The 230686-nt window shown below is 65.8% G+C and carries 196 protein-coding genes, 1 tRNA gene and 2 pseudogenes (1 of these 199 only partly in view); 102 read left to right on the forward strand and 97 right to left on the reverse strand.

All coding sequences use genetic code 11. From position 1 onward, the window contains the following. A protein-coding gene (locus tag LZC94_44790; GenBank protein WXB14926.1) for an NAD-dependent epimerase/dehydratase family protein crosses the window boundary here: on the reverse strand, window positions 1-912 show its 5' portion. Its footprint begins 84 nt before the window's first position; 912 of the gene's 996 nt are visible here — the first part of the coding sequence; the start codon lies at window positions 910-912; its stop codon lies beyond the left edge, outside the window. An 84-nt stretch (window positions 913-996) separates the two neighbouring features. Between LZC94_44790 and LZC94_44795 the strand changes: the two genes are divergently transcribed. From LZC94_44795 to LZC94_44825, 7 genes are all read left to right on the forward strand, one after another. Beyond that, complete coding sequence (locus tag LZC94_44795; protein WXB14927.1) at window positions 997-2166, forward strand: acyl-CoA dehydrogenase family protein; 1170 nt, start codon at window positions 997-999, stop codon at window positions 2164-2166. 235 nt (window positions 2167-2401) lie between these two features. After that, entirely contained in the window at window positions 2402-2803 is a 402-nt protein-coding gene (locus LZC94_44800; GenBank protein ID WXB14928.1) for a hypothetical protein, read from the forward strand. 214 nt (window positions 2804-3017) lie between these two features. After that, window positions 3018-5102: a hypothetical protein gene (locus LZC94_44805; protein ID WXB14929.1), complete on the forward strand. Its 2085-nt coding sequence runs from the start codon at window positions 3018-3020 to the stop codon at window positions 5100-5102. A gap of 60 nt (window positions 5103-5162) precedes the next feature. Continuing rightward, the gene (locus tag LZC94_44810) at window positions 5163-6065 is read left to right on the forward strand and encodes an SPFH domain-containing protein (GenBank protein ID WXB14930.1); all 903 of its coding nucleotides are present in this window, start codon (window positions 5163-5165) and stop codon (window positions 6063-6065) included. Continuing rightward, window positions 6062-7051 carry an SPFH/Band 7/PHB domain protein gene (locus LZC94_44815; protein ID WXB14931.1) on the forward strand — a complete coding sequence of 330 codons (990 nt, stop codon included), beginning with the start codon at window positions 6062-6064 and terminating at the stop codon, window positions 7049-7051. The genes LZC94_44810 and LZC94_44815 overlap by 4 nt, the downstream gene beginning before the upstream one ends. After that, window positions 7044-9350, forward strand: coding sequence for a glutamine--tRNA ligase/YqeY domain fusion protein (locus LZC94_44820; GenBank protein WXB14932.1), 2307 nt, complete (start codon window positions 7044-7046; stop codon window positions 9348-9350). The genes LZC94_44815 and LZC94_44820 overlap by 8 nt, the downstream gene beginning before the upstream one ends. Window positions 9351-9471: 121 nt before the next feature. Continuing rightward, complete coding sequence (locus LZC94_44825; protein WXB14933.1) at window positions 9472-9879, forward strand: DoxX family protein; 408 nt, start codon at window positions 9472-9474, stop codon at window positions 9877-9879. Here the strand turns inward: LZC94_44825 and LZC94_44830 are convergent. The 4 genes from LZC94_44830 to LZC94_44845 form a co-directional block, all read right to left on the reverse strand. Beyond that, a complete protein-coding gene (locus tag LZC94_44830; protein WXB14934.1) occupies window positions 9876-10448 on the reverse strand; it encodes a TetR/AcrR family transcriptional regulator in 573 nt (190 codons plus the stop codon). The genes LZC94_44825 and LZC94_44830 overlap by 4 nt on opposite strands. A gap of 59 nt (window positions 10449-10507) precedes the next feature. Further along, on the reverse strand, window positions 10508-11506 hold the full coding sequence (locus LZC94_44835) for a hypothetical protein (GenBank protein ID WXB14935.1): 999 nt from the start codon (window positions 11504-11506) through the stop codon (window positions 10508-10510). A 66-nt stretch (window positions 11507-11572) separates the two neighbouring features. Further along, the gene (locus LZC94_44840; protein ID WXB14936.1) at window positions 11573-14296 is read right to left on the reverse strand and encodes a serine/threonine protein kinase; all 2724 of its coding nucleotides are present in this window, start codon (window positions 14294-14296) and stop codon (window positions 11573-11575) included. Next, window positions 14293-15036, reverse strand: coding sequence for a hypothetical protein (locus LZC94_44845; protein ID WXB14937.1), 744 nt, complete (start codon window positions 15034-15036; stop codon window positions 14293-14295). The genes LZC94_44840 and LZC94_44845 overlap by 4 nt, the downstream gene beginning before the upstream one ends. A 180-nt stretch (window positions 15037-15216) precedes the next feature. On the opposite strand from LZC94_44845, the gene LZC94_44850 reads away from it, so the two are divergent. Then, on the forward strand, window positions 15217-16587 hold the full coding sequence (locus tag LZC94_44850; GenBank protein WXB14938.1) for a hypothetical protein: 1371 nt from the start codon (window positions 15217-15219) through the stop codon (window positions 16585-16587). 52 nt (window positions 16588-16639) lie between these two features. On the opposite strand, the gene LZC94_44855 is transcribed toward LZC94_44850, so the two are convergent. Further along, a complete protein-coding gene (locus LZC94_44855) occupies window positions 16640-17929 on the reverse strand; it encodes a hypothetical protein (protein ID WXB14939.1) in 1290 nt (429 codons plus the stop codon). Window positions 17930-18026: 97 nt separating this feature from the next. Here LZC94_44855 and LZC94_44860 point away from each other — a divergent pair, with 97 nt between their 5' ends. Further along, complete coding sequence (locus LZC94_44860; GenBank protein WXB14940.1) at window positions 18027-19205, forward strand: metallophosphoesterase; 1179 nt, start codon at window positions 18027-18029, stop codon at window positions 19203-19205. 36 nt (window positions 19206-19241) lie between these two features. Here the strand turns inward: LZC94_44860 and pbpC are convergent, their stop codons facing one another. Both pbpC and LZC94_44870 read right to left on the reverse strand, forming a co-directional pair. Continuing rightward, window positions 19242-21821: a penicillin-binding protein 1C gene (gene pbpC / locus LZC94_44865; GenBank protein ID WXB14941.1), complete on the reverse strand. Its 2580-nt coding sequence runs from the start codon at window positions 21819-21821 to the stop codon at window positions 19242-19244. 64 nt (window positions 21822-21885) lie between these two features. Further along, the gene (locus LZC94_44870; GenBank protein WXB14942.1) at window positions 21886-27954 is read right to left on the reverse strand and encodes an MG2 domain-containing protein; all 6069 of its coding nucleotides are present in this window, start codon (window positions 27952-27954) and stop codon (window positions 21886-21888) included. Window positions 27955-28481: 527 nt separating this feature from the next. On the opposite strand from LZC94_44870, the gene LZC94_44875 reads away from it, so the two are divergent. From LZC94_44875 to LZC94_44885, 3 genes are all read left to right on the forward strand, one after another. After that, complete coding sequence (locus LZC94_44875) at window positions 28482-28985, forward strand: peroxiredoxin (protein WXB14943.1); 504 nt, start codon at window positions 28482-28484, stop codon at window positions 28983-28985. Window positions 28986-29219: 234 nt separating this feature from the next. Continuing rightward, the gene (locus LZC94_44880; GenBank protein ID WXB14944.1) at window positions 29220-31271 is read left to right on the forward strand and encodes a hypothetical protein; all 2052 of its coding nucleotides are present in this window, start codon (window positions 29220-29222) and stop codon (window positions 31269-31271) included. A gap of 117 nt (window positions 31272-31388) precedes the next feature. Beyond that, window positions 31389-33062, forward strand: a complete 1674-nt coding sequence (locus LZC94_44885; protein ID WXB14945.1) for a hypothetical protein — start codon at window positions 31389-31391, stop codon at window positions 33060-33062. 24 nt (window positions 33063-33086) lie between these two features. Here the strand turns inward: LZC94_44885 and LZC94_44890 are convergent, their stop codons facing one another. Continuing rightward, window positions 33087-33950 (reverse strand): SDR family oxidoreductase, encoded by an 864-nt coding sequence (locus LZC94_44890; protein WXB14946.1) that lies wholly within the window; start codon window positions 33948-33950, stop codon window positions 33087-33089. Between the two features lie 138 nt (window positions 33951-34088). Between LZC94_44890 and LZC94_44895 the strand changes: the two genes are divergently transcribed. Beyond that, a complete protein-coding gene (locus LZC94_44895; protein WXB14947.1) occupies window positions 34089-35069 on the forward strand; it encodes a hypothetical protein in 981 nt (326 codons plus the stop codon). 203 nt (window positions 35070-35272) lie between these two features. Here the strand turns inward: LZC94_44895 and LZC94_44900 are convergent, their stop codons facing one another. Both LZC94_44900 and LZC94_44905 read right to left on the reverse strand, forming a co-directional pair. Continuing rightward, a complete protein-coding gene (locus LZC94_44900) occupies window positions 35273-36706 on the reverse strand; it encodes a right-handed parallel beta-helix repeat-containing protein (GenBank protein ID WXB14948.1) in 1434 nt (477 codons plus the stop codon). A 1060-nt stretch (window positions 36707-37766) separates the two neighbouring features. Further along, window positions 37767-37840: transfer RNA gene (locus LZC94_44905), tRNA-Arg, on the reverse strand. Between the two features lie 65 nt (window positions 37841-37905). Between LZC94_44905 and LZC94_44910 the strand changes: the two genes are divergently transcribed. After that, complete coding sequence (locus tag LZC94_44910; protein WXB14949.1) at window positions 37906-38790, forward strand: hypothetical protein; 885 nt, start codon at window positions 37906-37908, stop codon at window positions 38788-38790. 157 nt (window positions 38791-38947) lie between these two features. Here the strand turns inward: LZC94_44910 and LZC94_44915 are convergent, their stop codons facing one another. The 4 genes from LZC94_44915 to secA form a co-directional block, all read right to left on the reverse strand. Further along, window positions 38948-40444 (reverse strand): hypothetical protein, encoded by a 1497-nt coding sequence (locus tag LZC94_44915; GenBank protein ID WXB14950.1) that lies wholly within the window; start codon window positions 40442-40444, stop codon window positions 38948-38950. A 12-nt stretch (window positions 40445-40456) separates the two neighbouring features. Next, complete coding sequence (locus LZC94_44920) at window positions 40457-41173, reverse strand: SDR family NAD(P)-dependent oxidoreductase (protein WXB14951.1); 717 nt, start codon at window positions 41171-41173, stop codon at window positions 40457-40459. Window positions 41174-41175: 2 nt separating this feature from the next. Beyond that, complete coding sequence (locus tag LZC94_44925) at window positions 41176-41709, reverse strand: hypothetical protein (GenBank protein WXB14952.1); 534 nt, start codon at window positions 41707-41709, stop codon at window positions 41176-41178. Window positions 41710-41898: 189 nt separating this feature from the next. Then, entirely contained in the window at window positions 41899-44985 is a 3087-nt protein-coding gene (gene secA, locus LZC94_44930; GenBank protein ID WXB14953.1) for a preprotein translocase subunit SecA, read from the reverse strand. 118 nt (window positions 44986-45103) lie between these two features. Between secA and LZC94_44935 the strand changes: the two genes are divergently transcribed. The 9 genes from LZC94_44935 (at window position 45104) to LZC94_44975 (ending at window position 58933) form a co-directional block, all read left to right on the forward strand. Next, window positions 45104-45928, forward strand: a complete 825-nt coding sequence (locus LZC94_44935; GenBank protein WXB14954.1) for an AraC family transcriptional regulator — start codon at window positions 45104-45106, stop codon at window positions 45926-45928. A 130-nt stretch (window positions 45929-46058) separates the two neighbouring features. Next, on the forward strand, window positions 46059-46736 hold the full coding sequence (locus LZC94_44940) for a metal-dependent hydrolase (GenBank protein WXB14955.1): 678 nt from the start codon (window positions 46059-46061) through the stop codon (window positions 46734-46736). A 23-nt stretch (window positions 46737-46759) separates the two neighbouring features. Then, the gene (locus tag LZC94_44945) at window positions 46760-47794 is read left to right on the forward strand and encodes an LLM class flavin-dependent oxidoreductase (GenBank protein ID WXB14956.1); all 1035 of its coding nucleotides are present in this window, start codon (window positions 46760-46762) and stop codon (window positions 47792-47794) included. Then, a complete protein-coding gene (locus tag LZC94_44950; protein ID WXB14957.1) occupies window positions 47791-48819 on the forward strand; it encodes a GNAT family N-acetyltransferase in 1029 nt (342 codons plus the stop codon). Before LZC94_44945 ends, LZC94_44950 begins: the two co-directional genes overlap by 4 nt. A gap of 295 nt (window positions 48820-49114) precedes the next feature. Beyond that, entirely contained in the window at window positions 49115-50854 is a 1740-nt protein-coding gene (locus tag LZC94_44955; GenBank protein ID WXB14958.1) for a protein kinase, read from the forward strand. Further along, complete coding sequence (locus LZC94_44960; GenBank protein ID WXB14959.1) at window positions 50854-53400, forward strand: porin family protein; 2547 nt, start codon at window positions 50854-50856, stop codon at window positions 53398-53400. Before LZC94_44955 ends, LZC94_44960 begins: the two co-directional genes overlap by 1 nt. 8 nt (window positions 53401-53408) lie before the next feature. Beyond that, window positions 53409-54950 carry a hypothetical protein gene (locus LZC94_44965; protein WXB14960.1) on the forward strand — a complete coding sequence of 514 codons (1542 nt, stop codon included), beginning with the start codon at window positions 53409-53411 and terminating at the stop codon, window positions 54948-54950. Between the two features lie 555 nt (window positions 54951-55505). Continuing rightward, window positions 55506-56156 carry a DUF4360 domain-containing protein gene (locus tag LZC94_44970; protein WXB14961.1) on the forward strand — a complete coding sequence of 217 codons (651 nt, stop codon included), beginning with the start codon at window positions 55506-55508 and terminating at the stop codon, window positions 56154-56156. 137 nt (window positions 56157-56293) lie between these two features. Further along, entirely contained in the window at window positions 56294-58933 is a 2640-nt protein-coding gene (locus LZC94_44975) for a DUF5110 domain-containing protein (protein WXB20324.1), read from the forward strand. Window positions 58934-59067: 134 nt separating this feature from the next. Here LZC94_44975 and LZC94_44980 read toward each other — a convergent pair whose 3' ends face one another. Both LZC94_44980 and LZC94_44985 read right to left on the reverse strand, forming a co-directional pair. Beyond that, window positions 59068-60045, reverse strand: coding sequence for a hypothetical protein (locus LZC94_44980; GenBank protein WXB14962.1), 978 nt, complete (start codon window positions 60043-60045; stop codon window positions 59068-59070). A 385-nt stretch (window positions 60046-60430) separates the two neighbouring features. Next, the gene (locus LZC94_44985; protein ID WXB14963.1) at window positions 60431-61384 is read right to left on the reverse strand and encodes an SMP-30/gluconolactonase/LRE family protein; all 954 of its coding nucleotides are present in this window, start codon (window positions 61382-61384) and stop codon (window positions 60431-60433) included. Between the two features lie 334 nt (window positions 61385-61718). Between LZC94_44985 and LZC94_44990 the strand changes: the two genes are divergently transcribed. Together LZC94_44990 and LZC94_44995 are read left to right on the forward strand one after the other, a co-directional pair. Then, on the forward strand, window positions 61719-62870 hold the full coding sequence (locus tag LZC94_44990) for a glutamate--cysteine ligase (GenBank protein ID WXB14964.1): 1152 nt from the start codon (window positions 61719-61721) through the stop codon (window positions 62868-62870). Window positions 62871-62873: 3 nt separating this feature from the next. Further along, on the forward strand, window positions 62874-64190 hold the full coding sequence (locus tag LZC94_44995; protein WXB14965.1) for a tryptophan 7-halogenase: 1317 nt from the start codon (window positions 62874-62876) through the stop codon (window positions 64188-64190). Here the strand turns inward: LZC94_44995 and LZC94_45000 are convergent. Next, window positions 64181-65110 (reverse strand): family 16 glycosylhydrolase, encoded by a 930-nt coding sequence (locus LZC94_45000; GenBank protein WXB14966.1) that lies wholly within the window; start codon window positions 65108-65110, stop codon window positions 64181-64183. The genes LZC94_44995 and LZC94_45000 overlap by 10 nt on opposite strands. Before the next feature lie 329 nt (window positions 65111-65439). Here LZC94_45000 and LZC94_45005 point away from each other — a divergent pair, with 329 nt between their 5' ends. Further along, the gene (locus LZC94_45005; protein ID WXB20325.1) at window positions 65440-66726 is read left to right on the forward strand and encodes a porin; all 1287 of its coding nucleotides are present in this window, start codon (window positions 65440-65442) and stop codon (window positions 66724-66726) included. A gap of 7 nt (window positions 66727-66733) precedes the next feature. Here LZC94_45005 and LZC94_45010 read toward each other — a convergent pair whose 3' ends face one another. The 4 genes from LZC94_45010 to LZC94_45025 all read right to left on the reverse strand — a co-directional run bounded on the left by LZC94_45010 (window position 66734) and on the right by LZC94_45025 (window position 70427). Further along, window positions 66734-68353, reverse strand: a complete 1620-nt coding sequence (locus LZC94_45010; GenBank protein WXB14967.1) for a protein kinase — start codon at window positions 68351-68353, stop codon at window positions 66734-66736. 138 nt (window positions 68354-68491) lie between these two features. Continuing rightward, the gene (locus LZC94_45015; protein WXB14968.1) at window positions 68492-69583 is read right to left on the reverse strand and encodes a zinc-binding dehydrogenase; all 1092 of its coding nucleotides are present in this window, start codon (window positions 69581-69583) and stop codon (window positions 68492-68494) included. Between the two features lie 173 nt (window positions 69584-69756). Beyond that, window positions 69757-70155: a YciI family protein gene (locus LZC94_45020; GenBank protein ID WXB14969.1), complete on the reverse strand. Its 399-nt coding sequence runs from the start codon at window positions 70153-70155 to the stop codon at window positions 69757-69759. Between the two features lie 119 nt (window positions 70156-70274). After that, the gene (locus LZC94_45025; protein ID WXB14970.1) at window positions 70275-70427 is read right to left on the reverse strand and encodes a hypothetical protein; all 153 of its coding nucleotides are present in this window, start codon (window positions 70425-70427) and stop codon (window positions 70275-70277) included. A 299-nt stretch (window positions 70428-70726) separates the two neighbouring features. Between LZC94_45025 and LZC94_45030 the strand changes: the two genes are divergently transcribed. After that, window positions 70727-71065 carry a hypothetical protein gene (locus LZC94_45030; protein WXB14971.1) on the forward strand — a complete coding sequence of 113 codons (339 nt, stop codon included), beginning with the start codon at window positions 70727-70729 and terminating at the stop codon, window positions 71063-71065. Between the two features lie 696 nt (window positions 71066-71761). On the opposite strand, the gene LZC94_45035 is transcribed toward LZC94_45030, so the two are convergent. Both LZC94_45035 and LZC94_45040 read right to left on the reverse strand, forming a co-directional pair. Beyond that, window positions 71762-72721 (reverse strand): glycosyl hydrolase family 18 protein, encoded by a 960-nt coding sequence (locus tag LZC94_45035; protein ID WXB14972.1) that lies wholly within the window; start codon window positions 72719-72721, stop codon window positions 71762-71764. Between the two features lie 272 nt (window positions 72722-72993). Next, window positions 72994-74802: a hypothetical protein gene (locus tag LZC94_45040; protein ID WXB14973.1), complete on the reverse strand. Its 1809-nt coding sequence runs from the start codon at window positions 74800-74802 to the stop codon at window positions 72994-72996. 180 nt (window positions 74803-74982) lie between these two features. Here LZC94_45040 and LZC94_45045 point away from each other — a divergent pair, with 180 nt between their 5' ends. Then, entirely contained in the window at window positions 74983-75909 is a 927-nt protein-coding gene (locus LZC94_45045) for a LysR family transcriptional regulator (GenBank protein WXB14974.1), read from the forward strand. 24 nt (window positions 75910-75933) lie between these two features. Here the strand turns inward: LZC94_45045 and LZC94_45050 are convergent, their stop codons facing one another. The 3 genes from LZC94_45050 to dkgB all read right to left on the reverse strand — a co-directional run bounded on the left by LZC94_45050 (window position 75934) and on the right by dkgB (window position 79864). Beyond that, window positions 75934-77769: a hypothetical protein gene (locus tag LZC94_45050; GenBank protein ID WXB14975.1), complete on the reverse strand. Its 1836-nt coding sequence runs from the start codon at window positions 77767-77769 to the stop codon at window positions 75934-75936. Window positions 77770-78087: 318 nt separating this feature from the next. Continuing rightward, window positions 78088-78984 carry an NAD-dependent epimerase/dehydratase family protein gene (locus tag LZC94_45055; GenBank protein ID WXB14976.1) on the reverse strand — a complete coding sequence of 299 codons (897 nt, stop codon included), beginning with the start codon at window positions 78982-78984 and terminating at the stop codon, window positions 78088-78090. 19 nt (window positions 78985-79003) lie between these two features. Continuing rightward, window positions 79004-79864: a 2,5-didehydrogluconate reductase DkgB gene (gene dkgB / locus LZC94_45060; GenBank protein ID WXB14977.1), complete on the reverse strand. Its 861-nt coding sequence runs from the start codon at window positions 79862-79864 to the stop codon at window positions 79004-79006. Between the two features lie 43 nt (window positions 79865-79907). Here dkgB and LZC94_45065 point away from each other — a divergent pair, with 43 nt between their 5' ends. After that, window positions 79908-80795 (forward strand): LysR family transcriptional regulator, encoded by an 888-nt coding sequence (locus LZC94_45065; protein ID WXB14978.1) that lies wholly within the window; start codon window positions 79908-79910, stop codon window positions 80793-80795. A gap of 299 nt (window positions 80796-81094) precedes the next feature. Here LZC94_45065 and LZC94_45070 read toward each other — a convergent pair whose 3' ends face one another. Then, window positions 81095-81625, reverse strand: coding sequence for a hypothetical protein (locus tag LZC94_45070; GenBank protein WXB14979.1), 531 nt, complete (start codon window positions 81623-81625; stop codon window positions 81095-81097). A gap of 718 nt (window positions 81626-82343) precedes the next feature. Here LZC94_45070 and LZC94_45075 point away from each other — a divergent pair. After that, window positions 82344-82943, forward strand: coding sequence for a TetR/AcrR family transcriptional regulator (locus LZC94_45075; GenBank protein ID WXB14980.1), 600 nt, complete (start codon window positions 82344-82346; stop codon window positions 82941-82943). A 6-nt stretch (window positions 82944-82949) separates the two neighbouring features. Here LZC94_45075 and LZC94_45080 read toward each other — a convergent pair whose 3' ends face one another. After that, window positions 82950-84386, reverse strand: coding sequence for a PLP-dependent aminotransferase family protein (locus LZC94_45080; protein WXB14981.1), 1437 nt, complete (start codon window positions 84384-84386; stop codon window positions 82950-82952). Window positions 84387-84490: 104 nt separating this feature from the next. Here LZC94_45080 and LZC94_45085 point away from each other — a divergent pair, with 104 nt between their 5' ends. Beyond that, window positions 84491-84967 (forward strand): 2,4'-dihydroxyacetophenone dioxygenase family protein, encoded by a 477-nt coding sequence (locus tag LZC94_45085; GenBank protein ID WXB14982.1) that lies wholly within the window; start codon window positions 84491-84493, stop codon window positions 84965-84967. A 38-nt stretch (window positions 84968-85005) separates the two neighbouring features. Here the strand turns inward: LZC94_45085 and LZC94_45090 are convergent, their stop codons facing one another. The 5 genes from LZC94_45090 to LZC94_45110 form a co-directional block, all read right to left on the reverse strand. Continuing rightward, window positions 85006-87183: a c-type cytochrome gene (locus LZC94_45090; protein ID WXB14983.1), complete on the reverse strand. Its 2178-nt coding sequence runs from the start codon at window positions 87181-87183 to the stop codon at window positions 85006-85008. A gap of 15 nt (window positions 87184-87198) precedes the next feature. Continuing rightward, window positions 87199-88005, reverse strand: a complete 807-nt coding sequence (locus LZC94_45095; protein ID WXB14984.1) for a hypothetical protein — start codon at window positions 88003-88005, stop codon at window positions 87199-87201. A gap of 228 nt (window positions 88006-88233) precedes the next feature. Next, window positions 88234-89298 (reverse strand): sigma-54 dependent transcriptional regulator, encoded by a 1065-nt coding sequence (locus tag LZC94_45100; GenBank protein WXB14985.1) that lies wholly within the window; start codon window positions 89296-89298, stop codon window positions 88234-88236. A gap of 221 nt (window positions 89299-89519) precedes the next feature. Further along, complete coding sequence (locus tag LZC94_45105) at window positions 89520-89975, reverse strand: PaaI family thioesterase (GenBank protein WXB14986.1); 456 nt, start codon at window positions 89973-89975, stop codon at window positions 89520-89522. Continuing rightward, on the reverse strand, window positions 89972-90760 hold the full coding sequence (locus LZC94_45110) for a class I SAM-dependent methyltransferase (protein ID WXB14987.1): 789 nt from the start codon (window positions 90758-90760) through the stop codon (window positions 89972-89974). Before LZC94_45110 ends, LZC94_45105 begins: the two co-directional genes overlap by 4 nt. Before the next feature lie 423 nt (window positions 90761-91183). Between LZC94_45110 and LZC94_45115 the strand changes: the two genes are divergently transcribed. Continuing rightward, window positions 91184-91426, forward strand: a complete 243-nt coding sequence (locus LZC94_45115) for a hypothetical protein (GenBank protein ID WXB14988.1) — start codon at window positions 91184-91186, stop codon at window positions 91424-91426. 159 nt (window positions 91427-91585) lie between these two features. Further along, complete coding sequence (locus tag LZC94_45120) at window positions 91586-92125, forward strand: TetR/AcrR family transcriptional regulator (GenBank protein ID WXB14989.1); 540 nt, start codon at window positions 91586-91588, stop codon at window positions 92123-92125. 96 nt (window positions 92126-92221) lie between these two features. Here LZC94_45120 and LZC94_45125 read toward each other — a convergent pair whose 3' ends face one another. From LZC94_45125 to LZC94_45145, 5 genes are read right to left on the reverse strand one after another with little or no spacing between them, the layout of a single operon-like run. Then, the gene (locus tag LZC94_45125; GenBank protein ID WXB14990.1) at window positions 92222-93703 is read right to left on the reverse strand and encodes a mannitol dehydrogenase family protein; all 1482 of its coding nucleotides are present in this window, start codon (window positions 93701-93703) and stop codon (window positions 92222-92224) included. Window positions 93704-93705: 2 nt separating this feature from the next. Continuing rightward, complete coding sequence (locus tag LZC94_45130) at window positions 93706-94803, reverse strand: ABC transporter ATP-binding protein (GenBank protein ID WXB14991.1); 1098 nt, start codon at window positions 94801-94803, stop codon at window positions 93706-93708. Window positions 94804-94823: 20 nt separating this feature from the next. After that, complete coding sequence (locus LZC94_45135; GenBank protein WXB14992.1) at window positions 94824-95693, reverse strand: carbohydrate ABC transporter permease; 870 nt, start codon at window positions 95691-95693, stop codon at window positions 94824-94826. After that, window positions 95690-96589, reverse strand: a complete 900-nt coding sequence (locus LZC94_45140; GenBank protein WXB14993.1) for a sugar ABC transporter permease — start codon at window positions 96587-96589, stop codon at window positions 95690-95692. The genes LZC94_45135 and LZC94_45140 overlap by 4 nt, the downstream gene beginning before the upstream one ends. Further along, window positions 96586-97824 carry a sugar ABC transporter substrate-binding protein gene (locus LZC94_45145; protein ID WXB14994.1) on the reverse strand — a complete coding sequence of 413 codons (1239 nt, stop codon included), beginning with the start codon at window positions 97822-97824 and terminating at the stop codon, window positions 96586-96588. The genes LZC94_45140 and LZC94_45145 overlap by 4 nt, the downstream gene beginning before the upstream one ends. Before the next feature lie 403 nt (window positions 97825-98227). Here LZC94_45145 and LZC94_45150 point away from each other — a divergent pair, with 403 nt between their 5' ends. Next, window positions 98228-98908, forward strand: a complete 681-nt coding sequence (locus LZC94_45150; protein ID WXB14995.1) for an aldolase — start codon at window positions 98228-98230, stop codon at window positions 98906-98908. Between the two features lie 26 nt (window positions 98909-98934). Here LZC94_45150 and LZC94_45155 read toward each other — a convergent pair whose 3' ends face one another. The 8 genes from LZC94_45155 to LZC94_45190 all read right to left on the reverse strand — a co-directional run bounded on the left by LZC94_45155 (window position 98935) and on the right by LZC94_45190 (window position 107903). Continuing rightward, on the reverse strand, window positions 98935-99948 hold the full coding sequence (locus LZC94_45155; protein ID WXB14996.1) for a heme-binding domain-containing protein: 1014 nt from the start codon (window positions 99946-99948) through the stop codon (window positions 98935-98937). 312 nt (window positions 99949-100260) lie between these two features. Then, window positions 100261-101949: a glycoside hydrolase family 13 protein gene (locus tag LZC94_45160; protein WXB14997.1), complete on the reverse strand. Its 1689-nt coding sequence runs from the start codon at window positions 101947-101949 to the stop codon at window positions 100261-100263. Between the two features lies 1 nt (window position 101950). Further along, window positions 101951-102838: a carbohydrate ABC transporter permease gene (locus LZC94_45165; GenBank protein WXB14998.1), complete on the reverse strand. Its 888-nt coding sequence runs from the start codon at window positions 102836-102838 to the stop codon at window positions 101951-101953. A gap of 7 nt (window positions 102839-102845) precedes the next feature. After that, a complete protein-coding gene (locus LZC94_45170; GenBank protein ID WXB14999.1) occupies window positions 102846-103760 on the reverse strand; it encodes a sugar ABC transporter permease in 915 nt (304 codons plus the stop codon). Further along, window positions 103757-105133, reverse strand: coding sequence for an extracellular solute-binding protein (locus tag LZC94_45175; protein ID WXB15000.1), 1377 nt, complete (start codon window positions 105131-105133; stop codon window positions 103757-103759). The genes LZC94_45170 and LZC94_45175 overlap by 4 nt, the downstream gene beginning before the upstream one ends. Before the next feature lie 118 nt (window positions 105134-105251). Then, the gene (locus LZC94_45180; protein ID WXB15001.1) at window positions 105252-106247 is read right to left on the reverse strand and encodes a LacI family transcriptional regulator; all 996 of its coding nucleotides are present in this window, start codon (window positions 106245-106247) and stop codon (window positions 105252-105254) included. A 30-nt stretch (window positions 106248-106277) separates the two neighbouring features. After that, window positions 106278-106571, reverse strand: coding sequence for a SemiSWEET transporter (locus LZC94_45185; protein WXB15002.1), 294 nt, complete (start codon window positions 106569-106571; stop codon window positions 106278-106280). A gap of 117 nt (window positions 106572-106688) precedes the next feature. Further along, window positions 106689-107903 carry a family 16 glycosylhydrolase gene (locus LZC94_45190; GenBank protein ID WXB15003.1) on the reverse strand — a complete coding sequence of 405 codons (1215 nt, stop codon included), beginning with the start codon at window positions 107901-107903 and terminating at the stop codon, window positions 106689-106691. Window positions 107904-108157: 254 nt separating this feature from the next. On the opposite strand from LZC94_45190, the gene LZC94_45195 reads away from it, so the two are divergent. The 3 genes and pseudogenes from LZC94_45195 (at window position 108158) to LZC94_45205 (ending at window position 110341) form a co-directional block, all read left to right on the forward strand. Further along, entirely contained in the window at window positions 108158-108958 is an 801-nt protein-coding gene (locus LZC94_45195) for a hypothetical protein (GenBank protein WXB15004.1), read from the forward strand. Window positions 108959-109088: 130 nt separating this feature from the next. Further along, window positions 109089-109313, forward strand: a pseudogene (locus LZC94_45200) (hypothetical protein). Window positions 109314-109426: 113 nt separating this feature from the next. Next, window positions 109427-110341, forward strand: coding sequence for a DUF692 domain-containing protein (locus tag LZC94_45205; protein ID WXB15005.1), 915 nt, complete (start codon window positions 109427-109429; stop codon window positions 110339-110341). Here LZC94_45205 and LZC94_45210 read toward each other — a convergent pair. After that, window positions 110338-111102, reverse strand: a complete 765-nt coding sequence (locus LZC94_45210; protein ID WXB15006.1) for a hypothetical protein — start codon at window positions 111100-111102, stop codon at window positions 110338-110340. The two genes, LZC94_45205 and LZC94_45210, sit on opposite strands and share 4 nt — an antisense overlap. Before the next feature lie 186 nt (window positions 111103-111288). Between LZC94_45210 and LZC94_45215 the strand changes: the two genes are divergently transcribed. The 3 genes from LZC94_45215 (at window position 111289) to LZC94_45225 (ending at window position 116025) form a co-directional block, all read left to right on the forward strand. Then, window positions 111289-112329, forward strand: coding sequence for a polysaccharide lyase (locus tag LZC94_45215; protein ID WXB15007.1), 1041 nt, complete (start codon window positions 111289-111291; stop codon window positions 112327-112329). Between the two features lie 178 nt (window positions 112330-112507). Further along, complete coding sequence (locus LZC94_45220; protein ID WXB15008.1) at window positions 112508-113917, forward strand: carbohydrate porin; 1410 nt, start codon at window positions 112508-112510, stop codon at window positions 113915-113917. A gap of 104 nt (window positions 113918-114021) precedes the next feature. Beyond that, a complete protein-coding gene (locus LZC94_45225) occupies window positions 114022-116025 on the forward strand; it encodes a pyrroloquinoline quinone-dependent dehydrogenase (GenBank protein WXB15009.1) in 2004 nt (667 codons plus the stop codon). 47 nt (window positions 116026-116072) lie between these two features. Here LZC94_45225 and LZC94_45230 read toward each other — a convergent pair whose 3' ends face one another. After that, a complete protein-coding gene (locus tag LZC94_45230) occupies window positions 116073-116369 on the reverse strand; it encodes a hypothetical protein (protein WXB15010.1) in 297 nt (98 codons plus the stop codon). A gap of 820 nt (window positions 116370-117189) precedes the next feature. On the opposite strand from LZC94_45230, the gene LZC94_45235 reads away from it, so the two are divergent. Next, a complete protein-coding gene (locus LZC94_45235; GenBank protein WXB15011.1) occupies window positions 117190-118203 on the forward strand; it encodes an RNA polymerase sigma factor in 1014 nt (337 codons plus the stop codon). A gap of 59 nt (window positions 118204-118262) precedes the next feature. Continuing rightward, window positions 118263-118934, forward strand: coding sequence for a glutathione S-transferase family protein (locus LZC94_45240; GenBank protein WXB15012.1), 672 nt, complete (start codon window positions 118263-118265; stop codon window positions 118932-118934). 18 nt (window positions 118935-118952) lie between these two features. Here LZC94_45240 and LZC94_45245 read toward each other — a convergent pair whose 3' ends face one another. The 3 genes from LZC94_45245 to LZC94_45255 form a co-directional block, all read right to left on the reverse strand. Next, complete coding sequence (locus LZC94_45245; protein ID WXB15013.1) at window positions 118953-119435, reverse strand: hypothetical protein; 483 nt, start codon at window positions 119433-119435, stop codon at window positions 118953-118955. 405 nt (window positions 119436-119840) lie between these two features. Further along, on the reverse strand, window positions 119841-120548 hold the full coding sequence (locus LZC94_45250) for an HAD family hydrolase (GenBank protein WXB15014.1): 708 nt from the start codon (window positions 120546-120548) through the stop codon (window positions 119841-119843). Window positions 120549-120563: 15 nt separating this feature from the next. Beyond that, window positions 120564-120983, reverse strand: a complete 420-nt coding sequence (locus tag LZC94_45255; protein WXB15015.1) for a VOC family protein — start codon at window positions 120981-120983, stop codon at window positions 120564-120566. A 73-nt stretch (window positions 120984-121056) separates the two neighbouring features. Here LZC94_45255 and LZC94_45260 point away from each other — a divergent pair, with 73 nt between their 5' ends. Then, on the forward strand, window positions 121057-122127 hold the full coding sequence (locus LZC94_45260) for an ATP-dependent DNA ligase (protein ID WXB15016.1): 1071 nt from the start codon (window positions 121057-121059) through the stop codon (window positions 122125-122127). Between the two features lies 1 nt (window position 122128). On the opposite strand, the gene LZC94_45265 is transcribed toward LZC94_45260, so the two are convergent. Next, window positions 122129-123397, reverse strand: a complete 1269-nt coding sequence (locus tag LZC94_45265) for a DNA polymerase domain-containing protein (protein WXB15017.1) — start codon at window positions 123395-123397, stop codon at window positions 122129-122131. 480 nt (window positions 123398-123877) lie between these two features. Here LZC94_45265 and LZC94_45270 point away from each other — a divergent pair, with 480 nt between their 5' ends. Further along, window positions 123878-125539: a carboxylesterase family protein gene (locus LZC94_45270; GenBank protein ID WXB15018.1), complete on the forward strand. Its 1662-nt coding sequence runs from the start codon at window positions 123878-123880 to the stop codon at window positions 125537-125539. Between the two features lie 265 nt (window positions 125540-125804). Continuing rightward, the gene (locus LZC94_45275) at window positions 125805-126410 is read left to right on the forward strand and encodes a hypothetical protein (GenBank protein ID WXB15019.1); all 606 of its coding nucleotides are present in this window, start codon (window positions 125805-125807) and stop codon (window positions 126408-126410) included. 11 nt (window positions 126411-126421) lie between these two features. On the opposite strand, the gene LZC94_45280 is transcribed toward LZC94_45275, so the two are convergent. Continuing rightward, the gene (locus tag LZC94_45280; GenBank protein ID WXB15020.1) at window positions 126422-127567 is read right to left on the reverse strand and encodes a winged helix DNA-binding domain-containing protein; all 1146 of its coding nucleotides are present in this window, start codon (window positions 127565-127567) and stop codon (window positions 126422-126424) included. Window positions 127568-127630: 63 nt separating this feature from the next. Between LZC94_45280 and LZC94_45285 the strand changes: the two genes are divergently transcribed. Next, window positions 127631-128968, forward strand: coding sequence for a hypothetical protein (locus tag LZC94_45285; protein WXB15021.1), 1338 nt, complete (start codon window positions 127631-127633; stop codon window positions 128966-128968). Between the two features lie 3 nt (window positions 128969-128971). Here LZC94_45285 and hflX read toward each other — a convergent pair whose 3' ends face one another. Both hflX and LZC94_45295 read right to left on the reverse strand, forming a co-directional pair. Next, window positions 128972-130369, reverse strand: coding sequence for a GTPase HflX (gene hflX / locus LZC94_45290; GenBank protein WXB15022.1), 1398 nt, complete (start codon window positions 130367-130369; stop codon window positions 128972-128974). Window positions 130370-130416: 47 nt separating this feature from the next. Next, a complete protein-coding gene (locus LZC94_45295) occupies window positions 130417-131364 on the reverse strand; it encodes a PKD domain-containing protein (GenBank protein WXB15023.1) in 948 nt (315 codons plus the stop codon). A 330-nt stretch (window positions 131365-131694) separates the two neighbouring features. Between LZC94_45295 and LZC94_45300 the strand changes: the two genes are divergently transcribed. Next, on the forward strand, window positions 131695-133029 hold the full coding sequence (locus LZC94_45300; protein ID WXB15024.1) for a glycoside hydrolase family 88 protein: 1335 nt from the start codon (window positions 131695-131697) through the stop codon (window positions 133027-133029). Continuing rightward, window positions 133026-134465 carry a glycoside hydrolase family 28 protein gene (locus LZC94_45305; protein ID WXB15025.1) on the forward strand — a complete coding sequence of 480 codons (1440 nt, stop codon included), beginning with the start codon at window positions 133026-133028 and terminating at the stop codon, window positions 134463-134465. The genes LZC94_45300 and LZC94_45305 overlap by 4 nt, the downstream gene beginning before the upstream one ends. Before the next feature lie 41 nt (window positions 134466-134506). On the opposite strand, the gene LZC94_45310 is transcribed toward LZC94_45305, so the two are convergent. Then, window positions 134507-135448, reverse strand: a complete 942-nt coding sequence (locus tag LZC94_45310; protein ID WXB15026.1) for an NAD-dependent epimerase/dehydratase family protein — start codon at window positions 135446-135448, stop codon at window positions 134507-134509. Between the two features lie 54 nt (window positions 135449-135502). Between LZC94_45310 and LZC94_45315 the strand changes: the two genes are divergently transcribed. The 4 genes from LZC94_45315 (at window position 135503) to LZC94_45330 (ending at window position 139549) form a co-directional block, all read left to right on the forward strand. Beyond that, complete coding sequence (locus tag LZC94_45315) at window positions 135503-136486, forward strand: LysR family transcriptional regulator (protein ID WXB15027.1); 984 nt, start codon at window positions 135503-135505, stop codon at window positions 136484-136486. Next, window positions 136473-136757, forward strand: coding sequence for a hypothetical protein (locus tag LZC94_45320; GenBank protein ID WXB15028.1), 285 nt, complete (start codon window positions 136473-136475; stop codon window positions 136755-136757). The genes LZC94_45315 and LZC94_45320 overlap by 14 nt, the downstream gene beginning before the upstream one ends. A gap of 1164 nt (window positions 136758-137921) precedes the next feature. Beyond that, window positions 137922-138200: a DUF2277 domain-containing protein gene (locus LZC94_45325; GenBank protein ID WXB15029.1), complete on the forward strand. Its 279-nt coding sequence runs from the start codon at window positions 137922-137924 to the stop codon at window positions 138198-138200. A 638-nt stretch (window positions 138201-138838) separates the two neighbouring features. Further along, entirely contained in the window at window positions 138839-139549 is a 711-nt protein-coding gene (locus tag LZC94_45330; GenBank protein WXB15030.1) for a class I SAM-dependent methyltransferase, read from the forward strand. Here the strand turns inward: LZC94_45330 and LZC94_45335 are convergent, their stop codons facing one another. The 3 genes from LZC94_45335 to LZC94_45345 all read right to left on the reverse strand — a co-directional run bounded on the left by LZC94_45335 (window position 139550) and on the right by LZC94_45345 (window position 141011). Next, window positions 139550-140092 (reverse strand): endonuclease V, encoded by a 543-nt coding sequence (locus LZC94_45335; protein WXB15031.1) that lies wholly within the window; start codon window positions 140090-140092, stop codon window positions 139550-139552. Between the two features lie 248 nt (window positions 140093-140340). After that, window positions 140341-140646: a DUF3817 domain-containing protein gene (locus tag LZC94_45340; GenBank protein WXB15032.1), complete on the reverse strand. Its 306-nt coding sequence runs from the start codon at window positions 140644-140646 to the stop codon at window positions 140341-140343. Beyond that, window positions 140643-141011: a hypothetical protein gene (locus LZC94_45345; GenBank protein ID WXB15033.1), complete on the reverse strand. Its 369-nt coding sequence runs from the start codon at window positions 141009-141011 to the stop codon at window positions 140643-140645. The genes LZC94_45340 and LZC94_45345 overlap by 4 nt, the downstream gene beginning before the upstream one ends. A 182-nt stretch (window positions 141012-141193) precedes the next feature. Here LZC94_45345 and LZC94_45350 point away from each other — a divergent pair, with 182 nt between their 5' ends. Beyond that, window positions 141194-142165: a helix-turn-helix domain-containing protein gene (locus tag LZC94_45350; GenBank protein ID WXB15034.1), complete on the forward strand. Its 972-nt coding sequence runs from the start codon at window positions 141194-141196 to the stop codon at window positions 142163-142165. Beyond that, window positions 142162-143022 (forward strand): TauD/TfdA family dioxygenase, encoded by an 861-nt coding sequence (locus LZC94_45355; protein ID WXB15035.1) that lies wholly within the window; start codon window positions 142162-142164, stop codon window positions 143020-143022. Before LZC94_45350 ends, LZC94_45355 begins: the two co-directional genes overlap by 4 nt. Here LZC94_45355 and LZC94_45360 read toward each other — a convergent pair. The 4 genes from LZC94_45360 to LZC94_45375 form a co-directional block, all read right to left on the reverse strand. Beyond that, complete coding sequence (locus tag LZC94_45360) at window positions 143019-143393, reverse strand: hypothetical protein (protein WXB15036.1); 375 nt, start codon at window positions 143391-143393, stop codon at window positions 143019-143021. The genes LZC94_45355 and LZC94_45360 overlap by 4 nt on opposite strands. Before the next feature lie 21 nt (window positions 143394-143414). Further along, complete coding sequence (locus LZC94_45365) at window positions 143415-144725, reverse strand: iron-containing alcohol dehydrogenase (protein ID WXB15037.1); 1311 nt, start codon at window positions 144723-144725, stop codon at window positions 143415-143417. A 94-nt stretch (window positions 144726-144819) separates the two neighbouring features. Next, window positions 144820-145755, reverse strand: a complete 936-nt coding sequence (locus LZC94_45370; GenBank protein ID WXB15038.1) for a DMT family transporter — start codon at window positions 145753-145755, stop codon at window positions 144820-144822. 56 nt (window positions 145756-145811) lie between these two features. After that, on the reverse strand, window positions 145812-146132 hold the full coding sequence (locus LZC94_45375) for a hypothetical protein (GenBank protein ID WXB15039.1): 321 nt from the start codon (window positions 146130-146132) through the stop codon (window positions 145812-145814). Window positions 146133-146153: 21 nt separating this feature from the next. Here LZC94_45375 and LZC94_45380 point away from each other — a divergent pair, with 21 nt between their 5' ends. From LZC94_45380 to LZC94_45420, 9 genes are all read left to right on the forward strand, one after another. After that, window positions 146154-146747, forward strand: coding sequence for a hypothetical protein (locus LZC94_45380; GenBank protein ID WXB15040.1), 594 nt, complete (start codon window positions 146154-146156; stop codon window positions 146745-146747). Between the two features lie 26 nt (window positions 146748-146773). After that, window positions 146774-147604, forward strand: coding sequence for an alpha/beta hydrolase (locus LZC94_45385; protein ID WXB15041.1), 831 nt, complete (start codon window positions 146774-146776; stop codon window positions 147602-147604). 1 nt (window position 147605) lies between these two features. Next, window positions 147606-149111 (forward strand): amino acid adenylation domain-containing protein, encoded by a 1506-nt coding sequence (locus LZC94_45390; GenBank protein ID WXB15042.1) that lies wholly within the window; start codon window positions 147606-147608, stop codon window positions 149109-149111. A gap of 18 nt (window positions 149112-149129) precedes the next feature. Continuing rightward, window positions 149130-149372, forward strand: coding sequence for an acyl carrier protein (locus LZC94_45395; GenBank protein ID WXB15043.1), 243 nt, complete (start codon window positions 149130-149132; stop codon window positions 149370-149372). A 32-nt stretch (window positions 149373-149404) separates the two neighbouring features. Further along, window positions 149405-150574, forward strand: coding sequence for a chlorinating enzyme (locus tag LZC94_45400; protein ID WXB15044.1), 1170 nt, complete (start codon window positions 149405-149407; stop codon window positions 150572-150574). Further along, the gene (locus LZC94_45405) at window positions 150571-151167 is read left to right on the forward strand and encodes a GNAT family N-acetyltransferase (protein WXB15045.1); all 597 of its coding nucleotides are present in this window, start codon (window positions 150571-150573) and stop codon (window positions 151165-151167) included. The genes LZC94_45400 and LZC94_45405 overlap by 4 nt, the downstream gene beginning before the upstream one ends. Continuing rightward, window positions 151157-151903 (forward strand): alpha/beta fold hydrolase, encoded by a 747-nt coding sequence (locus LZC94_45410; protein ID WXB15046.1) that lies wholly within the window; start codon window positions 151157-151159, stop codon window positions 151901-151903. Before LZC94_45405 ends, LZC94_45410 begins: the two co-directional genes overlap by 11 nt. A gap of 441 nt (window positions 151904-152344) precedes the next feature. Further along, window positions 152345-153910, forward strand: a complete 1566-nt coding sequence (locus tag LZC94_45415) for a gamma-glutamyltransferase (protein WXB15047.1) — start codon at window positions 152345-152347, stop codon at window positions 153908-153910. Window positions 153911-153916: 6 nt separating this feature from the next. Further along, on the forward strand, window positions 153917-154696 hold the full coding sequence (locus tag LZC94_45420) for a fumarylacetoacetate hydrolase family protein (GenBank protein ID WXB15048.1): 780 nt from the start codon (window positions 153917-153919) through the stop codon (window positions 154694-154696). A 29-nt stretch (window positions 154697-154725) separates the two neighbouring features. Here the strand turns inward: LZC94_45420 and LZC94_45425 are convergent, their stop codons facing one another. Further along, window positions 154726-155241 carry a RidA family protein gene (locus LZC94_45425; GenBank protein ID WXB15049.1) on the reverse strand — a complete coding sequence of 172 codons (516 nt, stop codon included), beginning with the start codon at window positions 155239-155241 and terminating at the stop codon, window positions 154726-154728. A gap of 38 nt (window positions 155242-155279) precedes the next feature. On the opposite strand from LZC94_45425, the gene LZC94_45430 reads away from it, so the two are divergent. Further along, window positions 155280-155906, forward strand: coding sequence for a DUF99 family protein (locus LZC94_45430; GenBank protein WXB15050.1), 627 nt, complete (start codon window positions 155280-155282; stop codon window positions 155904-155906). Window positions 155907-156272: 366 nt separating this feature from the next. Here the strand turns inward: LZC94_45430 and LZC94_45435 are convergent, their stop codons facing one another. Further along, on the reverse strand, window positions 156273-156851 hold the full coding sequence (locus tag LZC94_45435) for an ester cyclase (GenBank protein ID WXB15051.1): 579 nt from the start codon (window positions 156849-156851) through the stop codon (window positions 156273-156275). 80 nt (window positions 156852-156931) lie between these two features. Between LZC94_45435 and LZC94_45440 the strand changes: the two genes are divergently transcribed. Next, window positions 156932-157771: a helix-turn-helix transcriptional regulator gene (locus LZC94_45440; protein ID WXB15052.1), complete on the forward strand. Its 840-nt coding sequence runs from the start codon at window positions 156932-156934 to the stop codon at window positions 157769-157771. Window positions 157772-157824: 53 nt separating this feature from the next. Here LZC94_45440 and LZC94_45445 read toward each other — a convergent pair whose 3' ends face one another. Further along, entirely contained in the window at window positions 157825-158595 is a 771-nt protein-coding gene (locus tag LZC94_45445) for a trypsin-like serine protease (protein WXB15053.1), read from the reverse strand. A gap of 730 nt (window positions 158596-159325) precedes the next feature. On the opposite strand from LZC94_45445, the gene LZC94_45450 reads away from it, so the two are divergent. Further along, complete coding sequence (locus LZC94_45450; GenBank protein WXB15054.1) at window positions 159326-161416, forward strand: hypothetical protein; 2091 nt, start codon at window positions 159326-159328, stop codon at window positions 161414-161416. Between the two features lie 299 nt (window positions 161417-161715). Beyond that, complete coding sequence (locus tag LZC94_45455; protein WXB15055.1) at window positions 161716-162006, forward strand: hypothetical protein; 291 nt, start codon at window positions 161716-161718, stop codon at window positions 162004-162006. A gap of 728 nt (window positions 162007-162734) precedes the next feature. On the opposite strand, the gene LZC94_45460 is transcribed toward LZC94_45455, so the two are convergent. After that, window positions 162735-163286: a helix-turn-helix transcriptional regulator gene (locus tag LZC94_45460; GenBank protein ID WXB15056.1), complete on the reverse strand. Its 552-nt coding sequence runs from the start codon at window positions 163284-163286 to the stop codon at window positions 162735-162737. A 125-nt stretch (window positions 163287-163411) separates the two neighbouring features. Here LZC94_45460 and LZC94_45465 point away from each other — a divergent pair, with 125 nt between their 5' ends. The 3 genes from LZC94_45465 to LZC94_45475 all read left to right on the forward strand — a co-directional run bounded on the left by LZC94_45465 (window position 163412) and on the right by LZC94_45475 (window position 166147). Then, window positions 163412-164050, forward strand: a complete 639-nt coding sequence (locus tag LZC94_45465) for a glutathione S-transferase family protein (GenBank protein WXB15057.1) — start codon at window positions 163412-163414, stop codon at window positions 164048-164050. A gap of 173 nt (window positions 164051-164223) precedes the next feature. After that, window positions 164224-164628 (forward strand): YciI family protein, encoded by a 405-nt coding sequence (locus LZC94_45470; GenBank protein ID WXB15058.1) that lies wholly within the window; start codon window positions 164224-164226, stop codon window positions 164626-164628. A gap of 313 nt (window positions 164629-164941) precedes the next feature. Further along, complete coding sequence (locus LZC94_45475) at window positions 164942-166147, forward strand: iron-containing redox enzyme family protein (protein WXB15059.1); 1206 nt, start codon at window positions 164942-164944, stop codon at window positions 166145-166147. Window positions 166148-166568: 421 nt separating this feature from the next. Here the strand turns inward: LZC94_45475 and LZC94_45480 are convergent, their stop codons facing one another. The 8 genes and pseudogenes from LZC94_45480 to LZC94_45515 all read right to left on the reverse strand — a co-directional run bounded on the left by LZC94_45480 (window position 166569) and on the right by LZC94_45515 (window position 173933). Further along, window positions 166569-167111, reverse strand: coding sequence for a heme NO-binding domain-containing protein (locus LZC94_45480; GenBank protein ID WXB15060.1), 543 nt, complete (start codon window positions 167109-167111; stop codon window positions 166569-166571). An 11-nt stretch (window positions 167112-167122) separates the two neighbouring features. Then, window positions 167123-167644, reverse strand: a complete 522-nt coding sequence (locus LZC94_45485; GenBank protein ID WXB15061.1) for a hypothetical protein — start codon at window positions 167642-167644, stop codon at window positions 167123-167125. Further along, window positions 167641-168804, reverse strand: a complete 1164-nt coding sequence (locus tag LZC94_45490) for a hypothetical protein (protein ID WXB15062.1) — start codon at window positions 168802-168804, stop codon at window positions 167641-167643. Before LZC94_45490 ends, LZC94_45485 begins: the two co-directional genes overlap by 4 nt. Continuing rightward, a complete protein-coding gene (locus LZC94_45495; GenBank protein ID WXB20326.1) occupies window positions 168801-169181 on the reverse strand; it encodes an OmpA family protein in 381 nt (126 codons plus the stop codon). Before LZC94_45495 ends, LZC94_45490 begins: the two co-directional genes overlap by 4 nt. Beyond that, window positions 169141-169377 (reverse strand): annotated as a pseudogene (locus tag LZC94_45500) (hypothetical protein). Before LZC94_45500 ends, LZC94_45495 begins: the two are co-directional and overlap by 41 nt. A gap of 160 nt (window positions 169378-169537) precedes the next feature. Then, window positions 169538-169948 (reverse strand): roadblock/LC7 domain-containing protein, encoded by a 411-nt coding sequence (locus LZC94_45505; GenBank protein WXB15063.1) that lies wholly within the window; start codon window positions 169946-169948, stop codon window positions 169538-169540. Continuing rightward, window positions 169935-171425 (reverse strand): serine/threonine protein kinase, encoded by a 1491-nt coding sequence (locus LZC94_45510; GenBank protein ID WXB15064.1) that lies wholly within the window; start codon window positions 171423-171425, stop codon window positions 169935-169937. Before LZC94_45510 ends, LZC94_45505 begins: the two co-directional genes overlap by 14 nt. 579 nt (window positions 171426-172004) lie before the next feature. Beyond that, window positions 172005-173933, reverse strand: coding sequence for a S9 family peptidase (locus LZC94_45515; GenBank protein ID WXB15065.1), 1929 nt, complete (start codon window positions 173931-173933; stop codon window positions 172005-172007). A gap of 244 nt (window positions 173934-174177) precedes the next feature. Between LZC94_45515 and LZC94_45520 the strand changes: the two genes are divergently transcribed. Beyond that, window positions 174178-175446 (forward strand): hypothetical protein, encoded by a 1269-nt coding sequence (locus LZC94_45520; protein WXB15066.1) that lies wholly within the window; start codon window positions 174178-174180, stop codon window positions 175444-175446. A gap of 24 nt (window positions 175447-175470) precedes the next feature. Here the strand turns inward: LZC94_45520 and LZC94_45525 are convergent, their stop codons facing one another. Then, window positions 175471-176019, reverse strand: coding sequence for an SRPBCC family protein (locus LZC94_45525; GenBank protein WXB15067.1), 549 nt, complete (start codon window positions 176017-176019; stop codon window positions 175471-175473). A gap of 102 nt (window positions 176020-176121) precedes the next feature. Continuing rightward, on the reverse strand, window positions 176122-177054 hold the full coding sequence (locus tag LZC94_45530) for a LysR family transcriptional regulator (protein WXB15068.1): 933 nt from the start codon (window positions 177052-177054) through the stop codon (window positions 176122-176124). Window positions 177055-177270: 216 nt separating this feature from the next. Here LZC94_45530 and LZC94_45535 point away from each other — a divergent pair, with 216 nt between their 5' ends. After that, window positions 177271-178131 carry an NAD(P)H-binding protein gene (locus tag LZC94_45535; GenBank protein WXB15069.1) on the forward strand — a complete coding sequence of 287 codons (861 nt, stop codon included), beginning with the start codon at window positions 177271-177273 and terminating at the stop codon, window positions 178129-178131. A gap of 124 nt (window positions 178132-178255) precedes the next feature. Beyond that, window positions 178256-179356, forward strand: a complete 1101-nt coding sequence (locus LZC94_45540) for a Gfo/Idh/MocA family oxidoreductase (GenBank protein WXB15070.1) — start codon at window positions 178256-178258, stop codon at window positions 179354-179356. A 13-nt stretch (window positions 179357-179369) separates the two neighbouring features. Here the strand turns inward: LZC94_45540 and LZC94_45545 are convergent, their stop codons facing one another. Next, a complete protein-coding gene (locus tag LZC94_45545; protein ID WXB15071.1) occupies window positions 179370-179783 on the reverse strand; it encodes a cupin domain-containing protein in 414 nt (137 codons plus the stop codon). A gap of 592 nt (window positions 179784-180375) precedes the next feature. Between LZC94_45545 and LZC94_45550 the strand changes: the two genes are divergently transcribed. The 6 genes from LZC94_45550 (at window position 180376) to LZC94_45575 (ending at window position 186308) form a co-directional block, all read left to right on the forward strand. Next, window positions 180376-181299: an alpha/beta hydrolase gene (locus LZC94_45550; protein ID WXB15072.1), complete on the forward strand. Its 924-nt coding sequence runs from the start codon at window positions 180376-180378 to the stop codon at window positions 181297-181299. A 178-nt stretch (window positions 181300-181477) separates the two neighbouring features. Further along, window positions 181478-182506, forward strand: coding sequence for a hypothetical protein (locus LZC94_45555; protein WXB15073.1), 1029 nt, complete (start codon window positions 181478-181480; stop codon window positions 182504-182506). A gap of 35 nt (window positions 182507-182541) precedes the next feature. Continuing rightward, a complete protein-coding gene (locus tag LZC94_45560; GenBank protein WXB15074.1) occupies window positions 182542-183171 on the forward strand; it encodes an RNA polymerase sigma factor in 630 nt (209 codons plus the stop codon). Continuing rightward, window positions 183168-184013, forward strand: coding sequence for a hypothetical protein (locus LZC94_45565; GenBank protein WXB15075.1), 846 nt, complete (start codon window positions 183168-183170; stop codon window positions 184011-184013). Before LZC94_45560 ends, LZC94_45565 begins: the two co-directional genes overlap by 4 nt. 84 nt (window positions 184014-184097) lie before the next feature. Beyond that, window positions 184098-184532: a hypothetical protein gene (locus LZC94_45570; protein WXB15076.1), complete on the forward strand. Its 435-nt coding sequence runs from the start codon at window positions 184098-184100 to the stop codon at window positions 184530-184532. 579 nt (window positions 184533-185111) lie between these two features. Beyond that, window positions 185112-186308 (forward strand): hypothetical protein, encoded by a 1197-nt coding sequence (locus LZC94_45575; protein WXB15077.1) that lies wholly within the window; start codon window positions 185112-185114, stop codon window positions 186306-186308. Between the two features lie 334 nt (window positions 186309-186642). On the opposite strand, the gene LZC94_45580 is transcribed toward LZC94_45575, so the two are convergent. Beyond that, window positions 186643-187854, reverse strand: a complete 1212-nt coding sequence (locus tag LZC94_45580) for a CHRD domain-containing protein (GenBank protein WXB15078.1) — start codon at window positions 187852-187854, stop codon at window positions 186643-186645. A gap of 166 nt (window positions 187855-188020) precedes the next feature. Continuing rightward, window positions 188021-188455, reverse strand: coding sequence for a cupin domain-containing protein (locus LZC94_45585; GenBank protein WXB15079.1), 435 nt, complete (start codon window positions 188453-188455; stop codon window positions 188021-188023). Window positions 188456-188541: 86 nt separating this feature from the next. Between LZC94_45585 and LZC94_45590 the strand changes: the two genes are divergently transcribed. From LZC94_45590 to LZC94_45605, 4 genes are all read left to right on the forward strand, one after another. Then, a complete protein-coding gene (locus LZC94_45590) occupies window positions 188542-189258 on the forward strand; it encodes a TetR/AcrR family transcriptional regulator (GenBank protein WXB15080.1) in 717 nt (238 codons plus the stop codon). A 36-nt stretch (window positions 189259-189294) separates the two neighbouring features. After that, the gene (locus LZC94_45595) at window positions 189295-189765 is read left to right on the forward strand and encodes a MarR family transcriptional regulator (GenBank protein WXB15081.1); all 471 of its coding nucleotides are present in this window, start codon (window positions 189295-189297) and stop codon (window positions 189763-189765) included. Window positions 189766-189867: 102 nt separating this feature from the next. Further along, a complete protein-coding gene (locus LZC94_45600; GenBank protein WXB15082.1) occupies window positions 189868-190668 on the forward strand; it encodes an alpha/beta hydrolase in 801 nt (266 codons plus the stop codon). Between the two features lie 396 nt (window positions 190669-191064). Further along, on the forward strand, window positions 191065-191346 hold the full coding sequence (locus LZC94_45605; protein WXB15083.1) for a hypothetical protein: 282 nt from the start codon (window positions 191065-191067) through the stop codon (window positions 191344-191346). Window positions 191347-191483: 137 nt separating this feature from the next. On the opposite strand, the gene LZC94_45610 is transcribed toward LZC94_45605, so the two are convergent. Then, a complete protein-coding gene (locus tag LZC94_45610; GenBank protein WXB15084.1) occupies window positions 191484-192521 on the reverse strand; it encodes a hypothetical protein in 1038 nt (345 codons plus the stop codon). Between the two features lie 156 nt (window positions 192522-192677). Here LZC94_45610 and LZC94_45615 point away from each other — a divergent pair, with 156 nt between their 5' ends. From LZC94_45615 to LZC94_45625, 3 genes are all read left to right on the forward strand, one after another. Then, window positions 192678-193067, forward strand: a complete 390-nt coding sequence (locus LZC94_45615; GenBank protein WXB15085.1) for a hypothetical protein — start codon at window positions 192678-192680, stop codon at window positions 193065-193067. Continuing rightward, window positions 193064-193606, forward strand: coding sequence for a MerR family transcriptional regulator (locus LZC94_45620; protein WXB15086.1), 543 nt, complete (start codon window positions 193064-193066; stop codon window positions 193604-193606). The genes LZC94_45615 and LZC94_45620 overlap by 4 nt, the downstream gene beginning before the upstream one ends. 107 nt (window positions 193607-193713) lie before the next feature. After that, window positions 193714-194967: an acyltransferase gene (locus LZC94_45625; protein ID WXB15087.1), complete on the forward strand. Its 1254-nt coding sequence runs from the start codon at window positions 193714-193716 to the stop codon at window positions 194965-194967. On the opposite strand, the gene LZC94_45630 is transcribed toward LZC94_45625, so the two are convergent. Next, on the reverse strand, window positions 194943-195599 hold the full coding sequence (locus LZC94_45630) for an NADPH-dependent F420 reductase (GenBank protein ID WXB15088.1): 657 nt from the start codon (window positions 195597-195599) through the stop codon (window positions 194943-194945). The genes LZC94_45625 and LZC94_45630 overlap by 25 nt on opposite strands. Before the next feature lie 65 nt (window positions 195600-195664). Further along, window positions 195665-196648 (reverse strand): matrixin family metalloprotease, encoded by a 984-nt coding sequence (locus LZC94_45635; GenBank protein ID WXB15089.1) that lies wholly within the window; start codon window positions 196646-196648, stop codon window positions 195665-195667. Window positions 196649-197330: 682 nt separating this feature from the next. On the opposite strand from LZC94_45635, the gene LZC94_45640 reads away from it, so the two are divergent. The 4 genes from LZC94_45640 to LZC94_45655 all read left to right on the forward strand — a co-directional run bounded on the left by LZC94_45640 (window position 197331) and on the right by LZC94_45655 (window position 202375). After that, the gene (locus LZC94_45640; protein WXB15090.1) at window positions 197331-198686 is read left to right on the forward strand and encodes a sigma 54-interacting transcriptional regulator; all 1356 of its coding nucleotides are present in this window, start codon (window positions 197331-197333) and stop codon (window positions 198684-198686) included. Window positions 198687-199256: 570 nt separating this feature from the next. Next, window positions 199257-200153, forward strand: coding sequence for a dihydrodipicolinate synthase family protein (locus LZC94_45645; GenBank protein WXB15091.1), 897 nt, complete (start codon window positions 199257-199259; stop codon window positions 200151-200153). 445 nt (window positions 200154-200598) lie between these two features. Then, window positions 200599-201888, forward strand: coding sequence for a protein kinase (locus LZC94_45650; GenBank protein ID WXB15092.1), 1290 nt, complete (start codon window positions 200599-200601; stop codon window positions 201886-201888). 73 nt (window positions 201889-201961) lie between these two features. Beyond that, a complete protein-coding gene (locus LZC94_45655) occupies window positions 201962-202375 on the forward strand; it encodes a nuclear transport factor 2 family protein (GenBank protein ID WXB15093.1) in 414 nt (137 codons plus the stop codon). A gap of 37 nt (window positions 202376-202412) precedes the next feature. Here the strand turns inward: LZC94_45655 and LZC94_45660 are convergent, their stop codons facing one another. Next, window positions 202413-204185 carry a glycoside hydrolase family 18 protein gene (locus LZC94_45660; GenBank protein ID WXB15094.1) on the reverse strand — a complete coding sequence of 591 codons (1773 nt, stop codon included), beginning with the start codon at window positions 204183-204185 and terminating at the stop codon, window positions 202413-202415. On the opposite strand from LZC94_45660, the gene LZC94_45665 reads away from it, so the two are divergent. The 3 genes from LZC94_45665 (at window position 204184) to LZC94_45675 (ending at window position 206588) form a co-directional block, all read left to right on the forward strand. Next, the gene (locus LZC94_45665) at window positions 204184-204324 is read left to right on the forward strand and encodes a hypothetical protein (protein WXB15095.1); all 141 of its coding nucleotides are present in this window, start codon (window positions 204184-204186) and stop codon (window positions 204322-204324) included. The two genes, LZC94_45660 and LZC94_45665, sit on opposite strands and share 2 nt — an antisense overlap. Before the next feature lie 274 nt (window positions 204325-204598). Beyond that, on the forward strand, window positions 204599-206113 hold the full coding sequence (locus tag LZC94_45670; GenBank protein WXB15096.1) for an MFS transporter: 1515 nt from the start codon (window positions 204599-204601) through the stop codon (window positions 206111-206113). An 85-nt stretch (window positions 206114-206198) separates the two neighbouring features. After that, on the forward strand, window positions 206199-206588 hold the full coding sequence (locus tag LZC94_45675) for a gamma-glutamylcyclotransferase (GenBank protein WXB15097.1): 390 nt from the start codon (window positions 206199-206201) through the stop codon (window positions 206586-206588). A gap of 24 nt (window positions 206589-206612) precedes the next feature. Here LZC94_45675 and LZC94_45680 read toward each other — a convergent pair whose 3' ends face one another. Both LZC94_45680 and LZC94_45685 read right to left on the reverse strand, forming a co-directional pair. Continuing rightward, the gene (locus tag LZC94_45680) at window positions 206613-209111 is read right to left on the reverse strand and encodes a KAP family NTPase (GenBank protein WXB15098.1); all 2499 of its coding nucleotides are present in this window, start codon (window positions 209109-209111) and stop codon (window positions 206613-206615) included. Between the two features lie 91 nt (window positions 209112-209202). Further along, window positions 209203-209883 carry a hypothetical protein gene (locus tag LZC94_45685; GenBank protein ID WXB15099.1) on the reverse strand — a complete coding sequence of 227 codons (681 nt, stop codon included), beginning with the start codon at window positions 209881-209883 and terminating at the stop codon, window positions 209203-209205. 105 nt (window positions 209884-209988) lie between these two features. Here LZC94_45685 and LZC94_45690 point away from each other — a divergent pair, with 105 nt between their 5' ends. Then, on the forward strand, window positions 209989-211368 hold the full coding sequence (locus tag LZC94_45690) for an amidase (protein WXB15100.1): 1380 nt from the start codon (window positions 209989-209991) through the stop codon (window positions 211366-211368). Here LZC94_45690 and LZC94_45695 read toward each other — a convergent pair. Further along, a complete protein-coding gene (locus LZC94_45695; protein ID WXB15101.1) occupies window positions 211338-212564 on the reverse strand; it encodes a DUF6528 family protein in 1227 nt (408 codons plus the stop codon). The two genes, LZC94_45690 and LZC94_45695, sit on opposite strands and share 31 nt — an antisense overlap. A 555-nt stretch (window positions 212565-213119) precedes the next feature. On the opposite strand from LZC94_45695, the gene LZC94_45700 reads away from it, so the two are divergent. After that, complete coding sequence (locus LZC94_45700) at window positions 213120-213344, forward strand: hypothetical protein (protein ID WXB15102.1); 225 nt, start codon at window positions 213120-213122, stop codon at window positions 213342-213344. A gap of 164 nt (window positions 213345-213508) precedes the next feature. Beyond that, window positions 213509-213793: a YciI family protein gene (locus LZC94_45705; GenBank protein WXB15103.1), complete on the forward strand. Its 285-nt coding sequence runs from the start codon at window positions 213509-213511 to the stop codon at window positions 213791-213793. Window positions 213794-213799: 6 nt separating this feature from the next. On the opposite strand, the gene LZC94_45710 is transcribed toward LZC94_45705, so the two are convergent. The 3 genes from LZC94_45710 to LZC94_45720 all read right to left on the reverse strand — a co-directional run bounded on the left by LZC94_45710 (window position 213800) and on the right by LZC94_45720 (window position 216590). Further along, window positions 213800-215425 carry a glycoside hydrolase family 88 protein gene (locus LZC94_45710; protein ID WXB15104.1) on the reverse strand — a complete coding sequence of 542 codons (1626 nt, stop codon included), beginning with the start codon at window positions 215423-215425 and terminating at the stop codon, window positions 213800-213802. A 31-nt stretch (window positions 215426-215456) separates the two neighbouring features. Then, entirely contained in the window at window positions 215457-216116 is a 660-nt protein-coding gene (locus LZC94_45715) for a LysE family translocator (GenBank protein ID WXB15105.1), read from the reverse strand. Window positions 216117-216254: 138 nt separating this feature from the next. Beyond that, window positions 216255-216590 carry a hypothetical protein gene (locus LZC94_45720; GenBank protein ID WXB15106.1) on the reverse strand — a complete coding sequence of 112 codons (336 nt, stop codon included), beginning with the start codon at window positions 216588-216590 and terminating at the stop codon, window positions 216255-216257. Between the two features lie 201 nt (window positions 216591-216791). Here LZC94_45720 and LZC94_45725 point away from each other — a divergent pair, with 201 nt between their 5' ends. Then, window positions 216792-217937 carry an aminotransferase class V-fold PLP-dependent enzyme gene (locus tag LZC94_45725; protein ID WXB15107.1) on the forward strand — a complete coding sequence of 382 codons (1146 nt, stop codon included), beginning with the start codon at window positions 216792-216794 and terminating at the stop codon, window positions 217935-217937. Further along, window positions 217934-218962: an acetylserotonin O-methyltransferase gene (locus tag LZC94_45730; GenBank protein WXB15108.1), complete on the forward strand. Its 1029-nt coding sequence runs from the start codon at window positions 217934-217936 to the stop codon at window positions 218960-218962. Before LZC94_45725 ends, LZC94_45730 begins: the two co-directional genes overlap by 4 nt. A 12-nt stretch (window positions 218963-218974) precedes the next feature. On the opposite strand, the gene LZC94_45735 is transcribed toward LZC94_45730, so the two are convergent. Both LZC94_45735 and LZC94_45740 read right to left on the reverse strand, forming a co-directional pair. Then, complete coding sequence (locus LZC94_45735) at window positions 218975-220729, reverse strand: iron-containing redox enzyme family protein (GenBank protein WXB15109.1); 1755 nt, start codon at window positions 220727-220729, stop codon at window positions 218975-218977. A gap of 267 nt (window positions 220730-220996) precedes the next feature. Continuing rightward, window positions 220997-222640 (reverse strand): hypothetical protein, encoded by a 1644-nt coding sequence (locus LZC94_45740; GenBank protein ID WXB15110.1) that lies wholly within the window; start codon window positions 222638-222640, stop codon window positions 220997-220999. Window positions 222641-222919: 279 nt separating this feature from the next. On the opposite strand from LZC94_45740, the gene LZC94_45745 reads away from it, so the two are divergent. Both LZC94_45745 and LZC94_45750 read left to right on the forward strand, forming a co-directional pair. Next, window positions 222920-223387, forward strand: a complete 468-nt coding sequence (locus LZC94_45745; GenBank protein ID WXB15111.1) for a hypothetical protein — start codon at window positions 222920-222922, stop codon at window positions 223385-223387. Window positions 223388-223835: 448 nt separating this feature from the next. Continuing rightward, window positions 223836-224495, forward strand: coding sequence for a LysE family transporter (locus tag LZC94_45750; GenBank protein ID WXB15112.1), 660 nt, complete (start codon window positions 223836-223838; stop codon window positions 224493-224495). Window positions 224496-224581: 86 nt separating this feature from the next. Here LZC94_45750 and LZC94_45755 read toward each other — a convergent pair whose 3' ends face one another. Next, complete coding sequence (locus LZC94_45755; GenBank protein ID WXB15113.1) at window positions 224582-225580, reverse strand: chitinase; 999 nt, start codon at window positions 225578-225580, stop codon at window positions 224582-224584. 567 nt (window positions 225581-226147) lie between these two features. Here LZC94_45755 and LZC94_45760 point away from each other — a divergent pair. Next, a complete protein-coding gene (locus tag LZC94_45760) occupies window positions 226148-226561 on the forward strand; it encodes a hypothetical protein (protein WXB15114.1) in 414 nt (137 codons plus the stop codon). Window positions 226562-226904: 343 nt separating this feature from the next. Here the strand turns inward: LZC94_45760 and LZC94_45765 are convergent, their stop codons facing one another. Both LZC94_45765 and LZC94_45770 read right to left on the reverse strand, forming a co-directional pair. Beyond that, on the reverse strand, window positions 226905-227120 hold the full coding sequence (locus LZC94_45765; protein ID WXB15115.1) for a hypothetical protein: 216 nt from the start codon (window positions 227118-227120) through the stop codon (window positions 226905-226907). 209 nt (window positions 227121-227329) lie between these two features. Next, window positions 227330-228025 carry an HD domain-containing protein gene (locus tag LZC94_45770; protein WXB15116.1) on the reverse strand — a complete coding sequence of 232 codons (696 nt, stop codon included), beginning with the start codon at window positions 228023-228025 and terminating at the stop codon, window positions 227330-227332. Between the two features lie 64 nt (window positions 228026-228089). On the opposite strand from LZC94_45770, the gene LZC94_45775 reads away from it, so the two are divergent. Next, window positions 228090-229118: a GlxA family transcriptional regulator gene (locus tag LZC94_45775; GenBank protein WXB15117.1), complete on the forward strand. Its 1029-nt coding sequence runs from the start codon at window positions 228090-228092 to the stop codon at window positions 229116-229118. Here the strand turns inward: LZC94_45775 and LZC94_45780 are convergent. Beyond that, window positions 229106-230422: an MFS transporter gene (locus LZC94_45780; protein WXB15118.1), complete on the reverse strand. Its 1317-nt coding sequence runs from the start codon at window positions 230420-230422 to the stop codon at window positions 229106-229108. The genes LZC94_45775 and LZC94_45780 overlap by 13 nt on opposite strands. Window positions 230423-230686 lie beyond the last annotated feature (264 nt).

The raw sequence follows: 230686 nt of genomic DNA on the forward strand, positions 1-230686 counted from the left end.
GCCCAGCTCGTTCTTCGCCTTGTCGCAGCGGAAGAACACGTTCTTCATCGCGTAGCGCGCCGCGCGGTAGGTGGCGCTCGGCTCTTTGTGGGTCACACGATCGGCCCAGAGCTCCATGCCGAGCGCCACGCTCACGGCCACGGAGGCCGGCACCTGCAGCCACGGCGTCTTCACCCCCGCGATCCGCGCGACGATGGCGTACAGCTCTTTCAAGGTCACGTTCTCGTTGCCGAGGATGTAGCGCTCGCCCGCGCGCCCTTTTTCCTCCGCCAGCACGTGACCCATCGCGCAGTCGTCGACATCGATGGTGCAAATGCCGCCGGGCGGAATCGCTGGGAACTCGCCCCGCAAGATCGACAGAATGATCTTGCCGGTGGGCGTGGGCGCGATGTCGCGCGGCCCGAACGGAAACGCAGGATTCACCACCACCAAGGACATGCCCGCGTCGGCAAAGCTGAGGGCGACGCGCTCGCTCAGCCACTTCGTCATGATGTAGTCGTTGCCGTCGAACAGATTGAAGCGGCACGTCTCGTCGGCCTCGCCCCCTTCGACCAGGCCGATGGCGGCGATGGAGCTCGTGTACACCACCCGCCGAACCCCGGCGTTCTTTGCCGCCAGCAAGGTGGCCGATGTGCCTTCCACATTGACCCGCCAGATCGGCGTCGGATCCTCCAGCCAAATGCGGTAGATGGCCGCCAGGTGATAGAGCGACTCACACCCCGATAGCGCTTTTTGCATGCGCTTGGCGTCGGTGACGTCGCACGTGATGCGCTCGACATTCAAATCGTCGAGGTTCTTCGTGTTGGCCCCCGGCTCGATGATGGCGCGAACGTCGCGCTTGGCCGCGAGCAGATGACGCACCACGGCACTGCCAATGAAACCCGTTGCCCCCGTGACTGCTACGGTTCCCATGGCGTAGGGCATATCATCAACGGACTGGCTTGCGTTCGTAATTATTTCGTGTACGAATCTTTCGTATACCGAGGAGATAGCGCGATGCCCAGTCCTTTCCGCGAAGAACACGAGCACTTCCGTCGAACCGTTCGCCAATTCGCCGAGAAGGAGCTCGCTCCTTACGCGGAAGAGTGGGAGCGCGCGGAGGATTTCCCGAACGACGTGTTCAAGCGCGCGGGCGAGCTCGGAATTTTTGGTGCGCACTACCCCGAAGAAGCGGGTGGTTTGGGCGGCGATTATTGGTTCGCCGTGGCCAAGAGCGAAGAGCTGGTGCGCTCGCGCATGAGCGGGGTCACCATGGCTCTGCTCGTTCAGGCGGACATGGCCACACCGGTCATCGCCGATCTGGGCACGAAGGAGCAAATCGACGAGTTCCTGCACCCCGCGATCCAGGGGCAGAAAATCGCTGCGCTGGGCGTCTCGGAGCCGAACGCCGGGAGCGATGTGGCGGGCATTCAAACCTGGGCCAAAAAAGACGGCGACGATTACATCATCAACGGCGCCAAGACCTTCATCACCAACGGCACCCGCGCGGACTTCATCACCCTGCTGGTGAAGACGGCGCCCGATCAAGGCGCGCACGGGTGCAGCTTCTTTTTGGTGCCCACCAAGACCAAAGGGTTCTCGGTCGCCAAGAAGCTGAAGAAGATCGGCAATCACTCCAGCGACACCGCGGAGCTGGCCTTCGAAGACATGCGCGTCCCCAAGCGCTACCTCCTGGGCGAGGAGAACTCGGGGTTCATGTACCTGATGCAGAATTTCCAATCCGAGCGCATCATCGCATGCACCAGCGGGCTGGCCGGCGCGCAGCTGACCATCGACCAATCGATCGAATATGGGCGCGAGCGCAAGGCGTTCGGCAAACCGATCATCAAACGGGAGTACTGGCAGCACAAGTTCGTCGATCTGACCGCCAAGCTCGAGGCGGCGCGCGCGCTCTCGTACAAGGGAGCGGGGGAGTACAACGAGGACAAGTACGTCAAAAAAGATCAAGTGAGCTTCGAGACCGTGAAGACGATCTCGATGGCCAAGATCTTCGCGGGCGACGTCCTCAGCGAGATCGCCGACGAGTGCCTGCAGTTCCACGGCGGCGCGGGCTACATCGAAGAATACGATATTGCGCGCGTATGGCGCGACCAGCGTCTGTTTCGTATTGGTGGCGGCACCACGGAGACGTTGCGGTATTACGTCGCAAAATTGATGGGGCTCTGAGCGGCCTACGCGACGCGAGGCCTGGGGCCATCCGCCTACGGTAATCGGTTATGCCGCCATCGCGTGCGCGAGCGGATGACCGAGGGCGGGTGGCCGTTGCTTCGAACCGGACATCGTTCGTCGGATGCGACGACGAAATGCGATGTCGAGAAGTAACGATTTTATTTATGCAACCCGGACCGTGATAAAAACTGGAATCGGGTAACGCGGCAGGTCATGGTAGGCGAAGACCGCCGTGAATCGCACCGCCCACAAAAGGCCGCACGCGCTGCTCCGCGCCCTCTCTGCGTTCCTTGCGTTCGTGCTGGCGCTGTCGGCGTCGGGCGCTTCGATGGCCGCGTGGTGGGCGACGTCGAGCCCCGAAGGGACGCGCTCGACCCGCGATTCCATGTTCGTGCAGAGTGCACGCGATGTCGGCTCCGATTTCGACACCGTGGGGCCTGCGGGCGATGGAACGGCCGGGTGGATGGACGAAGAGGAGCAGGACGACGATCCGGTCGCCGATGCGCCGCGCACGGTCTTCGAGATCTCCGAGGAGAGCCTCGCCGTGGTGTGGGAACGACCCGATTGCGAGCGGCCCGTGAGTGATCCGGACGCCGACGAAACGTCTCCGCCTCCACGAGCACGGCGAGCGTAGTCGCGTCTACACGTTCGTGGTGGTTCGGAGGAACGTCCGAGCATCGAACGTAGGCATACCCCTGTGCGCGATACGGCCCATTCGCCGCCGTCTCCGCGTCCATCGACTCACATAACAAACCATCTGCCTCGTGAGCTGCTCGATACCGGCGCTCACCCGAGAGCGGTCCATCCGTCGGACGAACGGGAACGGAATAGGAAAACGGGATACGGCCATGCATTCGGCAAATGGAACGAGCGATCGAAGCGCGCGCGCACCTTACTCGAACCGACGCGCGGAGAGCCCGCTGACATCGATCCTGGCGGGCCAGAAACAGATGATGATCGAGTGGGCCTCGACGTGGAAAGAGGTGATTCGCTCGAAGAGCCGCGGCGGCGACATGCTGGCGGGGGTCACGGTGGCCGCCGTCGCGCTGCCGCTCAACTTGGCGCTCGCCGTCGTGAGCGGATTGCCGCCGATCGCCGGTCTCATCGCGGGCTCGCTCGGCGGGGTCGTCGCCGCCACCTTTGGCGGATCGCCCATGCAGGTGACGGGGCCGGCCGCCGCGTTGAGCATGATGGTGCTCGCCCTGGCCACGGAGTTCGGTCCGATGGGCGTGGCGGCGGCCACCTTGATCATCGGCGTGGTGCTGCTGGTGCTCTCGGCGCTGCGCGCAGGGAAGCTCGCGGAGTACGTGCCCGAGGCGGTGCTGGCCGGCTTCACCACCGGCGTCGGGGTCAAGCTCCTCGACGCGCAGATCCCGGTGCTCCTCGGGTCCGACTACACGGTCGCGCAGATCGCGCAGATGATGCACCGGCCCGAGTGGCTGCACGACGTTCAGTGGATCGCCGTGGTGTGCGGACTCTTCGTGGCGTTCTTGGTGACGACGGCGAAACGGTTCAAGCGATTTCCGGCCGCGCTGGTGGGCATTGCCCTGGTCACCTTCGTATCCGTTTACGTCAAGTGGGATATCACGCGCGTGGGGGTAATTCCCTCGACGTTTCCGAGCCCGTCCATTCCCGGCATCGAGGAGGACAAATGGCTCGACCTGCTCGTCAAGACATTGCCGCTGGCGCTCCTCGCGGGGGTCGAGTCGCTCCTCTCGGCGCGCGCCGTCGATCGCATGGCCGGGGCCACCAAGCTGCACAATCCAAACTTGGAGTTGTTCGGGCAAGGCCTGGCCAACCTGTCGGTGGGCCTCATGTCCGGCATGCCCGTCACGGGGGTGATCGTGCGCTCGGGCGTGAATGTGCAGAGCGGCGCCAAGACGCGCATTTCGGCCATCACGCACGGCCTGGTCCTCGCGGGCTGCGTTCTGTATCTGAGCCCCTACATCGCGCAGATTCCGCTGGCCGCGCTGGCGGGGCTGCTCTGCGTGGTGGGGGTTCGCCTCATCGAGGTGGGGGTGCTCGTGCACCTCGCCCGCACGGACAAGATGCTGGCCGCCGCCTTCGTGGTGACGTGCGTCGGTACGGTGAGCGGGCACCTGATGATGGGCCTGGTCTCGGGCCTCGCAATCGCGTGGCTCGATCATGCGCTGCGCAGGGGTGAGCGCGCCGCAAAGGCGCATGCGGTGCGGGTGGGAAACCCGAACCTGCGCGCGGTGGTGGGCGCCCATCCGATCGCCGCGCGAACGGGCGCGCACCCGATTCCGAGCGGGCCCGAGTTTCAGAAGTGGCTCTCGAACATCCGCAGCAGTGTGCGCAGGGCCAAGAGCAGCTATGTGCACAAGCAAGCCAACGTGGTCGGGCGCATCGTGATGGAGGAGCACGTTCACGTGGCGGCCGGCAGCTCGGTGCGCGCGGACGAAGGTGCGCCGTTCTTCATCGGGGCCAATACGAACATCCAAGATGGCGTGGTCATTCACGCGCTCAAGGACAAGTTCGTTCGGGTCGATGGCGCGGACTGGGCGGTCTATGTCGGCAAGAACGTATCCATCGCGCACGACGCCTTGGTGCACGGTCCGTGCTTCGTGGGCGATCATACGTTCGTCGGGTTCAAGGCGGTGGTGCACGACTCGGTGGTGGGGCCGGATTGCTTCATCGGCATCGGCGCCGTGGTGGTGGGGGTCGAGGTGCCCGCTGGGCGCTTCGTTCCACATGGAACCATCGTCGACTCGGCGGAGAAGGTCGCGGCGCTTCCCCCGGTCAGCGAAGCGCAGCACGAGTTCAACGCCGACGTGGTCGAGGTCAATCGCGGCCTGGTCGAGGCGTACCAGCGCCAAGGTGGACAGGTTCGCAGGCTTGGCCGGCGCAAGGGCAAGGGCATCGAGGCCGGATGGTTTCCACCCGTCGGCCGAACGGGCACCGATCGGTTTTAGCGGCTCACGGAGCGGCCGCGCCATTTTTGGCAGATTGAATTCAAGGATGGGATGGGGGAAATGAGCACGTCATTCGTCGTGGGTTTCTTGGGAGGGCTCGCCGTGTACCTCGGCGTGCTGGGGTACCGCGCGTGGTTTCGGGTGGAGCAGGGCTACCTCGCCGTTCTAACGAGCTTTGGCGCGGCGGTCATGAAGGGCAAGGATGGTAAAGCGCTCCGCCTCTTCGAGCCGGGTCTGCACTTCAAGTGGCCGTGGCAGAAGGTGCACACGGTGGCCATCATGGAGCAGAACCTCGATCTCTCCGGCGAGGACGGCGGGCGCATGGCCATGGCGGAAGACGGCACCGTTCTCCGCTTCGACTCCATCCTGCGCTACGCCCCCGACAAAGAGCAAATCTACGCCTTCCTCTTCGGCATGAAGGCGCCGCTGGAGCACATCACCCGGCTCTTCACGTGCCTGCTCCGAAACGAGATCGCCAACTTCGGAAGGACCGCGCGCGATTCGAGGGACTCGCGCGACCCGCGTGAATCGCAACCCGAGGCGCCCCACGAAGGTTCGTACGCGCTCATCCGCCGCGAGCGCCACGAGCTCAATCGCCGCATCGAAGCGTTCTGCCGCGATCAAGTGGGCGAGCGCTATGGCGTGAAGTTCAACGCGGTGGACCTCACGGACATTCTCCCGCCCGACGAGCTGGTCGACGCGCTCAACGCGGTCATGAACGCCAAGGCGGAGGCCGACGAGGAGTACGCCCGGGCGGAGGCCGATTGCCAGCGCCATATCCTCGCGGCCGAGCGCGGGGTCGACATCGCCCGCGCGCGCGCCCTGGCCGCCGAGCGCGAGATCCGAACCCTGGCCACCTACCTCGAGGAGCTGCGCAAGAGCAGCACCTTGGCGCTCTACGTGCAGCGCCGAAAGGCCGAAGTCCTCGCTCAATCGCGCGCCTATTACTTCCGGAGCACATGATGAACGACAAGTGGATGCTTTTCGCAGGTCTCGCGGCAGGCTTTGCGCTGGTGCCGATTCTCCGCACCCTCGTGCGGCGCCTTCGGGTCGAGGTGGAGGACGAGGAGGTGGCGCTGGTCACCCGCTTCGGGAAGCTCACCGACGTGATCACCAAGCCGGGCTGGCACTGGCTCGTCGCCCGCGCGCTCCCGTTCGTGAACGTGATCCCCGTCTCCTTGCGGCGCGACTTTCGGGACATCACCAACATCCGCGTGAACGACGCGCGGGGGACCACGGTGGTGGTGGACGTCTTCCTCGAGTTCCGCATCACGGATCCGGTGAAGGTCACCTTCGACGTGGCGGACTGGGACCGCTCGATGCGAAACGTCGTCTCGCACGCGGTGATTTCGATCTTGGGCAACCGCGACTTCAAGCAGATCCTATGCGACCGCACCGAGCTCAATGAGCGGCTGCAGCGCGAGCTCGAGGCGGAGACGCAGCGCTGGGGCATCGGCATCGAGCTGGCGCTGATGCGCAACGTGAGCCTCTTGCCGGAGGTCTCGCAGCAGGTCTTCCACACCATCGCCGCGCGCCTGGAGCGGGCCAAGGCGTACATCGAGGAAGAGGGCCATCAGCGGGTGGCGCTCTTCGAGGCCCAGACGAGCGCGCGCATCGCCGAGCTGGTCGCGGACGCCAAGGCGCAATACCCGGCGGCCGTGGGCCGGGCGTACGCCGATCTGAAGACGAACCCGGAGGTCTTCGCGGCCTACGAAACGCTCTACGAGCTCTCGTTGGTCAACCCGCACAGGATGACGGCGTTCAAGGGCTTCACCGAGGGCGAGATCCGCTCCGTCGACGCCGCGATGCTCGAGCCGCAGTTCCCGCCGTCGTATGCGGATGGTGCCCCGGCGAGCGGCATGAGGTTATCGGATCCGGGGGCGCCGAGGAACGTGGCGGTGCTACCTCCACGCCTGAGGGAGGCTGTGGTAGATAGCCAGGATGGGTGAAACCAAGCCGAGCGACTTCATCCGCGACAAAGTGTCCGCGGACCTCGCCGCGAACAAATACGGCGGTCGGGTCGCTACCCGCTTTCCGCCGGAGCCGAACGGGTACCTTCATATCGGTCATGCGAAATCGATCTGTCTGAACTTCGGCGTGGCCCAGGAGTTCGGCGGGGTCTGCCACCTCCGCATGGACGATACGAATCCGACCACCGAGGATCCGGAGTATGTCGAGGCGATTCAGCGGGACGTGCGGTGGCTGGGCTTCGAGTGGGGCGAGAACATGTTCTACGCCTCCGACTACTACGAGCGCCTCTACGAGCTCGGCGAGAAACTCATCCGTCTGGGCCGCGCCTATGTCTGCGATCTCTCCGAGGAGCAGATGGCCGAGTACCGGGGCATCGTGGGGCAGCCGGGCAAGGAGAGCCCCTACCGCGATCGCTCGGTGGAGGAGAACCTCGATCGCTTCCGCCGGATGCGAAAGGGCGAGTTCCCGGAGGGGGCGTGCGTCCTGCGGGCGAAGATCGACATGACGTCGCCCAACATGAAGATGCGCGATCCGCCCATTTATCGCATCAAGCACGCGCACCATTACCGCACGGGCGACAGCTGGTGCATCTACCCGCTCTACGATTTCGCGCACTGCCTGTCCGACTCCATGGAGCGCATCACGCACTCCATCTGCACCCTGGAGTTCGAGAGCGCGCGCGAGCTCTACGACTGGGTGGTCCAGGCGACCGAGATGCCGTGGGTGCCGAAGCAAACGGAGTTTGCGCGGCTCAATTTGACCTACACGGTGATGAGCAAGCGCAAGCTGCTCCAGCTGGTGGGCGAGGGGCACGTTCGCGGCTGGGACGATCCGCGCATGCCCACCCTCGCCGGCATGCGCCGCCGCGGCTACACCCCCGAGGCCATCCGCGACTTCTGCGGCCGGGTCGGGGTGGCGCGCAACATCAGCACCGTCGACGTGGCCCTGCTTGAGCACACGGTGCGCGAAGATTTGAATCCGCGCTCGCCGCGCGTGCTCGCCGTGCTCCACCCATTGAAGGTGACCATCGCCAATTGGCCCGACGGCGAGGTGGAGGAGCTCGATGGGCCGTATTGGCCGCACGACATTCCAAAAGAGGGGTCGCGCAAGATCCCCTTTTCGGGCGAGCTCTACATCGATCGCGATGACTTCATGGAGGAGCCGCCCAAGGACTTTTACCGGCTCGCGCCCGGTCGCTCGGTGCGCCTGCGGCACGGGTACATCGTGACGTGCACGGAGGTGATCAAGGACGCGGCGGGGCAGGTGAAGGAGCTGATCTGTTCCTACGATCCCGCGACCCGCGGTGGGGTGGCGCCAAAGGGAACGAAGATCGATGGGACGATTCACTGGGTGAGCGCCGCGCACGCGCTCGACGCGGAGGTGCGGCTCTACGATCGGCTGTTCTCGACGGAGTTCCCCGGCGGGGCGGGGGTGGACTTCAAGGAGGAGCTCAACCCGGCTTCGTTGACCGTGGTGACGGCCAAGGTCGAACCAAGCTTGAAGTCGGCGGCGGCGGGGGATCGGTTCCAGTTCGAGCGGCTGGGGTTCTTCCTGGTCGACTCCGACTCCAAGCCGGGCGCGCCGGTGTTCAATCGCACGGTGTCGCTCAAGGACTCGTGGGCCAAGGCGGTGGAGGCCAAGGCGGCGGGCGCGGGGGCGCCCAAGAAGGAAGCGCGCGCGGCATCGCCCTCGGCGGCCAAAGCGGGTGGCGCGGCCCCGGCGCGCGCGGAGGCGAAGGTCACCTTGTCCGAGGGCGCCAAGGCGCTGGTGGAGGCGCACGCGCTGACGGAGGACGAGGCGTCGACATTGGACGCATCGCCGGTGCTGCGGGGGATCTTCGATGCGGCGATCGGCAAGGGCGCGAAGGCGAAGGCGGTGGCGTCGCTCTTGACGAACGACGTGCTCGGCGAGCTGCGCGGGCGCGATCTGGAGCGTCCTCCGTTCGAGGGCGACGCGGTGGCCGAGCTGCTCGCGTTGGTGCAAGACGGCACCTTGTCGACCAAGCTCGCCAAAGACGTTCTCGTCGCCATGTTCGACGGCGAGGGCTCACCGCGGGTCATCGTCGAGCGCCGGGGGATGCGGCAAATCGGCGATCGCGGTCAGGTCGAATCGGCGGTCGAAGCGGTGCTCGCGCAGAACGCCGATGCGGTGGGGCGCTACCGCGCGGGCAACGCCAATGTGCTCGGGGCGCTGGTGGGTTTGACGATGAAGGCCACCGGCGGGCGCGCGAACCCCAAGTTGGTCACGGAAATTCTGAAGCAGAAGCTCTCGGCCTGAATCGGCGCGGCTCGTCCGCGCCTTCCTCTTCAACGCGGAGGCGCGCGGCTGGGCCGCGCCCGACTTTCAACCGGAGGCGCGCGGCTCGTCCGCGCTCGACCTTCAACCCAGAGGTGGCGTCATGATCCAGCGGGTGCTTGCACCGTATTCGGAGCGGGTGTTCTTCGTGCTGCGCGTGATCTATGGGCTCATGTTCGCGATGCACGGGATGCAGAAGGTCCTGGGGATTTTGGCCGACCATGCGGTGCCGGTCGGATCGCAGCTGTGGATCGGAGGGATCATCGAGCTTACGACCGGTCTCGCCATCGCCGTGGGGCTCTTCACATCGTGGGCGGCCTTTTTGGCGAGCGGGATGATGGCGGTGGCCTACATGCAATTCCATTGGAAGTTCCAAATGGGCGGAGCCTTCTTTCCCGTGGTGAACAAAGGGGAGCTGGCCGTGATGTACTGCTTCGCGTACCTCTACCTGGCCTGCCGCGGCGCGGGACCGTTCAGCCTCGACGCGAAGCTGCGCGCGGGTCGCGGCTAACGATCGGCCAAGGAGACGCCGACGGTGCGGGCGGCCATCAGGATCTCGTCGGACAATTTGCTGCCGCGAAGGACCCGCGCGAGCGCGACGGCTCCGACCATGAGGGCGATGATGGCGAGCGCCCGCTGCCGCGCGTTGCTCGCGCCTTTGGCGAGCCTCTTTTCGAGCAGCTCGGCGTAGCTGCTCACCTGCTCGACGACGATGGGCTGCACCACGTCGTGCACGTGGGGCAGCTCCGTGAGCAAGGTGGTCATGGGACAGCCCTCGTCGGGGTGGTCGCGGTGCGAGCGGCTCATATAGCGCCGGAGCACCGTCTCCAGCCACGCGCGGTCGTCTTCTTCGTTGCACGTCAATCGACCTTCGCCCTCGGCGAAGGCCTTTCGGACGACCTCGCCGATGAGATCCTGCTTCGATTTGAAGTGCGCGTAGAAGCCGCCCGCCGTGAGGCCGACGGAGGCCATCACCGCGTCGATGCCCGTGTTGGAGATGCCACGGGAGCGAAAGAGGCTGGCCGCGGCCTCGATGATGCGGTCGCGCGAACGTTGCCGATGTCCCGTCGGGTAGCGCATGGGTTATTGTATGACGGGCGTTCGCTATGTCAAATGGCGGGCGCGGAAGGGGGTCGCGGTTACGGGGGCGCGAGGTGGTAGCGCACGCGGTAGATGTCGCTCCGGCCCAAGGTGTTCGGCGGCCGCTGGCTGTTGTAGTAGAAAACGCCCGGTTCGCGCGGGTCGATCGCGGCGCCAAAGTCCCATGTCGTGTCCGAGTTGACGGTGGCGCCCAGCCACGTGGGGGCCTGGTAGCGGCCGCCGGAGGGTACGCTGGTGTAGAGGTCGACGCGATCGTCGCCGCGGCGCTCGGAGGCGAAGACGAGGGTGCGGCCGTCGTGGAGAAAGGCGGCGTCGAAGTCGTCGCGCTCGGAGTTGATGTCGGGGCCGAGGTTTTCGGCGGGCGCCCAACCGCGGTCGCGGCGCGCGGACCAAAAAAGGTCGTGCTTGCCGCTTCCACCGCGGCCGTCGCTGGCGAAGAGGAGGTGCTGCCCGTCGGGCGCGACCACCGGGCCCCACTCATCGCCGGCCGAGTTGACATGGGGGCCGAGGTTCGCGGGCTCGCCGTACGTTCCGTCGCGGAAGGATACGAAGTACACGTCGTCGCCGCCCAGACCTTGGGGGCGATTGGAGAAAAAGTAAACGCCGGAGCCGTCGGGGGCAAACGAGGGATCGAAGTCATTCCCCGCCGAGTTGAACGGCACGGGGTGGGGTGGGGACCAGCCTTGGCCTTCGCGAACGACCTCCCAGATGTCCCAGGCGCCGGCACCGCCGGTCCGATCGGTGCTGCCCCAGAGCATGCGGCGGCCGTCGGGGCTGAATGTCAGCTTGACCTCCGAGTGCTCGGTGGTGACCACCTTGGGAAAGGCGAGCTCCGGCTCCCCGTCGATGACGACGCGCCATGCGCTCGACCCGTCGATGGCGCCGCGCCGCGCGCTCGATTCGTTCGTGTGCCCAGGGGCGATGGTCGAACGGGCTTCGTGATCCGCACGCGCGTCGTGGCTCGTACGGGTGCCTGCATGTTCGCCTGCGCAGGCGCCGAGCAGGCACGCCACCAGGACGGTCGAAACTTTCCGCATGAAAAACGTCTCCTCGATGACCCTTACGAAGAGCGCTTCGGAATCGTGGTTGCCTGGCGCGCTTTTTTATTCGGCAGGCCTGCCCTCGGACGGGCAACCCAAGGCGCGGCTTCGCGCGGCGGCCTCGCGCCAGGTGACGGAGGTGGCGTCGGGCGCGCTCCCGCGGGGGGTGCCCCAGCGTTCGAGCACCACGCGGTAGGCGTCGCAGGCGCCTCGAGGGTTGCCGGTTCGTTCTTTGGCGAGGCCGAGCCAGAGGTGGGTGCGGGCGTGCAAGAAGGGCTGCTCGAGCCCTTGGCAGCTTTGTGCGGCCGACTGCAATGGCGCGAGCGCGCGCGCCGGATCGCGGGCCTCCAAGTAGAGGCGACCCTCGTAGGCTTCGATGAGCCCAATGTGGGCGGCTGCGTAGCCAAAGGGCTCCATCTTGGCCGAGTCCGCGGCCGGCGCGAGCCGCACGGCGTGGTGCACGTCGATGCCGCCCCCGGCCGCGCTCCCCCAGCGCAGCGCCCATCGCTCGAAGGGCGTCATCTGTGCGGCCCGCTCCCAGGTGTCGCTCGCCTCGTTCCAGGTGGCCGTGGTGATGCGGCCGCGACCGAGGGCGGAGGCGAGCATCACCGGCTCGTAGTAGTCGGCGCCCGACTCATGGCGGTCGAAGCTCACGTGGCTGTTCGTCCAGACGTCGCGCTGCTGCAGCACGCGTTCGGCGATGCGCGCGGCCTCGGCGCCGCGCCCGAGCTCCGTCAAGGTCTCGACCCGCATCAACGCGGCCCGCACGTGCGGCTCGGAGTTCGTTGCGCCGGCAACGGATTGCTCGAGCTGATCGATCAGGCGAAGCGCCTCGGCGAAGTCGCCGGTCCATACGGCGAGCTTGACCCGGTCGTGCAGGCTGGCGACCGCGCGCTCCTCGGGCGCGTGCTGGTTCCACCGCAGCGAGAGCGCCTCCAGGATGGTGTCGCGCGGCGCGCCCTCGGCCGCCAGCGACGCCGCCAAATGCCGGTAGGCCAGCGCCGTCGTGGGATCGCGCGCGATCCAGCGGCGCGCCTCCGCCACCGCCTCCCGGCACTGGCCGCGCTGCCGCAGCACGACGATGCGGTCGCGCAGGCAGTCCCCTGCGCCGGGGGCGACTTGGATGCACCGATCGAGCGCCGACAAAAGGTCGCCCGTTCGTCCGAGCAGGGCCAAAATGCGCCCCTGCATTTGCCACGCGTCCGCGTAGAGCGGGTCCAGCTCGGTCGCGCGCTGCGCCAAGGTCAAGCTTCGCACCGCCTCGGCGGAGTCCGAGGCGTTCGCGAGGTTCGCGGCCGCCGCCACGTAGTTCATCTCGGCGTCGTTGGGGAACCGCGGGAGCCCTTCGTTCACGACGCGCGCGGCCGCGGCCCGATCGGGAACGTCGGACGCCACCAGGGCGGTCATCATGTCGAGCAGGATGCGCTCGCGCTCCCGCATCGCCCCGCGCAAGCCGAGCGCGCGGCGCAGGTGCTCGCGTTGCCGGATGATGGGCCAGTACCACTCCGCGGTCATCGTCAGACGCACCGCGACCTCCGGGCACCCGGGATCGCGCTCCACCGCCCTTTCGAACGCGCGGTGCGCCCGCTCCCACGTCGCCTCGCGCATCGCTTGGAGCCCTTCGCGGTAGCTCGCGGCCGCGTCCGCCCGGCACGCTGGCGACAGCGGAACATCGGTCACCACCACCGGCGGTGCGCTCGGACCCACCTTCGCCGCCGTCGCGTTCGAAGCGTCCGTCCGCGCTGCCTCGCCCGCCGCCCGTGGCGCCTCCGTGCCGCTCACCAACGCCGCAAACGACAACGCCGCGCCCGCGAGCGCCAGGCGTGGCCACCGAATCGAGCCATGCCGCGCGCGCCCGCGGACCCCGCCCGGACGCCATTCGAAATCGCGCGCCGCGAGCGCGAGCTCCGCCTCGACCACGGTGGCCGATTCCGGCCGCCCATCGCGATCCTTGTTCAGCAACCGCGCCACCAGCGCGTCGAGCGCCGGCGGAACGTCGACGCCAAGCTCGCTCACCCGCGGCGGATCGTGCAGCACCAGCTTGGCGATCACGGTGAACGCGTCGGGCCCCTCGAAGGCCTCCCGGTTCGTGAGGCACCGAAACAAAACGCACCCGAGCGCAAACAGATCCGCCCGCCCATCGATGTCCTCGCGTGCGCGCGCCTGCTCCGGCGCCATGTAACCGGGGGTGCCCAGCGCCCGCTCGCGGCCCGCGAGCCGCGTGGCGCTCAAGAAGCGCGCGATGCCGAAATCCACCAACAGCGCCTTGGCCGCGCGCTTATCGGGCAGGAGCACATTGCGCGGTTGGACGTCGCGGTGCACCAGGCCCATCGCGTGCGCGGCGCCGAGCGCCTGCGCGAGGCGGCGGCCCAGGGCGATGGTCTCCGCCACGTCGAGCGGTCCGCGCTCCAGCCGGTCCCGGAGGCTCTCCCCTTCGACCCAATGCATGGCCAGGTACGGCTCGCCGTCGCGCGAAATGCCGTGCGCCACATAGCCCACGATGGCCGGGTGCGAGAGCTCCTCGAGGGCGCGCGCCTCCACCCGAAAGCGCTCCTCGTCCGCGCCGCGCAGGATCTTGAGCGCCACGGCGGCGCCGGTTCGCTCGTCGAGGGCGCGGTAGACGACGCCCGTCGCACCGATGCCCGCCTCGCGCTCGATGCGAAAGCGGTCCGCGAAGAGCTCGCGCTCCGCCGCGGTCGGCAGCGCGCCGAGCTCGTCCCACCGCCATCGCGCGCGCGCCTTCCTCGACCCCGACGGCGCCGCGTCTTCGACCTTGGGGATCGTCACAGCTCGACCCCGAGGACATGTCGGGCCTCGCTGCGAAACTCCTCGTCGCTGGTCGTGACCTCTCGCAATGTCAGGAGAACGATGGCGCGAAATTCACGGCGCATGGCTTGGAGGCGGTAGGTCACCTCGGGCACCGACAACCCGAGCTCCGCAGCAACCGACGCATACGAGGATTTGTGTCCCTGGCCCCCGTCCGTCAAGTGAAGGCGCTCGAACACCGCGAAGTGATCTTGCTTCTCATTCTCCGCGCACTGCGCGCGAAGCCGGATGGCCGACGCCTCGAACAAGCTTCGAACCCACTCTTGTTCGAAGAACGCTTCGGGATCGTGCACGATGGCACCATCGAGCTCCGCCTCGGCCGCCGCCGTGTCGAGGGCGATGTCGAGCGCGATGGGGCGCACGCCGGAGCCGCGCTTGATGGCGCGATCGTGACGATGGCGATCGGTCACGAAGTGATCGAGGCACCTTCGGACGAAGGTGCGAAAGCGCCCCTTCGTCGGGTCGTACGCGTGGAATGTCTCTTTGCCGACGGCGTGCAGGAAAAAGTCCTGGCTGATCTCCTCGGCCTCGGACGTGGTCTTCCGCCAGCGCAGGCGTACATATTTGTATACGGGCTTCCAATACGCCGACGCCAATCGCTCCAGCGAGCGTGCGCGCTCCGCATCGTCGGCGCTGTGGAGCCCAAAGAGAATCGACTGCGTCGTCGTTGGAAATCCGCCCCGTGCACTCGGTTCCGCCATGGTGAAAGAGGCGATGGTATCACACCGGCCACCCGACCGCCCGTGCTGCTTGCAGCGTGCACCGCGTGCGTCCTTTCACCTTGCGATCGCATGCATCGCTTCTCTATGGTGCTCACGCCCACAATCGACGAAGTGAAGAAGTCATTCGTTGTTCGCAGTCCATAACGCATGGAGGCGGTCATGAAACGATGGGGCATTGGTGTCGTTGCGGTTGCTGTGTTGGTGGGCTCGGCGGCATGCAGCTCGAGCGCCCAAGAAGACGGAGCGGCGTCCAACACGCCGGACCGCATATGGGAATACCGCGTGCATGACGCGGTGTCCCGCGCGGACGATCTGGCGGACGCAGGGCTCGATTTGTTGGAGAAGCGCGAAGGAAACGATCTTTTCGTGCTCGGCGACGACGCGACGGGCGACCAGCTTCGCGCGCTCGGCTTCAGCATTGCGGTGAACGAAGAAATCGTGGTGCCGCAGTGGGCTCCCCCGCCGCTGCGCGCGAACAATGCCGAATTGAGCCCGGCGGATGTCGAAGAGACGTATTACGGTGGATACCGCACCGTCAATGCGCACTATGCGCACCTCGACAAAGTCGCCACGGATTATCCCGGGCTGGCCAAGGTCGTCACGTACGGGCAATCGTGGAAGAAGCAGACGGGGCGCGGCGGCTACGATTTGAAGGCCATTTGTATTACCAAACAGGCGGCCGGCGATTGTGCGCTATCGCCCAACTCGGCCAAGCCGCGCTTCTTGTTGTACACGCAAATTCACGCGCGCGAGATCACCACCGGTGAGGTGGCGTGGCGCTGGATTGACTACTTGACCGCGAACTACAACACCGACGCGACGGTGAAGCAGCTCGTGGACACCGAAGAGCTATGGGTGGTCCCCATCGCCAACCCGGATGGAGTGGAGATCGTCCAACAAGGCGGGAGCCGTCCGCAATTGCAGCGCAAGAACGCGAACACCTCCAACGAGACGACCACCACCTGCAGCACACCGAACCACGGTGTGGATCTCAATCGCAACTTCGGGAGCCACTGGGGCGGCGCCAGCACCACGCGCAGCGTCTGCGGCGAGACGTACCTCGGGCCGCGGGCGGACTCGGAGCCCGAGACGCAGGCCTCCGAGAGCCTATGGCGCAAGCTGTTCCCCGCCGTGCGCGGCCCGAACCCGAGCGATCCTTCGCCGGCCACCGCGAAGGGCCTGCTCCTGACGTTGCACTCGGCGGCCAACACCGTGATGTTCCCCTGGTACTACGAGACCGTGCGCACCGGAAACGATGCCACCCAGCGCGCCATCGCCCGGCAGCTCGGCTCGATCACGGGCTACCCGTACGGGCAATCGGGCGAGGTCCTGTACGCGGCCTCGGGCAGCACCGATGACTGGGCCTACGAGAAGCTCGGCGTGGCGGTGTTCACGATCGAGGTCGGCGCCGGCGGCAACTGCTCCGGGTTCTTGCCGGCCTTCTCGTGCCAGGCGAGCACCTTCTGGCCCAAGATGCGACCGGCGCTGATCTACGCGGCCCAAAAAGCCGTGGCGCCGTTCAAGCCCTGAGCCATTTCGTCCGGGCGGAGCGCATGCGCCATGCTGCGCTCCGCCGGTCGTTCTACGGAACGATCCACGTCTCCACGTAGAGGAGCGCGAGCGCCGCCAGCAACGCGGGCACGGTGACGACGAGGCCGATGCGGACGAAGTCGCTCGTTCGGATCTCGACCCCGAGGCGGTGGAGCATCTCGATCCAGAGGAGCCCCGCGAGCGATCCCATGGGCAAAAAGCGGGGACCGAGATCGCCTCCGACCAGGGCCGCGAGGGTGCGCCACTCGCGATCGCCGGGCAGCTCGGCGATGGCCAGCGCGTTGAGCGCCGCCGCGGGGTGGTTGTTGAGCATGGCCGAGCCGATGGCGGAGAGCCCTCCGGTCACGGCGATGCGGGCGGCCCGGTGCTCGCCTGCCGCATCGTAGACCTGCGCGAGCGCGTGCGTGACGCCGACGTTCTCGAGGCCCAGCGCGGTGACGAAGATGACGAACAGGAACGCCAGGACGTCCCACGCCACCGCGCCAAGCGCTTGCACGACCGACACTTGTCCCGCGCGCACGCCCACGACGCAAATGACGAGCGCACCGCACGCGGCCGCGATCCACACGGGACCGTCGAAGTACGAGAGGATCGGATAGGCCAGGAGCATCGCGCCCAGAATGGCGAGGACGGCGTTGGCCGCGGACTCCATGGGCGCCAAGGAGCCTTGCTCGGGGCCGCGCGCGGGGATGTCGTCCTCGAGCATCGACCGAAACGCGATGCGCAGCATGGCATAGGTGCACACCGAAGAGGCCACGGCCACCGGGATCATGCGCAGCGCATAGGCGTTGAATCCAAGGCCGACCCTCTCGGCGACCACCAGGTTCATGGGGTTCGACGTGCAGAGCGGCGCGATGCCGGCCGAGGCAAAGACGGCGAACGAAAAGGGGACCACCAAGTACGGGCGCTTCGGGTAGAGGCGGCGGATGAGCGGGACGATGATGGGCGTCAGGAGCAGGATGGCCGCGTCGTTGTTGAAGATCGCCGCGGTGAGCGCCCCGATGACGTACACGGTGACGAAGGCGTGGGGCACCGGGCCGCGGGTGCGCAGCTCGATGCTTCGGGCCACGCGGTCGAGGATGCCGAGCCGGTGGGCCACTTGGGTCATGGCCATCACCGACGCGACGGTGAGGAGCGGCCTCCAGAGCAGCTCCCCGCCGCGTAGCAGGTCGCGCCAGGAGAGCACACCCGTCGCGAGCATGATCAGCACGCCGGGGATGGCACCGAGAGCAGGATCGAGGCGCCCGAATCGTCCGATGCGGGGGCGGGCGACCACCAGTGTGATCGTCAGTGCCAGCGCACCGAACGCGATAGGGAGCACCTGTTCACTCTACCTTCATCGGCTCGCTTGTGAAGTTTCGTGAAGTTTCGGACGCGCGTTCTGGATGCATGCTCGGGGCCGGCCTACGATCGGCACCGTGCGCCCCTGGTACCAGTACGCGTTCTTCTTCACCATGGTGACGGCGGTGGTGGGCGGCATCCACTACTACCTGTACGCACGGCTGGCCCGCGCGCCCGAGCTCGAGGGCTTGCAGCGCATCGGCCGATGGGTATTCCTGGTGGGCGCCGTGCTCATCCCGGCGGGCATGCTGACGGCGCGCTTTCTACCGCGGCCCGTGGGGCCCGTGATCGCGGGCGCGGTGTTCACCTGGATGGGGCTGGTCATCCTTTTGTTCTTCCTGACGTTGGCCTCGGAGCCGATTCGCGCGGTCGTGGCCTTGCTCGAGGCGACGCGGGCCCTGCCCGAAGATCCGGAGCGGCGTCATTTTCTGGCGCGCGCGCTGTCGGGCGCCATCGCGCTGGGCGGGATCGTCGTGGGCGGTTATGGCGTGGCCAGCGTGCTGGCGCCGGTGGTCGTCAAGCCGGTGCGCATCGGGCTCAAGAAATTTCCGTCCCGTCTGGGCGTCTACCGCATCGTGCAGCTCACCGACGTGCACATCGGGCCGACCATCGACGGCACATGGCTTCGCGGTGTGGTGGAGCGGGTCAACGCGCTGCAGCCGGACTTGGTGGCCATCACCGGCGATCTGGTCGACGGCAAGGTCGAGGCGCTGCGCGAGCACGTGGCGCCGCTCGGTGATTTGCGCGCCAAGCACGGGGTCTTCTTCGTGACGGGCAACCACGAGTACTACTCGGGGGTCGACCAATGGCTGGCGGAGCTGGGGCGTCTTGGGGTGCGCGTGCTTCGCAACGAGCACGTGCGCATCGGCCAAGGCGAGGCGAGCTTCGACTTGGCCGGCGTCGACGATTGGCGCTCGCACGAATACGGCAATGGTCACGGGGCCGATCTGGCGCGCGCCGTCGAAGGGCGCGATCCGGAGCGCGAGCTCATTCTGCTGGCGCACCAGCCGAAACAGGCGCTGGAAGCCGCCAAATCGGGGGTGGGGCTCCAGCTGTCGGGGCACACGCACGGCGGACAGATCTTTCCGTGGGGGTTCTTCGTGAAGCTCGATCAAGGCTTCGTGGCGGGCCTCGATCGCGTCGGTGACATGTTGCTCTACACGAGCTGCGGCACGGGCTACTGGGGCCCGCCGATGCGGGTGGGGGCCCCGGCGGAGATCACGTTGCTGGAGGTGCAGCGGGAGGAGCGCGCGTAACGGTGTCGCACGCCGCAGCGGCGTCTCGCGCGGTGGCTAGAAGGCCGCGCTGTCGCGGACGGTGATTTTGACGGGCGCTCCGGGGTGGCCGTCGGCTTCGGCGGTGAGAAGGTGATCGCCGGGCTCCAGCTTCCAGGAGAGGGGCGGCGTGGTGGTGCGGGCGACGAGGGTGCCGTCGACGCGCAAGGTGACCTCGCGGGTGTGCGGTGGGGAGACGACTTGGACGTCGAGGAGCTGGGCGTCGCGCGGTCGGTCGGGGTCGATGACGAAGCGCGCGCCGGGGGTTGGGTAGAGGATGCGCACCGCGGTGGTGGCTACGGCGTCGGGATCGGGATCGCCGGTGCCCGGGCAGAGCGGGGACCATTCGCGTGGAACGGTGGGGCGACCGGCGGTGGTGGCCCAGGCCGCGTACTCCGGCGCGAAGTGTTCGTAGATGCGCTCCTCCACGTCCTCGGGGGCGCACGCGGGGCCGGCGCGCAGTCCGTTGCGGCGGTCGATGGCCACCTTGACGTGCATATGGCAGCTGGGCTCGCGCGCCGCGCTGCGCGGGCGCCACTCGAGGACCCGGTGGGGGCAGCTCGGGCCGGCGGGCTCGCCGGAGAGGGCGCAGACGGAGGTGCGCTCGAGATCCGGCTCGGCGCGCTCGGTGCTCTCCGCGCGGCGCGCTCGGTTTTTCTCGAGGGGGAGGGGAGACGCGGGGCGACCGCGCATGGCGGCTTCCATCACCGCGTGGAAGAGGGGACCGGCGCCGGTGATGCCGGTGATGTCGGTCATCGGTGTGCCGTCGAAGTTGCCGACCCAGGCGGCCACCGTGACGTCGTGCGCGTAGCCGACGGCCCAATTGTCGCGGTAGCCCTTGGAGGTCCCCGTCTTGGCCGCCACCTCGAAGGGAAACTCCAGGACGGTGCGCTCGCCGAACGAGGCGCTGCGGGCGGCGTGGTCCTTGAGGATGTCGGTGATGCGATCGGCCACGTCGCGCGGCATCACGCGCTTGGGAGCGCCCGCCTCGAGGGTTTCGCGGGGGCTGCCTGCTCGCTCGACCGCGCGCACGAAGCGAAGCGGGCGATCGACCCCGCCGCGCGCGAGGGTCGCGTAGGCCCGCGCCAAGTCGAGCAAGGTGACCTCGCCGTCGCCCAAGGCGAGCGCGGGGCCGTAGAAGTCGGGGGTCTCCGTGAGCGAGGTGAAGCCGAGCTCGCGCAGCCGGGTCAAGAAGGGCTCGACGCCGAGCTGCTCCAGGCTCCACACGGCCGGGATGTTGAGCGAGCTGCCGAGCGCGTCGCGCAGTCGCACCGGGCCGCGGAAGTGGCCATCGTAGTTGCGGGGCGCGTAGTCGCCGCTGGCCGTCGGCAGGTGAAGCTCGATGTCCGGTAGCACGGTGGCGCCGTCCCAGCCGAGCTTCTCCATGGCCAGGCCGTAGAGAAACGGCTTGAGCGTCGATCCCGGCTGGCGCGCGGCGCGCACGCCGTCGTTCTGTCCCAGGCGCGACTCGTCGAAGAAGTCCGGCGAGCCCACATACGCGAGCACATCGCCGCTGGCGTGATCGATGGCGACGACCGCCGCCGCGCTCACCCCGCGTCCGCGCAGCTCGCGGGTCACGTCGGCCGCGGCGATTTCGGCCGCCCGCTGCAGCGAGGGATCCAAGGTCGTTACGATGCGCGAGGGGGCGGTGCGAGAGAGCGCTTCCTCGAGACCCGGCTGCACGCGCGCGAGCGGCGCCGCGACGCGCGCCGTTCCGGTGCCCACCAGGGCGGACACCAGGTGCGGGGCGCCGAAGACCGAACGCTGCGCCGCCGTCACCAAGGGCTCGCCTTGCGCGCGCGCCGTCTCCTCGGTGGTGAGCCATCCCGCGTCGTGCATGCGCCCGAGCACGCGATCGCGGCGCCTCTTGGCGCGCTCGGGGTGGCGGGTGGCCTCGTAGAGCGCGGGGCCGCGGGGCAGACCGGCGAGGAGCGCGGCCTCGGCGGTGGAGAGCGCGCTCGGGGGCTTGTCGAAGTACGCGTAGCTCGCGGCGCCCATGCCGCGCAGGGCGGGGCCGAAGCTGACCCGGTTCATGTACTGCTCGAGGATCTGCTCCTTGGAGAGCGACCACTCGATGCGAAGGGCCAGCGCCATTTCGAAGAACTTGCCGGCCAAGGTTCGCGGGTGCGGTCGCACCGTGCGCGCCAGCTGCATGGTGAGCGTAGACGCCCCCGACACCGTTCGAAATGACGTGACGTCCTGCACGACCGCGCGCCCGACGGCCACCGGGTCGACCCCGGGATGGCGAAAGAATCGCCGGTCCTCCGCCGCCAGCATCGCAAAGCGCGCGCGCGGGCCGAGCTCCTGGAGCGTGATCCACCGCGCGCGGCTTCCGTCGTTCGCGCGCACCTCGCGGAGCAGGTGCCCGCCCGCGTCGACCACCGCCACCGACGTGGCGCCGGCCGGCTCACGGAGCTCCGGGGGGAGCGCCGTGAACACGGCGGCGAGCAGCAGCGCCACGAACGGCAGCGCAAGGGCGCCGAGCCAGATGCGCTTCTTGCGCAGCGTTTGGGGCCAAGGCCGGGTTCGGAGCGTTTGAAGCCAAGGCCGGGTTCGGAGCGTTTGCAGCCATGACCGCATGCGCATCGCTTCGAGCATGGGCAACGTTCGCGACCATCGCAGCGTTCGCAACCATCGCCGTGTTCGCAACCAGGTCATGGCCTTACTTCCTCTTGGCGACCCGAGGCCCCTTGGGCGCGCCCGGCGTGACCACGAAGCTCGTCGCGGCCGTGCGCCCCGATATCTCGGGCGAATACATGGCTTCTGCGCGCGTCGGCGGCACCACGTACGTTCCCGGCGTGGTGGCCCGCGCGAGGTAGCGGAAGTGGTAGATGCCCGGCTCCACGTGGGGCAAGAACGTCAGCACCTTGTCGTCGTGCTGCTCGCGGTGAAGCCCCGGCACGCTTCGGAAGGCTCCATAGCCGAGCAGCGCCGGTTTCTTCTTCGCGTCGGGCCCGTCGACTTCATCGTCCACGCGCGTGGCGGCGGACGCTGTCTCCAGCGAAAAGTCGATGGGCTCGAGCCCCGCCGGGAGCGGATCGTCGATCACGACTTGTTCCTGCGGCTCGGCCGACTCGAAGAGGACGTCGATGAGCACCAGATCGCCGGCCGGCGCGCCGTTCTCGGACTTCTTCGGGAGGAGCTCCTGCGCCTCGCGAAGCCCGTTCGGCTTCACCGCGCGCACCAGCTTTTGGACGAAGAACCCGTTGTCGGCCGGCTTCTGCGGCAGCTGGGCCGACGCATAGCGCAGCTCCGCGCTGTAAAAGAGCTTGCCGCTTCCGCTCACCTCGAATGTCACCGGCGCGCCGCTCCCTTCTTTGACCACGCGCGGCGCACCCACGAAGAACATCTGATCGCTCGCCGACCGGCCGTGAAAGCCCACCTCGCCGATGCGGTCGCCGCCGAGGAAGACCTTGGCGTCGAAGTCGGGCACCGCGGTCTCCTGCGCGCGCCGGTAGTCGTCGAGCGCCATGAGCGCCCACACGTTTTCTTGCGTCGAGCGCCACGCGCCGCCTTCGCGCTGCGCGAGCAGCCCGCGCGCCAAGAGCGAGGCCACCGGGTGCTTGGGGTTCGCCGCCACCAAACCGCGCAGGACCAGCGCCGTGGTGCGCGACGACGAGTCGAGCATCGTCTCGTAGCCGCTCACCACCTCGTCGGCGAAGGCGCGGCTCGCGTCCTTGCGCAGCCGCCCCTCGATTTCCTTCGAGAGCGCGTCGAGCTCCGCGCGGGGCATATGCGCCACGGCCATGGCGTGCAAGATCAGCGCTTGCGTAAAGAGCGGTTGGTGCGCGCGGGCGTCGAAGAGCCGGTTCAAATAGCCCGGATCGGGCTGCCCCACCGTGGCCAGCACGTCGGCCACGAACGCGGCGGTCGCATAGTCGAGCGCGCGCTTCTCCTTGGGCGAGCGGCGCTCCTCGGGGAGCACCGGTGCATCGTCGTCGCGTTCGTCGCGCGCGTCGCGATCGCCGCGCTCCGAACGTGCGCCCGCGCCGCGCGGCTCCTCGTCGTCCTCCGCGTCGCTCGGATCGAGCTTCGTGCTCGAGAGCACGTCGCGCAGGTAGGAGATGCCGCGATCCCGCGCGGACTTGGGGACGAAGTAGCCCTTCTTCGCCGCGCTCTCGAGCGCCAGCATCGCGTAGGCCGAGAGCCAATCGCTGGCCTCGTCGTCCTCCCAGTAGCCGAAGGCGCCCGAGCCCTGCTGGTGGTGCAGCAGATCGCCGACGGCCTCGTCGACCTTGGCGTCGACTTTGGCGGGCATGCGGAAGTCGAACGCCTTGGCCATGTCGGAGAGGACCAAGAGCGGCAAGGTGCGGCTGGTGAGCTGCTCGGTGCACCCGTACGGGTAGTCGATGGTCTTTTCGAACGTGCTCGAGAGGCCCACGAGCGCCGTCGACGCCACGTGCACCTCGAGCCCGCCCTGATCGGTGCGCACGTTCTTCAAGTCGCCCAGCTTCACGGCCGCCGCCTTGTCCGTCTCGCCGTAGCTGGAGACGCTCTGCACCGTGAGCGGCAGCTCGATCGCGCGCTTGACGAGCACGCGATCCTTCTCGCCCCCGCCGGCGACCGCGAACTCGAAGCTCGCCTCCCCCGGCGCGGTGGCCTTCACGGGGAAGCGCACCTCCACGCTGCCGCCCTTGGGAACCTCGACGCGGCGCGAGGCTTGGCCCACCACTTGGACGCCGGTGGCCTTGATGGTCACGTCGGTCACCGCGTTCGGGAGGTCCTTCGACGAAATGATGACCCCCGCGTCGAACTGATCGCCCGCCCGCACGACGCGGGGCATGGCCGGGCGCGCCATCAGCCGGCGGTAGGTGGTGATCTTCGCGTCGCCCGTGCCGAAGCGGTCGTCGGCGCCGGCGACCACCGCCATCAGGCGGAAGGTGGTCAAGTTGTCGGGCAGCTTGAAGCGGTAGTGTGCGCGGCCCTCGGCCGAGGTGACCTTGCCCGCCTCGAAGAAGGCCGTGGTCTTGAAGTCCGCCCGGATGGCGCCCTCGCCGCCGCCGCCGCCGTAGCCGCCCTTGTCGTCGCCCGTCGAGGGATACTCGTAGCCCAGGATCTTCACGCGCTCGCCGTTCTTGAGCGGGACGATGCGCGCCAGGTCCTCGCGGCTGTCGAGCGAGAACACGGCCAGCTTTCGCTCGCGCGCAAAGGCCGGCAAGGGATCGGGGGTGTCGTAGCCGGTGAGCATCAGCACGCCCTCGTCCACGGCGTAGAAGGTGACGGCCGCCTTGGCGCCGCGCTTGTCGGGGCCCACCACGAGCACGTCGGCGTCGACCTCTTCGCCGGGCCGGTACTCCTTCTTGGAGGTGGTGATGGTCGCCTTGAGCCGGTGCGTATCCGGATCCACCTCGATGGGCGCGGTGCCGATGCGGAAATCGGGTGCGCCCACGTCGGCGCCGCGCTCGGGCGGCGCAGACGCCCTCCCGCGCACCAGGTGAACGGAGATGAACGCGTTGGGGAAGTACTCGGCCTTGATGGGGACCTCCACCACCGGCATCGGTCCCTTCAGCGGCACCACGCTCTTCCAGAGCACCCCGGCGCGCTCCACCGAGACCAGCGCCTGCGCCTCCTTGAAGGGGTTGCGCACCAGCACGCGCGCGGTGTCGCCCGCCTTGTACTGCGGCTTGTCGACTTCGAGCTTCAACTTGCGGCTCTGCGGATCGGCCCACGCGACGCGCGCCGCAGGCTCGTCGGCGCGATCGTCGATGGCGTAGAAGCTGGTGCTGGAGCCGACCTCGTTTCCGCGGGCGTCCTTGCTGCGCGCGCGGAGGATGTAGAAGCCGGGTTTGCCCACCGCGATCGAGCAGCCCTCCACCTGCGCGCTGGTGGTCACGGTGCAGGTCCCGACCACCTCGTCCTTGACCCGCGAGCGCTGCACGGGCACCTGCGCCTCTTCGTCTTGCGTCACGCCGACCCAGGTGCGCTGCACCAGCTCGACCTTGGCTTGCGCCCCCGGCACGTGCGCGCCCGTGATGTCGAAGGCCACCAAGTCCGCCCGCACGGGCGCGCCGACGGCCACGAAGCGCTTGGAGGGGCGTTTGACGCCCAGGTAAAAGCTCGCAGGATGCACGAGGACCGTCGTGCTCTTGGCGACGGTCTGGTTCGTCAGATCTTGCACCTCCGCCTCGAAGGTGACGTTCTCGGGGCTGCGCATCCGTGGCAGATCGAGCTTCAAGCTCGTGGTCGTGCGGCCGTCTCCGTCGAGATCGGCGGCTTTGACGCTCAGGTCTTCGGCGCGCGGGTTGGTGTCGGTGTAGTCGAGCACATTGGACTCGTCGTTCACGACGAAGCCATCGCTGCGCGGCGGCGTGAAGGTGGTCATCCGGCGCGTAACCTGCTGGTGCGACGGCGCCTCCCCCATGGGCGCGCCGAAGAGGTACTCGGCCGCCACGTCGAAGCGGGCGTTGTCGCCGCGCACGTACTCTTTCTTGTCGGCGTCGACGGAGACCTTGAACTCGCTGGCCTTGTAGGCGGCGAGGAGCACCTCGGCGTCGAACGACTCGCCCTCGTCGTGGTTGCCCCGCCCCAGCTGCGCGACCACGCGCGCGTTGCCCAGGTGGCTCGTCTTCGGCAGCGGAACGTCGAGCGCAAAGGCGCCGTAGGCGTCGAGCTTCACGCGCCCGTCGAAGACCCGCTCGCCCTCGCCGTCGTCCACGTAGAGGCGCACGGTCTCGTCCGGCTTGATGCGGATGCCGGCCGCGTCGACCTGACGAAAGATGCCCGCGAGCTTGGCGGCTTCACCGGGCCGATAGACGCCGCGATCCGTGTAGACGATGCCGGCCCACTCGCCGCGCTGGGCCAGATCGACGTCGCCCCCGTCGCGGTAGCTGGCTTGTCCGCGCTGCACGCGCTGGTACGTCCAGTCGTCGCCGGCGCGAACGACCACGAAGGACTCTTGATCGATGGCGCCGTCCCGCACCGGGTTCCAGGACTCGCTCGGGATGAAGGCGAGCCCTTGTGCATCGGTCTTGGTGGAGAAGAGCTCCGGCTTGCCGCGCTTCTGGATGGCCACCGTGGCATTCGCCACCGGCTGCCCAGTGGACAGCTTGGTGACCCACACGGTGCTCCCGTAGCGGCTCATTTCGGCGCTCACGGCGAGATCGGTCACCGTCACCAGCTCCGAGCGCATGCCCTCGGGCGATCCCGGCACCGTCACCGCCACCAGCGCTGCGCCGCGGGCGCTGGGGCCGCCCAGCAGCGCGTCGAGGTCGATGTTCCGCACGCTGCGCACGTTCTCGGCCGCGTCGGTGCGCACCCAGTCCCAGCGAAACTCGTGCTCGCCCGGACCGCCGCGGCCGCGGGTGAGCCACGCGATGGCGTCTTGCTCGCGCATCTTCGAGGCGGACATGCCGTACGTGGGCACGTTGAGCGCGCCGATGGGGATTTTATGGCCTTTGATGCCCTGCTTGGCGAGCGCCTCGACCACGTGTCCGCGAAGCCCGAGATCCACGGCGTACGACAGCATGGGGCGCTTGGGGCGTGGATCGGCCGCCTCGGCGCGAAGCCGTGCCTCGTCGGCGGCCCTGACCGATTCGCCGGTCTCCCCGGTGTCTCCGGGGTCGGCTTCGGCCACGTTGGTGGCGAGGGCCGATCCGGTGACGACGCTCTTGGGGTCGAAGCGTTTGCCGGCGACGGTGAACGGCGCCTCGGTGTCCACGTCGAAGGCGATGTCCTTGGCGAGCTTCTGCCCGAAGACGTCGCGCAGGCCCGCCGTCACCACCACGTGGTAACGCTTGCCGTAGTCGGGGTCGGCGCGCACCAAGTGCTCGCGTCCGGGGCCGGGGGGGCGCTTGCTCGCCGCGTCGCGCTCGGCGTTGGTGATCGGGCGAATGGGCAAGCCGGGGACCTTGAGGTGCGCCCGCCATTCTTCGGGCGAGACGGCGTTCGAGAGGATGACGGTCCAATCGCGGTGCGCTTGGCAGCGCACGAGGTTCACCTTGGGGCAGCGTACGTCGGCCAAGCGAATGGGGCCGTAGGTGCGCATGCGCAAGGAGCGCGCCTCGCGGGTGCCGAGCGGTCCTTCGCCGCGCAGGCCCTTGTCGATCTTGAGCTCGATGTCGCTGTCGAGGGGGAGCTTCTCTTGCGGCGTGAGCACCACCACGTCGCTCGGGTTCTTGTTCTTCGCGCCGCTGGGGTGGGTTGCCTTGACGGCCACCGTGCGGCCTTTATCGCTGGCCGAGGCGCGTACGATGAGGCGCACCGACTTTTCGACCTCGGCCGGCGCCATCGGCTGGTTGAACTCGAGACGGAAGGTCGACTGCGGTCGGAGATCGGTGGCCAGGTCGGCCGGATCGCTCTTTTTCACCCGAGGTCGCTCGGTGATGAAGTCGAAGCGGTAATCGGTCGCGAGCGCGGAGCCGTCCACGGCGCGCGTGCCTGCAGGGACCACCACGACGAAGCGCGTGGCACCCGGCAGCGCCGCGTCGGGCGCAAAGAGCAACCCGTGGGTGCCGATCCATCGCCACGATCCGGGGACGGCGGCGCCTTCTTCGGTGGCGATGCGTACGGCAGGCACGTTCGAGGTCTCGGGGGCGTCCGGCTCGCGCATGGTCCGGTTGAAGAGAACCGTGACAGCGGGCTGCTTCCGGTCGGACACCGTGCCCCGCGGGCCGGCAAAAACGACCGCAAACGCAGCCTTGGCGCGCGCTCCGGCGCCACCTTCGTTCGGGCCGAGGGTGGCGTTCGGGGTGACGCTGGTGGGGCCGCCGTGAAGGCACGCCGCGAGAGCCATGCCGAGGACGGGAAAAACGAGGGGGAAAACACTGGAAATCCGAGATGCTGCGGTTCGCATGAAACGAGGGCTCCGGCGCGGCGAGGCCGCCGCGTGCGTGGAACGTGCGGGTGCGTGGAACGTGCGGGTTGCGGGGGTGCGTGGAACGTGCGGGTGCGTGGAACGTACGGGTGCGGGGGTGCGTGGAACCTACGGGTGCGTGGAACCTACGGGTGCGTGGAACGTACGGGTGCGGGGGTGCGTGGAACTTACGGGGTGGAACGTACGAGTGCGTGGAATGCGCGGGGTGCGTGGAACGTACGGGTGCCTGGACGCGCGTTGTGCACGAGGCGTGCGCGGCGTGTGCGGTGTGCGTGAGACGTGCGTGGCGCGTGGAAGGTGTACCGTTGCCGGGAGACTAGGTGAAAAGGGCTTCGTCGGGCAGAGCTCGATACACCCAACATGTAAAACGCTGCCGCTGGCGGCGACTATTCCACTCGTCTAGGGTGGACAAAAAAGCTTCTCCCCTACGACAACGAGGTCCCATCATGATTCAGCCCGGCGAGCGAATTCCCAATGCCACCCTCAAGGAGTCCAAGGGATACGACGAGACGTCCCACTGCCCGACCGCGCCGGAAGCGGTCGAGGTGGAGGCGCTCACCAAAGGAAAGAAGGTCGTCTTTTTCGGCCTTCCGGGCGCGTTCACCCCGACGTGCTCGGGCAAGCACGTCCCCGGCTACCTGGAAGCGTACGACGCGCTCAAGGCCAAAGGCGTCGACGAAATCGTCTGTGTGAGCGTCAACGACGGCTTCGTCATGGGCGCGTGGGGTCGCGATCAGAAGGTCGGCTCGCGCATCCGCATGCTCGGCGATGGCAGCGCCGAGTTCACGAAGAAGCTCGGGCTCGAGCTCGATCTGACGGCCAACGGCATGGGCGTGCGCTGCCGCCGGTTCTCGATGCTCGTCGACGACGGCGTCGTGAAGACGGTCAACGTCGAAGCCGGCGGCAAATTCGAGGTCAGCGACGCGCAATCGATGTTGAAGCAGGTCTAAAGGCACCGCGGGTCAACCCGTTCGGCGCCTTGGTTTTCGGGGGCGCTGGGCGTCGAGGCATTGCGGTCTCACGCCCAGCGCCAGGCGCTTGGTCTCGAATTTGTAATGCCGCGTGCCATGAATACGGCACGCCCCTGTCGCCTCGCGGCCCTCTCTCTGACGTTCCTCGTTGCCGGTGCTGGCGGATGCACATCCGGCAGCGTAGAGCGCGATAGCGCCGGCAACATGGCGCCGATGATGGCGGTCGATTCGGTCTTCACCGTGACGCCCGAGCTCATGCAACGAGACTACGGCATCGAAGGTGACGGCAAGAGCAACGACTTTCCGAGGCTAAAGCAGCTCTTCGACGCACTCAATCGGGGCACCTACAAGGGGGCGCCGCTCGATGGCAAGCGCGTCGTCGTCGACTTTGGTTCCTCGAGAACGTACTGCGCTCTTTACGATCCCGACACCTTCGAGGGAAGCATCACGTCGGATCGTTGCGCATATCGAGGGCGCACATCGGCTGGGGCCGCGTTGGATGCGCCCAGCGTGCCGGAGGCGGTCCTCGCGCTCAATCGCGGCGGCGTTCAGCTCACCGTCGGCTCGGATACCATCCTCGACGCATCGATTTCCATCGCCGGGGCTTTGACGGGAAAGTACCTGGGAACCTACACGCCTCCGGAGTCCGAGTCTCTATGGCAGGACGCAGGGGAGACCTTCGCGTTTCTGTCCGGCGAGAGGTACATCACCCCCGGGCAGGGCGTGCTCGGAGAAGAGGTCGCCGGAAAGGTGGTGGCGGTGCAGCTCGCGCGCCCGAGCGAAGGAAACGCCGCGATCAACCAATCTGGAATTCACCTTTCGGAGGTCAGCTCGTACCGCTTCGACGGCGATCGGATTTACCTGACCTTGGCGGAGGGGCTTCGGTTTCCCACCCCGCGCCCAAAGTTCTCACGTGTCGACGCGACGAAGATCAAGAGGTCGGGTTTCGCCGTTTCGACCGATCGCAAACAGCTCGCGCTCGCTCTGCCGGCGGCGCGGACGCCCGAGCACCTGGAGCATATAAAGCCAAAAACCATCGTTCGATTCGAGAACCTCACCGGACGAGACTCGGTGTTCTCGAACTCGGCATACTTCGAATACAACCGTGTCACCAAGGTCGCGCGGAACGGTGACCAGCTCATTCTCGGTTTGGAGTCGCCCCTCGCCTACGAGTATGGCGACATGTGGCTCATGCAACCTCCGTTCTTGGATGGGATCCGAATCGTCGGGGGCTCGGTGGATAGCTCCGTGATCACGAGGCTGCGGGTAAGTTACGCGCAGAACGTGGAGGTCACGAACCTGCATGTTCGTCAGATGGGCCTGTCCGCGGTATACGATCTCACGCTCGATCGGCTGACGGGGCGGATTCCGGCGAGCTTCGGGTCGCGCGATGCCGACACCGTTTTCGGATTCAGCCATTGCCGAAAGGGCCAAATTTCCAATCTGGACGCCTCGGGAGCTCGAAGTGTTCACGACAACGCCAATGTCAAACTGATGTCACCCTTGGATATTTCCTTGCGTGCCGTCACCAGCTACGAATCGGCCACGCTCGGCGACGAGGGGACCTACGCGTTCTTTACGGACTTCTACTACACACCTTACAACGGCTGGGCGCAGAACCTGAACATCGACGGTATCGTCGCCGAGCGACCTTCGAACCACTCGCGTGCCGTGTGGCTGACCGGGGTGCGAGGGTCCGCCATTCGAGCCGTGAAGACCGACGGCCTTCTGTACGTCAGCAAGTCGGGCGGACCGGGGCCGCGCGAACGAAATACATGGAACGATCTCGTTGCGACGCAAGGAATCCACGTCGAAGAATCCGTCGGCCAGTCGTTCCAGGACTTCACGGCATCCCATCTGCGGGTCACCAAGTCGCAGAGCATCGTTCTGAGGGGCGGGTTTCTCGACGACTCTCGATACAACTACGATCGATGCCTATGGATCCACGCGTCGAAGGACGTCCAGGTGAACGGGCTCCTCTTTTACAACGGAGGGAAGTTCTGCGACGGCCGTTCGGTCTTCCTGCAGGGCTCGAGCGACATTACTTTGTCGAGGGTCTCGGATTTGGAGCGGTACCGCAAGGCGCCAAACGGCACGGATCCCAACGGCACCCCGCCACGGGGCCCGTTCGCGAGCATCTATTTTCACAAATATCCAAAGGAGGCCAACTGCGATGAGCTCTACGCTGCACACCGCATTCACGTGGCGGAAAGCAGCCTGAACTTCGCCCGATGCCCGCAAGCTCCGGATCCATCCGTTCCGTGACGGGAACGATTCGATCCGCACCTTGCGCGTTCCTGCGGCGCGAACCGATGTCGTTTCGGCGCGCGCGGGGCAGCCGAGGCATTGCGGTCTCGCGCGCCGCGGGTTAGTCCCTCGGGCATGGAAACCTCGCCGAAGCTCGAAGCCATCGACGCTCTCCTGTCGGAAGGAAACCTCGCCGATGCGCTGACCGCCATTGGTGCCCTCGTGGCCGAGCTGTCGAACTGGCCCAAAACGAAGCGCGACGCCATGGCGTACGCCTTCGCCGAGCGCACCGATCACGCGCACCCCGTCATCGGCTCGCGTTTTGCGCTGGCGGCTGGCGCCCTGATCGAAGCGGGGTCCGATCCCGAGGGCTTGGGCCGGCGGCTCCGCGCTCCCATTGCACGCGCCATGCGCGCCGGTGCGCGTCTTCTTCCGCTGCTCGAGGCGTACTCCGAGGAGGACGATTCGGATCGTGCCGAAGACGAGGAGGACGACGATTCGGACCGTGCCGGGGGCAAAGGGTCGGACGCTCGCGTCGACGATTCGGGCCGTGCCGGGGGCAAAGGGTCGGACGCTCGCGCCGACGATTCGGACCGTGCCGGAGGCAAAGGGACGGACGCTCGCGTCGACGATTCGGGCCGTGCCGGGGGCAAAGGGACGGACGCTCGCGTCGACGATTCGGACCGTGCTGGGGGCAAAGGGTCGGACGCTCGCGTCGACGATTCGGGCCGTGCCGGGGGCAAAGGGACGGACGTTCGCGTCGACGATTCGGACCGTGCGGGAGGCAGAAGGTCGGACGCTCGCGTCGACGATTCGGACCGCGCCGGAGGCAGAAAGTCGAACGCTCGCGTCGACGATTCGGACCGCGCCGGAGACGAGGACGACGACGATCGCGCCGAAGACGAGGACGACGACGATCGCGCCGGAGACGACGATCGCGCCGGAGACGACGATGACGATTTGGACCGTGCCGAAGACGAGGATGATGACGACGACGCTTTGGACATGGGTGTACCGGTCGGCGACCGGGTCGTGAGCTTGCCTGTGCTCGATCGCCTCAACGATGAGGATCCGGAGGCGCTCGTGGCCTTCGATTCCCTCGATGCGTGGTACCGCCCCGCCGTGGCCGTGTGGACGCGAGCCCCCGAGGTGCTGGCGAGCGTGCAGCGGGATCCGGAGTTTCGTGCGGCGCTCGATACGCTCGGCGCCTCTTGTACGTGCGCATACTGGCTCTCCATTTTGATGAAGGTCGTTTTCGACGGCCCGTTCGTGGCCCTCTTTCCCGAGCTCGACGAAGCTTGGAGCTTTACGTCGAGCGGCTGCGCCGATATGGGGCAGCTCGCCGTGCTGCTCTCCGCCGAGCTCGAAGATCCGCTGAAACGAATCGGCGTGACCCGCGCCAGCGACGCCATGCTCGCCGTGATGCGGGGCGAAGGGGAGCAGAGTCAGGATTCGCTGACATACAGTTGCGCCTTGCGCATCTATCCCTGGCAGGCCATCGACGCCACGGATTTCCTGCCCCGCGATGGAGCGTTCACCTGGCTCGCGCCCGGCGGCTCCGGCACCCATAGCCTGCCGTCGGATTTTCTCCCGGGCGATATCGCCGCGCTCCCGAGCGACATCGCGCCTCGCCCCGGCGGCGTTCGCGTTCTCTCGTTGGTCGGCCCGCGCGCGCCGGGCTTGGCGCTGACGCGGGTTCTCAGCGGCGTGCGCTCGTTCGAAGCGTTGAAGGCGCGGGTGACCAATGTCCGCCGTCTGTCCGCGGCGGAGAACGCAGCCTACAAGATGGCCATCGCAGCGAAGCGGTGAGCCGGCCCGCGCTCGCGCCGGCGATCATCGACCGCCCGCCACGTCCAAGATGGCGCCCGTGGTGTACGACGCGGCGGGTGACGCCAGCCAAACGATGGCCTCCGCCACTTCTTCGGCGGTGCCCGCGCGCTGCATCGGCAGGGCCGGTCCGAGGCGCTCGGCGCGACCTGGATCTCCGCCGCTCGCATGAATCTCGGTGCGGATGATGCCGGGGCGCACGGCGTTTACCCGGATGCCCTCGCCGGCGACCTCGCGCGCGAGGCCGAGGGTGAACGTATCGATGGCGGCTTTGGCTGCCGCGTAGTCCACGTACTCGCCCGGGGACCCGAGCCGCGCGGCCGCCGAGGAGACGTTGACGATGCTGCCGCCTGCACCGCCGTAACGTGTGGACATGCGGCGGATGGCTTCGCGCGCGCAGAGGAAGCTCCCCACCACGTTGATGGAGAACATGCGCACCAGGCGCTCGCGATCCATCGCATCCACCCGGCTTTGTCGATCGACCACGCCGGCGTTGTTGATCAGCACTTGGACGGGCCCTAGCTCGTCATCGACCGTGTCGAAGAGCTTTCGCACGTCGTCTTCGCGGGTGATGTCGGCGCGTACGGCGATGGCGGGCGCACCCAGCGCTACGAGCTCGCCCGCGATCCGCGCGGCCGCGTCGTGATCGCGCGCGAAGTTCACGGCAACGGCGTAGCCGAGGCTTGCCGCACGCCGCGCGGTGGCTGCGCCGATCCCCCGGCTCGCGCCCGTCACGATCATCACCTGCGCCGGCTTCATGCTCCACCTTCTAGCATTCGGCAGCATCACCGACATGGAGAACGGCGCGTCTTGCCACATCGATCCCCGCAGCCACGCACGGGGATCGCTCGGATCGAGGTTCGTCGTCATCCCCCGGCGAATTGCACGGGCAATACCACGTCTTCTCGGCAAGAAATCCGCATTATTTCGCCATATGCGAGGTGTCCCGGACAGTTAATGGGGTGTCCCGGACACCCCCCGGCTCGAGAGGAGCTACGATAAGGTGCGATGGACGGAATGGACGCGACGGGCCCGAGGGACGCGAACGACTCCGACGTGGCCGCGCGTGCGCGGAGGATCGGCGAGCTGCAGCGCGGTCCCACTTGGTACGCGGACGAGCGGGCCATTCGCGATATCTTTCTGGCCACCACGGGCGACGCGCTCGCGGCGCTGAAGGATGCCATCGACTCGGGCACGAGCTACCGGGATTTGCATCAACTCGTGTTTCACGACATCGACGATGGCGCCATCCGGGCCGAGATCTTGGCACACTTTCGTGCCGAGGCGGCTGCGCGATCGACGTACGGCTTCAAAACGCTGAGCGACATCGACGACACGTTTTACGCGAACTGGAAAGACCGCCGCTATCCCAAGAAGACGGTGTACCCGGGGGTGATTGCCTTTTATCGCGCGCTGGGCGGCGGCTTGGTTTTCGTCTCGGCGCGTCCGGGCGATCGCGGTGGTCTCGTGGAGAGCGCGGCGCTCGCCTCGCTGCGCAAGCGCGGCATCGACAAGTGCACGGTTCTATGCGGCGCGTTCTCGCATTTGGTCGGCAACGACCGCATCGCGGCGCAGAAGTATGAAAATTTCGTTCAGTTTCACGCGCTATATCCCGATCATCGCTTCGTGTTCATCGGCGACAGCGGTCAGGGCGACATAGCATTCGGCGAGAAGCTCTTGGCACACCCTTCGGAGTCCGTGCGCGCCGTGTTCATTCACGACGTGGTGGCGACGCCCGAGCCACGGCGCCGCGAGCTCGGCGACCGTCGCATCCACCTCTTCGACACATACACGGGCGCCGCGGTTGCTGCCCATGCGTGCGGCGTCCTCGCAGCCGAAGAGATGCTTCCCGTCGCGCGCGCGGCCACCGACGAGATGGCACGTATTCCTTTTTCCTCGAACGCGCAACGCGCCGCGCGCCTGGCAGATCTGGCGAACGATATCGCACGAATGAACGCACTCTTGCCCGCCTCGCATCACTTCATTTGACCCGGGTCAGCGCTCGCCCACCGCGCATCGGTTGAATAGACGCTCGCCCGCGCGCACGTGCCCGCCTCGCAGAGGTCCATTTGAACCTCGCCAGGCGGGCATACACGCGTCCGGTGTGGGTGGCCGAAGCCAGCCAGCCGAAACCGGCCAGCCGAAACCAATTCGACGGAGCCGGCTAACCCAAAACGGCTAAACGCCGCGTGCTAGCGGCGGGTGCTGCCCTTGTCCTGATTGTACGGAGCTTTCTGCCAGGTGGCGAAGTCGATCGTTCCGCTTTGGTCGTAGGGCATGAATTTCCACGGACCGACGTATTCGTTGCGGGCGAATACGTTGTTTTGTTTGAAGGTGATGTCGTTCATGATCATGTCCGCCTTGTAAGGCGACCAATCGGGGTAGGTTCCCCAATTGGAGAACAGGCCTTGCACTGCGCAAAGCTCGCTGGCCGCGCACCCGGGGACGTTGGCCGGCGTGAGACGGAAGGAGTTGTCGTGAACGGCGACGTTCTGTGTCTTCCAGCGGCAGTCCGATTTGTACGGCTCCTTCTCGATGGTGCCCTTCGAACAGGTGCGAAGGGTCGCGCCGCCGACGAGGGTGCAGTCTCCGCTGCTGGTGTTGGCAGGCGAGTTGCAAAAGCGGTCGGCGTTCTCGAAGAGGACGACGCCGCCCCAGTTGTCGATGAAGACGTTGTTGGCAATTTCCAAGGTGGAGGGCCCGCCGACGCGTGCGTCTCCGCCCGCCTCCGACAAGTAGATGGCGCCTAGTGGGAAGTCCGTCTGCTTGGGGCCTTCTTCGAGACCGTTGCGCGTGAACGTGTTGTTTCGGATCGTGGCATTGTAGCTGATCTCGTACATGATGCCGGCGTCGCGGTTTCCGGAGATGTAGTTGCCCTCGAAGAGGAAGTCGACGTCGTTCGTGTCCGCCCACAGCCCGATGCTCCGGTTGTCGTGGACCCAGTTGTTCGTCACCTTGGCGCCCTTGACGGCCCAGAATTTTCCGCCTCCCGTGCATCCGCACCAGGTTGGCTCCTCCGGCTTGCCAGGGGTCCTCTCCCACTCGTCGACGTTGTTGCCGCTGATCTCGTTGTGATCGAGTGTCAAGTTCACCACGCCATCGTCACGATAGGCGCTAAAGCCATATTGGCCGTTGTCCTTGAGGCACGAGTACCGTATGACGTCGTTGTTCCCCATGAACACACCGGCGCCGGCGTTCTGCTTGACGGTGGCGTACTCGATGATCCAGCCGTCCGCCGCGTCGTGGTTGACGACGCCCTCGTTGTTGTTGCCTCTCGCGACACCGAAATTTTGAATGGTCAAGTAACGAATGACTACATTCTTCGCGTGACCTCCGAATGCGTATTGGTTGTCGTGCCGACCATCGAGGATCGCGCCCGGGGCCCCGACGAAGACGTCGCCGTCCTTGGGGGTGACCTGCGCGTAATTTCCAGCGCGTAAGGTGTGGACACCGGGGGCGAGCCAGTACGTGGTCCCGCGCGGATGGCTATCGACGACCGCGTCGAGGCGCTGGTTGGTGGAGACGACGACAGCGCCGGTGGGTGGCGTGGAAGGCCCGCTGAGGAGGGAGGTGTTTCCACAGATGGCTGCGGGCGGCGACGTGGGGGCAGCAAGCTCGCTGCTCACGTTCGACGGCGCGCCGGGGGTTTGGTTCGAATTTGAATCGATGCTGCAAGCGACCAAAGCCAACAACGGAAGGGAGGCAATGGATACAACGGCTCTCGAGTGCATGCATAGACCTTTCGAATGGGATGTAGTCGCACAGCGCAGCTCCCCGTCGTCGTTCGATGACGGAAAGTTGCATAGCGAGACGCTACGCGCTGGCGACCGCGATCATTAGGGCAATATGACGTTTCGGCTATGGTTGCAAGCAACGAAAGTCGGAAATTTCGATTGTTCGGGCCATCCGTGCCCTGCGCACCCCATTCCAGCTAATCGTCACTCGAGGGCAATCGCGAATGATGAAAATGATCCGTCCGCGGTGCTCCTCCCCCCGAGCTGCGCGACTTCCCTCGAGACGACTCACGCGCTCACCTCGGAGCGCAAAGCCCCCCGCGCCATCGTGGCGCAAGACGCTGCGGGCCTCGATTTTGTTGCGTCGACAACTTCTTGACAGCGATCCGCGCGGCCAGTCCGGCGGTGAACGCGTCGGTGGCCACGTCGACCGCCGCGTCGTCCACGTCATCGACCGCGCTCCGTAGAGTCCATGAAATTTTCCGTCGGCGCCCGCGAACGATGAAATCGAAAATGCAATCTCCTCGTCGCAATCACACACTCGCAAGAGCTCCGTGGAGCTGCCGGTCGAAATGGCACGTACGAAGCACGGGGTGGCCCTCGATGTGTCGCCGCGATCCCGTGTATGCGAACTTCGCGATCACGCACGGTGTGTCGATATCGACCACCTATATGCCAATTAGCACCCTTCGCAGTTCCCACTGCGAATCCAGCCCTCCCACCCAGGGATCACCGGGACACCTCCGAACCTCGCGCCCATCGCCCGGAGCACCGCGCGCGAGGTCCCCGAATCCCGCGCGCTCCGGCGAACGACATCCGCGCCGTCACCGACGCGCCCGCCAAGGGCAACCCCTGTCCGGCAGGATTTGCACGCCCGTTCCCTCGCAGGTTCGTTGGGGACGACCGATCGTGATCGGCAATCCTTCCGCGCAGCGCCGGAGCAAAGCTTCAGCGCGCCCGGCAGGACTCGAACCTGCGACCAACGGCTTAGAAGGCCGCCGCTCTATCCAACTGAGCTACGGGCGCACGGTGTCATCACTTATCGCGGTACGGTGCACAGCGCCAGAAGCTTTAGTAAGGTCTCGCTCCCCGTGACCCAAAGCCCCAAAGGAAGCACGCCTGAAGACGCCCTGGCGGTGGCGCTCGACCAGGCACAAAAAGGTGAGCCCCGCCCGCTTTACGACCGGTTGACGCGCGGTTCGCGTCTCCCCGGCCCCGAAGCCAACCTCGAATTTGCCGGCATTTTTGCCAGCCTTTGTGCCTCCCGCGGCAAGGCAGCGGACGATGTCATTTTGACGATGGCCACCCTCGATGCCGACAGCGCACCGGGCGGCACGGAGCTGGAGTTCCTCCCCATGTGCGGTGTGGCCGCGCTCGGTGCGCGGGCCGCCAAAGACCCCAAGGCGCGGCCCCGGCTCTTGGGCGTCCTTCACGATTGCGCCGAGGATTTGCGCTGGCGCGTCCGAAAAATGGTCTCGCTCGCCTTGGTCGATGTAGGTGCAAGCCAGGGCGGCGCCGTGCTCGACGAGCTATCTCCCTGGCTCGACGGCTACTTTCACGCCGCCGCCGTGCTCGAAGCCATGGCCGACATGCGCTGGCTCTCGCAGCTGCACGAGCCCGAAGCGGTCATCGCCGTGCTCGATCGCGCCTTCGACCTCGCGCGCGAAGCCAGTCGCTCCGCCAGCCGCTACCCGGGCTTCAAGGCGCTGGTCGAAGCTCTGTCGACGGTGCCCAGCGTGCTCGCCATCCGATTCGGCGTTCCCATCTTCGACACCCTCGCGCGCTGGATTGCGCTCACCACCGATCCCGCGCTGCGCGAGATCATCGAGAAGAACGTCGGCGCCCCACGCTTGAAGGGGCGCTACCGCGAAGAGGTCGCGCGCGTCGCCGATCTCCTCGCGTCGTCCGCGCCGCCGCGCCGCGATCCCAAGACGTTCGTCGGCAAGACGCGCGGCCGCGGCAAGAAGAGCCGCTGATTCGTCGCAGACGCATGCCCGTCGTGGTTTGGCTCCCGCGAGAGCGCGCCGCTTCGCTCGGAGGAACACGCTCGAGCGCGAGGAGCACGCTCAAGCGCGTCGCGTGCCGGTCGCCGCCGGCACACGGCCCGCTCGTTCGCGCGCCTCTCGCGCGATGTCACGACCCGTCGTGCCTGCCGCTGGCCGACGGCGCCGACGGATGCACACTCACCCGCTCGTTCAAGCGGGCCGCATCGTCCACGATCTTCGTCGCGGCGGCGGCGCGTGCGTTCTTCTGCTGCAAGGTCGCGTGGTCCACCACGGTGTGCCCTTCGAGCAGATCGAGGTAGTCCAGATCCAGAACGCCGCCGCTCGGCAGAATGAACACGCCCGACAGGTGCGCCTGCTTGCGGATCTCCGCCACCAGCGCCCGCGGCACGTGCAGCGCCGCGTGCGTAATGAGGTGAATCACCGGATCGCGCTGATCGCGCGCGCGCAAGAGCGCGATCTCCGTCGCCAGCTGCGCGAACACGCGCGCCGGGTTGCGCCCCCGCTCCCCCTTGAAGCCGAGTAAGTAGGCCACCGGCAGCTGCCCCGGCCGCGGACGCTGCACATCGTAGAGGCGCGAGTCGAAGAAGCGCATCCACACGTCTTCGCCCGCCAGCTGCAGCTTTTTCCCCAGCGCGATCGCCAGCCCCCGCGCGAACACCTGCCGATCGCCGCGCATCGACGCGGAGGCATCGATCAGCAAATAGTGCAGCCGCCGCGCGTCCTCGGACGTCTGTTCGCGTGTAAAATACAATATTTCGTTCTCGAGCATGCGCCGCGAGAACTCCTCCGGCTCCCACGCCAGCTCCGTCAGCACCAGCGAGTCGATCGACCCTTTGTTCCCGATGCCGGCGTAGCCGTGGACGGCTTGCGTCCCCGTCGATTGCGTGCGCCGCGTCTCCAGCACGCTCGGGAGGAGCTCGAGCGAAAAGTTCACGATGTCGTTGGCCGAAGGGCTCGACATCGCCGCCAGCAAATCCACGTGGGCCAGCGCGCCCGCGGTGGTCGATTCGGGGCCCAGCATGCCGAGCAGGCGCAACGTATCGAGATCGAGCGCGTCGGCCATGGTGAGCACATGGAGCCGGGCGCGGGCGAGCGCCTCCAGGATGGCCGTCTCGAAGGTGCGCGGCGCGGCCGCGAACAGGCCCGGCAGCTGCGGATCGAGATCGCGCACCATCTCCGGATCGAGCGGAACGGTGGCCGGGTAGGGCGCCTTGCGGCCCACGCGCAGGGTGACCGCCCCCAGCACGCGCGCCAGCAGCACCACCACCAGCTCATCGCCGAGCCGCATCGAACGCGCCTTTTGGCTCGCCTCGCTCTGCCAGATCTCCGCCACGATGCTGGCGTACGTGGGCCAGAGCGCGGCCAAGGCCGGCGTCTTGGCGATGAGCGCCTCCGTTCCGGAGCGGGGGCCGAGCACCAACTGCTCCTTGGGCGCCGCGTAGAGCAAGCCGATGTCGTGCACCAGAAAGAGCGGCAGGTGCACCCCCAGCCGCTCCAGATCGCGGCACCAGCGCAAGGTGCGCACGATCATCATCGGCGAGGCCGCGCGCACGGTGCTGAGCAGAAGCCCCCCCAAGGAGCCTACGATGGCCGGGTCGCGCGCCTGCGCAGAGGATACCGGCATCGCGCGCCTGCGTTACGACTGACCGTACACGGGGAGCAGCGCGCCCGAGATGTCGCGCGCCAGGTCCGAGAGCAGAAATGCGATGACGCCGGCGAGCGACTCGGTCGAGACCCACTTGGACGGATCGGCGTCCGGCATGCCCGCGCGGTTGCCCGGTGTGTCGATGATGCTCGGCAGCACCGCGTTCACGCGCACGCCCGAGGTCCGCACCTCCTCGGCCACCGTCTGCGCCAAGGACACCACGGCCGCCTTCGACGCCGCATACGCCGCCGCCCCTGCGCTGGCCTCGGGCCGCACGGCCCCGCGCGCGCCGATCACCACGATGCTGCCGCGCCCCTGGGCCACCATGCCCGGCAAGAGCGCGCGCAAGCCGCGGTACACGGTCTCCAAGTTGCTCTGCAGCATCGAATCCCATACGGCGTCGCCCTGCGAAGCATGGATCGGCGAGCCGCCGCTCCATCCGCCGGCCGTGAGCACCGCGCCCGTGGGCGCGCTGAATTTGGCCGCCGCGTGGGCGAGGGTCGCGTTCCAGTCGCTCTCCAGCGCCACGTCGGTGACCAGGCTGAGCACGGAGGACGCGAGCTCCTTCTCCAGCACGCGCAGAGGCCCCTCCATCTCCTTGCGATCGAGCGCCACCACGCGGTGACCGCTCTTGGCCAAGTGCCGCGTGAGCGCGGAGCCCAGGGCGCCCGCCGCGCCCGTGACCACGGTGACGTTGCCGGTGCTCATGGTCACTCCAGCCCCCCCGGACGAACCGCTTCCTCGGGCGCGGTCCCTCCGATGGACTTCAAGTCGGGCTGCATGCGGGCCTGCTTAACGTTGCTCCACTCGCCGCCCGTCTCGTTGTCGTCGTTGCCGTATTGGCCGTCGAGGGTCGGGGTCTTGTCGGAGTTGAGCTTGTAGACGAAGACGCCGCGCCCTTTGCGCTCGGACGAGGGGCCGACCATCCCGTAGGTGTGCTCCTTCCACGTGAAGTGGAGCACGTTCCCCGATTTCGTTCCGGACAGCTCACCCCACCGACTCTGGTCCGTGCGCTTCCAGCGCCCGACCACCGACGCGTCGGTCTCCACCATGTGCAGGTAGCCGAAGACCGGGTGGTAATACACACCGGTCCACGATTCCCCCGCCGGCATCTCCCCGGGGGTGATGTTTGCGGCTTTGGCCCCACCGCCACTGTCGCAGCCGGCGAGACCGCCGCCGAGCACCGCGAAAGCCGAGAAACAAGAAACAGCGAGCACGATGGCGCGATGCTTTACGCTTGTCATGCCCCCACTGTACCGCTGATCGCGAGGCCCTTCAAAAAACCTCGCGCGAGCTTACCGTTCCCGTCTCCGCGGCGGTCTTCGCGACCCCCGTTCCCGATCTCCTCCCCGAAGTCGGAACGGAAACAGGAGCCTCGAAGAGACCCGCGACGGCCGCCAGGCCGGAGTGTCACGGGCCCGTGTGCGCGGAAACTATGCGTTGGCGTCGTCCTGATCCGCGCCCTCTTCTTCGAGGGCCGCGCCGTGGCACTTCTTGAATTTTTGCCCGCTGCCGCACGGGCAAGGATCGTTGCGACCGATCTTCGGCCCCGAGCGCTGGACCGGCTGAACGACGCGGGCCTGCTGCGGCCTGCGCACGGGGGCGCGGGCGGGCTGCGCGGCCGGATCGTCTTGATCGGTGCCGGGATCGATCTCGGAGCCGTGGCGCGTGATGGCGTCGCGGAGCTGCGCTTCGTGCCGCTCGTGCTCCTCGCGCGCCATTTGCTCGACGTCGGCTTCGCGGCGCACTTGGGCTTGGAACAGGTTGGTGGCGACGTTGGAGCTGATCTGCGCCATCATCGTCACGAAGATGTCGTAGCCCTCCTTCTTGTACTCCTGCTTCGGATCGCGCTGGCCGTAGCCGCGCAGGCCGATGCCGTCGCGCAGGTGCTCCATGTTCGTGAGGTGCTCGACCCACGCGCGGTCGATCTCGGTTAGGTAATAATGGCGGAATAGCTTGAGCAGCAGCTCGGTGCCGAAGTCCTTCTCCTTGGCCTCGAGCGCCGCCTGCGCCTGATCGTAGAGGCGGTGCGCGAGGTCCTCCGCGTCGTGCGCGTGCTCGTAGTCCTTCGGCTTGATCATGAAGTGATCGCGGAAGCCTTCGGCCACGTCGTCCCACTTCCAGTCTTCGGGCGGGACGTTGGAGGGGCAGCTCTCCTCGATGATGGCCGCGATGATGCCGTCCATGAGGTCGAGCAGCCGCTCGCGCTGCTCCGTCAAGCTGCGCGGGATCTCGTCGAGCAGCCGCTCGTAGACCTTCTGCGGCTTCTGCGCGTCGCTCTCGCGGTACTCGAACTTGTAGCCCCAGTAGTTGTAGATGTCTTCCTGCAGGCTCCCGAGCTCGTACAGCTCCTTGATGGCCTCGATCGACTCGGGCTTGCCGCCGCCGCCGGGCGCCGTGGAGGTGCCGTAGTGGAGCAGCATGTCGCGGATGGCGTCTTTGACGTCGTTTCGCAGGCGGTCGAGCGGCTCGATGACCCGGAGCTTGCCGGTGGGCTTGCCGTCGTCGTCCACCTTTTCGGGCGTGTAGCGGCCGATGAGCAGCTGCTGGCGGACTTTGTAGACCGTCTTGCGCTGCTCGCTCATCACGTCGTCGTACTCGAGCAGGTTCTTGCGGATGTCGAAGTTGCGGCCCTCGACCTTGGACTGCGCATCGCTGATCGACTTGCTCACCCAGGGGTGCTCGATCGGCTCGTCGTCCGGCATGCCCATGCGCTCCATGAGCGCCTTCACCCGCTCGCCGCCGAAGATGCGCATCAAATCGTCTTCGAGCGACAGATAGAAGCGGCTGGAGCCCGGATCGCCTTGGCGCCCCGCGCGCCCGCGCAGCTGATTGTCGATGCGCCGCGACTCGTGACGCTCGGTGCCGAGGATGTGCAGACCGCCGGCCGCGCGCACCTCGTCGCCTTCCTTCTTGCACGACACTTCGTACTTGGCGACCAAGGTCGCGAACTCCTCGGGCTCGGCGTCCGGATCCTTGCCGAGCTCGCGGAACTCCAGCTTCGCGAGCATCTCCGGGTTGCCGCCCAGGATGATGTCCGTGCCGCGTCCGGCCATGTTCGTGGAGACCGTGATGGCCCCTTTGCGACCGGCCTGCGCGACCACGTACGCCTCCTTCTCGTGCTGCTTGGCGTTGAGGACCGCGTGCGGGATCTTCTTCTTCTTGAGGATGGCCGCGATGGCGTTGCTCTTCTCCACGCTGGTCGTTCCGACCAAGACGGGCTGCCCGTTCTTGTAGAGCTCCTCGATCTCGCCCGCCACGGCCGTAAACTTCTCGCGCTCGGTCTTGTAGACCAGGTCCTCGCCGTCCTCGCGCAAAATGGCCTTGTTCGTGGGGATCTGGATGACGTTCAGCTTGTAGGTCGAGTGGAACTCGGAGGCCTCGGTGTCGGCCGTACCGGTCATCCCCCCGAGCTTCCTGTAGAGGCGGAACAGGTTCTGGAAGGTGATGGTCGCCATCGTGCGGGTCTCTTCCTGGATCCGCACGTTCTCCTTGGCCTCCACCGCCTGGTGCAGACCGTCCGACCAGCGACGGCCCGGGAGCACGCGCCCGGTGAACTCGTCGATGATGAGGACTTTGCCGTCGTCGGCCACCAGGTAATTCACGTCGCGCTTGTAGAGGGCGTGCGCGCGCAAGCACTGATTCAAGATGTGCAGCGACTCGAGGTTGACCGGGTCGTACAGGTTGGAGATGCCCATCAGCTTTTGCGCTTGCTCGACGCCTTCGTCGGTCAAGGTCACGCTGTGCTGCTTCTCGTCGACCAGGTAGTGCTCGTCCTTGCGCAGGCGCGGGATGACCTCGTTGATCGTGCGGTACTTCTGGCTGGAGGCCTCTTGCTGGCCGCTGATGATGAGCGGCGTGCGGGCCTCGTCGATGAGGATGGAGTCGACCTCGTCGACGATGGCGAAGTTGAGCTCGCGCTGCGCGTACTCGAGCGCGCTGAACTTCATGTTGTCGCGCAGGTAGTCGAAGCCGAACTCGTTGTTCTGGCCGTAGGTGATGTCCGCGCGGTACGCCCGCTTCTTGTCCACGTCGTTCTGCGAGTGCACGACCACGCCGGTGGTGAGGCCGAGGAATCCGTAGAGCTTCCCCATCCACTCCGAGTCGCGCTTGGCCAGGTAGTCGTTGACCGTGACGACGTGCACCCCGCGGCCTTCGAGCGCGTTGAGGTAACACGGCAAGGTGGCGACCAAGGTCTTGCCCTCGCCGGTGCGCATCTCGGCGATGTTGCCGCCGTGCAGCACCATGCCTCCGATCAACTGCACATCGAAGTGGCGCATCTTGAGGGCGCGCCAGCCGGCCTCGCGCGCGACCGCGAACGCTTCGTGCAAAATGTCGTCGAGCGTGGCTCCGTTCTCGAGCTTTTCCTTGAACTCGAAGGTTTTTGCCCTGAGCTCTGCGTCGCTCAGTTTCTTGATGGCAGGCTCGAGAGCATTAATGGCTTCCACGCGAGGCCTAAGCCGTTTGACTTCGCGCTCATGGGAGGTACCGAGGATTTTCTTGAGGGCCCACGCAAACATCGGACGCGTACCCATAATCCCGCGCGCGCGCGACTGCAAACATGGCGCCGCGTAGTTCGAGCAATCGTGACGGAAGTCGACCCTTGGATGCCATATGTGACCCTACGTTGAGGCGCTCATGAAGTTACGAGCTCATCCGCTGCCCGGGGTGGAGGTGACGCGCGTGGAGGGCGACACGCACCTTTGGATCGGCCACTCGACCCACTACGGCCTTTCGCTCGTCTACGAGGGGGCGTTCGACTTTTGGTACCGGAAGCACGTCGCGACCCACGTGCCGGGACGGCTGAAATTAAAGGAGCCCGGCGAGATCCATCGGGACGTGCGGGTGCACGCTCCGGTGACGGCGCAGAGCGTGGCGCTGTCGCCGGACTTGGTGGAGGGGGTAGCGCGGGGGCTCGGGTTGAAGGGCGTTCCGCATTTTGCGGCGGCCGTGACCCAGGGACATGGGCGGGCGGAGCGGCTTGGTTTGCGGCTGCACGCGTGCCTTGGCGCGGCGGCGCCGGATCGGCTGGAGGCGGAGTCGCTCCTGGTGGAGGCGCTCGAGGCGATTTGGGCGGACTATGGGGAGGTGGGGGTGGCGCGGGCGGCGCGGGGCGCGGATCGCGGGGGTGGTGCGGCGGCGCGGGTGCGGGAGTATTTGCACGCGCACTGGCAGGACAACGTGAGCTTGGACGAGCTCTCCGTGCGGGTCGGGCGCAACAAGTTCTCGCTGTTGCGGGAGTTTCGGGCCGAGTATGGGCTGCCGCCGTACGAATATCTGACGCACTTGCGGGTGGCGCGGGCGCGGCTTTTGTTGGGGGCGGGGAGGCGCGCGTCGGAGGTGGCTCTGGAGGTGGGGTTGTACGATCAGAGCCAGTTGCACCGGCATTTCACGCGGATCGTGGGGGTGACGCCGGGGAGGTTCGTCAAGAACGCCCAAGATCGGGCGCGGCGGCGGCGCTAGGTGGGGGGGCATGGCAAGACGTGGGTTGGCGGTTTTGACCGCAGGAATGGTTGTATGCTGCATGCAGTTGGGGTGTGGGGGGGCTGGTGGTGCCGCTCGTGTTCCCGAAAGGAGTAAGGCCGCGGTTCGGGTGACGTGGTTGGGGCACGCGGGGTTCGAGGTGGTTTCGCCGGGGGGGACGAGGTTGCTCCTCGATCCGTGGATCAAGGAGAACCCCAAGACGCCGGCCGAGTGGAAGGAGGTCGCGCGTTACGAGCGGGAGAAGCCGGTCGCCATTTTGGTCACGCACGCCCATGGGGATCATGCGCAGGATGTACCGGCCCTGGCGCAGGCGACGGGGGCGCTGGTGGTGGGCACGGGGGAGCAGCTTCGGGCGATGAAGATCCCCGAGCCGCAGCAGCACCTCATCAACGTGGGCGGACCTTCGCGGTTGGGGGACGTCACGATTTACGCGGTCCCCGCGATGCACTCGAGCGAGCCGGGCGGGCGGCCCCTCGGGTACGTGATTCGGTTTGCCGACGGGCGAACGCTTTACCACACGGGCGATACGTGGCTCTTTGGCGATATGGCGCTCATCGAGGAGCTTTACCATCCGGACATTCTTCTCCTGGAGGCCGGCGGCGCCCGTTGGGGGCTCGATCCAAAGACGGCCGCGCTCGCCGTGCGCAAATACTTTCACCCGCGGATCATCGTGCCGATGCACTACGGCACATTTCCCGGCATGTCCCCGGAGTCCGAGGTGCGCGAGGCGTTCGAGGGCGACGCGCGCGTTCGATTTCTAACGCCCGGCGCGCCGTCGCTTCTGTAGTCGTAGTAGTGCAGTAGCTTGCCGTGTCGCTCGTCCTCAATGTCCTCGATCAGTCGCCGGTGTTCGCGGGGCAATCGCCGGTGGTGGCCGTGCAGAACACGGTGCGGCTCGCGTGCGAGGCGGAGAAGCTCGGCTACCGCCGCTTTTGGGTCTCGGAGCACCATGGCAGCCGCGCGTTCGGATCGGCGTCGCCGGAGATTTTGATCGCGCGCATCGCCTCGGCCACCTCGCGCATCCGGGTGGGCGCGGGCGGCATCTTGCTCCGGCATTATCAGCCGCTCAAGGTGGCCGAGCAATTCAACTTGCTCGAGGCGATGTTCCCCGGACGCATCGATCTCGGCCTCGGCAGCACCACCGGCGCGCCGCCGCGGGTGGCGTTGGCCTTGCGCGCGAGTCGGTCATCGCCGCCGTTCGAAGCGCGCATCGACGAGCTCATAGGCTACCTCGGCCCCGGCGCGCCCGACGCGTTTCGCGCGGTGCCCGTGGTGCCGGCGGCGCCGCTCCCGTGGGTCTTGGGAACGTCGCCGGCGAGCGCGCTCTTGGCGGCCAAACGCGGGCTCCCATTTGCGGTGGGGCAATTTCTGGCGCCGCGCAACTTGGACGAAACAATCGACACGTACCATCACGCATTCGAACCTTCCAAGTGGCTCGAACGACCTCGCGTCAACCTTGCCCTTTTCGTCATTTGTGCCGATAGCGAGGAGCGAGCACTCACGCTTGGATCACCTGCGGAGGCGTGGCTTGTTCAAAGCTCGTTGCGAAAGATGAACGTTCCATTTCCAACTACCTCGGAGGCGCTCGCCACCGCGAACGCCGCCCCGGGTGCACACGACGGATACGATGAGACGGAGCTCCGCGAGATCGCCGCGCGACGGAGCGCCGTGATGGCCGGCACCGGCCGAGACATCGCCAAAGAGCTTCGGCGGCGGGTCGCCGGCGGGCGCGTGCACGAGGTGACATTGGTCACCATCGCCGAGCACTTCGAGGATCGCCTTCGCTCGTACCAGCTCGTCGCGGAGGCGTGCGGTCTCGCGGCTCCAGGCGGAGGCGCGCCATGATCGACCTCGCGACCTTGGACGACGTCCCCGCCATTTTGGCCCTGGCCAATTGGGCCGCGACGAACACCACCGCCAACTTCGCGACGGGCGAGGAGCCTCTGACCGAGTGGATCGCCAGCTGGCAGGCGACCCGCGAATACCACCCTTGGCTCGTCGCCCGCGAGAACGGCAAGGTGGTCGGCTTCGCCAAGAGCGCGCCGCACCGCGCGCGCGGCGCGTACCGGTGGATGGCGGAGGTCTCCGTCTACGTCGATCCCCAGCGCCATGAGCGAGGCCTCGGGCGCGCGCTGTACGATCGTTTGCTCCCTACGCTTCGCGCGCAAGGCTATGTCACCTTGCTGGGCGGCATCACCTCGCCGAACCCCGCGAGCGAGCGCCTGCACGCGGCCGTCGGCTTCGTGCGCTGCGGCACGTATCACCGCGCGGGCTGGAAGTTCGGCCAATGGCACGACGTCGGCTATTGGGAGCGCCACCTGCAGCGCGCCGATCTGCCGCCCCAGGATCTCCTGCCGGTGCGCGAGGTGTGGCCCGCGATTCATGCATGGTGCACCGAATCGGCCGGCCTCGCCGTCGAGCGCGTGGAGCTCGGGTCCAAGGACGCCGAGGATCTCATCGGTGGCCTCAATCGGGAGCTCGCCGCTGCCTACCCCGAGCCGGGCGCCAACCACTTTCGGCTCGAGGCCTCGGAGGTGGCCGTCTCCCGCGGTGCGTTCGTGATCGCTTACCTCGATCGCCGACCGGTCGCCTGTGGAGCCTTTCGGACCATGGATGAAACCTCCGCCGAGTTGAAACGAATGTACGTGGTGCCGCGCTGGCGTGGGCTGGGCATCTCCAAGCGTGTTCTGCGCGCCCTGGAGGAGCACGCCGCCAGCCTCCATGTGAAACGCATGGTCCTCGAGACCGGGACACGCCAGTCGGAGGCCCTCGCTTTGTACGCGCGCAATGGGTATCGCCGCATCCCCCTCTTCGGTGAGTATGTCGGCTCTCCCTGCAGCATCTGCATGGAGAAATCGCTTACCGCTTAACGCACTACCGCCTGCACGTCGTTCCAAGCCGTCCGAATGGCCATTTGCGTCCGGGCGCGGGCCGGCCCCACCCCCCTCTCGCCGCCCGCGTACCGGTCGCACATCACTCGAAAACACGAAAATTGCGCGGTGACGCCAGGGCGTGTGGGTATTTTGACCACACAGCCCTGGGCCCTCACAATTATTATGTTTCCGATTTGACATCGCGTGTCACCTCAGCAAACTTTTCGACTAAGCTGAACGTGCCATGCGCCATGGCGGAGCAGGGCGGCGTGTTTAGAGCTGTGCGGGAACCATGTCCGAGAGGAGTCAAGGGGGAGGGGCCACTGCGGGAGGCCCGATGGACGCGCGCGTGGCCGCCCCGCGCGAGCACGCCCCTGATCCACTGATTGGTCGGACCATCAATGGCCGCTATCGCATCGACGCGGTGATTGCGCGCGGCGGCATGGGAAAGGTCTATCGCGCGGAGCAAGCGCCCCTCGGCCGGGTCTGCGCGCTGAAGATCTTGAGCCCCCGATACGACGGTGAGGACGATCCGGAGTTTCGAAGGCGCTTCTTCCTCGAGGCCTCCACGGCCGCGAAGCTCTCGCACTCCAATACGGTCACCATTTTCGACTACGGCAAGGCCGAGAACGAAGAGATTTACTACATCGCCATGGAGTACATCGAGGGGCACACCCTCTCGCGGGTGCTCCGTCGCGCGGGCCCCCTGCCCGAAGATCGCGTCCGCCACATCGCCGCGCAGATCTGCCGCTCCTTGCGCGAGGCGCACGGCCTCGGGGTGGTCCATCGCGATCTCAAGCCGGGCAACATCATGCTCACCGACAAGGGCGATGAGCGCGACAGCGTCAAGGTGCTCGACTTCGGCCTGGTCAAAGACGTCACGAACAACGCCGAGGATCATACGCAAGAAGGCTTGTTCATGGGCTCCCCCAAGTACATGGCGCCCGAGCAGATCCTGGGGGAGGCGCTGTCGCCGCGCGTGGACATCTACTCCATGGGCATCTTGCTCTACGAGATGCTCACGACCAAGGTGCCCTACGACCGCGGCGAGGCCGGCATCGCCACCTTGATGGCCCACGTGAACGAGCCCTTGCCCAGCATGCACTCCGTCTTTCCGGGGCTGATCGTCTCCCCGCAGATGGAGGCGATCGTGTACCGCTGCCTCGAGAAAGATCCGGCGCGCCGCTACGGCTCGATGAACGAGCTCCTGGCCGCCATCAAGGGCGGCTCGGAGGAGGGATGGCTCGAGACCAGCGGCGCGTACCCCAAGCCGCGCGTCCCCATCTCCACCCCCGACGCGCTGGCCACGCCGTTCTCGGAGCGCTTCTCCGATCGGCGGCCGAGCGTCCCGCCCCATCGCTCCATGGGGGCCCTGGCCGGCTCCATCCCCGCCGCGCCCTCCAGCGAGACGGAGATCGTGCGGACCACCCCGGCGAAACGGCAAAAGCTGATCCTCGCCGTCCTCGGCGGCGCGGTGACCGCCGCCGCGCTCCTCACCGTGGTCTCGCACCTGCTCTCGAACAAGCCCGCGCCGCTGGCCCCGACGGCGCAGGCCCACGCGCCCACCATGGCGCCTGCGGCCAATGCAGGGAACGCGAACGCGGCGCCCGGCGCGGCGCCGGCAGAGGGCGCAAAGCCCATTATCACGGGGATCGTAAAGGAAGGCGCGGGCTCGGGGGCGCAGCGTGCGGTTCGCATCGACAGCGACCCCCCCGGCGCAACCGTGACGGAAGATGCGCAAGAACTTTGCGCCAGCACGCCTTGTGATGTGATCCTGACGGGCGAGGACGCCACGAAGGAGCATCGTCTTACCGTCGCGAAGAAAGGTTTCAAGCCGTCCAAGCCCCTCGTCGTCGACCCCCAGACGGAGAGCCTCGAGGTCAAGCTCGTTCCCACGGTGGGGGCCGCAGTCGTTCGGCCGTCTTCACCGCCGCAGCCACCCAGGAAAGCCGATTCTCCGAAGGGCGACAAGGGCGACCCTGCTCTTGGCCCGTCGGCCAAGCCCGATCCCTACAAGCCGGATCCTTACTAGTGAACGATTTCAAAATTCCAACTCGTCGATCCGCGGCTCCCCGACAGCTCGCGGACAAGGCGCTCGCTGCGAGGAAGCGCGCGGGCAAACGGCTCGCGGGCCTTTTGGCATTTCTGTCGATGGCGCTCGTCTCCGGATCGGCGCTCGCCGACGCGCGCACGGAGGCACGCCGGCATTTCAAGGCCGGAATGCAGCTGGTTCAGGGCCACCGCTACGCCGAGGGCATCGCGGAGCTGGAGAGGGCGAACGAGATCCTCCCGCACCCCAACGTGGTGTTCAACATCGCCCGCGCGCACGCGGAGGCGGGCGATCTCGAGCCGGCCATCGCCCGCTACAAAGAGTACATCGCCAGCGATCCGCCCGATCAATTGGAGGTCGAGCTGGTGCTCGCCCAGCTCGAGGATCGCCTCGCCGCCCAAAGGGTCGCGGAGACCAAGCCGGCACCGGCCCCCGTGCCCCTCCCGCCGAAGGAAGGCGAAACTCCGCGCGGGCCCCAGGAGATCAAGCCGGCCGAGGTGCAGAAGCCCAAAGCCCCGGCCCCCGGCGCCGAGAGCATCGTCGGCGAAGCGCGCACCGAAGACGTCTACGAGGAGACGGTCGTCACCGCGTCGCGCGGCAAGCAAAGCCCCCTCGACGCGCCCAACTCCACCACCATCGTCACCCGGCAAGACATTCGCCTGTCCGGCATCACGCGCATCCCCGAGCTGCTCCGCCGCGTGGCCGGGATGGACGTCATGCAGATCACGGGCGGCGACACCAACGTCTCCATGCGCGGCTTCAACAGCCGCCTCGCCAACAAGCTCCTGGTCCTCGTCAACGGGCGTTCGGTCTACAACGACATCCTCGGCTCCACCTTCTGGGAGCTGCTCTCCATCGACGTCGACCAAATCGAGCGCATCGAGATCATCCGCGGCCCGGGCTCCGCGCTCTACGGCGCCAACGCGTTCGCGGGCGTCATCAACATCATCCCCATCGCCCCCGGCGAAGGCAAATCGGGCTTTCGCGTCGGCTACGGCGATCAGCAGCAAGGCTATGGATCGGTGTGGGCGTCGGGCCGCGAGGGCGATTTCGCGTACCGCGTCTCGGCCGGGTATACGCGTTATCCCAAGTGGTCGCGCGAGGTCGAGGGCGGGCGCCGCGACTTGGTGTTCGCGCCCGCCAACGAGTTTACGGCCTCCGAGTCGCAGCGGCTGGACATTCGCACCTCGCGCCGGTGGGGCAAGGACATATCCCTCGAGATCGGCGGCGGATATGCGAACAACAAACTCGACGTTTACGGCATCGGCGCCTTCAACGAATACAACTTCGACGCGGCCAACGGCGACGTCACCGTCGATCTCAAGACGAAGCATTTCAACGCGCGCACCTATTTCACGCGCCTGGCGGGCACCGGGCAGGCCAGCCACGATTACACGAGCCACTCGCTCTACACCTCGCACCCCTCGCAGAACGTGTTCAACGCCGAGGCGGAGGTGGTGGGCGGCTTCGGGGGGACCATCTCGCACGATATCCACTTCGGGCTCGGATATCGCCTCAAGGATCTGAACTGGGATTACTTCCGGCCCGACGTGCCCGTCGAGCACCACGCGTCCGTCTTCCTCCAGGACTCGATCCGCTTCGGCAAGCAGCTCACCTTCGTGGGCTCCGGCCGCCTCGACTACGTCCCGTATTTGAAGAAGATCGTGCCCTCGCCGCGGGCCTCGTTCATCTACAAGCCCACGGAGCGCCAGGCGTTCCGGCTGGTGGGCGCGTCCGCGTTCCGCTCGCCCAGCGGCCTCGAGTCGTACATCGGGTTGCCCATCGTGCTGGTGACCCCGGGCGCGGGCCAGTACACGGGCGGCGGCCGCGAGGACGGGAGCCGCCTGCAGCCCGAGCAGATCGTCTCGGCCGAGATTGGCTATCTCAATCAGATGAACGACTCGTTCGAGTTCGACATCACCGGCTATTACGAGCGGGTCACCAATTTGATCGCGCTCCAGACCAACCGCAATGTCAGCTTGTCGGATCGCGGCGCGGGGCTCGGCGGCTACGATCCCAACCTGGGCCGCTACACGGTGGCGTACGGCGGGTTCACCAACCAGTGCGACACCCACAACGTGGCGGGCGGCGAGATCGGCGCCCGCGTTTACCCCCGGGACGGCCTCGATATCTTCGCCAACTACGCGCTCAACGTCTCCGTGCAGGACAAGCCCAGCTCCTGCCCCATCCCCGACGACGAGCGCACCAGCCGCCATAAAATCAACGCCGGCGTCCAGGTGCGCACCAAAATGGGGTTCAACGGCGAGCTGACTTGGCATTATCAATCCAAGCAAGTGTGGAACGAGCAGGTCGCCACCTTGGACGGCATCGTCTACAAGCAATTCGACGTACCCGGGTACATGCTGCTCAACGGCCGATTGGGATATCGCTTTTATCACGATAAGATCGAGGTCTCCGGCACCGTCTACAACCTCTTGGGGGACGCGCTGGGCGATCCTCTGCAGATGCACCCCTTCGGCAACCGCATCGGCCGCCGCTTCATGGCCTTTTTCACGTACACGCTATGAGCCCCCAGATGACACAGACACGCCTCGGCACCCGCAAGCTGGCCAAAGGAAGGGCTCTCGCCGTGCTCGCGGGAGCGCTCGGCTTCGGCGCGTGCGGCGATCCGGACACCTTCTTGCCCGGCTTTCAAAGCGGCCAGCCGCAGGGCGCGCTCGAGGGCACGGTGACGTACTCGGGCCAGCTGCCGTGCACGGAGCAAGGGCACGTCCTCGGCGCGGGGATCCTCCTCGCGCTCGACGTGCGCCAGCTGCCGCCGCCCGACGGCTTCGGGACGTCGGCCGCGAGCTTCACGACCGTGCCCGGCGACAGGCTCTTCGACAGCGTTCGCGCGCAGCTCCAGTTCAACGCGGACGGCTCGCGCTGGTGCCCCGATCCGGGCAGCTCGGTGACCGTGAGCTCGACGTGGGCGGTGGGCCCGCTCGCGCCAGGCGGCTACCAAGTGCGCGGCTTCTACGACCGCGACGGCAACTTCGATCCGGTCCTTTCCATCTTCAAGCTCCCGACCCGCGGCGACGTCGCAGGCGGCGCCATCGAGAACCCCGCCGAGGTCCTGGCCGGCAAGAGGCCGCGCTATCGGTTCTTGCCGCTCGGCTACGAGGCCTCGCCCGGCGTGTGGAAGGTGGGGCCCGAGGGCGCGAAGATCGGCGAGATCGCCGTGACCTTCGCGCTGCCGATGCCGACGCATCGGCCGATGTTCTACTCGAAGGAGATCGTCAACAAGACACCGGTCCCCAACCCCGATCCGCTCCGCGTGGTCTTGCCGGCCGACTTCCAGCTGGCCAAGGCCAATCCGATGGACCCGGTGGCGCTCGAGGAGTCGTTCATCCGCCTGCGGCTGGGCGCGGGGGTGGCCCCGCCCGAGGTGGACCTTGCCGCGAACCGTCCATTTTTTCTTCCGGTCCGCGACAATCCCTTTTTCCTCTATGCGCGGGAGGACGCCAACGGCGATGGCGTCATCGACGCGAAGGACCACGTGCCCGACTCGGCGTTCGTGCCCTCGCTCTACCCGATGGTCCTGTTCGCGAGGCTGCCCAAGACGCCCTCGCGCGCGGTCACCGGTCCCGCGGTGGTCCTCCAGGGATTGACGATTTACAAAGATCTGAACACCACCGTCCGCGCACCGGTCAATCTGAATGATCCGCAGCCCGAGGCCCTCGTCGCCCTGCGGCCCTCGACCCTCTGCCTCGATCCGCTCGACGTGGCCAAGCCGGGGGTGCTCGTCGTATCGCAGCGCACGGACAAAGAGGGCAATCCCATCATCGCGGATGAAAACGCGCTGAAGGAGGGGCTCCGCGCGAAGTTCCGGAGGCCGATCGATCTCGTTTACGGGTGCCTCCCCACCGGCGCTTATGCGATGAACGTGGTGGCCCCCACCGGCCAAGCGTGGACGGTGCCCAACGAAGCGGGGCTCTGCGCGCCCTCGGAGGCCCCCTCGGCCGGCATGTGCGGATCGCGCCCGCAGCTGGGATCGCAGACCGCGGTGCTCACCATCGTCCCCGGCGATCCGGGCTATTGCGCGGATCATCCGACGCCTCCCGCCTGCGGACCGTAAGGGCGGTCGCGCGCAGAGCCGCGCCAGGTCGCCGCGGTCACGCGGCCAGTCGGCGACCTCGAGTAGCCCGGTGTCGATGGCGCGCATCGCGTGCGATGCCGAGTTGCCGTCGTACGCGCGCGAATCGGTTCCGCCAGGGCGGCAAACGTCGATGAATACGAGAACGATTGTGCGCCACGCATGGCGCGCGCGGCATGGTCACGCCAGCTCATGCAAACAATGAACGTCGCGTCGCCGTCACCGGCTGGTCATGAGTGACCGCAATGCAAACTTCTGGCGCAACGCGTGAATTGAAAATTGAATTTACAATAACGAATTGTGCGTATATTAGCTCCCATTTGTAAATCGAGACGAATTTAAAATTCGTACGCTCTTCGTGTTTTGAAGCGTGGCTGCAAACGTCGTTTTCGACGTAGGATCCGCGGTAAGTCCAAGCGTGCATTTCGCATTTCGCAACGGCCAGTTGCCGCAGTTGCCTCGGTATTCGCGCCTTGGTCGTGCTCGCCGTCGCGATTTTGCTGATAACCATTCGCAAAAGGATTGGAGGGAATTCCCATGCCGAACGTAATTTCCGCGATGGGCGCAGGTCTGTCGCTTTTAGCTATGCTGTGGCCGGGCGACGCGGTGGCAGCGTCCGACGACTCGGTCCCGCCGCCCGACGACAAGATCACGATCAGCGTGGTGACGGTGAACGGCTCCGGCTGCCCCAAGGGCACGGCGGACGTCGACGTCTCGCCCGACAAGACGACATTCTCCATCGCGTACGACGACTTCACCGCGCAGGCCGGCGGCGGCTCGGACCCGACGGACATGCGGAAGAACTGCCAGGTGAACCTTCACGTGCACATCCCGCAGGGGTTCACGTATGCGATCGCGCGCGCCGACTACGTGGGCTTCGCGCGCCTCGCGCCCGGCGCCAGGGCGCTCCAGCGCGCGAGCTACTATTTCACGGGCACCTCCCCCACGCCCCATCGCGACCACACCTTCGCCGGCCCCTTTCACGACGACTGGCACACCACCGACATCACCGACGTGGCCGCGTTGGTCTACAAGCCCTGCGGCGAAGACCGCAATCTCAATATCAATGCGGAGTTGCGGGTGAACGCGGGATCGTCCGATCCGCGCGCCACGAGCTTCATCAGCATGGACGCGTCGGGCGGGAGGATCCGCACCACGTACCACTTCTCATGGAAGAAGTGCACGTAGTCCTTCGGACCGAAAGCTCGTGAGGGAATGATCGAAGGGGATCACAGGAAGGCTCGACGCGGTCTTCCTGTGCGTCTCATCCAATCAGGACGGCGCGGGCGAGCCTATTGCCACATGGCAACGACGAGAGCATCTTGGTGCTCGTGCAAACCGCCATCCCTTCGCGCACATGGGCCTTCCTCGCATCGGCCGCGCTGACCGGCACCATTGGGTGTGCGGTGCACAGCGACCCAATCGCATCGAACGAATCCGCGCCGGGCGGAGAGCCGCTGCAAACGCTTCAAACCTCGCAAAGGTCGGATGTCGAGGCGGTGCGCGCCGTGCAGCGTGTGCGTTTCGATGTGCCCGGGCAATATTTGATCGTGGAAGTGCTGGATGACGATTTGGTGCACTTCGAATTGTCCGCCAAGGGGGCGGGGCCGGGCGCGGGCGCGCCGTTGTTCACGTCGCCGATGGTGGCCAAGACCGACTATGCGGGCCCCACGAGCTTCGTACGCGAAGGAAATACGCTGCGAACACCGGAGCTCGAGGTCGCGGTCGACGCGGCAACCCTCTGCACCACGGTGACCGATCGGCTGCGCGGCGCGCGGTTGAACACCATCTGTCCGCGAAATCTCGCGCAGGATTGGAAAGGTCTCACCCTCACGCCGGGGGAGACGCAAAACGCATATGGCCTCGGGCAGGAGTTCGTCGACGGCAGCACGGCCGACGGCGACTGGGTGGGTCGCGTGCGCTCTCCGGGCGGCAACGATGGCAACGCCATGACCCCATTTGCCAATGGCGCCAATGGCAACACCCAGATCCCCGTGTTGTACGCGCTGGGCGCACCTTCGCACCAATACGCGCTCTTTCTGGACCAGGTTTACAAGCAGCGCTGGGACTTTCAAGGCAGCCCCTGGGTGGCTGAAATGTGGGGCGATCAAATTCGCTGGTACGTGATGACCGGCGCCGATTTGCCCGACTTGCGGCGCGACTACATGGAGCTGGTCGGCCGCCCGCTGGTCCCGCCGAAGAAGGCATTTGGCCTGTGGGTCTCGGAGTATGGCTATGAGAACTGGGCGGAGCTCGAGAGCAAGCTCACGAGCTTGCGCGCCAAGGCCTTCCCCGTCGACGGCTTCGTGCTCGATCTATTCTGGTTCGGGGGCGTCACGAGCAATTCGGATAACAGCCGCATGGGCTCCCTCACCTGGGACGAAGCGCGCTTTCCCAACCCGGCCGCCAAGATCGCCGCGCTCCGCACGCAACAAGGCGTGGGCATCATCCCCATCGAAGAATCGTACATAAGCCGCGGGCTCCCGGAGCACGCGGATTTGCAGGGTAGGGGATACTTGGCGCGCGATTGTGCGACGTGTGGGCCGACCTACATTTCCAGCAATCCATGGTGGGGCAAGGGCGGGATGCTCGATTGGACCAACGATGCCGCCGCCGACTATTGGCACGAGACCAAGCGGCAACCGCTCATCGACACGGGCATCGTGGGGCATTGGACGGATCTGGGCGAGCCCGAGATGTACAATGCGAACGCGTGGTACCAGGGCATCCCGGGCATCGGGCACGCCCACGCCGACGTGCACAACATTTACAACTTCAAGTGGCTCGAGAGCATCGCGCGCGGGTACGAGCGGCATGGCGCGCGGCGGCCGTTCATGATGTCGCGCTCGGGTGCCGCGGGCATTCAGCGTTTTGGGTCGGCCATGTGGTCGGGAGACATCGGGACCAGCTACCCGAGCCTCATCGCCCATTTGAATGCACAAATGCACATGGCCATGTCGGGCATCGACTATTTCGGGGCCGATATCGGCGGTTTCCACCGCGGTGGGTTCAGCGGCAACCTGAACGAGCTCTTCACCCAATGGTTCGCCGACGGCATGCTGCTCGACGTGCCAGGCCGCACGCACACCGAGAACCTGTGCAACTGCAAGGAGACCGCCCCCGATCGCATCGGCGATGTGCCGTCCAACCTGGACAACGTGCGAATGCGCTACGAGCTCTCGCCCTTCCTCTATTCGCTGGCCCACCTCGCCTACCGCTTTGGCGATCCCGTGTTTCCGCCGCTCGTGTACGCGTTTCCAAACGATGCGAACGTGCGCGAGATGGGGCATGAAAAGCTCATCGGAACCAGCTTGCTCCTCGGCATCGTGGCCGGCGCCGGCGAGACGCAGCGCGATGTGTACCTGCCCGCGGGCACCTGGGTCGACTACTACACCAACGCCTGGATCACGAGCCAGGGCGAGTGGGCGCGCAACATCCCCGAATATCGGTCCGGTCGGTTCAAGCTGCCGCTGTTTGCGCGCGCGGGCGCCATCGTGCCCAAGATGTTCGTGGATGAAAAGACGATGAACATCCTCGGTATGCGCACCGACGGCACGCGAAGGGACGAGCTCGTGGTGCGCGTTTACCCCTCTGCGCAAGGGAGCAGCTTCACCCTTTACGAGGACGACGGCGAGACCACCGCCTACCGCACCGGCAAGGTTCGCACGACGTTGCTGTCGCAAAAGCAGGAGGATCGTCGCTTGACGGTGACCATTGCGGCCGCCGCTGGAACGTACACGGGCGCGCTTGCCTCGCGTGCCAATGTCGTGGAGCTGGTGCTTCCAAACGCGGAGCCCACGGGCGTAACCCTCAACGGCGTCGCTTTGACGCGCTACGCGACCAAGAGCGCGTTCGATGCGGCGGCGAGCGGGTGGTTCAAGGCGGGGACGAACCTGGTCTTGGCCAAATCGCAGAGCCTCTCGGTCACCGGCGCGAAGACGTTCGTCGTTACCGCGGGGCCGTGAGTCTTGGCGCCGTCCGCGCATACACGTTTCGCGCGTGCGCGTGCACGTCACACCAAGGAGGTACGTCGCGCGAGGCTCCCGACCTACGCCATCGCGCGACGCACCGCATCCAGTCGTTTGGCCGGATTTGCCCGTTACGGTATTTCGATGGCTACCGCATTGTAGGGCGTGGTTGGCGTGGGGGGCGTGTTGAAGCGCGCGTTGGGCAGGTAAAGCCGATCGCGGAAGACGGCGATTGTTGTTGGTACATCGAAGCGCGGATCGGTTACACGACGAATCAGCTTGCCCTTGCTCCCGTCCCGCTCCAGATCGATTTCGGCGACCTGGTTCAATCGATTTTGCACCACGAACAAGGCGTGCCCGATGCGCAGGAGACCATCTCCGCCGGGGACCGATTCGCCGCCGAGGTCGACGGCCCGGGTGGCGCCGGTGTTTGGATTCACCTGAAAGAGCTTTCCGGTGTTCGACTGCACCAGGACCAGCGAGCGCCGATCCGGCGAGGTGACGATACCATTGGCGTTGGTACCGGTCGTAAATACGATTTCTCCGCTGAGTGGCAAGCGTACCACTTTGTCGGGCGCGGGCAGCTCGCCGCCCCGGCCGAGCGGCAGCTTGTAAAGCACGGGGACACGCGAATCGGTAAACCAAGCCGCGTCATGTGTAAGTACGACATCGTTGATGAACGACTCGCCGGTAGCAAACGTATAGCTGGCGAGCACATTCCCCGAGCGGGCATCGATGACGCGCGCATTTCCCGCCACGCCGCCCGCCACGAACAGGCGATGGCGATCGTCCACCTTGAGACCCACCGATGGGGTTCCCGGTCCTTTGCTTATGATTTTACCTTCGCCATTTCGTAAATTGGCTTGGTAGATGGATCCATCGGCGAGCGAGCCAAAATAAGCAACGGGCGATAAGCCAATCGCGATCCCTTCCGGTCGGAAACCATTTGGAAGTGCGATGGTCGTGGGGAATCGCTCGTCTGGCTCGGCGTGTGCCACTCCGGGGCCGAGGACGGTGCCGAGAGGTGCAGACTCGGTGAGCGCTGGAGACAGCGGATATACCTGAGACAGCAGTGCGATGCTGAAGGCCGCGAGGAATTTGCAACGCATGTTCAACCTCCGAAGGGTTAGAGCGGCTCATGAACGGAACCGCTGCGTCGATTTTCGCGCGCGCAGTATCCTCGGCCCTCGGCTCGCTGTCCACCGTTGGAATCAACGAGGCGAAACACTCGAACGAATCTCCGCCAGGGCTCCAGGGGCGCACCCCGCGACCGAAAAACAACCGCGCCGGCTCCCCGAGCGGAACGCTCGAACGAAAATCAACCGCCAGGGGCTCGAGGGCGGACCACGCGACCGAAAAACAACCGCGCCGGCTCCACGGGCGGAACGCTCGAACGAAAATCAACCGCCAGGGCCCCAGGGTAGCCAGGGGTGGAAGGGGTTTTGGTTTCTGCCTCTGGCGGCCCTGGTGCCCTGGCGGTTGTTTTTGTCTTCGTTAAGGCTTTGGAATGGCGATGGCGTTGTATGTGGTGGTCGGCGTCGGTGTCGTGTTGAAGCGGGCGTTGGGCGCGTAGAGACGATCGCGGAATGCGGCCAGGGTGGTCGGTACATCGAAGCGGGGATCGCTCACGCGCGTGATCAACCGGCCTTGTGTGCCGGCCGAGTCCAGCTCGATTTTGGCGATTTGGTTCAATCGATTTTGTGCCACGTACAAAATATTTCCGTCGCGCAAGATGCCGTCGCCGCGGGGCACGGATTCGCCGCCCGCGAGGGTGATCGTTCGGGTGACCCCGGTGGTGGGGTTGACCTGAAACAGCTTTCCCGTGTTCCACTGCACGATGATGAGCGAACGCTCGTCGGGCGACGTGGCGATGCCGTTGGCGTTGGTGGTGCCGCTGCTGAAGACGATGTCGCCTTTGAGCGGGAGCCGGACCACGTCATCCACCTCGGCGAGCTCGCCGCGTGCGCCCAACGGCACTTTGTAGAGGGTCGGGACCGTGGAGTCGGTGAACCAAGCCCCGTCTTGTGCGAGTACGACATCGTTGACGAACGAGCTGCCGGTGGCCAGTGGGTAATTGGCGATCACATTTCCCGAGCGTGTATCGATGACACGCGCGCTGCCCGACCCGCCGCCCGCCACGAACAGGCGATTCCGGGAATCCACTTTGAGGCCGATGGCCGCGCTCCCCGTTCCACGGTTCAAGAGGCTGCCCTGGCCGGTCTTCAAGTCGGCGCGGTAAATGGCGCCGTTGGCCATCGATCCGAAATAGGCGTATCCCGCGGCGTCGATGGCGATCCCTTCGGGGCGAAATCCTCGGGGGAGCGCGAAGGTGTCGGGATAATCGACGTTGGGCTCGGCGTATGCCACGGAAGATGTGGGCGCAAGGATCGTGGGTGCAGCGAGGGACAGCAGGGCGATGGCGAAGCTCGCGAAGAATTTGCAACGCATGTTCGACCTCCGAAGGTTTCGAGCGGCTCATGTGCGAGCTGCCGCTGCGTCGATTTTCGGGCGCAGTATTGTCAGCGTGGAGCAATCTGTCCAGTCGCCGTGGTGTTATTACCAAATGAGCGCTGGCGCCGTGCGAGCCATAAGTCATTTGTAATGCGATATCTCGATATCGGAATCGCCGCGGCCCTCCCCGGTGCCCGCCGCGTACTCCGCGCACGATGTCGGCCATGGCAATTGCCCGTTGCGCCCCTCGCCGCGAACACCTCATCCACGCGCTGCCGGCAACGTGCCCCCAGGCGGCGTCATCCCACGGACCGCGGACGAATTTGGGGGGGTGGCCGTGACAAAATTCGGGGTGGAGGAAGAGCTCCTGGTCATCGATCCGGCGACGAGGGCGGTGGTACCGGCGGCTGCCAGTATCCTCGCCCGCGCACGAATGCAGGTGGGCGCGCGGGCTTCGGCCGAGATGACGCGCGTTCAGGTGGAGGTGAAGACGGATCCGTGCGCCAGCGCATCGGAGCTGTATGAGCAGCTTCGCGCGGGGCGGGCGGCGATGGCAGCGGCCGCGCAGGCCGAGGGGATGCGGCTGATCGCGAGCGGCTCGCCGGTCCTGATGGGCGACGCGCTCCCGCCGCCGCTCAGCGAGGGACCTCGTTATGCGAAGGGGCTGGCGACATTTCGCGGGCTCCACGATGAAGCGGCCACGTGCGCGACCCAGGTCCACGTGGAGATGCCCGACTTGGATCGCGCGCTTCGGGTCAGCAACCATCTGCGCCCCGATTTGCCGGTTCTCCTGGCGCTCGCGGCCAACTCGCCGTATTGGGCCGGACGCGATACCGGCTATGCCAGCTGGCGCTCGATCTCGCTGGGGCGCTGGCCGGTGGCGGGGCCGCCGCCGTACTTTACGTCGGTGGCGCACTACGAAAAGCTGGTGGCCAGCCTCATCGACGTGGGCGCGCTGGTCGACAAAGCGACCATCTTCTGGGACGTGCGCCCCTCGGCCCACCTGCCGACCCTCGAGGTGCGCGTCACCGACGTGCCCATCACGTCGCAAGAGTCGGCGCTCATCGCCGCGCTCGTTCGCGCGCTGGTGCTCTGCGCGGAGAAGGCCGTCGACCGAGGCGATCGCGGCCCCGCCATCTCCGCCGAGATGCTGCGCGCGGCGTATTGGCGCGCGGCGCGCGATGGTTTGGACGGCCACGGGATTGACCTCCCCACGGGCCGCCTGGTGCCCGCCGTCGACCTGGTGGCGCGCCTGGTGGGGCGGGTCGCCCCGGCGCTGGGGAGCGATCGCGAGCTGGTGATCTCCTGGCTCGGCGCGCTCTTGGAGCGGGGCAGCGGTGCGTCGCGTCAGCGTCGGGTGGCGGCGAATGGAAAGCTGTCCGACACCGTCGACTACCTCATGGCCCGCACCGTCGATCCTCCGCCCGTGTCGGGGCATATGCCGGTCGCCGCGGCCGCGCGCCGGGTTCACGGATGGAGGTGAGGCATGACGGCTCTTCCGAGCAGCACCTCGGTTCTCGTCATCGGTGGAGGCCCCGCGGGCGCGACCGCCGCCGCCTTGCTCGCCCGGCAGGGGATCGACGTGGTCTTGCTCGAGCGCGCGCCGGATCCGCGTTATCACGTCGGTGAGTCGCTCCTCCCCTCGGCGCTCGAGGTGCTCGATCTGATGGGCGCTTCGGAGAAGGTCGAGCGCGCGGGCTTCGTCCGAAAACCGGGCACGGAGCTGGAGTGGGGCGGTGAACCTTGGCGGCTGCACTTCGGTGAGTCGACGGGCAAGCACCGCCACGGCCTTCACGTGGAGCGCTCGCGGTTCGACCCCTTGCTCCGCGCCCACGCCGCGAGCCAGGGTGCGTCCGTCTTCGAGGGCCACGAGGTGCGCGCCATCGCCTGGGAGGCCGGGCGCCCGGTGCGCGCGAAATGGCGCAATGTCGGGAGCGGCGCCGAAGGGGACATCGCATTTGGCCACCTGATCGACGCCACCGGCCGCGCCGGGCTCGTGTCCACGGGCTACATGAAGGACCGGCGCTACCACCGATCCTTCAAGAACATCGCCATTTGGGGTTATTGGAAGAACGTCGATCGCGGCCCCGCCGATTTTCGCGGCGCCATGCGCGTGGGCGCGGTGAAGAACGGGTGGCTCTGGGTGATCCCGCTCCAATATGGACTTTCGAACGTGGGATTGGTGATCCGCAAAGAGCACTTCCTCCGCCAGGGCGAGCGGGGGCTCGGCGCCATCTACGACGACGGCCTCCGCTCCTCACACCTGGTGTCCACCGTGCTCGCGTCCGCGCGCCTCGGCACCACCTTGCGCACGGAGCCCGTCTATTCGTACGCCGCCGCATCGTTCGCGGGCCCCGGTTACTTCCAGTGCGGCGATGCAGCGTGCTTTCTCGACCCGGCGCTCGCCGCGGGCGTGCACCTGGCCATGTTGAGCGCCGTCCTCGCCGCGGCGGCGATCGGGAGCATCCGCCGCGGCGAGCTGCCCGAGGAGCGGAGCGTCGCGTACTTCGACGCGCGCTATCGGAGCGCGTACACCCGGCACGTGAAGATGGTGTCCGCGCTCCACGATCCGAGGCTCGGTAAAGACGACTATTTTCGCGAGGCGCAGCGTCTGACCTCGGCCGATCTCAAAGCCTTCGATCCCTCACGCGCGTTCGTGCAGCTCGCGAGCGGCATGGAGGATCTGGACGACACGTCGTGCGAGGACCACGTCTACCTGGTCACCCGCCCCGGGCTGCGCCTCGCCGAGCTGCCGCCGGCCGAGGCCGCGCCCCCGCTGGCGATGGCCTCGTCTCACCGATAGACGCGGAAGTTCGTGACCTTGAAGGACATCGACGTCTGCGAAGGCGCCGGGGTCGGGTGATTGTACTTCCCCGCGGACACCGAAATATTGACGATGGGATAAGCGACCCAATTGCTGGGGACACCCTTTCCATCGGCGAAGATGCGGGTCCCATTCACGTACCAGTCGACCGAGCTCAATCCGAAGACGACCTTCAAATCGAACGGCGTGCCCGGCTTGATGGTGCTCGCGTTCCGATAATACAGGGACGACTCGCGCACGTGGTTGGAGAGCTCGAGCAAGTTGGGATTGTCCGCGTGGTACTCGAACAAATCGACCTCGCCGTGGCCGGGCTGCACGCCGCTGGGCAGATCGCGCCCCCACGTCCAGATGGCGGGCCATGCCCCTTGATCGCCCTGCAAGGTGACGGTGGCTTGGAGCTCGTCGTTGGGCCTCAGCTCGAAGTGCTTGGAGCTGTATTCGGTGGTCACCAGATCGGCGTCCCATTTTCCGTCGGAGCGGCGGGTGGCGCGGAAGGTCCCGTCGGGATCGGGGGCGCTGCTCGGTGAGATGTAATCGAGCTTGTTGTCATTCGGATTGGTGGGCCCCGGATAGGAGGACGAGCGCCCCACCGTCCACTGCGAAGCGTCGTTGAAGGGCGCGTCGAAGACCAGGGTCTTGCCGGCCGTGGGGGCGAGTGGCGCCATTGGCGCGCTGGGCGTGTCCGGCGCGCCCGGATCCGCGCCGCGTCCTGGTGTGCCCTCGCGGGTGACCGGGGCGGAGGTGAGCTCTTTTTCCGACCCGTCTTCGCCGCTGCATGCGATCAGCGCGGCGCACGCGCCAAGCGCCACGAGCCACCATGCTCCGCGCCCGCCTTGCATGGAACGCTGGATGCCGCGCGTTGCGCACATCGATTGCGCATCGTGCCATCGTTTCGTCATCTGGTTCGCTCCTTCGTTCTTCCGTTGGTTTGTCGTTGCCAAGGTGCTTCATTCCCCGCCCTCGTGGGGGGGAAGAGCAAAGGGCGCGCCCAGCGGGGGCTATGCGCAACGTCGAGAAAATTGACGCGTTTCGCGCCGACATCGTCGAACGAGTTGTCCGATTCGGACAACTTGCAGCCCTCGAATCGGTCAATTCGTAGGGGGGCCGGGGTAGGTTCCGACGAATGATCGAAGAGTAAGCTTTGTTAGCCGAGCTCGACGTTCTATGAATGGACGTCGCAACTATGGCTCGAACGAAAGCTTTACTTACTTCCGTCGTGTTGTCCGTGATGACCGTTTGCTCCGTGGCCTCGGCCCAGGACGAGGATCCCCCGGGAACGTTCAAAATTCCAGGATTACGCACGAAGCTGACCCTGAGCGGCTACGCGCAGCTCGATATCACCTACGACCTCGGAGGCCGCAATCCGCTGGTCGAGGGCGACGACTACGCGATCCTGTCCTCGCGCATTCCCTTGAATCTCGGGTACGACAGCAGGAACAAGACGAACCAGCTCTATATGACCGCGCGCACCAGCCGCGTGGGCATCTCCACCAACACGGAGACCGAATGGGCGGATATCGGCACCCGCATCGAGGGTGACTTCTGGAGCGGAAATCTGCTGTCCGGCGAGACCTTCACCAACTCCGTCCTGTTCCGTTTGCGGCACGGGTACGGCACCCTGAGCGGCAAATACGGATCGCTGCTCCTCGGGCAGACCTGGACGACCTTCTTGATCCAAGAGGGCACCGCCGAGGTGGTCGACTTCAACGGCCCCGGATCGGGCGCGGCCCTGCGCCAACCGATGATTCGTTACGTGATCCCGCTCCCGTCGTCCTTCGATTTGTCCCTGGCCGCGGAGAACGCGCCCGGCACCGACTTGAACGGGATCACCGATGGCACCGCCGTCCCCGCCACCCGGAAAATGCAGTCGATTCCCGACTTCGTGGGGCGCCTTTCGACCTCGGGCGCCTGGGGCGGCGCGTCTTTGGTCGCGGTGACCGTCAATTACAAAGATTCGGGCGCGCCCGGCCAGGACTCGTATACCAAACAAGGCTGGGGGCTCGGCGCAGGCACCGGCGTGAAAATTTTCGACGATACCTTGCGGCTGATGGTCAACGGCGGCCGCGGCATCGGGCGCTACCTGTTCGCTGCGGGCGGGGTGCAGGGCGTCACCAACATGGATACCCATTTCCTGCTTTGGGACGCGCTCGGCTACCACGTCAACTACACGCACGTTTGGTCCCCGGAGTTTCGCTCGAACGTGGTCTGGAGCCAGACCTTCTTCAAGAACAACGGCGGCAGCACGGCCGCGGCGCCCTACGAGCCGCGCATCGATTCGAAGACGGGCCTGCTGATCGAGCCCGAGCCGAATCGCGCCATCGAAGAGATGTACATCAACACGTTCTGGGCGCCGAACCGACAAGTGGAGTTCGGCATCGAATACGCCTTCGGCCAGCGCCACACCTTCGGCAACGACGCGGCCGAAGGCCAACCCTGTACCGTCGGCATGCTGTGCTCCTCGATGGTGGGCACCATGCACCGGATCACGACCACGGCGCATTTCAATCTATTTTGATCGCGGTTTAGGGCTTCGCGGGCGCCGGTGCTGCCGCTCCAGATGCGGGCGCCGCCGGTCCACCGCCAGGCGCGGGCGCGTGCGCGGAGCCCTGGGGGGCGGCGTCGCGATTCGGTGACGAAGGCGTTGCGGCCCACGGGGTTGCGCCGAGGGCGCGCGCGGCCGACGACGACGCGGCGCTGAGCGCCGTTTTCACGGCATCGCGGCGCGGGTCTTTGGGGCCGAGGACGAAGGAAAACGCAAAGAAGCTCCCCAGAAACACGATGGCGGCTGGGACGGCGATCGCCAGCACGATCATCGCGCGCCGCGTGCGCCGGATGGATGCGCCGAGCTCCTGGCGCGCCGGGTTTCCGCTCCATGCGCCGTGCGATTGCGCGATCGCCGCGGCGTGCCCGTGCGAGGGCGTGACGGTGTTGGCGTTCGGGTCGGAGTACCCGTGCTCGGGCGTGATCGTCATCGCGTTGGGATCGACGTATCCCACCGCGGGGGTCACGGTGGTCGCGTTGGGATCGGGATATCCGCGCGAAGGCGTGACGGTGCTCGCGTTGGGATCGGGGTGCCCGCGCGAAGGCGTGACGGTGTTCGCCTTGGGATCGGGGTACCCGCGCGAAGGCGTCACGGTGGCGCCGTGCGCGCGCGCGTTCTCGGCGTGCGTCGGGATCCAGAGCTGCGTCTGTTGGACGGTGAACTCCTGCGCGTCGTCGAACTCCATCTTGGGCACGGCGAAGTTCATCGGCCGCCCATACGACGCGCTCGCGCGCGAGCCAAAAGGCGTGAGCGCCCGGGTCACCTCCGAGGCCAGCGCGAAGCGGCGCTTGAGATCGCGCTCCAGGCAGCGCGCGACCACCGCGTGCAGCGCGGGCGGGATATCGGGCCGCCAATTTCCGAGGGGGAGCACCGGCTGCTCGATGATGGCGTGGAAAAGATCGTGCAGCGTATCGCCGCGGAAGGGGACGATGCCCGCCAGCATCTCGTAGAGGATGATGCCCAGCGACCAAATGTCCGTGCGGGTATCGACGCTCTTCGAGTCCTGCAGCTGCTCGGGCGACATGTAAAAAGGGGAGCCGAGGAGCGCGCGGGTCATGGTGAGCTCCTGCTCGCCGCTGGTGTCCGAGAAGGGGTGGCTTCGTTTGGAGATCCCGAAGTCGAGCACCTTCACCACCTGCGCGCCATTGCCCCGGCGGTGCAGAAACAGGTTCCCGGGCTTGAGATCGCGGTGGATGATGCCGTGCCGGTGGGCCTCTTCGACGGCCTCCAGCGCCTCGAGGACGATGTCGACCGCCTCCGCCACCCCCAGCCTTCCGCGCTGCGTGAGGTGATCGGCCAGATCGATCCCTTCGAGCAGCTCCAGCACCATGTACGAGAGGCCATCCTCCGTGCGGCCCGCCGCGAAGATGCGCGCCACGTGCTCGCCCTCGATGCGGGCGGCCGCGCGCCCCTCGTTGACGAACCGCGAGGCCGCGGTGCGCGAGGTGGCGATCTGCGGAAGAAGGACCTTGATGGCGACCTTGCGGGCCAGATCGATGTCGATCGCCGCGTAGACGGCACCCATGCCGCCCCGGCCAATCAACTTCTCCACTCGGTACTTCCCGAGAAAGAGTTGCCCCTCCGCTAAGATCCCCGTCACCTCACCAACGTAGGCCGATCCCGTCGAGACTCAAGTGGGAGTGTAGAAATTCACGGTAGAGGTAGCTTGGTAGTCCGGGGCACAACTTCGTTATGAGTCTTCATGGCGTCATCGTGGCATCGCGTCATCGCGGATTTGCTACGCAATCCAGCGTTCGCGCGGCGGGCGCGGCTCCGACGTGAGGAGCACCGTCCCGAATTTGCCCGGGCGCTCCGTGTGTTGAACGGCTTGCGCGATCTGCGCGAGATCGTATTCGGCGGCAATGTCGAAGGGTCGCGGATCGGTGCGCGCGAGCTCCACGGCCGCCGCAATGTCCTCGCGGCGCTCCTCGGGCGAGCGCGTCGCCGTCCATCGGGCGATGGAGATGCCGCGAATGGTGATCTCGCGGGTCGCCAGGGCGAGGGACTCCAGCGAGGTCGAGCCCTCGCCCGAGGAGCCGTAGGACACCAGCGTCCCCCCATCGGAGAGGAGCGCCACCAGATCGAACGTGAGCGCGCCGCCCCCGGCGTCGAGCACCGCGTGGATCGGCTCCCCGCCGGCCTCGCGCCGGACGTGCTCGCGCCAGCGATCGTCCTCCGTGGCCAGCACGCGCTCATCGGCGAACCGCGCCGCGAGGGCCACGGCCTCCTCCGCCGTGCGCACCAGATGGATGACATGCAGTCCCCGCCGTCTTGCCAACGTTGTCACGAGCCGCCCGACCGCCGAGTTGGCGCTGGTCTGCACGATGACCCCCGGCTTTTCCGCGCGCCCTTCGTTCGCTCGGTCGACCGCGCGGAGCAGCAGCATCGCCGTGATGGGGTTCACCAGCATTTGGGCCGCGACCGTGTCGGGAACATCGTCTGGCACCGGTGTCACAAACTCGGCGCTCGCCCGCACGCACTCGCTCCAGGCCCCCCGCACGGGGAAAAAGGCGACCCGACCGCCGGGAACGAAGCCGCGGGCCCTTCGCAGATCGGGGCCGAGCGCCTCGATGATGCCCACCCCTTCGAACCCCGGTGAAATCCCGCGGGGCCATGGCTGCGTGCTCGCCAGAGGACGCGCGCCGCCACGGATCCCGAGCAGATCACCGGGGTGCACCGGCCGCTTTCGTACGCGAATCAAGACTTCGCCGGGACCGGGCGGCCCCGGATCCTCGACTTGGGCAACGCGAAGAACCTCGTCCGGCTGCCCGTGACGATCGTAAAGGACGCTGCGCATGTTCTTCATCCCCTCCGGCAGGAGCCGTGCCACATTGACGCCTTGCCCTGTGGATCGTTCGTGATCGCACAGTGGCGTGGGGCATCAATGACGATTGACATCGGCCGATATGATGATGGCCGTCATTTATGATGTCAAGAAGGAGGTGCGGTCGTTGCTTATGTGCAACGCCGTCGCGATAGGCTCCGCGCGCGCCCCGAGGACGACTACTTCGTTTCGGGGATTTCGACCCGACAAGGTGCGGCCGGATCCTGCGGGGCGAACATGGGTCGAATCTCCGTTTCGCCCTCCCACTCCGGCCAATGCTCTTTGTGGAGATCCATGAAGCGCTTCGACCATTCGAGCGCCTCCTCCATGGAGGCTACCTCGAAGATCGCATAGCCGCCGACCATCTCTTTGGCCTCGGTGAACGGACCATCGGTGATGATCAACTCGCCGCTGGAGAGCCGCATCCGCGTGGCCTGCGACGTGGGGAGCAGTCCCACCGATTCGATCATGGCCCCGGTCCGGGTCGCTTCCTCGGCCAATACGGCCATCGCCTCCATCAAGGCAGGCGGCGGTCGCTTGTTCGTCTCCGCGCTCTTAACCAATGAAATGACACGCATTCGGGCTCTCCTTTTATCCGTTCGGTTCGTCGGCGGAGCTCGTGTGGAACCCCGCCTTCGAGAGAGCGTCGATTGGCGATGGCGTGGATCGACACGCGGCGCGCGAATTCGCGAACGCCTCAAGCGGGCCCGTCCGGGCCTCCGCGAAACGTGAGCACGGCCTTGATGGTGCGACCGGCGCGGATATCGGTGACCGCCGTGTTGATGTCCTCCAGCCGGTAGCGGCTCACGAGCTTACCCAGGGGCAGCCGCCCTTGTCGGTACAGACGCACCAGGCGCGGGATGAGAACGGCGGGGGCCTGGGTGGCCCATCACCGAGCCCACGATGCGACGGCCCTCGAGGAGCTCGAAGACATTGGCTTGCAGGGCCGGCTTCGGCCACCTACCGTCCGCGACCATGTCCCGGCAAATTGCGGAATGGCGGGGCGCGGCGGGCGGCGTATTGCCGGGACGCGCGCCTCGCAGGGTGCACGATTCTGCGGCCGCGCGAAGGCATTCGCGCAAATCCCAAATGGCATGCGCGATGCTCATAGGACGGACGGTCGCCCTGAGCACGCGGAGGAAAGACCGAATGTTTGCCAATCACGTTCAAGCCGCACGCGCATGCCGCGCGCTGCTCGCCCAAGCTCGTCTCGAGCATCTCTGGACCGCCCGAGGCCCCACGGACGACGCCATCGAGCTCCTCAAGCGCGATGGTGGGAAGCTCCCACGCGGCGATCGGTTCGTCTTCCTCGCGGCGTGGGGCTTTTGGGACCGAACGAGCACCCGTCTGCGCCTCTGCGAAATGTTCGACGCGCTCGACCTCGGTCGGCTGCAGGCGCTTTGCTCGCTGATGCTCGCCGTCACGCAAGGCACCTCCTATGTCGACGCGTGGCTCGAAACCTACGGCCTCGCGACTGACTGCGCCTAGCCGCCGGCGCTTCCTCTCGAACACCCGCGATGGACAAGACGCCCGATGGGAGGTTTTACCGGATGGGATAAGACGCCCGATGGGACGTTTACCCCCGATGGGACGCTCGCCCGATGGGACGTTTGCCCCGATGGGACGTTCACGATGGGACGTTTGCCCCGATGGGACGTTCACGATGGGACGTTTGCCCCGATGGGACGTCTACCCGGATGGGATAAGACGCCCGATGGGACGTTTACCCGGATGGGATAAGACGCCCGATGGGACGTTTACCCGGATGGGATAAGACGCCCGATGGGACGTTTACCCCCGATGGGGCGCTCGCCCGATGGGACGTTTACCCGGATGGGATAAGACGCCCGATGGGACGTTTACCCGGATGGGATAAGACTCCCGATGGGACGTTTACCCCCGATGGGACGTTTACCCGGATGGGATAAGACTCCCGATGGGACGTTTACCCCCGATGGGGCGCTCGCCCGATGGGACGCTCCCGATGGAACGTTTGCCCGATGGGACGCTCGCCCGACGAAACAACACCCCGATGGAACGCCCGCTCCGGGCGTTAGCTCCCTCCCCCGAGGGGGGAGCGTTGGGGTGGAGCGGAGCTCACCCGACTCATATCGTGGCAACGAGAGGAAGCGCCGGCCAGGTGGGGCACATGAATGTGCACGGCGCGGCGCGGCGAGCGTATCGCTATTTCAAGCAGTTTGGTTTGACCTGCACGGTCTTGCCGCCGTAGAGCACCCGGGATTGTCCGGAGAGGTAGCTCTGCGAGCTCTTGGTGACATTGTACGTCATCAATGTGCCGATGCCATTGTCATTTACGTATTTTGCGGCGCCCGCCCCGTCGCTGCCGCCGGTGGAAACACCGATGGACAGTTTCTCCTTGGTCATTCCCTGCGCCAGGTAGGGGCTCAAACGCGCGGCGTAATTGGTGTACCCGTAGGTCATCTCCCAACCGTAATCGAGGTAGTCGGCCAGCTTGTGCCCGTTCCATCGGGCGCGGAAGTAGCTCGTATCGGAGAAGAGCGCTTTGGAGATGATCTTGTTCGGCATGGCCGCGCGCATCTTGCTCGCGACCACGATGAGCGAGGTGTCGTTGGTGGAGCAGGTCGAATATTCGTCGTCGATGTCGATGCCGTCGAGCCCGTATTTGTTGGCGGCCGCCGCCAGCTGCGATGCAAAGTCCTGCGCCGTGGCCTCGTCGCGGAAACACGCCCAGCCGGCGTTCTGATGGTTCCCGAGCACGGTCAGGAGCACCTTGATGCCGAGCGACTGCAGGTTCTTCACATAGCTGGTGCGGTTGAGGACCGTGTCGACCTGCGGATTGAAATATAGAATCGGCTTTTGCCGCGCGCTATCGTAATTGATGTTGGCGGCGAAGATCGACGCAAAGGTGAAATACGGCTTCGCCGGCGAGTCATAGGTGTAGCAGCCCACGTTGTTGAAGTCGTTCGAGTTGACCTCCACATAGGCCAACGTCTTGGTGCCCGGCGCGAGGGTCGAGAGCTCGTCGGAGCTCGCGCCCGTGAGCTCGGCGCGCTCGGCGGGCGACGAATCGGTCCCGGTGGAATCGGAAGCAATCTCCGCCCCGGTGCAGGAAGCACACGACACGCCGAGCGCGAGCAACGCAAATCGAAAGAGTGGCTGCATGGTCGACTCTCCAAAGGCTGGAAACGAGGATGACGAGGTGCGGTGTCGGGTGACGCGGCCGCGGCCGCGGCCGCATGGAGTATCACCGCACCTCCTTTTCGTACCAGCGCAAATTAGGATTGTCCCGATGCCCGCCGTCGTTCAATCGCTCGATAGAAACACGATAAGCCGATGTGAGCCTAGCCCCGCCCACATCGGCCTATCGTGTCTGCATTGGCCAGCGTCCCGGCTAGGTCACGGTCGCGGTGCCGGCGGCGCCGTCGCGATCTTCGTCAATGGGACGCCAGGATCGGCTCGATCTCGACCGGCGGAAAGGGATCGAGGAAGACGAGCGGTTTGAGCCGCTCCGGTATTTGGAACGCATCGAGCCGGCACGTTTTGTTGGCGATGGAGTGGAGGCGTGCGTTGCGGTCGGCGAGATCGTGGAACGCCACCGGGGAGGGCGGATTGCCCGTCGGATCGGGCACCGAGATCCCCGTCATGAAGCCCGAGAGGGTGGAGGTCCCGCCGAAGGGCGCGGTCGAAATATGGACGAAGCGCGTATTGGTCTCCCGGCCATGGCAGCCGTTGCACGTGTTGCGCGAAAAGACCTGGCGCGCTTTGTTGTTCATGATGCCGGGCGCATTCCAGAAATCGAAGTTGTTCAACGTGCTCGCGCCGAGCATCGGCCCCCCGGGCGGCATGGGGAAGGTGAGCGGGACCGCGCATGTCTTGTTGAGGATGCACGTCTCGCGCGTGTTGATGTACGTCGACAAATCCGCGTTGCGCGCGCCGCCCGTGTTGTAGCGCGCATCGGGGTTCTGAACGACGGGCGCCGGCCTTAGCAAGGCGGGCGCGCCGGCGAGATGGAACTCCCGGAGCTCCCACCACCGTCCGAGCGCAATTTCATTGGTGCGGAGCTGGTTCAGCGCGCTCCCATTCGGCTTCGAGGGATCGGCGTTGGCGCCCGCGAACTGCTCGGTGATCGCCTCGAGCGCCGCGTTGTACGCGGCCGATCCCAACGCCAACGTTTGCAGGTTGAGCCATTGATGCGCCCAATCCCGCATTTCCGTGCACGAGCTGCGCGGAACCCCGTACTCCAGAATGACCAAAAACTCCTTGGGCCGGCAGCTCGCGGGGTCGAGGAACTCGAACACGAACCGACCCTCGGCGCCCTGCACGGGGCCGTAGACCGAGTTTCCTGCCAGATCGATGCGGTTGACGATGGCGAGCAGCTTGAGCGGCGCCTTGGCCAGATCGAGCCGCCCATCGCCCAGCTTGGGCCACGAGCTGAGGATGGTCGCCATCGCGCCGCGCGCGGGGATGGTGAACCCATTGACGACTTGGTTGGTGAGCCATGTCTCCAGCCACTTTTGCGTGAAGATCGCGGGATCGGTGGGGCCCGCCATGTCGGCCATCAGGTGCCCGAACGTCCATTTCCCCATGGGGGTGCCGACACCGGTGCAAGGATTGACCGTTCGCGTGGGATCTTCCACCACCGCGGGGCTGGTGATGGCGAGCGTTTTGCTGGGGGTGCTCAATGCCAGCGCGGGGGTCAGGAGCTGAATACGGGGTTGTTCGAGGTTGAAATCGATTTTGGTATCGTCGACCCGGACCCGATTCTCGAAGGTGGGGACCGCCGCCAGCTGGAGCTTTCGGGCCGCATCGCGGATCCTCTGTTGCTCGGCCCGAACGGTGTCGAACGGGATAGGCACCGGTGCGGCGAAGCCGGTCTGGCTCACCCGGCTCAGCACGATGTCCTTGCCATCGGGGTGAATGACCAGCCGATCGAGCTTGTCGAGCCGTGCATCGGGGCCGAACTCGACCTGCACCACGGTGTTCTTTCCGTCGCCGCTGCGCGATGCAAACCGCTCCCGGACGGGCGGGGGACTCAAACGGAAATCGGATTCCTTCAAGGAGTCCGGGAGCGAAACCAAAGGTCCGGGGAGGACGTCTTGGTCTGCTGTCGCGATGCCATCGACCGTGACGCCTTCGTTCGGAGGCGCCGTCCGTTCCGTGTGCTCCGTTGCGCACGACGTCAGGACGGCGAGCAAACCGATCCAGAGCGCGCGTCTTCGCGCCAACCAAGTCTTTCCGTGCATGGATGTCTCCCTTCGCGAGAACATCGGCCCACGCCATCGTGCGAGCGCCGCAAGATGGACGGCCGCATCCAAACGACCATGCGGGCGACCCGACGTTTCGTATATCACCCGAACGGATGACGACCGTTCGCTACGAGCTTCCATTGGAGCGCTGCACGGCAATGGACTAAACATCGCGCCGTGAATCGAACGATGAGCATCGACGATCTGCGCGTGGTGATCGCCGTCGCCAACCAAGGGAGCTTCATCGCCGCCGCGCACCGCACACACGTGCCGACCAGCACCGTGAGCCGCGCCGTTGCGCGCTTCGAGGAGGCCGTGGGGGTGCGCCTCTTTCAGCGCACGTCTCGTCGCGTCAGCCTGACGCACGAGGGCGCGCTGCTCCTCGAGCGCGCCGCGCCGCTGCTCGAGGAGCTGGGGGAGGTGATTGGCAAACTGTCCGACGACTCCCAGGTGGTCGCCGGGCGGCTGCGCGTCACCGCGCCCATGGTCACGGGCGCGGGCCCCATCGGCGCGGCGCTCATGTCCTTCGCGGAGGCGAACCCCAAGGTCACCGTGGAGCTCTCGCTCTCCAACGCGGTGGTCGATCTGGTGGAGTCGGGGATCGACCTCGCCTTTCGCGGTGGCCCGGTGGAGGGCGCGGATCTCATCGTCCAGCGCATTGGCTCGGTGCCGTTCGCCATCGGCGCCTCGCGCAGCTTCGTGCAGCGCGAGCTCCCGCGCCGCAAAGCGCTCGACCTGGGCGCCCTGGAGTCGCTGCCGGCCATCATCGCGCACCCGGGGTTCGTCTGGCGCTTTCGCCGCGAGGACGGCACGGTGCGCGAGGTCCAACCCCGCGCGCGCTTCTGCGTGAACGATCCGCGCGTGGCCGTCGACGCCGCCGCGCGCGGCCTCGGCCTGGTGCGCTCCCCGCCCGATCTCCTCGCCGCCGCCGGTCTGGTCGTCCTCGAGCCCGCGCGCGACGTGGGCAAACCCGAGGGGCGGGATCTCTTTGCCGTCTACCCCTCGCGCCGGCTGGTCCCCAAGCGCGTGACCATGGCGGTCGAGTGGGTGGCGCGGGCGCTCGCGGGGCCTGAAAGTCCCCGCAAGCGGCCCGCCCGTTCGTAACGATGCACCTTGGAAGGGGCTCGCTCAGAAGAGCAAAATCTCTTCGGCCCCCGCCCCCGCTTGGAACGTGGACGCCGCCGCAGGATCCACATTGATGACCCGATGGCGCGGGTCGACCGTCACCGACTTGACCGATCCTCCCCCGAGCGAAACCGTGGTGCGCGCGCGCGCCGACCGGGGGTGCAGCCCGAAGTCGACCTTGGCCAGCACCTTCGCCCCGTTGGTCGATTCGACCTCGACCTCGACGACGCAGCCACGCAGCTCATTGTCCGCGCTCGTCTGCGTAACCTCGACCACGACGTCGCCGCCCGCCTTGGGCGCGGTCGACACAGAGAACGCCGGCCACGCGGGCTTGCCTTCGCCAAAGACCCACGCGTCGAAGTAATCGGCGAGATCCTCGCCCGACACGCGCTCCAAGGTGCGCCGCAGATCGTGGACCGAGCGTGCCGCGGGGCGCGCCAAAAATAGGCGAATGGCGTCGAGCACCGCGTCCTTGCCAATCAAATCCTCGAGCTGCACGTAAAGGACCATGGGGCCAGGCCCGTAGACGTCGCGATAAAAGTCCTGCACGGCGGGGAGCGGTCGATCGGTGGGGCGCGGGTAGTGGGTCGATTGGAGCGAAACCCGATCCCAATAGGCGCGGGTCATGTCGGCTTCTCCGGCGGGTCGGTGCTCGCGCTCGAAGACGTACGAGAGGTACTCGGCCGTGGACTCCTTCCAGACGAAGTCGCCCACGTCCTTCAAGGTGGAGCGGTCGCCCGCCCACTGATGCGTGATCTCGTGCATCAACACGTGGAGGAGCGTATTGGCATAAGGCCCCGTTCGCGACGGCAGCTTCTCGTTCAAGAGGATGTTCGCGGGGTGCTCGAAGCCGCTCCAATAGGTGGGCGCGCCCGCGAACCGAAGCTCGTCGCCATAGGGAAATGGACCGAGAAAGTCCGTAATCCATCGGAAGAAATGGTCCACGGCCGCCTTGTCGAGCGACGCGGCGATGGTGCCGCCCGGCACCTCGTAGGCCACCAGATCGACGCCGGCGCTGCGCACGAACGGCGCGCGCTTCCACAGCGGGTCGGACGCCACCGCCACCGCCGAATACGTCGGCGCCCGCGCGGTTCCGTGGTGGCGCGCGCGTTCGTCGGTGTCGGCGGATTCGTCCGCGTCGTCATGACCGCGCCCGCGCGAAAGATCGCAGCGCGTCCGGTCGGTGCCGGCGGAGAGGCGCCCGGGGCAGAGCACGACCTCGCCGGGGGCGTGCGCCACGTCGAAATGAAACTCGGCGAGGCGCGAGGGATCGGGATCGCAGGCCCCGAAGTGGCTGCACCCCTCGACCCAACTCAAGAGGTACGTGAACGTTCCACCCGCGAGATCCTTCTTGCGCGAGAAGCCGACGTCGAGGCCCAAAAACGTCTGCTCGGGCACCTTGGCGTGCGCGCCCACGCGGATCCGCTCCCCGCCGAGCACGCGGCGAGGACCGCACACGAGGAGCTCGTCCCCCGACTGCGTGCTGCTCGCGGCTGGACGTCCATTCCACTCCGCGCCCGTCACGGGGAGCGAGGCCGTCGCGGCGAAGCAACGGCCGCCCGGCGGCTCCACCCGCACGTCCAAGGTTCCATGAACGGCGCCGGACGCGAGATCGACGGCGTAGTCGTAGTGGGTTACATCGCCGTCAAAAGTTCGGTTTTTGTATCGATTTTTAGAATTTTCTTCGAATTCGAGCTCGCGAACCGAATTTCGTTCGCGATCGAGCTCCGTTGCAGACTTACCCGGATCGTTCGTCGGATCGGGATCGGACGAACACCCAGGCGCCAAGAGCAGCAACGGCAGCAGCGGCAGAATGGCCCCCATCGTCTTCGTTTTCATGGCGGCAGCCTACGCCGGACCCGCACCGCCGTCCCTCGGATCCGCACGACCCGTACGTACATTGCGACCGACCGTCAAGTTTGCGTGCGTCCCGTCCCGTGCCGGGTCGCGGTATGCGCGGGTCAACGCTTGAGCAGCATATCGCGCGACTCGAAATGAGCCAACGGCGCGGCGTAGGATCGAAGCCTCGCCGCCCCAATCGCACCGGCGTGGTCATCGCGGCGAACGACTCCCAGGACGTGACCGTCGATCCCCTCGCAAAGGTGTGAAGGTCGCGCTCCAACCGCGCCACGTGGTGCTCCCTGTGGCCAATGGACGTTAGGTAACGAGCTCGCGCTCGATCCATCGAATCACGGAGTCGTGCTTGGGGGCCCACCCCAGCTCGGCGCGAGCACGCTGTCCGCGCACCCGGCTGTTGGAGCCGAGCGCGTACGAAGCGTGCTCGTAGCCCCACTCCTCGATGGCGTTTGCGAGCGGCCAGCTCTGCGCCTCGCCGAGGTTCAACGCCTTGGCGATGGCGCGGGCCATGTCTTGAAACGACGCTTCGCCGTTCTCGACGAAATAGAACGCGCCGCGCGGCTTCTTTTCCAGCACCCGCAGGTACAGATCGACCACGTCCTCGATGTGCACATTGGACCAAACGTTCGTTCCAGGTCCGACATAGCGCACCACGCCACTCTTTCGAGCTTGCGCCACCAAGCGCGGGAGCTGCACGCTGTCGCGCCCGACCCCGAGACCGTGGCCGTAGATGAGCGTGTTGCAGAGGACCGTCGAGGCGATGCCGCGATCCTTGGCGGCCAGCACCAGCCGGTCGATGGCCACCCGCGGTGCTTTGTCGGCCGTGGGCTCCGGCAGGTGATCCTCGCTGTACACGTCGTTCGAGAGCACGCCGCCCGAAGCGTCCCCCACGATGGACGAGCCGCTGGTGTGGATCAGCACCTTGCCCGATCCCTCGAGCCCGTCGAGGAGGGCCTCCACCGCGCCGCGATGATCGCTGTCCGCCGCGTTGATCACGGCGTCGGCCCATCGTGCTTGCTCGATGAGCCGCGCGCGATCGTCGAGGGTGCCGATGACCGGCTCGATCCCGAATTTTTGGAGCTCCTGGGCGCGTTCGGCGCGGCGCTCGAGGCCGCGCACCGTGTGGCCCGATCGCGCGAGCTTGGCGGCGACGGAGCCGCCGATGAATCCACTGGCGCCTGTGACGAAGATGTTCATGGTCGTGCTCCTGCTCGTTTCAAAGGTCCCACACGGGGGAAAATTCGGGGTTCGTGAGCCGCTCGCCGCGATCGAGGGCCGCGATCTGGCCCATGTCGTCCCCGTCGAGGGTGATCTTTTCGGCCTCGAGGTTGGCCGCCAAGTTGGCTTTCTTCGTCGAGGAAGGGATGACCGACATCCCCAGCTTCAACAGCCACGCGATGGAAATCTGCGCCGGGGTCACGCCGTGTTTTTGGGCGATGGCGCGCAGAACGGGATCGGCCATCACCTTGCCGTAGGCGAGCGGCATGTACGCGGTGATGGCGATACCTTTGCGAGCGCTGTAATCGCGCAGGGCGGTGTTCTGCAGGAAGGGATGCACCTCGACTTGGTTGGTGGCGAGGATATCGGGGTCCACGACCTCCAGCGCGCGCTCGACGAGGCGGATGGGAAAGTTGGAAATGCCGATTCGCTTGGTCAGCCCTTGTTCGCGGGCCTCGAGGAGCGCGCCCAGGGTCTCCCCGAGCGGCACTGTGTCTCGGGGCGAGGGCCAGTGGATCAACGTGAGGTCCACGTGGCGCAAGCGCAGGTCTTCGAGGCTCTTCTTCAGGCTCGGCACCAGGGCCGTGCGCGCGAGGTTCGCCGTCCAGATCTTGGTCGTCACGAACAGCTCTTTGCGCGGCACCCCGGCGCGCGAGATGGCGCGGCCGACGTCGGCTTCGTTGCCGTAGATCTGCGCGGTGTCGATATGCCGATAACCCACTTCGAGACCGTCGAGGATCGATTGCACGACCACGTCGCCCTTCAAGCGAAAGGTGCCGAGACCGAAGGTGGGGATAGGCGATTTCTTGCCCCCGTGGATGTCTTGCATGGTCCGTTTGTAAGGTTTTTTGGCTTGCATGCACTCGCTCGATTTGGAAAAGACAGTTGACGGAAAGTCACGAATGAAGATCGCAACCGAAGAGCTCGAGGCGTTCGTGGCCGTGGTGGATACGGGCTCGCTCTCGCTCGCGGCCAAGCGCCTCGCGCAGACGACGTCGGGGATGAGCCGCGCGCTGGGCCGCCTCGAGAAGAAGCTGGGTACGACCCTGCTTCGCCGCACCACGCGCCAGCTGCGGTTGACCGAAGAAGGGGAGCTCTTTCTCGAGCGGGCGCGCGCCATCCTCGCGGCCATCGAGTCGGCCGAGGAGGCCATGGCCTCACGGAAGAACAAGCCCGCGGGCCGGCTGCGCCTCGACGCCGCCGCGCCCTTCATCCTTCATGGGATCGTGCCCCACCTGCGCGAATTCGCCGAGCTGTACCCCGACATCCATCTGGAGGTCGCCAGCCACGATCACATCGTCGATCTCTTGGAGGAACGAACCGACGTGGCGTTCCGCATCGGCGCGCTCTCCGATTCAACGCTTCATGCAAAGGCCATTGGTTCATGCAACCTGAACATCGTGGCAAGTCCCGCGTATCTGAAGGCCAAAGGGGTCCCCAAGACGACCCACGATTTGAAGAAGCACCGACTGATTGGATTTACGAGCCCGAAATCACTGAATGATTGGCCCGTACGCCACGACGGCGCCGAACGAATGACCATCGAGCCCGACCTCGGTGCCTCGAGCGGGGAGACCATCCGCGCCCTGGCCGTGGGCGGCTTTGGCATCGCCTGTCTGGCGAACTTCATGACCCATCGGGACATCGCCGACGGAGCGCTCGCCCCGCTGCTTCGTTCATCGATGAGCGACTACCGACAGCCCATTCACGCCGTCTATTATCGAAACTCGCCGTCCATGGCGCGCATACGCTGTTTTCTGGAGTTCATCGCCCCGCGCATCGTTCTCTGAATCACGTTTCGCGAATGGCGTTGTGCAGCGGTTCTCGAGCTTTCTTCGAATCGTCGTTGAGTCGTTCTTCATGGCACCTCCCCGACTCGAGCCATCGTGACCGTAGGTGACGAGCAAGCGTGACATTGAGGCGTGATGTTAAAATGACGAACGACATCATTGCACGTCTCGATGTCGTGACCAATGCTAAAGTGAATCGCGCCATGCGATGCCTACACGGTCACCCGAGGTGCAGATGCACGAAGCCCTCCCCATCGCGAAGATGGGAAGGGCTCCGGGGGTCGTTCGATATGCGTCGACTACAATGAAGTGCCTTGGAGGAACGTGCCCACGCTGCGCCCCGCTTCGATGTCGGTTTCGGCCGCCTCCGACTGCACGGTCTGCGATCGCAGGGTCCGGGCTCGCAGCAGCTGGCCCCTGCAGCTCGGATCGAGGTTCGCTTGCTCGAGGTCTTTGCACGAGATGTTTTGGAGCGAGGGAAAGCACTGCTGCCGCAGGGCGTTCTCGTCGCGGATCTGAATGACGTTGGCGCACGCGCCGCCGGCCGACGATTGAATCAATGCATCGTAGAGGGCTTGGTATTCGATCCCGCAGCGCGGCCCTTGTTTGGCGATCGCGTCCATGGTGTCGAGGCACGCTTGCTCGGCGCCCGTGCGCCCGTGCGAACCGCCATCCGGAGGTGGTTTGGAGTCCGAGTCTTTGTCGGGGTTTCCGCCGCCGCCGCCATCGGGGAGGAGGAGAGGGCCGTTGCTACTGCCGCTGCATCCGGAGGCGCAAGCCAATGTGACGAGGAGGAAGGAGGCTACCGACGCGTTGATGAAACGCTGCATGATGACGGATTCTCCTGGGCGAAGAGTGTTCGAAGAAGTGCGCGCGAGCGGGGTGCGCTCATGCACCATCCGCAATCATCCGTGACCATCAGCAAATGTGGGACCATCGGCGGCGCCCGTGCTAACGCGCGCGGGTTCCTCGATTTTTCCGACATTTTCGGAGAAGCGCCCCATCGCTCGAGCGCGCATCGTAATCACGCGTTCATATGTACCGGCGTTCCGGTGTACCGAGCAATGCGCTTTCCCGCGGGGCGCGCATGGTGCGTCCGCGATCCAGCGCGCGCTCGACGAAGTCCGCGACACAACGGCCATCTACAAACTTGTAACCAACGAGTCGTAAAAACCCGATCCGGTCGCGAGCGGGCGCGTTTCGCTGCGCGGGCGGCGCACGGACTTGCCGAATGATCGGTACCTGAAAGCCCTAGGGGCCCCCGCCCCCGCGGCCTCGGGTGCAGCGCCCTCCATGCGGACCGGCCGCGCTCAGGATGTCCGTTCGTTTCCAGAATGTTTCGTAGTGAAATTATCTCCAAAATAGCGTCCGATAGCGGGATGCCGCGCCCCCGGATTTCGAACCCCCACGAGCGAGCTCAGGATGGCGCGACTTGCCCCCAGACACACCCCGACTTACCCAATGATGATTGTCAACATTAACCCACCGATGCTGACCTCATCACTTAACTGAGTCACGACCGCTTCCCATTCAGGAGAGCAGCTAGCGATGCGACTTTCGAAGGAACAAGCAGCCCGAAATCGCCAGGGCATCATCGACGCGGCAGCACGGCTGTTTCGCGAGCGCGGGATCGACGGGGTGGGGGTCGCCGATCTCATGAAGGCCGCCGGCTTTACGCATGGAGGCTTCTACAACCATTTTCCCTCGAAGGAGGCGCTCGCGGCGGAGGCTTGTGCGTCGGCGTTCGAGAACACGCTCGCCGAGCTGAACACCGCCCTCGCGGCCGGAGCAGGCAAATCCGGCTCGGCGTTTTCGCAGTACTTGGCGCACTACCTCTCGCCCGGGCACCGCGACGATCCCAACGGGGGTTGCCCCATGGCGTCGTTCGCGGTCGATGCGTGGAGGCAGGGCGATGAAGTGCAATCGGCCTACGCCGAGGGCATCGAGTCGGTGCTCTCCGCGTTTGCCACCCAGCTCGCCAAGGGCGCGCGCGGGAAAAAAACGGGCGCGTCGGCTGCGCGTGTGCAGGCCATTCGCCTGCTCAGCGAGGTCGTGGGCGCGCTCCTTCTGGCGCGCGCGGTCGCCGGCGCCAACGCGGGCTTGTCGGACGAGATCCTGGAGGCGAGCCGGCAAAAGTTGGGAACCTGACGGTCCCTATCGGCTTGCTCTGCGGCGGGCGAGGGCCGCGAGGATGCCGAGGGCGCGTTCGAGCTCCGGCATGCTCACGCTGCCGTAGCCGAGGGTGAGGCCGCGCTGCGTGGCTTCGATGGAGAACTTGGAGAGCCCTTGGACCGCGAGCCCGGCCTTGGCCGCGCGCTCGATGAGGTCGAATTCGTCCAAGGTGGGGTGGAGCGCGATGGCCACGTGCAGGCCTGCGCTGGCGCGAATCAAGTGGCCGATGCTGCGGCCGGGGCCCTCGCACCAATCGGCGATGGCCTGGTGGCGCGCGCGATAAATGCGGCGGGCGCGGCGGAGGTGGCGATCCATCGAGCCGTCGCTCAAGAAGCCGGCGAGGGTGAGCTGCAAGGGCTCGGGGGAGTGCCAATCGACGAGCTGGCGTAAGCCGGCGATGGCCGATGCGAGCTTTGGAGGCGCGCTCACGAACCCGGCGCGCAGCGCGGGCGACAAAGTCTTCGAGAACGATCCGACATAGATGACCCGCTCGTCCGCGTCGAGGCGCTGCAGCGGCTCGAGGGGGCGGTCCATGAAGCGGTATTCGCTGTCGTAATCGTCTTCGACGATGTGCGCGCCCGCGCGCCGGGCCCAATCGAGCAGCTCTCGGCGGCGCGCCAGCGAGAGCGCCGAGCCGCGCGGGAACTGGTGCGACGGGGTGATGTACACGAGCTTGGCGCGCGCAGGGAGCGCCGAGGTGACGAGGCCCTCGTCGTCGACGGGGACGGGGACGACCTTGGCGCCGCGGAACTGCGCGAGCTTTCGAAAGGGCGGATAGCCCGGATCTTCGACGGCGACCGGATCGCCGGGTTGGACGAGCGCGCCCAGGATCAAGTCGAACGCTTGCTGCGCGCCCGCGGTGACGACGATGCGATCGGCGTGGGTGCGCACGCCGCGCGAGCGATGGATCCAATCGGCGATGGCCGTGCGCAGTTTTGGATCGCCGGCCGCATCGCCGTAGGCCGGGCGGGCGCCGCGCAGGGTGCGCATGGCGCGAAAGGTGTGGCGGCGCCAGTCGGTAAAAGGGAACAGGGCGGCATCCGGAACGCCGAGCCGCACGTGCAGCATGGGCTCTCCCGAGGCGGGCGGTGAATCGGGGGCCGCCGGCGGGAGGCGAGGAACACGGGCGGCGAGGGGGGCCTCCGCGGTTCGTGCGCGTGCGATGGAGCTCGGCGGCCGCACGGCGCAGATGCGGGTGCCGCCGCCGGTGGCGCCTTGGATGAAGCCTTCGGCCGCCAAAAAACCGTACGCGGTGGTGACCGTAAACCGGGAGACCCCGAGCTGTCGCGCTAGATCGCGGGAGGGCGGCAGCCGGTCGCCGGGGCGGACGCGCCCTTCGGCGATGGCTTCTCGGATTTGCTCGTAGATCGCGCGCGCGAGCCCGCGCCGGTGATCGTCTGCGGTCAGGTACAGATCCACTTGGTCTGGTCAAAAATAATCATTTTTGGACATCGATCCAGTCCAAACGAGCGCTTACCGTTTGACTCGTCCGAGGCCCGCTCGGCTCGAACCCGGAGGAGAACATGAGCACCAATACCCGCACCCGCCGTCACACCGCCCCCTTCGATCTCGCGCAGTTGGACTGGGTCCCGCTGCGGGAGGGGCTCTCGTTCAAGCCCATCACGTTTTATCCCGATGGCTCGGGGTGGCAGCTGCTTTTGCGGCTCGAGCCGGGCACGGTGATCCCGCCGCACCGCCACACCGGCGAGGTGCACGGCTTCAACCTCTCGGGCTCGCGGTTTTTGATCAACACCAAAGAAACCGTGGGTCCCGGCACCTACGTCTACGAACCCCCCGGCAACGCCGACACCTGGAAACAAATCGGCGACGAGCCTTGCATCGTGCACATCGAAGTCAAAGGCCGCATCGAATACCTCGACGACCGCGGCACCATCGTCCGCACCGTCGACGCCAAATCGAGCCAAAAAACGTATTTGGACTGGTGCGCCGAAACCGGCAAAACACCCATCCCGGCGCTGGCGTTGCCGTTCGAGGCGTGAGGCGGTCTGCGCTGGAGAGGCGCGTCTCTGCCCGACACCTACAGCGAACGCAAAAACACGAGCAGCGCGGCGCGATCGTCCGCCGTCATCGCCGTATAACGATCACGACTTCGCTTCGCTTCGCCTTCGTGCCGAACGATCGCCGCATCCAATGTCTCGGACATGCCATCGTGGAAGTACGGCGCCGTCGCGCCCACGCCCCAGAGCGGCGGGGTGCGGAAGGCGCGGGTGCCGTTTTGAAGGACCAAGCGCTCCGATTTGGGCGCTACATCGTGCAAGAGAAGGTCGCTGAACAGCGGAACGCCCTCGTCGTTTCGAGTGCGCAGCTCGGGGGTGTGGCACGACTGGCACCCCGCCTGGGCAAAGGCGGCGCGCCCGCGCGTCTCGTGCTCGGGATCGAGCGTACGGCGCGGCGGCGGCGCGAGGTTCTGCAGGAAGAACACGATGTCGTCGAACGCCAGGTGCACGCTCGACTCGAGCTCCCCCTTGCTCATCCCGAGCTCGTTGACGAAGGCGTCCTCCACGAAGTCGGCCAAGCTGGGCATCTGCCCCTTCCACCCGAAGCGCCCGACTTTTCCTCCCGAGACCACGCTCACCACCCCGCGCACCTCATCGCCGTCGCGATCCTCGGGATCGGCCCCCGCGCGGATGGTCTCGTCCGAAATCGCATCGATGAGGCCCGATCCGAACAAGGTCGGCGTTTGCCGGCGCTCGAACAGGTTCGCGCGCGCGTCGATGGCGAGCGGCTGCCCCGGCAGACCAAAGCGGTGGGCCATCGTATCGCCGCCCTTGGGCAGCTCGAACGCACCGTCCGCGCGAACGATGCCGTGCCGGATCACGTCCACGTCCGACGGACCAGCGCCGCCGAGCACGGGATCGAAATGGCAACTTCGACAGGCGTCGCCGTTGAAGAACGGCCCCAGCCCCTGCGACGCGCGAAAGTCGTGATCGAAGAGCTCGCGCCCGCGCAGAAAGCGCGCTCCGTCGCGTGGTGACAAGGTCGCGAGCGGCCCGCCGAGCGCGCCCACCGCGGCCATCGGCGCGTTGCGCGGCAAGAGCCCGTCCGAGCGATCCTGGCTCCCGCCCAGGGACACCAAAAACGCCAGCAACGCGCCCCGTTCGCGCTCGGCCAGCGCACCATAGCGGCGCGCCGCCCCCGAGGCTTCGCCGCCGTGCGCGCGGATCGCCTCGTCGAGCGTATCGGCGCGGCCATCGTGCAAATAAGGACCGGCTGCGCCCAATCCCCAGAGCGGCGTCGTACGAAACTCGCTCCCGCCGGCCTCGCCCACCTCGACCCCATCGTCGAGGCCCTCGCCCATATCGTGCAGCAAAAGATCCGTATAGGCCGGGACGAGCCCGCGCGGCCCGCGCAAGGATGGCGTATGGCACCCCGCGCACCCCACCTTGCGAAACGCCGCCTCGCCCTCGCGCGTCTCGCGCGTGGGGGGATCGGGCGCGGGGGGCGCCAGCAAGGAGACGAAGGCGACGAGATCCGCCAGATCGTCCGTCCCGAGCTCGGGATCGGGCGCGCGATCCGCGTCGCGCGTGGGCAGCTCCAGGGGCGCGTCTTTTTCGATCACCGCCGGGGACGAGGTCACGCCCATGTGATCGAGCAGCGCGAGCCGCACGAACCCTTGCAAGGTCGCCATCTGCGCTTTGCGGCCGAATCGGCCCATGTACCCGCGCTCGAAGTTCACCTTCCCGGAGATGCCGTCGTGGTTTCGGTCGCTCGGATCGGCCCGCGCGATGATCTCCTCCGCCGGGATCTCCGCCAGCAGGCCTATGCCAAAGAAGGGAAGCGGCAGGTGCATCGGCCGCGGTCGCCCGTGCCCGGGATCGACCGACGACGCCGAAAAATGATGCTCGAAGGCGGCGATGAAGGTCTTCTGCGAGTGCGCCTCCAGCGGGGTCGCGCGGTAACGCGAGGCGCCGCCGCCGGTGACGGGCTTCTCGTGGCACGAGCGGCACGACGTCGCGCTGTACGTGGGGCCGAGCCCCTCGGACGGTGCAAAGCGCCGCGTGGCGACGGCGCGCCCGCGCTCGAATTGGGCGCGGGCGCGGTCGTCGATGCCGGGGAGCGGCTCACCGAAGGGCGCGAAGACAGGGGCCGCCGTGGGGGCCGCGGGCCGGGAAGAACGAGTCCCGACCGCGGCCGCCGTGGCGGTCACCGCGACGAAGCCGACGATGATCCAGATATAGTTGGCGAGGCTCCTCACGGCATCAATCGCCGATCACTTCCCCGCCCAGCTACCCGTCGCGTTGCATTGTTTCGTGTTCGGCGCGTAGTTGGCCGCTTGCTGGCACCAGATGAGGATCGGCAAGGTGAGGTTCACGCATCCGTGCGAGACGGCCCGGATCCAGGCCTCCGCGCGCAGCGCCCACTCGGCCGCGTAGCAGCTCGGCACGTTGGGGGTCATGATGCTGCCCTGGAACATCCCCGACAGATCGATCTTCAGCTCGTGGGCGTTGAAGGTCTCGCGCGGGAAGTCGATGTCGAAGCCAAAGTTCTTGTAGACCTTGGCCGACAGCGGGACGAAGTAATCCTCCCACGCCTTCTCGTCGCACGTGGTGGGCTGCTTGGGGCCGCAGCCATCGCAACCCGCCGGGTTCATCAGGCTCAGGTCGCGCGCGCATTGAACCTGGTGCGCGCCGGTGGTCATGCATGCCCACGGCAGCTGATCGAAGGTCGAGGTCCGGACGGAGGTGTCGAGCACGCGGTTGGCGCCGGTCGCCACGCGGACCGACTCCGAGTCGGGGCATTTCGCGCTCTTCTCGCCTGCTTTGCAGACGTATTGGTCCATCTTGTTCTTGTCGCCTTGCCCCACCGTCATGGCGCTGGTGCACACGATGCGATCGGAGCCTTTGGCGCCGCAATCCCAGGCCGTCTCCGGCTTCGGCGACTCCCCGTTGACGTTCGGCGGGTTGCCTTCTTCGCCGGGTCCACCGTTGCCGGTGCTCCCGTCACCGCCGCTGCTTCCGCACGCGGCCACCATCAGACCCACGACAATCCCTCCCGACCAGGTCCACTTGCTGTTCATATCGCACCACCTTGTTTGTTTATTTGTGTTTGCGTGTGTGCTTGGCCGCTGCGCCCCTCCCTCCCCGATGGGGGGTCCGCGTCGTTGTTGACGCGGTGCAACGCCAATGCCAGTCTCAGAAATACGAAAACGTTCGAGAATTCATGGGAGCGCCCTCGGAATCCGGGCAAAAAGAGCGAAGTATTTCTTCGCGACCGAAACGCGGGTTTCGTGCCGTCGCGGACAGCGTCAGGTCTTCGTCCGCAACATTTGAAAATAACGGCGCCCCACACCGCTGGCTTTCGCGGCCTGCTCCATGTCGCCTTCGTGGAGCTGGAGCATGTGCTTCACGTACCTCCGCTCGAGCTCCGACGTCATGATCGCCCGCGCCTGCCGCAAGGGCAGCGCGCGGGATACCAATTGGTCGATCCAATCGAATCCTTCAGGCCCGGCCGCCGCGCCGTTCTCCCCCGAACGATTCGGGAGGTTCACGTTGCCGAGCGCCCGGTAGCGTGCGATCACGTTGCGCAGCTCCCGCACGTTTCCGGGCCAATCGTAATTCTCGAATTGCTGCAACAATGTCGCGGGGAACGATTCCTTTCCACCCATCGAAGACCAGAAACTGCGCGTCAGTAGTTCGATATCGCCCTGACGCTTGCGCAGCGGTGGGAGCTCCACCCGCGCGACCGCCAGCCGGAAGAACAGATCGTCGCGAAAGCGTCGCTCTTGGACCTCGAGCTCCAGGTCGCGCCGGGTGGCCGCGATCACGCGGACGTCGACGTGCACGTGACCATTGCCGCCCACGCGGCGGACTTGCCGCCGCTCGAGCACGCGGAGCAACTTGGCCTGCGAGGCGACGGCGAGATCGCCGATCTCGTCGATGAAGAGCGTTCCGCCGTGGGCCTCTTCGAAGATGCCCGTCCGCGCGCGATCCGCTCCCGTGAACGCGCCGCGCTCGTGACCGAACAGCTCCGCTTCGAAGAGCGATTCGGTGACCGTGGTACAGTCGAAGACGATGAACGGGCCCGTGCGCCCGCTGGCCTCGTGGATGGCCTCGGCCAGCACTTCTTTGCCGGTGCCCGTTTCACCTTCGACGAGGACTGGCACGTCGGAGCGCGCGAGCTTCTCGAAGATGGGAAAGAGCTCCAGCATGGCCGTGCTTTGGCCGAGCAGCGAGCCGAATCGGCTCTCGTGGGTGGTGGGTGCTTCTGTCGGGGGACAGGGTACGTCGAGCGAGTCCCGCAAAGTCGTATTGCTCACTTCGCGGGCCTCGTCGCCGCGATGATGGACGGCGCCGATTCGAAGTCCAGTCATCCATATTCCATCGTTGGCTCCGAGATCGGTCAGGTGCATCGGTGCCGCGGGCGGGGGGACGAGCATGGCCCTCGTCGCCCATCGTCACGCTCAACTCCTTCGTACACTAATGGTCGCCGAGGGAAGATTTCGTGGAATAAAAAACCGAAACATCGACCATTTCGCGTTTAGCGACCGGTTGAGTCCATCGGTGGCCTTGGAATCTTCGCGATGGAGCCGAATTATCGGGGGCGAAATCGCTTCCAGACCGCGCGCATGGAAGCGCGAACTTTACCGTCGCAACGAAGCTCGCCGATCACAATCGCCTCCTGTTCGGCGATGGATTCCACCTTTGCCCACAGGTCGACCTTGGGTCCCAGCGGGGTCGGCCGGAGGAAGCGCACATCGAAGCCCGCGGTGATGAAGGGAAGCGGCGCACCATCGAGCGCACGAAAGCCATGATCGACGGAGCCCTGAACGACGGCGGCCGCCGTATGGCAATCGAGCACGGTGGAGATGATGCCCCCGTTGAGGAAGCCGAATCCATTGTCGTGCTCGGGGCCGGGCCAGAAAGCGCCGATGACCGTATCGTCCTCCGCGCCGTAGCTGCGGAGATGGAAACCCTTGGGGTTCGCCGGCCCGCAACCGAAGCAGGTCAATGTCGGAAACAGTCGCTCTTGAATGCTTTGGTCGCTCACGCGGGCGATACTAGATCCAATTTGAGCGCGCGGGTTACCCCGAAGCACGGCATGTACTTCGAAACGACTTCGCCCTGGAGATGCTTATCTCCGTAATATCCGGCGATGAGAAAGCCCGCGTCCGTCTGCCCCCCGAGCTGATCTTCGAGCGTGTGCCCGAATTGAAGGGGCTCGCCCGCCTCCGCGCAGAGTCTGCGCTGCTCCTCGGTGAACGTCACCATGTCCGAATAGGGAATCGCGTGTTGCAATTGCGCGATCTCCAGCTTTTCGAGCTCCGTATCGATGGCATACAAAATCGGATCCGCGAACCCCGCCAAGAGCGCGCCGCCGTAGCGGAGCACACGGTAAGCTTCCCGCCACACGGGGTGAACGTCCGGAACGAAGCAGTTCGAACAAGGGTGAACGATGAGATCGAAGCTCTCGGATTCGAAACACCCCAGATCGGCCATGTCCCCTTGCACCGTCACCAGCGCGAGGCCGTCGCGCTCTGCGACCTTGCGATCCTGCGCGAGCTGCGCAGGCGAATTGTCGAACACCGTCACGTCGTACCCGGCCGCGGCCAGGATGGGGCCCTGCTGCCCGCCGCCCCCCGCGAGGGCGAGGACCTTCGCGCCGCGCACCCTCGGAAACCAAGCGCGCGGAACGGGCTTGTGCGGCGTGAGCACGATCGCCCACTCGCCGCGGCGCGCGGCCTCCACCTCCTCTCGGCTTACGGGGACGGTCCAGCGGTTGCCGGTGCGTGCGTAGTTATCCCACGCTTCGCGATTGTGGGTGACGATGTCCATGCCGCGATGAAGACAGAGAAAGCGCGGGCACGCTAGCGGGCGAGGTGCCGCTTGGGCTTGCAGAGCCCGTTTCTTGTGCAAAATAACGACGTGTTGCTGCAAAAAGTAGACGACACCGGTGGTCCGAGCTGTCGTACTTTGCTACGGTTCTGGCGTGGGGGCCACATGGATTTCATCGCATCTCGGGTCGATGCAGGGGAAATCGCGAACGGGAAGCGCGGAATGGGCAGCGCGAAATGGGGAAGCGCGGAATGGGCAGCAGGAATCGCGAGCAGGCGGTGGCGCGGAGGCCGCGCGGGGTGGAGGGCGCGATCGTTGCCCCTGCAAGGATCGGGAGCTCCCTTACGAACCTTCGGTCTGGTGAATCGAATCGGATGATACGGATTGACGTAATTTGTAAAAAGACAGAAGAGCGGTGAGATCATGTCGTATCCGAAAAGCGAAGACCGGTCCCAAGTGGAATATGCGCTCGAGATCGAGGGGCTCTTGGCCGCGCTGACGTCCCAGCTCGTGAAGGCGGGGCCGGACGGCGATCTCGCGACTGCCCGCGTCAAAGCGGTTCGGATGTTGAGTGAGAGCGTGGGCATGATTGTGCTCTCCCGCGCGCTCGCCGCCGCGAACCCCTCGCTTTCGGACGAAATCCTCCGAGCGAGTGGTCGAACCTAGGGTCGAGGGGAGGCCGAAGGAGCTCGATCCCATGCAGCGTGCACACGACAGGACGAGAGAATGGTCGATAGTGGCCGCGGGTGTGGTGAATGTCCCAATGTGTCCGATCGTGTTGCTTGAACGACGACGCTCCACCTTGTAACGATGGCAACACTGGATATGCCGACAGACAACGTCGAAGAGCGCGACGCCAAGCGCCGCAGAGCGATCCTCGAGGCTGCGCGCCATTGTTTTCTCCATTTCGGGTACGCGAAGACCTCGCTCGACGACATCGCCAAACGGGCGAACATTTCGCGACCGCTCATCTATCGAAAATTCAAGAACAAAGACGATATCTATGTCGCGGTGTTCGAGTTCACGATGGCGGGGCGCTACCCTGCGGTCGAACGGGTGCTCGCGGGCCGCGGTAGCAAGCGGGACAAGCTTTATCGCATCTACGAAATCCTCCTGCTCGAGCCGTGGAGCGAGACCTCCGGCGCCCCCATGGCCGACGAGTACTACGACGTATGCGAGCGGCTGTTCCCCGAGGTCGACGCGAAGTACCAGCGCTTTTTGTTGAAGCACACCCAAGCCATTCTAGGCAGCAAGGAGCACTCGCAGGTGTTCATGTTGGCCGTCGAGGGACTCCACTCCGACTCCCCCACCTTGCCCGTCTTACGCCGGAGACTGCATCTGTTGGTGGAGCGCTTCGTCGCGTAGGCCCGATGGCGCGCGGCGCAGCGTGCCGGCGTGGCCGGCGTGGTTCAGGCGCCGGCACGCCTCGAGCGAATCATGGCTTCCGGCCTTGGCCGACGCCTAGACCGCGAGCTTCGGTAGCGCCGCGAGGGTGGCGCGCGCGCCTTGTGCGTCGAGCTGCGCGCGGAGCGCCAGGTATTGGGCCTTGAAGCGCGCATCGGCGGCGGGGCGCGGGCCCACCAGATCGGTGCATTGGAGCAAGGCGAGGGGCGAGTTGCTCTCGATGATGGGCTTCAGGAGCCGCATGGCGTTCGGCTCGCGCAGCGGGTAGGGCGTGCCGCCATCGTCTTTGCCGGCGCGGAGGTAGCGATCGTAGCAGGCGAGCAAGAACGCCAGGCGGCGCGCGTCGCGGTTGTTCGCCAGGCAGGCCTCCAAGGTCGGCAAGAGGAAGCCGGGGATCTTGGAGCCGCCATCGAGGCACAGGCGATCGAGGCGATCGGCGATGGCGCGGTTGCCGAAGCGCTCGAGCAAGAGGCGCTCGTAGCTCTCGAGCTCCATGCCGGGCAGCGACTCGAGCCATATGGCGGAATCTTGGGCGAGGAAGTCGCGCAGGTAATCGTGGAACAGGGGCTCGCGCAGCGCCTCGTCGACCCCGCGAAGACCGGATAGGAAAGCCGGATAGGAGAGCATCTGGTGCGCGCCGTTGAGCAATCGAATTTTCGCCTCCTCGTACGGCGTGACGTCGGACACCATCTGCACGCCGACCTCCTCCCACCTTGGCCGGCCTTGCCGAAATTTGTCCTCCAGCACCCACTGGATGAAGTCCTCCGCCACCACCGGGGCGCGATCGTCGAGGCCGGTCATCGCATTGAGCTCGGCGCGGCGCGCCGGATCGGTGGCCGGCGTGATGCGGTCGACCATCGCGTTGGGAAAGTCCACCTCGGCCGCGATCCACGAGGCCAAGGTCGGGTCGAAGGCCTGCGCGTACGCCAGGCACGCGCGCCGCGTTTGATCGCCGTTGTGCCGGAGGTTGTCGCAGGACATGACGGTGAACGGCGCCGCGCCCGCGCGCCGGCGGAGGGCGAGGGCGCCGATCAAGAAGCCAAAGACGCCGCGCGGGGCGTCGCGATGCGCCAAGTCGTAGGCCACCACCGCGTCGTCCAGCTTGAAGCGACCCCGATCGTCGATCAGATAGCCGCCCTCGGTGATGGTGAGCGATACGATGCGAATGGCGGGATCCGCCAGGCGCGCGAGCACCTGGTTCGGGCTGTCCGGCGCGTAGCGGTATTCGACCATCGCGCCGATCACCCGATGCGCGCGGGAGCCGTCAGGGGCCATTTCGGTGACCGTGTAGAGACCGTCCTGCGCGTTGAGCGCGCTGGCGAGGTGGCGATCGGTGTCGAGCAAATTGATGCCGAGGATGCCCCACGTATTCGCGTCTCCGCGCGCGAGGGCGCGCTCGACGTAGATGGCCAGATGGGCGCGATGAAATGCGCCTACACCGATGTGCGCGATGCCGGGACGCACCTGCTTGCGCTCGTAAGACGGCCCGACGACGGTGGGGGGGAGCGCACCGAGCGCGCGACGATTCAATGCTTGCATGGTCAATGCACCTCTGGATTCATTGGGTGGGACACGGCGACGCCTTTGGCGTTGAAGACATGACAGCGCGACGGATCGAGCCGGACGCAGACATCGGCGCCCGCGCGCTCGGCGTATTCGCCGTGGGTGCGCACGGTGAGGGTGCCCAGGCCCGCGACCTGCACATAGGCGCACGTGTCGCTGCCGAGGCGCTCGACGACGGCCAATCGGCCCGCGAGCTTGACGCCCTTTCCATGGTCGGCGGGCTCGCACAACGCGAGCTGCTCCGGGCGCACGCCCAGCGCGAACGCGCCGGCCGGCATCGCGGGCTCGGGCAAGAGCTCGAGCGCCTGCCCGTTGGCCAGCTGCGGCGCGCCATTCGGCGCGGTGACGTCGAGGAAGCTCATTCGCGGTACGCCCAAAAAGCTCGCCACGAAGCGGTTGACGGGGCGGCGGTAGAGCTCCAGCGGCGAGCCGATTTGCTCGATGCGCCCTTCGTTGAAGACCACGACTTTGTCGGCCAAGGTCATGGCCTCGACTTGATCGTGGGTCACGTAGATCATGGTCGCCGCGAGCTCCTGGTGCAGGCGCGCGATCTCGAGCCGCATCTGCCCGCGCAGGGCGGCGTCGAGGTTGGAGAGCGGCTCGTCGAAGAGGAAGATGCGCGGCTCGCGCACGATGGCGCGCCCGATCGCCACGCGCTGGCGCTGCCCGCCCGACAGCTGCGCCGGTTTTCGCTCCAGGAGCGGCTCGAGCGCCAAGGTCTTGGCGGCGTGGGCCACCTTGCTGGCGATGACCGCCGGATCGGCCTTGGCCAGCTTGAGCGCAAACGACATGTTCTCGCGCACCGTCATATGGGGATAAAGGGCATACGACTGAAAGACCATCGCCAGGTTGCGTTTGACCGCCGGCCACTCGGTGATGTCTTGTCCATCGAGGACGAGGCTCCCCTCGTCGGCGTCCTCCAGCCCCGCGATCAGCCGCAGCAAGGTCGATTTGCCGCAGCCCGATGGCCCCAAGAAGACGCAAAATTCGCGATCCTCCACCGTGAGATCGACGCCTTTGATCACCTCGGTGCCATCGAAATATTTGTGCAGCGAACGGATTTCCAATCGTGCCATGACCACTCCTGATGGATGACCTATTTGACCGCCCCGAAGGTGAGACCGCGCACCAGCTGCCTTTGCGAGAGCCAGCCCAACACCAAAATTGGCGCGCACGCCAAGGTGGATACGGCCGACAGCTTCGCCCAGAAGAGCCCCTCGGGGCTGGAGAACGAGGCCACCAGCGCCGACAGCGGTGCCGCATGGCTGGTGGTGAGGTTGAGCGACCAGAACGACTCGTTCCACGACAGGATCAAGCAAAGCAGCGCCGTGGACGCGAGCCCTCCGCGGCACACGGGCAAGAGCACGTCGCGCAACGTCTCCCAGGTGCCCGCGCCATCCATCTTGGCCGCCTCCACGATGTCGGCCGGGACGTCGCGGAAGTACGTGTAAATCATCCAGACCATGATCGGTAAATTGACGAGGGTGAAGACGAGGATCAGCGCTGTGCGGGAGTCGAGCAGGTTGGTGTCGCGCGCCAGGAGGTAAATCGGCACCAAGACGCCCACGCCGGGGAGCATTTTGGTGGAGAGCATCCAGAGCAAGGTGCTGCGGGTGCGCGCGGTGGGATGAAACGCGAACGCATAGGCCGCCGGCACCGCCACCAGCATACCCAGGAGCGTGGCGCCGCCGGCGGTGACGATGGAATTAAATGCATAATGCAAATAGTTGGCGCGCTCCAGGATCTGCCGGTAGTTCTCCAAGGTCGGCTCGAAGGCGAAGCGCGGCGGCGTGCTGAACGCTTCCAGCTCCGTCTTGAAGCTGGTGAGGAGCATCCACGCGATGGGAAAGAACATGGCCAGGCCGACCGCCCACGCCGCCAGGGCACGCAAGGTTCGGGCGAGCTGCCGGCGGGTTCGACGGGTTCGCCGCGTGGACGATGGCTTTTGCGACGAAGTCGGGCTCATGACGGGGCACCGGAGCGCGCGGTCAGCGATTGGCCGATCAGGCGAATCAAAAAGACGGCCACGATGTTGGCCAGCACCACGGCGACCAGGCCGCCGGCGGACGCGGCGCCCACGTCGAACTCGAGCAGCGCCTGGGTGTAGACCAGGAAGGGGACGTTGGTGGTGGCGTCGCCCGGCCCGCCGTTGGTGGTGACGAAGATCTCCGCGAACACATTGAGGAGGAAGATGGCCTCGACCATCACCACCACCGCGATGGGCCGCCCCAAATGCGGCAACGTGAGGTACCGGAAGATGGCCCAGGCGCGCGCGCCATCCATTTGCGCCGCCTCTTTTTGCTCGCGATCCATCGACTGCAGCGCGGTGACGAAGATCAAAATGGCGAATGGCAGCCACTCCCACGCGACCACCAGGATCACGGAGAGCAGCGGCCAGTCCGCGAACCAATTGACGGGCGTCGCCCCGAACGCCCGCGCGATCCAGGCGAAGAAGCCGGAGACGGGGTTCATGAGCAGGTTCTTCCATGCCAGCGCGGCCACCGTGGGCATGATGAAGAACGGCGAGACCAGGAGCATGCGCACGATGCCCTGCCCCGGAAAGTGCTCGTCGACCAGCACGCTGATCAGGACCCCGAACACCACGGTGATCGCCAGCACCGAGCCCACGAGCAACACGGTATTGAGCACGCTGGTCCAGAAGCTCGGATAGGTGAAGAAGTAAGCAAAATTCTCCAGCCCTACGAACGACGATTTCTTCGGATAGAGCAAATTGAAATATTGCGTGGAGAAGTAGACGGTCATCGCCAGCGGCACGATCATCCAGAGCAGGAGCAGGACCACCGCCGGCTGGCCCAAGAGGCGCTCGGGCTGCACGCGCGCCCTTCGCGAGGAGGCGCTCATGGCTCCCCCGCGGCGCGCGCGGCGCTATTTCGATAATAGCCGGCGCGCTTCATGGTGCGCTCCACGGCATTTTGACAGGTGCGCAGCACGTGATCGACCTGGCCGCGCCCGGTGAGCGCGCCGGCCACCATGCGGCCGACCAAGGTGGCCACCGCTTGGAACTCGGGGATGGAGACGAGCTGGATGCCCTTGTACGGCACCGGCAAGAGGGTGGGGTGCGCCGGATCGACCGCGCGGAGCGAGTCGAAGGTGACCTTCGCGAACGGCGCCGCCGCCATGTACTCGGGCGCCTCGTAGGTGGACAAACGCGTCCCGGGCGGCGTGCTGGCCACCCCGTAACGCTCGCCCACCTTGCGCAGATACGCGCGCGAGGTGGCCCATAGGATGAAATCGCGCGCGGCCTGCGTTTGCCGCGAGCTCGCTGGGATCGCCAAAGACCAGACCCAGAGCCACGAGGAGCCGCGATCGGTGACCTGCTGCGGCGCGCGCGCAAAGCCGACCTTGGCCGCCACCGTGCTCTCCTTGGGATCGACCAAGGTGCCGCCGGCCACGCTGGCGTCGACCCACATGGCGCAGCGGCCGGCCGCGAACAGGGCCAGGTTCTCGTTGAAGCCATTGTCGCTGGGGCCAGGAGGGCCATAGCGGCCGAGGAGATCGATATAGAAGCTCACCGCCTCGTGCCATGGCGGGGTGTCGATCTGCGGGCGCCAGTCGGGATCGAACCAGCGGCCGCCGTAGGCGTTGACGAGGGTGCCGAGCAGCGCCATGTTCTCGCCCCACCCCGCTTTGCCCCGCAGACAAATGCCATAAACGCCGCGATCGGGCTGGTGCAGCGCCGCGGCGAGCTCGCGAATCTGCTGCCACGTGGGGCGCTCGGGCATGGTCAGGCCGCGCGCGGCAAATAGGTCTTTGCGGTAAAAGGTAATGGATGCTTCGGCGTAGAACGGCACCGCGTAGAGGTGCCCGCCGGCGGTGAGCTGCTCGCGCACATTGGGAAAGAGGTCCGATAGCTCGTAATCGGCGGGGAGCCCGTCGAGCGGCTGCAGCCACTGCTGGGCGCCCCAGAGCGGGGCCTCGTAGGCGCCGATGGTCATCACGTCGAATTGGCCGCCGTGGGTCGAGATATCGGTGGTCAGCCGCTGCCGCAGCGTGTTTTCCTCGAGGATCACCCAATTCAAACGCAGGCCGGGGTGCGCGCGCTCGTACTCGCTGGACAGCGCTTGCATGCGGACCATGTCCGCATTGTTCACTGTGCCAATCGTCAATGTGGCGTCCGCACGAGCGGTCGTCGTGCCCAGAAGTAGCGCAAAGACGGTAACGAATGCCAAAAGCACGCTTGGTAGCGTCATAAAATTCCACGCTAGCGCCTTTCGATTGAAACGACGTTGCCTTTAACGCTCACGCGATGCGTAGTTCGCGGTTGTGCCATACAAGGTTATGACTGCGGTTGTGCCATTCCTGGTTATGCCACTGGGCCAGAACTGGCCAGTCGAGGAGCTCTTCCCTACGCTCGGGCAATGGCCCACCAACTCGCCGTTCGCGAACCGGCTGCACAGGCGCCTACTACATCGCGCTACGCATACCTCGATAGCGCGCCGGTCTTACAGGCCCGCATCGACCCTCGCCGCCTGTTTTCAAATGGCGGCGCGCCTCGGTTTGCACGAGGGGATCTGCAACCATTTCTCCGCGCTGGTGCCCGGGCATCCGGAGCTGTTTCTGGTGAACCCGTACGGGTGGGCCTTCGAGGAAATCACCGCTTCGCGCCTGCTCGTCTGCGACCTACACGGTCATGTCGTGGCCGGCACCGGCGAGCCCGAAGCCACCGCATTCTACATCCATGCGCGCCTTCATCTGCGCAAACCGAGCGCCGCCGCCGCCTTCCACACCCACATGCCGCATGCGACCGCGCTGGGCATGCTCGAGGGGCCTCCGCTGATGTGGGCCGGCCAAACCGCGCTCAAGTTTTACGGCCGCACCTCCGTCGACGAGAGCTACAACGGCCTTGCGCTCGACACCTCCGAAGGAGACCGCATCGCCGCCGCCATGGGCGACGCCGACATCGTATTCCTGAAGAATCATGGCGTCATGGTAACCGGCCCCAGCATCGCCGAGGCCTGGGACGATCTGTATTACCTGGAACGCGCCGCCGAGGTTCAACTCAAAGCCATGAGCACCGGCCGGCCCCTCAAACCGATCCCCGCCCACGTCGCCGAGGCGTGCTACCAGCAAATGCGCGCGGGCGATCCCGAGAGCGCCCGCCTGCACTTGGAGAGCGTAAAGCGGATTCTCACGGCCGAGTCGCGGGACTTCATGCGCTGACCCGGCGTGCGCCGGCCGCGGAGACGTCAGGGCGCGGCCGATGTGCGTTGCTGCGTGAGGTGCGCGGCTGCGGCCTCCAGGTTCGGGCGCATGGCGAGCTGCAGCGGCGCGGTAAAAACGAAGTCGTTGTGCTTCATGGGGGCGTGGCAGTTCACGCACTCCGTGGTGAACGAGGCGCTCTCCCCGTAGGGTTGCAACGACGGGCCTCTCCATCGCGCCCAACCCCAACCGGCGGTGGACGCGTACGTTCGGCCGTCCTTGATCATGAACTCGACGGCCTTGAACTCACCGGGGTGTACGCTGCCGTCGGCCTCCGCGACCTGGTCCCAGACGATCTTGGCGAAGATGCTGCCGTCCGGCCAAGGGTCGATGGCGTGCGCTTCGATGGCTTTCATGGCGATGTCGTTGGCCGTGATGACCCTCATGGTCCCATTGTCGAATCGGTCCGTGGTGCTGATGACGGTCCAGCTCTTGTAGTCAGGCATGTAGGCGATGCCATTCTTCGTGGGTTGCACCTCCTTGGCGGGCGGAGCTTGAAGCCACGCTTCATACTGATGGCGGCCGGCATCCGCTTTGGCGGCATTCGGTCCGGGCGCGGGGGCTTGCGCCGCCACGTAGTCGCGCAGCGCCGCCAGGTCTTGCTCCGTCAAGCGCGCTTCCGGGTGCAGCATGCGGTATGGCTTGGGCGGCATGGTTTCGAACGTGACTTGGTTCAGCGACTCGAAGAGCTTCGCCTTGCGTTGATCGTTGGTCAGCCGATCCCAATGTGAGAAATTGAGCACGGCCCTGCCCTCCCTCACGTCTTTTGCCACCAGCCAAATGGCGGGCGATATCCGATCGAACCAGGGGAGCCGGGTCTCGTTGGAGTGGCAGTCGTAGCAAGCCCTCCGCAAAATGTTCTCGACCGGCGCCGGCGCCGTGAGGTTCGCCGTGACGGGCGGGTTGTCCAGCTTGGGGCGAATGAACTGCACGCCAATGGCGCCAATTGCGCATATGCCCAACAAGACGAACCACTTCTTGCTTCGTTTGCTCGTGCTCACGTGGATGACCGCCCGTGGATAGGGAGAAGATGAACGTGTCTTCCTCCCAAGCACGCCGCTCGAGCCATCCGGTTTCGCGGCGGCCGGCCTTTTCATCGAAATGGTGCGCGGCGCTCGGCGCTCGGATGGGATCGCTTTCGGGTGCGGCGAAAGCGCGCACCCGCGCGAACCTCTATTTCACCAAGCGCATGACGCCCCCATGGGTGCCGCCGCGCACCCAATAGACGAAGCGATCGTCGACCTGGATCCCCCCGAGCGCGGGCTGACCCACCGCTGCGGTTTCGGGAAGCGCTTACCTGCTTTTATCATTGCTTATGTGCATAGCCACACAGTGGTGTCCGCCGAGAGCAAATCTCCGTCGAGCGATCCGCTGGCGAGCAAAACACGATGATGCGCGGGCAAAGGCACCACCCCATTCGAAAGGTTGGTGATGCATACGAAACGCTCGCGCGGCCCCGTTCGCGAAAAGGCGAGCACGCCATCGTGCGCATCGTGATCCTCGAGCCACGTCAAGGTGCCATCCCCGAGCGCGCCGCGCCCGCGCAGGATGCGGCGCCATCGGAGCGCGCGTCGGTAGAGCGTGAGCATGGATGCGCGATCGCCGGCTTGGCTCTCCATGGTGAGCGCGCGCCATGCGGCCGGTTGCGGAAGCCATGGGGCGCGGATGGCGTGCGGCGGGCTGAAGCCAAAAGGGGGAGCCTCGCCGGACCAAGGCAGCGGGATCCGGCAGCCGTCGCGGCCTGGATCGACGTGGCCGGTGCGATGCCATATCGGATCTTGACGAAGCTCGGGGCGGATATCCTCGACCTCCCAGAGGCCCAGCTCCTCGCCTTGATAAATGTATGCGGAGCCGGGCAGCGCCAGCGCGAGCAGAATCGCCGCGCGCGCGCGACGTGTGCCGAGGCGCAAATCCACCGGTGTTCCATGGCGGCGCGCGCCGAATCGAAAGGAGGTGTCGTCGCGGCCGTAGCGTGTGATGTGTCGGGTTACGTCGTGGTTCGATAGAACCCACGTCGGAGGTGCGCCCATCGCGGCGTGCGACGCGAGGGTGCCTTCGATGATGGCGCGCAGGCGGAGCGCATCCCACGGGCAGCAGAGGAAATCGAAGTTGAAGGCGGTGTGCAGCTCGTCGGGGCGCAGGTACTGCACGAAGCGCTCGCGATCGGGCAGCCACACTTCACCGATGAGCGCCCGATCGCCGCCGTAGCCCTCGGCGATGCGCCGCCACGCGCGGTAAATGGCGTGGACCTCGTCGCGATCGGTGAAGGGGTGCGCGCGGGCCTCGCTCCGTGCGCTCCCGTCACTCACCTCGTGCACCTCGGGCAAGCTCGGATCTTTGGCGAGCAACGCGGCCGAGTCGATGCGGATGCCGGAGGCGCCGCGGTCGAACCAGAATCGCAGCACCGACTCGAGCTCGGCGCGCACGGCGGGGTGTTCCCAATTCAAATCGGGCTGCGCGGAGTCGAACAAATGCAGGTACCATTGTCCGTCCGGGGTGCGGGTCCATGTGTTGCCGCCAAAAGGGGATACCCATTGCGTGGGCGGGAGCTCGCCGCGTTTACCGCGGCCTTGGCGGAACCAAAAGAGGCGGCGCTCGGGGGCGTCGGGGCCTTTGGCGAGGGCGGCCTGAAACCACGGGTGTTCTTTGGAGACGTGATTGGGAACCACGTCCACGATGATGCGGATACCGAGCGCGCGCGCCTCCGCGATCAGCGATTCGGCCTCGCCCAAGGTGCCAAAGAGCGGATCGATCCGGCGGTAATCGGCCACGTCGTAGCCGGCGTCCGCCATGGGCGAGGCGTACCATGGATTCAACCAAAGGGCGTCGACGCCGAGCCACTGCAAATACGGCAGCTTGTTTCGGATGCCGGCCAGATCGCCGACGCCATCGCCGTTGCCGTCGGCGAAGCTGCGCGGGTACACCTGGTAGATGACGGCGTCGCGCCACCATTCCTGTTTTTCTGTTTGGCTTCGTGCCTGGCTTCGTATCTGGTTTTGCACCTCAGCCCTCCTTCGAGCCGCCGGCGGCGAGGCCGCGCAAGATGCTGCGCTGGAACACCAGGAACGTGGCAATCATGGGGATGCTCGCGATCACCAGGCCCGCCATCACCTCGGTGAGCGGCACCCGGCCCGTGGCGGACAGACGGCTCAAGGCCACGGTGAGGGTCTGCGTTCGCGGCTCTTGCAGCACCAGCAAGGGCCATAGAAAATCCTTCCACATGCCGATGACGGCAAAAATGGAGACCACCGCCAGCACCGGCCCCGAGAGCGGCAGCACGATGCTCACCAATGTGCGCACCCGGCCCGCGCCATCGATGCGGGCCGCCTCGAGGAGCTCTTCGGGGATGCGGTCGAAGAACTGCTTCAGCACGTAAATGTTGAAGGCGTTCGCCGCGCCCGGCAGCCACAAAGCCCACGGCGTATCGAGCAGGTTCCAATGCACGAGGGGCACGTCGCTGACGGTGAGATAAGCCGGTACGAGCAGCGCGGCCGCCGGTAAGAGCAGGCTGGCGAGCATCCCCGCGAGGACCACGTTGCCCAGGATGGGGCGCAGCTTCGAGAGCGCGTACGCACATGTCACGTCGACCACGAGCTGGGTGAGCCACCCGCCCAATGCATAAAATGCGGTATTGAGAAAATAGCGCCCGATATCGAGCTCGTTCCAGGCTTTGACGTAAACCTCGGGGTGAAAGCTCTCGGGGAAGAACGTCGGCGCGGGCCTCGCGAGCTCGGCGGGATCCTTCAGCGAGCCGATGACCATCCAGTACATGGGGAAGAAGAACACCAGCGCGAACGCGGCGGCGAGCAAGGCGAGCACCACCACGTACAGGGCGCGATGGCGCCGCCGGCGGAAGTGTTGGGCGGAGAAGAGGGAGCGCGTTTCGTTCATGGGTCGGTCAGCGGTCGTTCGGCCACGTCAGCCGCAGGTAGGCGGCGGAGAAGGCTCCGAGCACGAGGAACAGGAGCACGCTCATCGCGGCGGCCATGCCGAAGTCGTGATTCACGGTGAACGCGTAACGGTAAATGAGCACCATCACCGTGATGGTGTCCGGGTTGGTGGTGCCGGTGAGCTGGAACGGCTCGATGAACACCTGCATGGTCGCCACGATTTGCAGCATCAACAAGACGAGCAGGATGAAGCGCATCTGCGGAAGGGTGACGTGGCGAAGGCGCTGCCAGACATTGGCCCCCTCGAGCTCCGCCGCCTCGTAGAGCTCCCCCGGGATGTTCTGCAAGGCCGCGAGGTACATCAAAGTGGCCGTCCCCATGTTCGCCCAGGTGGACACGAGCACCAGCGACAGCATGGCCGTGCGCGGCGATTGGGTCCATTGCGACTCGGGCAAATGGGCCCCGCGCAAGAGCGTATTGAAGAGGCCATTGCCGGGGTCGTAGAGGTATTGCCACAAGAGCACCACGACCAGGGGCGGGAGCATCACCGGCAGGTAAACGGCAATTCGAAAATAGCCTTTGAAATGCCGCAGCTCGTTGACGACCACCGCCAGAAAAAAGGGCGCCACATAGCCGAACATCAGGGCCAGGCCCGTGAACTCCAGGGTGTTGCGCCACGCGGTCCAAAACAGCGGATCTCCGAAGATGGCGCGGAAGTTGTCGAGGCCCACCCACTCGGGCTCGGTGACGAAGTCGACCCGCTGAAAGCCGAGGATCACCCCGCGCACCAACGGATACCACGAGAAGAGCGCGAAGCAGGCGATGGCCGGCGCCATGAAGGCATAGGCCATCGCTTGGTCGGAGATCGGGTCCGGGGTCCGCCGTCTGCGCCGCCTCCCCCCGCGGATGGAGGTCGCGGTCATTTCACGGTCGCGAGGATCGTGTTGGCCTGTTTCTCCGCGCCCTCGAGCAGCGCGCCGATGTCGGCGTTGGGATCGGTCAGCACCTTGGCCATGGCGGTGTCGAGCACCGCATAAATCCGTTGGGCGAGCGGGGGCTCCAGCTTGAGCGGTACACCGCCCGTTGCCGCACGAAAGGGCGCATAGTTCTGGGCCGGCAGGTTGCCGTGCTCGCGAAGCGCGTTCTCCAGCTTTTGACGGGGCTCGCCGGTCCAAATGGCCGGCTCGGGCAACCCCACGGGCTGCTTGGCCTCCGCTTCGCGTTGGTATTGTTCGCCCAATCGATCCGGGTTGTCGTACTTGAAGGCGAGCCATTTCAGGCCCGCCTTGATCTTCTCCGGGCTCGCCTTGGCGTTGAACATGAACCCTTCGCCCCCGGCGAGCGTGGCCTTTCCGCCCGGTATGGGGCCGAGCCCATATTCGTCGTAGTTGCCTTTGAATTGACTCACCAGCACCGGCACGTTGTCCGACGTAGCGATGTACATGCCGAGCTTTCCGGCCGCCATCATCTGCAGCAAATCGGCCCACTCGAGGAACTGGCGCGCGCCCATCGAGTTGTCGGTCCAGCGCATGTCCTTGAGCTGCTGGAGCACCTGCTTGCCCCTCTCGTCGTTGAAGGCGGCCCTCCAGGTCTCGCCGTCTTTAACGGCGATTTCGCCGCCGAGTGAATAGATCTCGGCCGTGAAGTGCCAGCCTCCCGTGTTGCTCTTGCTGTAGTCTCCATAGCCAACGATGCCGTCGCCCAGGGCGGCGATCTTTTTGGCGCAGGTTCGAACGTCGGCCCATGTTTTGGGTGGAACGTTCGGATCGAGTCCGGCTTTTGCGAACAAAGTTCGGTTGTAGAGGAGACCCATCGAATAATTCTTCCAGGGCAGCCCATACACTTTGCCGCCCAACCCCGAGAAGACCTCGAGGAGCTCGGGGCGTAGATGCTTTGCCGCGGGGATCGTATCGAGGTAGGGCGTGATCTCCGCCACTTGCTTTTTGGCGATGAGGTTCGGCGGATCCGTGAAGTAGACGTAAAAGACGTCCTCGAGCTGACCGCCCGCCAGCTTGGTCGTAAAGGTGCGCGGGTCCATCTTGCCCTCGTGCGCGTCGATTTTGATGTTCGGGTTCTGCGCCTCGAAGGCTTTGACGTCATCCAAGAACACCTGGCGTTCGAAGGCTTCGGTCGGCGGCGGAAGCGCGTTGACCGTGAGGGTGATGGTGCCGCTCTCCCCGCCCGCTCCTTTTTCCTGCCCCGCGCCCCCGCCTCCCTGGGGGCGGTTGCAGCCTGTGCAGCCGGTCAGCACGACGATGCTCGCAAGGGCCATCCAGCCCGACGTTCTCGTGTTCACTCCGACCTCCCTCCGAAACGTTACGGCCTGTGCAAAAGATACACATCATCGTGCAAAAATGCGACAAACGGCGCCTTGCCGCATCTTTTTGCGATGACGCAGTGAGCTAAAGGCCCGTTTAACGACGTGCGGGCGCGGCGCCGGTGGAGCCGCGCACCACCAGCTCGGGCTCGAAGAGCAGCTCGTCCGAGCGCTCCGTGGTGCCGGCGATTTCGCCCGCGAGCAGCCGCACGGCCGCTTGCCCCATCGCCTCGATGGGCTGACGGATGGTGGTGAGCGGCGGATCGGTGCACGCCATCATGGTCGAGTCGTCGTAGCCCACGATGGATACGTCGCGCGGAACGTCGAGCCCCGCGCGGCGCACCCCGCGGATGGCGCCGAGGGCCAAGACGTCGCTCGCGCAGATGATGCCCGTCACGCCGCGCTCCACCAAGCGCGCCGCCGCCGCGTGCCCGCCCTCCATGGAAAAGATGGTGCGCTCCACCCGCGCTTCATCGCCGCGCTGGCGCACGAACGCCTCGTATTTGCGGGCCGAGGGGACGTGATCGGCCGGGCCCAGGATCATGCCGATGGCGCTATGGCCCAAGGACGAGAGGTGCCGGTGCGCTTGCTCGACCGCCACCGCGTCGTCGGCCGAGACGCTCGAGAACCCCAGGCCCTCGATGCCGGCGTTGATCAAGACCGCCGGCAGCCCGCGCTCGAGCATGCGGTGGTAATGCCCGTGATCCGCGTCGCCCTGCGCGTAGTTGCCGCCTGCGAAGACCACGCCCGAGACTTGTTGCTCGAGCAACATGTCGACGTAGTCCGACTCGGTCACCCCGTGCGTGGTGCGGGTGCAGAGCACCGGGGTGAAGCCGCGGCTGGCCAGCGCGCCCGCCACCGCCTCGGCGAAGGCGGGAAAGATGGGGTTTTGCAGCTCGGGCAGAACGAGGCCCACCAAGCGCGCCCGCTCGCCGCGGAGCTTGACGGGGCGCTCGTAGCCGAGCACGTCGAGGGCGGTGAGCACGGCGGTGCGGGTGGGATCGGAGATGCCCGGTTTGCCATTGAGCACGCGGCTCACGGTCGCCTCACTCACCCCGACATACTTCGCCACCTCCGCCAGCCGACGTGTCATGCATGCAAGTATACGGCAGCCGCGTGCAATTTATTGCATGGGCTTTGCGCCGTGGCGCGTGGCGCGTTCGAAACGCAGCTTCATGGCCAGGATCCAGAGGCTGAACCCCAAGGTCACCACATTGGCGACCACCACCGGCCAGGCGCGGGCGGACAAGCCGTAGGCGATCCAGAGGGCAACGCCGGTGCTGAAGACGATGTACATCCCAATGGAGACGCCTTCCGCCCGACGAGTTCGCCAGATGAGGAGGGCTTGCGGGATCAGCGCCGCCGTCGTCAACGACGCAGCGACATATCCAACCAACTCGGACAACGCGATGGCCATCAAAAGAGTGCGGCATCGTTAGGTGCACTCCAAGCGGCTGTCTAGAGGAGAGTCGCGCTGGGGTCGCTGCGTCACCCGCTGTTTTCGTTTGCTCCCCGTGAGCGTTACCCAGACACGTCAGGGAGCGTTCCATTTCTGGTTGGCGGCCCCCGTACAACTCCAGATTTGCAGCGGCGTGCCATTTGCGGAGTTGTTGCCGGAGACATCCAGGCACTTGTTGGCCTGCGGGTTCACGATGTCGCGGCCGGCGGAGATCGTCCACTTCTGCGCCCCGCTGCCGTTGCAGTCGTAGAGTTGAACTTTCGTGCCGTCGGCCGTCCCGCCGCTGGCCACGTCCAAACACTTTCCGAGCGCGCGAACGGACTGGTCCGATCCAAATGTCCACTGTTGGGCATTCGTGCCATTGCAATCATAGAGCTGCACGGCGGTGCCATTGGCGGGGTTGGCGCCGGCCACGTCCACGCACTTGCCGGCGAGCCCGGTGATGGGGCCCGTGCGTCCGCCCGTGCTGCTGGCGGTGACGTGCACGTAATCGACCACGAGCTGCTGCGGAAAGACGGTGCTCGCGTCGGGATCGCCCGGCCAATAGCCGCCGACGGCCAGGTTCAAGATGATGTAAAAGGGATGATCGAACACCCAGCGGTTGCCGCCGATGTCGGCCGGCGTTTTGGTCGCATACGCATTTCCGTCCACCGAGAAGGTGACCGAGCCCGGCGCCCAATCCACGGCGAACGTGTGGAACCCATCGGCGAAGGCTTGCCCATTGGGGAGCGTATAGCCGGCACCGACCCCGCCGGCTCCCGAGTACCCGGGGCCGTGCAAGGTGCCATGCACGGTGCCGGGCTCGAAGCCGACGTTTTCCATGATGTCGATCTCCCCGCTGGCCGGCCAGCCCACGGTGCCGATGTCATTGCCCAGCATCCAGAACGCCGGCCACATGCCCTGCCCGCGCGGCACCTTGAGGCGCGCCTCGAAGTGGCCATACGCCTGGGTGAAGGTGGCGGCGGTGGACAAGCGCGCGGAGGTGTACTGACAGCGCCCGTACCAGCAATTGTAGTTGCCGGGGTTCTCGCGCCGCGCCGTGATCACCAGGTGGCCCTGGCCATCCATGGCGGCGTTGTTGGTGCCCGACGTGTAGTACTGCCGCTCGTGGTTGTTGACGTTGTCGCCCGTCTCGTACCGCCATTTGCTGGTGTCGATCGCGCTTCCCGCCGGACCATTGAAGTCGTCGGTGAAGGTCGCCGTTGCAGCATCTGCGGGCCCGGGGCTCGCGGCCAGCCACGCGGCGCCGAGCACCGCGACCCATCCAATCTTGCGCTGCACCATGACCATGGGGAGCTCCTTTCGGTCATTGGAAATCCAGATGACGCGCGCTTCGGGTGCACGGGGCGTGCCGTAATGAGGATGAGTATCCTCATAAGGATTTCCCGCGCGCATTTTCGCCCGACCGAGGAGTGCTGGGCTCGCGATCCGCCATGATCGATGCGATCATGGGGGGTTGCGGGGATGAGCGTGAGCTCGCCTCAGGCGGGCGCGAAGAAAAATGCGAAACCGCTGCGCGCGGCGGTCGTACCCTGAGCAACACCATGCACCGAAGCCTTTTCGTGATGTTTGCATGCACGGCGCTCGTGGCCGCAGGCTGTAGCAAGAAGGACGATGGCGAGGGCGCGCCGAAGCTCGCAGCCAGCGCGAGCTCGCTCCCCGTGTCCAAGCCGCCGCCCACGGCGATGGTCGTGAAGTACGCCATCGCGCCGGATGGAAAGACGCACATCGACGGGCCTGCGCCGGCCGAGCATTTGAAGGGCGATACATCGGTGTCCGCGGGCGCGCTGGACGTCGATTTTCTGAACCTCGCCAATACGCGCGGCGAGGTGAAGATCGATCTCACCTCGTTGAAGACGCATACGTTCGATAGCGAGCCGCAGGACTCGAAGCAGACGAAGGACGCCGCCGGCTGGCTCGAGGTGGGCGACGCCGTGACCCCCGATGTGCGCGAGGCCAATCGCTGGGCGGTGTACTCGATTCGCTCCATCGATGGCCTCAGCGCCGCCGACGTGACGAAGGTGCCGGCGGTCTCCGCGAAAGACGGCGAGACGCGCACGGTCATCGTGACGTCGCACGGCGAGCTTTTGCTCCACGGGCACAAGGTCGACAAGGAGGTGCCGCTCGAGGTCCGCTTTCACTATCCGGCGGGGGCGGCGGCCGAGAGCCATCCCACGTCGATGGACATCACCACCAAATCGCCGTTCAAAATTACCATTGCGGAGCACGACGTGAAGCCGCGCGACAATTTGGGTAAGCTGGCCAAGCGCGCCTTTTCTTTGCTGGGGACCAAGGTCGCGGACGTCCTCGACGTGACATTCGAGCTGCGCGCCACGCCGCAATGAAGAAGACATCGAACTCGAAACGAAGAAAGGAACGTTTGTCATGACCAAGTTGAACGCATCGAGCATCGCCGGAGTTCTTGCCACCCTGGGAACCTCCGCGCTCATCGTCGCGTGCGGCGGCTCGCCCGCGCCCGAGGCCAACGCTCCGCCCGCGGCCGAGACGAGCACCAGCGCCCCCGCGGCTCCGGCCACCGCCCCGGCGTCGGCCACCACCCCGTCCGCCGCGAGCGAGCCGATGGCACCGTCGACGTCTGCCGCGAGCGGCACGTCGGGCAACGTCGCGCCGAGCGCCGCTGCGGCACCTGCGACGCCGGCGGTCGCGGCGCCCAGCGAGCCCGCGCCCGCGGCGAAGCCGGTCACCGCGAAGAAGCCTGGAAAGAAGCCGGCGCCGGCGCAGGCCAGCTGCGGTGCGGGCACGTGCGGTTCGGCGCCGCCGCCGCCCACCAAGAAGTAGTTCGAGGAGGGGTCGTGCGCGCGAAGGTCGGCCTGGGTCTTCGGTGGGAGTTCGTGGACGAGCTCGTGGCGGGCTTGCCCGAGGAGCTCGATTTTCTCGAGATCGCACCGGAGAATTACATCGGGCGAGGCGGATACCACCGGGCCGGGCTCCTACGCCTTGCGCAGCGCTATCCGCTGCTCGCGCACGGGCTCACCTTGTCGCTCGGGGGGACCGAGCCCTTCGATGGCGCCTTCTTGCGCGAGCTCCGCACGTTCCTCGAGGAGGTGCGGGCGCCGTATCACTCCGATCATCTTTGTTTTGGCGCGAGCGGCGGGCGAGTGCTTCACGAGCTCTTGCCGATTGCGTTCACGCGCGCGAGCCTCGGGCGCATCGTCGATCGCGCGCGGGAGGTGATGGACGCGCTGGGGATGCCGCTCGCCGTCGAGAACATCAGCTATTACCTGCCGCCCGGGCGCGCCGAGATCGAGGAGCCGGATTTCCTGGCGGAGCTCTGCGAGCGCGCGGGGTGCGGTCTTTTGCTCGACGTGAACAACGCCTTCGTCAACGCCACGAACCTCGGCTTCGACGTGCAGCGCTGGCTCGATCGCGCGCCGCTCGAGCGCACCGTGCACATTCATGTCGCCGGCGGCGAATGGATGGACGCGCCGGGCGGGGAGCGGCTGCTGGTCGACACCCACGGCGCCGACGTCCCCGATCCCGTGTACGCGCTCTTGGAACGCGCGCTCGCGCGCACCGGCCCCGTGCCGATTTTGCTGGAGCGCGACCACGCGATCCCGCCGCTCGACGGGCTGCTCGCCGAGGTGCGAAGGGTGCGGGCGGTGGCGGATCGTGTGTGGACTGCGGCGGGCGGCGGGATAGAGGGGTACGCGGCTGGGCAGGTAGCTAGGTGGCTAGGCGGGCAACTAGAGGACGAGGCAGGCGGCTAGGCGGACGCTCCGAGGAGGATGTGCTCGTCCGCCAGCGCGGCCAGCGCCTCGGCGACGCGGGCGAGGAGCGCATCGTCGATGGCGGCCGATGATTCGCCGCGTACGGCGTGCGCGAGCGTCGCACCCGCGAGGAGGCGTTCGAGCACGGGGGCGACGTCGGGCGCGATTTCGCGCGTGTGGACGGCGTGCTCGCGATCGCGAAAGACGAGGACGGTGGCGGCGCGCGCCGAGGGCGGATCGCCGTCCTCCTCGTGAACGGCGTGCGCGAAGTGCGCGAGGCGGGCGGTGGGCTCGAAGACGACAGCGCGATCCAGCGCGAGCTCGTCGCGCGCGGCAGGCGCCGGGGCAGGGGCGGCGATGGCCACGTCGAGCTCCAGCGCCTCGTAGCGCGCGAGATCCGCGAGGTGGCGGGGAAAATCGGCGCCGCTCCACCGCGGTACGCCCCAGCGTACGAGCTCCGCGCCCATGTCGCGGAGGTAGTGGGTGCGTGTGCACGCTTCCGCGAAGAACGCGCCGAGCTCGCGCTCGAAGGCGCCGCACCGTTCGAGGCACGCGACCGTGCGCGGAAGCAGGCGTCGCGCCGCGCCCTCGAGATTTCCGCGCACCAGGCGGCGGTAGAGGAGCAGGCGCCGCGCGTGCGCCTCGAAATGTGCGCGCTCCTCCGGCGAAAGATCGGCCGCATCGAGCCCTCGTTCGACGGCCGTCTCCTCGTCGGGGAAAAGGCAAATCGCCGTGATCAGCTGCTCGCGCGCTTCATCCATCGTGGGCTCCTGGATCAATGATGATCGCGATCATGGATAAGTCAAAACCCATGATCGCATCGTGCACCCCGCGCGAAAAGACGCCTTGGATCGCACGGTCCGCGAGCCATTGGCGGGCTGGTCCCTCATTTGCTTTTTGTTGAAGGTAACCGGTGTCATAGCCCAAAATTTGCGAAAGGACGCCCTATGTTCGCCACCAAGCCCCACCCCACCATCTCTCCGATCCCGCCGTCCGCCTTCGCCTGCATCGCCCTTCCCCTGGTCCTCATCCAAGGCTGCAGCGCAGACGCTTCCGAACGGGAGGACGACTCCACGATCTCGGCGCTCGATCGCGCCTCGACGTCCGCGGCGACCCCCGACGACCATTCAAGTTCCGCCGACGCCGACCCCGACGTACGGAACCTCGACCCGAGCACCGCCGAACCCCTCGACCCCGATCCGAGCACCGCGGCCGCGGCAGCCGCACCCCAATGGGCGGGCCAATTCGCAGGGTTCCGCAGCTCCTCGTGGCAATCGGCGTGGGGCTACACGTCGCAAGGCTCGTGGGGCCTGGGGCAGCTCAGCGCCGTCTCGGATTCGAGCGCGCCCGGCGGCGGATCGGCCCTTCGGGTCTTTTACGGAAAGGGCTCCTCGGCCAACTCGTGCACGAACTGCCCAAACCCGGGAGGGGGACAGTTCCACACCAAGCTCTCGTCGCTCGGCTCCGCCGGCAGCACCATGGCCAACTCCAAGACGTTGGACCTCAAATACAACGTGAAGTTTCCCTCGGGGTGGAGCTTCGGCAAAGGCGGCAAGCTGCCCGGGCTCTACGGTGGCAACATCGGCGAGGCCTCCGGCGGGAACCATGGGTGGGGATGGTCGACCCGGTTCATGTGGCGCAACCACGGCGGCGCGCCCAACGCGGGCGAAGTTTACTTGTACACGCCCAGCAACGCGGGGCCGAGCGGCTACGGCGTGGACTACTTCGGTAACTGGAAATGGACGGCCGACGGCAAATGGCACACGGTGGAACAACTGGTGAATCGATCCACGGGCGATGTCACCGTGTGGTTCGATGGCAAACAGGTCCTCGCTGAGCCGGGTATCGCAAAGGGCATTTCTAACATTCCGTTCAGCGGCATATTCTTCTCGACGTTCTTCGGCGGTCACGATACGAGCTGGGGCCCCAGCGTCTCCGAGTATGCTTACTTCGCGAACTTCTCGCTCTCCACGGGGATTCAGCACTAGCTCCGCGCATCGAACCCCGCGCCGGGCGGCGCGCCGATTCGAATTTGGCGCGCCGCGTCGCGCTCCAAGACGGTATTCGTAGTTCGTTTGGGGGTTGCCTTCGCGCGCGTGCGACCACATGCACGTCGGGTCGACCGGTGCCGGGGGGCGAGCTTCTTGTCCCTGAGCGAGATACGAAATGCTTCGACTCCGATTGCGCTCCGCGGGAGCCTGTATCACCGCGGCTGCGGCCGCGCTCGTCTGCAGTATGCCAAATACGGCGTCGGCCGAAATCAGCTCCGACAGGGTCGAGTTCATGGGCTATGGCCGCATGGGGATCGGCTGGACCAAGAGCGGTCAGGTGGTCTCGGGCCGCTACATGAACTTGACCCGGCGAAGAGCCCTCGGCGGCCGCCTCGAGGAAGGCGATTACCTCGAGCCGATGATGCGGCTGCACCTGAAAAAAGCCGACAAAGACAAAGACACCGAGACCACCGTCGATCTGGTGACGAGCTTCGAGATGTACTCCTCGGGCGGCTCCGTCGTCAGCTCCCTGTCGAACGGCGACACCGATAGCATCAAGATCTTCCCCGAGCAGGCGTACATCCAAGCCAAGAACGTGTTCACGCCCGGGCTCGAGATCTGGCTGGGCTCCCGCCTGTATCGTAAAAACGATATCCACATCGCCGACTATTATTATTTCAACAACCTGCCCGCCCAGGGCGTGGGCGCCATCTACACGCGCCCGGGCTTCGGCGAGATCGACGTGGCCATCCTGACCAAGACGGGCTCCTCGCCCTTCTTCCGCACCAACGTGGGGATGCCCGACGGCCCGCCGCAGCAGGTCACCCGCCAGCGGACGATGTTCGTTGCGGAATACAAATACCTGTTCGGGCCCAAGACGAGCTTCGTCCAAGCCCTGGGCGAGCTTCACGTGGTGCCGCGATCGGGCAAGCAAGACATTCAGACCGACGCGGCCGTGAACCCACCCGACTGGGGCGCGGTGGGCGGCGCGAAGGTTCACCTGGACTTCGGCGGCGATTCATTTAGCGACACATCCATCCGCTACGGTACCCGCATCGCCAACGGCGCCGAGAGCGGGGGCTCCACCTTCGACACCTTCGGCTCGACCGCGGCCGACGGCACGTACAAAGGCGCATACGGTGTGGAGCTCGTGGAGCACTTCGGCATCGACATCCAGCGCGTCGTCGGCATCAATGGGTATTTCGCGGCCCACTACAGCCAAGGAACGAGCGACTTGGCGCCATCGGCGACACCTCGGGATGCCAACGCGCGTTCGGACTACGTGGTCGGCGTCAGGCCGACCATCTTCGTGACGGACCAGTTTCACATGATCACCGAGGCCACCTTCCAAACGCGCAAAGACGATGGAAAGGCTCAAGGGATGGCCGTCAAGCTGTCGGTGGTCCCCACCATCGTTCCCAGCGGTGGCCGCAGCATGTGGACCCGCCCGCACATCCGCGGCATTTACACGTTGGGCATTTACAACCAGGCCGCGCAGGATCAGCTGATGTCGCAGTTCCTCGAGACCGTCGGCCCGACGAAGCTCGCGCACTTCGTGGGCGCCCGCACCGAGTGGTGGTTCTGAGCTCGAGCCGATAGCACGAGCGGTCTGCCGAAAAAGAGCCCGCCGATTTTCGCGCGCCCCGCGGATGTGTGAGACTTTGCCCATCGTTCGGATCGGAGGACGTCATGAAACGTCGGCGCGGCGGGGCATCGGTCGTCGGTGGGGTGGGGTTCGCGGCCTTCGTCATGGGCCTATGGAACTGCAAGGTGGCGCCGGACAGCGAGGCGCCGGCCGGTGTCGCTCGGGCCGAGTCCAGCGCGGTGGCCGAGGGCGAGTGGCCCGCCTACGGGCGCGATCCGGGGGGCGCGCGCCATTCGCCGCTCGCGCAGATCACGCGCGACAACGTGGGGCGGCTCCGGCGGGCGTGGACGTACCGCACGGGCGATATCGCCTATGTGCTCAATCATCCGAACATCAGCACCTTCCAGTCGACCCCCATTTACGTATTTGGCTCGCTCTATGTGAGCACCGGCTTCGACCGGGTGATCGCGCTCGATCCGGAGACGGGCACCGAGCGTTGGACGTTCGATCCCAAGGTGAACCTGCGTGTGCGGTATCTGCCGAGCCTCACGTCCCGCGGCGTGGCCTCGTGGGAGGATCCCGCGGTGGGCCCGAGCTCCTGCCGGCGCCGCATCTTCCTCGCCACCCTCGACGCGCGGCTGGTGGCGCTCGACGCCGAGAGCGGAGAGCCTTGCGCCGGCTTCGGGCGGGCGGGCTTCGTCGATCTCGGGGCCGGGGTGGAGGACTTCGCGCCGGGGCGCTACGGGATGACGTCGCCGCCGGCCATCGTCAACGGGATGGTGGTGATCGGCTCGATGGTGCTCGACAATGCGACCATCCATGTTCCACGGGGCGTCGTGCGCGGCTTCGATGCGCGCACGGGGGCGCTCGCGTGGAGCTGGGATCCGATCCCGCGAAGCGCGTCCGATCCGGGCTACGAGGCGTGGTCTCCCGAGGACGCCGCGCGCGCGCGGGCGGCCAACGTGTGGAGCATGATGGCGTCCGATCCCGAGCGCGATTTGGTCTTTTTGCCGACGAGCTCCCCCGCGCCCGATTACTACGGCGGCCTGCGCAGAGGGCCGGGGCCGCACGCCAATTCGCTGGCGGCGCTGCGCGCGTCCACGGGGAAGCTCGTGTGGGCATTCCAGGTCGTGCACCACGATATTTGGGATTACGACGTGGCCGCGCCGCCCGCGCTGACCACCGTGCACCGCGACGGCAAAGATTGGCCGGCCGTTGCCGTAGCAACGAAACAAGGGCACCTGTTCCTCCTCGATCGCGACAACGGCAAACCGCTCTTGCCGGTCGAGGAGCGCCCGGTGCCGCCCAGCGACGTTCCGGGCGAAGTGGCGAGCCCGACGCAGCCTTTTCCGGTCGCGACCCCCAACTTGACCGGCGAAACGCGGGTTACGCCGGACGATGCGTGGGGGCTCACCGCCATCGACCGCGAAGCGTGTCGGGCCATCCTGGCGGGCGCGCGCTCCGAGGGCATCTTCACGCCCGTGAGCACGCGCGGGACGATTCAATTTCCGGGGCCGCTCGGGGGCGTGAATTGGGGAGGTGTCGCCATCGACGCCCATCGCGGGCTTTTGATGACGAGCGTGAATCGTTTGCCGTATCTGGTGCGGCTCATTCCACGCTCCGAGCTTTATGTGCCCATGCCGGGTGAAGACGTGGGCGAGCAGGCCGGCACGCCGTACCGCATGGCGCGGCACGTCCCGCGCGGGCCGCTCGTTCCCTTGCCGTGCACCAAGCCGCCGTGGGGCAAATTGGTGGCCGTCGATCTGGCCACGGGGGCCATCCGTTGGGACGTTCCCTTGGGGCGCATGCCGGGGCTGGAGCTCGTTCCGGGCTCCGAGACGTGGGGCTCGATGGCGCTGGGCGGGCCCATCGTGACCGATGGCGGTCTGGCCTTCATTGCGGCCACCATGGATAACGTGTTGCGAGCCATGGACGTGGACACCGGAAAAGAGCTCTGGCGTGCGCCCTTGCCCACGGGGGGACAGGCGACCCCCATGACATACCGCGCGCCGAGCGGGCGGCAATTCGTGGTCATCGCGGCCGGCGGGAGCGTCTTTCTATCGAGCCGGCCGGGCGATCATTTGGTGGCGTTTGCGCTGCCGGATTGATCGGCGGCTCGAGGCGCTCGAGCGGCTCGAGCGGCTCGACGGCCGGTTCAGAATCGGAGACGCAGGGAGAGACCGGGCGCGTTCGTTTCGCCGGCGGCCGTGAACGAGCTTCGACGGGCGCTCGTGTGCGGCGAGGATGGCTGCTCGGTTCGAGGCGCCGATGCCAGGGGAATCACCTGGAGCTCGACTTTGTCGGGGATGAAGAAGAAGAGCGTCCCGGCGGCGAAGGCGCCCGCGGAGATGGCAAATGGAACCATGTATGTCGGGCCGATGGAATGGCTGCAGTCCTCGGTCTCGTGGTCGCACGCAAGATCTCCGCCCGACAGTACGAAGATCGTCAGCATGCCGATCAGGCCGGCCGTGAACGGGAGGATTCCGATCGAGCGCAACCAGGCGCGGGACGAATGTGTTCCCTCGATGCGCGAGGGGCCACGGATGTCGACCGGAAACTTGCCGTCGATGTTCGCGTCCCCTCCGTGGGAGAGCGCGAGCGTCTGTGCTCCCAGTGAAAGCGGTGCGACGCACGGTGCCGCGCAAAGCGGTACGTCCCCCGTTTCGGTTATGCGATACAGCCGTACATCGGATTTGTTCGCCGTAAAGCGAACGTCGATCGTCGGGCGGTTATCCGCGGGCGCGGACGCTGCGGGTGCGGACGCTGCGGGCGTCGCGGGACCAGAAGCCGCGGGCGTCGCGGGACCAGAAGCCGCGGGCGTCGAAGCCGCGGGGGGCGATGCCGAAGCAGGTTGCGCAGATGTGGCGGCGGAGATGGTGAAAAGAGATAAGGCACCAAAAAGGGAAGCGAAGGATCGAGCGATCATGGTCGTGCATTTTCGCGCCGACGGTGCTTGTCAACGTCGTCGTACGCGACGGTGGAACGTAGCTAGCACTTCGTGTGCCTCCGCTTGCGCACCGACGACGGCGGGGAGCGGGAGCCTCGCCGCCCGCATCGAGACGATGGCACACACTGGAGTACGATATCGTCAGGGCCTTTGCTCCGGCGTCGACCGTTCACGGTGTCTCACGATGCCTGTGTACGGCTGGCAACGCCCGGTACGGCTCGCAACCCAACGCCGCCGCGAGGTGCCTGTTCCGGCGGAAAAATGCCGATTCAGAAAAAATTACGAGCCCTGCTATCCTTTTGGCGGCCCTCGCCGTTTTTCGCGCATGAGCACATCGTCCACCGATTCGCTGGGTGAGCTTTCGGGCACCGTCAAGGGCTCCTGGCATCAGTTTCTCGACGTCTACGAGCCGCTGCGGCCGGAGCTTTATCGGTATTGCCGCTACCTCACCCGCAGCCCCTGGGACGCCGAGGATCTCACCCAGGACACCCTGGCGCGCGCATTCTCGACCTTGGCGCGCATGGTGGAAGGGCCGCCCAATCCAAAGGCGTGGTTGTTCCGGATGGCGTCGAACCTCTGGATCGATCAAATGCGCCGGCGGCGCGAGCTCGCATTCTCGGAGCGTCTCGAGGGCGAGCCCGCCATTCCGCACGAGCTGCACGAGCCGCACGAGCCGCGCGCGGCCCGGGAAGCCGCCGGCACCTTGCTCGTGCGGCTCTCGCCGCAGGAGCGCGCGGCCGTGGTGCTCAAGGACGTGTTCGAGCTGACCCTGGAGGAGATCGCCGAGGCGCTGTCGACGACGACCGGCACCGTGAAGACGGCGCTTCATCGCGGGCGCGGCAAGCTGGTGGAGCCCGAGCCGGAGAAGGCCGCAGAGCCGGCGGCCGCCGCGGTGCTCGATGCGTTCTGCGACGCGTTCAACGCGCGCGATCTCGATCGCCTGACGGCGCTCATGCTCGACACGTCCACCATCGACGTGGTCGGCGTCACCACGGAGTACGGCGCCAAGTCGGCCCGCATCCGCATCCTGCCGGGAATGCTCTTCGGCAGCGAAAAGCTGGCGGATCCCACCTGGACCGGCATCGATTGGAGCCTCCGAAAGGGGAGCCACCCGACCCCGCCCCGCGCCGAGGTGCGCATCTACCGCGGCGAGCCGCTCTTGCTCTCCTGGTACCAGCACGACGACGGCGAGGCCGTGCGCGCCATCACCCGCATCGCCGTCGAGGGCGATCGCATCGCGCACCTCCAGAACTACTTCTACACGCCGGATTTCATCGCCGACGTCTGCCGCGAGCTCGGTGTTCCATTTCGCATCAATGGATACCGATATTGGAAATAGCGGCGCGCTGAGCTGATTCGAACGTCTCCAAAATACATATCGAGAAAGTGAGTTTCGTCATGGGTCTTACGCTGTATTCCCATCCGCTGGCCTCCTATTGTCAAAAAGTGCTCATCGCCCTCTACGAGCTCGAGGTGCCCTTCGAGCAGCACGTGGTCGATCTCATGAACCCCGCGGCCGCCGCCGAGCACATCGCGCGCTGGCCCGTGGGCAAAATGCCCTTGCTGCACGACGGCTCGAACGACCGCACCCTCCCCGAGTCGAGCATCATCATCGAGTACCTCGACCGGCACTATTCGGGAAAAGCCTCTGGAAAAGCGCCGCTTCTTCCGGCCGACACGGAGCGCGCGCTCCACGTGCGCCTGCAGGACCGCTTCTACGATTTGTACGTGCAAACGCACATTCAAAAGATCGTCGGCGATCGCATTCGTCCCGCGGGCGCGAGCGATCCGCACGGCGTCGACGGGGCGAAGACGCAGCTGCGGACCGCGTACGACATGATCGAGCGAAGCATGGCCTCGCAGCCTTGGGCGGCGGGCGCTGCGTTCACCATGGCCGATTGTGCGGCGGCCCCGGCGCTCTTTTATGCGAACCTGGTGGTGCCGTTCGGCGATACGCACCCGAACGCGGCCGCGTACTTGGCCCGCTTGCGCGAGCGACCCTCGGTGGCGCGCACCTTCGAGGAGGCGAAGCCGTACCTCCACCTCTTTCCGAGAGAGCCTCGGGCCTGAACGAGCCGTGGTGCGCGCTCAGCGCGCATCGAAGACGATGTTGTCGTAGTGATAGCGCCATCCCTCGTTCCACTCAGCAGGCTCCAAGATGCCGACGAACAGCGCGATTTCATCGAGCGTTCCGTCACCGACCCGCGCATGATCGATGAGGCTCGTTCCATCCATCGATGCGGTAAGGCGCCGTGCGGCACCGGCATCCACACCGTCATCGGCCTCGGCATTGGTCAAGCCGATATCGATATGCGCCCAGCGGCCGATCTCGGGCCGGCGTGCACCGAAGCCATGGTTGATGTACTGCTTGCCCGTGTCGGTTTTGAAAAATTCTTCCAACACGGTCTCTTCGGGCTTCACCAACAGGCTGATCCTGTTCTCGCTCGAAGTCGTTTTCAACCGCATCGAGATGGCTCTCGGCGGACGTTTGCCCGTGGGTGCGATGGCCATGAAGAGATCGAAGGAAAGGCGGACACTTTTGACCTTGCTACCGGCGAAGCTCCGTTGCATGAAGGCTTTGCTGTCTTGCGAGCTGTTGGAGATCTCCGCCAGGAGCGATCGCGGCGCGGAGAGCGCTTGGCTCGGGTCGGCCGTAAGTCGGTCGCCGGGCCAAACGCTCACCTCGAAATCGGCGTTGAAGAGGCGCTCGTCGTCGAAGTCGCGGCAGAACGTGACCGCTTGCCCTTGGCAGAAAGGCCCCGGGCGCGCACGGCCATCCGGTGCTCCGCCGTCCACGGCGCCCGGGTCCCCGGGTGCACCATCGTGGGTCTGGACGTTTGTGTTGCGGCTTAAGTCCTCGGGCGAGAAAACCAGAGAGCATGCGGCCGGCGCCAATGTCAGAATGCCAATGAGTATCGTTTTGCCAATGCGAGCCATTGCGATGGACATTGCGCCAATCGTTTTAGATTGCAAACACTACGTGGTGGATGTTATCGTGGCCCACGACTCGATGAGGGGTACGGCTTCCGCCAAGGTGGCCACTTCGATATAACCATGGCTCTCAGGGCTCACGCCGTGAACCCGCTCGTGCTCCCACGTGAGCGCGTAAGGAATGTGCACGGCGCGGCCTCCGATGGCCACGACCGGGAGCACGTCGGACTTGAGCGAGTTGCCGACCATGACGAAGGCGTCGGGCGAAGCGCCGCGGCGCTCCAGGAGACGGCGGTAGGTGGCTTCGTCCTTTTGCGAGACGACCTCCATGCCTACGAAGTGATGACCGAGGCCGGAGCGCGCCAGCTTGGTCTCCTGATCGAACAGATCCCCTTTGGTGACCACCACCAGCTGGTGCCGCGCGCTGAGGCGGGTCAGCGCTTCGGCGACGCCGGGGAGCGGCTCGATGGGGGCCGAGAGCATGACCCGCCCCAGATCGATGATGCGCTGGACCTCGGCGCCCGAGATGCGCTGTTCGGTGAGCGCGATCGCGGTCTCGATCATGGAGAGCACGAAGCCTTTGATGCCGTAGCCGAAGTGCTTGAGGTTCTCGAGCTCGGTGGCGTGGAGGCGTTCGTCGATGAAGGCATCATCGTGGTAAGCGCGAAGGATGGCGCGAAACCCCTCGCCGGCCGTCGCGAAGAGTGTCTCGTGGTGCCAGAGTGTGTCGTCGGCGTCGAAGGCGAGCAGCATGATGGTCGGGCCATCCTACTCCGAACGCGAAGCGAGCACCGTTCCGATCTCTTGGCCGAACGAAAGTTCCAAGTTGTTGCCGTCGGGATCGCGGATGAATGCCCAGTAGCCAACGGGATATCCACTGTCGCGCGGGCCCTCGACGACCCGCCCTTCACGGCGGGCGCGTTCACACTGCGCGTCGACGTGATCGCGGCTTTCACAGCCCACGCCCAAGTGGGTGAGGCCGCTCAAGCGCCCCGGATCGCCGGCGAGCTGAATGATGACCAGGACGAAGGCGCGCCGCGCGTCGGTCATCCAAGCGACGCGCCCGCCTGTCTCCGGATCGTCGCGCTCGTGGATGCGGTGCATGCCCCCGTAGCGTTCGTAAAATTCCGCGCTGCGATCGAGATCGCGCGTGGTGAGCGCGACGTGCGTCCATCCAATGTCGTGCATGGTCCGAATATAGGCCGGGTGCCCGATACGGGTAGCTCGCCAGCGCGGCGATTCACCCGTAAGCTGGGATCCAATGGATCTTCCGGTGCGACCTCCCGTGCTGCCGATGCTGGCCAAACGCGTATCCGAGCTGCCCGAAGGTGAAGGCTTCATTTTCGAGCCGAAGTGGGATGGCTTTCGTACGCTGGTCTTCCGCGACGGCGATGAAATCGTCCTACAGAGCCGCGACGAGAAGGAGCTCAATCGCTACTTCCCCGAGCTGCTCGAGCCGCTGAAAGCGCAGCTCCCGACGCGGTGCGTGCTCGACGGCGAGCTGGTCATCGCCAAAAATGGCGGGCTCGATTTCGAGGCCCTCCAGCTCCGCGTGCACCCGGCGGCGTCGCGCGTGAAGCTCCTCTCGAAGGAGATCCCCGCCTCGGTCGTGTTCTGGGATCTCTTGTGCGAGGGCGACGAGGATCTGTGCGGCGCGCCCTTTCGAGCGCGGCGCGCGCGGTTGGAGGCGCTGCTCGCCGAGGCCGAGCCCCCGTTGCACCTCACGCCGGCGACCACGGATCGCGCGGTGGCGGTCGATTGGTTCACGCGCTTCGAAGGCGCCGGCCTCGATGGCGTGATGGCCAAGCCCGCGGCCAGCGCGTACGAGCCGAACAAGCGCACCATGTTCAAGGTGAAGCACGAGCGCGAGTGCGACTGCGTGGTGGCCGGCTTTCGCTGGCACAAGCTCGGTGAGGACACCGTGGGCTCGCTCTTGCTCGGGCTGTACGACGACGCGGGGGTGCTGCACCACGTGGGCGTGTCCGCGAGCTTTACGGTGAAGAAGCGCCGCGAGCTCGCCGAGTTCTTGGAGCCATACCGCAAGGACGCCATGGTCGATCATCCGTGGAAGGACTGGGCCACGCCCGCGGCCATGGATTCGCGCATGCCGGGCGGCAAGAGCCGTTGGAGCCAGGGCAAGGATCTGTCCTGGGAGCCCATTCGCGCCGAGTTGGTCGTCGAAGTGGCCTACGATCATATGCAGGGCAGCCGCTTCCGGCACACCGCGCAATTTCGGCGATGGCGCACGGACAAGAGCCCGCGCGATTGCACCTACGCCCAGCTGGAGACGGTGGCGCCGGAGGAGCTCTCGGCCATCTTCGGCGCGCGCTGATTCAGCTCTTCGTCTTTTTCGTCGTCCGGCGCGCGTGCTGCTCGCGCCACTCGCGCGTGGGGTCGTCGTCCGGATCGGGGGTCTCTTGCGGCGGGCGCTGGGCCTCGGGGACGTGGCGCAGGTTGACCCGGACGCGGGTCCACGTCGAGGATCGGCCGCGCATGGCGTCGACCAGCACGTCGTCGATGGCCAAGAGCGCGGCCGCCTCCGGGTGCCGCGCCTTCCAGCGCTCCAGGCCCTCGAGCGCCGCCGCTTTGCTCGGCGAGTTGGCCACGACCACGAGCGGCATTTTGGCGCGCGATGGGGCGACGCGCGCGCGCTCGCCCTCACCTTTGCGAAAGTGGGGAGGCCAGGGCGCATCGCCGAGGCCGGACGCATCGTCGCGCTCTGCGAGCTCGAGCAGCGGCTCCAGCGAACCCGCGTAATCATCCATCTTCGCGTGCGGATCGCCGCGCTGGGCGAAGCGCGCGGGCACCGTGAGCACGGTGAAGTCCGCGGGATCGCAGTCGGCCACCTCGCTCCACTCGAGCGGCGTCGAGACGCGCGCGTCGGGGAGCGGGCGAACCGAGTAGGCCGAGCAGGTGGTGCGATCTTTGGCGTTTTGATTGTAATCGAGGAAGACGCCGTGGCGCTCCTCCTTCCACCACTTGGAGGTCGCGATCTGGGGCGCGCGCCGCTCGATCTCGCGCGAGAGCGCCAGCGCGGCCCGGCGCACGTCCGTAAAGCCCCAGCGGGGCTCGAGCCGTACGTTGATGTGCATGCCGCGCGAGCCGCTGGTCTTCGGCCAGCCGGTGAGCTTCTTCTCCTCGAGCAGCGCGTGGACCTCGAGGGCCACCCGGCGCACGTCGCTCCAGGGCACGCCCGGGCCCGGATCGAGATCGATGCGCAGCTCGTCGGGGTGCTCGAGGTGCTCGGCGCGCACGGGGTGCGGGTGAAGCTCGATGCAGCCCAAGTTCACGATCCAGGCGAGGCCCGCGGCGTCGTCGACCACGATCTCTTCGGCCGTGCGCCCGGAGGGAAAGGACAAGGTGACCGTTCGCAACCAAGGGGGGCGCTTTTCGGGTGCCCGCTTTTGGTAAAAGGCCTCGCCCTCGGCGCCGTCGACGAATCGTTTGAGCACGATGGGGCGGCCGCGAATACCGCCCAGCGCGCCGCCGGCCACCGCGAGGTAATAGCGAACGAGCTCGAGCTTCGTGAGCCGCGTCTCCTTTGTAAAGTAGGGCTTGCTCGGATTCGTAACTTGAATGTCGTGCCCGTCGATCGTGAGCACGGCCGCTGTCTCTTTGGTCGCCACCGCACGAAAATACACGACCGGTCGAATATTGGCACCTGGCGCGCTTTGCAGCCGCGCCCGGCGCCAAGTCCCTCATTTGTGCGACATATCGGCATTTGCCTGACCATGTTGCACACCGCGCATCGCGTGCAGCGCCGAATTCCTCGATGAAAATTCGACGAAGGAGCGCGTGCGCGGCCGCGTGCAGCGGACTTTTTCTAGGTGGATGTTTGGCGCCATCCGCGTCCGATGCAGCCGGCGACGACACGCGGCGCGCTCCGTTCGTGAACGGCGCCAGAGACGAATCGCGTGTCGATCCGGAGTCGGGCGCCCTCGAACGGGCATGGCTAGTAAGTAAAGCGTAAAGCTCGTTGCGAGCTCGAGCTGCGAGGGCGAAATTCCGATCGCGATTTGATCGGCATGCCGCCGTAGGCTCGATTAGATTCACCTCATTGCTTAACTCGAGGTGATGGCTCGATGATGATCCCGAACAAACGCTCGATCGGCGCTCTCGCAGCAGCATGCAGCGGACTTTTCCTCGGGGGGTGCTCGGCGCCCCTGGCGCCCGATGGGGAGCACGGCGAGACGCGCGCCCGCCGCGATGCGCTCACGTCGGACGACGAGGCGATCGTGGTCACCGAATCGGGGCCGGTCAAAGGCGCCCTCTCCGACGGCCACCGAAGCTTTCGCGGCATACCGTATGCGGCGCCACCGGTGGGGGCGCGCCGCTGGCAGCCCCCCGCGCCCGCGGAGCGTTGGACCGAGGTGCGCGACGCCACCCAGGCGGGCAGCGTCTGCGTGCAAGGTGGTGGCGGCGGCAGGCCCGTGGTGGGAAGCGAAGACTGCCTCACCGTCAATGTGACCACTCCGCGCGCGCGGCCGTCCGCGAAGCCCAAGCCGGTGATGGTCTGGGTGCACGGCGGCTCCTTCATCAGCGGCGACGGCGCCCGTTACGACCCTCCCCGCTTGGCCGCGCAGGGCGACGTGGTGGTGGTGACGATCAATTACCGATTGGGCGTCTTCAGCTTGCTCGCGCACCCGAGCCTCGAAGGCACCAACTTCGGGCTCCTGGATCAACAGGCGGCTTTGCGCTGGGTGCAGCGAAACGCCGCGGCGTTCGGCGGTGATCCGGGCAATGTGACCTTGTTCGGCGAATCGGCCGGCGGGGTGAGCACGTGCGCGCAACTGACCTCGCCATCCTCCGCCGGCACGTTTCATCGCGCCATCATGGCGAGCGGAAATTGCACCATCGATTGGCCCGACCAAGGGCTCGATCCCGATCTCTCCGCGAGCTCGGGGTGGCTGACCCGCCCCGAGGCCGAGGCCATTGGCACCGGCATGGCGCGCGGTGTCGGCTGTGCCGATCCGGGGACGGCGGCCGATTGCTTGCGCAACCTCCCTGCGGGCGATCTCTTGCGCTCCAGCGCGGTGCAGCTGCCCCCGGCTTATGGATTCCGCCATCCCGTCTACGGCACGCCGTCCTTGCCGCTGCACCCGGCGCAGGCTTTGGCGCGAGGGCGCTTCCATCGGGTGCCGGTGATCTCGGGCTCGAATTTGGACGAGGGCCGGTACTTCACGTTGAAGTTCCACACCATCCAGCCGATCACGGAGGAGCGATACCGGCAATTGCTCGCCACGTCCTACGGGGAGCACGCCGATGACGTGGAGGCGCACTATCCGGTCTCCGCGTACGCATCGCCGGCGCTGGCTTGGGGCGCCGTGATCACGGATCGGGTGCTCGCGTGCCCGACCCTTCGCACGGATCGGCTCTTGGCGAGGTTCACCGCGGTTCATGCGTACGAGTTCGCCGATCGTCGCGCGCCGGCGATTCTCCCGGTCCCGCCGGGGATGCCGCCCGGCGCCACGCACGGGTCCGAGCTTCCATCCCTCTTCGATCTTCCGGGCTTCGATCCGAAGTTCACGGAAGAGCAAAAGGTGCTCTCCGAGCGAATGGTTGGATATTGGACGCAATTCGCCCGAACGGGAAATCCCAATACCCATGGGCTCCCCGGGTGGCCGCGGTTTCGTTCAGGCGCGGAGATCCCGTATGTTCAATCACTTGCGCCAGGAGAAGGTGGAATTGGCGCTGTCGATTTCGCATCATTGCATCAGTGCGACTTTTGGGCGAATATTCGGTGAATCAGGGGTGACGTAGGTGCGAGAACCTCGGTTTCTCTCGGAAATCGAGGTTCTCAGACGATCGATCCACCGGGTGGACACGGGGACGTGCGTGCCTCGGGGGCGCGTTTTTACCGTGAGACCGGCGAAGGGAAGTCGGTATTTCGGAAAAATACGCGACGGCGTGGAAAGTTGCTAATGGCATATTGCGTGCTCTTTCGATGGGGCTGATGGGATTGGGGGGAATGGTGAAACGGTACGCACAATCCAATTCGAAAGGCACACCATGAAATATCGCACGCAGCGCTCATCCATGTTGTTGGCCGCCACCGCGTTCGCGGCCATCGGATTCCTTGCGTTTGCACCGGGGTGCGCGTCGACGGACGATGGCTCGTCCGACGGCGAGCAGGGCACCGCCGAGACGACCGAGGAGCAAGCGCTGGCCGAGAAGTCGCTCGCGCCGCAGGAGGCCAACACGAGCGAGTCGGATCCGGAGCCGCTCGCGTCGGTGGATGAAAGCGCGCTGGATGAGGCGGCGGTGGCCGCGGCCACGCCCGAGCAGAAGAAGGCGATTCAGTGGATGAAGAACCACCTGGGGAGCACCGGGTGGGAGCACTACTGCGAGAAGGCCGTCGAGAACGCGTACGGCACGAGCGGCGTGTGGGCGAGCGCCAAGCAGCACTGGCAGAACGCGACGGTGCACAACAACCGCAACGCGCCCTATGGCGCCTTCGTCTACTGGAACATCAGCCAGTGGGGCCACGTCGGGATCTCCGACGGAAACGGCGGGTTCTACTCCACCGGCATCGGCGGGAAGATCGGCCACAAAACGAGCCTGGGCTACTTTGGGAGCTACGTGGGGTGGTCGACGGGGACGCGTCCGCGGCGCTGATTCGACGTCCGCTATTTCGTTTTGGGCGGCGCAGCCCGTCGCCCCTTCGCCGCCTTGGGGCTCGTGAATCGAACCCCGCGGTGGGGGCGCTCCTCGGCCGCGAAGCGTAAGAGGCGTTTGCCTTCGGCGGTCAGGGCGGCGATGTCTCTCTTCGCCAGCGGCGCGAAGGGTTCGATCGTCAGGGTCGCGGTATCTTTGTGCTCGTCGATTTGCCAAAGTCCCGCGACCCGCCCGTCGACCAGGATGGTCGCCCGGATCAAGCCGTTGATGGTGAAGACGCGCGCGCGGTGCTCCTCCGACAGAATATGCTCGCGGTTGGCGTGCGAGAGGAGCACGTTGTCGAAGTCGGGGAGAAAGCGCGCGGGCGCGGCGATGTTGGGGCTGGGGCGCGGGGCGTCGGGCACATCGAACAGCTCGCGCCCGTCGTCCCCTTCGAAGGTGCAGAGCTGCGGACGAAGCCGCTCGAAGGCGGCGCCCAGACGGGTCAAGCCGGACCACTTTTGCGCGTCCTGAACGCTGGCCGGTCCGAACGCCGCCACGTAGCGGAGGACCAGATCGTCGATGGTTGCGTCCTCGTTGAAGGGCGCCCCGAGCCAGTGCTCGAGGGTGGTCGAGGTGGCTTGACCGCTCGCCCCCCAGATGCCCCGCGGCGGCACCTGCACCAGCGGCAGCATGCACCGGGTCAAGCGGACCAGCTCCTCGGCCGGGTAGTCCGGCCATCGCGCGGCGAGCAGAGGGCCCAGCTCCGCGTTGGTTCGAGGGCGCTCCTCGAGCACGATGCGCGCGGCGGCGGCGACGGCTGCCGCGTCGATGCCCATCAGCGCCTTGCCGCCCGGCGTGGAATAGAGACCGCGTTCGATGGCGGCTTGCAACGGCCGGCGGAGTCGAAGGCTGTCGCGCGCGGTCACCAGGTGCACGGTCCCGCGCATGAGCGCGATGCGCACGGCCTGGCGCTCGAGGAGCAGGCGGGAGAGAGCGCCGTGCTCGAAGTCGTTCAGGCGGGTCCACAAGCCGAAATAGGGCGGCATGGGCGCTTGCGCCTGCAGGCCCACGAGGTGCTCGAGGGTGGATTCGGCGGAGCGATCCTGCCGTTTCAGGAGAAATTGACGCGCGAGCAGGGCGCGGTTCAGGGCGCGGGGGCCGAGGACCTTGGGCATCGAGGTTCTTTCCGCATCCTCCGTTAGCATTGCGCGCACGGCGTGTCGCGGCATACTCGCGCCATGGGGTCGAAGGGTGCGGTGTGGCGGTTCGCGAACGCGTTGCTCCTCGTTGCGATGGTGCTGGGCACCTTTGCCTATGGCAGCCATCCCATCGCGCGGTACCCGACCGTGGAGACGCCGTTCATCGATCGCGACACGTTCGAAGGCGTATCGTGCCCTCATCTGCACCCGCCCCCGTCCGACACCTTCGAATGGGTCCCGGACGCCAAGCTCCTCGAGGCAGGGTGGCCCGCGGAGGTGGAGCGCCTCGAGAAGATGCCCTACCCCACCCCAACCCTTTCTGCGGGGAGGGGATCGACGCAACCCGGGTACTCGTACGTCCGAACGGAGACGACATCGCTCGGAAAGCTCGTCGCGCTGCGTGCGGGCACCGAGTATTGGTACGCGCTCCACGGCGCCGGATGGCCGGGCAAGGTGCAAGCGTTTCGAAAAGACGTCGCCGGATTCTCGGCGCACTTCGGCGAAATGCGCGATGGCTTCGCCATGGCGAGCATCGTGTCGGGCGGTACGTTGGTCAAGCTGGACGAAAGATTGCGCACCGTGACCGAGCGCCGTGGGGTCAGCCCGGGCGCCGTATCGCAATATCTGGAACGCGACGATGGCGACGGTATCTATATGATCGCCTCGCGCCCGGATCGGGTGCAAGTCGGCCATTTTCGGAGCGATCTTCGCGATGTCGTGCCCTCGACCAAGTTCGAGGTGCCGAGCGGGTCGAACATGCATTTCTTCCTGAGCGCGTACGGCCACAGCTCGGACAGGCATTGCATCGAGCTCGATTGCTCGTACGAGACACCGCAAAATCCCGAGCGCAGGTGTTCATCGCGCTATCTGGTGCTGGGGAAAGACCTGAACCCGGTCATGACGGATCGAATGCCCCTCGTGCCGAAGAAGAAGGTCGAGCTCCTTACCACTGTTTTCTGGGTGTCCGTGCTCGTCGTGCTCGTGCTCGCGGTGCTCTCGTGGCGATGGAAGGCGATCGCGCGCGCGATGGACCGTGGCAACATCGAAGGTGAAATCTCCGACCCCACGGCGGCGGAGATCGCGTTGCGCACGGCCGAAGGGCTCCATGTGCTGGCGCGCCGTCAGGTGCGGCTCTTGGGCTTTGGGGGTGGCGGCGGGGCGCACGGACCCTGCGTCATCATCGGGCGCATCGAGAAGGGCGCGAGCACCGCGTACCGCGGAGGTCCGTTCGGGTTCGTACCGGGCGCGCGCATCACCGTGCTCCGGGGGAACGTCGCCGCTGCGCACGAGATGATCCGCGCACGTAGGGACACGCTCGATCACGTGCTCACGACGTACGGCTTCGTCGCCCTGGCGGTCCTGTGGGTGTTTCGCTAGCGCTCACGCGGCGAAGACGCGGCGCAGCCGGGCGATGGCGGCGGGCAGCGCGCGCACGCGCAGCCGCGCACCGCTCTCGTCGTAGTCTTCGGAGATGACGCGGGCGCTCTCGTAGATCTCCGAGACGTGCGACTGCTTGGCATACGGCACGATCAACTCTTCATCGATCATCGCCTCTTCGAAGTGGTCGATGATGGTCTGGCGCAGGGCCGCCACGTCCTTCGGATCGTGGGCGGAGAGCGCGATGGCGTCGCGGTGGCGGCGAACGAGCGTACGGCGCGCGTCGTCGTCGAGCCGGTCGACTTTGTTGAGGAGGAGCATGCTCGGCACCGCGTCGGCGCCGATTTCGGCGAGCACGGAGCGGGTGACGTCGAGCTGCGCCTCGTAGGTGGGATCGGACGCGTCGACCACGTAGAGAAGGAGCGAGGCCTCGAGCGCTTCGTCCAAGGTGGACCGAAACGAGGCGACCAGATCGTGCGGCAACTTCTTGATGAAGCCGACGGTGTCGGACACCAAGAGGCGCGGTTTGGTCGGGGGGTGGAGCGCGCGCACGGTGGTGTCGAGGGTGGCAAAGAGCTTGTCGGCCACCAGCACCTCGCTGCCGGTGAGCGCGCGCATCAGCGATGATTTGCCGGCGTTCGTGTAGCCCACGAGCGCCACGCGGAGCTGATCGCGTCGCGCGGAGCGTCGGTTGGCTTGCTGCTTGAGGATCGCCGCGAGCTCCTCGCGCAGCTCGGCGATGCGGTCGCGCACCTTGCGGCGGTCGAGCTCGAGGGCGGCCTCGCCTGCGCCGCGCCCGCGCTGCCGCTCGCTGGAGCCGGCCGACTCGCGCATGCGCGGCACCACGTAGTTGAGGCGCGCGATCTCGACTTGCAGGCGCGCCTCGCGGCTATGGGCGTGCCGGTGGAAGATGTCCACGATGACGCCGGTGCGGTCGAGCACCTCGGCGCCGGTGGCGCGCTCGAGGTTTCGCGCCTGGCTGGGGGTGATGTCGTGATCGACGATCACCATCGTGGGCTTTCGGGGTGCGGTGTCGTTCTCGTCGCCGCCGTCCGAATCTTCATCGAGCTCGCGCTCGGAGTCGGGGCTTGCGTCTCCGGCCGCCTCGGCCTCGGCCTTCCAGCGATCGCGCGCCTTGGACTTCCGTTCCTTGGCGGCGGACGGCACATAGCCTTTGCCCCCGGTGATGTCGGCCAGCTCTTTGAGCTTGCCTTCACCGAGAACGGCCGCGGCCGCGAGCGCATCGCGTTTTTGCGAGACGGTCGCGGCAACTTCGAAGCCCAGGGTGTGGACCAGTCGTCCGAGCTCGGCGAGATCGGCCTCGTGATCCACGTCGGAGACGCCAGGCAATTGGACACCGACGAGCACGGCAAGCGGGCGAGCGGGCGAAGGATTCGACATCGATTGCCGCTCGTAGCACGTCGGCGGCGCCTGGTAACGGGATTCCGTTAATTGGTCACGGTGACGGTGACCACGTACGGCGCGCTCTCCTCGGCGGCGTCCTTGACGATGAGTTGCACCTTGTAGGTCCCCGCCGCGGCGGCTTTGAAGGTGGCCTTGCTCTTGTCGGCATTCGTCAGCTCGCCGGCGGGCGTCCCTTGGTTCGTCCAGGCGTAGGTCAAGGTGCCGCCCTTGGCCGTGCCGCTGGAGGTGCCATCGAGCGTGAGCTCCGCGCCCTTCGCGACCGTCTCCGCGTCCTTGGCTGCCCTGGCGACCACCTCTGCGGCTTTGACCTTGATTTCGACGGGCTCGCTCGCCTTCTGGCCTTTGTCGGTGACCACGAGCTTTGCCGTGTAATCGCCCTTGACGTCCGGCTTGAACGTCGGCTTCGCCACGTTGTCTGCGCTCAAGGTCGCCGTCGACGTGTCGGGTCCCTTGAGCGTCCACTTGTAGGTCAAGCTGGCCTTGTCCGCCTCGTCCGGATCGGTGCTCTTGCTTCCATCCAAGGTCACGACGTCCTTTTTGACGAGAAACACCGAGGAGATCGGCTCGATTTTCGCGGTAGGCGTTCCATTCTCGCCCTCCGCCGTGACGTTGACATTCACGCTGGCGGTGTCGGTGAGCGCGCCATCGGACACGGTGAGCTCGACCTCGTACGATCCAGGCGCCGAGGGCTTGATCGTGACCTTGTTCTCCTTTGCCTCGTCCAGTTTGATGGGCGTGCTTCCCTCGGGTTGCTTCTTCAACTTCCATTTGAAGGTCAGCGGCTGCTTCTCGGGGTCCGAGCTCGCCGCGCCGTCGATGACGACGTCCTTGTTCACCTTGGCGTTCTGCTCGGCCGTGACTTTAGCGGTCGGTTTGCGATTCGGAGAAGGATCGTCATCGCTGCTGCAGCCGGCCAAAAGCAAAGTTCCAAGAAAGCCAATCGCTGCAAATTTTCCTAAGTTGGTCGACATTTAAAAACTCCGAGTCGATATGAGGGAAAGGGGCCAATGCGCGCGCCGGGCAGCGAACGCAAACCGGCCCTCTCATGGCGCAGGACTCCGCGAGCCACGAAGTGCGTTGCCGGTCGTACGTGTCAGTGTCCGGGGTGGGCGATCCCGATCAAAAAATCGACGTCGCGCGGGCGGCGACCAAAAGGTAGGATCTCTGAGGTGAGCAATCGGCTCAGCCGGCAATTGTAGGCTTATGAAAGTGCTGGCGGGCCGGGCCTTGCGCGCAGAGACATAGGATGTATCCTCGCTAGTTAGGAAGCTTTCCTAACTAATCGGATCCGGAGGCAAGCCATGATCGTTCGAGGTCTCTCGGTACACCGTACGTCGATTCTCGCCTTTCTCACGGCGTTCGCGCTTGGCTCATTCGCGCCGGGGTGTGCGCCTGCAGCGTCGGGGGACGCGGCCGAGGAGGTGGAAGAAACCTCCGCCGCGCCGCTCGAACGGGCCGCGCCGCGCGAAGGAGCGGTCGAGGCGGCCGATGCTCCGCTCCCCGACGATTTGTCGGTGGCCATCGTGGAGTCGACCATGCAGCGCTACACGCCGGACAAGCTCGGGGGCTGGAGCTACACCCGTGGGCTCTACCTCTGGGGGCAATATTTGGTTTACCAGCGAACGCACGACGCGCGGTATTTGAACTACATCAAAGCGTGGGTCGATCGGTTCGTGGACAAGGACGGGCACCTCGACAACGGCTTGAGCAACCTCGATAGCATGGAGTCGGGGAACCCGGTATTGGCCCTGTACCGCGAGACGCGCCAAGACAAATACCGGCTGGCGGCCAAGCAAATCCGCGATCGGCTCAAGACGTATCCGCGCACCTCGGACGGCGGCTTCTGGCACGCCACGTCGACCTCGCGCCAGCACCAGCTCTGGGCGGACGGGGTGTTCATGGTCAATCCGTTCCTCGCGCGCTATGGCCAGTGGGTGGGCGAGGCCTCGTACGCGAACGACGAGGCGGCGAAGCAGCTCGCGGTCTACGGGGACCACCTGCAAGTGGCCAATGGGCTCTTGAAGCACGCGTACGACGAGTCGAGAAAACAGAGCTGGGCCGATCCGAAGACGGGGCTCGCGCCGGAGCACTGGTGCCGCGCCATCGGCTGGTACGGGATGGCGACCATCGACATCCTCGAAATCCTTCCGCTCACCCACCCGAGGCGCGCCGATCTCATTTCCAAGTTGAAGAAGCTGGTGGCAGGCTTCAAAACGTATCAAGACCCCGCCAGCGGGCGGTGGTTCCAGGTGGTCGACAAAGGCAACCTGTCGGGCAATTGGACGGAGACGTCCTGCTCGGCCATGTACACCTATACGATTTCGCGCGCGGTGGAGCGCGGCTACATCGACGCGAGCTACCGCGCGGTGTCGGCCAAAGGGTACGAGGGGGTCCTTCAGCGCATCTCGATTGGCAGCGACGGGCGCACCAACGTGGCGGAGATCTCGATTGGCACCAACGTGGGCGATGTCGCGTATTACCTCGCGCGGGCGCGGGAGACCAACGACTTTCACGGGCTGGGCGCCGTCCTCATCATGAACGAGCAACTGCGCCGAACCGGCGGCGACAAGGGGCTCGGGGTGGGGATCGATCTGGATCTGGACATCGACCTCGGCATCGGGCTTGGCAAGCCATGAGCCGCTTCACCTCGCGCCGGATGTTTCTCGGGGCGAGCAGCGCGGTGCTGGGGGGCGCCGCGCTCTCGGGTGCGGGGACGCTGGTGGTCCCGCGGATCGCGCGCGCGGAGTCCTCGCCATGGGACATGGTCCCGCAGATCCTCGGGCGCATTTCGCCGCCGGTGTTTCCGAATCGCACGTTCGACGTTCGCCATTACGGCGCGACGGGCGACGGCAAAACGGATTGTACGAAGGCGTTCCGCGATGCCATCGTCGCGTGCAGCGCGGCAGGCGGCGGGCGAGTGCTGGTGCCGGGGAAGGGGACGTACCGCACGGGCCCGATTCGCTTGTCGTCCAAGGTGGAGCTGCACGTGGCCGCGGGGGCCACGATTCGGTTTCGCACGGACGCGGCCTCCTACCTTCCGACGGTGTTCACGCGCTGGCAGGGGATCGAGTGCTACAACTATTCGCCGTTCATCTACGCGTTTGGCCAGAGCAACATCGCCATCACCGGGCCCGGGACCATCGACGGCAACGCGCAGGAGGGGCCCTGGTTCGACTTCGATCCGAAGCGGGGGCCCGATTGGGATCGGCTGCAGCAGATGGCGGTCGACGGTGTTCCCGTCTCCGAGCGGCAGTTCGGTGATGGGCATTTTCTAAAGCCGAATATGATTCAGCTCTATCGGTGCCGGAACATCGCGATCGCCGGCGTGACCATTCGCAACCCGGCCATGTGGGCGATTCACCCGGTCTTGTGCACCAACGTGACCGTGCGCGGTGTGCGGGTCTACAGCCGCGGCGCCATGGTCGACGGCTGCGATCCCGAGAGCTGCGCGAACGTGCACATCACGGGATGCAGCTTCGATACGGGCGACGACGGGACGGTCATCAAATCCGGGCGCGATATCGATGGGCGGCGAATCGGTGTGCCCAGCGAGGACATCGTCATCGAGGATTGCGACTATTACGGGCGATGGGGCGCCATCACCATCGGGAGCGAAATGTCGGGGGGCGTGCGGAACGTGTTCGCGCAGGATTGCCGGATCCACGCGGGCAGCTCGTACCATTCGTTTCACGCGCTCTACATCAAGACGAACCAGCGTCGCGGCGGCGTGGTCGACGGCATTTACGTGCGGCGGATCTCCGGCGGGCCCGTGGATCGCGGGGTCCTCTTCGTCGATATGAAATACAGCCTGACCGGGCCTGGCGCGGGCGACGTCGTCTATCCGACGGTGCGCAACATCCGCGTGGAGGAGATGACCATCGACGACTCGCCCTATGCGGTGCGCGTGGTGGGGCTGCCGCAGAGTCCTCTCGATGGGCTCCACGTCGCGCGCAGTTCGTTCACGCACATCGACCAACCGGCTCCAGACATTCGCGACGCGCGAAACGTGGTGTTCGACCGCGTGACCATCAACGGCGATCCGGTCGAAGGCTTCGACGACGGCGGCACGTAAAAGCTTTGCGCGCGGGCGGCGCGGCGGTTCTCGCGGAGGGCTTACGAGAACTGCCGCCGCGCCCAAGCGGCGGTGTCGTCCACGGCATCGTCGATGGGGGTCGGCCCGACGCCGAAGGTGGTGCGAAAGCGGGTGTCGTCGAGCACGAAGGGGACCTCCCACTGGTACGTCATCTCGACGGCCTCGCGGAGGAAGGGGACGAAGACGCCCATGGCGCGCAGCGCGATCTTGGGGACGCGCACGACGTTGACGTCGCGATCGAGGGCGCGGCCGATGCGGCGTGCGAGCGCGCGCGTACTCTCTGCGCGGCTGGTGGGAAGATGCCAGGCGCGGCCCAGCGCGTCATCGCGTTCGCCGAGGGTGACGAGGGCGCGCGCGATGTCGGGCGCGTAGGTATAGGAGTGCGGCATATCGGGATTGCCCAGGCACTCGGCGGGCTTGCCGGCGTAGACGCGCTCGAAGAAACGGGCGCTCCACGCCGAGTAGGGGAGGTTCGGGCCGAAGAAGTCGCTCGCGCGTCCGATGGCGACGCGCACCTCGCCGCGCGCGTGTGCCGCGAGCCGCATGTTCGCGAGCTCGACGCGCAGCGCGCCCTTTTTGCTGCAGGGGTTCATCGGTGTGTCCTCGTCCATCGGCCCCGTCGGGCGGCCGTACATGTAGAGGCAATCGAGCGCGATCAGCTTGGCGCCCGCGCGGGCGGCGCCGTGAAGCGCGCCCTTGGCGATGGGGAGCAGGAGCTCGGGCCACCGATGATACGGCGGGTTCATGCAGTCGTAGACGACGCTGGCGCCGCGCGTCGCGCGCTCGGCGAACGCGAGATCCGTGATGTCGCCGCTTTCGTGCTCGAGGTTGGGGAGCGCCTGGCCGGCCGGGCCTTTTCGAACGAGCCGGACGCGGTGCCCCTGCTCGAGAAGCGCGGTGGCGAGGAGCGAGCCAATTTGCCCGGCGCCGAGAATGACGTGAAGGGGACGTTCGCGAGTCATGGTCCGTAAGATGAAACTTGCTTTGTCGCAAATGAAGCGGCACCGTTGCAAAGCATGAGCGCAAAAATGCAAGATGCCGCGGAAGCGCGATGGGACGACGTGCGCATCTTCCTCGCGGCACATCGGCACAAGAGCCTCGGGGCGGCGGCGGCGCATCTCGGCCTCGATACGTCTACGGTGAGCCGTCGCGTCTCCGTGCTCGAGGAGACGATGGGGGTGCGGCTCTTCGAGCGAACGCGCGAGGGGCTCTTGCCGACGGGGGCAGCCGAGCGCGTTCTCGCCGCGGCCGAGGCCATGGAGGCGGCCCACGGCCGGCTCACCCGCGAAGCATCCGACGTGGAGGCCGAGGCGGAGGGGGTGGTTCGCATGAGCGTGGCGCCGGGCATGGCCGACGCATTCGTCGCGCCCGCGCTCCCGCGTCTTCGCGCGCGCTATCCAAAGATCCGCATCGAGCTGGATGCGTCGGTGCAGCCGCGCGATCTCACGCGCTACGAGGCCGATCTGGCGCTTCGATCGGTGCCGCCCCAGGGGGCAGAGCTTCTGGTGACGAAGATCGCGAGCGCGCGCTGGATCGTCATGGGGTCGCCCGATCAAGTGAAGCAACTGGGGCGGCTCCGAAGGTGGACGGACGCTCCGTGGATCACCTGGGACCGCGATCTTTCGAGCTTCGGGCCCTCGAAGTGGGTCGCACGCTACGCGTCCAAAGCGGACATCGTCCTTCGCACGAGCCATTTCGCTTCGCAGCTCACGGCGGCCGATGCCGGTTTGGGGATCCTGCTCGTGCCGGCACCCTACGGGCCTCTGCGAAAGCTGCGGCCCGTTCGCTTCGCGGAGGCGCTCGAGCCAGATACACAGGCGTGGCCGATCGATACGCTCTGGCTCGTTGGGCACCGGGCGCTGCGCGATGTTCCGCGCGTGGCGGTGGTCTGGAGCTTCCTGGCCGAGGAGTTTCGAAGGGTCATGGACGCAAGGTCGTCCCAATCGTACACTGCGCGCGGAGGAGCAGCGGAGAGCGAGGTGAACCGTGGCGATGTTTGATTATGTGCTCCGCCCTGAGGCTCGATCGTGGCGGGGGGCCTTCGCGGGGGCGCTTCGGCCCATCATCGTGCTCGGCGCGCTGATCGCCTTCATGATCGCGCTGGCGTCGAACCGTCCGAAGCCGGTGAAGCAAGGTCCGACCGAGGTGCGGTTTGCGGTGCCGTTGCCGTCGGGATCGCCTGGCGATTTCAAGCTTCCGGCGCGTCCTACGCCGGCGAAGGCTGCGGCGTCTGCCGCGGGGGCGGAGCAGGGTGGCGCGGCCGTGAAGTGAGGCGCTGATGCGTTCGCGCCGAGGGGCGGGGTTTCGCTCGAGCGTGTGCGGGGGCGGCTTGGTGGTAACTCGGGCGGGGTATGGCGAAGCTGGGATCGGCGTTCGGGAGAATGTCGGAGTTGGGGGGCTCGGGCGTAGGGCGATTGTGCTCGAGGGAGGGCCCGGATTGGCCGAAGGCGATGTGGAGCTCTCCGTCGAGGCGATGCTCGCGAAGGTGCGGAGTCGTTGGCATCTTCGTGGTCGTTCGAGGCGCAGAAAGAGGGATGAGTGCGGGCGCTTGCGGCGAATGCTTGGGAGGGGCGTGACTTGGTGCACGGTGCGGTGCGTATGCATTGCAATAGGCGATGCATTCCATCGGGCCGTGAGGGGATGGCGGGTTGGAGGTGAGGTGCGCGAGGAGTGCATCGCCGTCGGTGTGCACGCGTTAATCCGTCGTGTCGGTGACCGTGCGGAAAAAGTTCGTCGAGAGCTCGGAGTCGGGAGCGGTGGCGAATCAATTTTCGGGCGGTACGTGCACGAACCTTGGTACCGGTGGTACAGATCCGGCGTGAGCCATGCGGAAAAAGTTCGTCGAGAGCTCGGAGTCGGGAGCGGTGGCGAATCAATTTTCGGGCGGTACGTGCACGAACCTTGGTACCGGTGGTACAGATCCGGCGTGAGCCATGCGGAAAAAGTTCGTCGAGAGCTCGGAGTCGGGAGCGGTGGCGAATCAATTTTCGGGCGGTACGTGCACGAACCTTGGTACCGGTAGTACCGATCTGGCGCGAGCCATGCGGAAAAAGTTCGTTATGAGCTTGGAGTCGGGGCCGGCCGCGGCCAAATCTTTCGGGGCGTGCACAAACCTTGGTACCGGTGGTACCGATCCGGCGTGAGCCATGCAGAAAAAGTTCGTTATGAGCTCGGAGTCGGGGCTGGCCGCATCAAATCTTCGGGCGGCACGTGTACGAAGCTTCGTACCGTAGTACCGATCTGGTGCGGGCGCGTAGTACCCGGCGTTTGCGATGCGGCGGGCGACGCCGTGGGTGGCTTGCACGCCGGGTCCGTCATGAAAGAGGAGCACCACGGGCAATGGGCGCTCGGAGCGGGGGCGCTTTGAAAGGACGCTCACGGTACCATCGGGGGTGTGGACCTCGAGGATCGCTTCGATCATGGTACAATCCTGGTATGTGTCGCAACATTCGCGTTCTCCTCAACTTCGAGCCGCCGACCACGGACGAAGAGGTTCGGGCTGCTGCCCTCCAATACGTGCGCAAAGTGAGCGGTACGCGCAAGCCGTCGAAGGCCAACGAAGCGCTCTTCGAGCAAGCCGTCGAAGACGTGGCGCGGGTGACGCGCGCGCTCGTGCGCGAAATGGAGACGCATTCGCCGCCGCGTACCCGCGAGGGGGAAGCTGCCAAGGCGAAGGCGCGCGGAGCCAAGCGCTACGGGGCGCGGGTCGCCTGACGGTAAGGGTGTCCGGGACAGGAGGAATTCTGTCCGGGACAGGGCGGGGGAGGTGTGAAACTACGTTATTCTCGAATAAATGGCCGTTGGCGGCGTTGGTCTCCGTCTCGCAAAGGGGCGAGTAGGTCGAATGGCGCGGCGCTCCGGACGTCGCGTCGCAAGGCCGCAGACGATGGGTTGACCTTTGGTACGATCGGGTGTCAACAGCCCCCGCGTGCCTCGTGAGCTCCGCCAGACAGAGTTCCCATTGGGAGTCGGGATAAGCGAGGACGTACACGCGACGGGTGATGGGTTACGCAGCGGGCGCAGACCGGTGGCTGAATTCCTCGTTGGGGCAGCTGCTAGAACTGATCGCTTCCACCGGACCTTATGCTTCCACCTTTTCGTCTGGTTGAAAGAAAGACCAGCAGCAGCACGTGTGCGATTGCGCGGAGCGCTTCGTTCGCGCCGCCGTTTGTCGATCACCTGCGCCGCCGGCTATCGACCACGTCTGCGGCGCCGTTTGTGGCCCACCCCCAAGGCAGGTGCCGCGGCAAATGTGAACGTCGCGTCCGAGTGGTCGATGGCGCGAACGCGACGAGGGACGACGGTCGTAGGGGCGCCGTCGGCGAATTCCGACGAGGGGCGGAATTGCACCCTTGGTTCTGCCGATTGTCGGCACTAGGAGTCGAGACATGCCAACTCTGGATACGAAGGCGGGCGCTGCGGTGTACTCGCGCGCGGCGTTGAGTGTTTACGATTTTTGGGTGCTCGGATTTTCGAATCGGTTCGTGTGGCGATGTTCCGCCGACAGGCAGCTCGCGTTCTTTCGCGAGCACGCAGGGCAGCGGCATCTCGATGTTGGAGTAGGAACGGGGTATTACCCTGCCCACGCAGGTTGGAGCTCCGACCGGACGATTACCTTCCTCGACCTCAATCGCAACAGCCTGGAGGCGGCAGCACGACGCGTTCAGCCGGTCTCGGCGATTTTACGCGAGGCCGACGTCATGCAGCCTTTGTCATTTTCCGCCGGGGTGGAGTTCGATTCGATATCGCTCTTCTTTTTACTTCACTGTTTGCCCGGCCGAATGGCAGACAAAGCGCGCGCCATTGCGAATCTGGCACCCCTGGTGGCGAAGGACGGCGTTTTGTATGGCAGCACCATTTTGGGCCCGAGCGCGGAGCACAACGCCTTTGGGCGACTCTTGTTGAAGGTGTACAACGACAAAGGCATCTTCGGAAATGCGTCGGACACACGCCAAGAGCTCGAAGACGCACTGCGCGCCTCCTTCGACGACGTCGTGGTACGCCAGGAAGGGGTGGTCGCGCTCTTTACGGCTCGTAAGCCGAGGCGCATGGTTCGAGAATGACTACGAACGCGAAAGCCGATCGACCCGTTTCAGGAGCGTAGGCACACGATGGGCGCCGTGCATCGCGCGAACGCCATCGACGGCTTCGTCGAGCGGCACCCCGATGGCGTCGACGAACAGCGGCTGGTGGCTCGTACCGCGCAAAACGGCCACCGCGCTCGTCGCGTTGCGAAAGGGGCGCTTGGCCACCCCCACGACGGCACATCGACCCGACAGCGCCTGGTGAAGGTGCGCGCCAAATCCTGGTTTGCCCTGATCCAGCGTCACATAGCCGTCCACCACGATGATCGCGGGACGGGCATCGAGCCGCTCGAGCAAACCTAGGACGTAGGGCATCTCCCGTCGATAGAACTGCCCCGGCTCGTAGGCTGCGGCAGCCGACTCGGAGCGGATCTTCGTTTCGAATGCAGCCTGATCGTCCGTCCACGCGTGAAAGCCCACGCATGCCGCGACGACACAATCGTCGCGGTAGTCGACATCGACGCAAACCTTCGGAGCACGGTGCACGCGGGTGAGCGTGCGCACCGCGCGGCCTCGGGTCAAGCCGCGACAGGGTTACTGCGGGTAAGCACGCAGCCGCATCTCTCGCCTCGACCCAATCGCACTCCGCGCCTCCGCCGATGCATGCGCGAACTCGTGGGCCGTTTCACCCGATTCCGTCGTATGGGGACCCCGCTCACGAGCGACGAAGTCGACGCGTGAGGAGCAGCCGATCCTTTGCAGAATGCACGTTGTCCCGCGCTCGTCCCATCCTTCGTGGAACCAGAGTCTCTGTCGGGCGGTGTCCGAACCTATCCGTGTCCGACCGCGTCGGCGAGCTCGCGCCGCAGCGCTCGATCGAGGACGAACGTACCGCCGGGGACGAGCGACGCGCCGAACGCCAGGAGCGAACGACGAAGTGGCCATTGACGTTCGGTGGCCGTTCGGAAGAGGGTCGAGACGAACATCAGGAAGAGAAGCCCGTGGAGGCTGCCGACGATGCGAACCGCAATTGGCAGACCGGCCATGTACTTCAGCGGCATCGCTACCAGGAGGAGCACCAGAAAGGAAACCCCTTCCAGCAACCCTACGAGACGAAGGGTACGCAGCGCGCTCATGATGCGAAGCTCGCCCAGGTGGGTCGAAAGACCATCAACAGAAGCACCAAGAAGAGGGGCCCGAACGCGAAGGCAAACGCGCCCACCGTGCGCCGGTCGCGTGAGACGCTGTGGACGAGCGCCAGCTGGGACAGCAGCGAAAAACCGATTCCCCCAACGATCCAAAGCTCCGTCAAAGGAACGTTCAGCTGCGTGGTCAGGAGGTACCCGGTCACCCACGTCAGCAAGAGCCCGGGCGAGGCGATGGCGTGAACGGCGCGCTTGCGCTCGGGCAGCGATGTGGCGACGAAGCTGCCAATGAGACCACCTGCGTAGAGGATGACGCCGAGGAACTTGAGCAAATGCAGGAGACGGTAGGTGAGCATGTGGCTTCCGCCCGATACTATCGCACGCGCCCGCCACTCCGACCACTGGCCAAAAGGACAACATTCAACGGGTTTCGGCCAAGCCAGATCGCGGAAAATATCGCCGATCCTGATAAAATGACCTCGAAATGGCGCCAAAAATGGCAGTTGGCCCAAAGTCGATGAAATGGCACGATCATGCCATGCATGCCTTGGTCATCGTGGCCCTGGACGGGGTCATCCCGTCCGACTTGTCGATGCCATGCGACGTCTTTGGCCGGGTACGATTGCCGGATGGGCGGCCGGGCTATCAGGTGCGCGTATGCGGAGTCTCGGGCGAGGTGAACGCAGGCGCCTTTCAGGTGCGGGTCCGATGGGGACTTTCAGAGTTCGGGCGCGCCGATACCATCGTTCTGCCGGGCGTGGCCGACCCCACGCAGCCGGTTCCGGCGAAGCTCGTGAAGGCCATTCGCGCGGCCGCCGCATCGGGCACGCGCGTGGCATCGATCTGCACCGGCGCCTTTCTTTTGGCTGCGACCGGGCTGCTCGACGGGCTCCGCGCCACCACCCATTGGCTCTCCGCGGGCGAGCTCGCGCGCCGCTATCCGGCCATTCGCGTCGATCCCGATGTTCTCTATGTCGACAACGGCCAATTTCTCACCTCGGCGGGGGCAGCCTCGGGCCTCGATCTGTGCCTCCACATGGTGCGCCGTGACTATGGATCGGCCGTCGCGGCCGACGCCGCGCGCATGGCCGTGACCCCCCTCGAGCGCGCGGGAGGCCAGTCGCAGTTCATCTTGCACCCGCCGCCCGCGCCCGACGGATCCTCGCTGGAGCCGCTCTTGCGATGGCTGGAAGAGAACCTTCACGAGCCGCTGGCCGTCGAAGACATGGCCGGCCGCGCAGCGCTCAGTGTGCGAACGCTCAATCGCCGCTTTCGCGAGCAGCTCGGCACCACGCCCCTCCAATGGTTGCTCCGCGCCCGCGTCTGCCGCGCGCAGCACCTGCTCGAGACGACGGCGTACTCCGTACAAGCCGTTGCCACCAAAGTGGGATTCGGCTCGGCCACCGCGTTTCGCGATCACTTTCACAGGATCGTTTCCACCAGCCCGCAGGCCTACCGGCGCGCGTTTCGCGCACCCAACGAGCTGTCGTACCAAGGAGCGGTAAGATGAGCGCGATGTTCCCCGCCGTCGCAACGTGGAACCAGGAGCTGCCGGCCATCTGGAGCGCGCTGCGCGCCTCGGGCGCTGTGCTGCTGAAGGAGGCGGCGACGACGCCCGCCGAGCTCGAGGCGCTCACCTCACGGTTCGCCGCGCGCTTTCGCGTGCATCAGGACCCGTCGCGCCGACGTTTTAGCGCCGATGACACCACGCAGGGCGTGAGCGGAGGCACGGAGCGCATCGGGCTACACTCCGAGCGCGCCTATCTTCCGGCCCGGCCGGAGTTGCTCTTCTTCGGCTGCCTGACACCGCCCACGTCGGGCGGCGCCACGACGCTGTGCGATGGCGCTGCCATCGTCGAGGCGCTTCCCGCGGAGCATGTGCAGCGCTGGGAGGAAATGACCTTGCTCTGGCATACCACGATGGAAAGACCCATGTGGCAGCGCCTCTGGAGCGCAGATTCCCCCGTCGATGCCACCGCGGCCATGGATGGCATGCTCGAGCGAGCCGGTGAACGTGCGCGAACGAGGCATTGGTTCGAGGCGGAGACGATGCACATCGAATACCGAACATCGAGCCTCCAGCGCGGCTCGATCGGCGGCAAATGGGCATTTGCAAACTATCTTTTGCTCCAGGAGGAGGACCCGACCGGCCCCGCTGCCCGACGTGCCGATGGCAGCCCGGTCCCCTCCGAGCTGCTCCGACACGCCGCTGCCGTTGCCGATGGACTGACCGTGGATATTCGTTGGCAACGCGGCGACGTCCTCCTCATCGACAACACGCGCTGCATGCACGGCCGCCGCGCCATCGAAGGCGACGAGCGCCTGATCCTCGTACGCATGGGGGACGCGCGTCCGGAGCTCGCTTAGCCGCTCGCCCCCTCCGCCGATGGAATCGGCCCGGCGATGCGCAGCCGATTGCCATCGGGATCGCGCAGCTCGAGCTCCCACGCGCCCCACGGCGCCTCCTCCGCGGTCACGCCGAACTCGCGCTCCACCGCATCGATCGCGAGGACGCGCAGATAAAGGAGCGTATCGGGGCGCGCGTCGCCCGTGTGCTCCGAGAGAAAAAGCCGAACGCGGCCCCGCGCGATGGATACGAAGGCGGGGAAGCCCGGCTCGAACCGGTGCTCCCACTCCTTCACGAAACCTAGCCGCGCGTACCAGGCAACCGCCTTGGCGGCGTCGTTCACGCGCAGGATCGGGATGACCTTCTTCGACCTGTCGTTCCATGCCCGCATGGGTAGGGTGCCCCGGTGCCATCACCAATAGCGAAGCGCGTCGCGGTAGATCCCCTCCAGATCGCTCAACGTGATCTCGCACGGCGCGTTCTTCAGCAGCCGGTGCTGCGGGAAGGCCCCCTTGGCCAGCTCCGGAATGTCGGCCTCTGCGTAGCCCACGCCTTGGAGCCCGTTGGGAATGTGGGTCGCCTTCATCAAACGAAGGATCGCGCTCGCCAGGAGACGCCCCGCGTCCTCGAGGCTGCAGTTTTTCACGTCGCTCGCGTCGGCTCCGAGGAGGCGCGCGGCCTCGAGGTGCCGCTCCGGGCACGCGTGCGCGGTGAAGCGGAACACGGCCGGCGAGTTGAGCACCACCGACATTCCATGGGGGACCAGCGGCTTCTCCGGATAGCCGCTCGCGTGGAAGCTCTTGACCAACCCAGATACCGAGTACGACATGCCATGGGGCGCATGGCAGCCTGCGTTGCCGAAGCCGATGCCCGCCAGGGTCGATGCGAACATCATGCGCTCGCGCGCCTCGGTGTCCTTCGGATCGTTCACCGCTCGAACGATGTACTCGCCCGTCAGCCGCATCGCCTCGGTGCACGCGACGTCGCTGTACGGATTGGCCCCCTGCGACGCGGGGCGAAGGCGCGGCTGCGCAGGCTTTGCACGCTTGGTGTACGGCAGCGCGGTGAAGGACTCGACCGCGTGCGAGAGCACGTCGAAGCCGCTGCAAGCCACCACCGTGGACGGCAACGTGCTCGTCACGTCGGGATCGACGAGCCCCAGCGCGGGCCGCATCCGACGCGAGACGATTCCCGTTTTGGCGTGCATGGCCGTATAATCGAAAATAGCGATTGGCGTGCACTCCGAGCCGGTGCCGGACGTGGTCGGGCACGCGATCAGCGGCGGCAGAGGGCCCGGCACCGGCTTACCGCGCCCGATGGGCGGGTTTACGTACTCCAAGAGATCCGCCGGATACGTCGCGTACAGATTGGCGGCCTTTGCCGTATCGATGACCGACCCGCCTCCGACGGCGACATAGCCATTGAACCGACCATCGCGCGCTGCCGCGGCTGCCCGAAGGAACGACGTGTCCGTCGGCTCCACCGCGACCTCGTCGTAGACGACCACGTCCACCCCCGCGGCCCCGAGCGCCTCGCAAACGACGGCCACGTGCGCGGTCTTGGCCAGATCGCGGTCGGTGAGCAGCATGATCCGCGTCATCCCCAGGACCTGAGCGTCGTCGCCAATCTCGCGCAGAACGCCCGACCCGTACTTCAGCGCGTTGGTGTCCACGGCGAACGCCGTGTCGCCCGTGATGTCTGCATAATAATGACCACAGCCCATGTCGTCCTCACTCGATCCGAGCGGAATCGCTCACGGGCGCGATTCTCGCACGGATCGTGCGAAGGAGGAGAGTCCTCCGAGAGGAGCGGTGCCGCTAGCTCGATTTGGCCGGGTCCGGTGCGGCCGCCGCGCGGCGCGGCAAGATGCTCCAGCCGAGGTTCAAGCCCAGGCCCGCGATCAGAATCATCGGGATGCCCACCGCTTGCAGCACCGTGATGCGCGTGTGGTAGACCGCCATGTCGAAGATGATCGCGACCGCCGGGTACGTGAAGGACAGCACGGCGATCTTCGGCGTCGGGAGCTTCTGGTACGAGGAGTACAGAAGGATGTACATGATGCAGGTGTGGATCAGGCCGAGCCCGGCCAGCCACCCCCACTTCACGCCGAGGTTGTTTACCTCGCTCAAGGTCGTGAAGGGGAAGAGCAGCGGAATTCCCACCAGCACCTGGGTGAGCGCGATCAAGTGCGGGCGAATGCCTTTGAGCCGTTTGGCGATGATGGTGGCGAACGCGTAGAACACCGCGGCGAGCAGCGCTTTGCCGACGCCGAGCAGGTACGCGGCGTTCGCTCCCTCGAGATCCGCGACCGACAAGCCGGTGACCAACACAACGCCCACGAAGGCCACGAGCACCCACGCCACCTTCCCCGCCGTGATCTTGTCGCGGAAGATGATCGCGCCGAGGAGCAGCACGTAGAAGGGTTGCGTATGGTAGACGACCGTCGCCACCGAGATGGATGTGGAGCGATAGGCGCTGAAGAGAAACGCCCAGTTGAAGACGATGAATACGCCGCCGAGCGCCGCAAGTCCCAGGGACTTGGCCGTAAAGCCGGTCTCCTTGAAGAACCCGCGGAAGGCGCAGTAGGAGCCAAGGCAGATCGCGCCAAAGATGCAGCGGAAAAATACGACGTTGAATGACGACGCGGTGGACTCGACCACGAACACGCCGATGGTGCCCGAAAGGATCATGGCCATCGTGAGCTCGATCACGCCGACCCGTTCCTTGCTGACTGGGGTTGCCGATTGCGTCATGTCTTTATTCGTACCACGACTTCCAATCAGGGCCGCTAGCGCGCGCGAAGAATATCTTATTCCTGGCGCGGTCCAGGTGACCCGGGCATATCGCTACTCTCGAATTTTGGAGATTCTTCCTCCATCTCGACATGGACTTTGCCGCGGTTTGCGGCCCCCACAAGGTCGAATACCCCATGAACAAAGAATTCAATGCCGAACTGTTGAGCTTTGACGGCAGCCGTCGACGTGAGCGTCTCACGTTGAAGACCGCCGTGGAAATGGCGCGGGATCGTGTCACTGCCGCCATTCTGGTGGATGCCATTCCCGATGGTGAAGTCGAGCTGTGGTGGAACGATCCGGGATTCCCGGAATTGATCACCGGTCACGGCTACCACAAAGGCCTCTATACGAGCGCGTTGAAGCAGACTATCGGACAGGTGCAGCGCTCGGCCAGCGACAAGCTCCTACAGAACATCGGTGATTATTTCGCATATTCGAACAGCGTCAACCCTTCCATGAAGAAGACGCGATATTGCCGATTCTTCAACGAGAACCTCGGCGCCGTGCCCCTGCGGTTCGGTGAGGTCGCCGAGCTGCTGCTGGCCACCAAGCGCGAATATCCGGCCTTCGACTCGGCGCCTTACAGCTTCGCGCCGCATTGCGACGCCATCGACTTCGGGCGCGATCCGCGCTGGCCGATCAACTTGAACAAGGAGCAGGTCGGCGCCTTCATTTTGATTCAAAAGTCCGAGAACCAAGCGGGGTTCGTCATGTGGGACGTGACGGTCAAGTCCCGCGACGAGCTCGATCGCTTCGCCTCCGAGTACGCGGAGACGCAGCAGATCGCGGCGGCCAAAGACGCCAAGTTCCTCCGCATCACGCCCGGCAGCGGGCAGATGTGCATCTTCAATAGCCGCTATTTGCACGCGGTCGAGAAATGTGCGTCGCCGCGCCAGACCATCGGCACCTTCCTCATCGAGCAAGACGGCGGCTGGGCGCAGTTCAACTGAGCGACCGAGCTTAGAAGCGTCGAACGATGCAAGAGATATTGGTCCCCAGCGCCGACGGGCATCGCGTCCGCGCGTTCTTCAGCGGACGGGACGCGCAGAAGCCCACGGTCACCTTCGTATTGCCATTCGGATCCAAGTTCGATATGGCCCGGCCCTTTCTGACCGAGCTGGCCGGCCCTTTCAACGTGGTGACCTGGGAAGCGCGGATCATCGTGGACGATCCGGAGCTGCACCCGGACGTCGATGCGATCACGCCGCAGATGCACGTGGCCGATATGATCAGCGTCCTTTCGCGGCTCGAAATTCCGCGCACGGACGTGATCGGCTATTGCTCCGGCGCGGGGATCTCGCTCTTGGCCGCGCACGAGCACCCCGATCGGTTCGGCCGATTGGCGCTGGTGAGCGGTGAATACGTGCTGCCGCCGTCGGTCTGCGCGCGAACGCGCTTCCAGAACGACCTCGACGAGCTCTTGGTCTTCGCGGCGACGAGCAAGGCGCACACGGCGGCCATCTTCTCCAAGCTGACCCCGAGGGAGGTGCCCGAAGGGGACACCGTCCTCGCGGGCGCGGCGCTCCCGTTTTCGCGGCCGGAGTATTTGCACCGATTCGCGGTGAACTACATCAGCTACCGGAAAATGGAGTTTCTCCGCATCGCACCCGAGGTGGAGCATCGCGCGCTCGTCATCGTCGGAGAGCGCGACGAGCAGGTCACCGTGCGGAGCTCGGAGCTGATTCAAGGAAAGCTGCGAAGGAGCGAGCTCCGGCTCGATCCGGTGGCCGACCATCACGACGTATGCCGTGCGGTCACGCCCATCAATCGAGCGGTGGTGGAGTTTTTGTCCCTGGAGCCCTCCTGACATGACAGCCCCGAGCCTCGTGATTCACGATTTGTTTCGGGCGGTGGCCGCGGCGCCCGAGAACGCCGAGCGGATCGCCGTGCGCTGCAACGGGCGGACGTGGTCGTATCGCGAGCTCGACGAGCGCTCCGACGCGCTGGCCGCGGCCATCCATCGCGCCGGCGTTTCGCCGGGCGGGAACGTCGCGATCCTGGTCACGCGCAGCGCCGAGATCATCGTGAGCATGCTCGGCATCCTGAAGGCGGGCTGCGCCTTCGTGCCGATCGATGGAACGTATCCCGCGGCCGTCGTCCGCGACTACATCGCGCGCAGCAAGGCGGCCGCGGTGGTCGTCGTGGCCGGGTGTGAGGCGGCCGCCGAGACCATCTCCGGCATCCCGCGGCTCTCTCTCCACGAGCTCGAGCCCGCGCCGCCACCGGCCGCGGTCGACGCGGGGCCCGACACGCCGGCGTACGTGATGTTCACCTCGGGCACCACCGGCGATCCCAAAGGCGTCGTGGTCCCCCACCGCGGCGTGGTGCGCCTGGTGCGCGATACGAACTACATCGCGTTTCACCCGGAGGACAACGTCCTGCAGCTGTCGCCGGTGACCTTCGACGCATCGACCCTCGAGATTTGGGGCGCGCTGCTCAACGGGGCCACCCTCGTGGTCTACGGCGAGCACGTCTTCGATCCGAACGAGCTCGCGAAGACCATCCGCGACAACCGGGTCTCCATTCTATGGCTGACGGCCGGGCTCTTTCACCTCATCGCCCGCCACGCGCTCGACGCGCTGGAGGGGGTATCGGTCCTCCTGGCCGGCGGCGACGTCATCCAGCCGGACGCCGTCAGGCGGGTGTTCGAGCGCTTTCCGCGCGTCACCTTCATCAACGGTTATGGCCCGACGGAGAACACCACGTTCACCTGCTGTCACGTGATGACCAGCGCCTCGCCCATCGGCGAGACCATCCCCATCGGTCATCCCATCACCGGCACCACCGTGCACGTCTTGGACGCGGAGCGCCGCCCCGTCGCCCGCGGCGAGGTCGGTGAGCTCTACACGGGCGGGCTCGGCGTCGCCCTGGGGTACTTGAACGCCCCGGAGGCCACGCGCGCCGCGTTCGTGGACGATCCGGAGAGGCCGCACCAGAAGCTCTATCGCACGGGCGACTTGGTCCGCGAGATGCCCGACGGCGCCATCGACTTCCTCGGGCGCGCCGACAACCTGGTGAAGGTGCGCGGTTATCGCGTCTCCACAACCGAAATACAAAAGAAGATCAACCAAATCGATGGGGTCGAGAACGCGGTGGTGGCCGCGGTGGACGACGGGACCGGCAGCCGATGCCTCGTGGCTTACGTCCAGTCGAGCGGCGAGCCGCGGAAGATCAAGCAGCTCGTCAAAGGCACCCTCGAAGAGACCTTGCCGCAATACATGGTGCCGAGTGTCATCCACGTTCGTGCCACGTTTCCGCTGAACGAAAACGGGAAGGTCGACGCGCGTTCGCTTGTAGGTGCAACCAAATCTTAGGGCATGAGAGAGGGCGAAATGTCGAGTGCAAACGATATCCTGGATGTGGTGAGAGAAGTCGTACGCGGAACGTTGCAGGGCGACGGCCTCCAAGACGACGAGGACATGTTCGACGCAGGCGCGACATCGCTGACGGTCGTCAATCTCCAACTTCGGCTCGAGGAGCGCCTGAAGCGCCGTGCACCGACACACCGGCTGATGGCGGCCCCCTCCATCCAAGGGTGGGCCGACATCTACTCGAGCGCGCAGTCCGGCTCCTGAATCCTTCAACCCTCGTCAATCGCGAGAAAACAATGACCCAAGCAAACCTCGACTTTGCGCTTACGCCGGAACAGTGCGCCCAGTTTCGGCGCGATGGATACATTGGCCCCTTCGATCTCTATACGCCCGAAGAAGCTCAGAAGCGCTACAAGGTCATTCGGGCCCAGCTGTTCAACCGCGAGCACGCCGTCTTCGAGTTGCCGCACGATAGCTTGATTGCCAATTACGATCGGCACCTCGACGTCGACCTGCTCAGCGAGCACATCATGCGTCGCGAGCTGGTCGACAAGGTCTCGTCCATCCTCGGCCCCGACGTCCTGTGTTGGCGCTCGGAGATGTTCCCCAAATATCCGGGCGACGAGGGCACCGACTGGCACCAGGCCGACCAGTTCGCGCACGCCTCGGGCAAGCCGCAGATCGTGTGGCCGGGCGAGGAGCGGTTCGGCGGCACCATCACCGTGTGGACCGCGCTCACCGACGCCACCGAGGAGATGGGCTGCCTGCGGTTCGTGCCGGGCACGCACGAAGAGATGTTCTACGACGAGTCGAAGAAGATGGAGTTCCGGCCCGACCAGATGAACGCGCTCGCCAAGGATGGTATCAAGCGCGGCTTCTTCGGCTACGACTATCGGTCGCTCCAGAAGGATCCGGACTGGAAGCCCGACGAGTCGCAGGCGCGCTCGATTATCATGAAGGCAGGCCAGTTCGTCATCTTCTGGTCGACCCTCATGCACTCGTCGTACCCCAACAGCAGCAAGGACAAGATGCGACTCGGCTTCGCCAGCCGGTACGTGCCCACGTCCGTTCGCGTGTACCCCGATACGGACTACGTGGAGGAGTTCGGGAGCAAGATCTCGCTCCACAAGTACGGCACCGTGCTGGTCAAGGGCGAGGATCGGCACAAGTGGAACCGCGTGGTGACCAAGAATACGCGCGGGTACGAGTTCAAGATCCCGGAGCGCGCTGGCCGCGAGGCCGACGTGGACGCCATCGTGCGCGACGCCTTCGCCGGCACGCTCTCCACCCGCAGCTTCACGGTGGACGACGACTTCTTCCAGCTCGGAGGGACGTCGCTCTCGGCCGCGCTCATGCTGACGGATCTCGAGAACCGGCTGAAGATCGAGATCCCGGTGGCCGCGCTCCTGGAGAACCCGACCCCCGTGAGCTTCGCCAAGAGGTTGCGGGCCATGATGGCGACATGAGCGGCGTGCGGATGTCGGACATCACGGTGGCGAGCCTCGAGCTCGCCGACGTCGATGCCATCGTCCGCTACTGGCACGAGTCGCCCGCCGAGTATCTGCGCGCGCTGGGCGTCGCGCCGGAGAAGCTGCCGAACCGACGCAAGATGCATGAAATGCTGGCGCTCAAGGTGGCGCAACAGGTTGCGCCACCCACCATCCTCGTCGTGAAGGTGAAGGGCGAGAGCATCGGGGTGCACGAGCTGACCCACATCGAAGTCGGGATCAGCGCGGTCATGCACGCGCACATCTGGAAGGCCGAGCACCGCGGCAAGGGGTTCGGCGCCGTCTCGTACGTGAAGGCGATGGAGAGGTTCTTCGAGGCGCACGGCTTTCGGAGCATCCTCTTCGAGACCCCGCGCGCGAACGCCTCTGCCAATCGCCTCAAGGAGGCGCTCGGCCTCGCACCTTGCGGAAATGGCACCATCTATCTTCCCATCATGACGAGCCCCATGGAGACCACGCGCTACTCCGTGGAGCGCGCCGATCTCCCGAGGCTCGTGGCCCGCTTGGAGACGAGCTGGAAGCCCAAGACCGGAGCGCCTCGTGGCGGCTGACCACTCGATCGTGTCGTTCGGCAGCGCGGGGCCGCCGGATCTCCGTCTCTTTTGCTTCCCTTATGCGGGCGGAAGCTCGGTCGCGTTCAAAGGTTGGCGCGACGCGCTCCACCGCGTCGACGTGTGCGCGATCGAGCTCCCGGGGCGCGGCAGGCTGTTCGGCCACGCCGCGCTGCGGAACCTCGGCGCGGTGATCGACTATGCTGCGGAGGCCATCGAGCGCCTTTGCGACATCCCCTTCGTGCTCTACGGGCACAGCATGGGCGCGGTGACGGCGCTGGAGGTGGGGTTCGAGCTCGCGCGCCGCGGCAAGCGTCCGCGCGGCCTGGTCGCAACGGGCAGCGCTCCGCCGCATTTGCCCATTCGAAGGGAGCGCCCGCTGCACGCGCTCTCGCGCGACGAGCTCCTCGAGGCGCTGCGCGAGCTCGAGACCTTGCCCGAGGCGCTCCTTCGCAGGCCCGACGTGCTCGACGCCTTCCTACCCACCATCCGCGCCGACATGGAGTCACGCGAGACGTGGGTGAGCGCCGTGCGCGACATCAAAGTTCCCATCACGGCCTTCGGAGGAAAAGACGACTCCCACGTGACCGCGGACGAGCTCTGCGCGTGGGGCCGCTACACATCGGCGCGCTTCTCGGTGATGCAGCTCGAAGGGGGGCATTTCTTCATCAAATCGAACCAGGACGCGTTCCTGCCCCTGCTCCAGGACGCGCTGATCCGATGTTTGTCTCAATGAAACTCGAACCCGCCAGGCCCCCCCAACCCTGCGCCAAACCTACGCCCACGCGGCAGGGCTCCCGGCCCTGCGCCAAACCTACGCTCACGCGGCAGGGCCCCGGCCCTGCGCCAAACCTACGCTCACGCGGCAGGGCCCCCGGCCCTGCGCCAAACCTACGCCCACGCGGCAGGGCTCCCGGCCCTGCGCCAAACCTACGCTCACGCGGCAGGGCTCCCGGCCCTGCGCCAAACCTACGCTCACGCGGCAGGGCTCCCCGACCCTGCGCCAAACCTACGCTCACGCGGCAGGGCTCCCGGCCCTGCGCCAAACCTACGCTCACGCGGCAGGGCTCCCGGCCCTGCGCCAAACCTACGCTCACGCGGCAGGGCCCCCGGCCCTGCTCCACACATACGCTCAGGCGAGCGTCGTTTCAGTAAGATAGGGAAAGCGAGAAGCGCGATGAAAAACATCGAGACATGGGATATCCGCAAACCCGCCGTCGAGTCGAAGAACGGGATCGTCGTCACGCAGCACTACGAGGCGTCCCAGATCGCAGCCCAAGTGCTGGCCGAGGGCGGTAACGCCGTCGACGCCGCCGTGGCCGCGAGCTTCGCCATCGGCGTGCTGGAGCCCGCGCAGAGCGGCATCGGCTCCATCGGTCACATGGTCGTCGCGCCCGTCACGGGGGAGAAGCCGTACGCGATCAACTTCAGCGCGCGCCTGCCGATGAAGCTCGATCCCAAGGACTATCCGCTGACCGGCAACGCCGGCTCCAGCATGTTCTCGTGGCCGCAGGTGCTCGAAGACCGCAACATGGAGGGCCCCTATTCGATTGGCGTGCCCGGCCAGGTCGCGGGCACGTGGCTCGCGCACAGCAAATTCGGCCGCCTGCCGTGGGCGAGGCTGGTCACCCCGGCCGCTTCGCTGTGCGAAGAAGGTGTTCCCATCGATTGGAACTGGACCTTCAAGATCGCGACCAGCCAGCGCGGCCTCGCGCGCGATCCGAACACGGCCGCCGTGTACCTCCCGGGCAACAACGTCCCCGTCGTCGACTGGCGCGGCGGCACCGCGGTTCGCCTCTGGCCCAAGCGCCTGGCCAAGACCTTGCGGCGCATCGCCGAGGCGGGCGGCGACGATTTTTACCGCGGCGATCTGGCTGCCGCCATCGCAGCCGACGCCAAGGCGGTCGGCTCCTGCTTGACCCTCGAAGACCTGCACGAGTACCGCGCCACCATCGAGCAAGTGGAGGGCGCGCGCTACCGCGACGCCACGATCTTCACGGTCCCCGGCCTGACCGCGGGCCCCTCCTTGCTGCACGCCCTGGAGCGATTCGCCCAGCGCATGCCGAACCCCAAGGACGCGCGCGACGACGCCAAGCTGTTCCCCGCGATCGCCGCCGCGCTGCTCGACACGTACGCCGAGCGCCTCGCCACCTCGGGGCCGGTCGACACCAAGAAGAACACGTGCACCACCCACATCAGTGTCATCGACCGCGATGGAAACGCGGCCGCCTTGACGCAGACCTTGCTCCAAAACTTCGGCTCGCGCGTCACCTTCCCCGAGACGGGCATTCTGCTCAACGACGCCGTCACCTGGTTCGATCCGGTGCCCGGCAAGCCGAACTCGATCGGCCCGGGAAAGACCCCCCTGTCGAACATGTGTCCCCTCGTCGCACGTGTGGGCAAGAACCTGACGATTGCGCTGGGCTCATCGGGCGGACGCCGGATTTTCCCGTCGATCATGCACTACCTCATCTTCTTGATCGATCGCGGCATGACCGTGGACGAGGCGGTCCACTACCCGCGCATCGACGTGAGCGGCGATCCATGGGTCACGGCGGACCGCAAGCTCTCTCCCGAGGCGATCGCCGCCCTGCAGCAGTCGCACGATGTGCACGTCGAGCAGAACTGCTTCTATCCGAGCCTCTTCGGCGTCCCCACCGTCGTCGCGCGCGATGAGCGCACGGGCGTGAACACGGGCGGCGCGTTCGTCGTATCGCCCTGGGCGAGCGCCGCGGTAGGCTGAAAGCCCATGAACGAGCGCGGGGCACGGCAAGCGGCGGAGTTCTTATGGTCCGCCTGGCAGGGAAAGCGTCTCGTCGACGCGGTGCCCGAGGACTACCGTCCCCGCGATCTCGAAGAGGGGTATGCCGTGCAGGACGCGCTGGGCGCGCTCGCGGGCCCGGCCATCGGTTGGAAGATCGCGGCCACCAGCAAGGCGGGCCAGCACCATATCGGCGTGGACGCGCCGCTCGCCGGCCCGCTCTACCGATGCTTTGCCTATGCGTCGGGCGCGATCCTGCCGGCGGGGCACCTTCATATGCGCGTTTCGGAGGCGGAGTTTGCCTTTCGCATGGCGCGCGATCTGCCGTCGCGCGGTCGCCCGTACGAGCCTGACGAGGTGCTCGATGCGGTGGCCGCGCTGCACTTGGCCATCGAGGTGCCCGACTCCCGCTACCGCGACTTCGTGACGATCGGCGCGCCGCAGCTGGTGGCCGACGCCTCGTGCGCCTCGTATTTCGTGCTCGGTCCGGAGTACACCGATTTTCGCAAGATCGATTGGCTGGCGCACCCCGTGACCATGCACAAGAATGGCGCCGTCGCCGCGCTCGGCAAGGGCTCCAATGTGCTGGGCGATCCCCGCGTGGCGCTCACCTGGATCGCCAACGACTTGGCGCTGCGCCGCAACGGGCTCCGCGAGGGCGAGATCATCACCACCGGCACCTGCATCGTGCCGCTCGAGATCGGCCCCGGAGACGCCGTGGTCGCCGATTTCGGGATCCTAGGCGCCGTCTCCGTTCGGTTCACCTAGCCGCGCGCGCCATCCATCGGGCAGGGCGGCTAGTCGGCGACGACGGCGATGGCATCGATTTCGACCACGAGCTCCGGACGAACGAGCCTTACCACCTGCACCAAGCTGCTCGCCGGCGGATGGGTGGGGTCGATGTAGCGATCGCGCACCTCACGCAGCGCACCGAGGTGCGCGTCATCGAGCTCGGTGACATAGAAGTTCAGCTTGACCACGTGGGTGAAATCCGCCCCCACGGCGGCGAGCGCCGCGCGCAGGTTGGTGAAGACTTGCTCGGTCTGGGCGCGAAAATCACCGGCGCCCACCAATTTGCCACTGCGATCGAGGGCAATCTGCCCGGAAATGTAGATGCTCCGGCCACGCCGCGCCTCCACGACATGGCTGTAGCCGCGCGGTGCAGGCAAGGTGGATGGATTCACGTGCCGGAGAACCGGCGCCTCGGCGCCCGTGCGCGGAGCTGCACCCTGCGGAGCCTCGGCCCCTGCACGCGGCGCGGCGCCGCAGCCCGCGAGCGCAGCTGCAAATGCGAGCGTAGCAATTTTACGCATACGCTACTCCTACTCAGAAATTATGCTCCGTGCGACCTATGAACGTCATCGGGTTCGACGACGGCCCTTTTGCGCGGGATCATCGGGGCGACGTCTTGCTCGTGGGCGCCGTTTGCTCGGGCACACGGCTCGATGGGGTCGTCAGCGGCCGCATTCGCCGCGACGGCACCAACGCCACACGGGAGATGGTGCGCCTGGTTCGCGAGAGCCAATTCGAGGAGCATCTGCAGGCCGTTTTGCTCCAGGGGATCGCGGTGGGCGGATTCAACGTGGTCGATCTCCACGGCCTCCGTGACGCGCTCGGCGTGCCGGTGCTGGTCGTCGTTCGCCGCCCGCCCGATATGGCCGCCGTGCGGCGCGCCCTCTTCAGCGACACGCCGCACGCCCGTCCGCGCGTGGCAGGTGCCCCCCGCAAATGGGCGCTCATCGAACGGGCGGGCGCCATCGAAGCGCTGAGCATCTCGCACCGCGCCCTGCGCCGCGGCCCCACCGGCATCTCCGGCAAAGTCCCTCGCCTCTGGATGCAGCGCGCGGGGCTCTCCGTCGAAGAGGCGCGCAAAATCATCGTGGCCACCACACTCCACGGAAACATCCCCGAGCCTTTGCGCCTCGCACATTTGATCGCCGGCGGTATCGTCGCCGGCACCAGCCGCGGCCGCGCATGACCCGGCGCATAGCGTGCATCCACCCGCGTCGCGCATTGGCGCACGGGCGTGTGTCGCGCACCAGCGCAGGGGCGTACGTCGCGCATCCGCGCACAGGCCCGCGACGGCACGTGTCGCGCATTGGCGCACGGCACGTGTCGCGCATTGGCGCACGGCACGTGTCGCGCATTGGCGCACGGCACGTGTCGCGCATTGGCGCACGGCACGTGTCGCGCATCCGCGCACGGCACGTGTCGCGCATCCGCGCACGGCAAGTGTCGCGCACCAGCGAAGGGGCGTGCGTCGCGCATCCGCGCACAGGCTCGCGTCGGCATGCGTCGCGCATCCGCGCACGGGCCCGCGGCCCACGTCGGCAGGCGGCTCGCGTCACTTGGTGACGGGTTGGATGAGGCCCAAGCCCCGCTGCAAGGCCAGTCGATCCGCCACGTCCCAGTGCTCGGCGAGCTTCCCATCGACGATTCGAAAGAAGTCGACCGTCTCGAACTCGATGCGGTTGCCGGTCGCCCGAACCCCCGCGAACGTTCCCGTATGCGTCCCCCGCCAGTGCGTTCGAACCATGACGCGATCGCCTTCGGCCATGGTCTCCCGAATGTCTCCCACGAAGTCGGGAAACCCACCGGCAAAACGCTGAGCGAAGGACCTCAAGCCCTCCGGCCCCACCCCCAGCTGCGGATTGTGACTATGAAAATCCACTCGGACCAATGAATCGGCCAATTCGTATTTTCGACCATTGAAAACGTCGCCAATGACGCGAACGACCAGCGCCTTGTTCTCTTCCAGGTTCATGATCCGTCCTTTGCTTTCGGCCGTCCCCATCATTGGATCGCGCGCGGAAGAAGCCGGAGCGGCCGGCGCCGGCCGGCACGCGCTCGAACCAAGATGAACGACGCAAATAGCGATCGCGGCCGTGCCATACGGCAGGCGATCGAGCAGCTTTTCGAACATGGATGGGAGTGAAGCCGGATTTGGATGGTAGGAGTAGAGGAGAACTCATCCAGGTACCGCAGGTACCACGGAGGCGCGCCTTGTCCGACGACCAACGCAGCGAAACCCGTCGTGAGCTGGGCGCCTTTCTCAAGAGCCGCCGCGCGCGCATCGCGCCGCGCGACGTGGGGCTCGCCGGCGACGTTCGCAGACGCACCCCGGGCTTGCGGCGCGAAGAAGTGGCGCTGCTCGCGGGGGTCGGCGTCACCTGGTACACGTGGTTCGAGCAGGGGCGCGATATTCAGGTATCGGCGCATTTTCTGGAGCGCGTCGCGCGCGCCTTGCGCCTCGACGCAGCCGAGCGCGCACACCTTTTTGCGCTCGCTCAGAACCGCCCGCCGCCGCAGGCACCCGGTCCCGCGTCCACGGTGACACCGCCGCTCCGGCGCATGCTCGATAGCCTCCCCGGCCCGGCGTACATCAAAACGGCGCGATGGGACGTGCTCGCATGGAACCCGGCGTTGGTGGCCGTGTTCGGTGATTTGGCGCGCATCGCGCCGGCACATCGAAACATGTTGTGGCTGGTCTTCGCCGATCCCGAATATCGGGGCACCATGTCCGATTGGGAGCCGGACGCGCGAAGCATGCTCGCGAAGTTTCGCCTCGAGTACGGGCGGCATGGCGACCATCCGGATTTCGTCCGGCTCGTGCGCGAGCTGAGCGACGCGAGCCCGGAGTTCCGCCGCTGGTGGCCCGAGCAAGACGTGCTCGGCGCCGTCGAGGGGGTCAAGCGCTTTCGGCACCCCGTGGCCGGCGAGATCGAGTTCGAGCACACCACGTTCATGCTCGACCATGCGCCGGATTTGCGGCTGGTGGTATACACACCGCTGCCGGGCAAGGACGCGCGCAAAGTTCGACGATTGCGCCAGTCATTGGCGTGAAGGCCCGGAGTCGATCCGGGCCTTCACGGGGTCAGCTCATTGAGCGGAAGCGATCAGATCCCGCTGCCGATTTGCTGCCGGATCCAGGGGAGGTGCCCCGCGATGCCCGTGTAGAGCGTCGTGGTGGCGCACTCACCGTTGTTGTCGCCGGGGCCGTGCGTCTCGCCCACCAGGGTCCAGTTGCCGGTGGAGCCCGTGATGGCCGGTCCGCCCGAGTCGCCGTGGCAAGCCGAGTGGGTGCGATCGCCGGAGATGCACACGTCGATGGATGTTCCACCGCCCGCCCGGCAGCGGCTGGGATCGAGGACCGAGAGATCGATCTCTTGGAGGATGCTCGGCTGGGTGCATCGAGGCCAGCTCGTGCAACCAAAGCCAATCAGGCGCGCGCGGGTGCCCGCGGTGGGCGCCGTTTCGGCCATCTTGATCGGGGCCGCTTGAACGGGCGCGGTGATGTGCATCAGGGTGAGATCGGTTCCCGGCTTGGTGACGCGGCGGTCGATGCGGATCGGCTCACCGCCCGAGGTCTTTCGGATGGAGCCCACCCGGCCCGAAGAGGCCGAGCCGCAGTGGTTGGCGGTGACGATCCACTGCGGTGTTACCAGGGCGCCGCCGCAGCCGTTGGAGAGCGACACCATGAACGAGTAGGTCTCGGTGGCAGCGCGGCCGCCAATGATGGCGTCGCTGGTCGATTCGACCTCGGGATCGGTCTCCATATCCGCCGGTTCCTCGGAGTTGCTGGCGCACGCGAGCGGTGCACACGCAAAAAACGCCAGGGCGACGGACGAAATCCATTTGCGAGAGGTGAACGGAGTTTTGAGTTTCATGTCGAATGAACCTCCAAGTTTGAGGGGACTGCAGGTGAATGGACATCGATCCAGATCGCCTTTCGACCGATTGGCGGCAGCATGGCACACCATGACGGCACACCGCCGATGGCGCGTTATGCCGCAAGTCGGCACGCCAACCGATACGGAAGGTCGATTAGGGAGGGCTCAAAAACCAACGGTTCGAGGGGGTGAAGCCCCATTGGAATGTGCCGTATGCACAAGAGTGCGATCCGGAGCGAATGGCTCTAGGTCGACCTCCCACTGCAACCAGCATTCTTCACGCTCGTGGAGCTCAGCTCATGCGTTCTTGAACACACGGTCACCGAGGCACGACAGACGCGAACAACGGGAGTATCTAGACACTCATGGCTCATACAATCAACCCGTAATTGGAAATAAATAGTGCTGCCCATAACCCGATGCTGCGATGCGTTGCCGCGTCCGACTTACGCAAGCGCCCAATGCACCCGAAGTCGTACACCTTCGCCTGACCCATCCGCGCATCCGGTTCGGGTTTCGACCTCGAACCTCGAACGGCGATCCATTGCGAGCAGCTCGGAATGTTCGCGCGAAGCACGAAAGGCGAGTTCGGGAACTTCATTTTCCCACCTTGAGTGCAAGGTGGATTGTTGATACGCACGAGCGAAGAAAATAAAACTACCTCCCGTAAGAGGATGAGCACATGAATAAAGTGTTCAAGAATTTCTTTTGGCTATTCCTTGGTTCCATGCTAACCGCCTCCGCCGGCTGCGAAGATTCGAAAACATCCTCGTCATCCGATCCCCTCCTCGACCTGCTGGGCGTCACGCCCACGGACGAATCGATCGACTACGTCAAGAACAAGACGCAGTTCCAGCTCCACACGCTGAAGACCGAGCAGCGCCATCCGCGCACGTGGACTTTGAGCGAGCGCGCGCCGCAAGATCTTCCCGGCGGCCTCGACATGCTCTTCTCGGTCGATGACGACATCGCCCAGAAGGTCCAGGCCTTCGTTCAAGATTCGAGCTTGGTTCGAAAGCTATCGGACGCGATTGAGAAAGCGTTGCTCGAACGTCGAAAAATCTATGTCTACGGCACGGGTGCGACGGGCCGGCTCGCCAAGGAGATGGAGAGCACCTTCTGGCGCCCGTACTGGCGCAAGATCGATGGCGCCATCAAGGCGAAGCTCGAGCCACATCTTGGTTCGGCCATCGAAGAACGTCTCATCGGAGAGATGACGGGCGCCGATCGTGCGCTCATCAGCTCATTGGAAGGCTTCGAGGATCTCCAGCTCATCGGGCGTCTTCAGCTGAAGGATCATGGCATCACCAAGGGCGATGTGGTGATCGAGGTGACGGAGGGAGGTGAGACGTCGGCCGGTATCGGCACCGTGCTTGGCGCCCACGATCAATGGAAGGAAGCCTCCGGCTACGATGCGGCCGAGGCCAGCAAGTACCTCTTCTTCCTTTACAACAATCCCGACGATGTTCTTTTGCCCTTCGATCGAAGCCGCAGCGTCATTCAAGAAGCGGGGATTACGAAGGTCAATTTGACCACCGGTCCGCAAGCCATCACCGGCTCCACGCGGATGCAAGCCACCACCATCGAAACGTTCATTCTCGCGCATGCAGCGCAGGATGCGGTCGGTCGTGTTCTTCGAGGGCTCGTTGCCAAAGGTGTTCTCACCACGGACGATCTGGCGCGGCTGGGCTTTGCGCAGGAAGTTTCGCTAGAGAAACGTCTCGAAGGGTTCGCCGGCTTGCTGGCCGAGGTGAAGAAAACGGTGCCCAACCTCGCCAAGCTCACGCAGCTCGAGGCCGACACCTACCGCGATGGCCATTTTTCCACGTATTTCGCCAACCGAGGGCTTATCACCGTCTTCATCGATGGCACCGAGCGGAGCCCGACGTTTCGTCTCGCAAAGTTGGACCGGATTGACGCAACCCAGCGCCAATCGTGGTTTCAAGTGTGGACCCCCGCGAAAGACAAGCGTGAAGCGTGGCAGGCCTTCCTCGGCCGCCCCTTCCATGGCCTGAAGTCGGAAATTTATCGCGATCCGTTTGCGGCGATCGAGGATACCTACCTGCGCGGCGCGGCGCTCAGAAGCTTGACCGACGCAGGGGACGAGCAGCAAGATCTCTATGACTTTTCGTTTTCGGATGCGAGCATTCAACGGACCGGTCCCAAGCCCGGCGATTTGGGTGTGATGATTGCCGTGGACGACGAGTCGTCCCAGCTTGCAGATTCGAAGTCGGAGTTCGATCGCTTTGCCGCAGTGTTCGACGGCGCGCAGGCGAAATTGGGGTTGGTCGTGGTTGGAGCGGGCGCCGATCCTGAATGGCGTGGGGCCAGCAAGGGGGCGCCCACCATTCACATTCAGGTGGGCAATACGAACGATCCGTTTGGGGTCGACCAGCAGATTGCGCTCAAGATGTTGCTCAATGCGCACTCCACGGCCATCATGGCCCGCCTTGGCAAGGTGGTGGGCAATACGATGACCAACGTGAGCCCGAGCAATCTGAAGCTCATCGGTCGCGCGACTTATTTAATTAAATTGCATGTCGACGATGTTTTCAATGATGAGCGATGGCAGGCAAAGCATGGCAAGCGCGAGCTGCTTTCGTACGCGCAGGCCAACGCGGTTCTTTACGATGTGATCCCGTATGTAAAGGACAAACAATCGAAGGGCGACCAAAGCGCTGCCGAGGTTTCCCTTGCCATCGTTCGTATTCTCGAGTCGCTTCGGCTGGGGCGAAGGGTCTCCCACGATGAAGCGCTCGATCGATTGAAGAACGGCGGCGGTTTGAACGGATACCTAGCGAACGTGCGCACGCAATAGGTCGTCGCGACGGTCTGGAACGAGTCGAGCGTCTCGTGCACGTCAGGGGCGCCGAAAGAGGAGAGAAGGAGAGAGAAAGGAAGGGGGAAACGGGTGGTGTTCTCTCCCTTCTCTCCTCTCTGGGCGTGCCGGACGTGCGCTTATCTTTTGCGGTTTTTCTTCGACTATCGATGCCACTTGCACGGTCGCGATGGCGATGGCGCCGACGCCGGCCTCGGGCAAAATGGGCATAATAGTGGAGGAGGCCACCTCGGAACGAGCGATTCCTCGTTGGGGTCGGCGGTTTCGTTGTACGCGGGATGATCGTTATCGTTATCGTGGGCGCCATCGCCGGTGATGTGCGGCGCCATGTAGTGCGCTTGCGCGCTCCAATTGCGAACGATATTGGCCGCGTCCTTTACCCCTCGACGCCAAGAAGCGATGGCCTGGGCTTCGCTATGGCAGCCCGCGAGGTGAAGGCTGTTTTCTGCGGCCAATCTAGAAAAGGCAAATCCTTCGAGAGCTTCTTCGAGCTCTTTGAGGACAGCCTCTTCGAGTTCACAAGCAATATGTGTAGCTCGCCCCCGAAGCATGAGGGGAGCATGCCCTGAGCCCCTCATTTAAGCAATATCAAAATAACAATTTTAAAAAGTATAGCCGAGTGACTTGCTTGGAGCAAGTTACTGCAACACGCAGACCGCTCTGCAACTCCGCGACAACGCGCAGGATTTCTTGTTGTTGCCATTTGCACAATCTTCAATTACGCGCCGCCGCACCACGTGCGGCGCTCGCAGGCGCCGCGCTCGCAGATACCCTGGCCGCAGCTGTCGCCCTCGCACCGTACTCGCAGATGCCGTGCTACCGCGTCTCTCGCCTCGCGCCGCCGATCGCTTCCGTCCACGAGCTACCGTGTCTTTCGCCGTCGGCGCCCCTGCCACGAGCTACCGTGCCTCGCGCCGCCGAGCGCCCCCCGTCCACGAGCTACGATGTCTCCAGTTTCGCGCCGTCGCGCCCCGCCAGGAGCTGCCGTGTCTCGCGCCCGTCAGGCGCCTGCCCACGAGCTATCGTGTCTTTCGCCGTCGGCGCCCTGTCCACGAGCTACGATGTCTCGAGTTTCGCGCCGTCGGCGCCCCCGCCAGGAGCTGCCGTGTCTCGCGCCGTCAGGCGCCTGCCCACGAGCTACTGTGTCTTGTGCCGTCGGCGCCCGTCCACGAGCTACGGTGTCTCGAGTTTCGCGCCGTCGGGTGGCCGTCACGAGCTACCGCGTCTCGCGCCGCCGAGCGCCTCACCACGAGCTACCGTGTCGCGTGCCTCGCACCGGCGAGGGCCCCGCCGCGAGCTACCGCGTCTTGCGCCGGCGGGTGCGCGGCTTCGGTGGTGGCGGATCGTCGTTGCGCCAAGGTGGGGGCGCCGTGCGTGACGAGCGTAGGATCGTTGTGACGGGCATGTCTTCGGGGGAGGGCGCCGTGCCCGGCGGCGCAAGGTGGACGGCGCGAAGCTCGGCGGCGAAGCGGTCGAGGAGGGCGGGCCCTCCTCTAGAGAGGAAGACGGGTCGCCAGCCGAGCTCGGGGCTCACCGGAAGGTACTTGCGACCCCACAGGCCGATCTGGGCCAGGATGGGGAGGAGCTCGAGGCCCTTTTCCGTCAGGCTGTAGATGGCCTTCTGCTTGTGGCTCGGATCGTCGGATTTGGTGATGATGCCTTCTGCCACCAGCTTGCTCAAACGGTCGGCGAGGACGTTCGAGGCGATGTGCTCGTCGGACTGGAGCAGCTCGCGGAAGTGACGCTTTCCGCCGAACATGATGTCGCGGACGATGAGCAGCGTCCATTTGTCGCCGAAGACTTCGAGCGAAAGATTGATGGGGCAAAGCGACCTGGGCTCGTCGCTCATTCGAGTCACCTCCGGCACATCCGAGGGTTGCAGATTGACATCGGCGCACCTAATGTGCAACTGGTTGCAAAATAAGATCAGTTTCGGGCATGCATCACCCCCGCGACCCTCGAGGAGATCGATCGATGGAACCCTGTATTTTGTCGGATAAGATGAAGCTCTACGAGTTCCCGTACGCCCCCAACCCGCGCCGCGTCCGCATTTTCATGGCCGAGAAGGGGATCGATCTGCCTCGCGTCGCCGTGGACGTGCTGGGGAAAGAGACGCGAACCGCGGAGTTTTCGAAGATCAACTCGCTCGGCCAGGTGCCGGTCCTCCAGCTCGAAGACGGCACCCTCATCTCGGAGAGCGTGGCCATCTGCCGCTACTTGGAGGAGCTGCGCCCCGCGCCCGCCCTCTTTGGGTCGGACGCCAAGAGCCGCGCCCAGGTCGAAATGTGGAACCGCCGAATGGAGAGCGAGATTTTTGGCACCATCGGCAACGTGGGGCTGCACTCGGACGAGTTCTTCAAGGGAAAGATCGCCCAGGTACCCGCCTTCTCCGACGCACAGCGCAAAGCTGCACCGGAGAAGTGGGCCTGGCTCGATCGCGAGCTCGCCGACGGCCGGCCCTTCATCGCCGGCGAGCAGTTCTCGGTCGCCGACATCACCGGCATGGTCGCGTCGTGGCTCGGGGGACACCTCAAGATCGAGATCCCGGCATCGCTCACCCACGTGCACCGCTGGCATGAACGGATGAGGGCGCGTCCGAGTTGGAGCGCCTGAGCGGCCGACTCGAGCGCGACCATCGGCTTCGGGTCGAGGTGCGAGAAAAAATCGCGCCGGTTCGTCGATCCGCCCGGGCCTCGTTCGACGGGAGAGTATGCGAGGGCACTTCGTTATGGTCGAAAACGACCAGAGCCTCGCCTACGGACCCCCCCCACGAACGAGGCACCACCATGCGATTCATGCTTCTGATGATCCCCAAGGGTTACGAGAGCGCTGCACCCGGCACCCTGCCGGACGCCAAAGCGGTGGAGTCGATGATGAAGTTCAACGATTCGCTCGCCAAGGCCGGCGTGCTCTTGGCGCTCGACGGGCTCCACCCGCCCTCGATGGGCGCGCGCGTCTCGTTCCCCGCGGGTAAGGCCATCGTGACATACGGGTCGCACCCGGAAGCAAAAGAGGTGATCGGCGGGTACTGGATGATTCAGGTGAAATCGAAAGAGGAGGCCATTGTCTGGGCGTCGCGCTGTCCGGCCTCCGAGAACGAAGTGATCGAGGTTCGGCAGGTGCAGGAGATGTCGGACTTCCCCTGCGATGTGCAAAAAGTCATTGGGGACATATCCCTCGGTCCGCAGTGAACCTTTTCGATGGGGTAAGTCGAATACATTCAAGACAACGCATTACCGACGGACGAAAAGCGCGTCGAACGAATGTCGACGTCGCAGTTCGTGGCGGTAGGGTGTGGAGCCGACCGCGACGCTTTTGCTCGTTGCCTCAGCTGCGATTTGACGTGCCGCCCGCGCTCTCATGATTTAAGATTTAGGCGTGATAGATTCTCATTCACCGCCGCCGGTTCAATCGAACGGCACAAGTCATTCGAACGGTAACAGTCAGGTCGCGCACGTCACGCAAGTTGCTCAAGTGGGGCAATCGGGGCAGGTTGCGCACACTGTGCAAGTTGGGCAAGTGGCGCATGCGGGCCCGCCAGTGGGGGCGGGCGAGGACGTCGACGCGCTCCAGGCTCTCGTGAACCTCGAGGAGCGTCAGGCGACCCATCCCTTTTGGGAAAATCGATTGTTCCTCGCCTGCAAGGCCGGTGCGCTCCGCCTCGAAGACTTCCGATACGTCTTTTCCCAGTATTACCTTTACTCACGTAATTTCACACGCTACCTGGCAGGTCTTCTAGCCAACTGCGAAGACGATCTTCTACGCGCGCGCATTACGGAGAACCTCTGGGAGGAGAGCGGCGGCATCGACGTCGAGAAGCGTCATGCGCAAATCTTTCGGAAGTTCTTGCAGGAGGGGCTCGGCATCCCCGATCTCGCCGCCATCGAATACGCGGATTTTTCCCGCTATTTCGTACGAGAGTACCTCGATTTCATCCTTCGCGGCCATCCCATGGAGGCGGCGGCGTTCCTATCCCTCGGGACCGAGGGGATCGTCGCGCGAATGTATGGCATCTTCGTCGAAGGCTTGACGAAGGCAGGGGTGCCCGAGGAGCAGCTCACGTTCTTCCGCCTGCACATGGAGTGCGATGATGCGCATGCGTTCACCCTCCAGCAAGTGATGCTCAGCTATGCGGGCGAGCGCGGCTGGCACGCGCGCTGCGCCGACGCCATGGAACGGGCGCTCACCTTGCGCACGCGGTTCTTCGAGAACCTCTACGACGCGATTCAGATGCGGCGCGTGCGCTCGCTGCTGGAGAAGATTCAGGCCAGAAAATCCCTGGTGGCCAACTCCGAGGGCGGAGGCTTCCGCCACCCGGCCTACACGCGGGGCACCCCGCTCTACACGAACGCCATCGAGAAGCTGAACATCGATTTTGCCGTCGACAAGCTTCCATTCCAAGCCGAGGTGCTCGACCCGCGCATGGTGCGCATTCCGCCCGGCAAGAGCAACGAGCACCACCGCCACGCCCACGAAACCGTCTTTTTCGTGCTGCAGGGCTCGGGCTATGTCCTCATCGACTACGCGCCCCAAGAGGTCAAGCCCGGTGATATCGTCTTCGCGCCCCGGTGGTGCATGCACCAAACGCAGAACACCAGCAACGAAGAGATGCTGCTGCTCGCCATTACCGACTTTGGCCTCACCGGCAAAGGCTTCCTGGGCGACTACGACAAAACGGCGCGTATGAAGCGCGCCGCCGCCGCGAAATGAAGGCCCGACGTTGCCGAGCGTTCAGGCCCTCGAATCTGACGCTCTGGCCGCGGCCTCCGTGGGCTTCTTCGAGGCTCGGTTTTGAGCCTCCTCAAAAATTCCGTACGGCGATACCGTGAGGTCGCCGTACGGAAGAGTGTGCCGCAACGAAAACGTACGACGATTCAGTGAAGTCGCCGTACGGAGGATTGCACCGCAACGAAAAACTCCGTACGGCGAACCCAATGAGGCACCGTACGGAGAATGCACCGCAACGAAAATTCCGTACGGCGAACCCAATGAGGGGCACCGGTACGGCATCGCTACGAAAAAAACTCCGTACTTTGAACCAATGACGTCACTGTACGGAGGAGAACGCGCATCGCCACGAAAAGCTCCGTACGGCGACCCCGATGACGTCACCGTACGGAGAAGCGGCGAATCAGTTCATCAAACGGAGATCGAGAACGCACTCGGAGGCGCCGGCGGTGATGCATTGCGCCTCGACGATGGCGATGCGTTCGCCGTAGTGTTTGGCGGCCCCGCGGGCGATGCCCTTGGTGACGCTGCAAACGCGATGGGCCGAGCGATGGCGGATGCGCACCTCGGTTGGCGTGCGCCGCTCGGCGGACATTTGTAGCGTGCGCGCGCTCGGGTTGCGGAGGGACACTACGCGCTGGATCATCTTCTCGGTGTTCTCGAGGAGATCGAGCGTCCTCCACTTCGAGTGGATGAGCGATCGATAGAGCAGCAGAAGATCGGGCACGATGAACTCGCCGAAGTCTTCCAGGATGGCCGGCACGCTGAAGCCCGTGGTCGTGGAGGCCGTGCGGACGAGCGCCACCATCTCGTCGTCGGGGTATTCGTGCACCGGCAGGTACGTCTGGCCCGCCAAACCCGTGTCGGCCACGAGCGTGGGCCAGGCGGTCTTGCCCCACCGCGATTCGACGTACTTCTTGAGCTCGAGCAAAATGATCCCGTGCATGGCGGTCCGTCCTAGCCCGGCTGGCCGATGGGTTTCAGCTCCAGATCGAAGCCGCACATCTTGTCGCCGAGGCCCCCGATGCACGCGACCTCGTGCGCGCGGGTGCGCTTGTTCAAAATGCTCTCCACCACGCCGGCGATGAGCCCGCCCTCGAAGTGGCAAAGCGGACGCCCCACCGTCTTCAATCCCGCGCACGTCACGCACTCGTAGACGTCGACCCGAATGCGCGACTCACCGAGCAGCGGCACCTCGATGACGCCGACCTTCAGGTTTTTGCAGAGCTCCAAGAAGTCGGCCAGCTTCGTCAAGCCCAGCGAGAGCCCCAGCTTTTTGCCGGCTACATAGGCGGTGCCGGCGGCCCCGCGGCCCATGATGTCTTCCAGCGCGACCAACCGCAAAAGGCGATAGAGCGCCACCCCCGCGTCGTTGCCCAACGTTGGACGCAAGATGTTGAGGGCATTGCCGACTTCTACGTTCCTGCTGCGCGCGAACTCTTTGACATCCACGTTCGGCTCTTTCACTTGAACACTCATGAAGTCCTCTCTCTCTCTCCGTTCCGTCCGTTGCTTCGCTCGCGGCCGCCTTCCACACCGAGCGTGACCAGCACCAATTCGTTCGGCGCCGAGGCCACGGTGCGCGCCGTCAAGGTAATGCCCGAGTCGTCTTGGACGGATACCCGCTGCACCGCGTGCATGGGGAGCAGTCCGCAGGCCCGCGCGCCCGCCTCCGTGAGGTATGCACCGAAGGCCGCGAGCGCCTCCGTGTAGTCGCCGTTGCCCGCGACCAAGAACCCCAGCTCGTCGGTGAGCGCCGCCGCGCTGACCGACTGCGATCGTACCACGTCGTCCACGAACCGCTGGAGCGATCGGCCGTCGAGGCCCGAGGCGGGCGGGGTCGCGAGCTCGCCCGCGACGTCCGAGCCCTTCTTCGGCTGTTGCGCTTTGTGCGCGAACTCGAGCGCCCGCAGCCGCGCGTTGTCCGCCTCCAAGGCTGCGACCCGCTTGAGCGCCTCGTTGAGCAAGGCGCCGTCCTGGCGCAGGCCGGCCGTGTCATTGCGCGCGACATCGAGCGCCATCTTGGCGGCGCGGGTCTCCTCCGTGCGAAGCGCGGCCTCGCGGCGGAGGGCTTCGAGCTCGGCCCGCGCCCCTTCCAACCCTTCGCGCGCTTGCTGCTCTTTCTTGTTCACGCCCGCGAGCTGCTCGCGCAGACTCGAGACCGAGGCGGCGAGCTCCACGATCTTCTTCGTGGCCATCGCTTCGCCCTCCGTTCCGCGCGACTCGAGCTGCGCCGTGCGGTTCTTGGTCGCCGCGAGCTCCTTCTCCGCCCGCGCGAGCTCACCCCGCGCCCGCGCCAGCTGATCGACCTCGCGCTGCATGCGCGCGAGCTCCGCCTTCTGCTCCTCGGCCGCGCGGCGCTCGTCCTCGAGCTGGTGGCGCACGCGCTGCTCGGCCTCGGAGACGCGCGCCAGCTCGCGCACGGTGCGCTCCACGTCCCCGCGGGCCGACGCGGCCAGATCTTCGTGGTGCTTGGCGCGGAGCAGGGCCCGCGCGAGATCGCCCCGATCCCGTTCGGCGTCGCGTTCGCGCTCTTTTTCGCGCCGCGCGACGAGCGCGCGCGCTACGAAGAAGCCCGCGGCGGCAAAGAAGAGCGCGGCTCCGATGGACGCCGCCCAGATTGTCGTCAACACGCTCACGGTTTCCTCCCTTCAATGCGCACTTCGACGCGGCGATTGCGTGCGAACGATTCCAAATCGGTCCCTTTGTCGACGGGTGCCCGCGCGCCGTGGCCGAGGGTCACGATGCGGCTTCGCGCGATCCCGCGCCGCATCAGCGCCTCCGCCACCGCATCGGCGCGCGCCCGGCTCAGTTGGTCGTTGTAGTTCGCCGTGCCATTGCGATCGGAGTGCCCATCGATGTTCACGTGCAGCGCTGGGTTGGAGGTCAGAAGCGCGGCCACCGCGTCCAGCTCGGTCCCAGCCTCGTCGTTGGGGTTTCGTGCATTGACATCGAAGTGCAAGGTAAACGGCGACGCCGCTGCCTGCGGCGTAGCCACCGGCTTTGCGACCGCCACCGGCTCCGAGACCGCCGGCGCAGGTGGGGTCGCCCCCGCGCGAGCACTCTCCGCATTCGCGACCGCCGCGCCCTCCGGCGGCTCGGCCGCTACGCCCTTTGGCGGCTCCGAAGGCGCCACCGGCGCCGCCACGCCCTTCGGCGGCTCGGCCGCTACGCCCTTCGGCGGCTCCGAAGGCGCCACCGGCGCCGCCACCGCCAGTTGCTTGGGCATGGCGAGCGGCTTGACCACGGCAACGGCAGCGGGAGGAGCGTTCTCGTGCTGCGCGAGCGCCAGAGGCACCAGCGCGAGATCGATCCAGGCGAGATCGACCGCGCCGAGCAGGGCGAACCCTGCCCCAAAGACTATTGGCTTCATCAGTTGTCCAGGTGATCCGCGAGCTGGTTCAGGGTGCGTTTGAGCTCGAGGAAGATCATCCCCAGCTTGGCCTCGCGCGTCACCAGCAAGACCAGCACCGACTCGGTGCCGATCGAGTTGACGATGATGTACCCCTTCGCCGAGCGCACATAGACCTGCTCCACGTCCGCGCGCATCAAGTCGGCCGCGATGCGCTCGCCCACGCCGAGGAGCGAGGCGGCCATACCGCCGATGAGATCCTCGTCGACCTCGTTGGGGATGTGCGACGCGACGATGAACCCGTCCGAGGTCACCACCGACGCGCCGATGATCTCGGGCGAGCTCGATCGGAGCGAACGGAGCACGCCGTTCAGGCGCTCGGTTTTCGTCATACGATTCTTTTCGGTGATTTGAATATCATTCGTCGCCATCGCGCAACCTTTCTTGGAGTCTCCGCAAATTGATCCGATATCGTCTCTCGCGCGGATCGAGTTCGATGGTCCGTAGCCAAGCTTCCTGCGCGCCGGCGAAATCTTTGTTGCTCAAACATTCGAGCCCGTGCTCGAACAGCCGTGCGGCCTCGAGCTCGTCGTCCGTTCGATGCCGCCCCCCTATGGGAACGCTCCGCGGCGCGAGCTCGCGCCCGAAAATAGGCTCCAGCGGCCGCAGCGACGGACGTGCGAAGATATTGACGCCGGCCGGCGCGCGCGACGTTTGGAACTCGCCCGAGCGATCCGGCGCCGCCGACTCGAAGACCGTGAATGTCGGCTCCTCGGGCACGGCCGCCGGCTTGGGGGGCCGCACGGTGAGCGCCGACTCCGCGATGGCCGCGGCCACCATCGCCGGCGAGCAAGGCGCGGTCGGCAGATCGGAGTTGCGCGCCGGGCGCTCGTTGATGGTGCGCATGATCGCGCTCGCCACCGTGTCCGGCTCGCCGAACAGCGACGCCATGTAGCCATCGAGCGGCCGCCCGATCGCGCCAGGATCGAGCTCGCGCAGACGCCATCGCAGGGCGGCGGCCAGATCGGACGCGCTCGAGAACCGGCTGTCCGGCTCGCGCGCCATGGCACGAAGTGTCGTCCACGCGAGGGGCTCCGAGATCCCGCGGGCCACGGCTTGCGGCGGCGCCGCCTTGCCCTCGAGCACGCGCGCCAGCACCTCGGTCTCCGTGCCGCCCGAATAGGGACGATAACCGGTTAGGCACTCGTAGAGGACGACGCCCACCGAATACAAATCACTGAGCGGATTGGGGGTCGACCCCAGGATCTGCTCGGGCGACATGTACCACGGTTTGCCGATGACCAGCTTGCCCCGGCTCTCGTGCACGGGCGCGGGGATTGGCTTCACGGTCGGCGGAGGAAACGACGAGTTCGCCAATTGTGTCACGCGCGCGATACCAAAGTCCACGAGCTTCACGGTCCCGTTGAACGAGACCATGATATTCTCCGGACTGATATCTCCATGTATCAGCCCGAGGTGCCACCCATCGGTGTCCACGTAGCTGTGCAGGTACTCGAGGGCGGCGCATACCTCCAGCAAGGTGCGCAGCACGAACCAAGGCTCGATGCGCTCGCGCTGTTCATGGCAGTGCTGCGCGATCTGCCGTAGCGTACGACCGTGCACGAACTCCATGGCAATGAACGCGCGCCCGTCGATCACCCCGACGTCGAGCACTTTCGCGATGTTATCGTGCTCGAGACCCGCAGCCACACGGCCTTCATCGACGAACATGGACGAGAGCTCGCCAGAGGCCGCGAGCTCGGCGCGCATGGTTTTCAGCACGCCACGCGTGGAGCCCGCTACCGTTTCGACGAACCAAACGTCGGCCATTCCGCCCGATGCAAGGCGTGAAAGCACTCGATACGGGCCAAAACTTTCGCCCTCGAAGAAGGCGTGTGATGCGCTCATGCGCGCTCGTCTCCTCTTTCTGCAAGACACTCGTGGCTAAGCTTCGACGTTCACTCGGTCGCAAACCGTTCCGCACGAGGTAGAGCGCGGAAGATCGCCCGGCGACAACGTGATGGGTAATTGAAGATACGGAGCGAATGGCAGGTATCAAGACGTGAGCGAAGGTCGCGTCGCCGATTTGGAGCATCTTTCCATTCGAGGTCTGAGGCCCGCGCACCTTCGATGTCGTTTCATGTCTCAAGCACAGCAACGCTCGGGCCACCGCGCAAAAACGCCACGTTCACCGCATTTTAGCGACGCAACCGTAATGAGCCGCCGTGTTCGCTGAGCTGCGATTTTTCCGGCCAGGTGCGCTTCGAGGGGGGTGGCGCTGAAAAATCGCATGAATGTCAGAATATCGAAATAGGGGTTCGAGCAGTGAAATGCGGCTGCACCGTTCAAAATGGTTACGCCATGGGAAAATCGCTGGACGCCTTTCCCCTGGTTCCATGAATCGTGCAAAATGGCCCCAAAATACCAGACGGCCGTTCATCGCCAATGGATGAACGGCCGCGGTGATTGGCGCGAAAATCGAATCGTTTATCGCTGGGAATACTTATCAATCCACGATAATACTTCGTCGTGCCAGCGCTTGGAGTTCTGCGGCTTCAAAACCCAGTGGTTTTCGTCGGGGAAATAGAGGAATCGCGAGGGCACTCCGCGACGCTGCAGCGCGGTGAAGGTCGACATGCCTTGCGTATCGACCACGCGGTAGTCCTTGCCGCCGTGGATCACGAGCGTTGGTGTCTTCCAGTTCTGCACGAAGCGAATCGGATTGTGTTTGGCGTAGTTTTCGGGGTTTTCCCAGGGGGTTCCCGCGTGTTCCCACTCGGGGAACCAAAGTTCCTCGGTGTCGAAATAGGCCATGGTCTCGTCGAGGTTTCCATCGTGGCAGACCAGCGCCTTGAAGCGATCGGTCTTGCCGTTGATCCAGTTGATCAAGTAGCCGCCGTACGAGGCGCCGAGTGCGACCGCGCGTGATTTGTCCAAGAACGAGTACTTCGCGAGCGCCGCGTCGAGGCCCTTCATGACGTCTTCGTACGGCGCGCCGCCCCAGTCGTTGCGGATGGCGTCGGTGAAAGCTTGGCCGTATCCGGTGGAGCCGTGGAAGTCGACCATGATGGCCGCGTACCCGCGCCCCGCGAAAATCTGCGGGTTCCATCGGTAATGGAAGTGGTTGCCGAAGGAGCCTTGCGGTCCGCCGTGGATCAGCATCGCGACCGGAACCGGTCCGCGCGCGCCGTGCGGCTTGACGATCCACGCGTGCACCTTCTCGCCTTTGGCGCCGTCGAAGGTGAAGGGCTCGGGCTCGCCGAAATCGATGGCCGCGATCTTGGCGTCGTTCAGGTGGGTGATGGGCTTCGGTGTGCGTCCATCCAAGCCCGAGACCCAGATTTCGGCGGGGTTCGTGAGCGTGTCGCGGGTGAACACCAAGCGATCGGTGCCTGCGCGCGGGGACATGTACGTGCCCTCGGCGCCGAGTGTGGTGACCTGCCCCGAGTCGGCGGCGACGCCGAAGAGCCCCTTGTGCCCGAGGTGATCGGCGGTCACGTAAATCGTGCGCCCGTTGCGGCTCCAGGTCAGCTCGCTGGCCGAGCGATCCCACGCTTCGGTCAGCACGCGCGAGGCGCCGCTCTTCCAATCCATCACGACCACGCGGCGGCGGTCGGCCTCGAACGTGGGCCGCGCCATGGCGAGGTACGCGAGCTTGGTGCCGTCGGGTGAGAAGACCGGCGACGTGTCCTCGGCCAGGTTCTTGGCCGTGATCGAGACGGCGGCCGCGCTGCCGTCGGAGGGCACGCGAAAGAGGTCGATGTTCGTAGACCAAGCTTCTTCGCGCCCCACCCGCTTCGACTCGAAGACCACGGTGCGCCCGTCGGGGGAGATGGCGATGCCCTCGGCGCCCGCGAAGGGACCCGACGGAGCGTCGAACGCGGAGCCCTTGGTGAGATCGATGGGCGGGCCGTCGGGGCGCCACACGAAGAGATGGCGGCGTTTGCCGTCATCCCATTTGTCCCAGTGGCGGAACATGGCTTGGTCGTAGGCCATCACCTTCGAGGGCGACTTGGCCTTGGCGTCATCGCGCTTGGCCGTCTCGTCGAGGGTCTGCGCGTCGGGGTACACCTCCATGGAGAGGAGCAGGCGCTTGCCATCGGGGAAGGGAAGGACGAAGTCGACGTCCAGCGGCAACGACGTGATCTGCGCGGGCTCGCCGCCGTCGAGCGCGAGGCGGTGCACCTGCGCGGAGCCGCTGCGGGTGGAGATGAAATAGAGGCTCTTGCCGTCGGGGGCGAAGCGGGCGGCGAAGTCGCGATCGGGGTGCGTGGTGAGGCGGCGCACCTGCGAGCCGTCGGTGGTGGCGAGCCAGAGGTCCGTGCGGCGCTTGTTGGCCGGCAGATCGGTGCTCGCGACGGTGAACACGACGAGCTTGCCATCGGGCGAGATCTGCGGATCGTCGACGCGCTCCATGGCAAGCAAATCGTCCACTGTGAACGCGTGATGGGGACCTGCCGCGGCAGCGCGCACCTCCGGGAGGATTGGGCTGGCAACTGCGACAGAGGGTGCCTGGGGGGCGGGAGCTGGGGATGTCGTGGCGCAGGCGGCGAGCCCTCCCACGAGCGCGGGCAAAAGAAGGCGGAACTGATGCATTGAATTGGCCTTTTACACCAGTTGTCAATGCCATGGACCTTCAAACGTTGAATGGAAATGGATTGTGGCACGAAGCGGCGCGTCGTTTCACCGCCACGTGAACGGTTGCTCGGGCATCGGTCACCAAGTGAGCAGCGAGCAGCGAGCGTTGCAGTCGCATGCAGCGGGGGAGATCGAGCAGCAGCAGGAAGAGCGCCCGCTCGAGGCGCGCCCGACGCGAACGGATCCCGGGTTTCCCGGGCGCTGGGGCGAGCGTGCATCCACTGGGATTTTGAACGCGGAAGGCCCACGGCTCTCGCGAACCACGCCGGACTTCATCGGGGTGGTGCGCGGCGGGCGCCCATCGAAGTACGCCGACACCATCGATGCGTTTCCGATGGAGAACGCTACGACGCAGAACGTCACGTACGAGGTGCTCCCGGGCGATCTGGAGCCGCCGTACGCCCCCGCGGCCCCCGCGGCGTGTGAGGCTTCTGGGGCGCCAGCGACCCCGGCGCGTCATAGGGTTCAAAGGGTGGAGCCCATCGAGCCCACGTGGCCATCGGGGGTACCGCTTCAGCGCGCGCCGGCCGCGGCCGCAACGCCGCCCTCCAACGAGACGATCGATGAGCTCATCGAGGGTCTGCGGCTCGAGGTTCAAACGCCGCGCAAGCGCCGGGAGCGCCGGGGCGGGGATGGCTCGCGCTCCAGCAGCGAGCTCCGGCCCCATCGATCTCCGCCCCCGAGCCGCGAGCACGCGCTCGGGGTGGGCCCGGATGCCTACCGCCCGCGGTTCGAAATGCCGTCGGTGCCGAACGCCCTCGCCGGCCCGCCACGTCCGCCGCGCGGGGTGACCTTCATTCCGCGCCGCTTCCAGCGGCACGGGCCCTTTGCGGTGGTGGCCATCGCGCTCCTTCTCACGTGCTTCGTGGTGCCCTTCGTGGTGGTGCGGCTCTCCAAGGGCGAGGCGCTGGGCGAGTCGTACAAGGCACCCATTACGACCACGGTTGCCCTCAGTGTGGCCATTCAGCCGCCGCCTGCGCCAACCGGGCCGATCGTGGAGCGCTCCATGGCGCCCGTTTCAGCCGCGCTTCCGCCCGCGTCGCGAACCCTCTCCGACGTGGCGCCCACTCCGATGCCGGCCCGCGCCGCGGCCGCGGTTCCTGCGAACACCGCCGCGAACAAACGGCCCGTGCGCGAGCAAGCCGCGCGCACCGAGGCAACCGCGACCGCCCGCGCCGACGAGCTCGAGTCGGATATCGGGGCGCCCACGCCAACCCCGCCGCCCAACCCGGCCCCGCCGCCGCGCGTCGTATCTTCGGCGTCGAGCGCGGATCTTCTGACGGGGCACTGACGCGCCGTCTCGTCGACGGCGTCGTTATCGCGCGACCTGCGCGGTCTCGCGCTCGGCGATGGCTTTGAGCGAGGCGAGACCCGCTTCGAAGTCGCCGCCGATCAGCTTGTCCATATCCATGAAGAGCGAGAAAGCCTTGGAGACGAAGTTGTTCGTCCCGTCGATGGCCCACGTGACCTTGGTGCCTTCCGCGGTGGGGACGAAGGTGAAGGTGGCGGTGTCGGTGGCCGCGAACGGCTCGATGAACTCCAGGTTGATGGCGATGCGCGACGGTGCATCGCTCGCCTCGATCGTCATCCGGCCCTCGCCCGCCTTGCCGTTGCCCGCCCAGGCGTAGATGGCGCCCACGCCCGCGGGGGCGCCTTCGTAGGTGCGCCGGAGCTGGGGATCGAGCTTCTCGTACGGCGACCACCCCGTCCACTCGTGGAAGTCGTTCACCTGCGCGAACGCCCTCTCCGCGGGTGCGGCCACGGTGACCGAGCGCTCGACGTGGAACGTGGAGGGGCGGGTGGAGACGACGAGGACGAATACGACGGCGACGGCAGCCAAGCCGAGAAGAATCTTGCGGAACATGATGGGCCTTTCGTTTTCCGGCCCGCTGGCCGGCTTCAAGGAGGCGTCGTATGACGTCCCGCCGGATCGACACCACCGTCGAATTTTGTGTCGATTGCGCCATCACTTGGCGCGACTCTTTTCTTTCGTGGCCCCGCCCGCACGTTCGATCAAGAGATCCCACACCGCCCGCACCCTCGGCACATCCCGTAGCGCTCGGTGGGTGACGAGGAAAAGCTCGTCCTCCGGCCACTCCGCCGCCGCCGCCCGAAGCGGCGTACCAATGGAGATGGGAACGAGCCCGTAGTGCTCCACGCTTTGGTTCGGCACCAGCGCCATGCCCACGCCGGCCGTCACGGTGGCGAGCTGCATGGTCAAGCTATCGGAGCGCACCACCGGGTCCGTGCCCCGCACGTGCTTGGAGAACCAGCGCGCCGCCGGGATGTTGGAGAGGCGCTCGCCCCAGCCCACCCACGGCGCATCCGTCCAAGCGCGTAGGGTTCCCACGGACTTCGCCAGCTTGGGCGAGGCCACCAGCACCCACTGCACGGTGGTCAGCCGGGTCACGATCAGATCGCCGCGCACCGGGCGCACCACCCGCAGGGCGATATCGGCTTCGCGGCGCGTGAGATCGAGCACGGCCTCGCCCGGATCCAAGTCGATGCGCAGGCCCGGGTGCCGCGCGAGCAGCTCTTGGAGCAGCGGCGCCACCAGCACTTGGGCCGCGTCGGGCGGGCAGGTGAGTCGCACCAGGCCCGAGACCTCGCGCTCGAGGCCCTCGGCCGCGTTGGTGAAGCGGGTCATCACTTGCTCCATCTCCTCGGCCACCGGCATGAGATCCTCGGCGGCCTTGGTGGGCGTGATTCCATCGCGCCCGCGATCGAAGAGGGTCGCGCCCAGCGCCTCCTCCAGCGCGACCAGGCGGCGCGAGATGGTCGACGCGTCGCACCCGAGCAGCCCGCCGGCGTTCCCCACAGTGCGGGAGCGGCAGAGCGCCAAGAAGACCCGGACATCGTCCCAACGAAGCTCCTCGCGCACGACTGAAGGGCGTTGCATAAACGCATTCGTAACATGCAAACGTGGGGCTGGCGATGCAAACGCGCACGGTGCATCTTCTCTCTGGTCGGGGCGACGAAAACCCCGAAAAAAAACGAATCGCACCTTTTGCAACGGCCAACGAGCCCATGGCCGGCGAGCCACGAGCCGACGGCCAACGAGCCAACGAGCCAACGAGCCAACGAGCCAACGAGCCAACGAGAAAGAGAGCCCACCATGAACACCACGCAAACCAGCCCGACCACCAACGTTTCGAATGTCACCCTCATCGTCGGCGGCACCGGCAAGACCGGTCGCCGGGTGGCCGAGCAGCTCACCGCGCGCGGCATCCCCGTGCGGCTCGCCTCGCGCAGCGCGTCGCCGCGCTTCGACTGGGAGGACGAGGGCACCTGGGGACCCGTGCTCGAGGGCGTGGAGTCGATGTACATCACGTACTACCCGGATCTCGCGGTCCCGGGCGCGGCCGAGAACATCCGCCGTCTCGCCACGCGCGCGGTGCAGAGCGGCGTGCGGCGCATCGTGCTCCTCTCGGGGCGCGGCGAGCACCAAGTGCTGCCGGCCGAGCGCGCGGTGCGCGAATCGGGCGCGGCCTTCACCATCCTGCGCGCCTCGTGGTTCGCTCAGAATTTCAGCGAGGGGCACTTGCTGGACCCCATTCTGCAGGGCGAGCTCGCGTTCCCCGCCGGCGACATCGCCGAGCCCTTCATCGACGTAGAGGACATCGCCGACGTGGCCGTCGCCGCGCTGACCGACGCCAAGCACGCCGGCAAGATCTACGAGCTCTCGGGCCCGCGGCTGCTCACCTTCGCGGAGGCGGTGGCGGAGATCTCCGAAGCCTCGGGCCGGCCGGTTCGCTACGTGCCCATCTCCACGGAGGAGTACGGCGCCGCCATCGCGCCCTATGTACCGGCCGACTACGCGGCGTTCCTGGTGGACCTGTTCAGCCAGATCCTCGATGGGCACAACGCCTACCTCTCCAACGGCGTGCAGCTCGCGCTCGGCCGCGAACCCCGCGATTTCCGCGACTACGCGCGCGCCGCTGCCGCTTCGGGCGCATGGGGTGCGGCCACGACCTGATGCGCGCCGGATGAACGGCCAAGAACTTCCGACGAACTATCATGGTCGAAGCGCCCTTCCACCACGAGATCCTCGGAGGACCGCCCGCGCGTCGCGGACCGGCCAGCCTCCGAGGGAGATCACGATGGCGAATCGATGGGGTGTGGGCATCATTGGTGGGAGCACCGAGCGCGGTTGGGCGAGCGCCGCGCACATTCCGGCGCTGCGATCCCTTCCAGAGTACGAAATACGCGCAGTCAGCACCCGCCGTCGCGCGTCGGCGGAGCGAAGCGCGCGCGCGCTGGGGATCACGCTCGCGTTCGACGATCACCGCGAGCTGCTCGCCCGGCCGGAGGTGGACATCGCCCTCGTCTCGGTGAATGTGACGCAGCACCGCGAGCTGGCCTTGGCGGCCATCGAGGCGGGGAAGACCGTGGTTTGCGAGTGGCCGCTCGGCAAGAACCTGGCGGAGGCCGAGGAGATCGCCGGGCGCGCCAAGAAGAGAGGCGTCAAGACGCTCATCGGTCTTCAAGGCCGCTTCGCGCCCGCCGTGCGCTACCTGCGCGACTTGGTGGCCGATGGCTACATCGGCCGATTGCTCGGCACCCGCATCGCCGGCGCGGGGCCGGACACCCTCTGGGCCGGCGTGCTCGACCTGCCCTACGAGTTCAGCGCCGACATCGACAACGGCAATACGCTCCTATCCATTCCGGCAGCGCACGCGCTGGAGCAGCTCTCCTTCGCCCTGGGCGACATCGTGTCCGTATCGTCGACCCTGATCGCGCGGCGCGGCCAGGCGGTGCGCCTTCGCGATCAGGCCATCGTCCCCATGACGGCGCACGATCAAGTCGCCTTCTCGGGGACCTTGGAGGGCGGCGCGCTGGTGTCGGTTCACTACCACGGCGGACCCGTGAAGGGTCCCGTCTTCGTCTGGGAGGTGCGGGGCACCGAGGGTGAAATCGTCCTCTCCACCGAGCACGGTTATCCCAACATCTCCGAATTGGAGATTCAGGGCGGGCGCGGCGACGAGCCCTCGAAGGAGCTATCCATTCCAGCCGAATACCGATTGGCGCCACCGGAGGCCAACGGGGCAGCCACCAATGTGGCCAGCATGTACGTGCAGTTTGCACGCGATTTGGCCGAAGGCACCGAGCTGACACCGGACTTCGATCTGGCCGTGCGCCGCCACCGCCTGATCGACGCCATCGAGCGCGCCAACGCCACCGGCGTCCGTCAAACCGTGTAGCGCCGCGCAAAAATCAAGGGCGCGCGCGTCCCACGCGGCGGGTGCTTCGGGCGACGAGCTCGGCTTCGTCCACCAGGGTGAGCATCGGCTCCCCGGGCACCCCGATCATGACCACCACGAACCGAGTCCACGCGTTTGGAAGGTTGTTGGCGGCCTGATAATGAATCACATCGCCCCCCGGCTCCCAAAACGCTTCGCCGGCGCGGAGGATCCGTTCGGGCTCGCCCTCGAGCTCGAACACCATTTCGCCCTCGGTCATGTATCCGAACACCGGGCCGGAGTGGCGGTGGGGTGGGGTTCCGCGGTTACCCGGCGGAAGCTCGATGAGCGCGGTCATCACCTGGGCGTGGGGGGGAATGAAGGGCGGCGTTCGATCCAGGAGCAGGGTCAGCGCCGAGCCGGGACCGGAGCAGGCGTGCGTGTTCATACGAAGGACGATAGGTTCGGGAACTGGACGGTGTAAATGATCCATTTCGATAAATATGGATCGTCCACTTCCCTGGCGCCCTGCCCGGCCGACGACACAGCGCGCCAGGCCGCTGCCGCTCGCGGGATCGCGGGATCGCGGGGTGAGCCGCTCCCGCCTCGCGACGAGAGAGGGCATGAGCGCGCGAACCTTCGACGGCATTGGTTCTCGGGACGGCACATACAGGTGAGGGCTGGCCGCGACACGCCCATTTCGGCCGCGGCCTTGGTGAAGCTGCGGCGTTCGGCGATGAGGGCAAACCAGGCCAGGGAGGGGAGCTGGGAGGGGTCCGCCGATTATTAGTAACACTTGCTTACCACTGTAGTTAGCTTTGTGTTCTTGTTTCGAACCAATCCGGGGTCTAAGCCTTTCGCGAGCGGCCTGGAGGGGCCTGGCCTCGGCATCTCCTCTCCTCCCGACGAGGTGGTTCCCACGAAGACCGTGAAAGTCCGAGATCGGAATAGGTACGATCGGCCCGAGCCGGTCCGTCGGGCGCTCGCCAAGCTGGTTCCCTTCTACGAAGAGAGCCTTTGATTCATCTGGGGATCCCACCATGAAAAAGGTCCAATTTCGAAATAGCAATGGCAGCTCGATCAGCTCGATCACGATGGCCGCCGTCATCGAATTTCCCAGCGGCTTCGACGAGAAAAAGAAATATCCCGCCATCGTCGTTTCGCACCCCAGTGGTGGCGTCAAGGAGCAAACGGCGGGGCTGTACGCGCGAAAGCTGGCGGGTGAAGGCTTCGTCTGCGTCGCGTTCGACGCCTCGTACCAGGGTGAGAGCTCGGGCGAGCCGCGGCAGCTGGAGAACCCCTATGTTCGAACGGAGGACATCAGCGCGGTGATCGATCATCTGACGACGCTCTCGTTCGTGGACGACGACCGAATCGGCGCCATGGGCATCTGCGCGGGCGCAGGCTACACGGCCAACGCGGCCATCAACGACCGGCGCATCAAGGCGGTTGGAACGGTGAGCGCCGTCAATATTGGTTCGATGTTTCGAAACGGGTGGAACAACGATATCGCGTCGGCCGATGCCATTCCGGTCCTCGAGAACGGCTCGAAGGCCAGGACCGCCGAGGCCAACGGGGCGGCCACCGTCACCATTCCCTTGGCGCCCCTTCGCAAGGAAGATGCACCTAACGAGGAGCTGCAAGAGGCTTGGGAGTACTACCACACCTCGCGTTGCCAATACCCCACCGCCCCCGGTTTTGCGACCGCCCGAAGCCTCCATCAAATCATCACGTACGACGCTTACCATCTGGCCGAGGTCTTTCTGACGCAGCCTCTGCTCATCGTGGCGGGAAGCGCCGCGGGGAGCAAATGGATGAGCGATACGCTCTACGCGCGCGCGGCGAGCATGAAAAAGAGCTTTCACGTCATCGAGGGCGCAAACCATATGTCCCTGTACGACGTCCCCAAATACGTGGACGAAGCCGCGTCCAAGCTGGCGACCTTCTTCAAGGCGAATCTCTGAGCGGTGCATGGCCTGATCCGAGCGTGCCGCTTCGCTTTGCCGTGAAGCTTGGCTCACTCCGACATACGTTGCCACCTTCGCCAGGTCTCCTGGATGCATAGCGGATGCGCGCGCGCACAATTCATTGCATGGGCTTTGGGCGTCTGTTAACGCCTGGGTGGTGGTTCGTTCAAGAGGGATGACGTGGTTCGTTGCCGTCGCCATCGGGACGCTCGTCGGGCTCTGTCGGGAGGCCCGCGCGGGCACGGCTGCGGATCCCGTCGATCTCACATGGCAAGGATTGCCGGGGTGTCCGACGGAACAGGACGTGCGGGCCGAGGTCATCGAGGCGATGGGTTCGGCCGCGGCGGGGCGGCGCGTTCGTGCCCGCGCCGTGGTGACGAACGAGGGCGAGCAGGTCTGGGCGGTCGAGCTCACGAGCGAGATGGACGGACGCTCCCATCGGCGCGTGATGCGAGCGCCCAGCTGCGCGGAGCTCGGGTCGGCGGTGGCAACGGTGCTCGCGCTCGGGGTGAGCGGCGAACGGCCAACGCCGTCCAACGTTCCTTCCGGTGAGACGTCGCGTGAGAAGGATGAGAAGGGGGAGAAGCGCGAGAAGGACGAGAGGAGCGCGGCGAGCGAGGAGGACGAAAACAGCGCGAAGCGTGAGAGGGATAGGGCGCCCGCTGCGCGTGCCGCGCGCCCGCCGTCGGAGCTGGTGCGCTTTGCGGCGGGGCTCGATGTCGCGGGTGGGACGGGCGCTTCGGGCGCCACGTCCCTTGGCGTAGGCGGACAGATCGCATGGCTGCCGGGGCGCTCGCGGCTCGAGGTGGGCGCGGTTTACTTTCCCCCGGCGGAGGTCTCGGGTGAGAAGTCCGGGATCGCGGGTGCCTTCGATGTGATGGCGGGGACGGTGGCCGCGTGCCATGCGCTCATCGCCGGCTCGTTTCAGCTGTCGCCGTGCGTCGGTGCGGAGGTGGGCCGCATCCATGCTTCGGGTCGCGGCTCGGCCGTCAAAACGTCCTTCGAAGATGCCAAGCTCTGGGTGGCGGGCAAAGGTGGCGCGCTGGTGGTGTGGCGGCTCGGTCGATTTGGGTTCCGGCTGCAGCTCGAGGCGGTCGTGCCCGTGAGCCGCCATCGCTTCTTTATCGAGGGGGTGGGCGAGGTGTATCGGCCGGCGCCCATCGGGGGCAGGGTGCTACTGGGCGGTGAGGTTCATTTTCCTTAACGAATGGCGCGTCGGGCGGGCACTCACCCAGATCCATGGCTGTCTCTTCGCTCTCCGGCCCGTATCTCGCTGCCACCGCCGATGGCGGCCGCGGGGGTCGCGGAGAAGAGACGCGCTCGGCGGGGGCGGTGCCGGGCTTCGAAGACCTCTACAACGAGCACGCAAAATTCGTGTGGCGCGCCGTCGTTCGCCTTGGCGTCGAGCCCATGGCGGTGGAGGACGTCGTTCAAGAGATCTTCCTGGTGGTGCATCGAGGGCTCGGCGACTTCGAGCGCCGCTCCTCGGTGCGCACGTGGATTTATGGCATCGCCGTGAATGTCACGCGCCACCACCGCCGATGGCGCGCGCGAAAGCCGTCTGGCGCAAAAGGCGACCACGACTCCATCGACACGCGCGCGTTGCCGGCGGATCCTGCCCACGCGCCGGACGCGATCCTGGAGAAAACGCAAGCGGCGCGGCTCCTTTTGCGGGTGCTCGACGACCTGGCGAACGATCAGCGCGAGGTCTTCGTCTTGGCGGAGCTCGAGGAGATGACCTTGGCCGAGATGGGCGAAATCCTCGGCCTGAGCCCGAACACCGTCGCGTCGCGCCTGCGCGCCGCCCGAAAAGCTTTCGACCAGGCGCTCGTCCGAGAACGCGCGCGCGACACGTGGAGAACCCGATGAGCGACGGCGACCTGAGTCGAGAATCACGCGCTCTGCTCGCGCTCGCGAAGGACGGCGGTCTGCCCGACGAGGCCCAGCTGGCGCACACGCGTGCGCGGCTGGCCGAGCGGATCGGTGCCGGCGCCGTCGCGGGCGCCTTCGTGGCCACTGCGGCGAAGACGGCATCGGCGCCGGTGGTGGTGGCGAAGACCGCCGTGTCGTCATCACTCACGATGAAGCTTTTGGCGGTGATGGCCCTCGTCGGCGGTGGTGCTGCCGGAGGCTATACGTACCACGTGCATCGGCAAATGGCCGTGCGGCACGCGCCGGTCGCGGCGCCCGCACCGGCGGCATCCGCGGCGGACGTATCGCGTCCCGTACCCCTCGACCTCGAGGCCCCGCGGCCTACTGCGCCCGCGCCGCATGGCCCTTTACCGCGTCCCATCGCGCAGGTCTCGAGCGCAAAACCCGCCGTCCACCCCGCAGAGGAGAGCGAGCCGGCGCGCGCGCGTGAACCGGTACGCGCGGCCCCCGCGTCCATTCCAGTGCTTGGCGCGGAGGACTCCACGTCGAGCGTGAGCCGCTCGCCACGAACGGCGCCGGAAGGGCTCATGGAGGACGTGAACCACCTGCGCAGCGCGCAGCGCGCCTTGGCGGAAGGAGACGCCGCGCGCGCGCGTCGCGAAGTGGAGCTGGTGCGCGCGGACGGGCCGCTCGCGGAAGAACGCCACGGCCTGCGCGTTCTGGTGGAGTGCTCGGCGCCGAAACGCACGCCCGAGATGGAGAAGCTCGTCGACGACTTCGCGCGCGCGCGGCCCGAGTCGGCGCTCCTGCCGCGCATTCGCGCGGCGTGCGCGCGGTAAGGTCGATTTCATGACGAACACGCGGGCCGCGGGCACTCACTTCACATCGATGGCGATGGACGCCGTCCAGAGGAGTTTGAAATCATGATTTCGATATGGAAGCGCGCGCTCGTCGTCTCGGTGGCCGGCAGCTCGTTGGTGGTCGTCGCATGCGGTGGAGAAGACGTTTCGCTGGGCAAAGGAAACCAGGGTATCCAGTCTGGAGATCGAACGGGGAACCAGGGCGGCTGCGCGCCCGATAGCTGCGCGGGGCAAGTAATGGAATGCGTGGCCCCGGAAATAGCCATCAACGCACGGTGCGGCGCCGATCCCACCTCGAATCCCCCCGGCGCGTGCAAGCTCCTTGCCGAATGTGTAACGATCGATCCGGGGTGTGGACCCCACTCCTGCGACAATATGATGATCGCGTGTGCGCTCCCGCAGCGCGCGGTCAACACGCACTGCGTCCCCGATCCTTACGCGGGCACCGGCTCGAGTCCTGTTGGAAGGTGCATGCTCAAGACCGACTGCGTCGACTGAGTCCCGGCGCGGAGAGGCGCACGCTGGCGGAATACTCTTTCTCCTTCCGTTCTCTCTTTCTTTCTTTCTTTCTTTCTTTCTTTCTTTCTTTCTCTCTCTCTTTCTCCGCCATCGCACGAAATGCTCTGTGCCGGCTTGCGCGAGCGGAGACGGCACAGAGGCTTATTCTCATTACGGCACGCCCGGGGCGTCATTCGCACACACGGCTTGGTGAGCCTGGGCGCCAACTCTCGGCGCAGGTAATCCAGTGTGCGTAATGGCGCGCAGCCCGGAGTACATTTGCCATTGACTCGTCGATGTTTTGCTGAAATGTCGTTTCGTGTTTCCTCGATTGCGAAAGAGTTGCGGCGTCCCTGAATGCTTGTGGCTACAGGCGTCTTTCCCCGCCATGACATCATTGGCGCGCGGCAAATCGAGCCTTGCGACCGGATTGTCGCACCGCGACAGGGGGCTGGGATGATTTCGTTCCTGGCGCGATGAGGAATCCTTGGCTGGCGCAACGATTGCGATACAGTCGCCGCCCACGTTCGCCGCATGGCAACGGGCGAACGATTGACAACAATTCATCGAGGAGACGTCATGCGCGTTATCCACAACCGCCTTCGCATGAAGGCACATGTCGTTGCAGTCATCGCCGTTATGCTCCCCGTCGCCGCTTGTGTGCAAGCCTCGGACGAGCAAGTCGATGAGTCGGTAGGAGCATCGGGCTCGGAGCTCTCCGCTGCCGACGAGAACTCCGCCGCCCGTTTTGCGAACGAGACGTACGAGGCCGCGGCTCGCCGCCACGACGTGCGTTATCGAACGAACCACAAGGACGAATTTCAGCTCGGACCCACCGCCAAGGACAGCCAGGTGCCGGTGAGCCAGGCAGACATGTCCGGTGTGCCCACATGGAGCGACGCGGATATCCTCGCTCACTTCGAAAAATCCCGCGATCTCCGGTTCATGACCACGTCCAACCGCCCCACCTTCCAGCGCCGCATCTCGTGGCTCTATCCCGACGATGGGTGCTTCGCGCGCGCGGAGCTGGTCAACGCCAAGGCCGCGGAGTGGGGCAAGGGACGGCCTTACCACCTCTTTTCGTTCGGAAACCTCACGGTCCGCACCAACAATCACCCCAACGGAAGCGTGAGCTGGTGGTACCACACGGTGCCCATCGTCAAGAGCGCCTCGAGCGGCGAGATCATGGTGCTCGATGCAGCCCTCGACGCCAAAAAGCCCATTCCTTGGAAGACGTGGCTGCTCATGCAAGTATCGAATCTTAACAACGTGAAAGTTTCCGTGTGCGATGGGAATGCCTACGGACCCAGCAGCTCGTGCTTTGGATCGGGCTCCGCGACATCCTCCGCGCTGAGCGCCGAAGAGGGAACCTACCTGCAGCGCGAGTGGGATCGGCAGACGTCCCTCGGGCGCGATCCGAACAAAGTCCTGGGCGACTCACCGCCCTGGGGCGGCGGCGGCACCCCTTCGTGCGACGGCACGAGCTACACCGGTAACCTGGCCAGCGGCGCATCGGCCTTGCAGCCCGGCACCGACGGCTACACCAGCGGCGGCTCCGGGACCCACAGCGCGCAGCTCGCCGGCCCGAGCGGCACGGACTTCGACCTGTTCCTCGAGAGCTGGAACGGTTCGGCGTGGGCCCAAGTGAGCAAGTCCGACGGCTCGACGAACAACGAGTCGATCTCCTACCCCGGAAACGCCGGCAAGTACCGCTGGCGCGTCACCTCGTACAGCGGCAGCGGCGAATACACACTTTGCGCCAAGCGGCCGCAGTGAGCACGGGGGGCTTCCTTTCCGTTTTCACGTTTCGCGTTTTGCGTTTCGCGTTCTGCGTTTTGCGGTTCACATCTCGCGTTTCTTGGTTTCTCGTGATGTTGCGACCTCGTGACGTTCGCGATTTTCGTGACGCGGTGGTCGAAGCTTCGTAGGAAAGAAGTGTGAATCCCCCTGGAATCGTTCCGCACGAGTGAGTTTGCAGCCGCCGCGCGCATTGCGTTCGAGACGCGATCCCGGCCCGGCCGAACCTGCGAATGCGCTTGCGGAACGATGATCCCCGCGTGAACCGAGCGCCCGGCGCGGCGGGTGCGCCGGGACCGATGGGCTCGAGGGATTAGGGCTTTTGGATCTGCGACCGGATTTCGCCGTTCGGGTACGTGGCCGAGTGCGCGTTGATGTAATATTGACCAGTATTGAGTTTGTCCAGGTCGGTCGCCCCTGCGTCGGCTCCGAAGAGCGTCCCTTTGACCCCAGCGCCATTGTTCACGAGGTTCAAGGTGTTGACGACATCGCCGTTCGCGCCCGCGGCCCCGAAATGGATGTGCGCCATGGTCGCGACCATGCCCGAGAAGACCGCCTCGTAGCGAATCGACTTGCTGTCGGGCGCGAGAATGAACTGCGCGATGCCCGTGGCGGTCGATGGGGTGGAGGGCACCTCCTTCGCGCCGGTCATGCTGCCCGAGTAGAGCACCTCGCCCGGGAGCACGAGCTGCCCGCGGATCTCGCCGGCGGGTTTGAGCGTGGTGTGCACGTTCACATAGAGCCGCCCCTCCGCCAGATCGGTGACCTGCGCCGCGGTGATGGGCTTCTTCCCGTCGATGATCCCCGTGGTCGCCGCGAAGTCGATGGCGACGTCGCCCGCCTTGGCCGCGAGGCCCGTGTGGATATGCGCCATGGTCGGCGCGAGGCTCGTCTTGACGTGGTAGAGGAGCTCCTGCGTGTCCGCGCGGAGGACGACCGCCGCGGTGCCCGTGGCCGCGGAGCCCGAGGGCGGCACCTCCTGGCCGCCGTTCAAGCTCGCCACGTACAGGATCTCGTTGGGGTGCAGAATTTGGCCGCGGATTTCACCGCCGTGGTTCGTGGACGAGTGAAGGTTGATGTACCATTTTGCCGAGTCCAGGTTGGGCACGTCGTCTGCGCTGACGATGGGAATGGTGCCCTCCATGGTGTTGCCCAGCGGCGAGATCGAATAAACGATGCTGCCCGACTCCATGGCCGCGCCCACGTGGATATGCGCGTCGGTGAGGTTTTGCACGTTGTGTTGAACGCGGTACGAGAGCGTCTTCTTGTCCGCGCTCAAGACGAGATCGGCCTTGCCCGTCGCGGTGGTCGCCACCACCTGCGGAGTCTCCTGGTAGCCGTTCAGCTCCGCGTGGTACGCGGTGGGCCATGGACCGCTATCGGCGCGGTTCGAGTCGGGTTTGTTCGTGTCGGTGCCCGCGTCACGGCCTGGTGAGTTGGAGTCGTCACCGCTGCACGCGACGGCGGGCAGCCCCAAGCCGGCGAGGGATGACGCCACGAGAACCACACAGTGAGAAGACTTCATATGCACCTCCCCGTGAAGAATTCATTTCCGGGAACGCCGCACGGAGCCCAACACGACGGCCCACGCGAGGATCGCGTGGTCCTATTCTGGAAGCGCCGGCACGGTTCGCGAGGCGACGATCCAGGGAAGAGGATATCGCCTCGGTTTCACCGGCGCATGCGATTACTTACTCAACCGTCGCAAACTCCGAGCCGCGATGTCCTTCGGTGTCCGGATGGTCGGTCCACTCGTGGTTTCCCTCACGCGGCGTGATGAAGAAGACGCGAACCTCGTCCGTGTGCAGCATGCCGGAGTGCGCAACGCCCTTCGGAATGAGCAGCGTATCCCCGGCGCCGACATGGTGCGTCTGATCCGGAGCACCCTCCCGGCGCAAGGTCATCGTCACCCGTCCCTCGAGGATCATGAGCATCTCGTCGCCGCCATCGTGCCGCTCCCAGGCCCCGTTCTTCTCGCGGCCGAGGCGGATCACCCCCAGCATGGCGTCGCTCTCGAGCGCGAAATCGCCGAGGAGCTGCAGACGCCGAGAATCGGCCATCGCGCCGAATGCGGCCGCGATGTTGAAGCTCGTTCCTTCGACGTCGTTCTTGTTCACGTTTTTCATTTGGCCTCCATTGCTTGCCTGCCATCAATATGCGAATGTTTCGTCACATTCGCCATTCGCATTCCAAGCTGCGGAGACCCACGCCCGTGACCATCGATACGACACCGAGAAAACGGCCGCGCCAGGCGCGCTCGCATGCCACCGTGGACGCGCTCATCGAGGCGGCCTCTCAGGTTTTGATCGAGCACGGCTACGAGGGCGCCACCACCGCGCGCGTGGCCGAGCGGGCGGGCGTGAGCGTCGGCTCGCTCTATCAGTACTATCCGAACAAGGAGTCGCTCGTCGCCGCGCTCATCGAGCGGCACGCCTCCGCGTTCGTCGGCGCCATCGAGCAGGCGTTCGCAGGAACGGTCGATGCGTCGCTCGAGGAGGGCTTGCGCGCCATCATCCGCGCGGGCCTCGACGCGCACCGCATCGACCCCGCGCTCCACAAAATCCTGGTCGAGCAGGTGCCGCGGGTGGGGCGCATGGCGGAGGTGATGGACATCAGCCGGCGGGTGACCAAGTCGATCGAGCAGCTTTTGCGCGCGCACCTGCGGCGCCTCCCCAAGGAGCGCGATCCCGCGCTGGCCGCGCTGGTGATCGAGACCACCCTGGAGGCGCTCACGCACAAGGCCGTGATCGAGCGGCCCGAGCTGCTCGCCAGCGGCAAGATGGAAAAAGAAATGTACGCCATCCTGTCCGGCTATCTGTCGAGCCCGCCCGTTCTCGAGCTCCGGAGCGCACATGGCGCGCAGGTGCCGAGAAAGAAGAAGGCCGCGCGACGCACGCCCCGCGAGGCCGGCGAGGGGCGCGATGGGTAGGTTGCGACTGAATCGCGCGCTATGTAATATGGTGCCGTGAAAAAGCCCGGCCCGAAGGCGAACGCCGCCCCCGCACCCTCGTTGCGGCTCGACGATCAACTGTGCTTCGCGCTCTACGCGGCGGGTCTAGCCTTCAGCAAGGTCTATCGAAAGCTCTTGGGCTGCCTCGGGCTCACGTACCCTCAGTACCTGGTCATGATGGTGCTCTGGGAGCGCGATGGCCTGACGGTGACCGAGATCGGCGCGCGCCTCTTTCTCGACTCGGCCACCCTGACCCCGCTCCTCAAACGGCTGGAGGCCGCCAAGTGGATCACGCGGGCGCGCGCGGCCGAGGACGAGCGGCAGGTCATCATCTCGCTGACCAAGGCCGGACGCGCGCTGGAGACCAAGGCTCGCGCGGTCCCCGTGGGCGTCGGCTGCGCGCTCGAGGACTGCACGCCCGACCAGCTGATGGCGCTCAAGGGCCAGCTGGAAGCGCTGCGCGCCGCCCTCGCGAAAAATCCGTGACCCACCGAAACCGGGGCGGCCGGGCTGCGTACGATGGATAGTGCGCGATTCAATAGCGCGCGATAAAACCTACCGACCGTCTCTCATTTCGAGGAGCTTCGCATGAGCACCGTCCGCAACGTGATGTACGCCTCCATCCTGACCATGAGCGCCGCCTACTCGGGCGCCGCGATCGGCGCCGATAGTCCCTCGGGCACGGCCAAGCCACCTTCGGGCGGCGGCGCCAAGACCGTGGTCCTCGTTCATGGCGCGTTCGCCGACGGCTCCTCGTGGAGCTCGGTCATTCCCTTGCTCCAGGCGAAGGGGCTCAAGGTGGTGGCGGTGCAGAACCCGCTCACGTCGTTGTCGGACGACGTGCAATTCGCCAAGCGCGCGATCGACGCGCAGAGCGGCCCGGTGATCCTGGTGGGGCACTCGTGGGGCGGCACCGTGATCTCGGAGGCCGGGACGAATGACAAGGTCAAGGCGCTCGTCTATGTCGCGGCGTTTGCGCCTTCCTCGGGCCAATCGACGTCCGACACGGGCAAAGGTTTCCCCGTCGCGCCGGGCATCGCCACCTTGCAGGTCGACGCATCGGGCTTCGCGTCCTTGCCGCCCGACGCGGTGAGGCAACACTTTGCACAAGACGTATCGCCCGAGCAGGCGAACTTGATCGCCACCACGCAAGGCCTCATTCGCGCGGCGAGCTTCGATCACAAGGTGAGCACGGCGGCCTGGCTGTCCAAGCCGAGCTGGTACATCGTCGCCAAGAACGACCATATGATCCCGCCGGATCAGCAGCGGGCGATGGCCAAGAAGATCAATGCACGAACGACCGAGCTGCCGGCCAGCCATGTGCCGATGTTGTCCCGACCCCAGGACGTGGCCAATGTGATTGTCTCGGCGGCCGAGAGCATCAAGTAAGCCCGCCATCACCGAGACGTCGGGGCCTCGAACAGCCTCGATTCTCCGAACGGCCTCGAACCGTCGCGCGCCCGCCTTTCACGGCAAGGGATGCGCGAAGACGGTCGGGGCCGTTCGTTTTTTCAATGGGGCTTTCGAGCGTAGTTCGAATATTCGAAATGTACGGTTGGGTCGAGCGGGCCATTGGATGTCGAAATCGCATTGCAAGGAATGGATCCCGGCCTACGTTGGCGCACACGATTCGGATGTTCGATCGAGGCGAAGATTGAAATCGCGCCAAAGCGCCGGCACTTTGGCGCGTGAAATGATATGAGCGACAATGCGCATTCCTCGTTCGTCGATTCACTGTACGGATTGTGCGGACGGCGCGGAATCTTCTGCCAAAGGAGCCATCCCATGCGAGTCGCCTCTTTTGTAAATGTCGTGGGTGCCATGGTCACGGGCTTTGCCCTGATCGTGACGGGTTGCAGCAGCGCGCCGGATCCCGAGCCGTCGGGCGCGCGCGCGGATGTGGACGTCGAGGAGAACGTTTCGACGCAGGCCGGTATTTGTCCGTTCGTCTGGACGTGCGCGGCGACGGGTACCATTTACACCACGCGCTCACGATGCACCGCAGCTTGTAGTGGGTCCGTATGCGAGGGCGATTACTACTGTAGGCCGGGTTGCGTCTGTCCGTAACGTCTGGGCGAATGAATGAACGAATGGAATGGGTCGACCCTGCCCCAAGGAGCATCACGCGCGTGCTTTTCACATTTCCGCCGGAGCCCCATGCTCCGGCGGGAATTCGTGAATGAGCTCGGGTGCTCGAGCGGGTTTCATGCGCCGGGGGCGTTCAAGAGGATCACGTCGTGCGAGCCGCGCGCGAGCGGTACGAGCCCGCGGGCCTTCCCGCTCGGCATGTCGACCACGGACATGGTGCCGTCGTTGGCGTTGTTCACGAACACGGTGTTTCCATCGTCGGTGGCCGCGAGCCCCAGCGGGCCGGCGCCCACTTGGAAGTCGCCGATGACCTTCAAGGTGCGCGCGTCCGTGACGCTCACGCCGCCCGGATGGGGCTTGTCGAAGTTCCAGCCGCTCTTGTCCTTCTTGTAGTTGAAGTGCGTTACCAGGAGCTGCTGGGCGGAGGTCCAGAGGAGCCGGTGCGGTGTGGAGGGCAGCTCCACGCGCGCGATCTCCCGATCCGTATCCGTTCGAATGACGTGGAGAAATGGGCTGCTCCGGTCATTGGCATAGAGAAGGCTCCCGTCGGGCGATACCACCAGATCTTCCGAGCCGGTGGGCATGGGGATGCTCCCGCACATCGCGATTCGGTCCAAATCCAGCACGGACACGTGCGCGGCCTCTTTGTTCCCCGTATACGCCTTGCGGCCGTCCGGAAGGAGCGCGAGCCAATGCGGTCCTGGTGCGCGGGTGGGGATCTTCCCGATGCGCACGAACCCATCGAGATCGTAGACGAGCACGCACCCGCCGTCCGACTCGCAGGTGACATAGAGCCGATCGCGCTTCGTATCGATGATCAAGTCGTGTGGCCCCGCGTCCGGGCTGACGTCCACCGTCGCCGCGATGGCGCACGTGGCGGCGTCGATCACCACGATCTCGCGCCCGTGATCGCCGTGCGCGTCGTAAAATCCGCTCCGGTACGTGATCGCCACGTAAAAGAGCGCTCGCTTTTCGTCATAGACGATCACGTGCGGCTCGGCCGGCGTCTCGATGCGGCGCACCTCCGTCAGCGTCTCCGGATCGACGAGGATGACGTTGTGCGCGAGCTGGTTGCACGTCGCGAGCAGGCGCTGCGGCGACGCGGTGGGGTTCGATTTCGAGGGGTTCTCGGTGAGGGTCGATGCGGTAGGCATGCATCGATTCAAGCGCGCGAAGTCGAGTGCATCCAGTGCATGTTTGGCAATGAATTCGTGCGTTGAACGCACTTTACCGAGGACGGCGCCTGCCGCGCCCGCCGCACGGGGGCGGCGTTTGACCCGTCTACGGGTTCACGGTCTATGGACTCGCTCATGACATTTCATGATCCCCTGGTCCGAGCCTTCGAAGAAGCGTCCATCGATCCGGCGACCTTCCACCATCGCGAGCACCTCTATGTTGCCTGGTGTTATTTGCGCGCGCTTCCACTCGAAGAAGCGCTCGCCCGCTTCGTCCATCACCTGCGCGCGCTCACGGTAGCCCTGGGCGCCCCCGGAAAGTTCCACGCGACCATCACATGGCTCTACGTGGTGCTGCTCGACCAGGCGATGGAGCGCTCGCCGGGCGCGAGCTTCGACGAGCTGCTGGCCGAGAACCCCGCGCTCTTGGACCATCGTGAAGGCGCGCTCCTTTTGCACTACGATCGCGGCCAGCTCGACTCCCCGGAGGCCCGCCGTCGCTTCGTGCTACCAACACGTTCATGAGCGAGTCGATCAGCCGGCTCGGCCGGCGTTTCGGCCTGTCGCGCAGCACGTTGCTGTATTACGACCGCATCGGGCTGCTCTCCCCGTCGGGGCGCTCGTCCGCCGGCTACCGGCTCTACAGCGCCCGCGACGCCAAGCGCCTCGAAGCGATTTGCCGTTACCGCGAGGTGGGGCTCGGCCTCGAGCAGATCCGGGAGCTGCTCGAGGGCGCGACCGGCCGCGCGGCCCAGCTCCTCGAGGCCCGCCTCGATGGGCTCAACCTCGAGATCGAACGGCTTCGTGAGCAGCAGCGCATCATCGTGCGCCTGCTCGCGAACCCCAAGAAGCTGCGCGCCGCGCGCGCCATCGACAAGGAGCGATGGGTCGCCATTCTGCGCGCCGCCGGCCTGGACGACGCGGCGATGGATCGCTGGCACGTGGAGTTCGAGCGCATGTCGCCAAAGGCGCACCAGGATTTCCTCGAATCTCTGGGGCTGCCGAAGTCCGAGATCGCGCGCATCCGCCGCATCGCGACACGGATGGTCGAAAGCGGGCGGTAGGCCTCCGCCCACGGCGGGGCGTTCGAACGAAGAACTCGAATCGCAAACGACGGTGACGGAACGGCGGGCGTCCGCCCAATTCCAAATGCGTCGAGGAGTTCTTCATCATGGCATTGGATGGTCGCCCCGACTCGCTCGGCGCGTCGCAAACATCGCTCGTATCGGTGGCATCCGTCGCATTGGAAAATGCGGGCGCGGCGGCCCCCGAAAACGTTCTTTCCATTCTTGGCAGCCGCCCGGACGAAGCTCCCGCCCCGGCCCGGGCGGCGCGCGGCTACATTCCCACCTTGGATGGGTGGCGCGCGCTGTCCATTCTGGGCGTGATGCTCTGCCACGGCAGGGGGCTCGTCTTTGGACCGGAGGGGACGTACCCGAACCCTCGGCTCTATGCGTGGTTGGAGCACGGTGCCTCCGGTGTCGATGTCTTCTTCGCGATCAGCGGGTATTTGATCTGCACCTTGCTCCTGCGTGAAGAGGCGTTGCACGGCAAAATCGATCTGCGCGGTTTCTATGTGCGTCGCTCGTTTCGCATTCTGCCTCTCTATTTTTGCTATTTGTCGGTCATTGCCAGTTTGACGTGGGCGGGGCCGATCGCCTTGTCGAAGACCGATTGGTGGAGCTGCCTTCTATTCTGGCGAAACTACGAGCTCGCGCGCGATATGGGATCGGGCGGCTGGTACGTGGGGCACTTTTGGTCGCTCTCCGTGGAGGAACAGTTCTATCTGTTCTTCCCCACGCTCCTCGCCATCCTCGGCGGAGCCCGCGCTCGCCGCATCGTCCCGTGGCTCGCGGTGGCCACCACCCTTCTTCACGGGCTGAGCCTTCGCCTCATGCCCACCAGCCACTTCTTGGCGGCGACCCGGATCGATGCGCTGCTCTGGGGATGCACGTACGCCTTCGCGTTTGCGCACGAAGGCGTCCGCGAACGGGCGCGCCGCTGGCTCACCACGCCTTGGCTTTTGGGCATCGGGCTGGCAGACGTGGCGCTGGTGGCCATCGCGTTGGTCGCGATGGCAGGGATATGTGGAAAGCTCCGAGGCGCATCGATGTGGTTACCTGCGACCTTGCCGCTCTTGGTGCTGGGTACCGCGCTGCACCCCGGGAGCCTCCTCGGCCGACTCCTCGAGAGCCGGCTCCTCTGCTGGATCGGCCGCCTCTCGTACAGCCTCTACATTTGGCAGCAGTTGTTTCTCATCGACGCGCCCTCGTCGCGGCTGCCCGTGCTGGAGCCGTTTCAAACGTTTCCCGCGAACGTGGTGGCGGCGTTTCTCCTCGCGATCGCCAGCTACTACGTCATCGAGCGCCCCTTCTTGCGCCTCGGTCGCCGCGTCCTAGGCTACCCCTTGGCCATATCCCGGTAGCGTTTCGCCGCCGCGAGATCCGCGCGCAACTCCTCGGCGGTGCGGCGCGGGCCGTAGCCGGGGGTGTCGCGTTGGATGCGCCAGCTCTCCGAGAGCGGCCCCGCGTCGACGGTGTCGAAGCCGAATTGATCGTGCAAGCGGGTGGCGACCTTCTTGGCCTCGAGGTCGTTGCCCGCGATGACCAGCGCGCGCCGGTCGGCGCTGCCCGCCGGTTGCCCGTGCGTCGTGAGCTCGTGCGCGTAGATGTGGTTGAACGCCTTGACGACCTTGGAGGTCGGCAAGTGGGCTTGGAGCAGCTCCGAGGTGGTGGTCGACTCGTCGTCGAGCTCGGGGATTTGGCCGTCGCGCCCGGGGTAGTAGTTGTTCGTGTCGAGCACGATTTTGCCGGCGAGCGGCTCGACCGGCACCTGCTTGTAGTTCTTGAGGGGCACCGTGACCACCACGATGTCGCCCGCCTTCGCCGCTTCGACGGGCGTGGCCGCGCGGGCTTTCGGCCCGAGCTCCGCGATCAACGCCGACAGCGTCTCCGGGCCGCGCGAGTTGCTGATCACCACGTCATAGCCGTTCTTCACGGCGAGGCGCGCGACTTGGCTGCCGATGTGTCCTGCTCCGATGAGTCCGAGGGTCGTCATGGCGGACAACGATACTCCATGCGGCGCCTTTTGCTGCGCCCACGTCGGCTCATCGATGCCGCCGATCAGGCTCGAGGGCGCGCTCTTCGTGCGACGCCGAACGCCAACGCGACACCGAGCGCGAGGGCGACTCCTGCCTTGCCCGGTTCGCGCCTCGGGAGCGGGCGGATGGCGCATCCATCGTCGCTCGAGACCTCTTCGTGGCACTCGGTGGAGAAGCCATGGCGCGGCTCGGGATCGCACGGCCCGGCGCCGACCGCTCCACCATCGGCGGTGGCGCGGCGGCCGTTTTGCGCGCCCGGCTGGGAGTCCGGCGCGAGGTAGACGCTGCAGATCGCGGCCAGATCGTCGGGCGCCAGGGAGCGCATCGCGGTGGAGCCCTTGTTGTACGAGGTGAACATGGTGGCGTCTTGATCGGCCGAGTGGGCCAGCCCGATGAAGTGCCCGAGCTCGTGGGTGACCACGCTGTCGAAGTCGTAGCCGTCGATCGGAACGGGGTCGTTCGCCGTCAAGGTTCGCTGCGCGGTGTTGAACTCCACGTCGGCGTCGAAGAGCTCACCGGTGTTCGGATCGAAGCCCACCGTGGTCAGACCGAGCACGTTGGCGCTGTCCATGTGCGGCCACGCCTGGTCGCGAAAGACGATGACATTCTGGTTCTTGACGTTGGTCGTTTTGTTGTAACCAACCTCCGAGCAGCTCACCACCGGCAGCTCGCGAAAGCCGATGCTCACGGGATAGGTCTTGCTCGGGTCGGAGAGGAACGGGCACGAGACCCCCGACCATTTCTGGAACGCGTTGGCGATGAGGGTGCGCGCGCGATCGAAGGACATCTGCTTGGTCCCGTCCTTTTGCAGGCTGTAGCCCACGCAGACGTTCGTCCAGTACAGGGGCTTGCCCACCGTGCAGCAGTCGTCGGGCGTGATGGTGCAATTGGCGCGCAGCCCGCCGGTGGTCGTGCGGCAGTAAGCTCCAGCGTTCGTCGGCGCAAAAATCAGCGCACCCGCGACTACGAACGCGCCTGCCAAGTCTGCCGAGCCTTTACGGTGCATGCGAGCGCTCCACGTGACGAGGTGCTCCTGCGTAGACGATGCTCGTCGGGCAGCCCCCCCGTGTAAGCGTCATCTCCCCGACCTTAGCACGCGAGGAACCGGAGGAAAGCGCAGCCCACGGTTCCATGCGTCGAGGACCAAAGAAAGATCAAAAAACGAAGACGAGCCAAGAAGCCAAAGGAAGCCAAGAAAGCAAAAGGAAGCCAAAAATAAGCCAAGAAAGCCAAAACAAGCCAAGGAAGCAGCCAACGAGCAACATGCACTTCGCCGCAATCCGAACTTCGACCATCACCTAAGCAGGATTCGTTCTCGCCCCCGATCCGCGCGGTCTTCGAGGGTCCGCGGTCACACCGGACGGCGGGTGCGCGATCCTCGGGATCGATGATGCGATCTCCGAGATCGCACGGCGTCGTGCGCCGTCATCGCGCCCTCCGGCGCCGCGCGCGATGGAGATTCATACGACTGTACAGTACGGTACCAGGCTGAGGTGAGCTGGCCGTCGACGAGCGAGGTGGCGCGAAAAAGACAACGAGAAAGACAAGGCAAGACAAGGAAAAGACGAGCAAGAACGAGAAAATGCGCGGTGGAACGAGGAGGGACGCGAAGAGCCAACGGCCAAGGGCCGTGTGGCGTCGGAGGCGGCTCGGCATTTCTCGCTTTTGGGCTACATTCGAGTGCACCCATGAGTTCCAACGGGTGGGACATATCCACGATACGTGCACCGCTGATGTCGACCGTCATCGAGGAGAGCTACGCCTTGGTCGTGCTCGATGGCGCGCAGGCGGGTTTGCGCTGCGTCTTCAACGGCACGGTGGGCAGCCGCCTGCTCGTCGGCAAAGGACCGGCGTGCGATCTGCGGCTCGAGGATCCGATGGTCTCGCGAAGGCACGCTGTCTTCGAGATCGGGCCCAAGGGGGTGCGGCTCACGGATCTGGAATCCACCAACGGCACCACCATCAACGGCGTGTCGATCCACGAGGCGTACGTGCGCGATGGGGATCGGGTTCGCGTGGCGCAGACCACCTTGCATCTGCAGCGCGGCGAACCGAAGGCCGTGCCGCTCCCCAAGGACATTCGCTTCGGCCGCATGCTGGGCGCGAGCCCGGTGATGCGCCGGCTCTACCCGCTGTGCCGACGGTTCGCCGAGAGCGAGCTGCCCGTGCTGATCGAGGGCGAGACCGGGACGGGCAAAGAGGTGCTGGCCGAGGCCCTCCACGAGGCGAGCCGCCGCGCCAAGGCTCCGTTCGTGGTCTTCGACTGCACGGCGGTCCCTCCGAACCTCATGGAGTCGACCTTGTTCGGGCACGAACGCGGCTCGTTCACGGGTGCCTTCGCGCCGCGCAAGGGGGTCTTCGAAGAAGCGCACGGCGGTACGCTCTTCATCGACGAGCTCGGCGAGCTCGATCTGCCGCTCCAGCCGAAGCTCCTTCGCGCGCTCGAGCGCGGCGAGGTCCAGCGCGTCGGCTCGAACCAATGGATGCGGGTGGACGTGCGCGTCATTGCTGCCACGCGGCGCGATCTCGATCGCGAGGTGCAGGCCGGGCGGTTTCGGGACGATCTCTTCTTCCGCCTCGCGGTCGGGCGCATCGAGCTGCCCCCGCTGCGCGATCGCACGGGCGACGTGGGGCTTCTGGCGTGCCAGTTCTGGCAAGCGCTCGGCGGCTCGGGGGTCCCGATGCCCGAGGACTTGATTCAGCGCTTCGAAGACTACCGTTGGCCAGGCAACGTTCGCGAGCTTCGCAACGCCGTGGCCCGCGCCCTCGCCCTCGGCGAAACGGCGCTCGCCGCCGAGAACCCGCCGGGCAAGCTCGACGAGCCCCCGCGCGCCCCGGCAGGCAAGGGAGACCTCATCGAGGAGATCCTCGCCACCGAGCTGCCGCTCACCCGCGCGCGCGAGCGCCTGGTGAGCGAGTTCGAACGAAAGTACGTGGAGCGCGTTCTCGCACGCCACGACGGCAATGTGGTGCGCGCCGCCGCCGCCTCGGGCATCGCCCGCCGGTATTTCCAAATCCTTCGGGCGCGCCATACGCGCGGTTGAATCGCCCTGCGTCCCGCCCTGCGAGCTCGGGAAGCTTTGGGCCAGGCTTCAGGTTACCTCCGGATGGGACAGACATCGTTGTCGATGCTCGATCGGCAGACGAAACCCCGAGTCGAGTGGGCGCATGGGATACGGTCGGCCGTCATGTAACCTGCGTAGCTGGCGCGTAACCCGTGTAGCGGTTCGTAACCGCATAGCTGGCACGCCATTGGAAATCGAAGGTCGCATCTCGAAATTTGCGGCCACAAACAAAACGAAGCGGAGCAAGAGAGGTATCATCAAGAAAAGAGTGGCAAGGTCGGGACAGTCCATGATACTGGAAGGCCGTCCGGATGAGTGGATTTGCAGTCGGTGTGCGGACGCACCAGACGTGCGGATACCCTTGCGGAACGGCTGTTGGGCTCCAATAGAAGGAGCGTCCCATGTAGCTGCGCCTCGTCTCTGAACGTCGGCGCGGTTTTTCCACGGGGGCGGGGTTCATCCCAATGGCATCGGCAGCAAAGCGCGTGGGAGTTCGATGTGGAAACGAGTCCTAAAGCCCGCAGTACCAATCGCATTGATTGGAATGGAGTGTTTCCTGCACTCACGACCCCCTTCAATCCCGACCTGAGCATTGATCACGGTCGCCTCTTTGACCACTGCCGCTGGCTAGCGGACTACGGTGTGCGAGGATTGGTGCCGCTGCTCGCGGTCACGGGGGAGGGAACGTCGCTCACCCCGGGGGAAAAGCGCCAGGTGATCGAGACCTGCATGCGCGCCGCCGGAAAGCGCATTCCGGTCATCCCGGCCATCCTGGCCCCCATCACCGGCGAAGCCGTGGCGTTGGCGAAGCACGCGCGCGCCGTGGGCTGTCGGGGGCTGACGGTGGTCGCGCCGTACTTGCCCGACGTGGGGGCCGACGATTGGCGCGAGACCCGCGAGCACGTGAGCTCCGTGATCTCCGCCACGGACTTGCCTTGTATGCTCAACAATGGTTCGAGCCTGCATGGGGCCGACTTCCGGCCCGAACAAATTGCCGAGTTGGCAGCGGCGCACCCCAATCTCGAGGCCGTTAAGGAGTCGAGCATCGATGTGCGGCGCATATCCGCCATTCGCGCCCTATTGGGGAGTCGGCTGCAGGTGCTCGTGGGAATGGACGACGTGCTCGTCGAGGGCATTGGCGCAGGCGCGAGCGGCTGGGTGGCCAGCTTGATGAATGCGCTGCCGGCCGAGTCGATGCACCTTTACCGCTCCGCGTCGTCGGGATTGACGAATAAAGCCGCGGAGCTCAATGATTGGCTCCTTCCGCTTTTGCGCATGGACTCGGCGCCGAAGTTCGTTCAGCTCGCGAAATTGATGCAGGAGAAAATCGGCCGCGGGAGCGCGCGCGTGCGCCCGCCTCGTCTTCCGCTCGAAGGCGACGAGCTGCGCAGGGCTCTCGAGACGGTGGAGCGCGTGCTCTCGGAGCGTCCACGGCTTGGTCCATGACGCTTCGCCGGTGGCGCGTCGCATCAGGTCGGATCGGTCACGTCGGTCGATCGGTCGCATCCAGTTGCATGCGGGTGCATCCCGCCTCTTCGCATTTATGAACGCGGCGATGAGATCGGCTCTTTTGTCGGAAGGCGAGCGGGGCGAGGATCGCACCGAGCGCTCGCTCGTTTACGCGTAACGCGCAGAAACGGTAGAAATCGCCACGACCGAGCGATCGTGTAGCAAATGACACCGCGTGGGATGCGTCGTGACAGTTTTGTTCTGCATCGCGCGCGCAACGAAGCTGGTTTTTCGCGCGCACACGGTGAAACTGCATGGAGACAGCAGAGGCACGTGCGTTGCTCTCTGCCGGCGCACAATGGCTGCACTTCCTTTGGAAAACGCCGACCGGGATGAGCGATACTCCGGGTCGGTTCACCCGTCGGGGCCGCGGTGCTCCGGAGTGTCCGAGGTTGCACCCGGGGTCATGGTCACGGAGAACGTGCAGCTCGAACGCCGCATTGCCCAAGGTGGAATGGGGAGCGTCTGGCTCGCACGGCACGTCGGCCTCGATATGCCGGTGGCCGTGAAGTTCATGTCCGGCTCCGCCTATATGCGCACGCCGCACGCGGCGGAGCGTTTCATGCGCGAGGCCCGCACCGCCGCGCGCATTCACCACCCCAACGTGGTGCAGATCCTCGACTTCGGCTGCTCGCCGCTCGCGCACGGCGCTCCGTACATCGTGATGGAGTACCTCGAGGGGCAGGATCTCGCGCGCTACATCGCCGAGAAAGGGACGTTGCCGCCCGACGAAGTGGCCGCGATCGTTCAGACGGTGGCGCGCGTGCTGGAGAAGGCGCACGAGCTCGGGATCGTTCACCGGGATATCAAACCGGAGAACGTCTTTCTGCAGGGCACCGATCGCATCGTGAAGGTGCTCGACTTCGGGGTGGCGCGCGACGAAAAGGAGACCTCGTGCCGGACCACGGACGAGGGCGAGGTGGTCGGCACGCCGTATTTCATGAGCCCGGAGCGGTTCATCAACCCGCGCGAGGTCGGCTGGCGCGTCGATTGTTGGGCGCTCGCCGTGCTCGCATACGAGGCGCTCGTGGGCCGCATGCCGTTCCGCGGTGACACGCCGGCCGCCATTTATCTGGCGGCCACCCAAGGGCACTACGAGGCGCCCTGCCACGTGCGGCCCGAGCTCCCGCAGGCCGTGGATCGCTGGTTTCGCACCGCCTTTGCGGTGGACCCGACGCGGCGGTTCTCGTCGGCGCGCAGCATGGCCAAGGCCTTCGTTCGCGCCGTCTGCGACGAGCCGGCCGAGTCCGCCCCCGTGCCCGTGCCGGCAAAGCTCTCGGAGCGGCTCATCACCGCGCAACGCCGATGGGATCGGCGCGGCGCGGCGCTCTCCATCGGCTTCATCTCCGCCGTGCTCGGCGCCGCCGTGATGCTGGCGCGCTCGCCCGTGGATGTGTCCGGCGGTGAGACGGCGCTCGCGTCCACCATGACCACGGGCGCGACCGCACCCGCCGGCGAGACGGCGGCCGAAGGTGCCCTCGCCGCCGAGCCGGTGGCGCGCGAAGCGGTGCCGGCCCCGGCTGCGCGCCCGGTCGAGGCCGAGCGGCGCAAGATCGCGGCTCCCTCGCGCGGAACGCGAAGGACCAGCGCCACCCCCATCGACGATCCCGCGCGCCGCGACGCAAGGCACCCCGCGCGCGGCGGAGCGCCCTCGCTGTTCTTCGTTCGCTGAGCTGGACGAACCGGGCGCGCGCACCTAGCTGCACGCGACACACCTAGCTGCACGCGACACGAGGAGAGAGCCCATGGTCGACGATTTGCACGATTTCGAAGCGTTCATGAAGCGGCGCGAGGAAGCATCCCAGGCGTTCGTGCGGGGCGATGGCGCGCCGCTCAACCACCTCGTCGCGCGCATCTCGCCCGCGACGTTCTTCGGTCCGAGGGGCGGCCATGTCAAAGGCGCCGAGAACGTGGCCACCGCCTACGAGCAGGGCGCCCGCGCCTTCACGGACGGCGAAAGCACCCTGGAGACCCTGCACATGGGGGCGAGCCAGGGCCTCGCGTACTGGATCGGCATTCAGCGCGGCACCGCCAAGATGGGCCCCAAGAAGGAGCCCGCGACCTTCAACCTCCGCATCACCGAGGTGTTCCGCCGCGAGGGCAGCGACTGGAAGCTGGTGCATCGCCACGCCGATCCCCACGTGAACGAGATCGAGTGACCGAGCTCCCGCCGTCCGCCCTCGCGCTCGCGTGCGTTCACGGGAGCGCGTCGAGGAAGGGACCGTGGCTGTTCTGGAACTCCCAATTGAAGAAGCGGTCCCAATTGATCGACCACGTCATGAGACCGCGGATGCTCGGTGACGTTCCACCGCGCAACGTATAGCCCCCGCAGCTCTGCCCCCGCGCCAAGCAGTTGAGCGCGCTCTGCACGGCGGCGGGGGTGGTGTAGCCATTGCCCGCGCTGGTCGCCGCCGGGAGGCCGAACGCGATTTGCTCCGGGCGCAGTCCGGGGAAGGTGATCCCCGTGTTGGCCACCGGAAAACCTGCTTTGATCATATCGGTCATGGCGATGTGGAAATCGGCGTTACCGATGTTGTGGTACTGATTGTCGAGCCCCATCACCGGTCCCGAGTTGTAGTCCTGCACGTGCAGCACCGTGAGATCGTTGCGCATGGCGTGGATGACGGGCAGGTACGAGCCGGTGCGGTTGTCGCTGCCGCCCGAGCCGCCGTAGAACTGATATCCAACTTGCACGAAGAACGTCTCCGGCGCCATGGTGAGCACGAACGAAGCGCCGTAGCGCGCCTTCAGGGTCCGCAGCGCCGCGATCAAGTTGACGATGACCGGCGTGGTCGGGTTGCGGAAGTCGGTGTCGCCCGAGTTCAGGAAGAGCGAATGACCCTCGAAGTCGATGTCCAAGCCATCGAGCCCGTACTTGTCGATGATGGCGGACACCGAGCTGACGAACTTGTCGCGGGCGCCGGCGCTGGTGAGCTGCACCTGCCCATTCTGACCGCCGATCGAGATGAGCACCTTCTTGCCCTGCGCCTGCTTGGCGCGGATGGCGGCGGTGAACTCCGCGTCGGTCTCCACGCTCGGGCACTCCGAGGCCGGGCAGCGCGTGAATCGAATATCGCCGGAGGTGACCGAGGTGGGCTCGCCGAATGCCAAGTTGATGATGTCCCAATCGGCCGGCACGTCGGCCATGCGGATGTAGCCCGATCCATTGGCGAAGCTCGCGTGCAAATAGCCAATCAGCGCGTGCTTGGGCAGCCCCGGGTTGACGCAGCCGCTGGTCGTGCCGGTGGCCTCCGTGGTGCGCGGCGACTCGCCCGCGTCGTTGAACGCGGTCACCGCGTAGCTGTGCGTGGAGCAGGCCGCGAGCCCGCTGAGGGTGGTGGAGGTGCCGGTCACCGTGGCGCGCAAGGTGGAGCCCTCGTAAACGCGGTACCCCGTCACCGTGCCGGTGGAGGCGCCCCACGACAAGGCGATCGATGTATCGGTGATGGTGCCGACCGCCGGATTGCCCGGAGCACCCGGCGCCCCGGGGTTGCCGCCGCCCGGCCCGTCGAAGACCACATCGTCCGCGTTGTACGTTCCCTGGCCGAACCAGCCGTGCAAAAAGAGCTGCGCCGTGGTCTGGTTCGCGCCGCTGGTGAACGAGACGTTGAGTTGCGTGTAGCTCGAGGCTGAAGGCGTCCACGTTTGCTGGCCCCCGGTGACCCCGAGGTACACATAGCTGCCTCGAACCCAGGCCGAAATTTTATAAGCCGTATTGGGCACGACCGACACCGTTTGCGTACACTGCCCGATGTCCGACGCGCTGGCGTTGGCGGCCAACGCAAAGCTCCCCGAGTGCACGGGGCTGCTCACCACCGAGCCCCCCGAGCACGACCAGCCGGACAAGGAGCCAGCCTCGAACCCTGGGTTCGTAAGCAGGTTGGCCGCGAACGCCGGCTTGGCGCCGAGAACGAGACCGAGCAAGAGCACGAGCGTGACGATGGCAGCCGACAGCGTGGAGCGTTTCATGGCGATCCTTTGGCGAACGGTGCGGGCGAGTGAACCGGCGCGCGAACGCAAGGAACATTCCGTCGAAATACGAGCGAATTTTTTGCCGGCGCGCCCCTGCTTTATGATCGGATCGATCATGGCCAAGGCGATCGCGTGAGCTGATCGCGTCGATCACGGTCGCATCGGCCCGCTTCGACGCAAGAAAGTCGTGCGGCCGCACGGAAATCGTTTCGAGGCATGTCGGTCGTGCGCGTGCTCGTTCGACATTTCGACGAGGGTCGCGTTGGCCCTCGAAGCATTGGCCCTAGAGGAAAAGTGGTATGCACCCGCCCGATCACGAAGCTCCGTCAGCTGATTCCGCTGATCTCGCTGATTCCGCCGATTCAGGTCATTCGCCCGAGGCCGGCCGGAAGGAATGGATCGGCCTCGCGGTGATCGCGCTTCCCTGCCTGGTTTACTCGATGGATTTGACGGTCCTGAACCTGGCCTTGCCGCGCTTGAGCGCCGAGCTTGCCCCCAGCAGCGCCGAGCTCTTATGGATCATCGATATTTACGGCTTTCTGGTGGCGGGGATGCTCGTCACCATGGGCAACCTGGGCGACCGCATCGGGCGGCGCCGGCTGCTCATGATGGGCGCCGGCGCATTTGCAGCCGCGTCCACCCTGGCCGCCTTCTCCGGCAGCGCGGAAATGCTCATCGCGGCGCGCGCGGTGCTCGGCGTTGCCGGCGCGACCTTGGCGCCGTCGACCCTGTCGCTCATTCGCCATATGTTTCGAGACGCGAATCAACGCACCACGGCCATCGGTATCTGGATTAGCAGCTACTCCATCGGCGGCGCGATTGGTCCTGTCGTCGGTGGCGTGATGCTGCAGCATTTCGGATGGGGTTCGGTCTTTCTCGTGGGCGTGCCCGTCATGGTGCTGCTGCTCGCGCTGGGTCCCTTTCTGCTGCCGGAGTTCCGCGATCCCGAGGCGCGCCCGCTCGATTTCCTCAGCGCCGTCCTCTCGCTCCTTGCCGTGCTCTCGGTGATCTATGGCATGAAGCTGGTGGCGCAGGATGGGATGGGATGGGTCCCCGGGCTCGCGGTGGCCCTGGGGCTCACCGTCGGGGTGCTCTTCGTGCGCCGGCAGCGCACCCTCGCCGATCCGCTCATCGACTTCCGGCTGTTCCGCGCGCCTCAGTTCACCGCGTCCCTGGGCACGTTCATCGTGGGCGCCTTGGTGATGTTCGGCGCGTTCGTCTACATCGGCCAATATTTGCAGCTCGTTCTCGGGCTCTCGCCGCTGGCGGCCGGTCTTTGGACCTTGCCGTGGTCGGGCGGTTTCATCCTCGGCTCCATTTTGGCCCCGGCCATCGTGCGCCGGAGCCGTCCGGTGTTCGTGCTGGCCGGAGGGATGGCGCTGGGGGCCATTGGCTTTGCGATGCTCTCGCGCGCGCCGTCGCTCGGGTTGACCGCCCTGGTGATTGGGATGCTCACCCTTTCGCTCGGGTTTGCCCCGGTGTTTACCTTGGGCACGGATTTGATCGTCGGCGCGGCGCCGCCCGAGCGCGCGGGTGCGGCGGCGGCGCTCTCCGAGACGAGCTCGGAGCTGGGGGGCGCGTTGGGGATCGCCATCCTCGGTAGCATCGGCACGGCCTTTTACCGCCAGGGCATGGCGGATGCTGCGCCCGATGGAATCCGCCCCGAGGTGCTGAAAATCGCGGAGGACACCTTGGGCGGCGCGACCGCCGCAGCCGCGCAGCTCCCCGAGCCCGCCTCCACCTTGCTCCGCGACGCGGCCCGCACGGCGTTCGGCCACGCCTTTCAGATCACCGTGATCATCGCGGCCGTGGTCACCGCGGCCACCGCCATCCTCACCTTGCTCGTGCTGCGGCGCCCGCGGGGTGGTGCCGAAACGGCGGGGGAGGGGACGCCGGCGGTGAATCGACCGCTCGCCGATTCGTGAGCCTCGGCGGTGGCGCGCCCTTGCATCGCGCGCCCTTGCATCGCGCCCCGGCAACGGGCAGATTCTCCGCCGAAAGGAGCGGTTCATGGCACGCATGTTTCTCAATGGCCAAGCGATGGAGGGCGGCTCGGCGCATCATCACCTCAAGGGCGCGCCGCTGGTGATGAAGACCCGCACCGCCCCCGGCTACCGCTTCTTCTCCATCCGAGACACCTTTCCGGGCTTGTTCCCCGATCCCACGGTCAACACGGCCATCGAGGGCGAAGTGTACGAGGTCCCCGACGCGGTCCTGCGCGACGAGCTCCTGCCCAACGAGCCGCCGGAGCTGGAGCTCGGCATCATCAAGCTGGAGGACGGCTCCGCGTCGCTCTCGATGATCCTGCGCCGCGAACAGGTGGCGTCGGGCGCGCACTACGAGATCTCGTCGTTCGGCGGCTGGCGGAAGTACTTGGCGAGCCTCGGCCGCCCGACCTGAGCGCGCGGCGAACCTGCGCCCGCATCACTGCGCGCTCGCCGGCGCAGGCACCCGGATCGACGGCGAGGGCGACTCGGAGGCCGCGCCGTTGGTCGGAGGTGCGCCGTCGGGGGCCATGCGCGAAAAGCCCAAGGCCGACCAAGCGAAGAGCATGCGCGAGACATCGTAATCGGGGGTCATGACCGGCGCGGCGGGCTTGGCCGAATCGACGGATTGGCTCGCGACCGCGCCGAGCCGGAGCAGCGCCAGGAGCTTCGGATGCTGGAACCACTTGGCGGCGGGGGCGTGCTCGCCGTCATCGGCCTGGCCGGTTCCCAGCGCAAAGGCTTGCAACCGCCCGAGGAGCAACGGATCCGCCTCCAGATCGGCCACGAGCGATGGCCAGCGCAGCGCGATGGCCGTGAGCTTCCCGAGCTGCGGCAAGGTCAGGGTGTCGCCGTCGTCGCCTGGGTGCTCGAGCTCCAGGCGACCCGTTTGCCAAGCGAGAAAAGCCCGCAGGCGAAAGAGGTTCAAGAATTGTTTGACCCGGCGCGGGTTGAAGTCGAGCGTCGGCGCCAGGGCCAAGGTGATGTCGTGGATGAGCGGCGAGTCCGTCGACACGGCTGACGCAAAGCGCGCCGTTTCCTGCTCGGTGTGCACCGGCACGGAGCTCGGCGGCGCCAAGGTATCCCGGCTCTTCGCGGTGCGCTCCACCGTGGCCGCGGCAGCTTGCGCCGCGGGCGCAGGCGAGGACGCGGGCAGCGCCGTGGGTCTCCGCGAGCGCGTATCGACGCGATCGATGGAGAGGTTCCACAGCATGAGCCGCGTGTCGGCCTCCGTGGGCCGCGGCAGCGCAAAGGGGAGCTGGATGAACTTCTCGATGAAGTCGAGCCCGAACGCCACGCCGTGCGCCGCATCGAGCTCGCTCGACTTGCCGCACGGCCCCCGCCCCGGCGGCATCGACGACGCGCGCAGGTACGGGAGAACGGGCGCATACTTGGCGGCCACGCCCGCCGCCACCTTCTCCCGGTCCATGCCGATGATGAAGATCAACTTGGGCGTGCACGCCGTCATCAAGTTGATGGCCTGCATCAAGTCCACGGCCGTGGGGACCTCGCACCGATCCAAGTCGTCGATGAAGACGTACACCCGCCTGGGCCCGAGGTACGCGTCCACGATCTTCGCAAAGTCCTTGTGGAACTGATCGAGAAATGTCGAGCGCCCTTCGTAATCGGGCGAGTCGACGTGCTTCTTCAAATCGAACGGCAAGGAGCCGCCCACCAGCCCCTTCACGCGGGTGAGGGTCAACACCGCCAGCCCGAGCGCGCCCGTCCACCCGCCCGCGAGGATGAGCTTTCCCGTGAGCTTCTCCAGCGCCCCGTCGCCCTTCGAGCCCTCCGTCGCGAGGCTTCGCGCAAAGGCCAGCTCGGCCCAGTGCGCGTGGAGCAACTGCACCAAGGCGAGCACGATGAGCACGCCCGCCACCCCGAAGAGAACCGCGCGCAGCACCTCGAGCCGCACATCGCGCCACTTCACGCGCCGGATGAAGAGCAAGAGGTGCCCCCAAAGTCGTTTGAACAAAGTCTGTTGCGCCGCAATCTGGTGCAGGAACTCCACCGCGAAGGTGGCCCACATCTCCTCGTTGTCGGCGTGCCTCCATGCATCGAACCACACCACGAACGGCGTTGGGCCTTTGGACTCCGAGGTCCGTTTCAGCTCCGCCTCCAGCTGCATCATGAACGATGATTTGCCGCTCCCCCACTCGCCCTCGACGCTCATGGTGAGCGGCGGCTTCGTCTCCCGATGCCGCAGAAAATCGGCCACCGCGCGCACGGTGGGGCGAAATCCCAACGAGTCTTCGCGGGTGGCGCTGTCGCTCAAGGTGGAGCGCTGAATCGAAGGGCCCTTGGCCGTATTCGCCGCCGAGGCGTTCGCCGGCTCGACACTCGGCGAGGGCGCGAGGATGCGGCTCCACGCGGCGAAGTCGTCCGGCGCCTCGAGCGCCATCACCCACTGGCTCATTTCGGCCTTGAGCTGGGCGACGTCGAGCTTCAACTCACGAAAGAGCGCCCGCGCCGTCCCCGGCGCGCGATCCGAGCCGCGTGCGGCCGACGGCTCGATCTCGGCTTGGACGATCAGCGCCGCGAGCAGGTGCCGCAGATGCACGCCTTGCAGCGCCGAGGTCTCCACAGCAAGCTCGTGTGCCTTTTGCAGAATGACGGCGGCGGGCTCGCTCGCGGCCCCGGGCTCCGGGGCGTCCGCGCTCAACGCCTCGGTCGCATTGGGAAAGAACGTCTCGCGAACGATGAAATACCGTGCTTCCCCCACGTGCCCGGCCAGATGCCGCCAGAGGAACCGCGCCGCGGTGTCCTCCGGCTCGACACGTCCGGCCTCCGCGAGGCCGAAAAAGAGCGCCGCCGTGGTCAGCCCCGAGCTGCGGCTCGCGGCCAGCCTCCGCGCGAGCACGAGCGCATGCTCCGCGGCCAAGCTGGCGTACATATCGGGTTCCTCGATGTCCTGCGGCGCCTCCTCCTCGCGATTCATCGGTCACCATCATAGCCGTTCATTCGATGTGCCGAAATCATCGAACATAGTTGGGAGATGCCCGAACGCGCCACAGTCTGGCGCAAGGTCGTCAGCGACGGTCGATACCCAGATACGCTTCGATCTCCTGTTTGAAAAAGCGCGCGTGCGATCCGCTCATCAGATCCGACACGAGCTGCTTGCGATCCCCGTTCGCCAATCGCGCGTGCAGGCCATAGACGGTGGTGTAGAACGGCTTGTCGTTCACGGTTCCATCTTCGCGCTCGGTGTCCTCGACGAAGAGGCTCACCAGCTCCGATACGGGAAGATCCGCGGTGGTGATTTGGAATATGCGGGTCGCGCTCCACTGTTTGACCGAAAGGGTCTGGGCGGTGACGACCAGGGTCGTGCGGATGAAGAGCAACCAGAGCGCAATCGCCGTGAGCGCGATTCCAGTGCCCACGAAGACCAAGAAGAATGGCCATCCGAAGTGAAAGGATACCCAGGAGTCGACATCGTCCCTTCCCGGGGGCCGCAGCAGGAACGCGCTAAACAGGTCCCAAACCGAGGCGCCGAACGCCATGAGCCAAAAGCGCCGATCCATCTGCCGGCTGGTCAGCTTCAGGGGCGCGCGAAGCGCGGCGGCAGGATCGCGGTACCCGCCCGCGCCCGGCTGCAACACTTCCCCACCCTCGATCGCGACACCCTTTGGCTTCGGCATGCGATGGCCCGTGCCCGCTCCTTCGTCCTCCGCGCGCGCGATCATCCCTCGTCCGTCGAATCGGTCGCTCACCTGCGCAGCATTCTAACGCACGCGCTAGGTCGAGCCATGTGCGCGCGATTCTTTTTCGCGCCCCCTCGCCACCGCCAAAGGGCTGCGCTAATTCAACGGCGACACATGGAAAATCCCTTGATGAGCGGTGCGGAGCTCGGTCGTGCTTTCGAGTCTGGCACGATCGATCCGGTGGAGGCCCTGGAGCAGTACCTCGCGCGGGCGTCGCAGACGAAGCACGTCTTCATCGCGCGGACCGAGGAGCGCGCGCGCGCCGAGGCCAAGCTCGCCGCCGAGCGGTGGCGCCGCAAGCAGCCCCTGGGGCCCCTGGACGGTGTGCCCATCGCCTGGAAAGATCTGTTCGACGTTCGAGGCACGGTGACCACCGCCGGCGCCGCCGTCTTCACCGACCATCCCCCCGCGACCGAGGACGCCAAGCTGGTGGCGATGGCCGCCCGCGCGGGCCTGGTCTGCCTTGGAAAGACCAACCTGGTTGAATTTGCGTTCTCGGGGATCGGCATCAATCCCCACTTCGGCACCCCGCACAACCCCTTCGACGCGAAGGTCGCCCGCGTGCCCGGCGGTTCCTCCTCCGGCTCGGCGGTGGCCGTCGCCGTCGGCGCGGTGCCCATTTCCATGGGTACGGACACGGCGGGATCCATCCGCATCCCCGCCGCCTTCAACGGCCTGGTCGGCTTCAAATCGTCCAGCCGTCATTACTCGCGCGACGGCGTCTTTCCCCTCTCGCGCACCTTGGACTCCTTGGGCCCGCTGGCCCATACCGTGGAAGACTGCATCCTCCTCGATGCGCTGTTTCACGATGCGCAACCCCCGCGCATTTTGGCCGCCGATCTCGCCCAGCAGCGGTTCGTCGTCGACGAAGTCCTCCTCCACGATCCGCGCGTCGAAGAAGGCGTGCGCAAGAACCTGGAACGCGCCCTCGACGCGCTTCGTGCCCAAGGTGCGCGCATCGAGCACCGCAAGGTCGACGCCCTTCACGAGGTGTGGGCCCTCATCGAGCGCATCGGTTGGATGGCCGCGCCCGAAGCCGTTGCCATCCACGAGAAGCTGCTCGACTCGCCCGACGCCGCTCGCATGGATCCGCGCGTTCGAAAGCGATTGGACGGCGCGCGCGGGTTCCGCGCCAGCGACTACGTGCACCTTCAGTGGGCGCGCGAAAGGCTTATTGCGCAGGTGGGCGAGGAGCTCGGCGGCGCGGTGCTGGTGCTCCCCACCGTGGCCCATGTCGCGCCGGAGCTCGAGCCTCTGGAGCGCGATCTGGACCGCTTCGTCGCGACGAACCTCGCCACCCTGCGGCTCACCATGTTGGGCAGCTTTCTCGATATGCCGGGGGTGGCCCTACCCACCGGCGTCGATGCCGCCGGATTGACCACCAGCGTGCTCGTTTCGGTGCCCAGCGGCCACGACGCGCGGATCCTCTCCGTCGCCTTGGCCGCCGAGCACGCGCTCTCGTCTCAGCGCCCGACCCACCAGCGCGCCTTGTAGATCTGCGCGCCCTTTCGAACGTACGTATCGTGCGCGCCCGCCGGTGTGGCGTGATCGACGTGGTCGTCGCCGTACACCTTGTCCTTCAGGTCGTGATCGCGCGCGATGAGCAATTCCTTGGTAACGGGGTGCCGATCGACGCCCTTGACGTAGTTGCGCGGGCTGATGTTCGGGAGCACCCGGTACGTGTGCGTGGTGCGGTTGAACGAATAGACGTTGTGGGTCGACGAAAAGAGGAGCGTATCGGGGCCGTCGGGCGAGAGATCGTGGCCGTTGCCCGGGACCTTGTAGGCTTTGTCCAAAACGAGCTTGCTGCCATTCAAGCTGTACGAGCCGAGCTGCGTGCCGCCGAGGACCCATAGCCGCTTGCGCGCGCCGTCCCAAACGAGCCCGTGCGCCAAGGGGAAGTTGGTCTTCTCGCACGTTTTGTCGGTGCTCTTCGCGGTGCTGAACACGCAGAGGTAGCCCTTGCTCGAGGCGGTGACGATCTGTTTGCCGGGCAGGGTCTCGATGGCGTGCGGGTTCCCGCCGGGGTAGGCGACGAAGGTCAGCTTTCGGTCCTTGGTGCGCACGATGGCCACCGCGCCGCCCGATGCCGCGAGCAAGAGGGTGCCGTTCTTCTTGAACTTGATGTCGCTCGGGTTGCCGAACTTGCCCCACAGGTTCTTCGGGATCTGGAGCTTGGCATTCTTGCCCGTCCCCGTCTTTGCGTTGTTCGGGCCCCACGACCAGCTCGGGGTGCGGTTGGTCCACGTGAACTCGCCCGCCGGGAAGACCATGATGCGGTCGCCGTGCTGCTCGGTGATCCCGATGTACGGGGTGGCGGCTATCTGGTCCGAGAGCAGCACGCTCGAGGGCGACGGTTCCTCGATCGGCAGGGCCGCGCTTGCCGGTGCGTCGTCGGCGTCCTCGCCCGGGACGTCCTCCGTCTCGGTGCCATCGGCCGCGGCCTCGATGCGCGGAAGGTTCGTCTCGTTGGCGCCGTCGTCGTCGTTGCTGACGACGGACGGATCGTCGGCGTCGCTCTCGGCGTCGTCGCCGGGCGCGGCGCTTTGGTCGATGGAGGTGAGCTCCTGCGCCGTGATCTCGCCCTCGGACGAAGGATCACGGGCTCCGTCGTTCGCGTCGCTCGCGCATCCCGACAGGCCGGTGAGGGTGGTAAGTGCAAGGGTGGTAAGGAGTAAGTGATATTTCATGAGAGACACCGTAATTCACCTTCGACGGCTCGCAAGCATCATTTCGATTTCCAAAATACGATTGTACGAATCGTTCGATGTGAAGGGGCGGATTGTCCCATTCAACGACGGTTGGTCCGCGCGAAGCTACGTTTTTGCCGCGATCGGGCCCCTTGTTCGAACCTCTGAACAATAGCAAAGTTCACTGGTGGCGGCTCGATCCACGAGTCGTGCGTTTGGATGGGAAATGCCGGAGCACACCGCGTGAAACCCGCCAAAACGCGCGCCGCTCATCCATCTTGGGATGCCAGCCGGTCGCTTTGACGACATAAATCGATCCATGAACTTTTTGCTTCGATTCCAGTTTCGCGCGGCCGCCATCCTAGGCGCCACTGGCTTTTGGTGCGATCAGAGCTACGGCACCACCGACGCGAACCAGCCCTACATCATCGCGCGCAACGTGGTCCGCAACAACGACGAGAAGGGCATCTTCTACGAGGTCTCGCACGACGCCGTCATTGCGTCGACGTCCCCGGCTTCGATACCTATCCGTCGCTCGCGGCATTTCGCTCGGCCGTGCCCTCGCTCGAGGGCAACTCGGTCGAGCGCGCCGGGGGGCCGCATCCCTACTTCGTGGACTACGCGGGCAAAAACTTTGCGCAAAACACACGAAGCCGCGACGTTTGGGGCCGCGGCGCGCCGCTCCCGGACCGGGTGCTCGAGGCGGTCTATTGGGGCAACCCCGCACCAACGCAGCCGAGCCCGCGCATGGGTGCCATCGCATGGGCGGGCCATCCGTGATGCCTGGGCCGCGGCGCACGCGTGGAGGTATTCACAGGTATCCGCGCATGGGTGCCATCGCATGGGCGGGCCATCGGTGTGCAAGGTGTACAAATGGAGTTTGTTGACGAAGTCAAATAAATGATTAACAGTGTCATCCATCGGTGAAGCGAGGAGACCAAAGGATGCACTTCGTTCTGTTCTACGACGTCGTGGACGATTACGTGACGAAACGAGCACCGTACCGGGAGGCGCACCTCGCCTTGGTTCGTGCGGCGTACGGGCGGGGTGAGCTGGTCCTCGCGGGTGCGCTGACCGATCCGGCCGACGGTGCGTTGCTCGTCTTTCGCGGAGCCTCGCCGGAGGCCGCCGAGTCGTTCGCCAAACTCGACCCGTATGTGACGAACGGCGTCGTGCGCGCGTGGCGCGTGCGGCAATGGAACACCGTCATCGGTGACGGCATCCCGTGACCCCGGTCACGGCGGGTCGTCGCCGTTGTCGTCGCGTTCACCCTCGCGCTCGCAATCGCAATCGCAATGATGGGCGGCGGCGGCGGCGGCGGCGGCGCGGTACCGGCTCATCGCCTCGAGCAGGTAGTAGTCGCCGTAGATGAGCGAATTGGTGCCGCTTCCCCAAGCCACCGACCCGTTGGCGAGCAGCCCGCGGTGGGGCGAAGGGTCTTTGGCGAGGTAAAGCAGGTTCCCGTCGGGCCCGCGAAAGGTGAGCAAGGACCTTAGAATGTCGCGCGCACCGCGGCGGTAGCGCTCCCGCTTCGACGGCTCGCGTGCGAGCTCGCTCAGCTCGAGCAGCCCGCGCGCGGCGATGGCGGCGGCGGACGAGTCGCGCTCCGTGAACGCGCGCGTGGGCGGCTTGCGATCGCCGTAGACGTGGTCGCCGTTGGCGTCGTTGTACGGGCCCGGAGGTTCGCCCCGCGATGCATCGAAGTCGCTGGGCGGGACGAAATCGCCCTCCCGGTGGTTGAACGGATCGGCGTCGTTGGCGGGCAGGTGCGCGAGGAAGTAATCGGCCGCCCTCTCGGCCGTGCGCAGAAAACGCGCCGTCTCGGCGCGCGGATCGTGCCGCGTGAACCGATGAACGAGCGCAAACCCGTAGATGGCCCACGCTTGACCGCGCGACCAGGTGGTCTCGTTGCCGTAACCCTGGTCGGATATCTTGTCGTAAAGGCGCCCATCGGGCGGTGTGCCAAAGGTGCCATCGCGGTAGCGCGCGATGTGGTACGTGCTCCCGTCGTCTCGGACATTGTCGCGCATCACCGTGGTGGCGTGCGTCACACCGTGCTCGTACCACCGCCGTGCCTCGGCCGAGCGCCGGCCGCGGAGCTGGGCGGCCTCGAAGAGGAGCGGCACGTTCATCATCGAATCGACGTAAACGGGATAAGGCCCCGCCGGCGGATAATCGTCCTCCGCGCGAATCGCGCCCACCGGAATACCGCCTTGGTCGAAGCGCGTATCGAGGGTCCTCGCCGCCTCGAGCAACACCTCGCGCGCATGGGCACGGTAGCCGCCGCTGGGATCGTCGGCGGGGCGGGTCAGGCGAAGGGCTTGCCCAAAGCTCGAGCGAAAGCGGAAGCCGATGTCGTGATCGATCGGTACGTCTTTGATCGCTTCGATGCCCGCGGTCCAGGCGCGGGCGAATTCCAGCAGGTCCCGCGCGCGCGGATGTTCATGGTGCACGAGCCAGAGCGCACCCGGAAAAAAGCCGCTGCGCCAATCCTGAACGCGGCTCGAAATTTGCGGCCTGGAGGCCGGGCGAAAGTCCCACTGCCCGACTTGGGGACCGCTGATGAAGGTGTGCGTTGGATAGTATGTCGCGTAATCCGCAGGATACGCGGCCATCAACGCGCGCACGGTCTCGCGCAGCCGCATGGCCGCAAAGGCAAAGGCGTCGTCGATGGCACGTCGCAGCTGTGCATCGGAGTCGAGGGTGCGGCTGCACCCTTCGCCGTCGTTCGTGGCGCGAAGGGCATTCGCGCTCGGCCGACCCGTAGGTTCATCTGCCTCATACGTATTGGAGCACGCAATCGGCAACAGCGCCGCAAGCGGAAAGACGACGCGCGTGCGCAGCATCGCAATGGAGAGCATGGCTCGCACCTGCGACCCTGCGCGGTCGTCGTCAAGGTCGGGATGTCGGGCCGTCCGCCACCGCCGCATAGGCTCCCAGCGCGACCATGACGCCGCCCGAGGCGATGCGCTGCTGCCGCCGGCGCTGCGCCGATGCCATCAGGCGAGGGCCGAGCCACCCCGCGAGCAAGACCACGGTGAGATCGGAGAGCGAATTGAGGGCGACCGAAATCGCGCCCAGCGAGATGAATTGCGTAAAGACGAACGGGCGGCTCGTGTCCACGAATTGCGGAATGAACGACAAGAAGAAGAGCGCCATCTTTGGATTGAGCACCTCGGTGACGATCCCTTGCCCGAAGGCCCGCCCATGCCCCACCGATCCGCGCGCCGGGCCGGCCGACTCGGTGGCCGCGGCGGCCGCCTGCTCCACGTCGCGCGCGAACATGGTTCGAAGCCCCACGTACACGAGGTACGCGGCGCCCATGTACTTCACCGTATGAAATGCCACCGCCGAGCGCGCCAATATCGCCGACACGCCAAACGCGGCGGCGACGACATGAACCATCCCCCCCACGGCGGTACCCAAGGTCGACGAAATTCCTTCGCGCCTTCCCCCGGCCAACGTGCGTGCCAGAACATAAAGAATTCCAGGTCCGGGAACGAGGGCCAAAACGAGGGCGGCGCTCAGAAAAATCATGAAGCGATGGTCCATGCGACCATTGTTACTCATCGGCCTTTGCACGTGGACGTAAAAGCGGCCGCCCAATCAGGACAAACGCGCCTCGAAGCGTCCTCCGAAGACCGAGCGACGCGTGGACCATCGCCCGTCCTGGAGGGGCGGCACTTCGCGCTACGGCCGGTCGCAGTTGCGTACGACGATGTTCTCGACCTTGCCGCAGTATTCGCGCACGAGGCTCTTGCAGATGTCGATTTCAGCCGCACACGAGCATCGGCGCTGGGGGTAGCAGCTCGCGGTGATCTGCGATGGAAAGCGCGGATCGCGGCAGTATTCGAGGTTGACGATGCCGCACGAAGCCGCGGCCTCGACGTCGATGGACTGATTCTGCGTGTCGCCTTCCTGGGGTGCAACGACCTCGTCGCTGCCGGGAGCCTCGCTGGCCGTCTCCGCGGAACATGCCATGAGAGGAGCGAGCAATGTGACAAAGGCAAAGACGATCTTTTTCATGAAGCCTCCAGTGGATGGAAAAGTGCCGTTGTCGCCGCGTCGAAATGCGGCGCATCACGGGTGCCTGCCTCATGACGCAAACTGGCGCGCCAGGTTGCGCCACCGGTGGCGTTTTTTTTCGGTAGCGCGATCGAGGCGCCCGACACGCCTTCCGCCCCTCGACTCCTGGCCTCCCCCAATCGACCGTGACAGCATGAGGCCGTGATCATCGATTTCGTGGGCGGGCGCCGCGAGTTCCCGACCTTGCTCGAGCGAACGTATTTTGCATCGCAGTGTCTGGGCGCCTTTCCGCGGGCGATGCTCGAGGACGTGCGCGCCTACGAGCGAAGCTTGGCGCTGCGCGCGCGTGTGCTCTCGGAGTGGGTGGCGCGCTTCGAGGAGATGCACACCCTCGGCGAACGCCTGGTGGAGGCGCCGGCCGGCTCGATTTTTTTGCGCGACAGCGCGACGGCTGCCCAGGCAAGCATCGCCGCGGCCATCGAGCCCGAGCCCGGACGAAAACGCGTCCTGGTGGCCTCGGGCGATTTTCACTCGAGCCGGTATTTGTGGCACGCCCAGGCGAAGCGGGGCTTCGAGGTCGTCGAGGTCGCGTCCAATGACGAGGCGCATGGAGAGTCGCAGCCATTCCTCGACGCCATCGACGAGCGGGTCCGGGTGGTGGCGCTCTCGCTGGTGTCGCCGCGAACGGGCGCGTTGCTCGATGCGCGGCCCATCGTCGACGCGGCGCATCGCGCGGGGGCCTTGGTGGTGCTCGATGTCTTCCAGGCGGTGGGCATCGTGCCCGTGCGGGTCGAGGAGCTCGGCGCCGATGTCCTCGTCGGCGGCTACTACAAATGGGTCGGCGGCGGTGGAACGGGCCTGGCGTTTGGATATGTCGCACCCGCGCTGTCGGCCAAGCTCGAGCCGATTTACCCGGGGTGGCTCGCGCACCGCGACTTGCTCGGCTTCTCCGAGCGCTTCGAGGCCGCAAAGGCGGCCACGAAATTCCAGCAGGGGATGCCCGCGATGGAGCCCATTTATACGTCGCGCGCTGGGATTCGTTGGGTGCTGGAGGCGGGTATCGACCGCATTCGTGCGAGGAGCCTCGCGCTCACGGAGCGAATGATTCATCGCGCCGTCGCGCGCGGTTTATCCCTTCGCACCCCCCGCGAGCCGGAGAAGCGCGGCGGCATGGTGTGCTTTCGAGTTCCAGACGCGGATGCCGAGCGCATCATGGGCGCGCTCGAGCAGCAGGGCATCGACATCGACCATCGCCCCGGCGCGGGGCTTCGCGTCGGGCCCCATGTGTGCGCGACCGAGGAGGAGTGCGATCGGGTCGTCGATGCGCTCGCGGAGCACCGATCATGACGGCCGCCGAAACGGCCTTGACCTCGCTCCTCGAGGAGACGGCGACCGGATACATGGCCGCGTCGGTCCTCTTTGCGGCCGTGGAGCTGGGGTTGATCGATGCGCTCGCGGAGCCGTGCACGGTGGAGGAGCTGGCCCAGCGAACGGGGGCCACCGCCGATGGCCTCGCGCGACTGTGCCGCGTCCTCGCCGGCATGGGGCTCTTGCACCGCGAGGGCAATCGCTTTCTCGCGCCCGCGCCGCTGCGCGCGGTGCTCGGCGAGCAGGGGGACGCCTCCATCGCGGCGGTGCTCCGTCATCACCATCGGCATGTCGCGCCGCTGCTCTCACGGCTCGCGGAGGGGGTGCGCTCGGGAAAACCGCAGCACGCCGCGTGGCGCTTTGCGAGCGCGCCGCCCGCCGAGGCGCCGTACGCCGAGCTCGCGCGCCACCCCGATGAATATGCGACCTTTCTTGCCGCCATGGATCATGCGAGCCGCGGGGTCGGCGATGCCATCGTGCGCACCGTCGATCTCTCGGCGGTGCGATCCTTGGTCGACCTTGGCGGCGGCGGCGGACAGGTGGCGCGCGAGCTGCTCGGTGCGCTTCCCCTCGTCCGGATCGAGGGCTTCGACGTAGCGGCCGCATGCTCGTTCGCCCGAGCGCGATCGGCCGCCGCCGGGTTCTCCGAACGGCACACCGTCGCGCCCGGCGATCTCCTGGACGAGTGCCCCGTGCGCGACGCCGACGCGGTGCTTCTATCCGCCATATTGGCGGACTGGACGTCGAGCGAGCGCGCCATCATTCTCCGGCGCGCGTACGACGCCCTGCGCCCCGGCGGGCGTCTCCTGGTCAGCGAGACCTTGCTCGACGACGATCGCCGCGGGCCGCCGAAGCCGGCCATGTTGTCGCTGGTGATGCTGGTCGCCATGCGGGGCGATCAGCTCACCGAGAGCGAGCTCCGGGCCGAGCTTGCGGCGGCGGGTTTTTCATCCGTGCGCGTGCATCGAATGGCGCCGCGCGACCTGGTGGTGGCGCATCGATAGCGCGGGCGCGCATCATGCGATGCGCTGAACGGCGTCCAAGAAGGCCCACGCCGCGCGCGCCGCCTCCTCGGCGCCACGAACGGCGGAGCGCGACTTCGGACCGTTAGGGATTTGCCGGGCGAGCACATAGGACTCGTCCACGTGCTCGACCTCGAGCTCTTCGTGCAAATTCAGCCACTCGAGCACGGATTTGGAGAGCGACTCCCTCTTTCTCCGCAGCTGCGCGTTGATGAACGTGTCGAAGTGCTTCCCATACACCTCCATCACCAGCGCCGCGCCCAGCCCCTCGTACGGATCGCGCCGGACGAACAGCTCCTCTTGTACCTTCCCCAGGACGCGCCCCGGTTCGAGCCAGCGCGCGTCCGGTCCGTGCCAATCCGGCGTTCCATTGCGCACCCATGGCGCGAGCCCGATCAAGAACTCTTCGAATAGCAGCTTGTGGGCGCGTTTGGGATCCCCATTGCCCATCTCGTCGTTGAGTTGTTTGGCCAGGACGGACCGAATGGCGTCCTCCTCCACGCGCGCGGTGATGCTCGCGAGCCGGCGCGCGAAGTCGCGTGGGATGGCCTCGCCCACGTTGTACATGACGAGGGTGAGGAGGTCCATGTCGAGCGGTTCGTGCGCGATGCGCTGGAGGAGCGGGTGCGCCGTGATCGGCTCCTGCTCACTGCGGCGGACGATGGCCTCCGGCGTGAGCTCGATCCGCCCGCTCGAGTGCCCCGCCTTCGACGCGGGCCCGTAGTCCGCCACGATGCGCGGCGCCAAGTAGACGTTGATGCGGGGGCTCGCTCCGCCGGTGCGAATGCCCGCCCACGCGATTCTTCCTCGGCTCGCTTCGAGCGGGCCCTCCGAGAGCGCATGGAGCGCCCGCTCGTACGGATCGGCGTCGATCCCCGTTTCGGCGATGGCCCGAAGAACACGCGGGTGCGCCTCGGCGTCGTTCTTCACCAGAACGCGCACGGGAACGTGGATGGTGACGGTCCTCGGTAACGCTTCACCACCCGCGAAAGCGAAGCACGCCGCGGGCGCGCGCGCCCCCGCCAAATTGTCGCCCCCGGCGATGGTGCGGCAAAACGCGGCGACGCGATGCAAATCGGCGCCAGGCGCCACCTTGGCGGCGCGCACCAGATCGTCGACGGTGGCATGGTGGTAAAAGCTGTAGACTTTGATGCGCGCCGACTCCGATCGATTCAAGTCGAGCGAAACGAAACGCAAATCGTCCCAGCGCGCGCGGCACACGGAGTCCCATGCACCGGGGAATCCAAGGCGGCGGAACATCTCCTCCACGAGCTGTGGAGAACGCTCCGCGCCTTGAATGCACGGATTGAAATAAAGCTTGAAATGCGGTGTGCCCGCCGGATCGAAGGTGGCGGCCAGCCATAGCGCAAACGCGCCACGTGCATCATCGGGAAGGAACAGATCCGAAATCGCGTCGAAGCGAGAAAGTTCGATGTCGAAATCCTTCGCAAGATTCGAGAGGACTTTGCGTCCGGACGTAATCGTGTCCACTAGTTCGATGTTATTTCGACATGGCAATATCTCCGCCATTAAACGAACTTCGGGCTCCGTACCTCCAAGTAGAAGAGAAAATTCGTACGGGGTGTGATCGTCGCCAATGAATGATGGCCACGATGTTATCTCTACATCTTCCGCTATAAAGTGGGCGAAAACGCGGCGCGCGGCATCTGGAAGCCCACGTCGGTGGACGGCCTGCCAAACGCGCGCAAACTGCTCGCTACCGAACGCATGATATGATCGCAACTCCACGGTGACCTTCGCATCTCCGCCCCCAAAGTGAGAGCCCCCCAGCGAAGCCGTAGCGCGTGATTGAACGTCCGACAACCAAAGTATTCAAATTAAATTTGGGAGCGGATTTCACGCATCCGCGCGCATCCGGCCTCTGCGCGTTAGACGACTAACGGTTAGCGGGGTCTCGCTGTTTTCGCAGTGTTCTCTGTCTGTCTGTCTCTCGCTCGACCTCGCGGCCTCTCTGCAACTAAGTTCGGTACGCGAGCGGCATAAGTTGCGCGTGCATTACTGCGGTGGTCCGAGACGGTGGGTTAGCGCGTGCATCCGTTGCAAACGTGTGACGATATCCGCGTCGGGCTCGAAATAGTAACCGCTGGTATGGCAGGAAAGGCACTCGGGGCCCACGGCGTGGAGGCCTGGAAAACCATGTCCAACCACGGGGATGGCCGCGCGGTCCGTGTGGCATTTGCGGCATTGGGAATCCACCCCGGGAATGGGGAATGGCGCAAATCGCGTTACCTCGGGCGTGCCGACTTGGACGCGAATGGATTGCGCGGCATGCACGGGCTCGCCTTGCCATTCGCGGCGCGCCTTGAGCTGAAGCGTGTAGGTGCCTGAAAGTGCATCTGCCGGCACGTCGAACCCAATCTCGTCGGACACGGGGGCCGAGCACTTGGAGGGGTCACCGCCTGGCGCGCCTTGCAATGCCAACAGACATGGGAAAACGATTTTCGTTGACGGAACGATCTGGACGAAGGCGCTGTACCCATCGTGCTCCACGTCGGCCGCCGGGATCTGCTGGAGCATCAGGGACTCCGGGGTGATGGATGTCGTGCCGACGCGAGTCATTCGGTCCAGTGGACCTGCGAAGCTTATTTCCATATCAGCCTGTAGCGATTTGTGCGCCCAATAGAGAATTGGAACATCACTGAACGAGAGGTAGCGCAGACCTTGCGCGTTGCGCTTGCGAAGGTACGCATCGCCGTACGTTGGAAGCGATCCCGGGGAAAAGAGGGGTGTCCCGTTCGCATCGGTGTACCTCACCCGGATGCCGATATGTTCGTTCGGTAGGTAGTAGCCGCGGGCCGGAGATGTCATCTCCTCTAGGATCACCCGAAGTCCGTATCCAATTCGGCCTGGCGCATGGTGTACCACCGGGACACGCCGCACGATGCCGTGGGCGATATCGGCGCTCCACGCCACGACAAGTTCGCTGCAGTGTTTTGGGATTCGAAATATATTATGAGGCGACAGGGCACCCCGTAATTGAACCAGCCCTTCCGCGACAGAGCTGGCGTCGTGGTTGGAGCAATCGTACTTCGCCTTGCAGCCGGTGGTGATGACCCGCGCGACGAACCGGCGCTCGAAGGCGTCGTCGGTGCTTCTCCAGATGTCGTCTCGACCGGCGTTCAAGTAGAGGGGGGTGCCTGCGATGTCGCCGCGATGGTCGCGTGGAATGATGGCCAGCACGCTGCCCTCGTCCATCCATCGCGCACCGCGAAAGTACACTTGGTGCGTCCAGTGGACACCGTCGGAGTCCCGCCGCCAGTCTTCGCCGTCCGGGTGAACGCCGCGCCAATCGAGTGCTGCAAGGTCGCCGGTGGTCATGACCGGGTCGAGCCCGCGCTCCGGGGTCGTGGGTGCGCGCGACACGATGTAAAGCTCTTGCAGAAAACGCTGCGGCCCGTCGGTGAGGTGCAGCATTTGCGGCCTGGTGGGATCGAAGTCCGCATTGTGAACACCATTGACGAAATAAAGTCCCAACCCAACGTTACGCGGGCCGTCGGCGGCCGCCGCGGGAGAGCGCAACGACAGAGCGGCTGGCTCGTCCCGAAATTCCGTGTCCGCGTCCGGCGTGTCTGGTTCTGCCCCTTCGCACCCCAGCCCTACGAGCAACCCCGCCGCGCCCACCGCGATCGCAACTCCCATCGCGACATCGGCAGCCTCCAAGGCCCTCGAGGCTCCCAAGACCCCCAAGCCCCTCGAGAAGCCCCCCAGGCCCCGCAAGCCTCGCAAGCCCCGCAAGGCATCTGCGAAAAGAATACCAAGCCCCCGAGCTTTCGCCATTCGCCACCTTGGCATGTGTACCTCGCCGATGTCTCGGGGACGTTGCGGACGCGGGGCGAAATTTTTTCAAACGACTTCCGACGATCGAGTGAGAATATATGTTCGAGTTTCGTGTACGTTTGGCTTGACGCCGCCGGCTACATGGCCGCCGCTGCCCGGGGAACAACGATGGCCGAATACGAACTTCACGTGGAGGTTGAGCGCCGCACCGTCCATGTCCGCATGACGGGGATGTTTTCCGAAGCGGAAATGCGGACGTGGATAAAGCTCTTTCGTACGAAATCGACGAACTTCTTTCGCGGTCGCAAGCACATGATCATCGCCGACATGCGCGGCATGAAAACCGTGTCGCTACCCGTGGCTCAGCTCATGGCCGACGAGATCGGGCACGCGCGTCTGAACGGCGTGGTCCTCTGTGCTCACGTTTCCGACGACACCGTGCAGCGTCTGCAAGCCGCCCGCGTCGCCCGCCAAAAGTCGCCGCACGACGACGTCACCGTGGACGTGAGCTCGCCCGAAGAAGCTCATCGCGTCATCTCCGAAGGCTGGCACCGGCTCGACGATCCGCGCTACACCGGCAGCATCCGCGACGCCGTCCGGAACATTTAGAACACGCCGCGAGATAGGCTGCCAGCTCAACCCGTGCGCGTTCACCGCGTAACCGTCTTCGCCCGTCGAGGACGGTCCTCGTTCGCGATCGCCTCGGTGGGAGAGCGGAAATCGCCAGCGCGTTCGGGTCGCCAGAGCGATCGCTCGCCGAGGGCGAGTCTTTGGTTGTTGGTGTTTCGGATTCAGCGTGCTTGGGAGATGCGTCCACCCCATCACACAAAACACAACGATCTGTCGTTTCGCGCGCGGGCTCCCGGCGGTTGAATCTCCCGATCGCCGGGCGGTCGCTTCGCGCGTTCGAGGCGTGCGAGCTCGAGAGCCGGCTCGCGGACGCAGCCATGGCATGCGAACGTCCGCGACATGGCGCTCGGTGCATGTTTCGGGGCACGTAGGTCCCTGGACGACCTCGCGGCGGGGCCCTATGGCCCGTTTCAAAGGTGCTCCGCACATGAATTACGTCTCGCTCCTCTTGACGCTGCTGGCCGTCGACCTGCTCGCGGTGGTTAGCCCCGGGCCCAACTTCATCGTGGTCATGGAAACCGCCATGCTTCGAGGCGGGCGTCGCGCTGCGGCCGTGGTGCTCGGGATCGTGGCTGGGAACTTCGTTTGGTGCGTGGCGGTGGCGCTCGGCCTATCGGCGCTCTTCGTGCTCGTGCCGTGGCTGTATGGCGCGATGAAAATTTTCGGAGGAGCTTATCTTATTTATCTGGGGATCAGCGCTTGGCGCAAGAAGGGTGAAGGCGTGGATGGCAATACCGCCCGTCCCTCGGCGGCCGGCGGCTCCTCCCAAACGGCGGCGGCGTCCCGGGGATCGCTCGTGTCGGGGTTTCTTCGGGGCGCGCTGACCACATTGACGAATCCAAAAACCATCGTCTACTTTGGGAGCATTTTCGCGCTGTTTCTCAAGCCCGATATGCCGATCTGGGTGAAGGGAAGCTCGATCGGCATCGTGATCGTCAATGGCCTCCTCTGGTACGGGGCGGTCGCCCTCTTGTTCTCGCACCATCGGGTTCAGCGGATCTACGGGCGCGCGGAGCGCTGGATTGCTCGGGTGACGGGCGCCGTGATGATTGGATTTGGCGCCCGCCTCATGCTCACGCGCGAGTAAGGCGCCGCCGTCGCCATGGATCGGGTGCGCCGGAACGCGCGGCGCAATGGCCAAGATTGGCCGCGCGTCCTTACGGTCGAGCGCGCTCAGAAGCCCGCGGTGACCTTGGTGAATGCCCAGTTGGCTTGGTCGATTCCGCTGCAGTGGGATACCACACCACCGCCGGGGCAGCCGCGATCGCGATTGACGGCCCAGAATGCCAACCGCACCAGCCCCTTGCCCTTCGCCCAATCCCGAATCTGAGTCCAGGTTTGCAATGAGGTCGTCTCCCGCTGATCCGAAAGACCATTCATGCCGGAGATGCCCATGTGGGCATAGGCGGTGGCGTCCGACCAGCCGAACGTCGACTTCAGCTTGTTCTTGAGGCCTTCGGAGGCGTTCACCGTGTCGGTGTACATGTTCGTACCGCCGAAATCGAAGGGCATGATCGTGAAGATGTCGATGTTGGCGCCGAGGGCCTTGGCCTGCTCGATCAACCGGTTGCCCGGCGCGGTCGGTCCCGTCTTCGACGTACCGAAGGTGAGGATGGTCGAGATACCGGGGTTGTTCTGCTTGACGATTTTCAGCGCGTTCAGGATCCGGTCCTGTACGGTGTAGTTCTCGAACTCGTCCGTGTTCTCGATGTCGATGTCGATGGCCTTCAGCTTGTAGGCGTTGATTACCTTTTGGTACGCGCCTGCCAGCGCGGCGGGGGTCGAGCAATTGGGGCCGAGCTTGTTGCCGCTCCAGCCCCCGATCGACGGTACGATATCGCCGCCCGCATTACGAATCTGCGTGATGGTGGTGGCGTCGACGCTCCCCGTGAGCGGCCGCGAGCCATCCCAGGCCGGGTTGCAGCCGCCCGAGGAGAGAATGAAGGCCATCGTAAACCACTTGATGCCGCTGGCGCTCATCACCGTGGAGGCGCTCGGAGGGTTACCCCAGCCCATATACAGGTATGGCGCGCCTCGCCCGACGGCCAAGGTGCCGTCCACCACTTCATCGCTCGAGGACATGACTTCTTCGCTTGCGGGTGCGGAACACCCAGCGGCCATCGTGGCCAGGGCCATGGTTGCTGCCGAGAGGATCAATCGGATTTTGGACATGGGTTTCCTCACAGTGGGCTATGGGACGCGTCCCGTTATGCCTATTCCCGTCGACGCCATAGGCTGCTCAGGCGACAGCACTATGCGGTTGGTTTGGCCGGCGCGAACGGCGGGGGAGCCTACGCAAGGAGCATTCCGGTGCAGTAAGAGTCGTTTTCGCCGCTCCTGATCGAATCGATCATGTCGCGCCGGATCGGGTGACGGTGATCTCGCCGATCACGCACTGCGAAATCATCCGGATGGTCATGCTACCGATGAGCAATCCGAGCGTGCCCATCTGCATACACGATCACACCACGGACGAGCACGTCCGGTGTGCGTCGTGGGAGATGGACCTCCCCGGCGCGCGCGCTCACGCCGATTGAGAAGAAGGTCACACGAAGGTCCGAAGAACGCCAGCAGAGGACCGATATCGAATTACCCGCGCAGAAAAGTCTTATCCGCCTCGAAAAACGGGGCTTGTATTGCACGAATGAAAGGTGGCGAACGGAATATCTTCACTGCGGAGCCACTTTCGTGCACTCACGTGCTTGACTCGTGCAAAACACCGTGTACTTTCGCGGCACTATGAATCTACGAAAGACGATTGATCAACTTGCTCACGATTTTGCTACGAGCGTTTTGGGCGCAATCCGCGGCGCCTCGCTCGAAGAGATTCTCGGCGAAGGAAAAGGAGGAGGCGGAGGAGGAGGGCGCGCCCCGAAAGCCAATGCAGTGCGCCGTGAAGCTGTAAGCACCCCGGCCCCGGCCCGCAAGCGCGGTGGCCGTCTGCCGCGGCGCTCCGAAGACGAGATCAACGAGGCGGTCGAAAAGGTCGTCGCGGTGCTCAAAGAGAACAAGGGCGGCCTTCGCGCCGAGGAAATTCGCGAGCAGCTCGGCATCGACCGCAAAGAGCTCCCCCGCCCGCTCGCCGAGGCGCTCCGCAAGAAGCGCATTTCCAAGAAGGGCCAGAAGCGCGCGACCACGTATTTCGCACGCTGAAGGGAGTCGTCGTCATTCCGAACGATTTCGGCTCCTCCGACGACAGAAGCTGGCGTACTTTACATATGATTCGGGGGCGCGCCGCGCTGGCAAGTCCAATCGCCCGTCCCCGACGACACGTATGTTCCCGGTTTGGTGCTTTGGTTTGTTCGATAACGAAAAAAACGCGGCGGGTCAAGATAGCCAATCGACCGGTTGTACTTGGGTTGTACTCGGGTCATGGAAGGTGGACGCTTTGGTGTCCAGTCTTTCCGGTGACCTCAAATCGACATTGATTTGGCGATAGGTCGGTTCGGTGGGGGGGTAAGAATGGTCCGCGGGGCGGTTTTGTCATTGCGCATCATCATGTAAAGGCGAAAACGAACGCGGCCGCGCAGCGCTTGGGGCCCAAGGTCTGGACGCCTTTTGCGCTCGGGGGCAATCCGGCGGCGACATCCCGCACGGCCGACCTGCTCAGGTCATCCCCGCCCCGCTTCATGCTCGCGGCGACCAGCCCTGCATGCGAATGAACGCCAGCCTCGTTCTTATCATTGTTCCAGAGCTTGATGACGCAGTGCATGGCGATCTCTCCTCCCAATCCGTCCGTGGGAGCGGCGCCGGCCCGGTCGAGACCGAGGTCCTTCGCCGCCTCCACCCGTATGTCGAACGAGGACGGTCCGGATCGACATGCCCGGACGATTTTTTTTCCGGAGGGCCCGAACCTCCTCCGGTGGCGCCCGCGGCGCGTCTTGCCGGTACGCTCAGGGGCTGCAAAGACTTTTGCGCACCTCAGTCGGCGTAGCCGCTCGCGGCCATGACCTCGGTGAGTGTCGGCTCGTGGAAGCCGGGGACGTGTTTCCTGGCCACGTCGGCCATCATATTGAAGTACGCCGTGTGCGGTTTTTTCTCGAGAATCTTTGCGAAAAGTGCGGGCAGGCCTTTGATGAGCCCCAGGCGCGGCAGGGTTTCGAGAATGTCGGACATCGTCTTTTCCGGGAAGTCGCGGACGGTGACCGTGGCCGGATTGCCGGGGGAGCCCACCACATCGAGCCCCGCGCCCAGGTGGACGAGGGCCACCTCGGGTTCTTTCAAATGTGCAATGCCGACGCTGGTGTGCAAGGCAATGGCGTCCCAAATGAGCGCCGCCGTTCGCTCCGAGGCGCCGCGCTCGAGGAGGAAGGCGCGCGCCGCATTCGCGCCGTCGACCTCGAACCGCTCGGGTCCGGTAAAGCGCGCCGTGAGCCCCAAATCGTGGAGCATGGCCGCCACGTAAAAGAGCTCCACGTCGTGCGCGATACCGAGCTTTTGCGCGGCGAGCCCGCCAAAGACATACGTTCGAACACAGTGGTTGAAGAGCAGCTCCTCGGAGCACTCCCACACAAGCTCGGTGGCCTCGACGGCAAGGCGGCTATCTGGAATGCGCACTCCTGCGAGCTCCTTGGGTAAGCGGGGGAGGCTTCGTACGGCGGATTGAGTCGTGGTCATGGTTCGTCTCCTCGTGAGCGCGAGCATGACGTGCCGCCGTATTGTCTGCTACGACAAGTACCCCATGATTCCTGCCAAGACGCGCCGCATCGTCTTTTTGGCCCTCCCGCCCATCGAGGAGCTGGATCTCATCGGCCCGTTGTCCGTGTTCAGCGCCGCCCGCCGCTTCCTCGGTCGCGAGCCGGCTTACGACATTCGGGTGGTCAGCGATCGCGAAGGGCTCATGCAGGGCGAGGCCGGCGTCTCCATGCTGGCGCACGGGCACTTTCGCGATCTCCGCGGCAAGATCGATACGCTGCTGGTGGCCGGCGGCTCCGGCGCGGAGTCGTGCCGCGATGCCGAGGTGCTGCGCTGGCTTCGAACCATGGCGCCGCGCGTTCGGAGGCTGGGGTCCATTTGCAGCGGCGCGTTCGTGCTCGCCGAGGCGGGGCTCTTGGACGGGCGCTGCGCGTCCACGCATTGGCAGCGCGCCTCCGCGCTGGCGGCGCGTTATCCAAAGGTTCGGGTCGAGCCCGATCCCATCTTTACGCGCGATGGCAATATCTACACCTCGGCAGGGGTGAGCGCGGGGATGGATTTGGCGATGGAGCTGGTGGAGGACGATCTCGGCGGCGAGATCGCGTTGAAGGTGGCGCGGGCGCTCGTGCTCTTTTTGCGCCGCCCGGGCGGACAGGCGCAGTTCAGCGTGACCCTCGCGGCCCAGGCGGTGGAGAACCGCCCGCTCCGCGAGCTGCAAGTGTGGATGGCCGAGCACCTCGAGCTGGATCTCTCCGTGGAGAAGCTCGCGGCGCGCATGGCCATGAGCCCTCGCAATTTCGCGCGCGTATTCCGCCGCGACGTGGGCATTACGCCCGCGCGTTACGTCGAGCAGCTCCGCCTGGAGGCCGCGCGCCGTTTGCTCGAGCGGACCCATCGAAGCACGGAGGAGATCGCGGCGGCCTGCGGTTACTCCAGCGCCGAGTTGATGCGGGTGGCCTTTCTTCGCACCCTCCAGGTCTCACCGCGCCGCTACCGGGATCACTTCCGGCACCTGGGAGCCCGGCCCGCGGCGGCCGATCCTCGACCGAGGCGCGCGCCGTCTCAACGCTCGTAGAAGGTGCGCTTGGTCGTCATGAGGTAGACCGCGACGAGCAAGCTCACCACCGCCGACGCCATCACGTAATGCGCGGGCGCCATGCCCCCGAGCCGCACGGCCAAATAACCAATCAGCGGCGGGGTGGTGGCGCCCAGAATGGCATAGGCGACATTGTACGAAAACGACAACCCCGAGTAGCGCACCTCGGGCGGAAAGGCCGCCACCATCACGGCCGGGATCACGCCGACCACGCCCACGAAGGCGCCGGCCAGGGTGTACAGCACCAGGAAGTTCTCTCCGCCTTGGACCAGATCGATGTACAATGCATACGTACTGAGCAGCGCGCCCAACGAGCCGATGGCCAGCGCGCGGCCGCGTCCCAGCCAGTCGACCAAGAGGCCGCCGCCGAGGGTGCTCACGCAAAGGGCAAATGCCGCGAGGCTATTGCCGAGAAAGGCGCGGGGCGCGGCGATGTGGAATTTTTGCTGCACCAAGGTGGGGGTCATGAGGATCACGACCACGATGGTGGCCGTCAAAAGCCAGGTGACCAGCATGCACAGCACCACGCCGTGGAGGTGATGGCGGAGGACCTGCTTGAGCGGCAGCTCGCGCACCAGCTGCTTGTTCTCGCGCATGGCCACGAACACGGGGGTCTCGCTGAGCCAGCGCCGCAGGTACACGGCAAAAAAGCCGAACACGCCGCCGATCAAGAACGGAATGCGCCAGGCATATGCGAGCACGACCTGCGCTTCGAATTGCTTGTTGATCCACGCGGCGATGAGCGAGCCAATGAGGATGCCCACGGTGAGGCCCGACGACAGGCTCGCGCACGCAAAGCCGACCCGGCCGGGCGGTGAGTGTTCGGCCACGAAGGTCCATGCGCCCGGCACCTCGCCGCCGATGGCGATGCCCTGCACCACGCGCAGCAAAAGGAGCAGGATCGGCGCCAGCACACCAACCTGCGCGTACACCGGCAAGAAGCCGATGGCCAAGGTGGGGAGGGCCATCATGAACACGCTCAACGTGAACATGCGCTTTCGGCCGGTGCGATCGCCGAAGTGCGCCATGATGATGCCGCCGATGGGCCGCACCAAATATCCGGCGGCGAAGATCCCATAGACCTGCAGCTGCGCTACCCAATCCGGCATATCCTTGGGGAAGAACAGCTGGCCGAGCGTCTTCGTGAAGAACACGAAAATGACGAAATCGTAATACTCGAGCGCGCCGCCCAGCGCCGAGAGCAGCAACGTTTTCAAATCCTGGCGTCCGAGCTGGTTCGAAGAGGCGTCGGAGACGGTGGACGTGGCGGCATTCGAGTTCATGCGGCGACGAGTGCAACGCAAAGTCGAAGAATCGGCAAGGCTCGTGAGCTTCGTTTCGAGCGGCGGCCCTCGGTGCTGCGGCGTTCTTTGCGATGGCTTCTCGCAGATTGCAGTGGTACGCCGCGCGCAACCTACACGGTTCCACCTGGTGTGGGGCTCATGGTGGCGCGGTGGCCCGCGCGGGGTGGCAACTGCTCGGCGCCCTCGGCGGTATCGATAACGGTCTCGGCTACGTTGGTGTGCGGCATTCGTGGCGACATCCAG

Source organism: Sorangiineae bacterium MSr11954, from assembly GCA_037157815.1.
Classification (GTDB): Bacteria; Myxococcota_A; Polyangia; order Polyangiales; family Polyangiaceae; genus Pendulispora; species Pendulispora albinea.

What these genes read in the sequence shown, in the direction of transcription:
- LZC94_45745 (WXB15111.1), top strand. Translation starts at nt 222,920, where the DNA reads ATGGCCGCCGCTGCCCGGGGAACAACGATGGCCGAATACGAACTTCAC.
- LZC94_45505 (WXB15063.1), bottom strand. Translation starts at nt 169,948, where the DNA reads ATGGCGACGAATGATATTCAAATCACCGAAAAGAATCGTATGACGAAA.
- LZC94_45145 (WXB14994.1), bottom strand. Translation starts at nt 97,824, where the DNA reads ATGGTCCGCATGCAAGCGCTGTCCAGCGAGTACGAGCGCGCGCACCCC.
- LZC94_44885 (WXB14945.1), top strand. Translation starts at nt 31,389, where the DNA reads ATGGAAACCTCGCCGAAGCTCGAAGCCATCGACGCTCTCCTGTCGGAA.
- LZC94_44915 (WXB14950.1), bottom strand. Translation starts at nt 40,444, where the DNA reads ATGCCGGTATCCTCTGCGCAGGCGCGCGACCCGGCCATCGTAGGCTCC.
- LZC94_44920 (WXB14951.1), bottom strand. Translation starts at nt 41,173, where the DNA reads ATGAGCACCGGCAACGTCACCGTGGTCACGGGCGCGGCGGGCGCCCTG.
- LZC94_44895 (WXB14947.1), top strand. Translation starts at nt 34,089, where the DNA reads ATGGACGGAATGGACGCGACGGGCCCGAGGGACGCGAACGACTCCGAC.
- LZC94_45370 (WXB15038.1), bottom strand. Translation starts at nt 145,755, where the DNA reads ATGACGCAATCGGCAACCCCAGTCAGCAAGGAACGGGTCGGCGTGATC.
- LZC94_44970 (WXB14961.1), top strand. Translation starts at nt 55,506, where the DNA reads ATGCCGAACGTAATTTCCGCGATGGGCGCAGGTCTGTCGCTTTTAGCT.
- LZC94_45690 (WXB15100.1), top strand. Translation starts at nt 209,989, where the DNA reads ATGGAAAATCCCTTGATGAGCGGTGCGGAGCTCGGTCGTGCTTTCGAG.
- LZC94_45035 (WXB14972.1), bottom strand. Translation starts at nt 72,721, where the DNA reads ATGCAGCCACTCTTTCGATTTGCGTTGCTCGCGCTCGGCGTGTCGTGT.
- LZC94_45220 (WXB15008.1), top strand. Translation starts at nt 112,508, where the DNA reads ATGCTTCGACTCCGATTGCGCTCCGCGGGAGCCTGTATCACCGCGGCT.
- LZC94_44880 (WXB14944.1), top strand. Translation starts at nt 29,220, where the DNA reads ATGATGGCGGTCGATTCGGTCTTCACCGTGACGCCCGAGCTCATGCAA.
- LZC94_45640 (WXB15090.1), top strand. Translation starts at nt 197,331, where the DNA reads ATGAGTTCCAACGGGTGGGACATATCCACGATACGTGCACCGCTGATG.
- LZC94_45565 (WXB15075.1), top strand. Translation starts at nt 183,168, where the DNA reads ATGAGCGACGGCGACCTGAGTCGAGAATCACGCGCTCTGCTCGCGCTC.
- LZC94_45325 (WXB15029.1), top strand. Translation starts at nt 137,922, where the DNA reads ATGTGTCGCAACATTCGCGTTCTCCTCAACTTCGAGCCGCCGACCACG.
- LZC94_45190 (WXB15003.1), bottom strand. Translation starts at nt 107,903, where the DNA reads ATGGTCATGGTGCAGCGCAAGATTGGATGGGTCGCGGTGCTCGGCGCC.
- LZC94_45405 (WXB15045.1), top strand. Translation starts at nt 150,571, where the DNA reads ATGAGCGGCGTGCGGATGTCGGACATCACGGTGGCGAGCCTCGAGCTC.
- LZC94_44805 (WXB14929.1), top strand. Translation starts at nt 3,018, where the DNA reads ATGCATTCGGCAAATGGAACGAGCGATCGAAGCGCGCGCGCACCTTAC.
- LZC94_45225 (WXB15009.1), top strand. Translation starts at nt 114,022, where the DNA reads ATGAAACGTCGGCGCGGCGGGGCATCGGTCGTCGGTGGGGTGGGGTTC.
- LZC94_45740 (WXB15110.1), bottom strand. Translation starts at nt 222,640, where the DNA reads ATGGGAGTTGCGATCGCGGTGGGCGCGGCGGGGTTGCTCGTAGGGCTG.
- LZC94_45020 (WXB14969.1), bottom strand. Translation starts at nt 70,155, where the DNA reads ATGCGTGTCATTTCATTGGTTAAGAGCGCGGAGACGAACAAGCGACCG.
- LZC94_44830 (WXB14934.1), bottom strand. Translation starts at nt 10,448, where the DNA reads ATGCGCTACCCGACGGGACATCGGCAACGTTCGCGCGACCGCATCATC.
- LZC94_45575 (WXB15077.1), top strand. Translation starts at nt 185,112, where the DNA reads ATGCGCGTTATCCACAACCGCCTTCGCATGAAGGCACATGTCGTTGCA.
- LZC94_45050 (WXB14975.1), bottom strand. Translation starts at nt 77,769, where the DNA reads ATGAAAACGAAGACGATGGGGGCCATTCTGCCGCTGCTGCCGTTGCTG.
- LZC94_45395 (WXB15043.1), top strand. Translation starts at nt 149,130, where the DNA reads ATGTCGAGTGCAAACGATATCCTGGATGTGGTGAGAGAAGTCGTACGC.
- LZC94_44875 (WXB14943.1), top strand. Translation starts at nt 28,482, where the DNA reads ATGATTCAGCCCGGCGAGCGAATTCCCAATGCCACCCTCAAGGAGTCC.
- LZC94_45065 (WXB14978.1), top strand. Translation starts at nt 79,908, where the DNA reads ATGAAGATCGCAACCGAAGAGCTCGAGGCGTTCGTGGCCGTGGTGGAT.
- LZC94_45125 (WXB14990.1), bottom strand. Translation starts at nt 93,703, where the DNA reads ATGCAAGCATTGAATCGTCGCGCGCTCGGTGCGCTCCCCCCCACCGTC.
- LZC94_45085 (WXB14982.1), top strand. Translation starts at nt 84,491, where the DNA reads ATGAGCACCAATACCCGCACCCGCCGTCACACCGCCCCCTTCGATCTC.
- LZC94_44845 (WXB14937.1), bottom strand. Translation starts at nt 15,036, where the DNA reads ATGGCGGAACCGAGTGCACGGGGCGGATTTCCAACGACGACGCAGTCG.
- LZC94_45455 (WXB15055.1), top strand. Translation starts at nt 161,716, where the DNA reads ATGATCGTTATCGTTATCGTGGGCGCCATCGCCGGTGATGTGCGGCGC.
- LZC94_45415 (WXB15047.1), top strand. Translation starts at nt 152,345, where the DNA reads ATGAAAAACATCGAGACATGGGATATCCGCAAACCCGCCGTCGAGTCG.
- LZC94_45435 (WXB15051.1), bottom strand. Translation starts at nt 156,851, where the DNA reads ATGTTCGAAAAGCTGCTCGATCGCCTGCCGTATGGCACGGCCGCGATC.
- LZC94_45480 (WXB15060.1), bottom strand. Translation starts at nt 167,111, where the DNA reads ATGCACGGGATCATTTTGCTCGAGCTCAAGAAGTACGTCGAATCGCGG.
- LZC94_45240 (WXB15012.1), top strand. Translation starts at nt 118,263, where the DNA reads ATGGGTCTTACGCTGTATTCCCATCCGCTGGCCTCCTATTGTCAAAAA.
- LZC94_45110 (WXB14987.1), bottom strand. Translation starts at nt 90,760, where the DNA reads ATGGACATCGTCACCCACAATCGCGAAGCGTGGGATAACTACGCACGC.
- LZC94_45755 (WXB15113.1), bottom strand. Translation starts at nt 225,580, where the DNA reads ATGTCCAAAATCCGATTGATCCTCTCGGCAGCAACCATGGCCCTGGCC.
- LZC94_45630 (WXB15088.1), bottom strand. Translation starts at nt 195,599, where the DNA reads ATGACGACCCTCGGACTCATCGGAGCAGGACACATCGGCAGCCAAGTC.
- LZC94_45420 (WXB15048.1), top strand. Translation starts at nt 153,917, where the DNA reads ATGAACGAGCGCGGGGCACGGCAAGCGGCGGAGTTCTTATGGTCCGCC.
- LZC94_45530 (WXB15068.1), bottom strand. Translation starts at nt 177,054, where the DNA reads ATGCAACGCCCTTCAGTCGTGCGCGAGGAGCTTCGTTGGGACGATGTC.
- LZC94_45260 (WXB15016.1), top strand. Translation starts at nt 121,057, where the DNA reads ATGGATCTTCCGGTGCGACCTCCCGTGCTGCCGATGCTGGCCAAACGC.
- LZC94_45030 (WXB14971.1), top strand. Translation starts at nt 70,727, where the DNA reads ATGTTTGCCAATCACGTTCAAGCCGCACGCGCATGCCGCGCGCTGCTC.
- LZC94_45680 (WXB15098.1), bottom strand. Translation starts at nt 209,111, where the DNA reads ATGAATCGCGAGGAGGAGGCGCCGCAGGACATCGAGGAACCCGATATG.
- LZC94_45005 (WXB20325.1), top strand. Translation starts at nt 65,440, where the DNA reads ATGACCGTTTGCTCCGTGGCCTCGGCCCAGGACGAGGATCCCCCGGGA.
- LZC94_45280 (WXB15020.1), bottom strand. Translation starts at nt 127,567, where the DNA reads ATGCCCAAGGTCCTCGGCCCCCGCGCCCTGAACCGCGCCCTGCTCGCG.
- LZC94_45165 (WXB14998.1), bottom strand. Translation starts at nt 102,838, where the DNA reads ATGAACGAAACGCGCTCCCTCTTCTCCGCCCAACACTTCCGCCGGCGG.
- LZC94_45095 (WXB14984.1), bottom strand. Translation starts at nt 88,005, where the DNA reads ATGAACAGCAAGTGGACCTGGTCGGGAGGGATTGTCGTGGGTCTGATG.
- LZC94_45270 (WXB15018.1), top strand. Translation starts at nt 123,878, where the DNA reads ATGATGATCCCGAACAAACGCTCGATCGGCGCTCTCGCAGCAGCATGC.
- LZC94_45180 (WXB15001.1), bottom strand. Translation starts at nt 106,247, where the DNA reads ATGACACGTCGGCTGGCGGAGGTGGCGAAGTATGTCGGGGTGAGTGAG.
- LZC94_45470 (WXB15058.1), top strand. Translation starts at nt 164,224, where the DNA reads ATGCGATTCATGCTTCTGATGATCCCCAAGGGTTACGAGAGCGCTGCA.
- hflX (WXB15022.1), bottom strand. Translation starts at nt 130,369, where the DNA reads ATGTCGAATCCTTCGCCCGCTCGCCCGCTTGCCGTGCTCGTCGGTGTC.
- LZC94_45550 (WXB15072.1), top strand. Translation starts at nt 180,376, where the DNA reads ATGAAAAAGGTCCAATTTCGAAATAGCAATGGCAGCTCGATCAGCTCG.
- LZC94_45675 (WXB15097.1), top strand. Translation starts at nt 206,199, where the DNA reads ATGGCACGCATGTTTCTCAATGGCCAAGCGATGGAGGGCGGCTCGGCG.
- LZC94_45600 (WXB15082.1), top strand. Translation starts at nt 189,868, where the DNA reads ATGAGCACCGTCCGCAACGTGATGTACGCCTCCATCCTGACCATGAGC.
- LZC94_44890 (WXB14946.1), bottom strand. Translation starts at nt 33,950, where the DNA reads ATGACGACGAACCTCGATCCGAGCGATCCCCGTGCGTGGCTGCGGGGA.
- LZC94_45255 (WXB15015.1), bottom strand. Translation starts at nt 120,983, where the DNA reads ATGCACGACATTGGATGGACGCACGTCGCGCTCACCACGCGCGATCTC.
- LZC94_45430 (WXB15050.1), top strand. Translation starts at nt 155,280, where the DNA reads ATGAACGTCATCGGGTTCGACGACGGCCCTTTTGCGCGGGATCATCGG.
- LZC94_45120 (WXB14989.1), top strand. Translation starts at nt 91,586, where the DNA reads ATGCCGACAGACAACGTCGAAGAGCGCGACGCCAAGCGCCGCAGAGCG.
- LZC94_45315 (WXB15027.1), top strand. Translation starts at nt 135,503, where the DNA reads ATGAGCGCAAAAATGCAAGATGCCGCGGAAGCGCGATGGGACGACGTG.
- LZC94_45300 (WXB15024.1), top strand. Translation starts at nt 131,695, where the DNA reads ATGATCGTTCGAGGTCTCTCGGTACACCGTACGTCGATTCTCGCCTTT.
- LZC94_45390 (WXB15042.1), top strand. Translation starts at nt 147,606, where the DNA reads ATGACAGCCCCGAGCCTCGTGATTCACGATTTGTTTCGGGCGGTGGCC.
- LZC94_45610 (WXB15084.1), bottom strand. Translation starts at nt 192,521, where the DNA reads ATGCCTACCGCATCGACCCTCACCGAGAACCCCTCGAAATCGAACCCC.
- LZC94_45295 (WXB15023.1), bottom strand. Translation starts at nt 131,364, where the DNA reads ATGTCGACCAACTTAGGAAAATTTGCAGCGATTGGCTTTCTTGGAACT.
- LZC94_45655 (WXB15093.1), top strand. Translation starts at nt 201,962, where the DNA reads ATGGTCGACGATTTGCACGATTTCGAAGCGTTCATGAAGCGGCGCGAG.
- LZC94_45195 (WXB15004.1), top strand. Translation starts at nt 108,158, where the DNA reads ATGCACCGAAGCCTTTTCGTGATGTTTGCATGCACGGCGCTCGTGGCC.
- LZC94_45705 (WXB15103.1), top strand. Translation starts at nt 213,509, where the DNA reads ATGCACTTCGTTCTGTTCTACGACGTCGTGGACGATTACGTGACGAAA.
- LZC94_45245 (WXB15013.1), bottom strand. Translation starts at nt 119,435, where the DNA reads ATGCAACGGAGCTTCGCCGGTAGCAAGGTCAAAAGTGTCCGCCTTTCC.
- LZC94_45765 (WXB15115.1), bottom strand. Translation starts at nt 227,120, where the DNA reads ATGCACTGCGTCATCAAGCTCTGGAACAATGATAAGAACGAGGCTGGC.
- LZC94_44985 (WXB14963.1), bottom strand. Translation starts at nt 61,384, where the DNA reads ATGCGTTGCAAATTCTTCGCGAGCTTCGCCATCGCCCTGCTGTCCCTC.
- LZC94_45485 (WXB15061.1), bottom strand. Translation starts at nt 167,644, where the DNA reads ATGAGTGTTCAAGTGAAAGAGCCGAACGTGGATGTCAAAGAGTTCGCG.
- LZC94_44950 (WXB14957.1), top strand. Translation starts at nt 47,791, where the DNA reads ATGATCGACCTCGCGACCTTGGACGACGTCCCCGCCATTTTGGCCCTG.
- LZC94_45115 (WXB14988.1), top strand. Translation starts at nt 91,184, where the DNA reads ATGTCGTATCCGAAAAGCGAAGACCGGTCCCAAGTGGAATATGCGCTC.
- LZC94_44810 (WXB14930.1), top strand. Translation starts at nt 5,163, where the DNA reads ATGAGCACGTCATTCGTCGTGGGTTTCTTGGGAGGGCTCGCCGTGTAC.
- LZC94_45185 (WXB15002.1), bottom strand. Translation starts at nt 106,571, where the DNA reads ATGGCCATCGCGTTGTCCGAGTTGGTTGGATATGTCGCTGCGTCGTTG.
- LZC94_45385 (WXB15041.1), top strand. Translation starts at nt 146,774, where the DNA reads ATGCAAGAGATATTGGTCCCCAGCGCCGACGGGCATCGCGTCCGCGCG.
- LZC94_45555 (WXB15073.1), top strand. Translation starts at nt 181,478, where the DNA reads ATGACGTGGTTCGTTGCCGTCGCCATCGGGACGCTCGTCGGGCTCTGT.
- LZC94_45510 (WXB15064.1), bottom strand. Translation starts at nt 171,425, where the DNA reads ATGAGCGCATCACACGCCTTCTTCGAGGGCGAAAGTTTTGGCCCGTAT.
- LZC94_45450 (WXB15054.1), top strand. Translation starts at nt 159,326, where the DNA reads ATGCTAACCGCCTCCGCCGGCTGCGAAGATTCGAAAACATCCTCGTCA.
- LZC94_44935 (WXB14954.1), top strand. Translation starts at nt 45,104, where the DNA reads ATGAAGTTACGAGCTCATCCGCTGCCCGGGGTGGAGGTGACGCGCGTG.
- LZC94_45230 (WXB15010.1), bottom strand. Translation starts at nt 116,369, where the DNA reads ATGCTGACGATCTTCGTACTGTCGGGCGGAGATCTTGCGTGCGACCAC.
- LZC94_45340 (WXB15032.1), bottom strand. Translation starts at nt 140,646, where the DNA reads ATGAGCGCGCTGCGTACCCTTCGTCTCGTAGGGTTGCTGGAAGGGGTT.
- LZC94_45310 (WXB15026.1), bottom strand. Translation starts at nt 135,448, where the DNA reads ATGACTCGCGAACGTCCCCTTCACGTCATTCTCGGCGCCGGGCAAATT.
- LZC94_45535 (WXB15069.1), top strand. Translation starts at nt 177,271, where the DNA reads ATGAACACCACGCAAACCAGCCCGACCACCAACGTTTCGAATGTCACC.
- LZC94_45580 (WXB15078.1), bottom strand. Translation starts at nt 187,854, where the DNA reads ATGAAGTCTTCTCACTGTGTGGTTCTCGTGGCGTCATCCCTCGCCGGC.
- LZC94_45720 (WXB15106.1), bottom strand. Translation starts at nt 216,590, where the DNA reads ATGAAAAAGATCGTCTTTGCCTTTGTCACATTGCTCGCTCCTCTCATG.
- LZC94_45135 (WXB14992.1), bottom strand. Translation starts at nt 95,693, where the DNA reads ATGAGCCCGACTTCGTCGCAAAAGCCATCGTCCACGCGGCGAACCCGT.
- LZC94_45540 (WXB15070.1), top strand. Translation starts at nt 178,256, where the DNA reads ATGGCGAATCGATGGGGTGTGGGCATCATTGGTGGGAGCACCGAGCGC.
- LZC94_45545 (WXB15071.1), bottom strand. Translation starts at nt 179,783, where the DNA reads ATGAACACGCACGCCTGCTCCGGTCCCGGCTCGGCGCTGACCCTGCTC.
- LZC94_44825 (WXB14933.1), top strand. Translation starts at nt 9,472, where the DNA reads ATGATCCAGCGGGTGCTTGCACCGTATTCGGAGCGGGTGTTCTTCGTG.
- LZC94_45465 (WXB15057.1), top strand. Translation starts at nt 163,412, where the DNA reads ATGGAACCCTGTATTTTGTCGGATAAGATGAAGCTCTACGAGTTCCCG.
- LZC94_45710 (WXB15104.1), bottom strand. Translation starts at nt 215,425, where the DNA reads ATGCTCTCCATTGCGATGCTGCGCACGCGCGTCGTCTTTCCGCTTGCG.
- LZC94_45660 (WXB15094.1), bottom strand. Translation starts at nt 204,185, where the DNA reads ATGAAACGCTCCACGCTGTCGGCTGCCATCGTCACGCTCGTGCTCTTG.
- LZC94_45100 (WXB14985.1), bottom strand. Translation starts at nt 89,298, where the DNA reads ATGACTGGACTTCGAATCGGCGCCGTCCATCATCGCGGCGACGAGGCC.
- LZC94_44795 (WXB14927.1), top strand. Translation starts at nt 997, where the DNA reads ATGCCCAGTCCTTTCCGCGAAGAACACGAGCACTTCCGTCGAACCGTT.
- LZC94_45585 (WXB15079.1), bottom strand. Translation starts at nt 188,455, where the DNA reads ATGAAAAACGTGAACAAGAACGACGTCGAAGGAACGAGCTTCAACATC.
- LZC94_45665 (WXB15095.1), top strand. Translation starts at nt 204,184, where the DNA reads ATGGCGATCCTTTGGCGAACGGTGCGGGCGAGTGAACCGGCGCGCGAA.
- LZC94_44870 (WXB14942.1), bottom strand. Translation starts at nt 27,954, where the DNA reads ATGGCTCTCGCGGCGTGCCTTCACGGCGGCCCCACCAGCGTCACCCCG.
- LZC94_45235 (WXB15011.1), top strand. Translation starts at nt 117,190, where the DNA reads ATGAGCACATCGTCCACCGATTCGCTGGGTGAGCTTTCGGGCACCGTC.
- dkgB (WXB14977.1), bottom strand. Translation starts at nt 79,864, where the DNA reads ATGCAAGCCAAAAAACCTTACAAACGGACCATGCAAGACATCCACGGG.
- LZC94_44820 (WXB14932.1), top strand. Translation starts at nt 7,044, where the DNA reads ATGGGTGAAACCAAGCCGAGCGACTTCATCCGCGACAAAGTGTCCGCG.
- LZC94_45400 (WXB15044.1), top strand. Translation starts at nt 149,405, where the DNA reads ATGACCCAAGCAAACCTCGACTTTGCGCTTACGCCGGAACAGTGCGCC.
- LZC94_45040 (WXB14973.1), bottom strand. Translation starts at nt 74,802, where the DNA reads ATGCACGGAAAGACTTGGTTGGCGCGAAGACGCGCGCTCTGGATCGGT.
- LZC94_45360 (WXB15036.1), bottom strand. Translation starts at nt 143,393, where the DNA reads ATGCGGGCATGGAACGACAGGTCGAAGAAGGTCATCCCGATCCTGCGC.
- LZC94_45150 (WXB14995.1), top strand. Translation starts at nt 98,228, where the DNA reads ATGGCGGCGCGCCTCGGTTTGCACGAGGGGATCTGCAACCATTTCTCC.
- LZC94_45355 (WXB15035.1), top strand. Translation starts at nt 142,162, where the DNA reads ATGAGCGCGATGTTCCCCGCCGTCGCAACGTGGAACCAGGAGCTGCCG.
- LZC94_45055 (WXB14976.1), bottom strand. Translation starts at nt 78,984, where the DNA reads ATGAACATCTTCGTCACAGGCGCCAGTGGATTCATCGGCGGCTCCGTC.
- LZC94_45625 (WXB15087.1), top strand. Translation starts at nt 193,714, where the DNA reads ATGGCATTGGATGGTCGCCCCGACTCGCTCGGCGCGTCGCAAACATCG.
- pbpC (WXB14941.1), bottom strand. Translation starts at nt 21,821, where the DNA reads ATGCTCGAAGCGATGCGCATGCGGTCATGGCTGCAAACGCTCCGAACC.
- LZC94_45215 (WXB15007.1), top strand. Translation starts at nt 111,289, where the DNA reads ATGTTCGCCACCAAGCCCCACCCCACCATCTCTCCGATCCCGCCGTCC.
- LZC94_44955 (WXB14958.1), top strand. Translation starts at nt 49,115, where the DNA reads ATGTCCGAGAGGAGTCAAGGGGGAGGGGCCACTGCGGGAGGCCCGATG.
- LZC94_44815 (WXB14931.1), top strand. Translation starts at nt 6,062, where the DNA reads ATGATGAACGACAAGTGGATGCTTTTCGCAGGTCTCGCGGCAGGCTTT.
- LZC94_44980 (WXB14962.1), bottom strand. Translation starts at nt 60,045, where the DNA reads ATGCGTTGCAAATTCCTCGCGGCCTTCAGCATCGCACTGCTGTCTCAG.
- LZC94_45070 (WXB14979.1), bottom strand. Translation starts at nt 81,625, where the DNA reads ATGCAGCGTTTCATCAACGCGTCGGTAGCCTCCTTCCTCCTCGTCACA.
- LZC94_45130 (WXB14991.1), bottom strand. Translation starts at nt 94,803, where the DNA reads ATGGCACGATTGGAAATCCGTTCGCTGCACAAATATTTCGATGGCACC.
- LZC94_45750 (WXB15112.1), top strand. Translation starts at nt 223,836, where the DNA reads ATGAATTACGTCTCGCTCCTCTTGACGCTGCTGGCCGTCGACCTGCTC.
- LZC94_45350 (WXB15034.1), top strand. Translation starts at nt 141,194, where the DNA reads ATGCATGCCTTGGTCATCGTGGCCCTGGACGGGGTCATCCCGTCCGAC.
- LZC94_45140 (WXB14993.1), bottom strand. Translation starts at nt 96,589, where the DNA reads ATGAGCGCCTCCTCGCGAAGGGCGCGCGTGCAGCCCGAGCGCCTCTTG.
- LZC94_45305 (WXB15025.1), top strand. Translation starts at nt 133,026, where the DNA reads ATGAGCCGCTTCACCTCGCGCCGGATGTTTCTCGGGGCGAGCAGCGCG.
- LZC94_44965 (WXB14960.1), top strand. Translation starts at nt 53,409, where the DNA reads ATGACACAGACACGCCTCGGCACCCGCAAGCTGGCCAAAGGAAGGGCT.
- LZC94_45170 (WXB14999.1), bottom strand. Translation starts at nt 103,760, where the DNA reads ATGACCGCGACCTCCATCCGCGGGGGGAGGCGGCGCAGACGGCGGACC.
- LZC94_45615 (WXB15085.1), top strand. Translation starts at nt 192,678, where the DNA reads ATGACATTTCATGATCCCCTGGTCCGAGCCTTCGAAGAAGCGTCCATC.
- LZC94_45605 (WXB15083.1), top strand. Translation starts at nt 191,065, where the DNA reads ATGCGAGTCGCCTCTTTTGTAAATGTCGTGGGTGCCATGGTCACGGGC.
- LZC94_45775 (WXB15117.1), top strand. Translation starts at nt 228,090, where the DNA reads ATGATTCCTGCCAAGACGCGCCGCATCGTCTTTTTGGCCCTCCCGCCC.
- secA (WXB14953.1), bottom strand. Translation starts at nt 44,985, where the DNA reads ATGTTTGCGTGGGCCCTCAAGAAAATCCTCGGTACCTCCCATGAGCGC.
- LZC94_45635 (WXB15089.1), bottom strand. Translation starts at nt 196,648, where the DNA reads ATGCACCGTAAAGGCTCGGCAGACTTGGCAGGCGCGTTCGTAGTCGCG.
- LZC94_45770 (WXB15116.1), bottom strand. Translation starts at nt 228,025, where the DNA reads ATGACCACGACTCAATCCGCCGTACGAAGCCTCCCCCGCTTACCCAAG.
- LZC94_45445 (WXB15053.1), bottom strand. Translation starts at nt 158,595, where the DNA reads ATGAAACTCAAAACTCCGTTCACCTCTCGCAAATGGATTTCGTCCGTC.
- LZC94_45285 (WXB15021.1), top strand. Translation starts at nt 127,631, where the DNA reads ATGGGGTCGAAGGGTGCGGTGTGGCGGTTCGCGAACGCGTTGCTCCTC.
- LZC94_44850 (WXB14938.1), top strand. Translation starts at nt 15,217, where the DNA reads ATGAAACGATGGGGCATTGGTGTCGTTGCGGTTGCTGTGTTGGTGGGC.
- LZC94_44925 (WXB14952.1), bottom strand. Translation starts at nt 41,709, where the DNA reads ATGACAAGCGTAAAGCATCGCGCCATCGTGCTCGCTGTTTCTTGTTTC.
- LZC94_45570 (WXB15076.1), top strand. Translation starts at nt 184,098, where the DNA reads ATGATTTCGATATGGAAGCGCGCGCTCGTCGTCTCGGTGGCCGGCAGC.
- LZC94_45210 (WXB15006.1), bottom strand. Translation starts at nt 111,102, where the DNA reads ATGGATGAAGCGCGCGAGCAGCTGATCACGGCGATTTGCCTTTTCCCC.
- LZC94_45560 (WXB15074.1), top strand. Translation starts at nt 182,542, where the DNA reads ATGGCTGTCTCTTCGCTCTCCGGCCCGTATCTCGCTGCCACCGCCGAT.
- LZC94_45730 (WXB15108.1), top strand. Translation starts at nt 217,934, where the DNA reads ATGACGGCCGCCGAAACGGCCTTGACCTCGCTCCTCGAGGAGACGGCG.
- LZC94_45000 (WXB14966.1), bottom strand. Translation starts at nt 65,110, where the DNA reads ATGACGAAACGATGGCACGATGCGCAATCGATGTGCGCAACGCGCGGC.
- LZC94_45525 (WXB15067.1), bottom strand. Translation starts at nt 176,019, where the DNA reads ATGTTCCGCAAGATTCTTCTCGGCTTGGCTGCCGTCGCCGTCGTATTC.
- LZC94_45275 (WXB15019.1), top strand. Translation starts at nt 125,805, where the DNA reads ATGAAATATCGCACGCAGCGCTCATCCATGTTGTTGGCCGCCACCGCG.
- LZC94_45620 (WXB15086.1), top strand. Translation starts at nt 193,064, where the DNA reads ATGAGCGAGTCGATCAGCCGGCTCGGCCGGCGTTTCGGCCTGTCGCGC.
- LZC94_45715 (WXB15105.1), bottom strand. Translation starts at nt 216,116, where the DNA reads ATGGACCATCGCTTCATGATTTTTCTGAGCGCCGCCCTCGTTTTGGCC.
- LZC94_44835 (WXB14935.1), bottom strand. Translation starts at nt 11,506, where the DNA reads ATGCGGAAAGTTTCGACCGTCCTGGTGGCGTGCCTGCTCGGCGCCTGC.
- LZC94_45075 (WXB14980.1), top strand. Translation starts at nt 82,344, where the DNA reads ATGCGACTTTCGAAGGAACAAGCAGCCCGAAATCGCCAGGGCATCATC.
- LZC94_45695 (WXB15101.1), bottom strand. Translation starts at nt 212,564, where the DNA reads ATGAAATATCACTTACTCCTTACCACCCTTGCACTTACCACCCTCACC.
- LZC94_45425 (WXB15049.1), bottom strand. Translation starts at nt 155,241, where the DNA reads ATGCGTAAAATTGCTACGCTCGCATTTGCAGCTGCGCTCGCGGGCTGC.
- LZC94_45345 (WXB15033.1), bottom strand. Translation starts at nt 141,011, where the DNA reads ATGCTCACCTACCGTCTCCTGCATTTGCTCAAGTTCCTCGGCGTCATC.
- LZC94_45365 (WXB15037.1), bottom strand. Translation starts at nt 144,725, where the DNA reads ATGGGCTGTGGTCATTATTATGCAGACATCACGGGCGACACGGCGTTC.
- LZC94_44995 (WXB14965.1), top strand. Translation starts at nt 62,874, where the DNA reads ATGACGGCTCTTCCGAGCAGCACCTCGGTTCTCGTCATCGGTGGAGGC.
- LZC94_45515 (WXB15065.1), bottom strand. Translation starts at nt 173,933, where the DNA reads ATGGAGCGCGTCGACGATCCGCAGATCTCGCCCGATGGCAAGCTCGTC.
- LZC94_45250 (WXB15014.1), bottom strand. Translation starts at nt 120,548, where the DNA reads ATGCTGCTCGCCTTCGACGCCGACGACACACTCTGGCACCACGAGACA.
- LZC94_45760 (WXB15114.1), top strand. Translation starts at nt 226,148, where the DNA reads ATGAATCTACGAAAGACGATTGATCAACTTGCTCACGATTTTGCTACG.
- LZC94_45460 (WXB15056.1), bottom strand. Translation starts at nt 163,286, where the DNA reads ATGAGCGACGAGCCCAGGTCGCTTTGCCCCATCAATCTTTCGCTCGAA.
- LZC94_45780 (WXB15118.1), bottom strand. Translation starts at nt 230,422, where the DNA reads ATGAACTCGAATGCCGCCACGTCCACCGTCTCCGACGCCTCTTCGAAC.